Origin of the sequence: Streptomyces sp. NPDC000345, assembly GCF_042898825.1 — a bacterium.
In the GTDB taxonomy this organism is placed as follows: Bacteria; Actinomycetota; Actinomycetes; order Streptomycetales; family Streptomycetaceae; genus Streptomyces.
The window spans coordinates 354,316-579,359 of record NZ_JBIAZE010000004.1; the positions used below are offsets into that span (position 1 = coordinate 354,316).

At 73.1% G+C, this 225,044-nt stretch carries 201 protein-coding genes and 12 pseudogenes (2 of these 213 only partly in view); 125 read left to right on the forward strand and 88 right to left on the reverse strand.

All coding sequences use genetic code 11. The features are described 5' to 3' along the window. The 13 genes from ACFY30_RS11850 to hypE all read left to right on the forward strand — a co-directional run. Positions 1-1,502, forward strand: partial view of a nickel-dependent hydrogenase large subunit gene (locus ACFY30_RS11850; protein WP_390845042.1) — the 3' portion only. The gene continues 280 nt to the left of window position 1, outside the view; the window shows 1,502 of its 1,782 coding nt (coding positions 281-1,782); its start codon lies beyond the left edge, outside the window; it ends in the stop codon at positions 1,500-1,502. Beyond that, positions 1,499-2,032: a hypothetical protein gene (locus ACFY30_RS11855; RefSeq protein ID WP_390845043.1), complete on the forward strand. Its 534-nt coding sequence runs from the start codon at positions 1,499-1,501 to the stop codon at positions 2,030-2,032. The genes ACFY30_RS11850 and ACFY30_RS11855 overlap by 4 nt, the downstream gene beginning before the upstream one ends. After that, the gene (locus ACFY30_RS11860) at positions 2,029-2,721 is read left to right on the forward strand and encodes a DUF5947 family protein (RefSeq protein ID WP_390845044.1); all 693 of its coding nucleotides are present in this window, start codon (positions 2,029-2,031) and stop codon (positions 2,719-2,721) included. The genes ACFY30_RS11855 and ACFY30_RS11860 overlap by 4 nt, the downstream gene beginning before the upstream one ends. Next, positions 2,718-3,410, forward strand: a complete 693-nt coding sequence (locus tag ACFY30_RS11865; RefSeq protein ID WP_390845045.1) for a DUF6084 family protein — start codon at positions 2,718-2,720, stop codon at positions 3,408-3,410. Before ACFY30_RS11860 ends, ACFY30_RS11865 begins: the two co-directional genes overlap by 4 nt. Next, entirely contained in the window at positions 3,407-4,828 is a 1,422-nt protein-coding gene (locus tag ACFY30_RS11870) for a hypothetical protein (RefSeq protein ID WP_390845046.1), read from the forward strand. The genes ACFY30_RS11865 and ACFY30_RS11870 overlap by 4 nt, the downstream gene beginning before the upstream one ends. Beyond that, complete coding sequence (locus ACFY30_RS11875) at positions 4,825-5,355, forward strand: hydrogenase maturation protease (RefSeq protein ID WP_390845048.1); 531 nt, start codon at positions 4,825-4,827, stop codon at positions 5,353-5,355. The genes ACFY30_RS11870 and ACFY30_RS11875 overlap by 4 nt, the downstream gene beginning before the upstream one ends. A 10-nt stretch (positions 5,356-5,365) precedes the next feature. Continuing rightward, complete coding sequence (locus tag ACFY30_RS11880) at positions 5,366-5,470, forward strand: DUF6893 family small protein (RefSeq protein ID WP_390845050.1); 105 nt, start codon at positions 5,366-5,368, stop codon at positions 5,468-5,470. 142 nt (positions 5,471-5,612) lie between these two features. Continuing rightward, a complete protein-coding gene (locus ACFY30_RS11885) occupies positions 5,613-6,011 on the forward strand; it encodes a hydrogenase maturation nickel metallochaperone HypA (protein ID WP_390845051.1) in 399 nt (132 codons plus the stop codon). Between the two features lie 3 nt (positions 6,012-6,014). Beyond that, on the forward strand, positions 6,015-6,779 hold the full coding sequence (hypB, locus tag ACFY30_RS11890; RefSeq protein WP_390845052.1) for a hydrogenase nickel incorporation protein HypB: 765 nt from the start codon (positions 6,015-6,017) through the stop codon (positions 6,777-6,779). After that, on the forward strand, positions 6,776-9,151 hold the full coding sequence (gene hypF, locus ACFY30_RS11895) for a carbamoyltransferase HypF (RefSeq protein WP_390845053.1): 2,376 nt from the start codon (positions 6,776-6,778) through the stop codon (positions 9,149-9,151). Before hypB ends, hypF begins: the two co-directional genes overlap by 4 nt. A gap of 30 nt (positions 9,152-9,181) precedes the next feature. Next, a complete protein-coding gene (locus tag ACFY30_RS11900; RefSeq protein ID WP_390845054.1) occupies positions 9,182-9,487 on the forward strand; it encodes a HypC/HybG/HupF family hydrogenase formation chaperone in 306 nt (101 codons plus the stop codon). Then, on the forward strand, positions 9,484-10,611 hold the full coding sequence (gene hypD, locus ACFY30_RS11905; protein WP_390845055.1) for a hydrogenase formation protein HypD: 1,128 nt from the start codon (positions 9,484-9,486) through the stop codon (positions 10,609-10,611). Before ACFY30_RS11900 ends, hypD begins: the two co-directional genes overlap by 4 nt. Continuing rightward, entirely contained in the window at positions 10,604-11,677 is a 1,074-nt protein-coding gene (gene hypE, locus ACFY30_RS11910) for a hydrogenase expression/formation protein HypE (RefSeq protein ID WP_390657654.1), read from the forward strand. Before hypD ends, hypE begins: the two co-directional genes overlap by 8 nt. Before the next feature lie 84 nt (positions 11,678-11,761). Here the strand turns inward: hypE and ACFY30_RS11915 are convergent, their stop codons facing one another. After that, positions 11,762-12,148, reverse strand: a complete 387-nt coding sequence (locus ACFY30_RS11915; RefSeq protein WP_390845056.1) for a hypothetical protein — start codon at positions 12,146-12,148, stop codon at positions 11,762-11,764. Between the two features lie 208 nt (positions 12,149-12,356). Between ACFY30_RS11915 and rfbA the strand changes: the two are divergent. The 4 genes and pseudogenes from rfbA to ACFY30_RS11935 all read left to right on the forward strand — a co-directional run. Further along, positions 12,357-13,211: pseudogene (gene rfbA, locus ACFY30_RS11920) on the forward strand (glucose-1-phosphate thymidylyltransferase RfbA); the annotation flags it as partial. A gap of 88 nt (positions 13,212-13,299) precedes the next feature. Then, entirely contained in the window at positions 13,300-13,899 is a 600-nt protein-coding gene (rfbC, locus tag ACFY30_RS11925; protein WP_390845057.1) for a dTDP-4-dehydrorhamnose 3,5-epimerase, read from the forward strand. A 9-nt stretch (positions 13,900-13,908) separates the two neighbouring features. Next, the gene (locus ACFY30_RS11930; protein ID WP_390845058.1) at positions 13,909-14,076 is read left to right on the forward strand and encodes a hypothetical protein; all 168 of its coding nucleotides are present in this window, start codon (positions 13,909-13,911) and stop codon (positions 14,074-14,076) included. A 54-nt stretch (positions 14,077-14,130) separates the two neighbouring features. Next, positions 14,131-14,973, forward strand: coding sequence for a hypothetical protein (locus ACFY30_RS11935; protein WP_390845059.1), 843 nt, complete (start codon positions 14,131-14,133; stop codon positions 14,971-14,973). 64 nt (positions 14,974-15,037) lie between these two features. On the opposite strand, the gene ACFY30_RS11940 is transcribed toward ACFY30_RS11935, so the two are convergent. Together ACFY30_RS11940 and ACFY30_RS11945 are read right to left on the reverse strand one after the other, a co-directional pair. After that, the gene (locus ACFY30_RS11940; protein WP_390845061.1) at positions 15,038-16,312 is read right to left on the reverse strand and encodes a glycosyltransferase; all 1,275 of its coding nucleotides are present in this window, start codon (positions 16,310-16,312) and stop codon (positions 15,038-15,040) included. Between the two features lie 464 nt (positions 16,313-16,776). Further along, the gene (locus ACFY30_RS11945; protein ID WP_390845062.1) at positions 16,777-18,264 is read right to left on the reverse strand and encodes a long-chain fatty acid--CoA ligase; all 1,488 of its coding nucleotides are present in this window, start codon (positions 18,262-18,264) and stop codon (positions 16,777-16,779) included. A 149-nt stretch (positions 18,265-18,413) separates the two neighbouring features. Between ACFY30_RS11945 and ACFY30_RS11950 the strand changes: the two genes are divergently transcribed. After that, positions 18,414-19,604: a PucR family transcriptional regulator gene (locus tag ACFY30_RS11950; protein ID WP_390845063.1), complete on the forward strand. Its 1,191-nt coding sequence runs from the start codon at positions 18,414-18,416 to the stop codon at positions 19,602-19,604. A 100-nt stretch (positions 19,605-19,704) separates the two neighbouring features. Here ACFY30_RS11950 and ACFY30_RS11955 read toward each other — a convergent pair whose 3' ends face one another. Then, entirely contained in the window at positions 19,705-21,552 is a 1,848-nt protein-coding gene (locus ACFY30_RS11955; RefSeq protein WP_390845064.1) for a protein kinase, read from the reverse strand. A 267-nt stretch (positions 21,553-21,819) separates the two neighbouring features. Between ACFY30_RS11955 and ACFY30_RS11960 the strand changes: the two genes are divergently transcribed. After that, complete coding sequence (locus ACFY30_RS11960; protein WP_390845065.1) at positions 21,820-22,383, forward strand: hemerythrin domain-containing protein; 564 nt, start codon at positions 21,820-21,822, stop codon at positions 22,381-22,383. A 532-nt stretch (positions 22,384-22,915) separates the two neighbouring features. On the opposite strand, the gene ACFY30_RS11965 is transcribed toward ACFY30_RS11960, so the two are convergent. Beyond that, entirely contained in the window at positions 22,916-23,431 is a 516-nt protein-coding gene (locus tag ACFY30_RS11965; RefSeq protein WP_390845066.1) for a hypothetical protein, read from the reverse strand. A gap of 197 nt (positions 23,432-23,628) precedes the next feature. Here ACFY30_RS11965 and ACFY30_RS11970 point away from each other — a divergent pair, with 197 nt between their 5' ends. The 4 genes from ACFY30_RS11970 to gndA all read left to right on the forward strand — a co-directional run bounded on the left by ACFY30_RS11970 (position 23,629) and on the right by gndA (position 28,567). Next, the gene (locus ACFY30_RS11970) at positions 23,629-25,311 is read left to right on the forward strand and encodes a cellulase family glycosylhydrolase (protein ID WP_390845067.1); all 1,683 of its coding nucleotides are present in this window, start codon (positions 23,629-23,631) and stop codon (positions 25,309-25,311) included. A 215-nt stretch (positions 25,312-25,526) separates the two neighbouring features. Continuing rightward, positions 25,527-26,411, forward strand: a complete 885-nt coding sequence (locus tag ACFY30_RS11975; protein ID WP_390845068.1) for an LLM class flavin-dependent oxidoreductase — start codon at positions 25,527-25,529, stop codon at positions 26,409-26,411. 53 nt (positions 26,412-26,464) lie between these two features. After that, positions 26,465-26,971: a MarR family winged helix-turn-helix transcriptional regulator gene (locus ACFY30_RS11980; RefSeq protein WP_390845069.1), complete on the forward strand. Its 507-nt coding sequence runs from the start codon at positions 26,465-26,467 to the stop codon at positions 26,969-26,971. Positions 26,972-27,127: 156 nt separating this feature from the next. After that, complete coding sequence (gene gndA / locus ACFY30_RS11985; RefSeq protein ID WP_390845070.1) at positions 27,128-28,567, forward strand: NADP-dependent phosphogluconate dehydrogenase; 1,440 nt, start codon at positions 27,128-27,130, stop codon at positions 28,565-28,567. 678 nt (positions 28,568-29,245) lie between these two features. Here gndA and ACFY30_RS11990 read toward each other — a convergent pair. The 4 genes from ACFY30_RS11990 to ACFY30_RS12005 form a co-directional block, all read right to left on the reverse strand. After that, positions 29,246-30,361 (reverse strand): LacI family DNA-binding transcriptional regulator, encoded by a 1,116-nt coding sequence (locus tag ACFY30_RS11990; protein WP_390845071.1) that lies wholly within the window; start codon positions 30,359-30,361, stop codon positions 29,246-29,248. Positions 30,362-30,467: 106 nt separating this feature from the next. After that, entirely contained in the window at positions 30,468-31,913 is a 1,446-nt protein-coding gene (locus ACFY30_RS11995; RefSeq protein WP_390657669.1) for a glyceraldehyde-3-phosphate dehydrogenase, read from the reverse strand. Positions 31,914-31,987: 74 nt separating this feature from the next. Further along, positions 31,988-33,448 carry an MFS transporter gene (locus tag ACFY30_RS12000; RefSeq protein WP_390845072.1) on the reverse strand — a complete coding sequence of 487 codons (1,461 nt, stop codon included), beginning with the start codon at positions 33,446-33,448 and terminating at the stop codon, positions 31,988-31,990. 28 nt (positions 33,449-33,476) lie between these two features. After that, positions 33,477-33,878, reverse strand: coding sequence for a DUF3291 domain-containing protein (locus ACFY30_RS12005; RefSeq protein ID WP_390845073.1), 402 nt, complete (start codon positions 33,876-33,878; stop codon positions 33,477-33,479). Positions 33,879-33,996: 118 nt separating this feature from the next. On the opposite strand from ACFY30_RS12005, the gene ACFY30_RS12010 reads away from it, so the two are divergent. The 3 genes from ACFY30_RS12010 to ACFY30_RS12020 all read left to right on the forward strand — a co-directional run bounded on the left by ACFY30_RS12010 (position 33,997) and on the right by ACFY30_RS12020 (position 36,499). Further along, positions 33,997-34,614: a MerR family transcriptional regulator gene (locus ACFY30_RS12010; protein ID WP_390845074.1), complete on the forward strand. Its 618-nt coding sequence runs from the start codon at positions 33,997-33,999 to the stop codon at positions 34,612-34,614. A 237-nt stretch (positions 34,615-34,851) separates the two neighbouring features. Further along, positions 34,852-35,250 (forward strand): SseB family protein, encoded by a 399-nt coding sequence (locus ACFY30_RS12015; protein WP_390845075.1) that lies wholly within the window; start codon positions 34,852-34,854, stop codon positions 35,248-35,250. 157 nt (positions 35,251-35,407) lie between these two features. Further along, a complete protein-coding gene (locus tag ACFY30_RS12020) occupies positions 35,408-36,499 on the forward strand; it encodes a hypothetical protein (protein ID WP_390845076.1) in 1,092 nt (363 codons plus the stop codon). Positions 36,500-36,553: 54 nt separating this feature from the next. On the opposite strand, the gene ACFY30_RS12025 is transcribed toward ACFY30_RS12020, so the two are convergent. From ACFY30_RS12025 to ACFY30_RS12050, 6 genes are all read right to left on the reverse strand, one after another. Beyond that, positions 36,554-36,955, reverse strand: coding sequence for a MarR family winged helix-turn-helix transcriptional regulator (locus ACFY30_RS12025; RefSeq protein ID WP_390845077.1), 402 nt, complete (start codon positions 36,953-36,955; stop codon positions 36,554-36,556). Between the two features lie 66 nt (positions 36,956-37,021). Then, positions 37,022-37,369 carry a VOC family protein gene (locus tag ACFY30_RS12030; RefSeq protein ID WP_390845078.1) on the reverse strand — a complete coding sequence of 116 codons (348 nt, stop codon included), beginning with the start codon at positions 37,367-37,369 and terminating at the stop codon, positions 37,022-37,024. A gap of 169 nt (positions 37,370-37,538) precedes the next feature. Then, entirely contained in the window at positions 37,539-38,573 is a 1,035-nt protein-coding gene (locus ACFY30_RS12035) for a LacI family DNA-binding transcriptional regulator (RefSeq protein ID WP_390845079.1), read from the reverse strand. After that, positions 38,570-39,475 carry a carbohydrate ABC transporter permease gene (locus ACFY30_RS12040; protein WP_390845080.1) on the reverse strand — a complete coding sequence of 302 codons (906 nt, stop codon included), beginning with the start codon at positions 39,473-39,475 and terminating at the stop codon, positions 38,570-38,572. Before ACFY30_RS12040 ends, ACFY30_RS12035 begins: the two co-directional genes overlap by 4 nt. Next, positions 39,472-40,446: a carbohydrate ABC transporter permease gene (locus tag ACFY30_RS12045; protein ID WP_390845081.1), complete on the reverse strand. Its 975-nt coding sequence runs from the start codon at positions 40,444-40,446 to the stop codon at positions 39,472-39,474. Before ACFY30_RS12045 ends, ACFY30_RS12040 begins: the two co-directional genes overlap by 4 nt. After that, entirely contained in the window at positions 40,443-41,762 is a 1,320-nt protein-coding gene (locus ACFY30_RS12050) for an ABC transporter substrate-binding protein (RefSeq protein ID WP_390845082.1), read from the reverse strand. The genes ACFY30_RS12045 and ACFY30_RS12050 overlap by 4 nt, the downstream gene beginning before the upstream one ends. A gap of 229 nt (positions 41,763-41,991) precedes the next feature. On the opposite strand from ACFY30_RS12050, the gene ACFY30_RS12055 reads away from it, so the two are divergent. The 15 genes and pseudogenes from ACFY30_RS12055 to ACFY30_RS12125 all read left to right on the forward strand — a co-directional run bounded on the left by ACFY30_RS12055 (position 41,992) and on the right by ACFY30_RS12125 (position 58,786). After that, complete coding sequence (locus ACFY30_RS12055; protein WP_390845083.1) at positions 41,992-44,013, forward strand: beta-galactosidase; 2,022 nt, start codon at positions 41,992-41,994, stop codon at positions 44,011-44,013. A 128-nt stretch (positions 44,014-44,141) separates the two neighbouring features. Then, positions 44,142-45,710, forward strand: coding sequence for an arabinogalactan endo-beta-1,4-galactanase (locus ACFY30_RS12060; protein WP_390845084.1), 1,569 nt, complete (start codon positions 44,142-44,144; stop codon positions 45,708-45,710). Positions 45,711-45,929: 219 nt separating this feature from the next. Continuing rightward, positions 45,930-46,217, forward strand: coding sequence for an ArsR family transcriptional regulator (locus ACFY30_RS12065; RefSeq protein ID WP_390845085.1), 288 nt, complete (start codon positions 45,930-45,932; stop codon positions 46,215-46,217). Between the two features lie 155 nt (positions 46,218-46,372). Next, the gene (locus ACFY30_RS12070) at positions 46,373-47,341 is read left to right on the forward strand and encodes an SMP-30/gluconolactonase/LRE family protein (protein WP_390845086.1); all 969 of its coding nucleotides are present in this window, start codon (positions 46,373-46,375) and stop codon (positions 47,339-47,341) included. A gap of 78 nt (positions 47,342-47,419) precedes the next feature. Then, positions 47,420-47,872 (forward strand): fluoride efflux transporter CrcB, encoded by a 453-nt coding sequence (gene crcB, locus ACFY30_RS12075; protein WP_390845087.1) that lies wholly within the window; start codon positions 47,420-47,422, stop codon positions 47,870-47,872. Beyond that, positions 47,872-48,252 carry a DUF190 domain-containing protein gene (locus tag ACFY30_RS12080; RefSeq protein ID WP_390657686.1) on the forward strand — a complete coding sequence of 127 codons (381 nt, stop codon included), beginning with the start codon at positions 47,872-47,874 and terminating at the stop codon, positions 48,250-48,252. The genes crcB (ACFY30_RS12075) and ACFY30_RS12080 overlap by 1 nt, the downstream gene beginning before the upstream one ends. Beyond that, positions 48,249-48,614 (forward strand): fluoride efflux transporter CrcB, encoded by a 366-nt coding sequence (gene crcB, locus ACFY30_RS12085; RefSeq protein ID WP_390845088.1) that lies wholly within the window; start codon positions 48,249-48,251, stop codon positions 48,612-48,614. The genes ACFY30_RS12080 and crcB (ACFY30_RS12085) overlap by 4 nt, the downstream gene beginning before the upstream one ends. An 82-nt stretch (positions 48,615-48,696) precedes the next feature. Beyond that, on the forward strand, positions 48,697-49,533 hold the full coding sequence (locus tag ACFY30_RS12090; protein ID WP_390845089.1) for an undecaprenyl-diphosphate phosphatase: 837 nt from the start codon (positions 48,697-48,699) through the stop codon (positions 49,531-49,533). Positions 49,534-49,703: 170 nt separating this feature from the next. Then, entirely contained in the window at positions 49,704-50,381 is a 678-nt protein-coding gene (locus tag ACFY30_RS12095) for a FadR/GntR family transcriptional regulator (protein ID WP_390845279.1), read from the forward strand. Beyond that, positions 50,378-51,817 (forward strand): amino acid permease, encoded by a 1,440-nt coding sequence (locus ACFY30_RS12100; protein ID WP_390845090.1) that lies wholly within the window; start codon positions 50,378-50,380, stop codon positions 51,815-51,817. Before ACFY30_RS12095 ends, ACFY30_RS12100 begins: the two co-directional genes overlap by 4 nt. 44 nt (positions 51,818-51,861) lie before the next feature. Continuing rightward, entirely contained in the window at positions 51,862-52,878 is a 1,017-nt protein-coding gene (locus tag ACFY30_RS12105) for an asparaginase (RefSeq protein WP_390845091.1), read from the forward strand. Between the two features lie 636 nt (positions 52,879-53,514). Continuing rightward, complete coding sequence (gene aspA / locus ACFY30_RS12110) at positions 53,515-54,924, forward strand: aspartate ammonia-lyase (protein WP_390845092.1); 1,410 nt, start codon at positions 53,515-53,517, stop codon at positions 54,922-54,924. A 47-nt stretch (positions 54,925-54,971) separates the two neighbouring features. Continuing rightward, positions 54,972-55,910, forward strand: a complete 939-nt coding sequence (locus ACFY30_RS12115; protein ID WP_390845093.1) for a glutaminase — start codon at positions 54,972-54,974, stop codon at positions 55,908-55,910. Between the two features lie 15 nt (positions 55,911-55,925). Next, positions 55,926-57,410: pseudogene (mptB, locus tag ACFY30_RS12120) on the forward strand (polyprenol phosphomannose-dependent alpha 1,6 mannosyltransferase MptB); the annotation flags it as partial. Then, positions 57,407-58,786, forward strand: a complete 1,380-nt coding sequence (locus ACFY30_RS12125) for a glycosyltransferase 87 family protein (RefSeq protein WP_390845094.1) — start codon at positions 57,407-57,409, stop codon at positions 58,784-58,786. The pseudogene mptB and the gene ACFY30_RS12125, both read left to right, overlap by 4 nt. 83 nt (positions 58,787-58,869) lie before the next feature. Here ACFY30_RS12125 and ACFY30_RS12130 read toward each other — a convergent pair. Beyond that, positions 58,870-59,757, reverse strand: a pseudogene (locus ACFY30_RS12130) (D-alanyl-D-alanine carboxypeptidase family protein); the annotation flags it as partial. Between the two features lie 82 nt (positions 59,758-59,839). Further along, positions 59,840-60,982, reverse strand: a complete 1,143-nt coding sequence (gene rho, locus ACFY30_RS12135) for a transcription termination factor Rho (protein WP_390845095.1) — start codon at positions 60,980-60,982, stop codon at positions 59,840-59,842. Between the two features lie 337 nt (positions 60,983-61,319). Here rho and ACFY30_RS12140 point away from each other — a divergent pair, with 337 nt between their 5' ends. The 6 genes and pseudogenes from ACFY30_RS12140 to ACFY30_RS12165 all read left to right on the forward strand — a co-directional run bounded on the left by ACFY30_RS12140 (position 61,320) and on the right by ACFY30_RS12165 (position 65,024). Beyond that, the gene (locus ACFY30_RS12140) at positions 61,320-62,306 is read left to right on the forward strand and encodes a helix-turn-helix domain-containing protein (protein ID WP_390845096.1); all 987 of its coding nucleotides are present in this window, start codon (positions 61,320-61,322) and stop codon (positions 62,304-62,306) included. A 581-nt stretch (positions 62,307-62,887) separates the two neighbouring features. Continuing rightward, positions 62,888-62,986 carry an SDR family oxidoreductase gene (locus ACFY30_RS12145; protein WP_390845280.1) on the forward strand — a complete coding sequence of 33 codons (99 nt, stop codon included), beginning with the start codon at positions 62,888-62,890 and terminating at the stop codon, positions 62,984-62,986. A 6-nt stretch (positions 62,987-62,992) separates the two neighbouring features. Then, positions 62,993-63,178, forward strand: a pseudogene (locus ACFY30_RS12150) (VOC family protein); the annotation flags it as partial. Further along, positions 63,175-63,609 (forward strand): annotated as a pseudogene (locus ACFY30_RS12155) (hypothetical protein); the annotation flags it as partial. The pseudogenes ACFY30_RS12150 and ACFY30_RS12155, both read left to right, overlap by 4 nt. Before the next feature lie 82 nt (positions 63,610-63,691). Further along, positions 63,692-63,958, forward strand: a complete 267-nt coding sequence (locus ACFY30_RS12160) for a hypothetical protein (protein WP_390845097.1) — start codon at positions 63,692-63,694, stop codon at positions 63,956-63,958. A gap of 139 nt (positions 63,959-64,097) precedes the next feature. Continuing rightward, on the forward strand, positions 64,098-65,024 hold the full coding sequence (locus ACFY30_RS12165; protein WP_390845098.1) for a hypothetical protein: 927 nt from the start codon (positions 64,098-64,100) through the stop codon (positions 65,022-65,024). Between the two features lie 44 nt (positions 65,025-65,068). Here ACFY30_RS12165 and ACFY30_RS12170 read toward each other — a convergent pair whose 3' ends face one another. Next, the gene (locus ACFY30_RS12170; RefSeq protein WP_390845099.1) at positions 65,069-65,704 is read right to left on the reverse strand and encodes an SDR family NAD(P)-dependent oxidoreductase; all 636 of its coding nucleotides are present in this window, start codon (positions 65,702-65,704) and stop codon (positions 65,069-65,071) included. A 60-nt stretch (positions 65,705-65,764) separates the two neighbouring features. Here ACFY30_RS12170 and ACFY30_RS12175 point away from each other — a divergent pair, with 60 nt between their 5' ends. Beyond that, positions 65,765-66,082 carry a hypothetical protein gene (locus ACFY30_RS12175; protein ID WP_390845100.1) on the forward strand — a complete coding sequence of 106 codons (318 nt, stop codon included), beginning with the start codon at positions 65,765-65,767 and terminating at the stop codon, positions 66,080-66,082. A gap of 13 nt (positions 66,083-66,095) precedes the next feature. Here the strand turns inward: ACFY30_RS12175 and ACFY30_RS12180 are convergent, their stop codons facing one another. Next, complete coding sequence (locus tag ACFY30_RS12180; RefSeq protein WP_390845101.1) at positions 66,096-66,503, reverse strand: nuclear transport factor 2 family protein; 408 nt, start codon at positions 66,501-66,503, stop codon at positions 66,096-66,098. Between the two features lie 76 nt (positions 66,504-66,579). Between ACFY30_RS12180 and ACFY30_RS12185 the strand changes: the two genes are divergently transcribed. Together ACFY30_RS12185 and ACFY30_RS12190 are read left to right on the forward strand one after the other, a co-directional pair. Then, entirely contained in the window at positions 66,580-67,143 is a 564-nt protein-coding gene (locus tag ACFY30_RS12185) for a PadR family transcriptional regulator (RefSeq protein WP_390845102.1), read from the forward strand. A gap of 5 nt (positions 67,144-67,148) precedes the next feature. Continuing rightward, on the forward strand, positions 67,149-67,874 hold the full coding sequence (locus tag ACFY30_RS12190) for a class I SAM-dependent methyltransferase (protein WP_390845103.1): 726 nt from the start codon (positions 67,149-67,151) through the stop codon (positions 67,872-67,874). Positions 67,875-67,953: 79 nt separating this feature from the next. Here the strand turns inward: ACFY30_RS12190 and ACFY30_RS12195 are convergent, their stop codons facing one another. The 5 genes from ACFY30_RS12195 to ACFY30_RS12215 form a co-directional block, all read right to left on the reverse strand. After that, complete coding sequence (locus ACFY30_RS12195; protein ID WP_390845104.1) at positions 67,954-69,120, reverse strand: serine hydrolase domain-containing protein; 1,167 nt, start codon at positions 69,118-69,120, stop codon at positions 67,954-67,956. A gap of 151 nt (positions 69,121-69,271) precedes the next feature. Continuing rightward, positions 69,272-70,240: an acetylxylan esterase gene (locus ACFY30_RS12200; RefSeq protein WP_390845105.1), complete on the reverse strand. Its 969-nt coding sequence runs from the start codon at positions 70,238-70,240 to the stop codon at positions 69,272-69,274. A gap of 211 nt (positions 70,241-70,451) precedes the next feature. Then, entirely contained in the window at positions 70,452-71,042 is a 591-nt protein-coding gene (locus ACFY30_RS12205; protein WP_390845106.1) for a DUF3592 domain-containing protein, read from the reverse strand. A gap of 93 nt (positions 71,043-71,135) precedes the next feature. After that, complete coding sequence (locus ACFY30_RS12210) at positions 71,136-71,906, reverse strand: ferredoxin reductase (protein ID WP_390845107.1); 771 nt, start codon at positions 71,904-71,906, stop codon at positions 71,136-71,138. Further along, complete coding sequence (locus tag ACFY30_RS12215; RefSeq protein WP_390845108.1) at positions 71,899-72,504, reverse strand: sulfite oxidase-like oxidoreductase; 606 nt, start codon at positions 72,502-72,504, stop codon at positions 71,899-71,901. The genes ACFY30_RS12210 and ACFY30_RS12215 overlap by 8 nt, the downstream gene beginning before the upstream one ends. Positions 72,505-72,703: 199 nt before the next feature. Here ACFY30_RS12215 and ACFY30_RS12220 point away from each other — a divergent pair. Continuing rightward, positions 72,704-72,829: pseudogene (locus ACFY30_RS12220) on the forward strand (NADP-dependent oxidoreductase); the annotation flags it as partial. A gap of 59 nt (positions 72,830-72,888) precedes the next feature. Then, the gene (locus ACFY30_RS12225; protein WP_390845109.1) at positions 72,889-73,602 is read left to right on the forward strand and encodes a GNAT family N-acetyltransferase; all 714 of its coding nucleotides are present in this window, start codon (positions 72,889-72,891) and stop codon (positions 73,600-73,602) included. A 123-nt stretch (positions 73,603-73,725) separates the two neighbouring features. Here the strand turns inward: ACFY30_RS12225 and ACFY30_RS12230 are convergent, their stop codons facing one another. Beyond that, entirely contained in the window at positions 73,726-74,157 is a 432-nt protein-coding gene (locus ACFY30_RS12230; RefSeq protein WP_390845281.1) for a MarR family winged helix-turn-helix transcriptional regulator, read from the reverse strand. A gap of 240 nt (positions 74,158-74,397) precedes the next feature. On the opposite strand from ACFY30_RS12230, the gene ACFY30_RS12235 reads away from it, so the two are divergent. Further along, a complete protein-coding gene (locus ACFY30_RS12235; RefSeq protein WP_390845110.1) occupies positions 74,398-75,198 on the forward strand; it encodes a putative protein N(5)-glutamine methyltransferase in 801 nt (266 codons plus the stop codon). Here ACFY30_RS12235 and ACFY30_RS12240 read toward each other — a convergent pair. After that, complete coding sequence (locus ACFY30_RS12240; RefSeq protein WP_390845111.1) at positions 75,191-75,892, reverse strand: hypothetical protein; 702 nt, start codon at positions 75,890-75,892, stop codon at positions 75,191-75,193. The two genes, ACFY30_RS12235 and ACFY30_RS12240, sit on opposite strands and share 8 nt — an antisense overlap. Before the next feature lie 132 nt (positions 75,893-76,024). Beyond that, on the reverse strand, positions 76,025-78,085 hold the full coding sequence (locus ACFY30_RS12245) for a SpoIIE family protein phosphatase (protein ID WP_390845112.1): 2,061 nt from the start codon (positions 78,083-78,085) through the stop codon (positions 76,025-76,027). Positions 78,086-78,330: 245 nt separating this feature from the next. Here ACFY30_RS12245 and ACFY30_RS12250 point away from each other — a divergent pair, with 245 nt between their 5' ends. From ACFY30_RS12250 to ACFY30_RS12265, 4 genes are all read left to right on the forward strand, one after another. Further along, positions 78,331-79,215, forward strand: coding sequence for a hypothetical protein (locus ACFY30_RS12250; protein ID WP_390845113.1), 885 nt, complete (start codon positions 78,331-78,333; stop codon positions 79,213-79,215). A 124-nt stretch (positions 79,216-79,339) separates the two neighbouring features. After that, a complete protein-coding gene (locus ACFY30_RS12255) occupies positions 79,340-79,708 on the forward strand; it encodes a hypothetical protein (protein WP_390845114.1) in 369 nt (122 codons plus the stop codon). A gap of 131 nt (positions 79,709-79,839) precedes the next feature. Beyond that, a complete protein-coding gene (locus ACFY30_RS12260; RefSeq protein WP_390845115.1) occupies positions 79,840-81,855 on the forward strand; it encodes an FAD-dependent oxidoreductase in 2,016 nt (671 codons plus the stop codon). A gap of 31 nt (positions 81,856-81,886) precedes the next feature. Further along, positions 81,887-82,432, forward strand: a complete 546-nt coding sequence (locus ACFY30_RS12265) for a PadR family transcriptional regulator (protein WP_390845116.1) — start codon at positions 81,887-81,889, stop codon at positions 82,430-82,432. Here the strand turns inward: ACFY30_RS12265 and ACFY30_RS12270 are convergent. After that, positions 82,429-82,983 (reverse strand): hypothetical protein, encoded by a 555-nt coding sequence (locus ACFY30_RS12270; protein WP_390845117.1) that lies wholly within the window; start codon positions 82,981-82,983, stop codon positions 82,429-82,431. The genes ACFY30_RS12265 and ACFY30_RS12270 overlap by 4 nt on opposite strands. A gap of 157 nt (positions 82,984-83,140) precedes the next feature. Next, the gene (locus ACFY30_RS12275) at positions 83,141-84,106 is read right to left on the reverse strand and encodes a fibronectin type III domain-containing protein (protein ID WP_390845118.1); all 966 of its coding nucleotides are present in this window, start codon (positions 84,104-84,106) and stop codon (positions 83,141-83,143) included. A gap of 392 nt (positions 84,107-84,498) precedes the next feature. Here ACFY30_RS12275 and ACFY30_RS12280 point away from each other — a divergent pair. Beyond that, positions 84,499-85,194, forward strand: a pseudogene (locus ACFY30_RS12280) (glycoside hydrolase family 75 protein); the annotation flags it as partial. Positions 85,195-85,636: 442 nt separating this feature from the next. On the opposite strand, the pseudogene ACFY30_RS12285 reads toward ACFY30_RS12280, so the two are convergent. The 5 genes and pseudogenes from ACFY30_RS12285 to ACFY30_RS12305 form a co-directional block, all read right to left on the reverse strand. Beyond that, positions 85,637-85,954: pseudogene (locus ACFY30_RS12285) on the reverse strand (SDR family oxidoreductase); the annotation flags it as partial. A gap of 206 nt (positions 85,955-86,160) precedes the next feature. Beyond that, on the reverse strand, positions 86,161-86,571 hold the full coding sequence (locus tag ACFY30_RS12290; protein WP_390845119.1) for a PTS fructose transporter subunit IIA: 411 nt from the start codon (positions 86,569-86,571) through the stop codon (positions 86,161-86,163). 7 nt (positions 86,572-86,578) lie between these two features. Continuing rightward, on the reverse strand, positions 86,579-87,178 hold the full coding sequence (dhaL, locus tag ACFY30_RS12295; RefSeq protein WP_390845120.1) for a dihydroxyacetone kinase subunit DhaL: 600 nt from the start codon (positions 87,176-87,178) through the stop codon (positions 86,579-86,581). A 50-nt stretch (positions 87,179-87,228) separates the two neighbouring features. Further along, on the reverse strand, positions 87,229-88,221 hold the full coding sequence (gene dhaK / locus ACFY30_RS12300; protein WP_390845121.1) for a dihydroxyacetone kinase subunit DhaK: 993 nt from the start codon (positions 88,219-88,221) through the stop codon (positions 87,229-87,231). Between the two features lie 395 nt (positions 88,222-88,616). Next, a complete protein-coding gene (locus tag ACFY30_RS12305) occupies positions 88,617-89,303 on the reverse strand; it encodes a TetR/AcrR family transcriptional regulator (RefSeq protein ID WP_390845122.1) in 687 nt (228 codons plus the stop codon). 177 nt (positions 89,304-89,480) lie between these two features. On the opposite strand from ACFY30_RS12305, the gene ACFY30_RS12310 reads away from it, so the two are divergent. Together ACFY30_RS12310 and icmF are read left to right on the forward strand one after the other, a co-directional pair. Further along, complete coding sequence (locus ACFY30_RS12310) at positions 89,481-90,359, forward strand: NAD(P)H-binding protein (RefSeq protein ID WP_390845123.1); 879 nt, start codon at positions 89,481-89,483, stop codon at positions 90,357-90,359. 233 nt (positions 90,360-90,592) lie between these two features. Further along, entirely contained in the window at positions 90,593-93,823 is a 3,231-nt protein-coding gene (icmF, locus tag ACFY30_RS12315) for a fused isobutyryl-CoA mutase/GTPase IcmF (RefSeq protein ID WP_390845124.1), read from the forward strand. A gap of 78 nt (positions 93,824-93,901) precedes the next feature. Here icmF and ACFY30_RS12320 read toward each other — a convergent pair whose 3' ends face one another. From ACFY30_RS12320 to ACFY30_RS12335, 4 genes are all read right to left on the reverse strand, one after another. Continuing rightward, positions 93,902-95,479: a sigma-70 family RNA polymerase sigma factor gene (locus ACFY30_RS12320; RefSeq protein WP_390845125.1), complete on the reverse strand. Its 1,578-nt coding sequence runs from the start codon at positions 95,477-95,479 to the stop codon at positions 93,902-93,904. Between the two features lie 153 nt (positions 95,480-95,632). Further along, on the reverse strand, positions 95,633-96,925 hold the full coding sequence (locus ACFY30_RS12325; protein WP_390845126.1) for a sugar ABC transporter permease: 1,293 nt from the start codon (positions 96,923-96,925) through the stop codon (positions 95,633-95,635). A gap of 5 nt (positions 96,926-96,930) precedes the next feature. Then, positions 96,931-97,704, reverse strand: a complete 774-nt coding sequence (locus ACFY30_RS12330; RefSeq protein WP_390657726.1) for an ATP-binding cassette domain-containing protein — start codon at positions 97,702-97,704, stop codon at positions 96,931-96,933. Positions 97,705-97,760: 56 nt separating this feature from the next. Then, positions 97,761-98,849 (reverse strand): sugar ABC transporter substrate-binding protein, encoded by a 1,089-nt coding sequence (locus ACFY30_RS12335; protein ID WP_390845127.1) that lies wholly within the window; start codon positions 98,847-98,849, stop codon positions 97,761-97,763. 130 nt (positions 98,850-98,979) lie between these two features. Here ACFY30_RS12335 and ACFY30_RS12340 point away from each other — a divergent pair, with 130 nt between their 5' ends. Both ACFY30_RS12340 and ACFY30_RS12345 read left to right on the forward strand, forming a co-directional pair. Beyond that, a complete protein-coding gene (locus ACFY30_RS12340; RefSeq protein WP_390845128.1) occupies positions 98,980-101,358 on the forward strand; it encodes a SpoIIE family protein phosphatase in 2,379 nt (792 codons plus the stop codon). Beyond that, complete coding sequence (locus tag ACFY30_RS12345; RefSeq protein WP_390845129.1) at positions 101,355-102,437, forward strand: sugar ABC transporter substrate-binding protein; 1,083 nt, start codon at positions 101,355-101,357, stop codon at positions 102,435-102,437. The genes ACFY30_RS12340 and ACFY30_RS12345 overlap by 4 nt, the downstream gene beginning before the upstream one ends. Here the strand turns inward: ACFY30_RS12345 and ACFY30_RS12350 are convergent. Beyond that, positions 102,427-102,672, reverse strand: coding sequence for a zinc-ribbon domain-containing protein (locus tag ACFY30_RS12350; protein WP_390845130.1), 246 nt, complete (start codon positions 102,670-102,672; stop codon positions 102,427-102,429). The genes ACFY30_RS12345 and ACFY30_RS12350 overlap by 11 nt on opposite strands. Positions 102,673-102,860: 188 nt before the next feature. Here ACFY30_RS12350 and ACFY30_RS12355 point away from each other — a divergent pair, with 188 nt between their 5' ends. After that, positions 102,861-103,841: an SMP-30/gluconolactonase/LRE family protein gene (locus ACFY30_RS12355; protein ID WP_390845131.1), complete on the forward strand. Its 981-nt coding sequence runs from the start codon at positions 102,861-102,863 to the stop codon at positions 103,839-103,841. A 277-nt stretch (positions 103,842-104,118) separates the two neighbouring features. Here ACFY30_RS12355 and ACFY30_RS12360 read toward each other — a convergent pair whose 3' ends face one another. Then, positions 104,119-104,721 carry a sigma-70 family RNA polymerase sigma factor gene (locus ACFY30_RS12360; RefSeq protein ID WP_390845132.1) on the reverse strand — a complete coding sequence of 201 codons (603 nt, stop codon included), beginning with the start codon at positions 104,719-104,721 and terminating at the stop codon, positions 104,119-104,121. Between the two features lie 75 nt (positions 104,722-104,796). Here ACFY30_RS12360 and ACFY30_RS12365 point away from each other — a divergent pair, with 75 nt between their 5' ends. The 5 genes from ACFY30_RS12365 (at position 104,797) to ACFY30_RS12385 (ending at position 111,153) form a co-directional block, all read left to right on the forward strand. Beyond that, positions 104,797-105,666: an alpha/beta fold hydrolase gene (locus tag ACFY30_RS12365; protein WP_390845133.1), complete on the forward strand. Its 870-nt coding sequence runs from the start codon at positions 104,797-104,799 to the stop codon at positions 105,664-105,666. Positions 105,667-105,747: 81 nt separating this feature from the next. After that, positions 105,748-106,629, forward strand: coding sequence for a hypothetical protein (locus tag ACFY30_RS12370; protein WP_390845134.1), 882 nt, complete (start codon positions 105,748-105,750; stop codon positions 106,627-106,629). Between the two features lie 152 nt (positions 106,630-106,781). After that, a complete protein-coding gene (locus ACFY30_RS12375; protein ID WP_390845135.1) occupies positions 106,782-107,273 on the forward strand; it encodes an RpiB/LacA/LacB family sugar-phosphate isomerase in 492 nt (163 codons plus the stop codon). Positions 107,274-107,441: 168 nt separating this feature from the next. Further along, positions 107,442-109,826 (forward strand): phosphoketolase, encoded by a 2,385-nt coding sequence (locus ACFY30_RS12380; protein WP_390845136.1) that lies wholly within the window; start codon positions 107,442-107,444, stop codon positions 109,824-109,826. Positions 109,827-110,175: 349 nt separating this feature from the next. Continuing rightward, positions 110,176-111,153: a RimK family alpha-L-glutamate ligase gene (locus tag ACFY30_RS12385; protein WP_390845137.1), complete on the forward strand. Its 978-nt coding sequence runs from the start codon at positions 110,176-110,178 to the stop codon at positions 111,151-111,153. Here ACFY30_RS12385 and ACFY30_RS12390 read toward each other — a convergent pair. Next, positions 111,137-113,071: a PAS domain S-box protein gene (locus ACFY30_RS12390; protein ID WP_390845138.1), complete on the reverse strand. Its 1,935-nt coding sequence runs from the start codon at positions 113,069-113,071 to the stop codon at positions 111,137-111,139. The two genes, ACFY30_RS12385 and ACFY30_RS12390, sit on opposite strands and share 17 nt — an antisense overlap. 205 nt (positions 113,072-113,276) lie before the next feature. Here ACFY30_RS12390 and ACFY30_RS12395 point away from each other — a divergent pair, with 205 nt between their 5' ends. Continuing rightward, entirely contained in the window at positions 113,277-114,152 is an 876-nt protein-coding gene (locus tag ACFY30_RS12395; RefSeq protein ID WP_390845139.1) for a fructosamine kinase family protein, read from the forward strand. Positions 114,153-114,177: 25 nt separating this feature from the next. On the opposite strand, the gene ACFY30_RS12400 is transcribed toward ACFY30_RS12395, so the two are convergent. Continuing rightward, complete coding sequence (locus ACFY30_RS12400) at positions 114,178-114,543, reverse strand: DUF6479 family protein (protein ID WP_390845140.1); 366 nt, start codon at positions 114,541-114,543, stop codon at positions 114,178-114,180. A 148-nt stretch (positions 114,544-114,691) separates the two neighbouring features. Between ACFY30_RS12400 and ACFY30_RS12405 the strand changes: the two genes are divergently transcribed. The 3 genes from ACFY30_RS12405 to ACFY30_RS12415 all read left to right on the forward strand — a co-directional run bounded on the left by ACFY30_RS12405 (position 114,692) and on the right by ACFY30_RS12415 (position 117,202). Continuing rightward, complete coding sequence (locus tag ACFY30_RS12405) at positions 114,692-115,063, forward strand: ferredoxin (RefSeq protein ID WP_390845141.1); 372 nt, start codon at positions 114,692-114,694, stop codon at positions 115,061-115,063. Between the two features lie 105 nt (positions 115,064-115,168). Continuing rightward, entirely contained in the window at positions 115,169-116,347 is a 1,179-nt protein-coding gene (locus tag ACFY30_RS12410) for an acyl-CoA dehydrogenase family protein (RefSeq protein ID WP_390845142.1), read from the forward strand. Between the two features lie 9 nt (positions 116,348-116,356). After that, the gene (locus ACFY30_RS12415) at positions 116,357-117,202 is read left to right on the forward strand and encodes an oxygenase MpaB family protein (RefSeq protein ID WP_390845143.1); all 846 of its coding nucleotides are present in this window, start codon (positions 116,357-116,359) and stop codon (positions 117,200-117,202) included. A 304-nt stretch (positions 117,203-117,506) separates the two neighbouring features. Here the strand turns inward: ACFY30_RS12415 and ACFY30_RS12420 are convergent, their stop codons facing one another. Continuing rightward, positions 117,507-118,340 (reverse strand): NUDIX domain-containing protein, encoded by an 834-nt coding sequence (locus ACFY30_RS12420; protein WP_390845144.1) that lies wholly within the window; start codon positions 118,338-118,340, stop codon positions 117,507-117,509. A 48-nt stretch (positions 118,341-118,388) separates the two neighbouring features. Between ACFY30_RS12420 and ACFY30_RS12425 the strand changes: the two genes are divergently transcribed. The 4 genes from ACFY30_RS12425 to ACFY30_RS12440 all read left to right on the forward strand — a co-directional run bounded on the left by ACFY30_RS12425 (position 118,389) and on the right by ACFY30_RS12440 (position 124,372). Continuing rightward, positions 118,389-119,957 (forward strand): phytoene desaturase family protein, encoded by a 1,569-nt coding sequence (locus ACFY30_RS12425; protein WP_390845145.1) that lies wholly within the window; start codon positions 118,389-118,391, stop codon positions 119,955-119,957. 85 nt (positions 119,958-120,042) lie between these two features. Further along, positions 120,043-121,167 (forward strand): NAD(P)H-dependent flavin oxidoreductase, encoded by a 1,125-nt coding sequence (locus ACFY30_RS12430; RefSeq protein ID WP_390845146.1) that lies wholly within the window; start codon positions 120,043-120,045, stop codon positions 121,165-121,167. Then, positions 121,164-122,723: an acyl-CoA synthetase gene (locus tag ACFY30_RS12435; RefSeq protein WP_390845147.1), complete on the forward strand. Its 1,560-nt coding sequence runs from the start codon at positions 121,164-121,166 to the stop codon at positions 122,721-122,723. The genes ACFY30_RS12430 and ACFY30_RS12435 overlap by 4 nt, the downstream gene beginning before the upstream one ends. Before the next feature lie 152 nt (positions 122,724-122,875). Next, positions 122,876-124,372 carry an acyl-CoA synthetase gene (locus tag ACFY30_RS12440; RefSeq protein WP_390845148.1) on the forward strand — a complete coding sequence of 499 codons (1,497 nt, stop codon included), beginning with the start codon at positions 122,876-122,878 and terminating at the stop codon, positions 124,370-124,372. Here ACFY30_RS12440 and paaK read toward each other — a convergent pair. Then, on the reverse strand, positions 124,367-125,668 hold the full coding sequence (gene paaK, locus ACFY30_RS12445; protein ID WP_390845149.1) for a phenylacetate--CoA ligase PaaK: 1,302 nt from the start codon (positions 125,666-125,668) through the stop codon (positions 124,367-124,369). The genes ACFY30_RS12440 and paaK overlap by 6 nt on opposite strands. Positions 125,669-125,820: 152 nt before the next feature. Here paaK and ACFY30_RS12450 point away from each other — a divergent pair, with 152 nt between their 5' ends. Together ACFY30_RS12450 and ACFY30_RS12455 are read left to right on the forward strand one after the other, a co-directional pair. Then, entirely contained in the window at positions 125,821-126,681 is an 861-nt protein-coding gene (locus ACFY30_RS12450) for an alpha/beta fold hydrolase (RefSeq protein WP_390845150.1), read from the forward strand. A 38-nt stretch (positions 126,682-126,719) separates the two neighbouring features. Next, positions 126,720-127,418, forward strand: coding sequence for an alpha/beta fold hydrolase (locus ACFY30_RS12455; RefSeq protein WP_390845151.1), 699 nt, complete (start codon positions 126,720-126,722; stop codon positions 127,416-127,418). Between the two features lie 6 nt (positions 127,419-127,424). Here the strand turns inward: ACFY30_RS12455 and ACFY30_RS12460 are convergent, their stop codons facing one another. Next, positions 127,425-129,038 (reverse strand): acyl-CoA synthetase, encoded by a 1,614-nt coding sequence (locus ACFY30_RS12460; RefSeq protein WP_390845152.1) that lies wholly within the window; start codon positions 129,036-129,038, stop codon positions 127,425-127,427. Positions 129,039-129,215: 177 nt separating this feature from the next. Here ACFY30_RS12460 and ACFY30_RS12465 point away from each other — a divergent pair, with 177 nt between their 5' ends. From ACFY30_RS12465 to ACFY30_RS12495, 7 genes are all read left to right on the forward strand, one after another. Next, entirely contained in the window at positions 129,216-130,016 is an 801-nt protein-coding gene (locus ACFY30_RS12465; RefSeq protein ID WP_390845153.1) for a crotonase/enoyl-CoA hydratase family protein, read from the forward strand. A gap of 160 nt (positions 130,017-130,176) precedes the next feature. Next, positions 130,177-131,118: a Zn-ribbon domain-containing OB-fold protein gene (locus ACFY30_RS12470; RefSeq protein ID WP_390845154.1), complete on the forward strand. Its 942-nt coding sequence runs from the start codon at positions 130,177-130,179 to the stop codon at positions 131,116-131,118. Beyond that, entirely contained in the window at positions 131,115-132,164 is a 1,050-nt protein-coding gene (locus ACFY30_RS12475; RefSeq protein WP_390845155.1) for a thiolase domain-containing protein, read from the forward strand. The genes ACFY30_RS12470 and ACFY30_RS12475 overlap by 4 nt, the downstream gene beginning before the upstream one ends. Continuing rightward, a complete protein-coding gene (locus ACFY30_RS12480) occupies positions 132,161-133,327 on the forward strand; it encodes a thiolase domain-containing protein (RefSeq protein WP_390845156.1) in 1,167 nt (388 codons plus the stop codon). The genes ACFY30_RS12475 and ACFY30_RS12480 overlap by 4 nt, the downstream gene beginning before the upstream one ends. Before the next feature lie 83 nt (positions 133,328-133,410). Further along, complete coding sequence (locus ACFY30_RS12485) at positions 133,411-133,653, forward strand: DUF397 domain-containing protein (protein WP_390657759.1); 243 nt, start codon at positions 133,411-133,413, stop codon at positions 133,651-133,653. Between the two features lie 145 nt (positions 133,654-133,798). Continuing rightward, a complete protein-coding gene (locus ACFY30_RS12490; RefSeq protein ID WP_390845157.1) occupies positions 133,799-134,701 on the forward strand; it encodes a universal stress protein in 903 nt (300 codons plus the stop codon). A gap of 882 nt (positions 134,702-135,583) precedes the next feature. Further along, a complete protein-coding gene (locus tag ACFY30_RS12495) occupies positions 135,584-136,081 on the forward strand; it encodes a hypothetical protein (RefSeq protein ID WP_390648267.1) in 498 nt (165 codons plus the stop codon). A gap of 4 nt (positions 136,082-136,085) precedes the next feature. Here ACFY30_RS12495 and ACFY30_RS12500 read toward each other — a convergent pair whose 3' ends face one another. Beyond that, positions 136,086-138,080: an N-acetylmuramoyl-L-alanine amidase gene (locus ACFY30_RS12500; RefSeq protein ID WP_390845158.1), complete on the reverse strand. Its 1,995-nt coding sequence runs from the start codon at positions 138,078-138,080 to the stop codon at positions 136,086-136,088. Between the two features lie 100 nt (positions 138,081-138,180). Beyond that, positions 138,181-139,314 (reverse strand): aminoglycoside phosphotransferase family protein, encoded by a 1,134-nt coding sequence (locus tag ACFY30_RS12505; protein ID WP_390845159.1) that lies wholly within the window; start codon positions 139,312-139,314, stop codon positions 138,181-138,183. A gap of 231 nt (positions 139,315-139,545) precedes the next feature. On the opposite strand from ACFY30_RS12505, the gene ACFY30_RS12510 reads away from it, so the two are divergent. Next, complete coding sequence (locus ACFY30_RS12510; RefSeq protein ID WP_390845160.1) at positions 139,546-141,048, forward strand: hypothetical protein; 1,503 nt, start codon at positions 139,546-139,548, stop codon at positions 141,046-141,048. Between the two features lie 92 nt (positions 141,049-141,140). Here ACFY30_RS12510 and ACFY30_RS12515 read toward each other — a convergent pair whose 3' ends face one another. Next, positions 141,141-142,541: a PP2C family protein-serine/threonine phosphatase gene (locus ACFY30_RS12515; protein WP_390845161.1), complete on the reverse strand. Its 1,401-nt coding sequence runs from the start codon at positions 142,539-142,541 to the stop codon at positions 141,141-141,143. Positions 142,542-142,889: 348 nt separating this feature from the next. Here ACFY30_RS12515 and ACFY30_RS12520 point away from each other — a divergent pair, with 348 nt between their 5' ends. After that, positions 142,890-143,303, forward strand: coding sequence for an SsgA family sporulation/cell division regulator (locus ACFY30_RS12520; protein ID WP_390845162.1), 414 nt, complete (start codon positions 142,890-142,892; stop codon positions 143,301-143,303). A gap of 48 nt (positions 143,304-143,351) precedes the next feature. Here the strand turns inward: ACFY30_RS12520 and ACFY30_RS12525 are convergent, their stop codons facing one another. Further along, positions 143,352-144,377, reverse strand: coding sequence for a Gfo/Idh/MocA family protein (locus ACFY30_RS12525; protein ID WP_390845163.1), 1,026 nt, complete (start codon positions 144,375-144,377; stop codon positions 143,352-143,354). A gap of 146 nt (positions 144,378-144,523) precedes the next feature. Next, a complete protein-coding gene (locus ACFY30_RS12530) occupies positions 144,524-145,618 on the reverse strand; it encodes a chemotaxis protein (RefSeq protein ID WP_390845164.1) in 1,095 nt (364 codons plus the stop codon). 198 nt (positions 145,619-145,816) lie between these two features. Here ACFY30_RS12530 and ACFY30_RS12535 point away from each other — a divergent pair, with 198 nt between their 5' ends. Then, entirely contained in the window at positions 145,817-146,587 is a 771-nt protein-coding gene (locus ACFY30_RS12535; RefSeq protein WP_390845165.1) for an alpha/beta fold hydrolase, read from the forward strand. 3 nt (positions 146,588-146,590) lie between these two features. Here the strand turns inward: ACFY30_RS12535 and ACFY30_RS12540 are convergent, their stop codons facing one another. Both ACFY30_RS12540 and ACFY30_RS12545 read right to left on the reverse strand, forming a co-directional pair. Next, positions 146,591-148,051 (reverse strand): glutamate synthase-related protein, encoded by a 1,461-nt coding sequence (locus ACFY30_RS12540; protein ID WP_390845166.1) that lies wholly within the window; start codon positions 148,049-148,051, stop codon positions 146,591-146,593. Further along, positions 148,052-149,653 carry an alpha/beta hydrolase gene (locus ACFY30_RS12545; protein ID WP_390845282.1) on the reverse strand — a complete coding sequence of 534 codons (1,602 nt, stop codon included), beginning with the start codon at positions 149,651-149,653 and terminating at the stop codon, positions 148,052-148,054. Positions 149,654-150,012: 359 nt separating this feature from the next. On the opposite strand from ACFY30_RS12545, the gene ACFY30_RS12550 reads away from it, so the two are divergent. Next, positions 150,013-150,705: a chaplin family protein gene (locus ACFY30_RS12550; RefSeq protein ID WP_390845167.1), complete on the forward strand. Its 693-nt coding sequence runs from the start codon at positions 150,013-150,015 to the stop codon at positions 150,703-150,705. A 699-nt stretch (positions 150,706-151,404) separates the two neighbouring features. Continuing rightward, a complete protein-coding gene (locus ACFY30_RS12555; protein ID WP_390845168.1) occupies positions 151,405-152,184 on the forward strand; it encodes a GNAT family N-acetyltransferase in 780 nt (259 codons plus the stop codon). A 107-nt stretch (positions 152,185-152,291) separates the two neighbouring features. Here ACFY30_RS12555 and ACFY30_RS12560 read toward each other — a convergent pair whose 3' ends face one another. Beyond that, positions 152,292-152,555, reverse strand: coding sequence for a GlsB/YeaQ/YmgE family stress response membrane protein (locus tag ACFY30_RS12560; RefSeq protein ID WP_390845169.1), 264 nt, complete (start codon positions 152,553-152,555; stop codon positions 152,292-152,294). A gap of 329 nt (positions 152,556-152,884) precedes the next feature. On the opposite strand from ACFY30_RS12560, the gene ACFY30_RS12565 reads away from it, so the two are divergent. After that, positions 152,885-154,345 (forward strand): hydrolase, encoded by a 1,461-nt coding sequence (locus ACFY30_RS12565; protein ID WP_390845170.1) that lies wholly within the window; start codon positions 152,885-152,887, stop codon positions 154,343-154,345. A 93-nt stretch (positions 154,346-154,438) separates the two neighbouring features. On the opposite strand, the gene ACFY30_RS12570 is transcribed toward ACFY30_RS12565, so the two are convergent. Then, positions 154,439-154,879, reverse strand: coding sequence for an SPW repeat protein (locus ACFY30_RS12570; RefSeq protein ID WP_390845171.1), 441 nt, complete (start codon positions 154,877-154,879; stop codon positions 154,439-154,441). Between the two features lie 269 nt (positions 154,880-155,148). Here ACFY30_RS12570 and ACFY30_RS12575 point away from each other — a divergent pair, with 269 nt between their 5' ends. The 5 genes from ACFY30_RS12575 to ACFY30_RS12595 are packed head-to-tail and all read left to right on the forward strand — an operon-like array spanning position 155,149 to position 160,592. Further along, positions 155,149-156,456, forward strand: a complete 1,308-nt coding sequence (locus tag ACFY30_RS12575) for an NAD(P)/FAD-dependent oxidoreductase (RefSeq protein ID WP_390845172.1) — start codon at positions 155,149-155,151, stop codon at positions 156,454-156,456. After that, positions 156,453-157,208: a DUF1365 domain-containing protein gene (locus ACFY30_RS12580; protein ID WP_390845173.1), complete on the forward strand. Its 756-nt coding sequence runs from the start codon at positions 156,453-156,455 to the stop codon at positions 157,206-157,208. Before ACFY30_RS12575 ends, ACFY30_RS12580 begins: the two co-directional genes overlap by 4 nt. Further along, complete coding sequence (locus ACFY30_RS12585) at positions 157,205-158,479, forward strand: class I SAM-dependent methyltransferase (protein WP_390845174.1); 1,275 nt, start codon at positions 157,205-157,207, stop codon at positions 158,477-158,479. Before ACFY30_RS12580 ends, ACFY30_RS12585 begins: the two co-directional genes overlap by 4 nt. Continuing rightward, a complete protein-coding gene (locus tag ACFY30_RS12590) occupies positions 158,476-159,795 on the forward strand; it encodes a class I SAM-dependent methyltransferase (protein WP_390845175.1) in 1,320 nt (439 codons plus the stop codon). The genes ACFY30_RS12585 and ACFY30_RS12590 overlap by 4 nt, the downstream gene beginning before the upstream one ends. Next, a complete protein-coding gene (locus ACFY30_RS12595; protein ID WP_390845176.1) occupies positions 159,792-160,592 on the forward strand; it encodes a DUF1295 domain-containing protein in 801 nt (266 codons plus the stop codon). Before ACFY30_RS12590 ends, ACFY30_RS12595 begins: the two co-directional genes overlap by 4 nt. A gap of 55 nt (positions 160,593-160,647) precedes the next feature. Here ACFY30_RS12595 and ACFY30_RS12600 read toward each other — a convergent pair whose 3' ends face one another. From ACFY30_RS12600 to ACFY30_RS12610, 3 genes are all read right to left on the reverse strand, one after another. Further along, positions 160,648-161,400, reverse strand: a complete 753-nt coding sequence (locus ACFY30_RS12600) for an anti-sigma factor domain-containing protein (protein ID WP_390845177.1) — start codon at positions 161,398-161,400, stop codon at positions 160,648-160,650. Next, complete coding sequence (locus ACFY30_RS12605; protein WP_390845178.1) at positions 161,397-161,981, reverse strand: sigma-70 family RNA polymerase sigma factor; 585 nt, start codon at positions 161,979-161,981, stop codon at positions 161,397-161,399. Before ACFY30_RS12605 ends, ACFY30_RS12600 begins: the two co-directional genes overlap by 4 nt. Before the next feature lie 255 nt (positions 161,982-162,236). Continuing rightward, on the reverse strand, positions 162,237-162,836 hold the full coding sequence (locus ACFY30_RS12610) for a sigma-70 family RNA polymerase sigma factor (protein WP_390845179.1): 600 nt from the start codon (positions 162,834-162,836) through the stop codon (positions 162,237-162,239). Positions 162,837-162,984: 148 nt separating this feature from the next. Here ACFY30_RS12610 and ACFY30_RS12615 point away from each other — a divergent pair, with 148 nt between their 5' ends. After that, positions 162,985-164,001 (forward strand): MerR family transcriptional regulator, encoded by a 1,017-nt coding sequence (locus ACFY30_RS12615; RefSeq protein ID WP_390845180.1) that lies wholly within the window; start codon positions 162,985-162,987, stop codon positions 163,999-164,001. 136 nt (positions 164,002-164,137) lie between these two features. Here ACFY30_RS12615 and ACFY30_RS12620 read toward each other — a convergent pair whose 3' ends face one another. Further along, positions 164,138-164,833 carry a type 1 glutamine amidotransferase domain-containing protein gene (locus ACFY30_RS12620; RefSeq protein ID WP_390845181.1) on the reverse strand — a complete coding sequence of 232 codons (696 nt, stop codon included), beginning with the start codon at positions 164,831-164,833 and terminating at the stop codon, positions 164,138-164,140. 125 nt (positions 164,834-164,958) lie between these two features. Here ACFY30_RS12620 and ACFY30_RS12625 point away from each other — a divergent pair, with 125 nt between their 5' ends. Together ACFY30_RS12625 and ACFY30_RS12630 are read left to right on the forward strand one after the other, a co-directional pair. Next, a complete protein-coding gene (locus ACFY30_RS12625; protein WP_390845182.1) occupies positions 164,959-165,894 on the forward strand; it encodes a LysR family transcriptional regulator in 936 nt (311 codons plus the stop codon). Positions 165,895-166,036: 142 nt separating this feature from the next. Next, positions 166,037-167,278: an NAD(P)/FAD-dependent oxidoreductase gene (locus ACFY30_RS12630; protein ID WP_390845183.1), complete on the forward strand. Its 1,242-nt coding sequence runs from the start codon at positions 166,037-166,039 to the stop codon at positions 167,276-167,278. Positions 167,279-168,194: 916 nt separating this feature from the next. Here ACFY30_RS12630 and ACFY30_RS12635 read toward each other — a convergent pair. The 3 genes from ACFY30_RS12635 to ACFY30_RS12645 all read right to left on the reverse strand — a co-directional run bounded on the left by ACFY30_RS12635 (position 168,195) and on the right by ACFY30_RS12645 (position 172,757). Beyond that, positions 168,195-169,697, reverse strand: coding sequence for a cryptochrome/photolyase family protein (locus tag ACFY30_RS12635; RefSeq protein WP_390845184.1), 1,503 nt, complete (start codon positions 169,695-169,697; stop codon positions 168,195-168,197). Between the two features lie 11 nt (positions 169,698-169,708). Continuing rightward, positions 169,709-171,082 (reverse strand): cryptochrome/photolyase family protein, encoded by a 1,374-nt coding sequence (locus ACFY30_RS12640; RefSeq protein WP_390845185.1) that lies wholly within the window; start codon positions 171,080-171,082, stop codon positions 169,709-169,711. A gap of 145 nt (positions 171,083-171,227) precedes the next feature. Continuing rightward, positions 171,228-172,757: an SDR family oxidoreductase gene (locus ACFY30_RS12645; protein ID WP_390845186.1), complete on the reverse strand. Its 1,530-nt coding sequence runs from the start codon at positions 172,755-172,757 to the stop codon at positions 171,228-171,230. Between the two features lie 144 nt (positions 172,758-172,901). Here ACFY30_RS12645 and ACFY30_RS12650 point away from each other — a divergent pair, with 144 nt between their 5' ends. From ACFY30_RS12650 to ACFY30_RS12665, 4 genes and pseudogenes are all read left to right on the forward strand, one after another. Further along, entirely contained in the window at positions 172,902-173,408 is a 507-nt protein-coding gene (locus ACFY30_RS12650) for a MarR family winged helix-turn-helix transcriptional regulator (protein WP_390845187.1), read from the forward strand. A gap of 134 nt (positions 173,409-173,542) precedes the next feature. Then, on the forward strand, positions 173,543-175,696 hold the full coding sequence (locus ACFY30_RS12655; RefSeq protein ID WP_390845188.1) for an MMPL family transporter: 2,154 nt from the start codon (positions 173,543-173,545) through the stop codon (positions 175,694-175,696). 80 nt (positions 175,697-175,776) lie between these two features. After that, positions 175,777-175,944 carry a hypothetical protein gene (locus tag ACFY30_RS12660; protein WP_390657793.1) on the forward strand — a complete coding sequence of 56 codons (168 nt, stop codon included), beginning with the start codon at positions 175,777-175,779 and terminating at the stop codon, positions 175,942-175,944. Between the two features lie 91 nt (positions 175,945-176,035). Further along, a pseudogene (locus tag ACFY30_RS12665) lies at positions 176,036-176,176 on the forward strand (alkanesulfonate monooxygenase); the annotation flags it as partial. A 5-nt stretch (positions 176,177-176,181) separates the two neighbouring features. On the opposite strand, the gene ACFY30_RS12670 reads toward ACFY30_RS12665, so the two are convergent. Next, complete coding sequence (locus tag ACFY30_RS12670) at positions 176,182-177,210, reverse strand: acyl-CoA dehydrogenase family protein (RefSeq protein WP_390845189.1); 1,029 nt, start codon at positions 177,208-177,210, stop codon at positions 176,182-176,184. A 100-nt stretch (positions 177,211-177,310) separates the two neighbouring features. Between ACFY30_RS12670 and ACFY30_RS12675 the strand changes: the two genes are divergently transcribed. The 3 genes from ACFY30_RS12675 (at position 177,311) to ACFY30_RS12685 (ending at position 179,367) form a co-directional block, all read left to right on the forward strand. Further along, positions 177,311-177,661, forward strand: a complete 351-nt coding sequence (locus ACFY30_RS12675) for a YciI family protein (protein WP_390845190.1) — start codon at positions 177,311-177,313, stop codon at positions 177,659-177,661. 16 nt (positions 177,662-177,677) lie between these two features. Next, positions 177,678-178,889 (forward strand): RNA polymerase sigma factor, encoded by a 1,212-nt coding sequence (locus ACFY30_RS12680; RefSeq protein ID WP_390845191.1) that lies wholly within the window; start codon positions 177,678-177,680, stop codon positions 178,887-178,889. A 97-nt stretch (positions 178,890-178,986) separates the two neighbouring features. Continuing rightward, positions 178,987-179,367: a VOC family protein gene (locus ACFY30_RS12685; RefSeq protein ID WP_390845192.1), complete on the forward strand. Its 381-nt coding sequence runs from the start codon at positions 178,987-178,989 to the stop codon at positions 179,365-179,367. Positions 179,368-179,493: 126 nt separating this feature from the next. Here ACFY30_RS12685 and ACFY30_RS12690 read toward each other — a convergent pair whose 3' ends face one another. After that, positions 179,494-181,848 (reverse strand): ABC transporter permease, encoded by a 2,355-nt coding sequence (locus tag ACFY30_RS12690; protein ID WP_390845193.1) that lies wholly within the window; start codon positions 181,846-181,848, stop codon positions 179,494-179,496. Further along, positions 181,845-182,279, reverse strand: a pseudogene (locus tag ACFY30_RS12695) (ABC transporter ATP-binding protein); the annotation flags it as partial. The gene ACFY30_RS12690 and the pseudogene ACFY30_RS12695, both read right to left, overlap by 4 nt. Before the next feature lie 32 nt (positions 182,280-182,311). Here ACFY30_RS12695 and ACFY30_RS12700 point away from each other — a divergent pair. From ACFY30_RS12700 to ACFY30_RS12710, 3 genes are all read left to right on the forward strand, one after another. Then, positions 182,312-183,214 carry an aldo/keto reductase gene (locus ACFY30_RS12700; protein WP_390845194.1) on the forward strand — a complete coding sequence of 301 codons (903 nt, stop codon included), beginning with the start codon at positions 182,312-182,314 and terminating at the stop codon, positions 183,212-183,214. 142 nt (positions 183,215-183,356) lie between these two features. Further along, on the forward strand, positions 183,357-183,752 hold the full coding sequence (locus tag ACFY30_RS12705) for a VOC family protein (protein WP_390845195.1): 396 nt from the start codon (positions 183,357-183,359) through the stop codon (positions 183,750-183,752). A gap of 27 nt (positions 183,753-183,779) precedes the next feature. Then, positions 183,780-184,850: an adenosine deaminase gene (locus ACFY30_RS12710; protein WP_390845196.1), complete on the forward strand. Its 1,071-nt coding sequence runs from the start codon at positions 183,780-183,782 to the stop codon at positions 184,848-184,850. On the opposite strand, the gene ACFY30_RS12715 is transcribed toward ACFY30_RS12710, so the two are convergent. Together ACFY30_RS12715 and ACFY30_RS12720 are read right to left on the reverse strand one after the other, a co-directional pair. Beyond that, positions 184,832-185,347 carry a DUF664 domain-containing protein gene (locus ACFY30_RS12715; protein ID WP_390845197.1) on the reverse strand — a complete coding sequence of 172 codons (516 nt, stop codon included), beginning with the start codon at positions 185,345-185,347 and terminating at the stop codon, positions 184,832-184,834. The genes ACFY30_RS12710 and ACFY30_RS12715 overlap by 19 nt on opposite strands. A gap of 92 nt (positions 185,348-185,439) precedes the next feature. After that, on the reverse strand, positions 185,440-186,324 hold the full coding sequence (locus ACFY30_RS12720) for a LysR substrate-binding domain-containing protein (RefSeq protein WP_390845198.1): 885 nt from the start codon (positions 186,322-186,324) through the stop codon (positions 185,440-185,442). A 112-nt stretch (positions 186,325-186,436) separates the two neighbouring features. On the opposite strand from ACFY30_RS12720, the gene mgrA reads away from it, so the two are divergent. The 5 genes from mgrA (at position 186,437) to ACFY30_RS12745 (ending at position 192,154) form a co-directional block, all read left to right on the forward strand. After that, the gene (mgrA, locus tag ACFY30_RS12725; RefSeq protein ID WP_390845199.1) at positions 186,437-187,429 is read left to right on the forward strand and encodes an L-glyceraldehyde 3-phosphate reductase; all 993 of its coding nucleotides are present in this window, start codon (positions 186,437-186,439) and stop codon (positions 187,427-187,429) included. Between the two features lie 365 nt (positions 187,430-187,794). Continuing rightward, complete coding sequence (locus ACFY30_RS12730) at positions 187,795-188,205, forward strand: hypothetical protein (protein WP_390845200.1); 411 nt, start codon at positions 187,795-187,797, stop codon at positions 188,203-188,205. 81 nt (positions 188,206-188,286) lie between these two features. Further along, positions 188,287-190,626 carry an FHA domain-containing protein gene (locus ACFY30_RS12735; RefSeq protein WP_390845201.1) on the forward strand — a complete coding sequence of 780 codons (2,340 nt, stop codon included), beginning with the start codon at positions 188,287-188,289 and terminating at the stop codon, positions 190,624-190,626. A gap of 8 nt (positions 190,627-190,634) precedes the next feature. After that, positions 190,635-191,180 (forward strand): hypothetical protein, encoded by a 546-nt coding sequence (locus ACFY30_RS12740; RefSeq protein WP_390845202.1) that lies wholly within the window; start codon positions 190,635-190,637, stop codon positions 191,178-191,180. Beyond that, positions 191,180-192,154: a serine/threonine-protein kinase gene (locus tag ACFY30_RS12745; RefSeq protein WP_390845203.1), complete on the forward strand. Its 975-nt coding sequence runs from the start codon at positions 191,180-191,182 to the stop codon at positions 192,152-192,154. The genes ACFY30_RS12740 and ACFY30_RS12745 overlap by 1 nt, the downstream gene beginning before the upstream one ends. Here ACFY30_RS12745 and ACFY30_RS12750 read toward each other — a convergent pair. Further along, positions 192,145-193,449, reverse strand: a complete 1,305-nt coding sequence (locus tag ACFY30_RS12750; RefSeq protein ID WP_390845204.1) for a streptophobe family protein — start codon at positions 193,447-193,449, stop codon at positions 192,145-192,147. The two genes, ACFY30_RS12745 and ACFY30_RS12750, sit on opposite strands and share 10 nt — an antisense overlap. 205 nt (positions 193,450-193,654) lie before the next feature. On the opposite strand from ACFY30_RS12750, the gene ACFY30_RS12755 reads away from it, so the two are divergent. Next, the gene (locus ACFY30_RS12755) at positions 193,655-195,001 is read left to right on the forward strand and encodes a DUF6777 domain-containing protein (RefSeq protein WP_390845205.1); all 1,347 of its coding nucleotides are present in this window, start codon (positions 193,655-193,657) and stop codon (positions 194,999-195,001) included. Positions 195,002-195,119: 118 nt separating this feature from the next. Continuing rightward, positions 195,120-195,572 (forward strand): ATP-binding protein, encoded by a 453-nt coding sequence (locus ACFY30_RS12760; protein ID WP_390845206.1) that lies wholly within the window; start codon positions 195,120-195,122, stop codon positions 195,570-195,572. Positions 195,573-195,591: 19 nt separating this feature from the next. Here the strand turns inward: ACFY30_RS12760 and ACFY30_RS12765 are convergent, their stop codons facing one another. Further along, positions 195,592-196,479: an RNA polymerase sigma factor SigF gene (locus ACFY30_RS12765; protein WP_390845207.1), complete on the reverse strand. Its 888-nt coding sequence runs from the start codon at positions 196,477-196,479 to the stop codon at positions 195,592-195,594. A 285-nt stretch (positions 196,480-196,764) separates the two neighbouring features. On the opposite strand from ACFY30_RS12765, the gene ACFY30_RS12770 reads away from it, so the two are divergent. Next, positions 196,765-197,154, forward strand: coding sequence for a helix-turn-helix domain-containing protein (locus ACFY30_RS12770; protein ID WP_390657812.1), 390 nt, complete (start codon positions 196,765-196,767; stop codon positions 197,152-197,154). A gap of 22 nt (positions 197,155-197,176) precedes the next feature. On the opposite strand, the gene ACFY30_RS12775 is transcribed toward ACFY30_RS12770, so the two are convergent. The 3 genes from ACFY30_RS12775 to ACFY30_RS12785 all read right to left on the reverse strand — a co-directional run bounded on the left by ACFY30_RS12775 (position 197,177) and on the right by ACFY30_RS12785 (position 199,751). Continuing rightward, entirely contained in the window at positions 197,177-197,779 is a 603-nt protein-coding gene (locus ACFY30_RS12775; RefSeq protein ID WP_390845209.1) for a ClpP family protease, read from the reverse strand. Then, the gene (locus ACFY30_RS12780) at positions 197,779-198,417 is read right to left on the reverse strand and encodes an ATP-dependent Clp protease proteolytic subunit (RefSeq protein WP_390845210.1); all 639 of its coding nucleotides are present in this window, start codon (positions 198,415-198,417) and stop codon (positions 197,779-197,781) included. The genes ACFY30_RS12775 and ACFY30_RS12780 overlap by 1 nt, the downstream gene beginning before the upstream one ends. A gap of 128 nt (positions 198,418-198,545) precedes the next feature. Then, a complete protein-coding gene (locus ACFY30_RS12785; protein WP_390845211.1) occupies positions 198,546-199,751 on the reverse strand; it encodes an epoxide hydrolase family protein in 1,206 nt (401 codons plus the stop codon). 121 nt (positions 199,752-199,872) lie between these two features. On the opposite strand from ACFY30_RS12785, the gene ACFY30_RS12790 reads away from it, so the two are divergent. Continuing rightward, positions 199,873-200,355, forward strand: coding sequence for a VOC family protein (locus tag ACFY30_RS12790; RefSeq protein ID WP_390845212.1), 483 nt, complete (start codon positions 199,873-199,875; stop codon positions 200,353-200,355). Here the strand turns inward: ACFY30_RS12790 and ACFY30_RS12795 are convergent. The 4 genes and pseudogenes from ACFY30_RS12795 to ACFY30_RS12810 all read right to left on the reverse strand — a co-directional run bounded on the left by ACFY30_RS12795 (position 200,340) and on the right by ACFY30_RS12810 (position 203,845). Further along, the gene (locus ACFY30_RS12795) at positions 200,340-201,266 is read right to left on the reverse strand and encodes an aminoglycoside phosphotransferase family protein (RefSeq protein WP_390845213.1); all 927 of its coding nucleotides are present in this window, start codon (positions 201,264-201,266) and stop codon (positions 200,340-200,342) included. The two genes, ACFY30_RS12790 and ACFY30_RS12795, sit on opposite strands and share 16 nt — an antisense overlap. A gap of 105 nt (positions 201,267-201,371) precedes the next feature. Next, entirely contained in the window at positions 201,372-202,250 is an 879-nt protein-coding gene (locus ACFY30_RS12800) for a geranyl diphosphate 2-C-methyltransferase (RefSeq protein ID WP_390845214.1), read from the reverse strand. A 115-nt stretch (positions 202,251-202,365) separates the two neighbouring features. Beyond that, positions 202,366-202,581 (reverse strand): annotated as a pseudogene (locus tag ACFY30_RS12805) (Crp/Fnr family transcriptional regulator); the annotation flags it as partial. A gap of 247 nt (positions 202,582-202,828) precedes the next feature. After that, positions 202,829-203,845 (reverse strand): zinc-binding alcohol dehydrogenase family protein, encoded by a 1,017-nt coding sequence (locus ACFY30_RS12810; RefSeq protein WP_390845283.1) that lies wholly within the window; start codon positions 203,843-203,845, stop codon positions 202,829-202,831. A 147-nt stretch (positions 203,846-203,992) separates the two neighbouring features. Here ACFY30_RS12810 and ACFY30_RS12815 point away from each other — a divergent pair, with 147 nt between their 5' ends. Then, the gene (locus tag ACFY30_RS12815; protein WP_390845215.1) at positions 203,993-204,787 is read left to right on the forward strand and encodes a VOC family protein; all 795 of its coding nucleotides are present in this window, start codon (positions 203,993-203,995) and stop codon (positions 204,785-204,787) included. Between the two features lie 23 nt (positions 204,788-204,810). Then, complete coding sequence (locus tag ACFY30_RS12820; protein ID WP_390845216.1) at positions 204,811-205,524, forward strand: ribonuclease H; 714 nt, start codon at positions 204,811-204,813, stop codon at positions 205,522-205,524. A gap of 105 nt (positions 205,525-205,629) precedes the next feature. On the opposite strand, the gene ACFY30_RS12825 is transcribed toward ACFY30_RS12820, so the two are convergent. Both ACFY30_RS12825 and ACFY30_RS12830 read right to left on the reverse strand, forming a co-directional pair. Beyond that, positions 205,630-206,454: a tyrosinase family protein gene (locus ACFY30_RS12825; protein ID WP_390845217.1), complete on the reverse strand. Its 825-nt coding sequence runs from the start codon at positions 206,452-206,454 to the stop codon at positions 205,630-205,632. A gap of 32 nt (positions 206,455-206,486) precedes the next feature. Next, the gene (locus ACFY30_RS12830; protein WP_390657822.1) at positions 206,487-206,873 is read right to left on the reverse strand and encodes a tyrosinase cofactor; all 387 of its coding nucleotides are present in this window, start codon (positions 206,871-206,873) and stop codon (positions 206,487-206,489) included. Between the two features lie 356 nt (positions 206,874-207,229). Here ACFY30_RS12830 and ACFY30_RS12835 point away from each other — a divergent pair, with 356 nt between their 5' ends. The 3 genes from ACFY30_RS12835 (at position 207,230) to ACFY30_RS12845 (ending at position 210,182) form a co-directional block, all read left to right on the forward strand. Next, complete coding sequence (locus ACFY30_RS12835; RefSeq protein ID WP_390845218.1) at positions 207,230-208,441, forward strand: FAD-dependent monooxygenase; 1,212 nt, start codon at positions 207,230-207,232, stop codon at positions 208,439-208,441. Positions 208,442-208,603: 162 nt separating this feature from the next. Next, positions 208,604-209,587: an aldo/keto reductase gene (locus tag ACFY30_RS12840; RefSeq protein WP_390845219.1), complete on the forward strand. Its 984-nt coding sequence runs from the start codon at positions 208,604-208,606 to the stop codon at positions 209,585-209,587. Positions 209,588-209,741: 154 nt separating this feature from the next. Further along, a complete protein-coding gene (locus ACFY30_RS12845) occupies positions 209,742-210,182 on the forward strand; it encodes a DUF6328 family protein (protein WP_390845284.1) in 441 nt (146 codons plus the stop codon). On the opposite strand, the gene ACFY30_RS12850 is transcribed toward ACFY30_RS12845, so the two are convergent. From ACFY30_RS12850 to ACFY30_RS12870, 5 genes are all read right to left on the reverse strand, one after another. Then, positions 210,100-210,792 carry a DUF2238 domain-containing protein gene (locus tag ACFY30_RS12850; protein WP_390845220.1) on the reverse strand — a complete coding sequence of 231 codons (693 nt, stop codon included), beginning with the start codon at positions 210,790-210,792 and terminating at the stop codon, positions 210,100-210,102. The genes ACFY30_RS12845 and ACFY30_RS12850 overlap by 83 nt on opposite strands. A 76-nt stretch (positions 210,793-210,868) precedes the next feature. Next, on the reverse strand, positions 210,869-211,915 hold the full coding sequence (locus ACFY30_RS12855; protein WP_390845221.1) for a hypothetical protein: 1,047 nt from the start codon (positions 211,913-211,915) through the stop codon (positions 210,869-210,871). Between the two features lie 91 nt (positions 211,916-212,006). Next, entirely contained in the window at positions 212,007-212,978 is a 972-nt protein-coding gene (locus ACFY30_RS12860) for an LLM class F420-dependent oxidoreductase (RefSeq protein WP_390845222.1), read from the reverse strand. A 44-nt stretch (positions 212,979-213,022) separates the two neighbouring features. After that, entirely contained in the window at positions 213,023-214,684 is a 1,662-nt protein-coding gene (locus ACFY30_RS12865; RefSeq protein ID WP_390845223.1) for a serine/threonine protein kinase, read from the reverse strand. 266 nt (positions 214,685-214,950) lie between these two features. Next, positions 214,951-216,162, reverse strand: a complete 1,212-nt coding sequence (locus ACFY30_RS12870) for a serine hydrolase domain-containing protein (protein ID WP_390845285.1) — start codon at positions 216,160-216,162, stop codon at positions 214,951-214,953. 332 nt (positions 216,163-216,494) lie between these two features. Between ACFY30_RS12870 and ACFY30_RS12875 the strand changes: the two genes are divergently transcribed. After that, entirely contained in the window at positions 216,495-218,288 is a 1,794-nt protein-coding gene (locus ACFY30_RS12875; RefSeq protein ID WP_390845224.1) for a M4 family metallopeptidase, read from the forward strand. 18 nt (positions 218,289-218,306) lie between these two features. Here ACFY30_RS12875 and ACFY30_RS12880 read toward each other — a convergent pair whose 3' ends face one another. The 5 genes and pseudogenes from ACFY30_RS12880 to ACFY30_RS12900 form a co-directional block, all read right to left on the reverse strand. After that, positions 218,307-218,846 (reverse strand): hypothetical protein, encoded by a 540-nt coding sequence (locus tag ACFY30_RS12880; protein WP_390845225.1) that lies wholly within the window; start codon positions 218,844-218,846, stop codon positions 218,307-218,309. Positions 218,847-219,046: 200 nt separating this feature from the next. Further along, positions 219,047-219,400 carry a UBP-type zinc finger domain-containing protein gene (locus tag ACFY30_RS12885; protein WP_390845226.1) on the reverse strand — a complete coding sequence of 118 codons (354 nt, stop codon included), beginning with the start codon at positions 219,398-219,400 and terminating at the stop codon, positions 219,047-219,049. Further along, the gene (locus tag ACFY30_RS12890) at positions 219,397-220,884 is read right to left on the reverse strand and encodes an ATP-binding protein (RefSeq protein WP_390845227.1); all 1,488 of its coding nucleotides are present in this window, start codon (positions 220,882-220,884) and stop codon (positions 219,397-219,399) included. The genes ACFY30_RS12885 and ACFY30_RS12890 overlap by 4 nt, the downstream gene beginning before the upstream one ends. Continuing rightward, positions 220,881-222,557, reverse strand: coding sequence for an FAD-dependent oxidoreductase (locus tag ACFY30_RS12895; protein WP_390845228.1), 1,677 nt, complete (start codon positions 222,555-222,557; stop codon positions 220,881-220,883). The genes ACFY30_RS12890 and ACFY30_RS12895 overlap by 4 nt, the downstream gene beginning before the upstream one ends. 143 nt (positions 222,558-222,700) lie before the next feature. Further along, positions 222,701-223,056: pseudogene (locus ACFY30_RS12900) on the reverse strand (VOC family protein). 70 nt (positions 223,057-223,126) lie between these two features. On the opposite strand from ACFY30_RS12900, the gene ACFY30_RS12905 reads away from it, so the two are divergent. After that, complete coding sequence (locus tag ACFY30_RS12905; protein WP_390845229.1) at positions 223,127-223,999, forward strand: universal stress protein; 873 nt, start codon at positions 223,127-223,129, stop codon at positions 223,997-223,999. 25 nt (positions 224,000-224,024) lie between these two features. Here ACFY30_RS12905 and ACFY30_RS12910 read toward each other — a convergent pair whose 3' ends face one another. Beyond that, a protein-coding gene (locus ACFY30_RS12910) for a DUF4032 domain-containing protein (RefSeq protein WP_390845230.1) crosses the window boundary here: on the reverse strand, positions 224,025-225,044 show its 3' portion. It continues 216 nt past the right edge of the window; 1,020 of the gene's 1,236 nt are visible here — the last part of the coding sequence; the start codon falls outside the window, past its right edge; it ends in the stop codon at positions 224,025-224,027.

Here is a 225,044-nt window from a genome sequence, read left to right on the forward strand (position 1 = left end):
GCGTGAAGCCCCCGCACCTCGGCGAGTGGATCATCAACCTCGGCGAGTCCGCGGAGTACATGTTCGACCACAACATCTTCCAGGAGAACCTGGTCGGGGTCGACTACTGCGAGAAGATGGTCAAGGAGACCAACCCCGGTGTGCTCGAACTCGCCGAGCGCACCGAGGCCCCGCACGCCGCGGAGCACGGCTACCGCACGATCGCCGACATCATGCGCTCGCTCAACCCCCTGGAGGGCGAGTTCTACCGCGAGGCCCTCCAGGTCAGCCGCTACACGCGCGAGATGTTCTGCCTGATGGAGGGACGCCACGTCCACCCCTCCACGCTCTACCCGGGCGGCGTCGGCACCATCGCCTCCGTACAGCTCTTCACGGACTACATGAGCCGCCTGATGCGGTACGTCGAGTTCATGAAGCGGGTCGTGCCCCTGCACGACGACCTGTTCGACTTCTTCTACGAGGCGCTGCCCGGCTACGAGGAAGTGGGCCGCCGGCGGGTCCTGCTCGGCTGCTGGGGCGCGCTCAACGACCCCGAGTACTGCGACTTCACCTACGCCAACATGACGGACTGGGGCCGGCGGATGTTCGTCACGCCCGGCATCGTCGTCGACGGCAAGCTCGTCACCAACGACCTCACCGAGATCAACCTCGGCATGCGCATCCTGCTCGGCAGCTCCTACTACGAGGACTGGCAGGGCCAGGAGCAGTTCGTCACCCACGACCCGCTGGGCAACCCGGTGGACCCGCGCCACCCGTGGAACCAGCACACCATCCCCGCCCCGCAGAAGCGGAACTTCGACGACAAGTACAGCTGGGTCATGTCCCCGCGCTGGTTCGACGGCAAGGACCACCTCGCCCTCGACACCGGCGGCGGCCCCCTCGCCCGCATGTGGTCCACCGCCCTGTCCGGACTCGTCGACACCGGCCATGTGAAGGCCACCGGACACAGCGTGGTCATCAACCTGCCGCGCACACTGACCAAGCCCGAGACCACCTTCGAGTGGAAGATCCCGCGGTGGAGCAACGCGCTGGAACGCAACCGCGCGCGCACCTACTTCCAGGCCTACACCGCCGCCCTGGCCCTGCACTTCGCGGAGAAGGGCCTGGAGGAGGTCCGCGCCGGACGCACCCAGACCTGGGAGAAGTTCGAGGTCCCGGACGAGGGCATCGGCGTCGGCTTCACCGAGGCGGTCCGCGGCGTCCTCTCCCACCACATGGTGATCCGCGACGGCAAGATCGCCAACTACCACCCCTACCCGCCCACCCCCTGGAACGCCAGCGTCAGGGACTCCTACGGCACACCGGGCCCGTACGAGGACGCCGTGCAGAACACCCCGATCTTCGAGGAGAACCCCCCGGAGAACTTCAAGGGCATCGACATCATGCGCGCCGTGCGCAGCTTCGACCCCTGTCTGCCCTGCGGCGTCCACATGTACGTCGGCGACGGCAGGACCGTGAAGTCGATGCACGTGCCCACCGGCCTGAGCGGACTGGGCGGATGAGCGCGCCGGCCGCGACGCGGCCCGTGACCGCGGAGCAGACGGGGCGCCGCGTCGAGGAGGTCCTGGACCGGCTGGCCGCGAGCGGCGAACCCGCCGCCGCGGCCGCGGCCGAGGAACTCGTCCGCACCCTCATGGACTTCTACGGCTGCGGCCTCGCCCGCGTCGTGGAACTGCTGGACGCCGCTCCCGGCGCGCCGCTGGCCGGGCTGCTCGGCGACGACCTCGTCGCGAGCCTGCTCGTCCTGCACGACCTGCACCCCGAGGACCGCGACACCCGGATCGCCCGGGCCCTCGACAGCGTCCGCGACCACACCCTGGAAGTGGTCGGCTTCGAGGAGCACAGCGGCACGCTGCGGGTGCGCGCCCGGGCGGGCGGCGGCTGCGGCTGCGGCTCCGGCACGGACGCCCGGCAGGCCGCGGAGGCCGCGCTCGCCTGCTTCGCGCCCGAGGTCAGGGCCGTCGACGTGGAGACGACCCCCGCCGGGCCCACGCTCCTGCAGATCGGTACGGCACCGACGGGCGCCCGATGAGCGCGACCACCGTCGGCCTGCGGAGATTCCTCACCGAGCGTCCGCCGCGGCCGGAGCGGTGCGAGCTGTGCGCGGTCGTGGTGCCCGAGGACCACCGGCACCTGGTCGACACCGAGAAACGCGCCCTCGTCTGCGCCTGCGCGGCCTGCGCGCTGCTCATGGAACAACCGGCCGCCGCCACGGGCCGCTTCCGCGCGGTCCCGGCCCGCTACCTCACCGACCCCGGCCACCGCCTCGACGAGCGGGCCTGGGAGGCGCTGCAGATCCCGGTCGGCGTCGCCTTCTTCTTCCGCAACGCGGCACTCGACCGGCTGGTCGCCCTCTACCCGAGCCCGGCCGGGGCCACCGAGAGCGAACTCGACCCGGGCACCTGGACACAGGTCCTCGGCGGCAGCCGCCTCGCCGGACTCCTCGAACCGGACGTGGAGGCACTGCTGCTGCGCCGCACCGACGGCCGCTGCGCGTGCCACCTCGTCCCCATCGACATCTGCTACGAACTCGTCGGCCGGATGCGCCTGTTGTGGCAGGGCTTCGACGGCGGGGCCGAGGCCCGCGCGGCACTGGACGCGTTCTTCGCGGACGTCGAGCGCCGCGTGCGGCCCGTGGACGACGCGCGGCGCCCGACGGACGACGCGCGGCGCCCGACGGACGACGCGCGGTGCTCCCCGGACGGGGCGGGACGCCCGTGACGGAGTTCTCCTTCTCCTGCACCGGCGTCCGTGCCGACCGCTTCGCCGCCGGACCGACCCTCGTCTTCCGGCTGCGCGTCACCGCCTCGGGCGACACGCCCGTGCACGCCCTCGCGCTGCGCTGCCAGATCCGCATCGAACCCGCCCGCCGCGCCTACGCCCCGGCCGAGGCGGACGGCCTGACGGACCTCTTCGGCGAACGCTCCCGCTGGGGCAGCACCCTCCAGCCGGTGCAGTTCGCCCAGGTGCCGCTGATGGTCTCCTCCTTCACCGGGGAGACCGAGGCCGACCTCGTCGTCCCCTGCACCTACGACATGGACATCGCCGCCACCCGCTACCTCGACGCCCTCACCGACGGCGAGGTCCCCCTGCTGCTGCTCTTCTCCGGCACGGCCTTCACCGGCGCCGGCGGCTTCCAGGTCGAGCCGGTGCCGTGGGACCGCGAGGCATCCTTCCGGATGCCGGTCGCCACCTGGCGGGAGATGGTCGAGCAGCACTTCCCCGGCTGCGGCTGGATCCGGCTGCCCCGCGACACCATGGCCGCCCTCCTCGCCTACCGCTCCCGGCACGCCCTGCCCTCCTGGGAGGCGACTCTCCAGGCCCTGCTCGACGACCGCGGCGCCCCGGACCCGCCCGCGAGGGACCCGTTGCGCGCGCTCACCGGCACCACCGGAAGGACCGACCCGTGACCGTGACCGCGTTCGCCCCCGAGACCGAGGAGCGGTTCGCCCTCGCCCGGCAGGTGGCCGACGCCGTCCTCTTCGAGGGCTACGTGCTCTATCCGTACCGCGCCTCCTCCGCCAAGAACCGGCTGCGCTGGCAGTTCGGCGTGCTCGTGCCCCCCGCCTGGGGCGCCGACTGCGAGGAGCACGACTTCCAGCACACCGAGTGCCTGATGGAACCGAGGAAGGGCGCGACCCTCTCCGTCGAGGTGCGCTTCCTGCACGCCCGGCGGCGCACCGTGCAGCGGGCCTGCCCGGACGGCGGTTACGAGACGGTCGCCGAACTCCGCCTGGACGACCGGGTGCTGGTGCCCTGGGACGAGGGCGGCGAGGAGCGCGTCGAACTGGTCGTACCGGTCGACGAACTCCTCGGCGACGGCGTCACGCACCCCTTCCGGCGCCCGGCCCGGGAGGACACCGAACCGGTCCTGGACGCGGCGGGCCGCGTCGTCGGCCGACTGGTGCGGCGGAGCGAGGAGATCAGCGGAACGCTCAGGCTGTCCGCCCGCGAACTCGACGGGCCCTACCGGACCATGCGGCTGACCGCCGTCGTGGAGAACAGCAGCGACTGGACACCGCCGCAGGGCCGCGCCGCCGACCGGGACGCGGCGCTGCCGCACTCCCTGGTGGCCACCCACCTCCTCATGGCCCTCAGCGCCGGATCGTTCCTGTCGATGACCGATCCCCCCGAATGGGCGAAGGGCGCGGCCGCCGCCTGCCGCAACCTGCACACCTGGCCCGTGCTCGCCGGCGAAGCCGGCCGCGCCGACCTCCTGCTGTCCTCACCGATCATCCTCGAGGACCATCCGGCCATCGCTCCGGAGAGCCCCGGCGCGCTCTACGACGCCACCGAGATCGACGAGATCCTCGCCCTGCGCACCGCTGCCCTCACCGACGAGGAGAAGCGCGAGGCCCGGGGCACCGACGAGCGGGCCGCCGCCGTGATCGACCTCGCGGACTCGATGCCCGCGGAGGTGCTGGAACGTCTGCACGGGGCGGTGCGCAGTCTGCGCGAGGTGACCGGTTCCGGCCCGGCCGCCGGCTTCCCCGACGAGCACGGCGTACAGCGCCCGGACACGCCCTGGTGGGACCCGGCGAGCGAGGCCGGCTTCGACCCGGAGCGGGACGGCGTTCTCGTGGACGGCCGCCCGGTGTCCAAGGGCAGCCGCGTCGTACTGCGCCCGGGCCGGCGCCACACGGACGCACAGGACCTGTTCCTGCACGGCCGCACCGCGACGGTCGAAGCGGTCCTGCACGACGTCGACGGCGTCGTGCACCTGGCGGTCACGGTCGAGGGCGACCCGGGCGCCGACATCCGCCGCGAGCAGGGCCGGTTCCTGTACTTCCAGCCCGACGAGATCTCCCCGGCGGAGGACGACGCATGAGCGGCCCCCGGCCCACCCTCGTCGCCGGCATCGGCAACATCTTCCTCGGCGACGACGGCTTCGGCGTGGAGACCGCACGCCGGCTCGCCGAGCGCGACCTGCCCGGTCACACCGAGGTCGTGGACATCGGCGTGCGCGGGGTGCACCTCGCCTACCAGCTCCTGGACGGCTACGACACCCTCGTCCTGGTGGACGCCACGGCACGCGGCGAGGCACCCGGCACGCTGTACGTCATCGAGTACGACGGCCCCGGCGACGGCACCGCGGCGGTTCCCGCGCTCGACGGCCACCGGATGACCCCCGACACCGTGCTGGCGCTGCTGGGCACCCTCTGCGCCGGCACCGGCGGACAACCGCCGCGGCGGGTCCTGATCGTCGGATGCGAGCCTGCCTCGACCGAGGAGGGCATCGGCCTCAGCCCGCCGGTGTCCGACGCCGTGCCCCGGGCCGTTCGGCTGATCGAAGAGCTGCTGGCGGACGCCGAGCCGTCCCCGGCCCAGGCCTCAACCACTGAGGCTCCGAGATGAGGAGAGACGGATGAAGAAGATCATGTTCGGGGGAGCGGCCCTCGCCGCCATGGCCGTGGTCGTCGTCGAGGTCTTCCCCGACATCAGGCGCTACCTCCGGATCCGCCGCATGTGACACGGGGCGCCACCGCGCGGGCCGGGCGGTTGCGTCGAACGGCGTATCCGCCGGCCGGTGACGGCGTGCCGGGCCGTGCGGCCCGGGCGCACCCGCCTCTAATGAAGGCCGGCGGCAGCCACACCCGGGAGGTCGAGGACCGATGCACGAGATGTCCGTCGCGCTGGCCGTCGTCGACCAGGTGACCGAGGCAGCCGCGCGGGCCGGTGACGTCACGGCGGTCCGCTCGGTACGGCTCCAGGTGGGCGAACTGGCCGGAGTCGTCCCCGACGCGCTCGCCTTCTGCTTCGAACTGGCCTGCGCCGGGACCCTGCTGGAAGGCGCCGAACTGGTCACCGAGGCGGTGCCCGGGAGGGCCCGCTGCACCTCCTGCGCGCACGCCTGGGCCGTGGGCATGCCACCCCGGCTCACCTGCCCCGGGTGCGGCGGCGGCACCACCGACCTGGTCGCCGGGCGGGAACTGCAGATCACCGGCGTGCGGTGGGAGGACGGCGACCCCGCACCCGCGCCCACCGGCGAACCGATCCCCGAGGAGTGCTGAACCATGTGTCGTGTCGCCGACCTGCGGCAGGCCGTACTCGCGAAGAACGACGCGAGCGCCCACACCCTGCGCGACCACCTCGCCGCTCGCGGCACCACGGTCGTCAACCTGCTCTCCAGCCCCGGCAGCGGCAAGACCGCGCTGCTGGAGCAGGAACTGCTGCGGGCCCGCGAGCGGTCGGTGCCCGTCGCGGCCCTGACCGCCGATCTCGCCACCGAGAACGACGCCGCGCGCCTGGCCCGGTCGGGCGTCCCGGTCAGACAGGTGCTCACCGACGGACTGTGCCACCTGGAGGCGGGGATGCTCGCCGGCCATCTGGACGGCTGGCTGCCCGGGGACACCCGGCTGCTGTTCGTGGAGAACGTCGGCAACCTGGTCTGCCCGGCCTCCTACGACCTGGGGGAGACCCTCAGGGTCGTCCTCGCCTCCGTGACGGAGGGCGAGGACAAGCCACTGAAGTACCCCACCGCCTTCGGCCTCGCCCATCTCGTCGTGGTCACCAAGACCGACATCGCCGAAGCCGTCGAGTTCGACGAGATCGCCTTCCGCGCGAACGTGGAACAGGTCAACCCGGGCGTCGAGGTGGTCCTGACCTCGGCACGCAGGGGCAAGGGCGTCGGCGCGCTGCTCGACAGGGCGCTGGCCGCCGCTGCCGGCACCCCCGTCCACACCCCGGTCATGGCCGGGCAGCCGGACGCTCACCACGGCCACACCCACCCCCACCCGGGCGCGGCCGACGCCGGTGCCCTGGCCCCCCAGCGCTCGTGAGCGCTCCGCCGTCATCGGCCGCCGTCGCAGACGACCCTCCGCTGCGCCGCCGGGTCGTCGTCCGCGGAGTGGTGCAGGGCGTCGGCTTCCGCCCGTACGTGTACGGCCTCGCCACCGAACTCGCGCTGGTCGGACACGTCACCAACACCCCGGAGGGCGTCGTCGCCGAGGTCGAGGGCAGTGCCTCGGCCGTGGCCCGGTTCTGCGACCGGATCGCCGCCCAGGCACCCCCTCTGGCCCGGGTGGAGTCCGTCCACCACCAGGAGCTGCCCCCCACCGGAGGCGAGACGTTCAGCATCCTCGCCTCCCGCACCGGAGGGCCGGCCCGCACCCTGGTCTCCCCGGACAGCGCCACCTGCGCCGACTGCCTCGCCGAACTGGCCGACCCCGCGGACCGGCGCCACCGCCACCCCTTCGTCAACTGCACCCACTGCGGTCCGCGCTTCACGATCGTCACCGGCGTGCCCTACGACCGGGCCCACACCACGATGGCCGGCTTCGCGATGTGCCCCGACTGCGCCCGCGAGTACGGCGATCCGGGCGACCGGCGCTTCCACGCACAGCCGGTCGCCTGCCCGGCCTGCGGGCCGCGGCTGCGGCTGATCCTCCCGGGAGCCGACACCCCGGCCGGAACGGATCCGGTCGCCGGGGCCCGCGCGCTGCTCGCCGGCGGCGCGATCCTCGCCGTGAAGGGGCTGGGCGGCTACCACCTGGCCTGCGACGCCACGAACGGCACGGCCGTCGCCCTCCTCAGGCACCGCAAGGCGCGCGGCGACAAGCCGTTCGCCGTCATGGCCCGCGGCCCGGCCGACGTCGAGCACCTCGTCCGGCTGGGCCCCGAGGAACGGTGCCTGCTCGAAGGCGGCATCAGGCCCGTCGTACTTCTGCGGCGCCGCCCGGACCCGACGTACCCCGCGGGGGCCCCGCGCCCCGCCGAGGCCGTCGCGCCCGGCAGCCCCGACCTCGGTGTGATGCTGCCGTACACACCCCTGCACCACCTGCTGCTCGGCCTGCCGGGCGATCCCGACGGGCCCCGGCTGCTCGTCATGACCAGCGGCAACGTCTGCGGGGAGCCGATCGTCACCGACGACACCGAGGCACTCGAACGGCTCGCGCACCTCGCCGACGCCTGGCTCACCCACGACCGGCCCATCCGCGTCCCCTGCGACGACTCCGTGGTCCGCGTCTGCGACGGGGAACCGCTGCTGATCCGCCGCTCGCGCGGCTACGCCCCGCTGCCGGTCCCGCTGCCGCTGCCCGTCCGTCCCGCGCTCGCCGTCGGCGGAGACCTGAAGAACGCCTTCTGTCTCGGACAGGGCCGCCGGGCGTGGCTGTCCGCGCACATCGGCGACATGGACGACCTCGGCACCCAGCGGGCCTTCGCGCAAGCGGCGGCGCACCTCGGGTCCCTCACCGGGGTGCGGCCCGAGACCCTGGTGGCCGACCGGCATCCCGGGTACCGCTCCGCCCGGTGGGCCGACCGGAACGCGGCCGGCCGGCCCGTGGCGCGGGTCCAGCACCATCACGCCCATGTCGCCGCCGTGATGGCCGAGCACGGCTTCGACGGCACCCGGCCGGTGATCGGCGTCGCCTTCGACGGCACCGGTCACGGCGACGACGGCGCCATGTGGGGCGGGGAGTTCCTGCTCGCCGACTACGACGGCTTCACCCGGTTCGGGCACCTGGCGTACGTGCCGCTGCCCGGCGGCGACGCCGCGGTGCGCCGGCCGTACCGCATGGCCCTGTCCCATCTGCGGGCGGCCGGGATCGACTGGGCGGACGACCTGCCCTGCACGGCCGCCTGCCCGCCCGAGGAACTCCCCGTCCTGCGGCGCCAGTTGGAGACCGGTCTGCACTGCGTCCGCACGTCCGGCATGGGCCGGCTCTTCGACGCCGTGTCCTCGCTCGCCGGGGTGTGCCACCGGGCCGGATACGAAGCCCAGGCCGCGGTCCAGCTGGAGGGGGCCGCCCTGCGGGCGCCCGCCGAGGACACCGCCGCCTACGCCTTCGCCCTGCGCGCGCCGAAGGAGGGGGACGACGGTGCCGTACGGGCCGATCCGGCACCCGTCCTCGCGGCCGTCGTCCGTGACCTGCGCGCGGGCCACGCGCCGGCCCTGGTCGCGGCCCGCTTCCACCGGGGCGTGACCGGCCTGGTGCACCGGATGTGCGCGGCGGCCCGGGAGCGGCACGGCCTGGACACGGTCGCCCTGAGCGGAGGCGTGTTCGCCAACACCCTGCTCTCCTCGGCCTGCGCCGCCGCCCTGCGCGAGGACGGTTTCACGGTCCTGCGGCACCGCCTGGTGCCGCCCAACGACGGCGGTCTGGCGCTCGGCCAGCTGATCGTGGCCGCGCGGGCCGTTCCCACCCCATGACCCACCGTGACCCAGAGCGAGGAGAGGTTCATGTGCCTGGCGGTACCCGGCAGAGTGCTGGACATCGAGGAACGTGACGGCACCCGGATGGCCACCGTCGACTTCGGCGGCGTGGTCAAGGAGGTGTGCCTGGAGTACCTGCCCGATCTCCAGGTCGGCGAGTACGCCATCGTCCACGTCGGGTTCGCCCTGCAGCGCCTCGACGAGGAGTCGGCGAAGCAGACGCTCGAACTCTTCGCCGAACTCGGCATGCTGCAGGAGGAGTTCGGCGACGCCTGGGAGATGGCGGCGGCGGAGGCGGGCGTGGAGCCGGTGGAAGGGGTGCACGGGACGTGAAGTACATCGACGAGTTCCAGGACCCGGGGCTGGCCCGCCGGCTCCTCGACGACATCCGTGCCACGGTGACCAGGCCCTGGGCGCTGATGGAGGTCTGCGGCGGGCAGACCCACAGCATCATCCGGCACGGCATCGACCAACTCCTCCCCGAAGAGGTGGAGTTGATCCACGGGCCGGGCTGTCCCGTGTGTGTGACCCCGCTGGAGGTCATCGACAAGGCGCTGGAGATCGCCTCCCGGCCGGAGGTGATCTTCTGCTCCTTCGGTGACATGCTGCGCGTGCCGGGCACCGGCCGGGACCTGTTCCAGGTCCGCGGGGAGGGCGGCGACGTACGCGTCGTCTACTCGCCGCTGGACGCCCTGCGGATCGCCCGGCAGAACCCGGACCGCGAGGTGGTGTTCTTCGGGATCGGCTTCGAGACGACGGCCCCGCCCAACGCCATGACGGTCCATCAGGCCCGTCGGCAGGGCATCCGGAACTTCAGCATGCTGGTCTCCCATGTCCGCGTACCGCCCGCCATCGAGGCGATCATGTCGTCGCCGAGCTGCCGGGTGCAGGGATTCCTCGCGGCCGGGCACGTGTGCAGCGTGATGGGCGTGGGGGAGTACCCCGCACTGGCGGAACGCTTCCGCGTGCCGATCGTCGTCACGGGCTTCGAACCCCTGGACATCCTCGAAGGCGTACGCCGGACCGTGCGGCAGCTGGAGCGCGGCGAGCACACCGTCGACAACGCCTACGCCCGTGCCGTCCGCCCGGAGGGCAACCCCGCCGCACGGGCCATGCTGGAGGACGTCTTCGAGGTCACCGACCGTGCCTGGCGGGGCATCGGGGTGATCCCCGACAGCGGCTGGCGGCTGTCACCGAAGTACCGCGACCACGACGCCGAGCACCGCTTCCAGGTCGACGGCATCCGGACGGAGGAACCGGCCGAGTGCCGCAGCGGGGAGGTCCTGCAGGGCCTGCTCAAGCCGCACGAGTGCGCCGCGTTCGGCACGCTGTGCACCCCGCGTACGCCGCTGGGGGCCACCATGGTCTCCAGCGAGGGCGCCTGCGCGGCGTACTACCTGTACCGGCGGCTGGACGTGCCCGCCACCGCGGCCCGGGAGGCGAGCCCCGTTGTCTGACACCACCGGTCTCCCCGCCCTCGACATCGAGGGGTGGACCTGCCCCGCGCCCCTGCGCGACCGGCCCCGCGTCGTCATGGGCCACGGCGGCGGCGGAGTCCTGTCCGCCGAGCTGGTCCAGCAGATCTTCGCCCCCGCCTACGGCGGTGAGGTGCTCGCCGGGATGGGCGATGCCGCCGTCGTCTCCCTGGGCGGCGCCCGGCTGGCCTTCTCCACCGACTCCTACGTGGTCCGCCCGCTGTTCTTCCCGGGCGGCAGCATCGGCGACCTGGCGGTCAACGGCACCGTCAACGACCTCGCCATGAGCGGCGCCCGCGCCGCCTATCTCTCCTGCGGATTCATCCTGGAGGAGGGCGTCGAGCTGGACACGGTCACCCGGGTGTCCGAGGCACTGGGCGCGGCGGCGCGCACGGCGGGCGTGGAGGTGGCCACCGGCGACACCAAGGTGGTGGAGGCCGGCCACGGCGACGGGATCTTCATCAACACGGCGGGCATCGGCGTCGTCCCGGCGGGCGTGGACCTGCGTCCGCAGCGGGTGGTCCCCGGTGACGTCGTGATCGTCAGCGGCGCCATCGGCGTCCACGGCGTGGCGATCATGAGTGTGCGCGAGGGCCTGGAGTTCGGGGTGGAGATCGCGAGCGACTGCGCCCCGCTCGGCGGACTGGTCGAGGCCATGCTCGCCGTCACCCCGGATCTGCACGTGCTGCGCGATCCCACCCGGGGCGGGCTGGCCGCCGCGCTCAACGAGATCGCGGCGGCCTCGGGCACCGGCGTGGTCCTCCGCGAACGCGACATCCCGGTGCCGCCGGCCGTGGCCAACGCCTGCGCCATCCTCGGCCTGGACCCCATGTACATCGCCAACGAGGGCAAGCTGGTGGCCTTCGTCCCGCGTGAGCACGCCGACGCCGTCCTGGAGGCGATGCGCGCCCATCCGCTCGGCGCGGACGCCGTGGTCGTCGGCGAGACCGTCGAGGCGCATCCCGGCATGGTGGTGGCCCGCACCGGCCTGGGCGGCACGCGGGTGGTCGATCTGCCGATCGGGGAGCAGCTGCCACGGATCTGCTGACGCCGCCGCACCGGGACGGCGGATCTGCCGGCGCCGCACCGGGAAGGTGACGGGACTGCGGCAGGGGGCCGGGAAGGGCCCGCGCTATCCCCGGCCGCGCCGGGACGGCGGGTCCTGCGGGTCCACGCCCGTCGTGGCGGGCGCGTCCCTGGTCCCGCTGGGGCGCTGGGAGCGGCCCTTGCGTCCGGTGTCCCGGCGGCCCTTCTCGTCCTCGCCGGCGTACTCCTCGCCGCGGACGCCGTGACTGCTGACCTCGTCACCCGGAACGGACCTGGTCTCCTCCTTGGACCTGGTCCGGCCCGGGCCCCGCGCGGGTGCGTGCTCCTCGGGGTGGAAGGAGCGGTGGGCGCTCGGGTTGTCCTGCTGACGTGTCTCGTCGACGTCGGGCGCCCAGCCGTGCTGCTCGGTGCCCTCGTGCCGGCTCGGGCCCTTTCCGTGGGGAGGCTCGGACCCGTGTGGTTTCTTCGGCATGGCCGACCTGCCTGTTCTGTGGGGGGACGCCGGTCGCGCGTCGCCGCGATGACAGAATTATCCCTTCTCATGACATCCCGGGCATGTCGTGACCGGCGGTGAGGCGGGCCGTACGCGTCCCGGGCCGTACCCGCACCGGCGGCCGTACCCGCCCCGGAAAACCGTGTTAAAAGCCGGTATTCACTAATGACTGACCTATGGTGAGGCCGTGCGCGGAATCCTGTTGGCCGGAGGGACCGGCTCGCGACTGTGGCCGTTGACCCGTTCGGTGTCGAAGCAACTGCTTCCGGTCTTCGACAAACCCATGGTCTATTACCCGCTGTCGACGCTCGTGATGGCCGGCGTCCGGGACATCCTGATCATCACCACCCCGGAGGACCAGAGCCAGTTCCGTCGGCTGCTCGGTGACGGAAGCCATCTGGGTCTGCGGCTGGAATACATGGCGCAGAATCGCCCGGAGGGCATTGCCCACGCATTCGTGCTGGGCGCCGGATTCATCGGCGACGAATCCGTGGCCCTTATCCTGGGCGACAACATTTTCCACGGCAGCGGCCTCGGCACCCGGCTCGCCCGGCACGACGTCTCGGCGGGCGGCAGGGTGTTCGCCTACCAGGTCGCCGATCCCTCGGCCTACGGTGTGGTGGAGTTCGACGACCTGGGGCGCGCGGTGTCCATCGAGGAGAAACCGGCCCGCCCCCGGTCCCGCTACGCGGTACCCGGGCTCTACTTCTACGACAACCGCGCCGTGGACATCGCCCGTGGCCTGCGCCCCAGCGCCAGGGGCGAGCTGGAGATCACCGACCTCAACCGCGTCTATCTGGAAGCCGGCGAACTGCAGGTCACCCGGCTCGACCGGGGCACCGCCTGGCTCGACACCGGAACCTTCACCTCCATGGTCCAGGCCTCGGAATTCGTCCGGGTCATCGAGGAGCGCCAGGGCTTCAAGGTCGGCTGCGTCGAGGAGGCCGTCTGGCGGGCCGGCCTGATCGACGACGACCGGCTGCGCGAACTGGCCCGGCCGCTGCTCAAGAGCGGATACGGCCACTATCTGCTGGGTCTGCTGGACGACACCCGGGACCCTGTCCCGGCCCGGGACGGCCAGGACCTGCTGTGCGACGCGCCCGGGCTGCCCGGCGGAAGGAAGTGATCACATGGAACCGCTCGGCATCGAGGGGGCGTGGGTGGACACGCCCAGGGTCTTCACGGACGACAGGGGACGTTTCCACGAGTGGTTCAGGAGCGACGCCTTCCGCGCGGCCGTGGGGCACGGATTCCGCTTCGAACAGGCCAACTGCTCACGCTCCGTCCGCGGCACTCTGCGCGGTATCCACTTCGCGACGGTCCCGCCGGGCCAGGCGAAGTACGTCACCTGCGTCGGCGGCGCCGTCCTCGACGTCGTGGTCGACATCCGCGTCGGCTCCCCGGATTTCGGGCGATGGGAGGCCGTCCGGCTCGACGACACCACCCATCGCTGCCTCTATCTCTCGGAGGGGCTGGGCCACGCTTTCATGGCACTGGAGGACGACTCCACGGTCGTCTATCTCTGTTCGGAGGGATACGCGCCGCAGCGCGAGTACGGGATCAATCCGCTCGACCCGGCGCTGGCCATCGCCTGGCCCGACGATCTCACCCCCCTTCTTTCCGACAAGGACGCCGCCGCGCCCACGCTGGCGGAGGCCGAGCGGCAAGGGCTGCTGCCTTCCTTCTCGGACTGCACCGCATATCGCGGAAGTCTCGTGAGCGGCACCTGAGGAATCGCCTTGAAGCAGGCGCTGAAGGCAACCACAACAACGGCCTCCGCGCAGGTGTTCGGCGCCGCACGGGTGATCTTCGTACGCGAGGAGGGTTGTCCCCTTCATCATTTCTTCATACCGGTGGAAGGGATGACGTCGTTCATGGCAGAGGGTGTCGCGACGCAGGCGGAATGAAGCACGCCGAGTGCGCTCCTGCGCTCCGACCCTCCAGATGTGAGGAAGGTTCTCTTGAGCCGTAGAACGATCCGAAATTCGCGCCTGAAGTCCGCCACGCTGCTGTCGGCGGGCGCGGCCGCCGTCGCGCTCAGCGTCGTCCCGGGGACGGTGGCCGCCGCGGAGGCGGTGCACCGGCCCGCGACCGAGAGCCCCGTCGCCCGGTCCCGGTCGACCGCGGAACTCCCCGTGGCCATCGCCGACGCGCTCCGCCGGGCCGGTGCCCAGGGCGGTGCGATGGTGGCGCCGGGCAGCGCGAACGCCACCGTCGACCGCTACGGGGACCGCGATCCCCACCACCCGGGCCCCCGCGGTCCTCAGGGCCCCCGGGGCCCGCAGGGCAAGCAGGGTCCGCAGGGCCCGCGTGGCCCCCAGGGTGTCCAGGGCCCGCGCGGTCCGCAGGGTGTTCAGGGAGCCCAGGGCGCCCAGGGTGCTGAGGGCCTCCAGGGAGTCCAGGGTGCTCAGGGCGCGCAGGGTGCTCAGGGCGCTGAGGGCCTCCAGGGAGTCCAGGGCGCTCAGGGTGCGCAAGGAGCTCAGGGTGCTCAGGGTGCTCAGGGTGCTCAGGGTGCTCAGGGTGCTCAGGGTGCTCAGGGAGCCCAGGGAGCCCAGGGCGCGCAAGGCGCTCAGGGAGCCCAGGGTGGGCTTGACGGCATCGCGATCCGGACCAACGCCGTCGCCGACGCCATGTCCGCGACGGCCCTGTGCCTCGACGGCGAGACGGTGGTCGGTGGTGGATTCACCACCAGCACGGGCTCCATCCGTGACAGCTTCCCAAGCGGTGGCCCCCCGCCCACCGGCTGGACGGTGACCACCACCTCCGCCCAGACGATCACGGCGTACGTGCTCTGCGCGACGTGACACAGCACCTCTGTGCGAGGGGCGCCCCGGAGCTTCGGCCCCGGGGCGCCCCTCGGCGTTCGCCCTAGACCAGCAGCGGACCGCCGCACCGTTCGGCGCCGTCCTTCATCGCGATGAGGTTGGCGACGACGTACGAGATGTTCTTCTCGGAGTGCCACTCGGAGGGGAAGTAGGTGGCGAGGCGTGAGCTCTGGAACCTGGCCTCGAGGTCGGGCACGAAAGCGCGGTACTGGTCGTCCGTGTAGTACCAGAACGAGTTCTCGTTGTAGTACGCCACATGACCCGGGTCCTGGTACGCGCCGCGGCCGTCGGAGCTGGGCGTCGTGACGAGCAGCATGCCGCCGGGTGCCAGCAGCCGGTACAGCTCGTTGATCAGGGGCACCTTCGCGGGCACGTGTTCGAGGAAGTTCACCGCCCGCACGAGGCCGACGGAGTCGTCGGGCAGGTCCAGTCTGCCGGGCAGGGTGGCGACGATGTCCACGCCCTTGCCCGGGTACTTGTCCACGCCGACGTAACCGGGCGGCTTGCGGTGGGCCGCGCCGAGGTCCAGCGCGAGCAGCCCCCTGCGGTGGGTCCAGGCGAGCGCGTTGGCCTCGATGTACCTGTCGTACAGGGCGACCGTCTCGCGCTGGATGTACGCGTTGATCTCGGGGTCGCTCTGGGTGTTCGCGGAGTGCATCCGCTGGAGGTACAGACAGCGCGGGATGTGGTGGAAGTCGCCGACGTGGAACAGCCGGCACATCAGGTCCTGGTCGTCCAGCACCGAACGGGCGGCGTCGTAGCCCCCGGCTCGCTCGTACGCGTCCTTGCGGAACGCCCGGACATGGTTGGGCGCGTACCAGATGTAGGAGACGTTGTGCGGCGTCGGCGCCATGGACCGCACCTGCAGCAGCTTGCGGCCGTCGACGCGTACGTCCTCGTAGTGCCAGCCGTGCGTCTCGTTGAAACGGCTCTCGTCCCGCTTGCCGTTCTCGGTGATCTGCGCGGTGTTGCTGTAGACGAAGACGGCCTCGGGGTGCGCGTCGAACGCCTTGCCGAGCTCCGCCAGACACGCCTTCGCCAGCAGGTCGTCGTGGTCGAGCTCGACGAGGATCTCGCCGCGCGCCAGCTCACAGGCCCTGCGCTTGGCGGCGCCCACACCGGTGATGTCGTCCGCGATCTCCACCCGGATCCGCTCGTCGGGGTGCTCCGGTCGCCATCGGGCCCCGTTGTTGAGCAGGACGATCCACTCCCAGTCCGGACAGGTCTGCGCCTGCAGGGTGGCCAGGCACTCGTCCAGGAAGCGGGGCCGGTGGCTGGGGGTGAAGACGGAGAACCTCGGGGTGGCGGTCGACGTCATGATGCTCCCTGCGTGGCTCGGTGTCGGTGAGGGCGGCCTGTGAAGTCCCGGAATCCCGCCAGCACTTGGCATGGCCCGCGGTGGTCCGGAGCCGGCCACCGTCATTTCCGCCGAGGTTACGAGCCCGTCCTGACGACGTCGCCGTACGGCAGGCGGTGGGGTGGACGGACCACCCGATTGCACGCACCCGCGCCACGCACGGCGGGGACGGCCGTCGTCAGCCGGCCGCCGCCCTCTCCCCGCGGGGGGGGGGCCGGCCCCCCCCCCCCGGCCCCCCCCCCGGGGGGGCCCCCCCCCGGGGGGGGGGGTGCCCGCGCGGGGGGGGGCGGGGCCGGGGGGGGGGGGGGGGGGGGGAAGGGGCCCCCCCCCGGGGCGGGGGGGGGCGGGGGGCGCGGGGGGCCCCCCCCCCCCCCCCCCGGGGGGGGGGCCCCCCCGGGCCGCCGGGGCCCCCCCCCCCGGGGTGCTCACCCCGCCGGTGCCGTGATCTCCCGCTTGAGGATCTTGCCGCTCGGGCCGGTCGGGAGCTTGTCCATGAGCCAGATCTGGCGGGGGTACTTGTACGCCGCCACCCGGTCCTTGACGAACTCCCGCAGTTCGTCGGGGGTGGCCTGGGCGCCCGGGCGCAGTACGACCGCGGCCGCGATCTCCTCGCCCAGGTGGGCGTGGCCCACGCCCACCACGGCGGCCAGGGCGACGGCCGGGTGCTCGTGCAGGACCTCCTCGATCTCCCGCGGGTAGACGTTGTAGCCCCCGCGGATGATCATGTCCTTCTTGCGGTCGACGATGTAGAAGTAGCCGTCCTCGTCCTGCCGCGCGAGGTCGCCGCTGCGCAGCCAGCCGTCCGCGATGGTGGCCGCCGTCTCCTCCGGGCGGTTCCAGTACCCCTTCATCACGTTCGGTCCCCGGACGGCCAGCTCGCCGACCTCGCCGGGCGGCACGTCCTGCCCCTTCTCGTCCAGCAGCCGCACCTCCACGTCCCGGATCGGGGTGCCGATCGATCCGGCCTTGCGCGGCCGGTCGGGGTGGTTGAACGTCACCACCGGGCTCGTCTCCGACATGCCGAATCCCTCGAGGATCGCGCAGCCGAAGCGCCGCTCGAAGCCGTGCAGGATCTCCACCGGCAGCGAGGCGCCGCCGGAGACGCACATGCGCAGGGTCGACACGTCCGTCTCCGACGGATGCTGCAGCAGGGCCGCGTACATGGTGGGCACGCCCTCGAAGACCGTGGCCCGGTCCCGCGCGATGGCGTCCAGCACGGCCTGCGGATCGAAGCGGGGGACCAGCGTGAGGGAGGCGCCGGCGCGCACGGCCACGCTCATGGTGCAGATCTGGCCGAAGATGTGGAACAGCGGCAGACAGCCCACCACCACGTCGTCCGGTGTCATCTGCTGCACATGGACCGTGTTGACCTCGGTGTTGTGCCGCAGCCCGCCGTGGGTGAGCGAGGCGCCCTTCGGGCGGCCCGTGGTGCCGGACGTGTACAGGAGTACGGCCAGGTCCTCGTCGTCCGTCTCCGCGATGCCGGCCAGCGGCTCGTGCCCGGCCAGCAGACCGGCGAAGGCGGCGGGTTCCACGGACAGGTGCCGCACCCCGGCGGCCACCGCGCCCTGCGCGCCCTCACCCGGCGCCTGGTGCCACTCGAACAGCACTCTCGCCCCGGAGTCGGTGAGGTGGTACTCGGTCTCCCGCGCCTTCAGCAGCGGGTTCATCGGTACGACGACCGCCCCGGCGCGCAGCACGCCGTAGTACAGGACGACGAACTCGGGGACGTTGGGCAGCATCAGTGCCACCCGGTCGCCCGGTCGCACGCCCTCGGCCCGCAGCAGCGCCGCGGCGCGGGCACTGCGCTCGTCCAGCTCCGCGTAGGCGGTCACCTGCCCGCCCAGCCGCAGTGCGGGACGGTCCGGCTGCCGCGCCGCCGTGTCCACCAGAAACGCCGCCAGATTGGCCATGCCCGCCTCCACGAATGTCCCCGTCGAAATCCGCCGTTCACGTGCACGACATGGTGCTGGCGCAATCGGCGACGGCCTATGGGCGGTGGCACAGTGTCTCCCCGCCCGGATTGTTCCCGAGGACAAGAAGACCGGTTTAAGCTGGGGGAATGGACCTCTCGGGGGTGACTGCGGCGCTCCACGCCCGGCTGCCGGAACTGGGCGAGCGGATGGCGCAGCGCATCCGCTCCGACGTCGAGGCCTACCAGGACGAGTCACTGATCCCCTTCGACTCGCTGCGCCGCTCGTGCACCGCCAACGCCGACCTCGTCCTCAGCCACTTCCACCGTGCGGGCGCCCCGGACCCGAGCCCGGCCCGCGACACCGGCCGGATACGCGCCGAACAGGGCATGCCGCTGGCCGACACCCTGCACGCCTACCGGATCGGCTTCGAACTCCTGTGGTCCGAGATCGTCGAGGAGTCCCGCACCCACCCGGAGGTCTCCGACGCCCAGCTGGTGTCCCAGTCGGCGGAGATCTGGGCCCTGTTCGGCCGCTACGCGGAGGCCGTGGCGGCGGCCCACCGGGAGACCGCGGCGGAGCTGACGCTGCAGCGCGAGGCCAGGCGCTCGGCGCTGGTGGAGGCGCTGTTCACGGGTGTCATCTCGGACCGCACCACGCTCTGGGAGGCCGCGCATGAGCTGGGCCTGCCCGAACAGGGCCCCTTCGCGGTCGTCGCGGCGGTGGCGGGCGCCCCCGGCGAGGAGCCCCTGGCGGGTATCGAGACGGCGCTGCGCCAGGCTCAACTCCCTTCCGCCTGGCGGCTGTTGCCGGACCAGCAGATCGGTGTGGTCGCCCTGGCCACGCCGACGGCCGAGCAGACCTGTCTGCGCACCCTGCGGCGCACCCGCGCCCGGGTGGGCGTCAGCCCCGGCTTCCACTCGCTGCGGGACACTCCGCGGGCCCTGCGCTTCGCCCGGCTGGCCCTGGCCGGTCTGCCGGGCACCGGGCCCGGCGTCGCACGGTTCGACGACAATCCGCTGGCCATGCTCGTCGCCGCCGCCCCGGCCGAAGCGGCCCATCTGACCGAGGTGGTCCTCAGACCGCTGCTCGACCTCCCCGCCGCGGAACGGGCCCGCCTCCTGACCACCCTCGAACACTGGTTCGCCGCCGCCGGCTCCGCGGCGGACACGGCACGGACCCTCTTCGTGCACCCCAACACTGTCCGCTACCGGCTGCGCCGCGTCGAGGAGCTGACCGGCCGCTCCCTCTCCGACCCGCGCACGGTGGCGGACCTCGGCGCGGCCCTGCCGGCCGTCCGCAATGCGGGGACGGTTCCGATGGATCCGGGAACCGGGTGACCGCTTCCGCCGGCCTGGTCCGCGGCCCGGAGTCCTTCGGAGGTGCTGGAGACGGGCCCGTCACCCACCGTGGGCCGCGAGGTCGTCCGGCATGCGTCGCTCAGTCGCTGCCGCGCAGCGCGACCCAGGTGGCGCGGGCCACCACACCGTCGGCGGACAGGCCCTTGTCGCTCTGGAAGGCGCTCACCGCGCTCGCCGTCTCGGGCCCGAACTCCCCGTTCACCCCGGCGCTTCCCACGCTGTATCCGCGCTTCGTCAGCATGCACTGCACCTGCGACACCTTCACGCCGCTGTCACCCTGACGGGTGCGTCCGCTGCCGTCGTAGTACGTGCAGTCGGTGTTCCAGGGCTCGCCGGCCGGTTCGGCCGACGGGGTGGCGGGGTCCGTGCCCGGAGCGGCGGGGGCGCTGGTCCCGGCGCCCGCCGTGCCGGTGGCCGGGGTGCTCGCGGCGCCGCCGGTCGTGGAAGCGGAGGCGTCCGGGCGCGCGGAGCCGCTGCCGCCGTCGACGTCGGCGCGTCCGTCGGACGAGCCCGCGGCGGAGGCCCGGTCCGCCACGCCGGGTGTCGCCGGAGCGGCGTTGCCGGGCCGGTCGGCGGGCACGGCGCCGGTCGCCGTCACCTCGTCCGCCGGAGGGGCGGCGGTCGCGGGACCGTCCGGGCGGGCGAGGACGAGCACACCGGCGGCGACGGCGCAGAGGCCGGCGGCCGCCGCGACGACCAGCACCCCTCTCCGGCGCTGCCACCGTCGGGGTCCCGCGCCGGGTAACGCTCCTGACGACGCGTCGGCGGGCGCGGGCGTGGGCGCCGACGCCGAAGCCGAGGCCGGAACCGGCGTCGAGGCGGACGCGGGCGCGGCCTCCGACGGCACGGCGGCGACGCCGGGTGAAGCGGGGCGGCTCAGCGCGGCGGGCGGGGGTGCCGGCACGGCCATGACACGGTGCCGCGCGGGACGCAGCAGGGCCGCCCGTTCGGCGGGGAGCCGGTACAGCGTCTCGTACGCCCGCCGGCGGGCCGCTACCTCGCCGTGGAGCGGCTCCGGCCAGTCGGACGCCCCGGCGTGCGCCCCGGCGAGCTCGATCAGATCCTCGGGGGTGGGCCGCAGACCGGGCTCCTTGGCCAGACAGCGGGACAGCAGCGAGGCGAGTTCCGGGTCGGCCGCCGAGACGGCGGCGGTCACCTCCGGATCGGGCTCCTCGAACGCCACCCGGTGCATGACGTCGACCCCGGTGCCGTCACCGAAGGGGGCGCGCCCGGCCGCCGCGTAGACCAGCGTGCAGGCCAGCGAGAACACGTCCGACGCGGTGTCGCACCGGCCGGTCCTGAGGTACTCCGGCGACATGTAGGCCGGGGTGCCCACCCGGTTTCCGGTGCCCGTGAGCGCACTCGCGTCCGCGGCCTTGGAGATCCCGAAGTCGATCAGATGCGTGCCCTGGTCGGACAGCAGCACGTTGGAAGGCTTCAGATCCCGGTGGACGACGCCCGCTGCGGACAGGGCGGCGAGCGCCCGCCCCAGGTCCGCCGTCAGCCGCCACACGGTGGCCGTCGGCAGGGAGCCGTCCCCGCGTACGGCCTCCGTCAGATCGAGCCCCGGGACGTATTCGGTGGCCATCCAGAGCAACTCGTCCTCGAACCCCGTACCGCACAGCAGCGGGGCGTACGGCGGGCCGAGCCGGGCGTGCACGGCGGCCTCGCGCTCGAAACGGCGCTGGAAGCGGACATCCTCGGCGTACTCCGGCCGGATCACCTTCACGGCGAACAGCCCCGGGGTGTCGTCGGCCGCCCGGGCCAGATAGACCCGTCCCATCCCGCCGCTGCCGAGCAGCGCCAGTGGCACATAGGGACCGACACGGCCGGGATCGCCGACCCGCAGGGGTGAGGCGCCGGTCTGCCGCAGCGCGGCGGCCTCGTTCGCCGTGGCACTCGGTGGGGTCGGCCGCTGGTCAGTCACGGAACTCCCGAAGTGATGTTCGCCGTACGTCAGTTCGTTCTCAGGCGCGGAGAACGAGGCTAGCCCAGTCGCCGCCTGTGCTCAGGGTTTCGAAACACTTGCGTCGACCCGTGATCACCAGGGGCTTCGCGCCCGGTGCCCCGGACGGCCTCCAGGACCCCTCCGGCGAGCGAGGACGGGCGAAGTTCAAGGGGCGGCGGCCGGGGCACCCGGGGGCGTGGCGGGCCCGTTCCGGGAGCCCGCCGGGTTCGGCTGGAGGAGGACGACATGGGTCATGGTGGAAACGTCATCGACGAACTGGTGACCGATCATCGCGAGGTCGAGGAGCTGTTCGGCAAGATCGAGGCACTGCCGTCGGGACACAAGGACCGCAAGATGTACGCGGACCAGGTCACCATGGAGCTGGTCCGGCACTCGGTGGCCGAGGAGGCCTACCTCTATCCGGCGGTGCGCGAGCACATCGACGGCGGTGACGCGCTGGCCGACAAGGAACTGGAGGACCACGCCGAGGCCGAGCAGATCATGAAGGACCTGGAGGGCTGCGCGGCGGACGACGCGCGGTTCGACCAGCTCATGGTGAAGCTCATGCGGGAGATCCGCCAGCATGTGGCCGACGAGGAGCAGAACCTCTTCCCGCGGCTGCGCGCAGCGTGTCCGCCGGACGCCCTGGACCGTCTGGGGGAGAAGGTCCGCATGGCGAAGAAGACAGCGCCGACCCGGCCGCACCCGGCCGCCCCCGACAAGCCCCCGGCCAACAAGATGCTGGCTCCGGGCGTCGGCATGATCGACCGCCTCCGCGACGCCCTGTCCGGCCGCGGCAAGCACGCCTGACGCGGAGTCACCCCCTCCGGCCCGCGAGGGCCACGGCCCCCGACCGCCCGGCGGCCAGGATCGTCCGCGGCCCTGGGCGGCCACCGGGGGGAGCACGCTGCCGCCGGTGCGGTGCCACTCGCGGCGGAGACGGCCGTCCCCGGGCGGCCGGCCCAGGCGCCGTTCGCGGCCTCGGCGCCCGCACACTCAGCGGCGTCCCGCGCTGTTCGGCGCCTTCCTCGTGCTCTCCGCAGGCCAGGGGCGGGCCGTTCCCGGCGGCCGGGCGCCGGTTGGGGCCACCGCCATCCGGCCGGGCGATGTGCGGGCAGCCATCAAGCGAGCAGCCGGCCGTTGCCACGCCTCGCCGACGCTCGGACGGGCATCCTCGGGCGATCGGTCGGCTTCTGTCCTCCGGCGCTCAGCGCGCCGCCCTCAGGCGCTCAGCCGGCTTTCGCCCACCGGGCTCAGCGCGCCGCCCGCAAACGATCAGCGCCCCGCCACCCCGCCGAGCCATCGGCGGGGTGGCGTGTGAGCCCTCGGCGGACCCCGCCCCTCAGGCGATCAGCGCCTGCCCCGGCCCCAGCCGGTCCAGGAGCCGGGCGTGGTGGAGGTCTGCGACGGGCGCGATCAGGTCGGGGTGGCGCAGAAGGGCCGCCGCTCGGCGGTCGTGGGCGTCGGGGGCGATCAGGCGCCGGAACTCCACCGGCGTACCGCTCGTGTGGGCGCCGCCGGTGAGGCCGGCCACCGCCCGTGCGGCCAGCCGCGGATCGGCGAGCAGGCCGGCCGCCCAGCTCGCCACGACCTCGTCCACCCAGCTGCGCCAGGCCGCGTCGTCCGGGTCCTCCGCGGCGCCGCTCATCCGGTCGAGCCCGGCCGAGCCGCCGGGCCCCGTCATCCCGACCAGTGCCGTGTCCGTGGCCGTCGGATAACGCAGCCAGGCCGCGACGGTGACGGCCTGGCGTGCCTGCGCCTCGCACAGGGCGGCGGCGAGCGCGCCACCGGACGCGGGGTAGGCGCGGGTCAGCCACTGGGTGGTCGCGGCGATGAGCGGGGCGAGGTCTGCGAGCACAGAGGACCGTCCGAGCGGGGTGCGGGGGCGGGGTGACAGGGGCCGAGAGGATTCGGGTTCCTCCGAAACGGTAGCGGAGCACTGCGCGGTCTCTTGACGTGTACTTGGCACAGTGGCTTCATGGGAGCGCTCCCACATGAGCGCCCCACACGTCACGTCCCCCACCTTGCCTTCTTGGCCTCACTCCTGGAGTCGCAGTGAGAACGACAAGAAGCACCACCGGCAGTCCGCCGCGCAAGAGCCCCTTGACCACCTTGGTGACCCGCCTGGCCGTGCTTCTCGGCCTGGTCGCCCTCGGTGTCCTCGCCCCGGCCCCCGCCCAGGCCCAGGCCCGCTCCGGCGACCTCGCCGCCACCGGCCTCCACATCGGCGACGGCGGCCGGCTGCTCGAAGCCAACGGGAACGATTTCGTCATGCGTGGCGTCAATCACGCCCACACCTGGTACCCCGGCGAGCTCCAGTCGCTGGCCGACATCAAGGCGCTGGGCGCCAACACGGTCCGCGTCGTCCTCGCCGACGGCCACCGCTGGAGCGCGAACAGCGCCTCGGACGTGGCGAACGTCGTCGCCCAGTGCAAGGCCAACCGCCTCATCTGCGTCCTGGAGGTGCACGACACCACCGGCTACGGCGAGGACAGCGCGGCCGGCACCCTCGACCAGGCCGCCGACTACTGGATCGGCCTGAAGGACGTCCTGGCCGGCCAGGAGAACTACGTCGTCATCAACATCGGCAACGAGCCCTGGGGCAACACCGCCCCCGAGGGCTGGACCGACCCCACGATCGCCGCGATCAAGAAGCTGCGCAACGCCGGCTTCCAGCACACGATCATGGTGGACGCACCCAACTGGGGCCAGGACTGGCAGGGCGTGATGCGCGCCAACGCCCAGTCCGTCTACGCCGCCGACACCACCGGCAACCTGATCTTCTCGATCCACATGTACAGCGTCTTCGACACGGCCGCGGAGATCACCGACTATCTGAACACCTTCGTGGACGCCGAACTGCCCATCCTCATCGGCGAGTTCGGCGGCCCGGCCGACCAGTGGGGCGACCCGGACGAGGACACCATGATGGCCGCCGCCGAGCAGCTCGACCTGGGCTACCTCGCCTGGTCGTGGAGCGGCAACACCGACCCGATCCTCGACCTGGTCACCGACTTCGACCCCACCCGGCTCAGCTCCTGGGGCCGGCGCGTCTTCAACGGCGCCGACGGCATCGCCCAGACCGCGAAGGAAGCCACCGTCTACGGCGGCGGCACCCCCGCCGACTCCCAGGCCCCGACCACCCCCGGCACCCCCACCGTCTCCGGCGTGACGGCCACGTCGGCGACGCTCTCCTGGACCGCCGCGACCGACAACGTCGGCGTCACCGGCTACGACGTCGTCCGCGTCAGCGGCGGCACCGAGACCACGCTCGCCGCCTCCACCACCAACAGCGTCACCCTGACCGGACTCAGCGCGAGCACGGCGTACACCTTCGCCGTCTACGCCCGGGACGCGGCCGGCAACCGCTCGGCCCGCTCGGGCACGGTCGCCGTCACGACGACGAGCGCACCCGCCACGCCCTGCTCCGTCGGCTACCGCGTCCTGGGCGAGTGGCCCGGCGGCTTCCAGGGCGAACTCGTCCTCCGCAACCCCGGCACCGCCGCGATCAACGGCTGGAAGCTGGTGTTCGCCTTCGCCGACGGGCAGACCGTGACCAGCATGTGGGGCGGGACCCCCACCCAGAGCGGTGGCACCGTCAGTGTGGCGCCCGCGTCGTACACCTCCACCATCCCCGCCGGCGGCTCGGTCACCGTCGGCTTCCTCGGCGGCAAGGGAGGCACCAACACCGCGCCGACCGCCTTCACCCTCAACGGCACCGCCTGCGCGACCACGTGAGACGCCCTTCCTCCGGCCGGCCGGCGCCGGGTCCGCCGGCCGGCCGGAGGGAAAAGGGTTTGCCCGGGGCGCGCCCGCCTCGTTACGGTCGCGGCACTCTTACGCGTCACGCTCTCTGGAACCATCGCCGCAGAACGGGAGCAGACCCGCGCATCAGCGCGCGGAGTCAGGAGGGGCGGCCGTACTGTCCGCATGCCCTCCGAAGGACTGCTTCCATGAAGATCGGCCTCGGCCTTCCCATCGACGACCCCGCCCTGCTCCTCGACTGGGCGCGTCGCGCCGACGCGGCCCCGTTCCGCACCCTCGGCCTGCTCGACCGGCTCGTCTTCCACAACCCCGAGCCCCTGGTCACCCTGGCGGCCCTCGCCGGCGCCACCTCCCGCATCCGCCTCCAGACCGAGGTGCTGATCGCGCCCCACCACAACACCGCGCTGCTCGCCAAGCAGACCGCGACCCTCGACCGTGTGTCCGGCGGCCGCTTCACCCTCGGCATCGGCGTCGGCGGCCGCGAGGACGACTGCCGGGCCGCCGGCATCGACCTCCGCACCCGTGGCCGCCGCCTCGACGAGCAGATGACCCGGCTGCGCCGCACCTGGGCCGGTGAGCCGTACGGCGAAGGCGCCGGGCCGATCGGACCGGCGCCCCTCACACCGGGCGGCCCCGAAGTGCTCTTCGGCGGCTTCGCCCCGGCAGCCGTCGAGCGGGTGGGCCGCTTCGGCGACGGTTTCCTCGGCGCCGCCCTGCCCCCGACGTACCTGAGCGGCCTGTTCCGTGACGTGGAGAAGGCCTGGGCGACGTACGACCGCCCCGGCCGGCCGCGTCTGGTCGCCCAGGTCAGCGTCGCGCTCGGCGGGCGGCACACCCTGGACCGGGCCCGGCGCAACCTCCTCGACTACTACGAGTTCAGCGGCCGCGCCGACTACATGGCGGACGGTCTGCTCACCACGCCGAGCGCGATCCGCACGGCCGTCGCCGCCCTCGCGGACATCGGCGCCGACGAGGTCGTCCTCTACTGCTGGGCCCCGGACCCCGACCAGGTGGACCGCCTGGCCGAGGCCGTGTTCCACGAACCGCTCCCCGCCTCGGCGCCCCCGCGATGACCACCCGCTGTATCTGACATTTCAAACAAAAGTGCTCTGGGTAAGGTGTGGCCATGTCCACGACGCCGCGCTGGCTCACCGCCGAGGAACGACGTGCCTGGCTGGCCTACGTCGACTTCTCCACCTTGCTCGCCGACTACCTCAACCGGCAGCTGCGGCGCGACGCCGGTATGACGCACGCCGACTACAGCCTGCTGGCGTACCTCTCGATGGCGCCGGACGGCGTCCTGGGGATGTCCGAGCTGGCCCAGCGGCTGAAGATCACCCGCAGCCGTCTCACCCACGCGGTGAACCGGCTGCGGGAGATCGGTCTCGTAGACCGCCGGGAGGACCCCGCCGACGGCCGCGGTCAGCTCGCCTTCCTCACCGACGAGGGCAGGGCCCTGCTGGTGGAGATCGCACCGGGGCATGTGGAGGCCGTCCGCCGGGCGGTGTTCGACGTGCTCACCCCCGAGCAGGTGCGGCAGTTCGCGGAGATCGGCGAGGCCATCAGCGACGCCCTGCACCGGGCCGAGGGCACCGAGGCCGACCCGGCGGTGCTGCCCTGGCGACGCCGCTGAGACCCGGCGCGGGAGCGGCTGCCGGCCGTCGTCCGGCAGCGGTCCGAGGAGTTCGGCGGGCCGGCATCGAGAAGAACCGGCCCACGGCGCGTACCTGGGGGTACGGGGCTGCCCGCCCCCCTCCGAAACACGCCACCGATCCAAGGGACGTACCTCGTGAACGCAACCGCCGCCATCGGCGTCACCGGCCTCGGCGTGATGGGCCGCAACCTCGCGCGCAACTTCGCCCGCAACGGCCACACCGTCGCCGTCCACAACCGCAGCGCGGGCCGCACCCGCGCGCTCGTCGAGGAGTTCGGCCACGAGGGCGCCTTCGTCCCCGCCGAGTCGGCCGAGGAGTTCGTGGCCGCGCTCGAGCGCCCCCGCCGCCTGATGATCATGGTGCAGGCGGGTGCGGTCACCGACGCCGTCATCGACGAGTTCGCCCCGCTCCTGGAACCCGGCGACATGATCATCGACGGTGGCAACGCCCACTTCGCCGACACCCGCCGCCGCGAGGCCGCCCTGCGCGAGAAGGGCATCCACTTCGTCGGCACCGGAGTCTCCGGCGGCGAGGAAGGCGCCCTCAACGGGCCGTCGATCATGGTCGGCGGTTCGAGCGAGTCGTACGACGTCCTCGGCCCGATGTTCGACTCCATCAGCGCGAAGGTGGACGGCGAGTCCTGCGCCGCCCACGTGGGCACGGACGGTGCCGGGCACTTCGTCAAGATGGTCCACAACGGCATCGAGTACGCCGACATGCAGCTCATCGCCGAGGCGTACGACCTGCTCCGCCAGGTCGCCGGCTACACCCCCGGCGAGATCGCCGACGTCTTCCGCACCTGGAACCAGGGCCGGCTGGGCTCCTACCTGATCGAGATCACCGCCGAGGTCCTCGCCCACACCGACGCCGCCACCGGCCTGGCGTTCGTGGACATCGTGACCGACGCGGCCGGCCAGAAGGGCACCGGCCGCTGGACCGTGCAGACCGCCCTGGACCTGGGCTCCCCGGTCACCGCCATCGCCCAGGCCACCTTCGCCCGCGCCGCCTCCGGCCAGCGCGAACTGCGCGCCGCCTACGCCGGGCTGCCCGGCGGCACCACCCCGCCGCTCAGCCGCACCGAGGCCGCCCGCTTCACCTCCCAGGTCGAGCACGCCCTGTACGCCTCCAAGGTCATCGCCTACGACCAGGGCTGGAAGATGATCCAGGACGCGGCCGCCGAGTTCGGCTGGAAGATCGACCTGGGCGCGGTCGCCAAGATCTGGCGCGGCGGCTGCATCATCCGCGCGTCCTTCCTGGACCGCATCCGGGCCGCGTACGCCGCCGACCCGGAACTGGTGAGCCTCCTCGGCGAGATGGAGTTCGCCATGGAGATCACCGACGCGCAGGTGCCGTGGCGGGAGACGGTCGCCTCCGCCGCCCGGCGCGGCATCCCGGTCCCCGCCTTCTCCGCCGCCCTCGCCCACTACGACACCCTGCGCGCGGGACGGCTGCCCGCCGCGCTCCTCCAGGGCCAGCGCGACTACTTCGGGGCCCACACCTACGGTCGCACCGACCGCCCCGGCGCCTTCCACACCCACTGGGCCAGCCCGGGCCGCCCGGAGACCTCGGCCTGACACCGGCCCGGCACAGCTGACCGACCTTCCGGCCCACCGGCCGACCGCCGCACGGACCGGAAGGTCCCCCGCCCACGGAGGCCCCCTCCACGGTCTGCCGAGGCAGCCCCCCGCCCACGGGCCCCACACGGCCACCCGTCCGCCTCGGCCACCCGCCCGGTGCGGGTGCCTGGCCGTCTCGGCCACCCGCCCGGTGCGGGTGGCTGGCCGTCTCGGCCGTGAGGTCCGTCTCGGCGGCCCGGCCGGTTCGGGTGTCCGGTCCGTCTCGGCTGCCTGTCGGCGTGGCTGCCTGTCCGGCGCGGGTGCTTGGTCTGGCTCGGCCACTCGTCCGGTGCGGGTGGCTGGCCGTCTCGGCCGTGAGGTCCGTCTCGGCGGCCCGGCCGGTTCGGGTGTCCGGTCCGTCTCGGCTGCCTGTCGGCGTGGCTGCCTGTCCGGCGCGGGTGCTTGGTCTGGCTCGGCCACTCGTCCGGTGCGGGTGCTTGGTCCGGCCCGGCTGCCTGTCCGGCCCGGCTGCCTGTCCGGGCCGGCTGCCTGTCCGGCGCGGGTGCTTGGTCTGGCTCGGCCAGCCGGCCGGTTCGGGCGCCCGGTCGGTGCGGATGCTGGTCCGTCTCGGCCGTGCGGTCTGGCTCGGCCACCCGGTCGGCTCGGCCACCCGGTCGGCTCGGCCGCCCGTGCGGCTCAGGTGCGCGGGAGCACCGACTGGCGGATCACCAACTGCGTGCTCAGGACCACGTGGTCGTCCCCGGAGACCCGCTCCTCCCGCTCCAGCGCCAGCCGCACGGCGGACCGGCCGAGGTCCTCGTACGGCACGCGGACGGTGGTCAGGGCCGGGGTCAGGTCCGCCGCGAAGGGCACGTCGTCGTAGCCGATCACCGAGACGTCGTCCGGGACGGTCAGCCGGAACTCCCGCAGCGCGGCCAGCGCGCCGAGGGCCACCATGTCGGTGCCGGCGAGGACGGCGGTGAACTCCCGCCCGGCGCGCAGGGCGTCCCGGGTGCGCAGATAGCCGGAGGTACGGGTGTAGGGACCCGGCACGTCCAGGTCCTCCTCGTACGGCACCCCGTGCGCCCGCAGCGCGTCCAGGTGACCGGCGCGGCGCTGCTCGGCGGTGCTGAACCCGCTCTCGCCGCCGAGGAACAGGATGCGCCGGTGCCCGGCGGTGAGCAGATGCGCACAGGCCTGGAAGGCGCCGCCGCGGTTGTCGTACTCGATCACCGTGGCCGGCAGGCCGGCGGGCAGGGGCGGGCGGCCGACCAGGACCAGCCGGGACCCCGCCGAGGCAAGCCCCTTCGCGTAGCCGGCCATCCGCGCGTGATACGCGTCGTCGATCTCCGCGCCGCCGACGAGCACCACCGCGGCGGCGTGCTGTTCCCGCATCAGCTGGACGAGATCGTCCTCGCGGGCCGGATCGCCGTGGGTGGCGCAGACCAGGCTCAGCCGCCCCCGGGCCGCCGCCTCCTGCTCCACCCCGGCGGCCACATGGGCGAGGGAAGGGCCGGTGATGTCGTGGAGGACCAGCGCGATCGGGCCGGGGACCCCGCCGGAGAGCGCCTTGGCGTGGACGTTCACCACGTAGTGCAGTGCCTCGACCGCGGCCGTCACCCGGGCCCGGGTCGCCTCGGACACGGGGTAGTTGCCGGCCAGCGTCCGTGAGACGGTCGCCACCGACACTCCCGCCCGGGCCGCGACGTCGCGGATGGTGCTGGGCCTGTCCTGGCCCGCGGCGCCGCGCCGCCGCCTGCCGCCGCCCACGGGCAGCCGGCCCGCGGGGTCCCCGGTTGCGTGATCCGTCACGGCCCGACGTTACTGCATCGGTGGTCCCGCGACGGGCCGGGAGAGGGGACCGTGCCTTCCGGAAGCCGGAAGCCGGAAGCCGTTTGCCCTCCCCGGCCCCGCCGGGCTAGACGCTCGTGGCCGGGTAGGTCGGGTACTCCACCCCGGACACGTGCTGGACGACGCGGACGACCTGGCAGGAGTAGCCGAACTCGTTGTCGTACCAGAGGTAGAGGATGGCGTTGTCCCCGTCGACCTTGGTGGCGCCGGCGTCGATGATCGAGGCGTGACGCGAGCCGATGAAGTCCATCGAGACCGCGTCGGGGGCCGTGGTGAAGTCGATCTGGCGCTTGAGCGGCGAGGTCAGCGAGACCTCGCGGAGGTGATCGAGGACCTCCTCGCGCGTGGTCTCACGGCCCAGCCGCAGGCTGAGGATCGCGATCGAGACGTCCGGCACCGGAACCCGGATGGAGCTGCCGGTGATCGGGGCCTTGAGGTCGGGCAGCGCCTTGGCGACGGCGGACGCGGCACCGGTCTCGGTGATCACCATGTTCAGCGGCGCCGAGCGGCCGCGGCGGTCGGCCTTGTGGTAGTTGTCCAGCAGGTTCTGGTCGTTGGTGAACGAGTGGACGGTCTCCACGTGACCACGCAGCACGCCGTACTCGTCGTTCATCGCCTTCAGCGGCGGGACGATCGCGTTGGTGGTGCAGGAGGCGCAGGACAGGATCTGCTCGTCCGGCTTGATGGTGTCGTGGTTGACGCCGTGGACGATGTTCGGGACGTCGCCCTTGCCGGGGGCGGTCAGGACGACCTTGTCGACACCGGGCCGCAGGTGCTTCGAGAGGCCCTCGCGGTCGCGCCACTTGCCGGTGTTGTCGATGAGGATGGCGTTGTCGATGCCGTACGCGGTGTAGTCGACCTCGGTCGGGTCGTTCGCGTAGATCACCTTGATCTCGTTGCCGTTGGCGATGATCGTGCCGTTCGCCTCGTCGACCGTGATCGTGCCCTGGAACTGGCCGTGGACGGAGTCCCGGCGCAGCAGCGACGCCCGCTTGACGAGGTCCTGGTCGCCGCCACCGCGCACCACGATGGCGCGCAGCCGCAGGCCGTTGCCCGAACCGGACTTCTCGATCAGCAGCCGGGCGACGAGCCGGCCGATGCGGCCGAAGCCGTACAGGACGACGTCACGCGGTTCCCGGCGGTCGATCTTGTTCGCACCCGTGGCGCCCGCCACGGCCTCGGCGGTGAAGTCGCGCACCGACAGACCGCGGTCGTCGGCCCGGTAGGTGGCGGCGAGCATGCCGATGTCGATCTGGGACGGGCCGAGGTCCAGGGTGGTGAGCGCCTCGAGGAACGGCAGCGTCTCGGTGACCGAGAGCTCCTCGCCCGCGATCTGCCGGGCGAACCGGTGGGTCTTGAGGATGCTGACCACCGACTTGTTCACCAGGGAGCGGCTGTGCAGCAGGACCGTCACATCCCGCTCGCGGTGCAGCTTCCCGATCATCGGGATCATCGACTCCGCGATCTCCTCGCGGTTCTTCCAGTTGGTGAACGAATCGTCGTTGAGCGTCACGGGCCTATCTTTCGAGCTAGGTGGCGCTCAGATGCTAACCCGATGCCCCTTCGATCATTCAAGCGGGGGTCCGCTCAGGTGTGCGGACGGGCGGGAGTGGACCCGGACGGCCGCGGCCGCCGGGGAATCCCCAGGGCGCACAGCGCGCCGGCGAACACCACAGCCACCCCGACCCACACCGCGGGGTGCAGACCGTCGACGAACTGCCGCGGCCCCTCGGTGCTGCCGTGTGCCACGAACACCGTGCTGAGGACGGCGATGCCGAGCGCACCGCCGATCTCGCGCACGGTGGCGTTGGCGCCGGACGCCTTGCCGGCGTGCTGCCCGGCGACCGAGCCGAGCACGACCGCCGCCGTGGGCGCGAACACGAAGCCCATGCCGACGCCGGCCACGATCATCGGGCCGACCAGGGACGCGTACTCCGTGCCGACATCGGCGACCAGGTTGATCCAGCCCAGGCCGACCCCCTGGAGGAAGAGTCCGAGAGCCATCAGCCGGCCGCCGCCCACCCGGTCGGTGAGCAGTCCGGCGACGGGGGCCACGAACATCGGCATCAGTGTCCAGGGCAGGGTGCGCACACCGGCCTCCAGCGGGGTGCGCGGCGGCACGATCTGGAGGTACTGGGCGAGCAGGAACAGGGAGCCGAAGACCCCGAAGTACATCGCCGCGGACACGAAGTTGGTGAGGGTGAAGGCCCGCACCCGGTAGAACGACAGCGGCAGCATCGGCTCGGGCGCCCGCGCCTCCCACCGGGCGAACCCGGCCAGCAGCGCCACGCCCGCGGCGAACGCGCCCAGCACCCTCCCGGAGGTCCAGCCGTCGGGCTCGCCGTGCACGATCGCCCACACCACGGCGCACAGCCCGGCCGCCGCCAGCACCATGCCGGTCAGGTCGAGCCGGACGGCGGGCAGCGAGCTCTCGCGCAGGGCGGACAGCACCAGCGGGATCGCGATCACGCACACCGGCACGTTGATCCAGAAGATCCAGCGCCAGTCCCAGCCGTCGACGACCGCGCCGCCGACCACCGGGCCCATCGCCACGGCGAGACCGCTCACGCCGGACCACACCCCGAGGGCCATGCCGCGCAGCCGCACCGGCACGGCCTGCGACAGCAGGGTCAGCGACAGCGGCATCACGGCGGCCGCGCCGAGGCCCTGGAGCGCGCGGAAGGTGATCAGCCGGGCGCTGGTGTCGGACAGGCCGCAGCCGATCGAGGCCAGGGTGAACAGGGCGATGCCGATGACGAACACCCGCCGCCGCCCGAAGCGGTCGCCGAGCGCGGCGCCGGTCATCAGCAGGCAGGCGAAGCTGAGTACATAGGCGTTGACGAACCACTGCAGTTCCTGCGTGTCCGCCCCGAGGTCCACGGCCAGGGTGCGCAGGGCCGTGGAGACGACGAGGTTGTCCAGCGCGACCATGAACATCGGCACGGCGGCCGCGACGATCGCGAGCCAGAGCGGTGTGCGTCGGCCCCGGGCCTCGGGGGCGGAGGCGGCCGGTGCGTCGAGGACCGGGCTCTCTTCGGACAGGGGCATGGCGGGGCTCTCTCCTGGGTGTGGGCGGTCAGGCACCGGAGCGGGCCTGCTCGGCGAGGCGCCGTCGGGCGTCGTTCCAGTCGATGGGCAGTCCGGCGGCCGGGACCTGCCAGAACGTGAAGACCGACTCCTTCGTCGTGGGCCGCATACCGGTCATGACGGACCGGTGCGGCTCGGTCCTCGCGTACGTGTACAGGGCGTTCTTGTCCTCCCAGGCCGACAGGGTCCAGAAGGTGCGCTTGAGGGGTTCGGCGATCAGGGAGGCGCCGTACGCGCCGGGCGCGCCGCAGACCTGCCGCCACGCGGCCAGCGACTTCCAGAGGAAGCGCGGTACGTCGTGGAACGAGCGGACCTCGAACCGGGACGCCATCACGAACGCCTCGGTGTCGGGTGCGGGGGTGCTGACGGTCGTCCAGCGCAGGGTGGGCATGGCTGTGGCCTTCTCTCCGACGGCGCGGGGGCATATTGGATACCTCTACTATCTATGTTAGACAGTAGAGGTATCCAGTTTTCAAGAGTGGGGCCGCACGAAATCGGAGCCGAACCGCATGCGCATCTCCGAACTGAGCCGCCGCAGTGGCGTCTCCGTGACGACGATCAAGTACTACCTCCGCGAGGGCCTGCTCCCGCCCGGCCTTCAGACGGCCGCCACCCAGGCCGAGTACGACGACCAGCACCTGCGCAGGCTGCGCCTGATCCGCGCCCTGACCGGCGTGCGCGGCCTGTCGGTCAGCACCACCCGCGAGGTGCTGGACGCCCTCGCCGAGCACACCGGCGACACCCACCGCCTCCTGGGCCTCGCCCTGGGCTCCGTCCGGGTGGGGGAGAAGCCCGCCGACGACGTCCCGGACGCGGCCGAAGTCGATGCGCTCGTCAGGGAGCTGGGCTGGGACGTGCACGAGGCGGCACCCGCCCGCGCCACCCTCGCCGAGACCCTCGGCTCACTGCGCGCCCTCGGCGTCCCCCTGGACTGGCACACCCTGCTGCCGTACGCCCGCCTCGCCGAGCGCACCGCGGTGCTCGACCTCGACCAGCTCGACGGGATCGAGGACCCGCTGGAGACCGCCGAACGCGCCCTGCTGCTGACCGTCCTGCTGGAGCCCGCCCTGATGGCCCTGCGGCGCATGGCCCAGGAGAACGAGTCGGCCCGGCGGCACACCACCTAGCGGGGGCCGCGCTGAGCGTGCCGGCGTCGGGGATCCGGCCGCAGCGGCACAGGCCGCCCCGGGGGTCCTCGCCGCCCTCGCGTCGCCTGCGCCGGACTCCTCGCCCCGGCGCGGCCGAGCCAACCCCGGGGAGCGAGGGGATTGATCCTCGCCCCGTCGGGTACGCGAGGCCGGACCCCGCCCGGAGGGAATGCTTCCGGAGCGGGCCGTACGACCGCCGCGACGAGGGGATCTGCCATGGAGACGCCCGCCCACGACCGCAAGGCCAACCCCGCCCAGTGGGCGCTGGACGCGCTCGCCCGGGACACCGAGGACACGACGGCCCTGGACACGCTCGCGCACTGCGACGTGCTGGTGCCCGTGCCCGACGACGCCACCGACGAGGACGTCACCAACCCCGCGACGGTGGCCCTGCCGGTGCTGGAGAACCCCGGCGGCGCACCCGTCGTACCGGTGTTCACCTCCGAACCGGAGATGGCCGGGCTGCTGCCCGGTATCGACCGCTACCGTCTGGTGCCGCTCGGCGCGCTCGCCGCGCAGTGGCCGGCCGAGGAACTGTCGCTCGCGATCGACGCGGCCGGTGAGCACCCGCTGACGCTCACCTCCGAAGGGGTACGGACCCTGCTCGTCAGGTGAGCCCGAGACCCGGTGCGGGACCGAGGGACCCGCACGGACCGCACATCTCTGCCGGCGGACGGCGCCGGAGCGCGCGGGCCGCGGGGCCGGCCGCTCCGGCGCGAACCGCTGCACCGGGAGAACGGTCCACCCCGGGCACGTGATCCAGAATGACCGCATGATCTGGCTCTCCGGCGTGGCCGGCGCACTCGTGCTCGCGCTGGTCCTCGGCAGCATCCTGCGGACCCTCGTCGTACCGCGCGGCCTGTACTCCGTGGTGGTGTACCGGCTGTGGTGGACGCTGCGCCGCCTGCTGCACCTGGCCGCCCTGCGCCGCGGCTACGAGGCCATCGACCGTCTGCAGGCCTGGCTCGCCCCGCTGATGCTGGTCGGCATGCTGGGGATCTGGCTGGCGGGTGCCCTGATCGGGTACGGCCTGCTGCTGTACGCCCTGTCCCCGCTGGACTGGACCACCTCCTTCCGGGAGGCCGGCTCCAGCCTCTTCACCCTGGGCTTCGCCGGCGGCGCCCGCCTGAGGCTGACCGGCCTCGACTTCGCCGCCGCGATCACCGGCCCGGTCGTCATCGCCCTCCAGATCGCCTACCTCCCCACCCTCTACGCCGCCTACAACCGCCGTGAGCTGGAGGTCACCCTGCTCCAGTCCCGGGCCGGCGAGCCCGCCTGGGGTCCGGAGATCCTCGCCCGGCAGTGGCTCGTCGACACCGAGACCGCCCTGCCCGAGCTGTACCGGGCCTGGGAGCGGCTGGCCGCGGACATGGGGGAGAGCCACTCGACGTACCCCGTGCTGCTCGCCTTCCGCTCCCCGCGCCCGCACCGCAGCTGGCTGGTCGGGCTCATCGCGGTGATGGACGCGGCGGCCATGCAGCTCGCGCTGACACCGCGTTCCGCCCCGCCGGAGGCCCGGCTCGTGCTGCGCGCCGGATTCACCGCCCTGCGGGACATCGCCCGCTCGATCCGCTTCACCTTCGACTCCGACCCCTCGCCGGACGCCCCGGTCCGTCTGACCTACGTCGAGTTCGACGCGGCGGTGTCGATGCTGGAGTCGGCCGGCTTCCGAGCCGAACGCGACACCGAGGAGGCATGGCCGCACTTCAAGGGCTGGCGGGTCAACTACGAGGCGCTCGGCTACGAACTGTGCCGTCGCTGCGACGCGGTCCCGGCCCTGTGGACAGGGCCGCGCGACTTCCCGTCGGCACCGATCCCCCCGCGCCGGCCGGCGGACCGCAGGCCGGGGGAGACGCGGTCGTAGCAGGCGGCGCCGGGCGGACAGGGCCGGGTGATCCGTGCGGCGGACGGGCGGGAATCAGGCCCGGGAAGCGCCGCCCAGCATCCGCTCCAGCACCGCCCGTTGCAGCGGCAGCACCTCGGAGTGCAGGTCACGGCCCTTCTGGGTGAGGGTCACGTACACCCCGCGCCGGTCCTCCACACAGACGGCACGCTCCACCAGACCGTCCCTCTCCAGCCGGCCGATGAGGCGGGACAGAGCGCTCTGGCTGAGGTGCACCCGCCCGACGAGGTCCTGCACCCGGCACTGGTCGCCCCGCAGGGGCGCCTCGGCGGCGAGGACGTCGAGCACCTCGAAGTCGCTCGCGCCGAGGCCGTGCGGGTGCAGCGCGCGGTCGATCTCGCACATGGTGCGCGCGTGCACCGACAGGATGTCCCGCCACCGTTCCTCGAGGCCCGCCCCGGCCGTCTTCGCTGCCATACCCGCACGGTAACACCGTCTCCGCCCTTCCTTGACAGTGCAACTAGTGCGGGTGCAAGCAGTTGGCTACGAGGGGTCCTGCAGCAGCCCCACCAGGTTGCCGTCCGGGTCCTTCACGGAGGCGATCAGCCGGCCGTTGCCGACGTCGTGCGCGTCCTGGAGCAGCTCCGCGCCCGCCGCCAGCAGCGCCGCGAGCCGCTCGCGCAGATCCGTGACGTGCCAGTACGGAACCGGGCCGGTCATGCCCTTGCCGTGCCCGTTCGGGTCGAGGCCGACGTCCTGGCCGGCGGCCTTGAAACCGACGTAGTAGGGCTCGTCCGCATACGGCTCGACCTCCAGCAACGCGCTGAACACGGCCTTCGCCCGGTCGAGGTCCTTGACGGGGTAGATGATCGTCTGCAGTCCGGCAGCCATGGCTGGTCACTCCTCGTCGGTGCGTGCCGCCGACGGGATCGTCGGCGTCGGTGGTCTCACGCTAGGCCGAGGGCAGGGGAGGACGCTTCTCGAATCCTGACCGGATCGTGGGGCACGGCACGGCACGGAAAAGGGGCCGGTCCTCGTGACCGGCCCCGCTCGCGATCCGTCAGGTCGACTCCCGCTTCACCAGCTCCGTCGGCAGGATCACCGCCGCCGGATCCTCACCGCCTATCTGGGCGAGCAGCACGCGCACCATCTCGGCGCTGATCCGGTCGTAGGGCTGACGGATCGTGGTGAGGGCCGGGGTGGCCTCCGTCGCGGCGACGGAGTCGTCGAAGCCGCCCACGGCCACGTCCTGGGGAACCCGGCGGCCCGCCTGGTGCAGCGCGGTCAGGGCGCCCTGGGCCATGAGGTCGGACGCCACGAACACGGCGTCCATGTCCGGCGCCTGCGCCAGCAGCCGTTCGGCGCCCGCCTGCCCGCTGGCCCGGCTGTAGTCGCCGGAGACGATGAGCCGCTCGTCGATCTCGATGCCCGCCTCCGCGAGCACCTCCTTGTAACCGGCGAGGCGATCGACTCCGCCCGGGGTGTCCAGCGGGCCGCTCACCACGCCGATACGCCGGCGGCCCAGCGACAGCAGATGGCGCACCATGTCACGGGCGCCGTCCCGGTCGTCCGCGGCCACGTAGCTCACCTTGGAGCGGAGCCCCATCGGCTTGCCGCACTGGACGAGAGGCACCCCCGCCTCGCGCAGTTCCTCCGCCACCGGGTCCCCGGAGTGGCTGGAGACCAGCAGCACCCCGTCGACGTGACCCGCGGTGATGTACCGCGTGATGCGCCGCCGCTCGTCCTTCGTGCCCGCCAGCATCAGCAGCAGCGGGATGTCGTGCGCCGCCAGGGCCTGGGTGCAACCGCTCAGCAGGACGTTGAAGTTGGGGTCCTCGAAGAACCGCTCCTGGGGCTCCGTCAGCAGGAAGCCCACGGAGTCCGAACGGCCGGTGATCAGTGAACGGGCGTGCCGGTTCACGACGTAACCCGTCTTGCGGATCGCGGCGTTGACCGCCTCCGCCGCGGAGGGACTGACGTAGTGCCCGCCGTTGAGCACACGAGAGACGGTGCCCCGGGAGACCCCCGCCTCCCGGGCCACGTCGTGGATCGTCGGCGGTTTGCGCCGGCCCCCCGCACCATTGCTCATGGTCATGACTTTACGGCCCCGGACAGCAGATCCAGACTCCAGAACCGCTGGACCACCAGGAACAGCGCCACCAGCGGGATCACGGCCAGGAACGCCCCGGTGATCACCAGCGTGTACAGCGCGGGCTGGTTCGAGCCCTGCTCCAGCAGCGTGTACAGACCCAGCGTGATCGGGAACCTCTCGTCGTCGCTCAGCATGATGTACGGCAGCAGGAAGTTGTTCCACACCGCCACGAACTGGAACAGGAACACCGTCACCAGCCCGGGCACCATCATCGGCAGCGCGATCCGCGTGAAGATCCGCCACTCGCCCGCCCCGTCCATCCGGCCGGCCTCCACCACGTCACCGGGCACGGCCGCGGCCGCGTAGATGCGCGACAGGTACACGCCGTAGGGGGAGAGGATCTGCGGCAGGAGCACCGACCAGTACGAGTCGGTGAGGTTCGCCTGGGCCAGCAGGAGGTACTGCGGGACGGCCAGGATGATCGGCGGCATCAGCACGCCCGCGAGCAGGATGTTGAACATCGACTCACGGCCGCGGAAGCGGTAGGTCGCCAGCGCGTACCCGCTGAACGCCGACACACAGGTCGACAGCAAGGCGCCGAGACCGGCGTACAGGGCGGAGTTGCCCAGCCACTTCCAGTAGACGCCGTCGCGGTAGGAGTTGAGGTCCCTGAGGTTGTCGGCGAAGCCCGTGCCCGGCAGGAAGGTGAACGTGGAGAACAGCTCACGGCCGGACTTGGTGGAGGCGATCACCACCCACGCCACGGGCAGCAGGCAGTAGACCGCGCCCAGCAGCAGCGTGATCGTCGGCACCAGCGCGACCCGGCTGCGCAGCGGCGGGCGGCTCCGCGCGGCGCCGGTCGCACCGGCCGCCGTCGGCGCCTTCGGGACGGCGAGAGAACTCACAGCGCTGCCTCCTGCTTGTTACGGCGGTTCGCGGCCCGCAGGAAGCCGAACGACAGCACCAGCGTGACGAGGGCGATGATCACGGCCTCGGCGGCCGCCTGGTAGATGTCACCCGTGCCGAACGCGTCCCGGTACACCTTCATCAGCGGACTCCAGGTCGTGGACACGGAGTTGGTGAGTGGTTTCAGGGTGGTGGGCTCGTTGAACACCTGGAGTGTGGCGATGATCGAGAAGAAGAAGGTCAGCACCAGCGAGGGCGCCACCATCGGGATCTTGATCCGCAGCGCGATCTGCAGCGGGGTGGCGCCGTCCAGCTTCGCCGCCTCGTAGACCTCGGCCGGAACGGCCTGCAACGAGGTGTAGATGACGATCATGTTGAAGCCGGTGCCGCCCCAGACCGCGATGTTGGAGAGGGCGAGATACAGGGGACCGCCGTCCAGCAGGTCCGGCTGCGGCAGCCCCAGCCTCTCCAGCACGAAGTAGAAGGGGCTGACGTCCGGCAGGTACAGGAAGCCCCACAGCAGCGCCGCCACCACGCCGGGGATGGCGTACGGCAGGAAGATCGCGAGCCGGGTGAACGGGGCCAGCCGCACCTTCTCGGAGTCCAGCATCAGCGCGAACAGCAGGGCCAGGCCCAGCATCACCGGGACGACGATGCAGCCGTACCCGAGGACGCGCAGCGCGCCGTCCACCAGCTCGCTGTCGGTGAAGGCGTCGGTGTAGTTCTCGATGCCGGCCCAGACCTCCTTCCGGGCACCGGCGCCCAGTCCGAGGCCGGACACCTTCACCTTGTGGAAGCTGAGCCAGACCGCGTACCCGATGGGCAGCGCGAAGAACAGGGCGAAGAGGAGCGTCGCGGGGAGGAGGAAGAAGTAGGGGGCGCTTCGCGCTCGTCTGAGGGTGGTGGTGGGAGAGGGGAGGACGTACGGGGCCCCCTTGACCCCGTACGACTTCCGGCGTGCGGTGGTCACTCGGAGACCTCGAAGCCCTGCTTCTTGAGGTCGGCGACCGTGTCGTCCTGCATCTCGTCCAGGGCGGCGGAGAAGTTGGACTTGTTCTTCGCGGCGGCGCCGAAGGCGTCCTTGAAGGTCTGGTAGGCCACGTTCACGTTCGGGCCCCAGGCGGAGGGCGCCGTCGTCTTCGCGATGCCGGCGGCCAGCGTGTAGAAGTCCGGCTGCGTCGAGAAGTACTCCGGCGGGGCGGAGAAGGCGCCGCTGATCTGGGCGTTGGTGGCCGCGGGGTAGATGCCGCTCTCCTTGGCCAGCGCCTGCAGGGCCTCGTCGTCGGTGTTCAGCCAGGCGGCGAACTCGGCGGCGGCCTCCTGGTGCTTCGAGTCCGTCGTCACCGCCGTGGAGGAGCCGCCCCAGCTGCCGGTGACGTTCTCGTTCGCCGACCACTGGGGGAGCGGGGCCATGGCCCACTTGCCCTTGGTGTCGGGCGCGGCGGTGGTCAGCGTGCCGGGCGCCCACACCGCCGACACCCAGGCGATCTGCTTGCCGGTGTTCAGCGCCTTGTTCCAGGCCGGGGTGTACATCGGCTGGTTGTCGATGGCGCCCTCCTTGACGAGGCCGCCCCAGAAGTCGGCGACCTTCTCGGTGGCCGCGTCGTTGATGCCGACCTTCCACTTGTCGCCGGAGGTGGTCCACCACTGGGCGCCGGCCTGCTGGGCGAGGCCCGCGAACAGACCGGAGTCGTTGGCGGAGAACGTGGTGAGGTCCTTGTCCGGAGCCTTCTTCTTCAGCGCGCGGGCGGTCTCGGCGAACTCGTCCCAGGTGGTCGGGACCGTCAGGCCGTACTTCTTGAAGAGGTCGGCGCGGTAGTAGAACATCATCGGGCCGATGTCCTGCGGCACCGCGTAGACCGCGTCCGTGCCCAGCGTGGTCTGCTGCCACACACCGTCGGCGAACTTGCTCTTCGCGTCCCCGACGTTCTTCGCCATGTCCGCCAGCGCGTCATTGCTGACCAGCGTCGGCAGCGCCTGGTACTCGGCCTGGACCAGGTCGGGCGCCTTGCCCGCCTTGTGCGCGGTGAGGATCTTGGTGACCAGCGTGTCGCCGGACGCCTGCTTCTTCACCGTGACGGTGATCCGGTCCTTCTTGCCCTGGCCCTTGTTCCAGAGGTCGACGACCTTGTCCATGCCGGGCGTCCAGGTCCAGTACGTCAGCGAGACCGGACCGGACTCGGCCTTGCTGTCACCGTCGGACGAGCCGCAGGCGGCGAGGGCGGTGCTGCCGAGAGCGACGGCAACAGCAGTTGCCACGAGGCGACGGCGCTTCGTGTTGGGCATGGATCTCTCCCCTGACCTGGGTCCCCGCCGGGTGCGGAAACCTGCCATGCGAATGGCACGACCTGGGTCCCCGCCCGTCGCGGGGCCCCGTCATGCTGTCTGTGAGCGTTCACAGTAGAGAAACATCCCGGACACTTGTCAATGGTTGTTGCTGTGCGGTTATGTTGGGCTCCGAACGCCGCCGCAGTGTGTGCACGTTCCCAAATGATCGATTAAACGGGAGACATCCATGCCGGAGACCACCCCCAGGGGCCTCACCAGGCTCGCCTTCGGTGGGGACTACAACCCCGAGCAGTGGCCGGAAAGCGTCTGGCAGGAGGACGTCCGGCTGATGCGGGAGGCCGGCGTCACCATGGTGAGCGTCGGGATCTTCTCCTGGGCCCTGCTCGAGCCCTCGCCCGGGGTGTACGACTTCGGCTGGCTGGACCGGATCATCGGCCTGCTGCACGAGAACGGCATCCGCGTCGACCTGGGCACCCCCACCGTCGTCCCGCCGGTCTGGTTCTACCGCGCCCACCCCGAGGCACTGCCCGTGACGCCCGAGGGCGTGCGCTACGAGTTCGGCTCCCGCGGCGCCATCTGTCACAGCAACGCGGACTACCGCGCGGCGGCGGCGGCGATCACCACCCGGCTCGCCGAGCGCTACGGCGACCACCCGGCGCTCGCGATGTGGCACGTGCACAACGAGTACGGCGTCCCCGTCTCCGCCTGCTACTGCGACTCCTGCGCCGCCCACTTCCGCCGCTGGCTGGAGACGACGTACGGCACGGTGCAGGCGGTGAACGAGGCCTGGGGCACCGCCTTCTGGGGCCAGCGCTACGCGAGCTTCGAGGAGATCAACCCGCCGCGCGCCACACCGACCGTCGGCAACCCGGGCCAGGCCCTCGACTACCAGCGGTTCGCCGACGCCACCATGCGCGAGAACTTCTGCGCGGAGCGCGACATCCTGCACCGCCTCGCGCCCGGCGTCCCCGTCACGACCAACTTCATGACGGCCCTCAGCCAGTGCGACTCGGTCGACTACTGGGCCTGGGGCCGCGAGGTCGACATCGTCACCAACGACCACTATCTGATCACCGACGGCCGCCGCACCCACGTCAATCTGGCGATGGCCGCCGACCTGACCCGCTCGGTCGCGGGCGGAGCCCCCTGGATCCTCCTCGAACACTCCACGTCGGGCGTCAACTGGCAGCCGCGCAACCCGGCCAAGGCCCCCGGCCAGATGGCCCGCAACTCACTCGCCCACGTGGCCCGGGGCTCCGAGGGCGCCATGTTCTTCCAGTGGCGGCAGTCCCGGCGCGGCGCCGAGAAGTTCCACTCGTCGATGGTCCCGCACGGCGGCACCGACACGCGCGTGTGGCGCGAGGTCGTCGAGCTCGGCGCCTCCCTCGACTCGCTGGCCACGATCCGCGGCACCCGCACCGAGGCCGACGTGGCCGTCCTGTGGGACTGGCACTCCTGGTGGGCGCAGAACCTCGCCTGGCGCCCCAGCGAGGACCATGATGCCAGGGAGCGCGCCGACGCCTTCTACGAGGCGCTCTACGACCGCCACCTCACCGTCGACTTCGCCCACCCCGAGTCCGACCTGTCGGCGTACCCGCTGGTCGTGGTGCCCGCCCTCTATCTGACGACGGAGGCGGCCGGGAACAACCTCAGGGAGTACGTCGAGAACGGCGGCACGCTCGTCGTGTCGTACTTCTCCGGCATCGTCGACGAGCACGACGCCGTCCACGAGGGCGCCTACCCGGGCGCGCTGCGCGACGTCCTGGGCCTGACCGTCGAGGAGTTCTCCCCGCTGCTCCCCGGCCAGGACGTGCGCCTGACCGGCCCCGACGGCTCCGAGCTCGGCGGCGACGTGTGGACCGAGTTCGTGGTGCCGCGCGGCGCCGAGACCGTCTGGACGTATGCCGACGGCCTCACCGCGGGACACCCCGCCGTCACCCGGCACCGCCTCGGCGAGGGCACCGCCTGGTACGTCTCCACCCGCCTCGGCCACGAGGGCCTGGACGCCCTCATCGGCTGGGCCGCCGAGGACGCCCGGCTCGCCCCCCGCGCCGACCTGCCCCGCGACGTGGAGGTGGTGCGCCGCTCCGGCGAGAGCGGCAGCTACCTCTTCGCCGTCAACCACACCGCCACCGACGCCAAGGTGCCACTGGAGACGTCCGGCACCGAGCTGCTGACAGGCGAACGTGCCGCCGGCCGCCTCGCGGTCCCGGCGGGAGCCGTACGGGTCGTCCGACTCGACGGCTGAGCCGACTCCCCTCCGCCCGTGGAGCCGCGAGCCGCGGGCGGAGGGGGCCCTCACGAGGGAGCCCCCGCGGGGCGCCCACCTCGGGAGGGAACCCCATCCCCATCACGTCGAAGGGACGACGGACGACGATGTTCCATCCCAGACGCACCCTCAGAGCCCTGCTCCTGCCGCTCGTCGCGGGGCTCGCCCTCACGGCCCTGCCCGCGCAGACCGCCCAGGCGGCCGCCACGCTCGGCAACGGCGGCTTCGAGTCCGACGGCACCGGCACCGCCACCCCGTCCGGCTGGTCGACGTACTCGGCGGCCGGGCAGAACTCCGCCTCCTTCACCGAGTCCGGTGGCCACGGCGGCAGTTACCGTCTGACCCACTGGGCGTCCACCGCCTACAAGGTGGAGACGTACCAGTACCTGTCCGGGCTGACCAACGGGTACCACACCCTCACCGCCTGGGTCCGCTCCGGCGGCGGCCAGAACTCCGCCTACATAGCCCTGAAGAACTGCGGCAGTTCGGAACAGCGCACGGACCTGCCGGTGTCGGCCGGCAGCTGGGTCCGGATCGTCACGTCGGTCAACGTGACGAACAACCAGTGCACGATCAGCATCAACAGCGACGCGAAGGCCGGCAACTGGATCAACGTCGACGACCTGACCTTCACGTCGGGATCGACCGGCCTGTCCGTCAAGGGCTCCGACATCTCGTCGCTCGCCAAGAGCGAGGCCCTCGGCGGCGTCTACCGGACCAGCTCCGGCACCGCCGGCGACGCGGTCACCATCCTGAAGAACGCCGGCATGAACTACGCGCGCCTGAAGGTCTGGGTCAACCCCGCCGACGGCTACAACAACAAGACGCGCGTGCTGGCCATGGCCAAGCGGGTCAAGGCCGCGGGCATGAAGCTGCTGGTCGACTTCCACTACTCGGACACCTGGGCCGACCCGGGCAAGCAGACCAAGCCCTCCGCCTGGTCCGGCCACTCCTACAGCCAGCTGAAGACGGACGTGTACAACCACACGTACGACGTGCTCAACGCGCTGAAGGCACAGGGCACCACGGCCGACATGGTCCAGGTCGGCAACGAGATCAACGGCGGCATGCTGTGGTCCGAGGGTTCCACGGACAACTGGTCGCAGCTCGCCGGGCTGCTCAACTCCGGCTACAGCGCGGTGAAGGCCGTCTCCTCCGGCACGCAGGTCGCGCTGCACCTGGCCAACGCCGGTGACGACGCCACCGTCCGCTGGTGGTTCGACAACGCCAAGACGTACGGCATCAACCACGACGTGATCGGCCTGTCGTACTACGGCTACTGGCACGGCTCGCTGGCCGCCGCCCAGACCACCCTCGACGACGTGGCCTCGCGCTACGCCAAGCCGGTGTTCATCGCCGAGACGGCCTACCCCTTCCGTCTCGACAGCGACGACTCGCTCACCAACCAGATCGACACCACCGGTGAGCTGGTCTCCGGCTACCCGGCCGGCGCGGCCGGCCAGCTGGCGTGGATGAACGCCGTCGCGAACATCGTGGAAGCCGTTCCCAACGGCCGCGGGCTCGGTGTCTTCTACTGGGAGGCCACCTGGACCGCCGTCAGCGGCAACGGCTGGGACCCCGCCGACGCCACGTCGGGCAACGGCTGGGAGAACCAGGCCCTGTTCGGCTACGACGACAAGGCCCTGTCCTCGATGGCGTGGTTCAGCCACCGCTGAGCGCGTCACCCGGTGAACAGGGGGCCCGGCCGCACCCGCGGCCGGGCCCTCGCGCGTCGCGAGCGGCCGTGTCCATGGGGCCCCCGGAGATCCGAACGCCTTTCCGTGACAAGGGTGTTCGATCCCAGCCAAGGCTTCACAAGTTCCCTACACGGCGCCCCCGACTGCGCAAGAGTGGGGAGCCGCGGCACGAGGAGGTCCGGACGGAGGGGGACGACGATGCTGAGGACTCCCGTCGGTGAGCGGCGACTCGACATCCTGGAGTGGCTGAAGGAGCCGGCCCGGCACTTCCCGCCCCAGCGGCACGGCCACCTCGCCGACGACGGTGTCACCGCCGACGCGATCGCGGCGAAACTCGGTGTGCGCCGCCAGGTGGCCGACACCCACCTCGCCCTGCTCACCGACCTCGGCCTGCTGCGCGCCACCCGGATACGCCGGCGCGTCTACTACCGGCGCGACGAGGTGCGCATCGCCGAGGTGGCGCGCATGTTCGAGAAGGGATGGTGAAGGCCGGCCGGAAGGGACGCCCGGGCAGCCGTGCGGCGGGGCGGCACCACGGAGAACCGTTTCCGGAAAGCCCCGGCAAAACACCACGGGTACGACCGGTCGACGACACCCCTGCCTGCGAGGATGGCCACATCCTCCAGGAAGGGCGGAACCTCATGGACCGTCGGACGGCCCTCGTCCCGACCAGGTACCTCACTCTCCCCGGTCACGGCCCCGAAGACGTCGTGGCCGACCCCAGAGGACGTGTGCTGACCGGGGTGGCGGACGGACGGATCCTGCGGATCGACGGCCTGGACGACCCGTCCTCGGCCCGCGTCGAGCACATCGGCGAGATCGGCGGCCGCCCCCTCGGCCTCGAACTCCTCCCGGACGGTGACCTGCTGGTCTGCGACGCCGACGGCGCTCTGCTGCGCCTCGACCCCGAGGGCGGCCCCGGCAACGTCCGCGTGCTGACCGAATCGGCGGCGGGGGAGCGGCTGCGGTTCTGCAGCAACGTCGTCGCCCTGCCCGACGGCACCGTCTACTTCACCGTCTCCAGCCGGGTCCACCCGTTGCGCGACTGGATGGGGGACATCGTCGAACACACCGGCACCGGCCGCCTGTTGCGCCTCGAGCCGGGCCGGCGCGAGGCCGAAGTGGTCCTGGACGGGCTGCAGTTCGCCAACGGCCTGGTCCGCGGCGCCGACGACTCGTTCCTGGTCGTCGCCGAGACGGGCGCCCGCCGCCTCACCCGCTTCCACCTGACCGGCCCCCGCGCCGGCCAGGCCGAACCCCTCGCCGAGAACCTGCCGGGCTTCCCCGACAACATGTGGCGCGGCGCCCCCGACGGCCCGATCAGGGTCGCCCTGGCCGGCCCGCGCGTCCCACCCCTCGACCTCCTCCACCGCGCGGACCCCGCCGTCCGCCGCCGTGCCGCCCGTGTGGCCCTGCGCGCGCCCTTCCGCCCCTCGGGCACGACCGGGGTCCTCGCGGTCGACGACGAGGGCCGGATCCTCGAACACCTCACCCGCCGCCGCTCCGGCTTCCGCATGGTCACCAGCGTCTGCGAGACCGGTGGCCGCCTGGTCCTGGGCAGCCTGTGGGAGCGCGGCATCGCCGTCTGCGAGGCGCCCGTGACCAAGTGAGACGGCGTTACGCTGGTGCCCGGCCGTGATCGCCCCGGAGAACCATGGCGGTCAGGAACCGGTCAGGAGACGTACGACATGACAGCCCCGCAGGCCGAGAGCCTCCGCACCAGCGCCCCCCGCGGGACCACCGGGAGCGGCCGGCTCCCGGTGGTCGCCGTGGTCGCCGTCGGGGGCGGGATCGGTGCCGCCGCCCGCTATGCCGCCACGCTGTGGTGGCCCACACGGACGGGCGGCTTCCCCTGGACCACCCTCGGGGTGAACGTCGTCGGCTGCGCGGTGATCGGGGTCTTCCTGGTCCTGATCACCGAGGCCCTGACCGTCCACCGGCTGGTGCGCCCCTTCTTCGGCACCGGCGTCCTCGGGGGTTTCACGACCTTCTCGACGTACGCCGTGGACATCCAGCGGCTGGTCGACGCGGGCCGCCCGGGCGCCGCCCTCGCCTACCTCGCCGCGACCCTGTGCGCGGCCCTCGCGGCCGTGTGGCTCGCTGCGACCGCGACGCGCCGGCTTCTGCTGTGGAGGCAGTGATGACGAGACTGACCGGCAACGCCCTGCGCCTGACCGTCTTCGTCGGCGAGAACGACACCTGGCACCGCAAGCCCCTCTACACCGAGATCGTCCACCGCGCCCGCGCGGCCGGCCTGGCCGGCGCCAGCGTCTTCCACGGCGTCGAGGGCTTCGGCGCGTCCTCGCTGATCCACACCTCACGGCTGCTCTCGCTCAGCGAGGACCTGCCCGTCGCCGTGGTCGTCGTCGACACGGAGGACCGGGTGCGGGCCTTCCTGCCCCAGCTCGACGAGCTGGTCACGGAGGGGCTGGTGGTCCTCGACGAGTGCCATGTCGTGCGGTACGCGGGCCGTGGAGCGAACCAGGGCGAAGCGGACACGGAGGGTAAGAAGTCGTTGTGAACTGGTGGGTCGTCGTCGCGGGCGGCATGATCGGCGCCCCTCTGCGCTATCTGACCGACCGCGCTGTGCAGTCCCGGCACGACTCGGTCTTCCCCTGGGGCACCTTCGCCGTCAACGTCACCGGCTGTCTGATCCTCGGCACCCTCACCGGCGCCGGTGCCGTCGGCCCCGACCTGCGGTTGTTCCTGGGCACCGGCCTGTGCGGGGCGCTGACCACGTACTCGACGTTCTCGTACGAGACGCTGCGGCTGACGGAGACCGGTGCGGGCCTCTACGCTGCCGCCAATGTCCTCGGGAGCGTGCTGGCGGGCCTCGGGGCCGCGTTCGCCGGGGTCGCGATAGGCCAGGCGGTGTGGCCGTAGCCGGTCCGCCGCGCCACACCTGCCAGGACTCGCCTGGTAGGACTGTCCACCGCAGTTGTCGACCCACGCAGAACTGGATTCCATGAGCGCCATCTCCGTCGGCCAAGCCGTCGTCCTGGGAGCCGTCGAGGGAGTGACCGAGTTCCTCCCCGTCTCCTCCACCGGCCATCTGAAGATCACCGAGGGCCTGATGGGCATCCCGGTCGACGACGACGCCGTCGTCGGGTTCTCCGCCGTGATCCAGGTCGGCGCGATCGCCGCCGTGCTGGTGTACTTCCGCAAGGACATCACCCGGATCGTGTCGGCCTGGTTCCGGGGCCTGCGCCACCGCGAGGAGCGCGTCCACCACGACTACAAGTTCGCCTGGTGGGTGATCTACGCGACCATCCCGATCGTCGCCGTCGGCCTCGCCGCCAAGTCCCTCATCGAAGGCCCGCTGGCCTCCCTCTGGGTCGTCGCCGGTTCACTGATCGTCGGCAGCGGTGTGATGTGGGCGGCCGACCAGATGGGCCGGCACAAGCGCGGCGAGGACGACACCTCCTTCAAGGACGCGATGCTGGTCGGCAGCTCCCAGATCCTGGCGCTGCTCTTCCCCGGCTTCTCCCGCTCCGGCGCCACCATGTCCACGGCGCTCATCCTCGACCTGGACCGGGTCGCGGCCACCCGCCTGTCCTTCTTCCTCGGCATCCCGGCGCTGACCGGCGCGGGCCTGTACGAGCTGAAGGACGCCCTCGGCACCGGCGCGGGCGCGGCCCCGCTGGTCGTCGGCACCGTCGTCTCCTTCGCGGTGGCCTACGCCTCCATCGCCTGGCTGCTGAAGTTCGTCGCCAAGCACTCCTTCAACGCCTTCGTGATCTACCGGATCGCCGTCGGCGTGCTGCTGTTCGGGCTGCTCGGCACCGGTGTGCTGAGCGGCTGAACCTCGTTCCCTCCGCGCTCCTGGGGCGGGAAGTCTGCTTTCAGACTTCCCGCCCGCTGAATTTCTCCTTTCGTCGACCTTGACACCACCGGCACGTGACCCGGAACATCTCTCCCGTGAACCTGTCAGACAGCCAGACAGGTGGCAGGGCCCCGCGGCGCGTCAGCGCCATGGAAGCGGTTCTCGGTCATCTCCGTGGCGCCATCGAACGCGGCGAATACGCCATCGGCGACAAGCTCCCCTCCGAGGCGGAGCTCTGCCGCAGCCTAGAGGTGTCCCGGCCCGTGCTGCGCGAGGCCCTGCGCGCCCTGCAGACCATGGGCCTGACGGTCGCCAAGACCGGCAAGGGCACCTTCGTGATCGCGAACACCGTCGAGGACCCCACCTTCGGCGACTACGCGGCCAGCGACCTGCTGGAGGTGCGCCGTCACGTCGAGATCCCGGTCGCCGGGTACGCGGCACTGCGCCGCACCCCGGAGAACCTGGACCACCTGGCCCATCTGCTCGACCGCATGGAGCGGGAGACGGACACCACCGCGTGGGTCGCGATGGACACCCTCTTCCACCTGGCCGTCGCCGAAGCCGCCCAGAACCCGGTCTTCCGCCGGGTCATCGAGGAGATCCGGGACGCACTGGCGCGTCAGTCGGCCTTCCTCAACGAGCTGGGCGGCCGGCGCGAGCAGTCCAACCGCGAGCACCGGGCCATCGTCGAGGCGCTGATCGACGGTTCCGAGCACGACGCGGTGGAGGCCATGAGCCACCACCTCGACCGCGTCGAGACGACCCTCACCGACATCGTGCGTTCCCCTGGCACGAACAATCCCCTGGAAGGCGGACCCGAGGCGTGAGCGAACAGCACCTCAAAGACGAGACGCGCCCCTCGTCCCGTCACGTCGACGCCGGAGACCACGGCTACAGCAAGTCGCTGAAGCACCGGCACGTCAACATGATCGCCATCGGCGGCGCCATCGGCACCGGCCTCTTCCTCGGCGCGGGCGGCCGGCTCGCCGACGCCGGACCCTCCCTCTTCGTCGCTTACGCCGTCTGCGGCGTCTTCGCCTTCCTGGTCGTGCGCGCCCTCGGCGAGCTCGTCCTGTACCGCCCCTCCTCCGGCGCCTTCGTGTCGTACGCCCGAGAGTTCCTCGGTGAGAAGGGCGCGTACACGGCCGGCTGGATGTACTTCCTGAACTGGGCCACCACCGGCATCGCCGACATCACCGCGGTGGCCACCTACACCCACTACTGGGGCATGTTCTCCGACATACCCCAGTGGGTGATCGCGCTGATCGCCCTGGCCGTCGTCCTCACCGTGAACCTGATCTCGGTGAAGATCTTCGGCGAACTGGAGTTCTGGTTCGCCATCGTCAAGGTCAGCGCGCTGGTGGTCTTCATGTGCATCGGGATCTTCCTGCTGGTCACCCAGCACCCGGTGGACGGCACCACCCCCGGCCCCTCCCTGATCACCGACCACGGCGGCGTCTTCCCCAACGGCCTGCTGCCCATGCTGCTGATCATCCAGGGCGTGGTCTTCGCCTACGCCTCGGTCGAGCTGGTCGGTGTCGCGGCGGGCGAGACCGAGAACCCCGAGAAGATCATGCCGAAGGCCATCAACTCGATCATGTGGCGCGTCGGCCTGTTCTACGTCGGCTCGGTCATCCTGCTGTCGATGCTGCTCCCGTGGAACAAGTACACGGCCGGCGAGAGCCCCTTCGTCACCGTGCTGTCCAACATCGGCGTCCCCGCGGCCGGCGGCGTGATGAACCTCGTCGTCCTGACGGCGGCGATGTCCTCCCTCAACTCCGGCCTGTACTCCACCGGGCGCATCCTGCGCTCCATGGCGGTCAACGGCTCCGCCCCGAAGTTCACCGCGAAGATGAGCCGCAGCCAGGTCCCGTACGGCGGGATCCTGCTCACCAGCGGAATGTGCGTGCTGGGCGTCGGCCTCAACTTCGTGGTCCCGGCGGACGCCTTCGAGATCGTCCTGAACTTCGCCGCCCTCGGCATCCTCTCCACCTGGGGCATGATCATGATCTGTCACCTCCTCTTCTGGCAGAAGACCCAGAAGGGCGAGCTGACCCGCCCGGACTACCAGCTGCCGGGCTCCCCCTGGACCGAACTCGTGACGCTGTTCTTCCTCGCCTCGGTCCTGGTCCTCATGTACGCCGACGGCGGCGCCGGACGCACCACCGTGCTGTGCCTGCCGCTGATCGTCGGAGCGCTGGTAGCGGGCTGGTACGCCATCCGCGGCCGCCTGGCGCGCACCTCGGCCAAGGCCGACGCGTGAACCCGGCGCCGGCCCACGACGACCCACAAGCGATCCAGGCAGTGATGTACAGCAGTTCTCTCGCGGACGCCCCCGTGATCCGTGAACCCCTCCATGTGCCCGTCGCCCACCTCGTCCGCGGCGGGGTGACCGAGGGCGTCCACCACGGCTCCGTCGTCGTCCTCGGCGCGCGGGGTGAGGTCGACTTCCAGCTCGGCGACATCGAGGCCGCCTTCTACCCGCGCTCGGCGCTCAAGCCCGTCCAGGCCGTGGCCATGCTGCGGGCCGGACTGCCGCTCGACGGCGCGCTGCTCTCGCTCGCCGCCGCCAGTCACTCCGGCGAGGAACGCCATCTCGCCGGGACCCGGCAGATCCTCGGCCTGGCGGGCATCACGGAGGACGAACTGCGCAACGTCGAGGACATGCCGTACGGCCCGGCGGTCCGCGACGCGTGGACACGGGAGGGCCGCGCGCCCTCCCGCCTGGCCCAGAACTGCTCCGGCAAGCACGCGGCCATGCTGTACACCTGCAAGCTCAACGGCTGGTCCCTCGACGGCTACCTCGACCCGGAGCACCCGCTCCAGCAGGCGATCGCCGAGATCGTCGAGGACCTCACCGGGCAGCGGATCGCACGGGTCACCGTCGACGGGTGCGGCGCCCCTCTGTTCTCCGTCTCCCTGCACGGCCTCGCCCGGGCCGCCGCCCGCATCACCACCGCGGCGCCCGGCACCCCCGAGGCCCGGGTGGCGGACGCGATGCGCGACCACGCCGAGATGGCCTCCGGCTCCGGCCGGGACGTGGCCGCCCTCATGCGGGCCGTGCCCGGCCTGCTGGCGAAGGACGGTTTCGAGGGCGTGGAGGTCGCCGCCCTCCCGGACGGCCGCGCCGTCGCCGTCAAGATCTCCGACGGCGCCGACCGGGCGCGTGTCCCGGTCACCGCGGCGGCCCTGGCCCGGGCGGGGGTGGACCCCGCCCTGCTCACGGAGTTCGCGGGCGAACCCCTCCTCGGCGGTGGCGTACCGGTCGGCTCGATCCGCCCGGTGCGCGCCCTGGACCCCCTCACGGTGCGGGCCTGCGCCTGAAGGCTCCGGTGACCACCGAGTGTGCGCGGTGGTCACCGGCGGACCCCGGATCCGGTTCCGGTCGCACCCGGGCCGGGTCCGCCCGGTCGGCGCGCGGACCGGGCCCCTGGCAGGCGCACCGGCCGCCGACCGCATCGCTGCGGCCGGTGCGCTGACCGCGGGCCGGATCGTGTCGGCCGGGGTGTGGACCGGGGGCCGGATCCCCCGGCCGGTGGGCCGGATCCCCCGGCCGGTGGGCCGGAACCCCCGGCCGGGGCTCTGATCGCGGGCCCGATCCGTTCGGTCGGCGCAGGGTCCGCGGGGCGAAGCCCCCGGGTCGGCGCGCTGACCGTGGGCCGGATCCGTTCGGTCGGCGCATCCACCGCTGACCGAATGCCCGGTCGGCACATCCACCGCTGACCGAATTCCCGGTCGGCACATCCACCGCCGAGCGGATCCCCCGTCGGCGCATCCACCGCCGACCCCCGCCGGCGTATCCACCGCCGGCCCCCGAGCCGCCGGTCCGGTCACCACCGGACCGGTGCCACGACCGGCCCGGGCGGACGACACCCCGTACCGCCCGGGCCGGCCACCAGCCCATCCGACGTCACCTGCTCCTCACCCCCCCACCTCACCTCAGAAAGAGGCCGCACCCTCATGACCGCCGCCACCCGCAGCGAACACGATCTGCTCGGAGACCGGGACGTCCCCGCCGACGCCTACTGGGGCATCCACACCCTGCGCGCCACGGAGAACTTCCCGATCACGGGCGCCACGATCTCCGCCTACCCGCACCTCGTCGACGCCCTCGCCGCCGTCAAGGAGGCCGCAGCCCTCGCCAACGAGGAACTCGGTCTGCTGGCGCCCGAGAAGGCCGCCGCGATCGTCGCCGCCTGCCGGGAGATCCGCGGGGGCAGGCTGCACGACCAGTTCGTCGTGGACGTCATCCAGGGCGGTGCCGGCACCTCGACCAACATGAACGCCAACGAGGTCGTGGCGAACCGCGCCCTGGAGCTGATGGGCCACGAGAAGGGGCAGTACCGGTTCCTGCACCCGAACGAGGACGTCAACCTGGGCCAGTCGACCAACGACGTCTACCCGACCGCTGTCAAGGTGGCGACGGTCTTCGCGGTGCGGGGACTGCTCAAGGCCATGGCGGTCCTGCAGGACTCCTTCGCCCGCAAGGCCGTCGAGTTCCGCGATGTGCTCAAGATGGGCCGTACCCAGTTGCAGGACGCGGTCCCCATGACGCTCGGTCAGGAGTTCTCGGCGTACGCCGTCATGATCGACGAGGACCGCAACCGTCTCGACGAGGCCGTCCAGCTGATCCATGAGATCAACCTGGGCGCCACGGCGATCGGCACCGGCCTCAACGCCCCCGCCGGCTACGCCGAGGCGGCCCGCCGCCACCTCGCCGCCATCACCGGCCTGCCCCTCGTCACCGCCGCCAACCTCGTCGAGGCCACCCAGGACTGCGGCGCGTTCGTCCAGATGTCCGGCGTGCTCAAGCGCATCGCCGTCAAGCTCTCCAAGAGCTGCAACGACCTGCGGCTGCTGTCCTCCGGGCCGCGTGCGGGCCTCGGCGAGATCAACCTCCCGCCCGTGCAGGCCGGTTCGTCCATCATGCCGGGCAAGGTCAACCCGGTGATCCCCGAGGTGGTCAACCAGGTCGCCTTCGAGGTGATCGGCAACGACGTCACCATCACCATGGCCGCCGAGGCCGGACAGCTCCAGCTCAACGCGTTCGAGCCGATCATCCTGCACTCCCTGTCGGAGAGCATCACCCATCTGCGCGCCGCGTGCCTCACCCTCGCCGACCGCTGCGTGGACGGCATCAGCGCCAACACCGAGGCACTGCGCGCGAGCGTCGAGAACTCCATCGGCCTGGTCACCGCCCTCAACCCGCACATCGGGTACACGGCGGCCACCGACATCGCCAAGGAGGCCCTCGTCACCGGCCGCGGGGTCGCCGAACTCGTCCTCGAGAAGGGCCTGTTGCCCGCCGATCGACTCGCGGACCTGCTGCGCCCCGAGGTCGTGGCGGGCAGCGGCGCCCCCCTCGTATGACCTCTTCCTGACCTGCGGTGACGCGCCAGAACCGGCCCGGAGGCACAATGGTGATCATGACAACGACGTCGTCCCTGACCTTCCAGCCGGTCCTGGAGCGCATCGCCGGGGAGATGGAGCGCACGCCCGGCCGCGGCCGCCCCGCCGACTACATCCCGGCGCTCGCCGCCCGCGATCCCCGCAGCTTCGGCATGGCCGTCGCCGAACTGGACGGCACGGTGTACGGAGTGGGGGACTGGCGCGAGCCGTTCTCCACCCAGTCCATCACCAAGGTCTTCACCCTCGCCCTCGACCTGGCCCGCGAGGGCGACGCGCTCTGGGAGCACGTGGGCCGCGAGCCCTCCGGCAACCCCTTCAACTCCCTGGTCCAGCTGGAGTACGAGAACGGCATCCCGCGCAATCCCTTCATCAACGCGGGCGCCCTGGTCGTCACCGACCGCCTCCAGACCCGCAGCGGGGACGCGGCCGGGGAACTCCTCGCCTTCCTGCGCGCCGAGAGCGGCAACGCCACGCTCGACTTCGACGAGGAAGTCGCCGCGTCGGAGTCCGCGCACGGCGACCGCAACGCCGCGCTCGCCCACTTCATGGCGTCCTACGGCAACATCGACAACCCGGTGCCGGCCCTCCTCGACCAGTACTTCCGCCAGTGCTCGCTCACCGCCTCCTGCGCCGACCTGGCCCTCGCCACCACCTTCCTCGCCCGCCACGGCATCCGCGCCGACGGCACCCGCCTGCTCACCCGCAGCCAGGCGAAGCAGGTCAACGCGGTGATGCTGACCTGCGGCACGTACGACGCGGCCGGCGACTTCGCCTACCGGGTCGGCCTGCCCGGCAAGAGCGGGGTCGGGGGCGGCATCATCGCCGTCGTACCCGGCCGCTGCACCCTGTGCGTGTGGAGCCCGGGCCTGGACGAACGCGGCAACTCGGTGGCGGGCGTCGCGGCCCTGGACCGTTTCACGACCCTCACGGGGCTGTCCGTGTTCTGACCCGGCGCCCGCTCACACACCGGTCACACACCGGCCCCCGGGCCGAGGGCGGCGCGTCAGGTTCCGGCCACCCGGAGTCGAGACGCTGACGGAGTGCCGGCCATGGCTTTCCCCGTCGATCTCCGCCGCTGCCAGGTGCTGGGCCTGGCCGGTACGTCCAGTCTCGCGCTGGGCGGCGAGAGCGCCGGCGCGCTGCCCGCGCGGGAACTCCTGGCCCCGTCCTCGATCCACGCCGTGCTGGGCCTGGTCGGCGTGTACTTCGGGCTGGTGCTGCTGACCGCCGCCTGGGTGCTGCTCGGCCGCCTCGTCCGCGGCGCGGACCCGCCGGCTCCGCGCGCCCTCGTCCTGGTCCTCGCCGTCTGGGCGGCGCCGCTGCTGATCGGACCGCCGCTGTTCAGCCGGGACGTCTACAGCTACCTCGCCCAGGGCGCCATGGTGGACGCGCACATCGACGTGTACGCGCACGGACCCGCCCGGCTCGGCGGCCCGCTCGCGGCGGAGGTCGCCCCGCTGTGGCGGCACACCGGCGCTCCCTACGGCCCGGTCTTCATGGCGGTCGCCTCCGCGCTGTCCGGCCTGACGAAGGGGGAACTGCCCGCCGGGCTGATCGGGATGCGCCTGGTCGCGCTGTGCGGCGTGGCGCTGATGGCAGCGGCGCTGCCCCGGCTGGCCCGGCACAGCGGCGCCGACCCGGCCGCCGCGCTGTGGCTGGGCGTCCTCAACCCGCTGGTGCTGCTGCACCTGGTGGCGGGCGCCCACAACGACGCGATCATGCTCGGTCTGCTCGGGGCCGGGCTGGTCGCCGCGCTCGCCCGCCGCCCCGCCGCGGCGGCCGTCCTCGTCACGCTCGCCGCCCTGGTCAAGGCACCCGCCGTCCTCGGTCTCGCGGCGGTCGTGGTCCTGGCCGTGCGCGCGGGCCGGCACCCCGCGCGCGCCCTGCTGACCACCCTGGCGGCCTGCGCCGCCACGACGGTGGCCGCGACCGCCGTCGCGGGTACCGGATACGGCTGGATCGCCGCACTGAACACCCCGGTGTCCCCGCAGAACTGGGCCCTCACCAGCCTCCTCGGCCGCGCCACCGGCGCCCTGCTGCACCGCCTCGGCAGCGACCTGGCCCCGCTGGCCGTCCCCGCCTGGCACGCGCTGGGCCTCGCGGTCACCGCCGTGGCCCTGGTCGCCATCTGGTGGCGGCTGCGCCCCCGCCCGGTGTACGCGCTCGGCCTGAGCCTCGCCGCCGTGGCCGCGTTCGGCCCGGCGATCCGTCCCTGGTACGCGCTGTGGGGCCTGTTCCTCATCGCCGCCGCGGCCCCCAGCACCTCCGTGCGGCACCGCGTGGCGGCCGTCGCGGGCGTCCTCGCCCTCGCCGTGCTGCCCGACGGCGGCCCCGCCGACACCGGCCGTCTGATCCTCGCGGTCTCCGGCGGCGCCCTGGCCGTGGTCGTCCTGTGGCAGGCCCGCCTCGCCGCGCCGGCCCCGGTCGCCGTGGGACGTTCGGCATGAGAGCAACCGCCACGGACCGATGCCGTCTGCTGCTGCTCGGCTGCCTGGTCGCCGCCGTCGTCCTCTTCACCGCGACGGTCCCGCTGCTGCGGGACTGGTTCGACCTGCGCGTGTACTACGGCACCGTCGACAGCTGGATCCACCACGGCGGGCGCGTCTACGACTACCGGGTGCCCGGCACGCCGTACGGCTTCACCTATCCGCCGTTCGCGGCCGTAGCCATGCTGCCGATGGCGTTCATCGGCCCGCGGACGGCGATCGCGACAGCCCTGCTGCTCGATCTGACGGCGCTCGCGGTGGTCGTGCGCGTGCTGGCCGGGCCGCTGTGGCGGCGGTACGGCTGGTACGGCGCCGTCCTGGCCGCCTGTGTCCTCGCGCTGTTCGAGCCGCTGCGGGACACCTTCAGCTTCGGCCAGGTCAATCTGCTCCTGCTGGCCCTGGTGCTGGCCGACTCCTGGCTGCTGGCGAGCGGCCGGGGCCGCTGGGCCGGGGCCGGGATCGGGCTCGCGGCGGCGGTGAAGCTCACGCCCGCGGTCTTCGTCGGCCTGCTGCTCGTGGCCGGGCGCCGGCGCGCGGCCGCGGTCGCCGCAGGCGTCGCGGTGGCCGCGACGGCGTTCGCGGCCCTGGTCGCCCCCGACGCCTCGCGCGTCTACTGGACGCGCGCGGTCTGGGACACCAGCCGCGTGGGCCGGCTCGACTACGTCTCGAACCAGTCGCTCCAGGGCGTCCTGGCCCGGCTGGGTGTGGAGAGCCGGGCCGTGTGGGCGGGGCTGGTCGTGGTGGTGCTGTGCGTCTGGGCCCGGCGGGCCGTGCGGGCGGTGGACGCGGGGGACTGGCAGGCGGCCTTCGCGCTCACCGGCGCCACCGCCTGCCTGGTCAGCCCGGTCACCTGGGTGCACCACCTGGTGTGGCTGCTGCCGTCCTTCGCCGTCCTGGTCCGTGCCGGGCGTCCGCGCCTCGCGGGCTGCCTGTACGCGGTGCTGTGCACCAGCGTGGTGTGGCTCTGGTCCGACGACGCGTCCGGCGTCGACGGATTCCTCGGCGGCAACACCTACACCTGGATCACGCTCGGTCTGCTGCTGTGCCTGCCGGTCGGTCATCTCCGTGCCGAACGCCGGCCCGCGCACCACAGTCCCAGCGCGACGGCCGATCCGCCGAGCACGGCCGCCCCGGCGATCGCCGCCGCCTCGGCCAGGCCGGGACGGCGGTCGTCGTCGGCGGCCGCGACGGCGACGTCGGCCGGGGCGGCCACCGGCTCCGCCACCGGACCGGGCGCGGGGCGGGGCCGGGCGCGCAGCGCGTCCAGCGAGCCCACCGGATCGACCCGGCCGCCGGCCGCGAACCCCCAGTCCAGCAGCGCGCGCGCCTCCTCGTAGACGGCGTAGCCGCCGCCCGCCTGAGGGTTCATCACCGTCACCAGCAGCGTGTGCCCGCCCCGGCGGGCGGCGGCGACCAGGGTGTTGCCGGCGTTGCTCGTGTAGCCGTTCTTGACCCCGATCAGCCCTGGGTACGGCTCGACGCCGTCGTGCCCGGTCAGCAGCCGGTTGGTGTTCGCGATCCCGTACGGCGTTCCCTCGCGGCCGGGGAACAGCGCCTCCGCCGTGCCGCAGTACCGCGCGAAGTCCGCCCGCCGCAGCCCGGCCCTGCCGAACACCGCCAGGTCGTACGCCGACGACACCTGGCCCGGGGTGTCGTACCCGTCGGGCGAGCGGACCTGCGTGTCCAGCGCGCCGAGCGCCCGCGCCTTCTCCTGCATCCGCGCGCTCGTCGCGCGCCAGCCGCCGTTGAGGGCGGCCAGGACGTGCACGGCGTCGTTGCCGGAGTTGAGGAACACGCCGCGCCACAGGTCGGCGACCGAGTAGGTGCGCCCCTCGGCGACTCCGACGAGACTGCTGCCGGGCCCGATGCCCGCGAGTTCCTCCTCGGACACCTCGTGCCGGATCCCCCCGGGCAGGACCGGCAGCACCGTGAGGGCGAACAGGGTCTTCAGGGTGCTGGCGGGCGGGAGTCTGCGGTGCGCGTCGGACGCGGCCAGCACCTCACCGCTCCCGGCGTCGGCCACCAGCCACGACAGCGCCGAGACGTCCGGGACCCGGGGGGCTCCGCGGCGGGGTCTGACCTGCGTGCCGGAGCGGTACAGGAGCGACGGTTTCGGCGCCTGTGCCTGCTCCTCCGGCTGTCCCTGCGCGGCCGGGCGTGCCTGCGTGTGTGCCGTGCCGCGTCCGCCGGGCGCGCCCGGGTCCGCTCCGGCCGGGGCGGCGGTCGCGAGGGGCCCGAGGGCCAGGACGCCCGCCGCACAGCCTGCGCAGGCCGACAGGGCGGATCGAGAGGAGAATCCGATCTTCATATGATCAACGTAGGAAGTGGGGGCGCCTTCCCCGTGCTGCCCGTGCCGTACACCGGCCCGTGAGCACCCGGATGCCGCACGCTCACCGGTCGGCGGGGAGCGTCGGCTGGACCCGCCGCAGGAACGCCGCGTTGTCCGGGGTCTCCCGCATCCGCTCCAGAAGGGCCTCGAGGTTCGCCTGTCCGTCCCGGGTCCGCAGCGCCCGGCGCAGCCCCCGTACCGCGGTCAACTCGGCCGGGGAGAGGAGGAGTTCCTCGCGGCGGGTACCGGAGGCGTTGATGTCGACGGCCGGGAAGACACGGCGTGAGGCCGGTTCGCGGTCGAGGCGGAGTTCCATGTTGCCGGTGCTCTTCAGTTCCTCGAAGTAGAAGTCGTCCGCACGGGACCCCGTTTCGACCAGGGCGGTGGCCAGGACGGTGAGCGAGCCGCCTTCCTCGGCCGCCCGCGCGGCACCGAAGAACCGCTTGGGGCCGATGAGCGCGGTCGCGTCGACCCCGCCGCTCAGGGTGCGGCCCCCGGCGGCGGCCGCGTTGTTGTGCGCCCGGCACAGCCGGGTCAGCGAGTCGAGGAGGATCACGACGTCCTCGCCCGCCTCGACGAGCCGCTTGGCCCGTTCGACGACGAGTTCGGCGAGGGCGATGTGCTGCCCGGGGGCCCGGTCGAACGTGGAGGCGTACACCTCGCCGCGCACCGAGCGCCGCATGTCGGTGACTTCCTCGGGGCGTTCGTCCAGCAGCACCACCATCAGCCTGGCCTCGGGGTGGTTGCCGGCGACGGCGGCGGCGAGCTGCTGGAGCAGCACGGTCTTGCCCGTCTTGGGCGGTGCGACGATCAGCCCGCGCTGGCCCTTGCCGACGGGCGCGATCAGATCGGTGACGCGCCCGGCGAGACCGGCCGCGGGGTGTTCGAGGCGCAGCCGCCGGTGCGGGTGCAGGGGCGTGAGGTCCCGGAAGTGGCGACGGGCGCTCAGGGCCTCGGGCGTACGCCCGTTGACGCGCGCCACTTCGGTCAGGGCGCGCTGTGTGCCGCGCACCCCTTCGACGAGGTCACCCTTGCGCAGGCCGTGCCGGCGGATCAGCGCCGCCGGGACCTGGAGGTCCGCGGGCGTGGGCAGGAAGTCGGCGGCCCGCAGGTGCCCCTTCCCGCTCGCGTCGACGTCGAGGACACCGGTGGCGATCCGGACAGGCTGCCGCTGGACAGGGGGGTGTTCGAGAGTGGTGGTCATGGTGGTCGGTCCTTTCACGGACGGAAGGCATGAGAGAGGTGGGGAAGGGGTGCGGCCGCGAGGGGAGGGCGCCACTGCGCGCCTCGGGCGGCGGGAACAGCACCTCGGGTACGGCGGACTGCGCCGCAGGTGAGGTGGTGCGGGAAAGCCGCTGCACCGGCCGGAGAGAACGGCGGGCGGACCGGCGGACTGAAGGAGAACCCGTACCGTGCCCCGAAGGGGACTTACACAGGTACTGCTCGCACTGTACCACGGGGACGGGCCCGCCAAACGGGTGATCCCGCATGGGAGGATGGCGGCAGGAGCATTCAGCGGGGCGACAGCGGAGACGTACGGGATGATCGGGACCGTGTTCCGGAGCGACGACGTGCCGGCGGCGGACCGGTTCGACCACTGGCGGGAACTGGTCGGCCTGACCCGCTCGAGCGACTTCATCAGCGCCCACGCCGCCGACTTCTGGGCGGAGTGCCGGCGCATGGAACTCGGGCCGGTGACCGTGTGGCCGTCGTCGTCGCTGCCGACGCGGTACCGGCGGAGCCCGCGGATGGTGCGCCAGTCCGACCCCGAACTGTTTCACCTGACGCTGCTGCTCGACGGCGGACTGGCGCTGGAACACGCCGGACGGACCGACACCTTCGGCCCGCGTGACCTGCATCTGGCCGACAGCTCACGGCCGTACGACCTGCGGCCCGTCGACGACCGGGACCGCGGTGTCGTCAAGGGCGTGGCGGTGGACTTCCCCAAGGTGCTGCTGCCCCTGCCGCCGGACCGGCTCCGGGAGTTGCTGGGCCGGGAACTTCCGGGACGGGAGGGCGCCGGCGCGCTGCTCACGGACTTCCTCGTCGGCCTCGACCGGCAGGCCGAGAGCCTCGCGCCGTCCCAGGCACCACGCCTCGGTACGGTCGTCCTCGACCTGCTGTCGGCCTGGTTCGCCCAACTGCTGGACGCGGAGGCCGCGCTGTCGCAGGAGACGCGGCAGCGGGCGCTGGCGCAGCGCGTACGGGCCTTCATCCTGCAGAACCTGCACGACCCGGAGCTGACCCCCTCCGCGATCGCCGACGCGCACCACATCTCCCTCAGCTATCTGCACCGGATCTTCCCGCAGGACGCGCAGGGCGAGACGGTCGCGGCCTGGATTCGCAGCCGGCGGCTGGCGGGCGCCCGCCGCGACCTCGCGGACTCCGCGCTGCGCGGCACCCCGATCCACACCGTCGCCGCCCGCTGGGGCTATCCGCGCGCCTCCGACTTCACCCGCGCCTTCCGCGCCGCCCACGGGATCTCACCCAGCGAATACCGCCTCCAGGCGCTGTCCGGGCCGCAGTGACGGGCAGGCGTGACGTCCGGGACACCGCGGACCCGGGACCGGGCGCCGCCCCCACAGCCGAGACGACGGGTGTCGCCGGCTTCGCGCCGGTGCTGCGCGGCGGGCGGTGAACGGCCCGTCCCGTACCGCACGGGGCGTGTGCCGCATACCAGCCATACAAACCCCCGATGCCCCCGCTCCGACACCCTTCCTGTTCCGGCCAAAGGCCCTCCCTGCGCTGCCACCACCGCACTCCGGCGGCATGAACAAGGGACTTGGGCAATCATGGGTCGACTGGCCGGGAAAATCGCCTTCATCAGCGGCACGGGAGCCGGAATAGATCGGGCCGCGGCACGGATATTCGCCGCCGAGGGCGCCCGCGTATTCGGCTGCGACCGTGGAACTCGTGGAGAAGGCAGGCGGAGTCGGGGTGCTGGCGATGAGCAAGCACCTGTGCGCGGCCGGTGCCCCGCACCGCATCCGCGTCAACACCATCGCCCCCGGCATGACCCGCACCTCGGCCACCGAGCCCTTCCTCGACGACCCCGAGGGCCCGCCTGGAGGCCCGGATCCCGGTCGGCCGGATCGCCGAACCGGAGGACATCGCCCGTGTCGCCGCGTTCCTCTGCTCGGACGAGGCGGCCTTCGTCAACGGCGCCAACCTCATGGTCGACGGCGGCGACAGCGCGATGGCGGGCTGAGCCGGCATGCGCGCACGCCTCGACCACGTGGGCGTCAACGTCCGCGACCTCGCCGCCCAGACCGCCTGGTACCAGGGCGCGTTCGGACTGACGACGGTCTTCGAGTTCCGCCTCGACGGCCCCGGCCTCGCCGGTGTCGTCCTGGAACACCCCCAGGGCTGGCGCCTAAAACTCCTCGCCCGCCCCGGATCCGCCCCGGGCCCGCGGGCCCCCGACCCGGTGACCGCCGTCCTCGCCGCGGGATACCGTTCGCGGCGCCCGCCGTGGTCGCGCTGGCCGGCGTGTTCGGCTTCATCGGCACCGCCTACTGCGTCTCCATCAGGCTCGGCGCCGTCATGCACCTCAGTCCCCTGCGGGCCGGCATGCCGTTCGTGATCCTCCAGCTCGTCCCGCTGCTCCTCGCGCCCGTCCTCAGCCGCATGCTCACCCGCGTCGAACCCCGCTGGCTCCTCATGGGCGGCCTGCTGCCCATGGCCGCCGGCCAGTTCTGGATCGCCGCCCTGCCCATCACCACCACCTCCCTGGCCGCCTTCATCGGCCCGGTGTTGCTGCTCGGCATCGGCTTCATCTGCGTCGTCTCCTCGCTCACCTCCGCCGCCGTGAACGCCGTACCGCTCCACATGACGGGCATGGCGAGCGGCGCCACCAGCCTGGTGCGCGACTTCGGGCAGGGCCTCGGCCCCGCCGTCATCAGCACCCGTCGCCATGAGCGCCGCGTCCTCCGCGCTGGTCGGCAAGCTCAGCGGCGCCGACGCGGGCATGGAGGCGGCGGCCGGTCCGCTCGCCGTCGTCAACGCCGGCAGCGACAGCGCCCGCGCCGCCGCGCAGACCGCCCTCGCCCACGGCATGGCGGTCGGGGTGGTGATCTGCGGCTGCGCCTCCCTGCTGGGCGCGCTGGTGACCCTGCTGCTGGTCCGCGGGAACACCGCTCGCGCGGCCGTACCCGCGCCGGTGCAGACCGTGTCCGCGTAAGCCCCGGACCCTCACCGCACGCAGAAGAGGCCGGGTCGGAGAACCCGGCCTCTTCCGAGGTTTACGGCAGATGTCCCTAGAGCGTAACGATCACGGACGTCAAGGGACTTGACTCCCATCAAAGCATTATCTTCACGACATGTCCACGCCGCCTGAGCCTCCGCAGCAGCCCCGACAGCCGTCCGACGCCCCGGCCCAGCCGAGCGCTTACCCCTACCCGAATCCGCAGTCGCCCGGTGCGGGCGGCCCCCTGGGCTTCCCCCCTGCCGCGCCCGCGACCCAGACCGGCCCGCAGAGCGTCTACGCCCAGCCGACCCTGGTCGGCGTGCCGGCCCAGCCCGGTCAGCCCGTCCAGCCCGGTCAGCCGGCCCGGCCCGAGCCCGGGAATCCGTACCTCCAGCAGGCCCCCTACCCCGTGGTCGGGCCGCCGCCCGCCCGAGGGGGCGGCGCCGGCCGAGCCGTCCTGTGGGCCGGCCTCGGCGCACTGGTGGCGTCCGCCGTCTGGGCGGCCGGAGTCTTCCTCGTCGGCACCGGAGCCGATCCGAACCTGCGCGGGTACACGGCACCCACGAACCTGTGCAACGCCGCCGACTACACGTCCTTCAAGGACGAGTACACCGACACCGACGGCGCACCGACCCGCAACAGGCTCGAGGACGACGCCCTCGACGAGGGTCTGTGCAGCGTCAGCCTGAAGAAGACCACGTCGACCTACGCGGACGCGTACCTCTACCTCCAGCTCGACCTGCACAAGAAGACCGACCCCGGACCCGAGTTCACGGCCTCCTGGAAGAACTACGGCGACAGCCACTCCGGCTACGACGTGGAACCCGTCACGGGCATCGGCGACGAGGCCTACCTCGTCAGCAACGACACCACCTCCGGTTCGTCGAGCGGTTCGCTCTACGCGACGCTCGCCGTACGGGACGGCTGGGTGACGTACACGATGAGCTACAGCGCCTACTACTCCTCGTACGACGACGACACGGACCCGCCGACCCTCGACGAGGTGTCGGACATGCTGAAGACGGACACGAGGACGACCCTGGCGGACCTCAAGAACTGAGGCCCGGGCAGGACTTCACGGCACGGTGGCCGGCACCCCCCGCCTCAGCGGTCGGCCACCGGAGCGTCCAGCGCGTTCGTGATCGCCTTCACCCCGCCGTGCGCCGCGTACCCGCCGTCGACGGTGATCTCCGCGCCGTTGACGTACGACGCCTCGTCGGACAGCAGATAGACCACGAGCCGGGCGACCTCGTCGACCGAGCCCGCGCGGCCCTGGGGCGTCATCGCCAGGTGCGCCGCGACGAACACCGGGTTCGCGGTGGCCATCAGCGGGGTCTCGATGTAACCGGGGTGCACGAGGTTCGTCCGGATGCCGCGCGGCGCCAGCTCCAGCGCCGCCACCTTCGACAGGCCCCGCAACGCCCACTTGCTGGCCGTGCAGGCCACCGCGTGATGGGCCGTCAGAGCGGCGACGGAACCGACGTTGACGATCGCCGAGCCGTCCGGCATCAGCGGGGCGAGGGCCTGGACACCGAGCATCGCACCGGTCGTGTTCACCGCGAACGCCCGCTCCCAGTCGGCGAGTTCGACCTCCCCGAGGCGGGCCCGCACCGGTATGCCCGCGTTGTTGACCAGAGCGTGGACCACGTCGAGCTCGCGCGCGAGCGCCGCCCAGCCGTCCGGCGACGACACGTCCAGATGCCGGTAGGTCACGTCCAGGCCCCCGGCGCGCAGGGGCACCCCGAGGTGCCTCCGCCCGTGCCGTCGTGACGATGTATCCGACGGCGGGCAGGTCACTCTGTGCGACGACGCACACGATCCCTGGGAACCGCCGCCAAGCACCGGGTGCCGTCCATCGACGCCTCCACCTTCCACGAGCTGGGCATCGTCACCAACACCGCGCAGCCGGCCGTCAACAACGGCGTGGTCGTGACCCTGGACAGCGGTTCCATCTGGACGGTCACCGGCACCTCGTACCTGACCTCCCTCACCCTCGCCGACGACGCGGCCGTGAAGGCGCCGCGCGGCGGGACCGTGACCCTCACGGTCGACGGCACGGTCACCGCGCTCACCCCCGGCAGCACCTGCACCGGCGCCCTCACCCTCACCGTCGGCTGAGCCGCGCGGACTGTCAGGAGGCGGGGACCGACCGGGCCTCCGCCTCCTTCACGATCTCGTCGAACCGTGCGCCCATGGCCGCCGCCAGCGCCTGCGCACCCGACAACGGCCGCACCATGACCGTCAGTTCGTCGATCAGCCCGTCGTCGTCGAGATGGATGAAGTCGCAGCCGGTGAGCGTGCGCTCGCCCACCCGGGCCGTGAACACCAGCGCGTGGTCGCGGCCCGCGTCCCCGGCGAGCTCCCGCTCGTACCGGAAGTCCTCGAAGACCTCGGACACCGCCCGCAGGATCGCGGCGGTGATCGCCTTGCCGGGGTACGGCTTGAACACGACCGGGCTGGTGAAGACCACGTCCTCGGCCAGCAGCGCCTCGACGGCGGCGAGATCGCCGGCCTCGACCGCCTCACGGAACGCGCGCATCGGATCACCTCGTCCTCATACTCAATTTGTTCAGTAAGTGCGGATGAGAATAATCACCTGCTGCTACCGTGTCCACATGTCCCTCAAGTACGCCGTCCTGGCAGCCCTCCTGGAAGGCGAGGCCTCGGGCTACGAGCTGTCCAAGGTCTTCGACGTCTCCCTCGCGAACTTCTGGCCCGCGACCCCGCAGCAGCTGTACCGGGAGCTGGAGCGACTCGCCCAGGACGGTCTCATCGAGGCGCGGGTGGTGCGGCAGGAACGCCGGCCGAACAAGCGGATGTTCACCCTCACCGAGGCCGGCCGGGCGGATCTGCGCGCCTTCGCCGCCGCCCCGCCCCGACGGCCCACCGCGATCCGCGACGAACTCCTCATCAAGATCCAGGCGTCGGACGGCGTGGACCCCGCGGTGAGCCGTGAGCTGATCGAGGAGCGCCGTAGCTGGGCCCGCGGCAAACTCGCCCGCTACGAGCGCGTCCGGGAGCGGCTGCTCGCCGGGCGCACCGAGGAGGAGTACCTGGTCGAGGCCGACCGGATCGGGCCGTACCTCACCCTGATGGCCGGGATCGCCTTCGAGGAGGAGAACGTGCGCTGGTGCGAGCGCGCACTCCTGCTCCTGAAGCGCCGTGCCGCCGTAGGCTGAGGGCGATGTTCAGTCCCGAAGGCCCCACGCTGCGCGAACTCGCCGTCCAGGCCCTGTCGTCCGTCGAGCACGGCTACGACCTCCTCGCGCCCAAGTTCGACCACACGCCCTTCCGCACCCCGGACTCCGTCCTGGCCGCGGTCGCCTCGGCCCTGAAGGAGTCCGGCCCCTGCGACGACGGACTCGACCTGTGCTGCGGCACGGGCGCCGGGATGGACGTCCTGGCGACGGTCTGCGGGCGCAGCGTGACCGGCGTCGACTTCAGCGCGGGCATGCTCGACGAGGCCCGACGGCGGACGCCGGCGACGGGAGCGCGCGTGTCCTGGGTGCGCGCGGACGCCCGAGCCCTGCCCTTCACGGACGCCTTCGACCTGGTCGTCAGCTTCGGCGCGTTCGGGCACTTCCTGCCCCGCGAACTGCCCGGACTGTTCGCCCAGGTGCACGGGGTGCTGCGGCCGGGCGGCCGGTTCGCGTTCCCCGTGCTCGCCCCGCCCCGTCCGTCCTCCCCGGCTTTCTGGATGCTCCTCGGTTTCGACGCCGTGATGCGGGTGCGCAACGCCGTGTGGCGGCCGCCGTTCGTGATGTACTACCGGGCCTTCCGTCTCGGCGAGGTGCGGCGCGAGCTGGAACGCGCCGGGTTCCGCGTGGACCTCCGTGCGCTGCCCGGATTCGGGACGAGGAGCGACGGAAGCCCGCGGGTCCGTATGGTCGAGGCGCGACGGGTGGACTGACGCTGGCGTGGGTGGGGCGCCCGCGCCGCACTCGGGCGAGACGGCGTGGGCACGACGGCGCCGTCGGCACCGGCGGTGATCAGATCACGCTGTACAGGGCGTCGACGAGGGCCATTTTGCGGGGGTCGTCGGCGATCCGCGGCCCCATCCGGTTCATCACGTAGCCCAGCGACACCCCCGCCTCCGGATCGGCGAGCCCGCAGGAGCCGCCGAAGCCGTCGTGGCCGACCGCGCGGGGGTTGGGCCCGTAGGAGCCGTTGGCGCCGCTGAGCCACAGGCCCAGTGCGACCTCCGTCTCGTGCTCGAAACCGGCGCCCAGCACCAGGTCCCGGCAGCCGCCCTGTCCCTCGCGCACCCGCTCGGCCGCCTCCGGGGACAGGATGCGGCGACCGCCGTGGGAGCCGCGCCCGGCGAGGACGCCGTACAGCGCGGCGACCGCCCGTGCCGTGCCGTGGCCGTTCGCGGCCGGGATCTCCGCGGCCCGCCAGCCGGGCGAGTTGGCCTCGGCGGCGCCGACCACGGGATTGGTCAGGGCCGCGACGGCCGCGGGCGCCAACTGGGCGAAGACGGCGGCCTGTTCGCTGGACGGCACGGCCGGCGGATGCACCAGCTCGGCCGCCCGCCCGGCCTCCTTCTCCGGCAGCCCGAGGCGGAAGTCGACGCCGAGCGGCCCGGTCACCTCCCGCTCCAGGAAGGCGCCCGGCCGCAGGCCCGACACCCGCCGTACCACCTCCCCCACCAGGAAGCCGAACGTGAGGGCGTGGTAGCCGGAGCGGGTGCCCGGCTCCCACCAGGGTTCGGTGGCCGCGAGGCGCGCGGTCGTCACCTCCCAGTCGTAGAGCTGCTCCAGCGTGTGCGGCTCGCGCAGTCCGGACAGGCCGGCGCGGTGCGACAGCAGGTGCCGTACGAGCACGTTCTCCTTGCCCGCGGCCGCGAACTCGGGCCAGTACGCGGCGACCGGGGCGTCCAGGTCGAGCAGCCCCCGGTCGGCCAGGACGTGCGCGCACAGCGCCGTGGGGCCCTTGGTCGTCGACCAGACGTTGACCAGCGTGTCCCGCTCCCACGCGCGGGTGCGCGCGGCGTCGGCCCAGCCGCCCCACAGGTCCACCACCGTCACGCCGTCGACCGTGACGGCCACCGCGGCGCCCAGCTCGCCCCGGTCCCGGACATTCTCCTCGAACGCCGTGCGCACCGCCGCGAAACGCGCGTCGCAGTGGCCGTGCACCTGGGGCACGTGCTCGGACATGGGCCCTCCGTGGTCCGCCGGTATCCCGGACCGCGACGGTGCGGCCCGGGCCTCCCGAACGTACCGACTGGTCGGACTGGAGGGAAGGGGTGCGCCGCTTCCGGTGCCTCGGGCGGGCCGTCCCGGGCGCCCGGACCTCGGGCGGGCGACCTCAGGCGTACGAGCGCAGCCAGCGCACCTTGGCCGCCTCCTGGTACGGGCCGCCGCCCTCGTGGTCGTTGAAGTCGTACACCTCGATCGTCTTGTCCTCGTGCGCCCAGGCGTGGAACGCGGCGAACACGGTCGACGGCGGGCACGTCTGGTCCTCCAGGGCCGCCGAGAACAGGGCCGGCGCCGTGCCCCGGGAGGCGAAGTGGACGCCGTCGAAGTACGAGAGGGTGCGCAGCGCGTCCTGGCTGCGGCCGCGGTGCGTCTTGAGGAACAGGCCGATCTCACGGTACGGGTGACGGTCCGTCAGCGTCGTGGCGCGGGGGAAGTCGCACAGGAACGGCACGTCCGGGGCGATCGCCGCCAGGTCCGGCACCAGACCGCCGACGGCGATCGTGATGCCGCCGCCCTGGCTGCCGCCGAGCGCCACGGTCCGGCTCGCGTCGGTCAGCGGGTGGGAGCGGGCCGCCTCCACCGCGCGCACCGCGTCCGTGAACACCCGCCGGTAGTAGTAGTTCTCGGGTGCGTCGATGCCCCGGGTCATGAAGCCGGGGTACGACGGCGCGCCGCCCACCGGGTCGGCGGTGCCACCGCCGCCGCCCCAGGCGCTGCCCTGGCCCCGGGTGTCCATGACGAAGTGGGCGCGGCCGGTCGACGCCCACAGCAGGTTCTCGTGCGGCAGCCCCCGCCCGCCGCCATACCCGATGAACTCCACGACCAGCGGAAGCGGTCCCTCGGCGGCGGCCGGCAGCTTCAGCCACCCCTTCACCGGGTGGCCGCCGTACCCCGCGAACGTCACGTCGTAGACCTCGACCGTGGCCAGCCCGGTCTCGACCGGCTCGAAACGGGCGTCCAGGTCGTGCTCGCGGGCCTCCTGCAGCGTCTTGGACCAGAACGCGTCGAACCCCTCCGGCTCGGGGGACGCGCTGCGGTACTCGTGAAGCTCCTCGAGGGACAGGTCGAACAGGGCCATGAAGACCGCCTTTTGTTAAGTGGCCATACGAATGATCACACCGTACGTTCCTCCCCGGAGCCCTCGCCAGACCCCGTCGGCGGCTTCACCCAACCCCTGGCCAGGCCTCGTCGGCGGCTCCACGGAACCCCTCGTCAGACCTGTCCCGGTCCCCGGCGCGGCCCCTGTCCCGACACCTCGCCCGGCCCCGCGGCCCCCGGGCCGACGGCGTTCACGCGGGGGGCCTGTGCCGCGTCCACTCCGGTTCCGTACGATCCCACGCGCGGTCCCACTCGGTCAGCCGGTGCCGCATCGCCACCCGGCGGACCACCGAGTGCCCGAGCAGCACCACGGCGGCCGTCCCGCCCGCCGCGCACACGCCCATGGTGAGCGTGTGCTGCCACACCGCCGTACGGCCCGGCGGAGCCGGAACGCTCCGTCCCCGCGCGTCGAACCACACGTCCACCACGTCACCCCGGTGCGTGCCCTCGGGCACCCGGGCCTCGACCGTCCGCGCCCGCTCGCCGGGCGGGGTCCAGCGCACGGTCACCCGGTACGTCCGCTGCCGTACCCCGTCCGCCGACGGCAGGCTCTCGGGCACCCGGCCCACCACCTCCGCCCGCACCCGGTGGCGTTCGGCCCGCTGCGCGGCCGCGGCCGTCCGCGCCTCGTCGTGCGCCCACCGCCCCGCGACCGCCCCGGCCAGCGGCACGGCCACCAGCAGCAGCACGGCGACGACCAGCGCCGTCCACGCCTCCACCACATCCGACCGGCGCCGCAGCGGGTTCTTCCGCCAGCGCCAGCCACGCACCCGGGTTCGCATGCCGGACCTCCTCGCTTGACGCGAGTGCCCACCTCAGTGGTACCCCCATCGGAGTACATCCGCCACCAGGGGCGGGGTGGGCTGCGGGACCGCTCAGCCGAACCGCTCGATCCGGATGCGGTCCACCGGCTGCCCGGCCGCCACCAGCAGCCGCGACGCGTGCTCGGCGAAGGCGTTGGACCCGCACACGTACGCCTCCCAGCCGCCCGGCGGCCGCTCCCTGAGCACCGGCGCCAGGTGCGCGGCCGTCAGCCGGCCCACCGGCACGCCCGCCGGCGCGCCGCGCGTGAAGACGGGCGTGGTCTCCGCGCCGTACTCCCGGGCGTAGATCAGCTCCTCGGGGCTGCGCGCGGACACCAGCAGCCGCAGCGGGACCTCCAGGCCGCGGGCCCGGTGGTGCCGGACCATCGACATCAGCGGTACGACGCCGGAGCCCGCGCCGATCAGCAGCGCGGGCCGGTCGCCGGGCCAGGCGAAGAAGCCGCTGAGCGGACCGCGCACCTCGACCCGGTCGCCCGGCCTCGCCACGGTGTGGAACCAGCCGGAGACCTCGCCGCCCTCGACGTGGTCCAGGGTCAGCTCGAGGTGCCCGTCGTCGTCGGGCGCGGAGGCGATCGAGTAGTGCCGCTGGGCGGTGTAGCCGTCGGCGGCGGTCAGCCGCAGCAGCAGGTGCTGGCCGGGCAGATGCCCCGCCCAGGCCGGCACCGCGAACCGGAACGTCGCCGCGTGCGGGGTCTCACGGCGGATCCCGGTGAGCGTCGCCGTCTGCCACACGGCGGCGGTCCGGTCGCTCACCTCGATCCGGCCGGGCACCGCGAACCGGGTCGGAGGAGTGAAGGCGGTGGAGGGGAACGTCTCAGTCACCGGAGTACCTCTGCTCCTCCCAGGGGTTGCCCCGCCCGTGGTAGCCGTTCTGCTCCCAGAAGCCCGGCTCGTCGTGGTCGAGCAGCCGAAGGCCGGCGATCCACTTGGCGCTCTTCCAGAAGTACAGGTGCGGCACCAGCAGCCGCGCCGGACCCCCGTGCTCGGGCGCCAGCGGCTTCCCGTCGTGGGCGAAGGCGATCCAGGCCCGTCCGCCGGTGAGGTCCGCGAGCGGCAGGTTCGTGGTGTATCCGGTGTGCGAGTAGGCGACGGCGTGCGTGGCGGCCGCGTCCGGACGTACGACGTCGAGGAACGCGTCCAGCGGCACACCCGAGAACCGCACCCCGAACTTCGACCAGCCGGTCACGCAGTGGATGTCGCCCTCGTACGCGGACTCCGACAGAGCGTGCGCCTCGTCCCAGTCCCAGGTCCGCTCCGCCGCGACCAGCCCGTCGATCCGGAAGGTCCAGTCGGCGGGGGAGAGGTCGGGCGTGACCTCCGCGGAGAGCACGGGCCAGTCGTCGCCCGCGTCGTACTGGCCGGGGGGCAGCCCCGGACGGTCGGCGCGGGGGCGGCCGGTGAAGCCTCGGGTGACGTTCATGCGGTTCCAGCGTGAGGGTGACGGTTGCTTGCGCATACCACCGTACGGGCAGGCCGGCGGTGCTCCGGACCACCCCCGCCCGCCGATCGTCAAGCCCGTGTGAACAGTGCGCCGCCCGGGGAACAGCCCTTCGGCGATCTTCCTTGGACGTGTCGTTCCGGACCCGGCGGTCCGGCGGCGCCGAAGGAGAGTGGGAGCAATGCCGAAGGCGTACGTCTTCACCCGGTACGGCGGCCCGGAGACCGAGGCGCTCGTGGACGTCGACCGGCCCCGGCCGGGCCCCGGCCAGGGGGTCCCCGCGGTACGCGCGGCGGGCGGGCACCCCGCCGGTTCCGCGGCCGGCCACGCCGGGGACAGGGGAGTGAGCACGACCGGGGCGGGCGTATGAGCGGCCCGGCACGGCGTCACGTCCTGGACAATCCCGCCCTCGCCTCCCTCACCGGCCCGCACGCGCACCTCGCCGAGCGCCGGGGCCGTGTGCTGCGTTACCCGGCGGACGTCTCGCCCTGGCTGGCGCTGCCCGACGAGCCGGACGCCGACGACTGGGCGGACCTCGCGGCTCTCGCCGGGCCCGGCGCGGAGGTCCCGCTGCCCGGCTTCCGGGGCGAGGTCCCCGAGGGCTGGGAGATCACCTTCCGGGTCGAGGGCGTCCAGCTCGTCGACGAAGGGCTGGCCGCGGCCCCTGACCCCGAGGCGGTCCGCCTCGGCCCCGCCGACGTCCCCGAGATGCTCGACCTGGTCGCCCGCACCCGGCCCGGCCCCTTCGAGCAGCGCACCGTGGAACTCGGCACGTATCTCGGCATCCGCAGGGAGGGTGCCCTGATCGCCATGGCCGGCGAGCGCCTCCACCCGCCGGGGTGGACCGAGATCAGCGCGGTCTGCACCGACCCCGCCTTCCGTGGCGAGGGCCTCGCGACCCGTCTGGTCCTCGCCGTCGCCCACGGCATCCGCGCCCGCGGGGAGACCCCCTTTCTGCACACCGGCGCCGGCAACACCGGTGCCGTCCGGCTCTACGAGTCCCTGGGCTTCCGCCTGCGCCGCAGAACGGCGTTCCTGGCGGCGCGGGTGCCGGAGCGGCCGACGGCTCTCGTGCCGTAGGAGGCGGGCGGCGGCTCCGGTGCCGTCAGGCGGGGCGCCGCCGCCGTGCGCCGCACGGCGGCGAGGGTCCGCCGGGGTGGGCCGCGCCGGCGCGGGACCGGCCGGTGTGACCCGGCGCCGGGGTCAGCCGGCGTCGGGGAGCGAGGCGTTGTACCGCACCAGGTACTGCGCGAACCGCTCCAGATCCTTGCGCGGCCAGCCGGTGAGCCGCTCCCGGAAGGCCGCGCGGCGGCTCTCGGTGACCTGGGCGAGGATGCGCCGGCCGGCCTCGGTGAGATGGAGGACGTGCACCCGGTGGTCCTGCGGGTCGAGCCGCCGTTCGACCAGGTCCGCCCGCTCCAGGGCCGCGACCTGGCGGCTGACCGTCGACTTGTCCAGGGCGTAGTGCGCGGCCAGGTCGGTGGCCCGGCAGCCGCCGCTCTCCTCCAGATGGCCGAGGAGGGTGTACGAGACCAGCGACAGCTCGGGATGCAGCCGCCCGGCGGAGGCGCGGGCGCGGCGGGCGAAGACCGTCATCTCCCGCTGGATGGTCTCCACGGCCTCGGCTGCGTCCACCATGTCCGCTCCTCCTCGCTCCTCCGGTTGCACAGTACAACTTGAGTGCCGGCCTTCGGCCGTCCCCGTTGGGGTAGGGTGATCGTCCGGCTGCGGAGGTACCCAGCCGTGCCGGACCGAGGAGGTGGGACCCATCACCGCAGTGTCAGGTGGGGTGCTCTCCCCTCGGAGCGGCGTGGATCGCCGCCCGTAGGCTCACGCGGGAGCGCCCTTCGACTCCCGAAAGGCTCTCGGCTCTCCATGCCTCCGTTCTCCCCGCCCGCCTCCTTCCCCTCCCGTGACGCCGTCGTCGCCGCGCTGCGCGCCGCCGGGTGCGTCTTCGCCGAGGACGAGGCGGAGCTGATCCTCTCCGCCGCCCGGACGCCCGGCGAACGCGACGCGATGGTGACGCGCCGCGTGGCCGGTCACCCTCTCGAACTCGTCGTCGGCTGGGCCGAGTTCCGCGGGCTGCGCATCACCGTCGAACCCGGCGTCTTCGTGCCCCGCCGCCGCACCGAGTTCCTGGTCGAACAGGCCCTCGCGCACGCCTCGCACACGTCCGTCGTCGTGGACCTGTGCTGCGGTTCGGGCGCGGTCGGCGCGGCCCTCGCCGCCGCGCTGGGCGAGGTCGAACTGCACGCCGCCGACATCGACCCGGCGGCCGTGCGCTGCGCCCGCGCCAATGTCGCCGCCGCCGGCGGCCACGCCCACGAGGGCGACCTGTTCGAGGCGCTCCCCGGCCGGCTGCGCGGCAGGATAGGCATCCTGGCCGCCAACGTGCCCTACGTCCCCACCGACGAGGTCCCCCTGCTGCCGGCGGAGGCGCGCGACCATGAGCCGCTCACCGCCCTGGACGGCGGCGACGACGGCCTCGACGTGCTGCGCAGGGTCGCCGCCGAGGCCCCCGAGTGGCTCGCACCGGGCGGGATCCTCCTGGTCGAGACCAGCGAACGGCAGGCCCCGGACGCCGTCGGGGCCTTCACCCGTGCCGGTCTGAGCGCGCGCCTGGCCGAGGACGGGGAGCGGTACGCCCACGTCGTCGTCGGCACCAGGGTCAGGTAGCGGCGCCGCTGCCCGTGGGGCTGGGGGAGCGGTCGTCCCCGCGGTCCCACGGGCCGTGCCCCGGGAAACCGCCGCGGCCGTCGTCCCGGTCCGGGCCCCGGTCGCGGAAGTCGCCGGACAGGACCCGGGCCGCCGTGTACGTGTCGCCGGAACGGGACCCCACGACGACGACCGTGTCGCCCTTCTTCAGCGCGTCGGCGCCGGAACCGGACGTGCCGTCGGCGCGCACCGGCGTGTCCGGACCGACCGTCCATGTCCACGAGGTGCCGTCCTCGCTCTTCACGGTGACCCGGTCGCCGTCGGCCTTCTCGACCGTGCCCCGCTGCCAGACCCGTACCACCCACTCGCCGGTGTCGCGGTCCTTGACGGTCGCCTCGCCGTGCACCGCGTCGCCGCCCAGCCCGAAGCCGGACCAAGGGCCGCCGCGGCCGTGCCGGCCACCGGGATCCTCCGGGGACGACGAGGCCGAGGGGGACGCGGACGGCGAACCACCGGACGTGCCGCCCGACGTGGCCGCGTAGGCGACCGTGCCGCCGAGGGCCAGGACCGCGACGGCGGTGGCCGCGATCACCGTCCGCCCGCGTGCCGAGCGGCGCCGCCACAGCGCGCGCGGGGAGGCCGACCGCTCCTCGCCGCCCGTCCCCGACAGCACCTCGACCCGGTCCGGCCGCTGCTCATGCTCGTGCTCGTGCATTCGGCTCACCTTCCTCGGCCCGGCAGGCGGGCACGACGGGCACTCCTCACTGTGATTGTCGGAGGAGTGCGGTAAGGAAGAGGTAATAAATGCCTGTGAATCGGGGCGTACGGCGTCCCCGCCCGCGCGCCCTCATCCGCGGGCCCGGGCCACCAGCAGCGCCACGTCGTCGTGGTTGTCGGGGTGGTGCAGCGCGGTCAGCAGATGGTCGCAGAGCTCCTCCAGCGGGCGCCCGGGATCGCCGAGGAGCGCGAGCAGCGCGTCCAGACGCTCGTCGAGGGAGTGCAGCCGGGTCTCCACCAGGCCGTCGGTGTAGAACACGAGCTGGTCGCCGGGCGTGAAGTCGACGTCGGTCGTCGAGAAGGCCACCCCGCCCACGCCCAGCGGCGCGCCCGTGGGCAGGTCGAGCAGTTCCGGCGGCAGGCCCGGGCGCACCCGGACCGGCGGCAGATGCCCGGCGTTGGCGATGCGGCACCTGCCGAGCCGCGGGTCGTGGACGGCGTACACACACGTGGCGATGGAGTGGTCCAGGCCGTCGGTGATCTTGTCCAGGTGCTCCAGGAGCACCGCCGGGTCGAGGTCGAGGGAGGCCAGCGTGGTCGTCGCGGTGCGCAGCCGGCCCATCGTGGCGGCGGCGTCGATACCGCTGCCCATCACATCGCCGACGACGAGCGCGGTCTTGCCGTCCTGGAGCGGGATGACGTCGAACCAGTCGCCGCCGACCTCCGTGGTGGCGCCCGCCGGCTGGTAGCGGGAGGCGACCTCAAGGCCGCCGGTGACCGGCGGATGGCTGGGCAGCAGGCTGCGCTGGAGGGTGAGCGCGGTCGTACGGGCGTTCTGGTACCAGCGGGCGTTGTCGATCTGCACGGCGGCGCGGGCGGCCAGCTCCCGGGCGAGCAGCAGATCGTCCCGGCCGAACGCCAGCGGGTTGTGGATCCGCTTGAGATCCAGGGCGCCGAGCACCTCGCCCCGCGCGATGAGCGGTACGGCCAGGTAGGAGTGCACGCCCGCCCGGGCCAGCAGACCGGCCGCCTCGGGGGAGGGCGCGATGCGGGCCAGGTCCTCGTCCTTGACCTGCGTCACCATGACGGGCCGCCCGGTGCGCACGCACTCGGTGATCAGCTGGTCGGGGGCGTAGCGGACCACCCGCCCGGCCGGGTCGGCGGCCCGCAGCACCTCCGGCGCGTCGACGGCCCGCACCGCAAGGGAGCGGATGGCCGCCGCCTCGGTGGGCCGCGGACCGGAGCGCCGGCCCGCCACCACCTCGTCCAGCAGGTCCACCGTGGCCACGTCCGCCAGCTCCGGCACGGCGACCTCGGCCAGCTCGCAGGCGGTGCGCTCCAGGTCCAGCGTGGTGCCGATCCGCGCGGAGGCGTCGGCGATCACGGCCAGCCGGCGCCGGGCCGCCTCGGCCTCCACGCCCGCCCGGTACTGCTCGGTGATGTCGATGACCGAGGCGGCCACGCCCAGCACCGTGCCGCGCGAGTCCTCCAGCCGGTACAGCGAGAGCGACCAGGCGTGTTCCTCGACCGGGTCCGCCCCGGTGCGCCCGACCGTGGACCGGTCGACGAGCGGCACCCCGGTCCGCAGCACGTCGCGCACGGCCGCCTCCAGGGCGTCCGCGTCCACCGCGGGCAGCACGTCGCGCATCCTGCGGCCGACGTGGTCCTTCGGCGGCACGCCGTTGATCCGGGCCAGCGCCTCGTTGACCGAGACATAGCGCAGTTCCGTGTCCACGACGGCCAGACCGATGGGTGACTGCGCGACCATCCGCGTCGACAGCGCCACGTCCCGCTCCAGCCGGCGCACCGTCGACTGGTCCGCCGCGAGACCCAGCGCGAAGACGTCGCCCCGGTCGTTGACGAGCCGCATGTTGCGGAACTCCACCATCCGGGTGGAACCGTCCTTGCACCGGACCGGGAACGCGCCCGCCCAGCTCTGTCCGGTGGCCATGACGTCGGCGAACAGCTTGACGACCAGGTCGACATGGCGCTCGTGGATCATCACCTGGGCCGCGTACTGCCCCAGGGCCTCGGCCGCCGAGTATCCGAACAGCTCCTCGGCCTGGGGGCTCCACAGCACGATGCGTCCCTCGGTGTCGAGCACCACCGAGGCGACGTTCAGCACGTCCAGCAGCCCACTGGGCCCGACCGGCCCACCACCCGAGGCCGAGGACGATCCGGCTGCACTCATGCCACGCACCGCCTCCGCATGTCGCCGCGGCACGTCGTCCCCCGTGCCGACTCCCCCTGTTCTACCGCGCTCAACCCTCTTCTCCCACGGCTCCGGACACTTTTCTCCATGCTTCCTCCAGTACGGCGGCGACCGCTGTTCCCCTCAAGGACGGGCCCCGTCCATCGAATTGGTCTGTACATGACGACCGCGTCGCGCCAGACTGTCCGCCGACTGCGCCCCGCCCCCCCACGAGGAGCCCCCGCATGCCCCTGCGCCCCGCCCGGCCCCGCCGCCATGCGGTCCGCACCGCCCTCGTCGCGCTGGCCACCGCGACGGCCGCCGCTCTCCTCGCCGCCCCGCCCGCCTCGGCCGCCGGCACCTGGACCGAGACCGGCTCCGACCGCGCCGACCCGCTCACCGAGAGCCAGGGTCTGACCTCCGTCGAGGTCCCCGCCGGCAGCGCCAACCGGTACACCGGCATCGGAACCATCCCCCTCTCCGTCTCCGGCCGCGGCTGGAACCACGTCGGCGACCCCGACGCCTCCTACGGCGGCAACTACGTCGAGCCCTACCAGAGCGACTCGGGCACCTCGAAGATGTACCGGGTGCAGGCGCCCGGCGGCACCTGGTCGGAGTACGTCCACGCGCTGGGACAGGGAGAGGCGCTGAACAACTCCTGGGTGGCCATCACCCCGGACAGCCAGTGGATGCTGTCGGGCGAGTACGGCACCATGACCCGCTTCCTCGTCCTCCCGACCCCGGGCGCCAACTCCGCCACCTCGCCCTCGGCGAACCTGCCGCAGGTGTCGACCGTCCGCCTGGACCACGCCGTACGCGATGTCCAGGGCTGCGACTTCACCGGGCCGACGACCCTGCTGTGCTCCTCCGACGACCCGGCCGGCACGCTCTTCGGCATCACCAGGCCCCTCCTCCAGGTCGACCTGTCGGCCGCGCCCGACGGCACCTCCGACGTCACGGGCCATGTCACGGCCCTGCGCCCGCTGCCGCTGCGCAGCTCCTGCTCGGGGACCTTCGAGGCGGAGGGCATCGACTACGACCGCCGTACCGCGACCCTGCGCGTGATCGTGGTGTCGCCCGGCTTCTGTGTGCTGACGGACAGCAAGACGTACCGCTTCACCAAGAGCTGACCGTGCCGGCCGTCTCTGCCGGCCGTCACTGGTGGCGCCCGGAAAGTGGTGCTTTTCTGGGGATGTGGCGCGGCGTGCGGGGAACCCGCACCGCCGTGCCACCGCCATGAGAGGAGCGATCACGATGGACCGTGAGCGTCTGCACGAGGAGCCCGTCTCCCTCGAGATCAGCGGATGCAGCAAGGAGGACGCCCGGATCGTCTTCGACGCGCTCTGCACCTGCTTCGAGTCCGACCGGGGCCCGGAAGAGGTGCCGCAGCAACTCCACGAGAGCCGCCCGATGGTGTGGCTGGGCACGTTCGAGGTCACCGAGACCCACTCCTGTCCGCCGCCGGCCCGGCTGTCGTCCTCCGTCGAGGCCGACGCGCAGGGCGGCTACTGGGCCATCGAGCGGCTGCGTTCCACGCTGGACTCGCTCTTCGCCGTGCGCGACCTCTCCTCGGCCTCCGGTGACCAGGAGCGGGAGCTGCACGTCCTTCTCGAGAGCAGGTGAGGCGCGGGCGGGTGTGCCGCACGGCGGGTGAGGTGCGGCACACCCCCGGGCAGTGATTGTGCAACTAGTTGCATAAACCGTGTGCGGTCCTCTAGAACTGGAGGCGACCAACGCCGCGCACGGAGGCCGCCATGAGCCGTTACCCGCATCTGCTGAGCCCGCTCGACCTGGGCTTCACCACGCTGCCCAACCGCGTCCTGATGGGCTCGATGCACGTGGGCCTGGAGGAGGCCGACCGCGGCTTCGAGCGCATGGCGGAGTTCTACGCCGCCCGCGCCCGAGGGGGCGTGGGCCTGATCGTCACCGGCGGCATCGCCCCCAACGACGAGGGGCGCCCGGCCGAGGGCGGAGCCAAGCTCACCACCGACGAGGAGGCCGAGCAGCACCGGCAGATCACCGAGGCGGTGCACCGCGAGGGCGGCCGCATCGCGCTGCAGATCCTGCACTTCGGCCGCTACGCCTACCACCGCGACCTGGTGGCGCCGAGCCCCCTGCAGGCCCCCATCAGCCCCTTCACGCCCCGCGAGCTGACCGACGCCGACGTCGAGCGCACCATCGACGACTACGCCCGCACCGCCCGCCTCGCGCAGCAGGCCGGGTACGACGGCGTCGAGATCATGGGCTCCGAGGGCTACCTCATCAACGAGTTCATCGCCGCCCCGACCAACCGCCGCACCGACCGCTGGGGAGGCGCGTACGAGAACCGCATGCGCTTCCCCGTCGAGATCGTGCGCCGGGTGCGCGAGGCGGTCGGCGAGAACTTCATCGTCGTCTACCGGCTGTCCATGCTGGACCTGGTGCCCGGCGGCTCCACGCTCGACGAGGTCGTCACCCTCGCGAAGGCCGTCGAGGCGGCCGGCGCGACCATCATCAACACCGGCATCGGCTGGCACGAGGCCCGCATCCCCACCATCGCCACCTCCGTGCCGCGCGGCGCCTACACCTGGGTGACGAAGAAGCTCATGGGCGCGGTGTCCGTCCCGCTGGTCACCACCAACCGCATCAACACCCCGGAACTCGCCGAGCAGTTGCTCGCCGACGGCTGCGCCGACATGATCTCCATGGCCCGTCCGATGCTGGCCGACCCGGACTTCGTGAACAAGGCCGCCGCCGGTACACCCGAGGCCATCAACACCTGCATCGGCTGCAACCAGGCCTGCCTCGACCACACCTTCAGCGGCAAGATCACCTCCTGCCTGGTCAACCCGCGGGCCTGCCACGAGACCGAACTGGTCCTGTCCCCGACCCGGCTGCGCAAGCGCGTCGCGGTCGTCGGCGCGGGCCCGGCGGGTCTCGCCTGCGCCGTGAGCGCCGCCGAACGCGGCCACGAGGTCACCCTGTTCGACGCGGCGAGCGAGATCGGCGGCCAGCTCAACGTCGCCCGCAAAGTCCCCGGCAAGCAGGAGTTCGACGAGACGCTGCGCTACTTCCGCCACCAGCTCGACGCGCACGGTGTCGACGTACGCCTCGGCACGCCGGTGACGGCGGCCGACCTGGGCGACTACGACGAGGTGGTCGTCGCCACCGGCGTCACCCCGCGCACCCCCGACATCCCCGGCGTCGACCACCCGAGCGTCGTCGGCTACCTCGACGTCCTGCGCGACGGCGCGCCCGTCGGCGACCGGGTCGCGATCCTCGGCGCGGGCGGTATCGGCTTCGACGTCGCCGAGTTCCTGACCGACGGCGGCGACAAGGCGAGCGAGGACCCGGCGGCGTACTTCCGCCAGTGGGGCGTCGACACGGACTACACGGCACCGGGCGGTCTCGCGGCCCCCGAACGCCCCGCCCCGCCCCGCCGGGTCCACCTCCTGCAGCGCAAGACCACCAAGGTCGGCGCCGGCCTCGGCAAGACCACCGGCTGGATCCACCGCGCCGAACTCAAGCACCGGGGCGTGACGATGGTCCCGGGCGTGCGCTACGACCGCATCGACGACGCCGGCCTGCACATCACCGTCGGTGAGCAGAGCACGGTCCTGGAGGTCGACACCATCGTGCTGTGCACCGGCCAGGACCCTCGCCGCGACCTGTACGAGGCACTGCTGGCCGCCGGCGTGAACGCGCACCTCATCGGCGGCGCCGACGTGGCCGCCGAACTGGACGCCAAGCGCGCCGTCAAGCAGGGCACCGAGCTGGCGGCGGCACTGTAGGCCCGCAGGGGCACGTCCCTAGGATGACCCCATGTCACTCCCGCACGCGATCCTCACCGCCCTGCTAGAGAAGCCGTCGTCGGGACTCGACCTGACCCGCCGGTTCGACAAGTCGATCGGCTACTTCTGGTCGGCGACGCACCAGCAGATCTATCGCGAGCTGGGAAAACTGGAGGCCGAGGGCCATATCCGGGCCCTGCCCGCCGAGCAGCCGGCCCGCGGGCAGAAGAAGGCCTACGAGGTCCTGCCCGCGGGCCGCGCCGAACTGGCCCGCTGGACGGCCGCGTCCCAGGACCCCAAGCCGCACCGCGACACGCTGCTGCTCCGGCTGCGGGCCGCGGCGGTCGTCGGCACCGCGGGTCTGGAGGCCGACCTGCGCCGCCATCTCGACCTGCACCGGCGGCAGCTGGCCGAGTACGAGCGGATCGAGAAGCGCGACTTCCCGCCCGGCGACACCGGCGCGCAGGCCAGGCTGCAGCACCTGGTCCTGCGCGCCGGCATCGAACTGGAGACCTTCTGGACCCAGTGGCTCACCGAGGCCCTGCGGGAACTCCCCGTCGTGGAGGAGGGGACCTAGAGGCGGTACGGCTTCGAGCGGCGGCGCAGGAACCAGGCCGCCGCGATGACGCCCACGCCCACCAGCGCACCCCCGACCCCCATCGTCACGGGGCCGACGTCGCGGGCCGCGCCGCCGAGGCCGCCCATGACACCGCGCGAGGGCGAGGCGGTCGCGGTCGGGGAGACGCTGGGGGAGACCGTCGGGGTGGGCGGGGTCGACACGATCACGGACTGGGTGCCCGCGGTGTTGCCGTTGGAGCACATGACGATCACGGTGTACGTGCCCGGGGACACGCTAGACCAGGCGGCGGACTGGCTGACGGCCGTCCCCGACAGCGCCACCTGGCGCCCCTGGGCGAAGCTCGCCTGACTGCTGTTGAGCAGGGCCGCGGTGCCCCAGTTGCCGTTGATTTGGGCGCAGGCGCTGGTCACCACGGACACCGTGGTGCCGGTCGTGCTCACCGAGATGCCGGAGACCGCGGCAGCCGGCTGCGCGGTCAGGGCGAGCGACAGCGCGGCGGCGGCTGCCACGGTCATTCCTGAGCGGAGAAGAAGAAGGGAAGTGCGCATCGGATGTCCTCCGGCGGCACGGTTGGCGGTACATCCCGTGCGCCGCCGAGGGTCGGGTACGCCCGTGCTGCCTCAGAGGAAGCCAACGTGCCCCGGTGGTGTCGCGCACCCGGACCGCATCCGGGCAGGTGACGGATTCCTTCGGACGGCCCAGGCGTCAGCCGGGCGCCCCCGTGGTCACCGTCCGCTCCGCCGAGTACGCCCCCCAGGTCCCGTCCGGCAGCCGAGCCCGCAGCCGCACCCGGTGCGTGACCCCTTTCTCACGTCCCGCGTAGAAGCTGTACGCCGCCCGGCCGCGCGGCGGCGGACCGCCCCACACCAGCGAGGTGGCCACCGCCCCGTCGAGCTGGATCCCGTACTCGGTGACCACGCCGTCCACCCGCGGCGCCACCCACGACAGGTCGATGTAGTACGCCCCGTCGGCCGCGTGCCGGGTCGTGGCACGGAAGCCCGCGGGCGCCGTGCCGCCTCCCCCGCCGGCGTCGGACGGGGTGGTCACGCGCACGGCCGCACCGGCCGGGGAGAGATGGTCGGCGGCGTCCCGGGCGCGGACGGTGAAGGAGTAACGGGTGCCGGGCCGCAGCCCCGTGACGACCGTCGCGGTCTGGGTCCCGCCGACGCTGTGGATGCGGGTCCCGCCCTGGTAGACCTCGTACGACACCACCTCGCGGTCGTCCGTGGACGCCGACCAGGACAGCTGGACCGCCCGGCTTCCGGCGGCCCGGCCGGTGACCTCGCCCGGGCGGGTCGGCGCCGAGGTGTCCGCCGGAGCCGCCGCCGGTGTCGTCGCCCGGACCTGCCGGCTGGGCGGCCCGAGCCGGCCCTCGCCGTCACGGGCCCGCACGGTGAAGACGTACGAGGTGGCCGGCGCGAGACGCACGACGTCGAGCATGTGCGCGGAGCCGGGCACGTCGCCGACCTTCGTGGTGCCCCGGTACACCTCGTACGCGCCGACCGGCGGGTCCGCCGCGACGGCGTTCCACATCACGTGCACGCTGGTCGCGCTCCCGGCCCGTGCGGTCACCCCCGTCGGAGCGCCGGGCGCCCGCCCGTCGTCACCGTCGCCGGCCGCGCACCCGCACGACACGGCCAGCACCCACGCGCACAGCGTCACGCGTCGCACGGCTTCGCCTCCCGGAACCGGCGCGGCGGCAATGGTCCGGACCAATATGGCGCGGTCGTGCGGGCACGGCAAGACGGTGAACGAACGAAGACGGCGGTACGGGGGCGGGGGTTGCGTGACGGCTCGGGAAAGTTTCGTATGCTGATGTTCCTCCCGGCCGAACTCTCCCTGAGGGCGGTTGTGTTCGGGCCGGTGGCGCGGAACGCTGTCGTCGCTGATCCCGCGCCGGCGCAGTGGCCGGGGGGCCGGAGCCCGAGACGGCGCCGGCCCCCCGGCCACTGTCGGGCCGTCAGAAGCGTGCACCGTACGGCCCCCTCGGAATGGCCCCGGAATGCGACCCCCACCAGATTGGGCTGAGTGTCCGTCACCGTCCCACGAGAGGGTCCCGTACCGTGCGCGCCCAGTCGCTGACCCTGGCCGCGGCCGGCCTCGCCCTGCTGGCCCCGAGCTCCGTCCCCTCCGCCGTCCGGCAGACGCAAGGCACCCCCGGGCCGCCCGCGATACGGCAGGAGGGCTCCGTCCACGCCGCCGACCTGCTGGCCCGGGTGCGGGACTGCGCCCCCGTCTCGCGGAGCCGCTACCGCACGGACGACGGCGTGCCCGCGACCGTCCCGGTCTGCGGCACCCCCGAGGCGGTCTTCTGGACGGCCGACATGGACATCGACTGCGACGGCCGCCCCGGCCCGCACTGCAACAGCGGCGTCGACCCGCTGTTCTCCGAGACCACGGCCTTCACCCAGTCCGACGGCCGCTATCTGAGCGCCGAGACACTGCCCTACATCGTCGTGCCCGACGTGAGCGACGTCTGGAACCACCGCGAGCACGGGGTGCGCGGAGGGTCGGTGGCGGCGGTCGTCTACCGGGACCGGGTGCAGTACGCGGTCGTCGGCGACGTGGGACCGCCCGACATCATCGGCGAGGCCTCCTACGCCACCGCGGCGGCTCTCGGTATCCGCCCCGACCCGCACGGCGGCGGCACCCCGTCCGGTGTCACCTACATCGTCTTCAAGGACTCCCGCGCCACGCCCATCGAGAGCCATGTGTCCGCCATGGAGACGGGGGAGCGGCTGGCCCGGGCGTTCGTGCGGGCCGTGGTGCGGACGGAGCGGCGGCCGGCGGCGCCGGTGGCGCCGATGGACGCCGGGACGGCGGCCCGGTATCCGAGGGGCCCTGAGGTGTCGGCGCTGCCGTCGGGACGGTGGGGCCCCGAGGTGTCCGCGCTGCCGTCGGGACGGTGGGGCCCGGAGATGTCGGCGGCCCTGCCGTCGGGACGGCCGAAGCCGGCGGCCGCCGGCGAAAGTTCGGCGGACCGGACGGCGGCGGCCGGAGCGGCCCGTGGGCAGGAGGGCGGGGAAGCCCGGGGCGGCCACGGGGCCGCCGGGGCCGAGGACGCGCAGGAGACGGAGCGGACCGCGCTCGCCGAGGCCGACGAAGGGGTGGGGGAGGAGGAGTAGTGCGGCCCGCCGGAGGCCGGACGGCCGGGGAGCCGAGTGGCCGTCCGACGTCTGCGGGGGTGGGGGTGGGGCGTCGGACGGCGGACCAGCCGTCGTCCACCGGCAGGACCACGCCGTTGATGTTGCTCGCCGCGTCCGAGGCGAGGAACACGATCGCGGCGGCCTGCTCCTCCGGCTCGGCCAGCCGGCCGACGTTGACGAAGTGCGGGCCCAGTGCCGCCGGGCCGTGGGCCGCCGGATCCACGTCCACCCCGATCGCCGTCCTCGTGCCGCCCGGTGCGATCGCGTTGGCGCGGATGCGCTTGCCCCGGTACATCACCGCGAGGGACTTCGTCAGGCCGACCACGCCGTGCCGGCCGGCGATCCAGGCGGCGATGTTCAACGCGGCCCCGCGCTCCGCCGTGGAACACCACGCGTGGCGGACCGCCGACCCCGCCACGGACCCGGCGACGGCCCGCGCCGGGCTCGCGGACGCCCTCCGCTCGGCCCTCGCCGTCGCCGCGGAGGGCCTGAGCTGACCCGGAGGCCGGCCCGGAACGCGCTCGGACCTTCCAGGCTTCCCGTCACGCGTCCCGGCCTCCCGTCACACCTCCCGGCCCGTCACACCTTCCGGTAGTCGTACGCCTCCACGGCCGCCGCCTCCACCGCGTCCAGGTCGGCTCCCGTCGCCGCCGTGACCACCGCGGCCACCGCGCCCTCGACGAACGGGGCGTCCACCAGGCGGGCGGTCGCGGGGAGCTCGTCGCCCTCGGCGAGCAGCGCCTTGACCGTGAGGACGGCGCTGCCCAGGTCGGTGAGGAGCGCGACGCCGGCGCCCCGGTCGACGGAGGCGGCAGCGGCGGCGACCAGCTCGGCGCTGGTGCCCATCCCGCCGCCCTCGGTGCCCCCGGCCGCGGCGACCGGCACGGCCGCGCCGCCGCCCGCGAGCCCCCGGGCCAGATCCGCCACGGCGGTCGCCACCGCGGCGCTGTGCGAGACCAGCACGATCCCGACCAGTTTCTCGTCGCTCACCTTCGCCTCACTTCCCCTCGGCTTCCACGAGCCCCGCGACGAGCAGGGCGGACGAGGTGGCCCCCGGATCCTGGTGCCCGATGCTGCGCTCCCCGAGGTAGCTGGCCCGGCCCTTGCGTGCCTGGAGGGGGATCGTCGCCTCGGCGCCCTGCTCGGCCGCGGTCCGGGCGGCGCCGAAACCGTCACCGAGCGCGTCCACCGCCGGCACCAGCGCGTCGATCATCGTCTTGTCGCCCGGCGCGGCACCCCCGAGCTGCATCACGGCGTCCACGCCCGCCCGCAGCGCCTGCGCGAACTCCTCCTCGCTCACCTCCGCCGCGTCCCCGAGCGCCTTCCCGGTCCGTCGCAGCAGCGTGCCGTACAGGGGGCCCGAGGCTCCGCCGACCGTGGAGATGAGCTGGCGCCCGGCGAGGACGAGGACCGCGCCCGGGGTCTGCGGCCCCTCCTTCTCCAGCGCCGCGGTCACCGCGGTGAACCCGCGCAGGAGGTTGCTGCCGTGGTCGGCGTCCCCGATGGGCGAGTCGAGGGCCGTGAGCCGTTCCGCCTCGCGGTCGACGGACGCGGCGGTCGCCGTCATCCAACGGCGGAAGAAGTCGGCGTCGAGCACTGGGTCTCCTTGCGTGTCGGTTCGGTGGCTGCCTGCCCTGCTTTTCCGCCTCACATGCCCCAGCGCAGGCCCGGCGTCTTCACCGGCGCGTCCCACAGCCGCAGCAGCTCCTCGTCGACCTGGCACAGGGTGACCGAGGCGCCGGCCATGTCGAGGGAGGTGACGTAGTTGCCGACGAGCGTCCGGGCGACGGCCACCCCGCGCTGGGTCAGCACCCGCTGCACCTCCGCGTTGAAGCCGTACAGCTCCAGCAGGGGCGTCGCGCCCATGCCGTTGACCAGGACGAGGGCGGGGTTGCGCGGGGTCATGTCGTCCAGGATCGCCTGCACCGCGAAGTCGGCGATCTCCCCGGACGTCATCATCGCCCGCCGCTCCCGGCCCGGCTCGCCGTGGATGCCGATGCCGAGCTCCAGCTCGCCGGGCGGCAGGTCGAAGGTGGGGCTGCCCTTGGCGGGCGTGGTGCACGCGCTCAGCGCGACGCCGAAGGTGCGGGAGTTCTCGTTCACCTGCCGGGCGACCGCCTGGACCCGCTCCAGCGGCTGCCCCTCGTCGGCTGCGGCGCCCGCGATCTTCTCCACGAACAGCGTCGCGCCCGTGCCGCGCCGCCCGGCCGTGTAGAGGCTGTCGGTGACGGCGACGTCGTCGTTGACCAGCACTTTGGCGATCTGGATGCCCTCGTCCTCGGCGAGCTCGGCCGCCATGTCGAAGTTGAGCACGTCGCCGGTGTAGTTCTTCACGATGAAGAGCACACCCGCGCCGCTGTCCACGGCGGCAGCCGCCCGCAGCATCTGATCGGGCACGGGCGACGTGAACACCTCGCCGGGACATGCCGCGGAGAGCATCCCGGGTCCGACGAACCCGCCGTGCAACGGCTCGTGCCCCGACCCGCCGCCGGACACCAGGCCCACCTTGCCGGCCACCGGCGCGTCCCGCCGTACGACCACCCGGTTCTCGACGTCGACGGTCAGTTCGGGGTGAGCGGCGGCCATTCCGCGCAGCGCGTCCGCGACCACGGATTCCGGAACGTTGATCAGCATCTTCATGGGGATCTCCTAGCGAGCCTAGAAGGTTGTCTTCGCCTGTGTTTTCGCTGTTCAGAGCGGTTTCGGTAGCTGCCGACCTCGGGTCCGTGGCGGCCGCGGGCGGGTGGTGGCGGTTCCGATGCCGACGTGATGTTCGACTTCGGTGACGTCGTGTCAGACCTGGCGATGGATCGACGGCGTGCCGACTGGAGTCCTACAAAGGCAGTATCGGCCTTGCGGCTGTGAAGGTCACCTGAGCGGCATCCAGGGCGGGCGGGTGAAGGCGGCTCTCGACAGCGAGATCAGGGGGCCCGCGGCTTCGACCTCGGACCATCCGCGATCTCGACGGCGGCATGCGCCCGGGCCTGCCCCGGTCCCGGAGAACACCGCTGCAGCGGCTCGCGCGAAGCCGGTGATCAGCGTTGCAGCCACTCGTCGAGGAGGGTGAGCTCAGCCGGGCTGAGGCCGGGCAGTTCGGGCAGGAGGGTGCGGAAGGCCGCCACGATCGCCGCCGGGTCCCGGGTGGGGACGGCCGGCTCGTCGGTGAAGACGACCCGCGCGACCGCGTCGAAGGCGGCGTCGGCCAGGTGCGGGTCGCTCTGGTCCGGTGGCAGGGTCAGAAGGGTGTGGATGGTTCCGGTTCCTGCCGCGCGGATGAGGTTGACGGCGCGTTCCTCACTCACCCGGAGCCGTCCGGCTGCGGCGACTCTGTGCACCCGCTCGGCGAGGATCCGCACACCGGTGGACATCGCGGGGGTGTCGCGTGCGCGTGACGGGTCGAGCAGGAGGCCGTAGACGTGCGGGTGGGCCAGGCCGAAGCCGATCTGCGTGTTCCACCCGTCGCGGAGGTCCTCCACAGGATCCTGTGAGGGTGCGGTGGCCTGTTTGCCCGCCACGTGCTCGGCGAACACGTGCTCCACCACGGCGTCCAGCAGGTCGTCCTTGCCCTGGAAGAAGCGGTACAGCGCGGGTGGCTGCAGCCCCGCCTCCTGGGCCACGCGGCGTGTGGTCACGGCAGTCGGCCCATGATCGCGCAGCAGGTCCGCCGCAGCCTCCACGATGCGGTCCCGGGTGCTGTCTCTCCGCTGCGGATTCGAAGACATGGGAACGATGATACCGCCTGGGCTGCCCGTGATCGCCGCCGGTGGCAGGCGGCTGAACTGGCTTTATGCGAGGGCGTCGGGGACCGCACAGCGCTGGACGCTCCTGTTGCTCTCACTGGAAGTATCAGTGTTACCGTGTTTTCTGGTATCACTGGAAATCGACAGAGGGAGTCCTCGATGCTGATCGTCACCGGAGCCACCGGCCGCCTCGGATCGCTGATCGTCGACCGCTTGCTGGAGCGGGTGCCGGCCGGCCGGATCGGCGTGAGCGTGCGCGACGTGAGCAAGGCCGCTCACCTTGCCGAGCGCGGCGTCCGGGTCCGGGCGGGAGACTTCACCGACCCCGGCAGCCTGAAGCACTCCCTGGAAGGCGCCGAGCGCGTCCTGGTCGTCTCCGCGGCCATACGGGGCGGCGCCGCGGTGAGCGCGAACTGCGCCGCCATCGACGCGGCACGGGAGGCGGGTGCCCGGCACATCCTCTACACCAGCCACCAGGCCGCATCCCCCACCTCGCTCTTCCCGCCGCAGAAGGTCCACGCGGCCACCGAGGAACATCTCGCGCGGCAAGGGGTCTCCTGGACGGCTCTGCGCAACGGGTTCTACGCCTCCACGCTCGACCGCTACATCGGCGCGGCTCTGCGGACCGGCGTCCTCGCCGTGCCGCAGGACGGCCCGGTCTCCTGGACGGCCCACGAGGATCTCGCGGAAGCCGCGGCCCTCGCGCTGACCGGCGGCGGCACGCTCGAAGGGGCCACGCCGCCGCTGGCGGCCCCCCACGCACTGGATTTCGCCGATGTCGCCGGCATCCTCAGCCGCATCACCGGCCGGACCGTCACCCGGACCGTCATGGACGACGACGCATGGATCTCCGCGGCGGTCGCCACCGGGATGCCGCGACCGGCCGCGGAGTTCGCCCTGACGATGTTCGCCGCGGCACGCGGCGGCGAGTTCCACGCCGTCGGCCCCGCTCTCGAAGCCGTCGTCGGCCGCCCCGCCAGGTCCGTCCACGAAGTCCTGGAGACCGCCGTACGCTCCCACGGGACGGGGCGCCCCTGACGCCCCGGTTCGCGCAGGTGGCCCGGACGGGCCCGCGGCAGGCCGGCTGCCCCGCACCGTCGCGGTGAGGAACCGCGTCCGGCTCGGGGCGGTCGAGTCGTTCGGTTTCCTGTGTGCGGCATGCGCGGCCGCGGTGCGGGATACGTCACAGCGGCGCCGTCTGCGGTAAATTAGTAGGACGTCCTACTATCTCGGGGTCGGCGTACCCCTGACCTCTCCGGGAAGGCCTCCCCATGAGCGAAGTGCACCGTCCCGTGCACCCCATCCGTCTGATCACGGCTTCGGCCCTGTTCGACGGGCACGACGCCTCGATCAACATCATGCGCCGGATCTTCCAGTCCCAGGGCGCGGAAGTGATCCACCTCGGGCACAACCGGTCGGTCCAGGAGGTCGTGGACGCGGCGCTCGAGGAGGACGTCCACGGTGTGGCGGTCTCGTCGTACCAGGGCGGCCATGTGGAGTACTTCGAGTACCTGGTCGAGTCGCTGCGCCGGCAGGGCGCGGAGCACATCCGTGTGGTGGGCGGCGGTGGCGGTGTCATCGTGCCCGAGGAGATCGCCCGGCTGCGCCAGAGCGGGGTGACGATCTTCTCGCCGGAGGACGGCCAGCGGATGGGCCTGGCCGGGATGGTCAACTCGGTCGTGAGGGACTGCGACTTCGACCTGTGGGACGGCAGGCCGGCGGACGCGGCCGCCGTCCTCGCGGGCGACCGGTTCGCGATCGCCCGCGCCGTCACCGGTGCCGAACTGGGCAAGCTGCCCGCCGAGTTCGTGGAGCAGGTGCGGGCCGGCGCGGCGGCGCGGACCACGCCGGTGCTCGGCATCACGGGCACGGGCGGGTCGGGCAAGTCGTCGCTGACCGACGAGCTGGTGCGCCGCTTCCGGGTCGACCAGCAGGACAAACTGCGGATCGCGGTGATCGCGGTCGACCCGACCCGCCGCCGCGGCGGGGGCGCGCTGCTCGGCGACCGGATCCGGATGAACTCCCTCGACGGCAACCGGGTCTTCTTCCGGAGCCTGGCCACCCGGGGGAGCCGTGAACTGCCCGAGCACCTCGCGGACGTGATCGACGTCGTGAAGGCGGCCGGATTCGACCTGGTGATCGTGGAGACGCCGGGCATCGGCCAGGGCGACGCCGCGATCGTGCCGTTCGTCGACACCTCGATGTACGTGATGACGCCGGAGTTCGGCGCCGCGTCGCAGCTGGAGAAGATCGACATGCTCGACTTCGCCGACGTCGTGGCCATCAACAAGTTCGAACGGCGCGGAGCGAAGGACGCGCTGCGTGACGTGGGCCGCCAGCTGGTCCGCAACCGCGAGGCGTTCGGCAAGCGGCCGGAGGACATGCCGGTCTACGGCACCTCCGCGGCCACCTTCAACGACGACGGGGTCACGGCGCTCTACCAGCACCTCAAGGCCGCCCTCGCCGAGCGGGGCCTGCCGCTGCTCCAGGGCGCGCTGGCGCCGGTCGGCGTACGCCACTCCTCCGGCATCCGGCAGGTGGTCCCCGCGGACCGGGTGCGCTACCTCGCCGAGATCGCCGACAGCGTGCGCGCCTACCACGCCGAGACCGGCCGGCTGGCCGAGGCGGCGAGGCGGGTGCAGCGGCTGGAGACCGTCGCGGACGAACTCGCCGCGGCGGGCTCCGACGCCGCGGACGTGAGGGCGCTGCTCGACGGCGCCCGCAACGAGCTCCCGCACCACGTCGTGGAGCAGCTCCGCGACTGGCCCGCCGTCGTGGCCTCCTACTCCGGCGACGAGCAGGTGGTGAAGGTCCGGGACAAGGAGATCCGTACCAAGCTGACGCGTGAGTCGCTCTCGGGCAACAAGGTGCCGCGCGTCGCGCTGCCCCGGTTCACCGACCACGGAGAGCTGGTGCGGTTCTGGCGCAGGGAGAACCTGCCCGGCTACTTCCCCTTCACCGCAGGGGTGTTCCCGTTCAAGCGCGACGGCGAGGACCCGGCGCGGATGTTCGCCGGGGAGGGCGATCCGTTCCGCACCAACCGGCGCTTCAAGCTGCTGTCCGAAGGCCAGCCGGCCACCCGGCTGTCCACCGCCTTCGACTCGGTCACCCTCTACGGCCGCGACCCGGACGAACGCCCCGACATCTACGGCAAGGTCGGCACCTCCGGGGTCTCGGTGGCCACCCTCGACGACATGAAGGCGCTCTACGACGGCTTCGACCTGGTCGCCCCCACGACCTCGGTCTCCATGACGATCAACGGCCCCGCCCCGACGATCCTCGCGTTCTTCCTCAACACCGCCGTCGACCAGCAGCTGGACGCCTTCCGCGCCGCCGAGGGCCGCGACCCCTCTCCGGACGAGGCCGCCGAGCTGCGCGCACGCGCCCTGGCGAACGTGCGGGGCACGGTGCAGGCGGACATCCTCAAGGAGGACCAGGGCCAGAACACCTGCCTGTTCTCCACCGAGTTCTCCCTGCGGATGATGGCGGACATCCAGGAGTGGTTCATCGCCCACCAGGTCCGCAACTTCTACTCGGTGTCCATCTCCGGCTACCACATCGCCGAGGCCGGCGCGAACCCCGTCAGCCAGCTCGCCTTCACCCTGGCCAACGGCTTCACCTACGTGGAGGCCTACCTCGCCCGGGGCATGCACATCGACGACTTCGCCCCGAACCTGTCGTTCTTCTTCTCCAACGGCATGGACCCCGAGTACTCCGTCCTCGGCCGGGTGGCCCGCCGGATCTGGGCCGTCGCGATGAAGGAGAAGTACGGCGCCAACGAGCGCAGCCAGAAGCTGAAGTACCACGTCCAGACCTCCGGACGCTCCCTGCACGCCCAGGAGATGGACTTCAACGACATCCGTACGACGCTGCAGGCGCTCATCGCGATCTACGACAACTGCAACAGCCTGCACACCAACGCCTACGACGAGGCGGTCACCACCCCCACCGAGGAATCCGTCCGCCGCGCCCTGGCCATCCAGCTGATCATCAACCGGGAATGGGGCCTGGCGATGAACGAGAACCCCCTCCAGGGCTCGTTCGTCATCGACGAACTCACCGACCTGGTCGAAGAGGCCGTCCTCCAGGAGTTCGAGCGGATCAATGAGCGCGGGGGTGTGCTCGGCGCCATGGAGACCGGCTACCAGCGCGGCCGGATCCAGGACGAGTCGATGCTCTACGAGCAGCGCAAGCACGACGGCACGCTGCCCATCATCGGCGTCAACACCTTCCGCAACCCCCACGCCGACACCGCCGAGCACGGAGTGGTCGAGCTGGCCCGCGCCACCGAGGAGGAGAAGCGCTCCCAGCTGGAGCGCGTCCGGGACTACCAGGCCGGTCACCGCGACGAGGCGCACGCGGCCCTGGCCGCCCTCAAGGACGCGGCGGTCAACGACCGCAACGTGTTCGCCGTGCTCATGGACGCGGCCCGGGTCTGCTCCCTGCAGCAGATCACCGACGCGTTCTTCGAGGTGGGGGGCCAGTACCGCCGTAACGTGTGAGGACCGGCCCCTCGGGTCGTCCGGGGGAACCGCGGCAGGCGCCCCCGGCAGCTCGCGGCACGGAGCGGTGGTCCGTGGTCAGTCGCCCAGCGTGCTCGCGTGCCCGGGCCGGTGGTGGCGTCCCTCGCCCTCGCGGCCCCTCCCGTGCCCGGCGTCCCTCCCGTGCCCCGCGTCCCGGTCGCCGGTCCCGCAGTCCGGTCCGGTCGTGTCGGAGCCCGAGCCGGAGCCCGGGGCGGTGTCCCCGCCGGGCACCTCGGTTCCGGTTCCCGTACCGTTCCCGTTCCCGTTCCCGTTCCCGGGCTCGGGCTCGGGATCGGGCGCGGGCGGAGCCTCGGGTTCCGGGGGCTCGGGGGCGGGGGCGGGAGTGGAGGGCTCCGGTGCCTCCTGCCCGCCCTCGTCCTGATCGCCCTCGTCGGCCGGGGGAGCGGCCGGTCCCTCCTCCGGCGGGGTTTCGGCGGGCGGGGACGCGTCGTCCCCTGGTGCGGAAGCGGTCGTCCCGCCCGGAGCCGGCTCCGGCGAACTGCTCGTGTCCCCCGTCCGGGCGGCGCCCGCTCCCCGGTCGTCGGCCGCCTCGGCGGAGCTCGCCCCCTCGTCGTCGGTGGCCTCCGCCGGAAGCGCGGCCTCCGTCGGCGGTGCCGCCGGCGTCCGCGTCACCGGCACCCGGGCCACGGGGGCGTCGGCGACCGGCGTGCGCTGCCCGGGAGCCGGAGCGGACTCGGCCGGGCCGAGGACGAGGCAGACCGCGGCGGCGCCCGCCACGAGCGCGCCGGCCGCCACCACCGCGGGGGCCTTCGAGCCCCCCACCACGGCATGGCGCACGCCGTGCAGCAGCCCGGCGCCGTGCCCGCCCGCCGCGCCGGCCGCGCTCGCCGCGCCGGCGGATCCCGTCGCGAAGGCCAGGAGGAACTTGCCCGTGCCGCCCAGCGCGCACACGAGCAGCGCCGGGGCGACGAGCGCCGGCAGCCGGTCGTTGGCCCGCATCAGCGCGGCGAGCCGCGCGCGGCAGTCCGCGCACCCGTCCACGTGACCGAGCAGCCGTTCCCCCTGGCGCGCCGTGGCGGCACCGCGTACGTACGCGGGCATCCGGGCCCAGTGGACCTGGCACGCCGGGTCGTCGGGGGCGCCGCTCTGCGTGCGCAGGAAGGCCTGCCGCATGCCCTCCCGGGCGCGGTGCAGCAGTACGGCCGTCGCGCCCTCCTTGGTCCCGAGCTGCGGCCCGATCGCGGCCAGCGGCTGGCCCTCCGCCTCGGCCAGCCACAGCGCCTTCACCCAGCGCTCGGGCAGCTGGCCCAGCACCCGCACCACCAGGTCGACCTGGGACACCTGCTCGGCCGGGTCGCCCTGGGGCGTGCCCGGTTCCGCCCGCTCGTCGGTGTGCGGATCGCGCGGCGTCTCGCGCACCGCGGTCCCGGAGGCGATCGCCAGGTGCCGCACCGTCGTCCTGAGATACGCCGGCACGTTGTCGATCTCATGGCCCTCGGCCAGCCGCCGCCACACCCGGAAGTGCGCCTCGGCGACGAGGTCCTCGGCGGTCCAGGCGTTCCGGGTGAGGGTGCGGGCGTACGCGACGAGACGCGGCTGCTGTTCCTCGTAGATCCGGGCGTACGCGGCGGTCACGGAGGGCTGCGCGGGGGCGGAGGTGGACCTGTCGGACATGGAGGGACGCTCCGGTGGCCTGCGGAGGGGCGGAAGGTTTGTCAGCCTAGATGACAAAACTTTCAACCAAAGTTGCGGCAGTCGCGGGATGTGGCACAGATCACAGAGAGGTGCTGCCCCGGTCCCGGGGCGAGGGCCGGGCCGCGCGGGCCGTCACGCCCGCCCGTGGGCCTCCTGCGAGTGCCGTGACAGCGCGTCGATGACCACCGCCGCGAACAGCACCCCGCCCGTGATGACGAACTGCAGGGCCGGGGGAGTGTCGGTGATCGCCATGCCCGAGGCGATCGACTGGATGACCAGCATGCCCAGCACCGCCGACCACGTCGTACCGCGCCCGCCGAACAGGCTGGTCCCACCGATCACGGCCGCGGCGATGGCGTTCACCAGCAGGACGCCCGAGCCCGAACTCTGGCTGACCGACGTGATGCGGGAGGCCAGGAACAGTCCGCCGATCGCGGCCATGGTGCCGGAGACGGCGAGCACCGCGGTCTGGACCCGGAGCACGCTGAGGCTGGCGCGCCGGGCCGCCTCGATGCTGCCGCCCAGCGCGTACACCTGCCGCCCGTAGTGGGTGCGGCGGAGCAGGACGTCCAGGCCGGCGACCGTCACGAGGAAGATCAGCAGGGCGAGCGGCAGCCCCTGGAAGCGGTTGAGGAGGTACGCGGTGCCGAACGCGACCACCGCCGTGACCCCCGTGCGTGCCGTGACGGCCGGCAGCGAGCGGTGCGGCATGCCCACGGACAGGCGGCGCCGTCTGTCCCGGTCGGCCACCAGGAACACCGCCGCGGTGGCGGCCCCCGCCAGAGCGTAGGCGACGGCGTCCTGGGTGAAGTAGTAGCCGGTCAGGTCGGCGACGAGCCCGTCCTCGTCCAGGTTGACGGTGCCGCTGTCGCCGAGGACGGCGAGCATCAGGCCGTTCCAGGTGAGCAGCCCCGCGAGCGTGACCACGAACGCCGGTACCCGGGTTCTGGCGATGGAGAAGCCCTGGACGGTGCCCGCCACGGTGCCGGTGAGCACCCCGACGACGAGGGCGAGCCACTCCGGCACACCGTGGTTCACGTTGAGCACGGCGAAGACGGCGGCCGCGAGACCGCTGATCGAGCCCACGGACAGGTCGAGTTCGCCGATCAGCAGCACGAAGACGATGCCGACCGCGATCAGTCCCGTGCCCACGATGTCCACGCAGAGGTTCGACAGGTTGCGCGGGGAGAGGTAGTTCTCGTTCAGGGACTGGAAGGTGATCCAGACGACGGCCAGGACGAGGACGACGGGCAGCGAGCCCAGCTCTCCCGCTCTCACCTTGTGCCGCAGGAGTCCCACCCCGCCGCGCACGGCCCGCGTCCCCCCGCCCACGGCCCGGGAGGCGAGCCGCGCGCGCCGCGGCGGACGGGGTTCGCCGTCCGGCGGGGTGCGTTCGCCCGGGCTGCCGTCCGCGACCCTGCGCATGTCCTTCACCACCCCGCCTCCCGGTGGGCCGGCCGGCGGGGCACGTTCTCCGTGGCACCGGTGATGGACGAGATGATCTGCTCCTGGGAGGCGGTGTTCACGTCGAAGAAGCCGTTGTTGCGGCCGAGCCGCAGCACCGCGGCCCGGTCCGCGAGGGCCTTCACGTCGCCCATGCTGTGGCTGATGAGCAGGACGCCCAGCCCGCGGTCCCGCAACCGGTCGATGAGGTCCAGGATCTCGGAGGTCTGCTCGAACCCCAGGGCCGCCGTCGGCTCGTCGAGGAGGAGGACCCGCGGGTCACCGAGAAGCGAGCGGGCGATGGCGACGGTCTGCCGCTGGCCGCTGGACAGCGACGCGACGGGCAGCCGCAGATCGGGGACCCGTCGGGTCAGCCGCTCCAGCAGGAGCTGGGTGCGGCGCTCCATCTCCATCTCGTCGAGGAACCCGTACCGGCGGATCTCCCGCCCGAGGAACAGGTTCCCGACGACGTCGAGGTTCCCGCACAGGGCGAGGTCCTGGTAGACGGTGGCGATGCCGAGGTCCCGGGCGTCGTGCGGGCGTCTGATGTGGACCGCCCGGCCCTCCCACTCGATGACGCCCCTTTCCGCGGGCGTGACCCCGGAGATCACCTTGACCAGGGTCGACTTGCCGGCTCCGTTGTCCCCCAGGAGGGCGACGACCTGGCCGGAGTGGATCTCCAGCTCGATGTCCGTGAGGACGTCGACGACTCCGTAGCGCTTGCACACCCCGCGCAGCGCCAGCAAGGGGGGATCCGGCACGGCAACCAACTCCTTCCCTGGACCCGGGCGTGCCCGGAGCCCGCGGAACCGGCCCGTCAGGTCAGCCCTGCCTCCTCGCAGGCGGACCGGAGCTGGGGGGTGCAGATCTGCTGGACCGTGTGCAGGCCTTCCTTCACCACGGTGCTATCGATGTTGTCGGCGGTCACGGACACCGGCGTGAGCAGGACGGCCGGGACCTTCCCGCCGCTCCCCGTCGTCACCTCGCCCGTGGCCACCCGGTCCAGGTCCTCCCTGCGGGCCGCGGCCACGGCCATCGCACCGCCGGCCGCCGCCTCCGGACCGAAGGGCTTGAAGACGGTCATGTACTGGTCGCCGGCGAGGATGCGCCGCAGGGCCGCCAGCTCGGCGTCCTGACCGGTGACCGGCGGCAGCGGATCGACCTTGTTGGCCTTGAGGGAGGAGATGCTCCCGGCGGCGAGGCCGTCGTTGGCCGAATAGACCCCGTGGATGGCGTCGGCGCCGAGGGCCGCGATCGCGGCGGACATGTTCATGTGCGCGGTCTCCGTCCGCCACTGCGGGGTGTCGTACTCCTTGCCGATCCTCACCTTCCCGCGGAGCACGGACAGCGCGCCCTTCTTGAACGACTCCGCGTTCGGGTCGGCGGGATCGCCGTTCATCATGACGATCTGCGGGTCCCTCACCCCGTCGCCGATGGCCTCCAGCAGGGCCCGGCCCTGGAGCCTGCCGACCTCCACCCCGTCGAAGGAGACATAGCCGGAGATCGGGCCCTCGGCGAGACGGTCGTAGGCGATGACGGGAATGTCCGCCGCACGGGCCTCCGAGACCGACGTGGCGAGCGACCTGCCGTCCACGGCCACCAGCACGATGGCGTCGACGCCCTTGGTGATCATCGAGTCCATCTGCTCCTGCTGGATGGCGACCTCGCCCCTGGCGTTGGCGTGCTCGACCTCGCACGTGTCGCACAGGGACTCGATCCTCTTCTCGAGCAGCGGCCGGTCCTGCGCCTCCCAGCGTGCCGTGGTGGAGTCCGGCAGCAGCAGACCGATGCGCGGCGCGGTCCCTCCGCCGGGGTCGGTGCCGCCGTCCGCCCCGCAGGCCGCCAGGGCGACGGCCGCCGAGACCGCGGTCAGGGTGGCGGCCGTGTCCCGTATGCAGGCCTTCATGGGTGCCACCTGCCGTAGACGACAAGAGGGACGACGGGTAGGTATGTCCGGTTGGTTCGTATATGCGATTCTGGTGGGTGGGTGCCCCGTTCTCAACCTGTCGGCACCTGCGGCAGGGACGGGAGGTACGTTGCGGACATGCCTCGACCGGGCCCTGACCTTGGCCGGAGCGACACAGGCGGCGGTCTACACGCCCGGGGCCGGGAACGAAGAGCTTCGGCTGGTGGACTCGGCAGGACGTACCCCTTCCGGGCCGGCACCACCGGAGCGGCTGCCCCTGTCCGGTGACTCACCCGCGGCGCGGGCCTTCCTCACCGACCGCCCGCTGTGGCTCACCGCGGACCCCTCGCTCGGCGCGCTGCCCCTCGACGCGGAGGGCAGACGGCTCGGCTGTCTGGTCGTGACGGGGGCCTCGGCGGACGGCTTCGAGGCCGACCAGCGCCGCTTCCTGGAGCGCTACGCCGACGCCGTCGCCGGCCTGCTCCAGCCCGTGACGGGACCGCCCGAGCCGTCGTCCCTGCTGGACCCCGCCCTGCGGAGTCTGCGCGTCGGTTCCTTCGTCCTGGTCCCCGACACCGGTCTGATCGAGGCGGACGGCACGCTCCTCGACCTGGTCGGCATCTCGGCGGACGACTTCGACGGCAAGGTGGACACCCTGCTGGCCCACGCCCTCCCGGAGGACATGCACGCGCTGATGTCCGTCCTGGAGCCCGCCTCCCAGGCGTCCGGCCGGCGCGACCTGGAGTTCCGGGTGCGCGGCGCGACGGGCGAGATGCGCTGGCTGAGCCTGAGCTGCCGGGCCGAACCGGCCACCGCCGACCTGCCCGAGCAGGTGGTCGGCGTGGTGACCGCCACCCCGGTCCTGCGCCGCAGCCCCGACGACGTCTCCCGGATCCAGTGGCTGACCGCCGCGCTCGACGACGCCGTCACCACCCGGGACGTCGGCCGGGTGGTGGTCGCCGCCCTGCGCGAGCCGCTGGGCGCCGACCGGGTGGCCCTCGCCGCCGTCCAGGACGACCGGCTGATGGTCACCGTGCTGGACCCGCCGCAGCCCGCCGCCTGGCCGGACGTGTGGCGCTCCGAATGGCGTACGGAGTGGCCCGACACGCCCGTGCGGGCGCTGCCCACCCTGCAGGCGGCGCTGAGCGACGGCCGGATGGACCTGTGGCCCGCCGGCACCGCCCTGGAACCCGGCCTGGCGGGCATCGGCCCCGGCGGGCTCGCCGTCCTGCCGCTCCCCGGCAAGGGCCGCATCGCCGGTGTGTGCCTGGTCGGCTGGCACCGGCCGCACGAGTTCGTCCCCGAGGAGCGCTCCCTGCTCACCGCCACCGCGGCCCTCGTCGGACAGGCCCTCCAGCGCGCCCACGCCCACGACGCGGAGCAGGAGCTCGCCACCATGCTCCAGCGCAGCCTGCTGCCCCGCCGGCTGCCCGAACTCCCCGGCGGGATCGCCGTCGCCCGCTATCTGCCCGCCCGGCGGGGACTCCAGGTGGGCGGCGACTGGTACGACGTCATCGCGCTCTCCGAGGACCGGGTGGCCCTGGTGATCGGCGACGTGCAGGGACACAGCGCGGGAGCCGCGACGATCATGGGCCAGATGCGCACCGCCGTCCGGGCCTACGCCATGGAGGGCCACCCGCCCGACGTGGTCGTCTCGCACGCCAACCGGCTCCTCGTCGGCATGGAGACCGACCTCTTCGCGACCTGCTGCTACGCCGAACTCGACATGGAGGAGGGCAACACCCTCTTCGTCCGCGCCGGGCACCTCGCACCGCTGGTGCGCCATCCCGACGGCGGCACCGAGGAGGTGGAGGTCGCGGGCGGGCCCCCGCTGGGCATCCTCGCGGAGGCGGAGTTCCCCATGACCTCCGTCGCGCTGGCCCCCGGCACGGTCCTCGCCCTGGTCACCGACGGCCTGGTCGAGGCCTCCGACCTGCCGCTGGACGAGGGCATGCGCCGCACCCGCACCGCGCTCGCCGCGGCCGACCCGGCGGACCCGGGGACGATGGCCGACGAACTCCTCGGCGACGCGGGCCGCCGTGAGGACGACGTGGCCCTGCTGCTCCTGCGCTACGACGGCATGACGACCCGCCCGATCCGCGCCGGATGGATGGTGTGGCGGCTGCCCGACGCCGTCATGCACGCCCGCCGCTTCACCGCGCGCACCCTGCGCCGGTGGAAGGTCGCGGAGGCCGCCGACGCGGTGCTGCTGGTCGTCTCCGAACTCGTCACCAACGCCCTGGTGCACACCCAGGGCCCGGTCCGCCTCGACCTGGTGCTCCGCGGCGACCGGGTCCGGGTCAGCGTGAGCGACTCCTCGCCCCGCGCGCCCGCCAAGCCGGTGATCGTGGACTGGGAGTCCACCGGCGGACGCGGACTGATGCTGGTCGAGGCGATGTCGGAGTCCTCCGGCTCGGTCCCGGTGGCCGGCGGCAAGCAGGTGTGGAGCGAGATCGTCGTACCGAACCACGAACCGGTCGCCCACAAGCAGGCGGGCGGCCTGCCGTGAGGCCGCGCGGCCGGGCGGTCACCGCGGCGCTCGCCGCGGCGCTCCTCGCACTGCCCGTGGCCGCCTGCGGCGAGGACAGCGGTCCGCGGTCCGACGGCTTCACCGTGGGCCTGCTCCTGCCGAGCCGCTCGGTCCCCCGCTGGGAGCACGCCGACCGGCCGATGATCCAGGCCCAGGTGAAGAAGCTGTGCCCCGCGTGCACCTTCGACTACGCCAACGCCGAGAACGACGCGACCCGGCAGAGGCAGCAGATGATCTCCATGATCACCAAAGGGGCCGAGGTCCTGATCCTCGACGCCGCCGACACCCGTGCGCTGCGCTCCTCGATCCAGGAGGCGCGCCGGGCGGGCGTCCCGGTGGTCGCCTACGACCGGCTCGCTGAGGGCCCGGTCTCCGGCTACGTCGGATTCGACGGCACGCGGGTCGGCCGACTCCAGGGCGAGGCGCTTGTGCAGGGCATGGGGAAGCGGGCCGACGGCGGGACGGTCGTGATGATGAACGGAGACCCGACCAGCCCCAATTCCGCGTTGTTCCGGCGGGGGGCGCTCTCCGTCATCCAGGACCGGGTGCGGGTCGCCCGGTCGTACGAGACCCAGGACTGGAGCACCCAGGTCGCCCACGCCAACATGTCCGCCGCCCTGGCGGCGCTCGGCCCCGGCGGGATCGACGGTGTCCTGGCGGCCGACGACAACATCGCCGCGGGCGTCATCGCCGCCCTCAAGAGCGCCGGCGTCACCCCCCTGCCCCCGGTCACCGGCCAGGACGCCGACCTCGACGCCGTACGGCGCATCGTCAAGGGCGAGCAGTACATGACGGTGTACAAGCCCTTCCGGAAGGAGGCCGCCGCGGCCGCTGCCATGGCCGTCGCCCTGGGCCGCGACGAGGATCCCCGCGACCACGCACCGACCACCGTCGACAGCCCCACGACCAGGAACATCCCGGCGGTCCTGCTCACCCCGCACGCGGTGACGGCCGCCGACATCGGGCGCACCCTGGTCAAGGACGGCGTGTACACCGTCGACCGGATCTGCACCCGGGAGCTGCGGGCCGCCTGCGAGCGAGCCGGGCTCACCCGGTGACGGACCCCTGGGTCCGCAACCGCTCCGCCTGCTCCCCCGTCACCTTCTCCTCGGCGCCGCAGAAGGTGCACTGCGTCAGGTACTTCACGGAGACCGGGAACAGCGGCACGAAGAACAGCGTGAACTTGGTGACGCGCTTCCTGAGCGTGTGCGCGGAGGGGTTGCCGCAGCGGCCGCACACCAGCGTCACGATCGCCAGCTGGTACAGATAACCCTTGGTGCCGAAGATGATCACGCCGCTGTTTCCCTCTCGGTCGGTGCCGGACTGCACGGCCCAGTCTCGTGCATGCGGCAGGCGGGTTCATGCCCTGGGCCACGCGGGGGATCTCCCGGCCGCGACTGCCACCGCCGCCACCGGCCCGCCGCCATGTTCGTCTCGCGCCGCACACCGGCGCTTTCGTGCTCCCCTCCGAGGAGAGGTCCATGTCCCGACTTCCACGCCTGGCGGGTGTCACCGCAGCCGCCCTCGCTCTCGGCCTGCTCACGACGGCCACCGCGGCGGCCGGCGAACCGACCGTGTCCGACCCGCGCGTCATCGCCCACTTCGACTTCGCCCAGGGGCAGACACCCGAGAACATCGCCCTCGAACCCGACGGTTCCGCCGACCTGACCTTCAGCTTCGCCCGCAAGGTCGCGAACGTCACCCGCAAGGGCACCACGCGGATCATCGCCACCCTGCCCGCCGTGGCGAACCCCGACACCCCCAACATCGGCGCCGCCGTCGTCACCGGCATCGCCCGCGCCCACGACGGCACGCTCTACGTCAACTACTCCACCGGCACCAGCAGGACCGGCATCTGGCGCATCTCCCGCGACGGCGGCGCCCCGCGGCAGATCGCGAAGCTGCCGCCCGACGGGTTCCTCAACGGCCTCGCCCTCGACGAGCGCCGGGGCGTCCTCTACACCGCCGACTCGGTGCGGGGCACCGTCTGGCGCGTCCCGAGCAGGGGCGGCAGGCCCAAGGCCTGGGCCACGGGACCCGAACTCGAGCCGGGCACCGGGCCCGACGCGTCCGGCTTCGGCGTCAACGGCCTCCGCCTCCACCACAACGCCGTCTGGGTGTCCAACTCCGACGCCGGCACCCTCCTGCGCATCCCCGTCCGGGAGAACGGCTCCGCCGGCCCCATCAGGACCAGGGCGACCGGCCTGCCCGGCATCGACGACTTCGGCTTCGTCGAGCGGCACCGCGACACCGTCCTCGCCGCGCTGATCACCGCCGACGAGGTCGTCCGGGTCCGCCCGAACGGCACCCACACCGTCGTCCTGACCGGCGAGGACGGGCTGTCCAACCCGACCTCCGTGGCCGTACGCGGACGCACCGCCTACGTGCCCAGCGCGGCGTACTTCACCCAGGAGGACCCGAACCTCCTCCTCGCCCGCGTCCACCAGCGCGCCCGCCGCTGACCGGGCGACGGCCGCGGCCCCGCCCGGAGCGGGTGACCTCCCGGGCGGCGGCCGCCCCGACCGGCCCGGTTCAGGCACTGCCGGGCGACGGTGCCGGCAGGTCCAGGGCCGTCGGTGATCATGTCCTCCCGCCCCCCGCCCCCCGCCCCCCGCCCCCCGGCCATCGGGCGCCGAGCGTGATCCCGCGGGACCGACGGACGGCGGCGCCGGGCCTGTCCCGGGTGGTGAGACCCTGTTCCGCCCCGTCGGGAAGGTCGCCGGCCGGCCGCCGCGCGCCTCAGTCCTCGCGCAGCCGGTCCCGTTGCAGCCGGCGGGCGAGCGTGCGCCGTACGGACGCCGAAGCGGTGGCGGGGGCCGTGACCCCGGCGGGCAGGTCGAGTCCGCGGCTGATCGTGTCGTACGCGGCACGGTGTCCGGCGGGCAGCTCCGCGCGGTGGACCCGCAGGTCCTCCTCGACGAGGCGGCGCAGTGCGTCGACGTTCCAGGGCGTGAAGCGCTTCCTGCCCCGGGTGACGGCCTCGACGTACCGGGTGCAGTGGGCGGAGTGGCCGAGGCACTCCGAGATCTCCTCGGCCAGGCCCCACAGGCGTCCCTCGAGCCAGGGGACGTCGCGCTGGTCGAGGGCGAGTTCCACCGGGGGCGGCGGGTCGTCCCGGTGCTTCGTCATCTGCTTGGACACGGCGGGCTGACTCATCCCGGCGAGCCGGGCGATGGTGTCCTGGGTCCAGCCGAGCCCGGCGAACACCTGGATCATCTCGGCGCGCAGCGCGCGCATCTCCTCGCCGGCGCGGATGACCTCGTTGATGTCGGCCAGCATGCGCCCCGCCTGCTCCTCGGTCAGCGCCCCGGGGCCGCTCCCTGTGCTCTCCTCACCTGTCACAACCCGGTTATACACCCTGCCCGGATCTCATAACCAGGTTGTACAACCCGGTTATGAGATGCCAGGATCGCCGGCATGCCCACCTTCTGCGCACCTGACGGAACCCGGCTCGCCTACCGCGTGACCGGATCCGGAGCCCCGCTCGTCTGCGTCCCCGGCGGCCCCGCGGACTCCGCCTACCTCGGGGACCTCGGCGGCCTGTCCGCGCACCGCGAACTGATCACGCTGGACCTCCGCGGCACCGGAGGGTCCGCGATCCCCGAGGACACCGCCTCCTACCGCTGCGACCGTCTCGTCGACGACGTCGAGGCCCTGCGCGCCCACCTCCGACTGCCCCGGATCGGCCTCCTCGCCCACTCCGCCGGTGCGAACGTCGTGACGCAGTACGCGGCCCGGCATCCGGAGCGCGTCGCGAGCCTCGCCCTGGTCACCCCCGGAACCCGCGCCGTCGGCATCGAGATCACCGGCGGGACGCGCAGAGAGCTGGCGCGGCTGCGGCGGCACGAGCCGTGGTTCCCTGAGGCGTACGCCGCCCTGGTGGCCGTCACCGAGGGGACCGGCGAGGACTGGGAGGCCGTCGCCCCCTTCTTCCACGGCCGCTGGGACGCCGCGGCGCGCCGGCACCACGCGGACGCCCGGCCGGACAACGCCGAGGCCGTGGCCCGCTTCGGGGAGGAAGGGGCCTTCACCCCGCAGGCCACCCGCGCCGCGCTCACCGCCCTCGCCGCTCCCGTCCTGCTGCTCGCCGGAGAGGTCGACCTGAACAGCCCGCCCCGCTCGGTGGCGCAGTTCGCGCGTCTCTTCCCGGACGCCTCCCTCGTCGTGCAGCCGGGTGCCGGGCACTACCCCTGGCTCGACGACGCCGAGCGGTTCGTGGCGGCGGTCTCGGCGTTCCCGGAGCCCGCGGCAGGGCTCGGCGTGGCGGGCCGTCCAGGTCCTCCGTGAAGGCCAGGGGCTTGTTATGACCGCTGTCATGATGGATGCTGCCTCGGGCACCCACCGCCGAGAGACCCGGGAGGGCACACAGTGGGCGACACCGTCGCACGGACGATGTGGGAGCGGTTCGAACCGGTCCACGACCTGGTGTACTTCGCTCCCGAGGTGCGCCGGGCCGCCGACGGCCTCGGCCTGCGCGGCTACTGGATGGGCTACTTCGCCCTGCGCGCCGCCCCGCTCGGCCCCGCTCCCGCCTCCGTCGTCACCAGCTGCTTCTACGTCTTCCACCCCGACCGGGTGGCCCGCGCCCTGCCCGACGCCTGGACCTACGCGGACCCGGCGGACGTCCTCGCGGTGCGCGCGCAAGCCGTCGACGCCGCCATGACCGGCCTCTACGGCTCGCAAGCGGTCGCCTCCGACGAGATGGCCGAGGCGGCCGACCTGGCCTGGGAGGCCGCGCAGGCCGCGGACACGGCCGGGCGGGTGCTCGCCGCCGCCAACCAGGCCCTCACCCGCCCCGCGCAGCCCCACGTCAGGCTCTGGCAGGCCCTGACCACCCTGCGCGAACACCGGGGCGACGGACACGTCGCCGTCCTCGTCGGCCGGGGGGTGGGGCCGGTCGAGGCCATGGCGCTGAAGTGCGCGACGGGGGAATCGGACGACGAGTTCCAGCGGCAGACCCGCAAATGGGACCCGGCGCACTGGCAGGCGGCCCGGGCCGGGCTGCGTGCGCGCGGATGGCTCGACGAGGACGGGCGGCTCACCAAGGAGGGGGCCGCCGCCCGACAGGAGATCGAGGCCGGCACCGATGCCGCGGCCGCCGCACCGTGGACCGCACTCGGCGCCGCCGGCACCGCCCGACTCGCCCACCTGCTCGAACCGCTCGCCCGCACCGTCCTGGACTCCGGGATCATCCCGGCCGCCAACCCGGTCGGTCTGACCAGCGGCACATGGGACTCGACCGCGGGGTGACCGCAGGGCGGGACCGTGGGGGCTCGGCCGCCGGGGCCGCGGGGCTCGGCTGCCGGAGGGGACGCGGGGCGCAGGAGGACGTCATCCGGTGCGCCCGCCTCCGGCGGCGCCCGGAGGCGACAACGGGGACGTCCGCTCAGTAGGCTCCCGACATGCGGATCTCCGTTTCCTCGGACATGGACGAACCCGTGGCCCGCGCCCTCGTCTCGGAGCTGCGCGGCCGCGGACACGACGTGGTGACCCACGGCGCGCTGCGCCCCGGTTCCGACCCGCAGTGGGCGGTGTGCTCGGAGGCGGCGGCACGGGACGTGGCCGACGGCACCTCGGAGCAGGCCGTGGTGTGCTGCTGGACCGGCACGGGCGCGTCCATCGCCGCGAACAAGGTGCCCGGCGTCCGGGCCGCCCTGTGCACCGACGCCTGCACGGCCGACGGCGCCCGCCGGTGGAACGACGCCAACGTCCTCGCCCTCAGCCTGCGGCTGACCTCCGTGCCGCTGCTCAAGGAGATCCTGGACGCCTGGTTCGGGGCGGAGGCCGGCCAGGACGCCGAGGACCGGCGCAACATCGAGCACATCCGCGGGCTCGACGCGGGCCGCTCCGCTTCCTGGCGAGGCAGCCCGGAGAGCGGGGGGAGGGAGGCCTGAGGGTGGCCCGGGGAGCCTGAGGGCGGTCCGGGGGAGTCCTCTTACGGACGGATCCGCTCGCCCGTATGGTCCGGTCGGCCCTGTCGGGTACCCGGCACCGGGAGAGGGTGGGGAGGTACGGACCGGTACGCACCTCCGCGCCACCCCGATCCGGAAGGGAACCCGAGAATGTCCGTCGACCCGCAGCAGTCGTCCGCCCGGCTCGCCGACGACGAGCTCAGGACACTGCACGCGCACTGGCGCGCCGCGAACTACCTGTCCGTCGGCCAGATCTACCTCATGGCCAACCCGCTGCTCACCGAGCCGCTGCGCCCGGAGCACGTCAAGCCGCGGCTGCTCGGCCACTGGGGCACCTCACCGGGGCTCAACCTCGTGTACACCCACCTCAACCGGGTCATCCGCAACCGCGACCTGAACGCCCTGTGCGTCTGGGGTCCCGGCCACGGCGGCCCGGCGGTGGTCGCCAACTCCTGGCTGGAGGGCAGTTACAGCGAGACGTACCCGGACGTCTCCCGCGACGCGGCGGGCATGGCGCGGCTGTTCCGGCAGTTCTCCTTCCCCGGTGGTGTGCCGAGCCATGTCGCGCCGGAGACGCCCGGTTCGATCCACGAGGGCGGTGAGCTCGGCTACTCGCTGGCACACGCGTACGGCGCCGCCTTCGACAACCCCGACCTGCTGGTGGCCTGTGTGATCGGCGACGGCGAGGCGGAGACCGGGCCGCTGGCCGCCGCCTGGCACTCCGACAAGTTCCTCGACCCCGTGCACGACGGCGCGGTCCTGCCGATCCTGCACCTCAACGGCTACAAGATCGCCAACCCCACCGTGCTGGCCCGGATCCCGGAACCGGAACTGGACGAGCTGCTGCGCGGCTACGGCCACGACCCCATCCACGTCACCGGCGACGAGCCGAACGCCGTCCATCGCGCGATGGCGCAGGCCATGGACACCGCCCTGGACCGCATCGCCGCCCTGCAGCGCGCGGCCCGCGAGGACGGGGCAGGGGAACGCCCCCGCTGGCCGGTGATCGTGCTGCGCACCCCGAAGGGCTGGACCGGCCCCGCCCACGTCGACCGGCTGCCCGTGGAGGGCACCTGGCGCGCCCACCAGGTCCCGCTGTCCGCCGTCCGGGACAACCCCGACCACCTGCGCCAGCTGGAGGCCTGGCTGCGCTCCTACCGGCCCGAGGAACTCTTCGACGAGCAGGGCAGCCCCCGCCTCGACGTCCTGGCCTGGATTCCCGAGGGCACCCGCCGTCTCGGCGCCACCCCGCATGCCAACGGCGGCCTGCTCCTGCGCGAACTCCCCCTGCCCGGCCTCGACTCGTACGCCGTCCCGGTCGACAAGCCGGGCACGACGCTGCACGAACCCACCCGTGTCCTCGGTGAGTTGCTGCGCGACGTCATGCGATCCACCGCCGGGCGCCGGGACTTCCGGCTCGTCGGTCCCGACGAGACCGCGTCCAACCGGCTCCAGGCCGTCTTCGCCGCCAGCGGAAAGGCCTGGCAGGCGCAGACCCTCCAGGTCGACGAGGACCTCGACCGGCACGGCCGGGTGATGGAGATCCTCTCCGAGCACACCTGCCAGGGCTGGCTGGAGGGCTACCTCCTGACGGGCCGTCATGGACTGTTCTCCTGCTACGAGGCGTTCGTCCACATCGTCGACTCGATGGTCAACCAGCACATCAAGTGGCTCCGGGTGACCCGGCGGCTGCCCTGGCGCGCGTCCATCGCCTCCCTCAACTACCTGCTCACGTCGCACGTCTGGCGCCAGGACCACAACGGCTTCTCCCACCAGGACCCCGGCTTCGTCGACCACGTCCTCAACAAGAGCCCCGAGGTCGTGCGGGTCTATCTGCCGCCGGACGCCAACACCCTGCTGTCGGTGGCGGACCACGCCCTGCGCAGCCGCGACTACGTCAACGTCATCGTGGCCGGCAAACAGCCCTGCTTCGACTGGCTGACCCTGGACCAGGCCCGCGCGCACTGCGCCCGCGGCGCCGGGATCTGGGACTGGGCCGGCACCGAGAACGGCAGCCGCGAACCCGACGTCGTGCTCGCCTGCGCCGGTGACGTCCCCACCCAGGAGGTGCTGGCCGCCGCCCAGCTGCTCCGCCGCAACCTGTCCGACCTCGCCGTCCGTGTCGTCAACGTGGTCGACATCGCCCGCCTCATGCCGAGCGAGGAACACCCGCACGGCATGAGCGACTTCGAGTACGACGGCCTGTTCACCACCGACAAGCCGGTGATCTTCGCCTACCACGGCTACCCCTGGCTGATCCACCGCCTCGCCTACCGCCGCACCGGCCACCGCAACCTGCACGTGCGGGGCTACAAGGAGATCGGCACCACGACCACGCCGTTCGACATGGTCGTCCGCAACGACCTCGACCGCTACCGCCTGGTCATGGACGTCATCGACCGCGTCCCCGGACTCGCGGTGCGGGCGGCCGCCGTACGCCAGCGGATGGAGGACGCGCGGTTGCGCCACCATGACTGGATCCGGGCCCGCGGCACCGACCTTCCCGAGGTCGCGGACTGGTCCTGGGGCGGCTGAGACCGCAGGTCACCGGCGGCCGGGCGGGGCGCACGGACGGGGGCGGACGGCGCAGGGGACGGGGCAGGACGCGGGCGCGCGTGCGCCCTGGTACGGCGCCTCGCCCGGTGCTTACAGTGGTCGGCCGGCCCTGCGACGCGGATCCTGCGGGGCGAGCCCCACCCCTCGTGGTCACCGGCCACCGCGACCCGGCGCCGTCCGGGCCCGGTACGGCCCCGCACACCGGCGCGGCTTCCAGGGCGACGGGTGCGAGGACCACCCGCGCGACAGGCACCATCCGTGACACCGCTCGCACCGCGCACAAGGGCACCCGCGGCACGAGCGCGCGTCGACACCACTGGAGGCCGCTGTGTCCCGACCGAGCATCGCCCTGATCGCCGATCCCACGTCGCCCGAAGGCTGCCGGGAGTATCTCGCCGACGCCGTGGAACTGCTCACCGGCGCACCGCCCGTCCGTATCGACTCCCGCCACTTCGCGGCCGGCGGAACCGGCCGCGGGGTCCCCGACGGAGGCCGGTTACGGCTGCGGGTCCCCGAGGAGCGGCTGGACTTCGTCCCCGACGTCGTCCTGCTCTACGAGATCCCGCCGCACCGCCGGCGGGACCTCGCCGCCTTTCAGGAACTGCTCGAGACCCACGACGTGGTGACGCTGGGCACCGGCCCGGAAGCCTGGCGGACGGCGACGGAGAAGAACCTCACCGTCGCCCGCTTCCACCGGGACGGTGTCGCCCAGATGGAGACGGTCGTCCTGTCCGGGCCCTCCGCGCGGGAGGCGTCCGAGGCGTTCGAGCGGCTCGGCGGCGACACCTGGGCCCGGCCCGTCGTCGGGACGGGCGGCAACGACACCTTCCATGTCACCACCCCGCACCTGCTGGAGCAGGCCACCGCCTACTACGCCGAGCACGGCACCGACTGGATGCTCTCGCGCGACGCGGGCAACGTCACCGCCGACGGCCTGCGCCACCAGTTCCGGGTCTTCGTCCTCGGTGGCCGGGTCGTGCACGCCCGCGAGCACCTCCAGCCCGAACCGGACACCCCCTGCAACACCTGCCGGGGCGCCACCGCCGTCCACATCGACCCGCCCGACCTCCCGGCCCGCCTCGGCGAACTCGCCGTCGCCGCCACCGCCTCGGTCGGGCTGCCGTTCGCCGGAGTCGACCTGGCCGTCGAGAACGGCGGGGTCGTCTTCGAGGTCAACGTCCAGCCCGCCTTCGTCGACGGACGGGTGGAGGTGGAGAAGGTCGCCGTGCCGTACGTCCAGGCCCACCTGGACGCCTTCGAACTCGCCCGCGGCGGCCGGTCCCGGGGGCTCACAGCCTCAGCGTGAACCAGGTGGTCTTGCCCTCGTCCGTCGGCCGCACCCCCCACCCGGCGGCGAGGGCCCGGACCAGGATCAGACCCCGGCCCGACTCCTCCTCCTCGGTCGCCAGGCGCGGCTGGGGCAGATGCGGGCTGCGGTCGCTGACCTCGACGGTGAGATCGGTGACCGTGCGGTGCAGGTGCAGTCCGATGGGGCCGTGGGCGTGCAGGACGGCGTTGGTGAGCGTCTCCGACAGCAGCAGCAGGGCGTCGTCGGCGCGTGACATGCAGTTCCACGAGGTCAGCGCCTTGTGCAGGAACGCCCGCCCCTCCGGCACGGAGGCGGGTTCGGCCGGCAGGTCCACGGTGACGGCTGCCAGCGGCCCCGCCGGAAGCTGCGCGAACAGCAGGGTCACGTCGTCGTTGTGGCCGTCGGCGTCCGGCAGCAGACCGGCCAGCACCTGGTCGGCGGCGTCCTCCAGGAGCGGCGTTCCGCCGAACAGCTCGTCCAGCAGGACGGTGAGTTCGCCGATCCGCACCTCGATGTCGCTGCCGGGCGTCTCGACCAGCCCGTCCGTGTAGAGCACCAGGGTGGCGCCCGGCGGTATCTCCGTACTGGACTGCTCGTACAGGACGTCGCCCACCCCGAGCGGCGCGTTGACCGGGCAGGGCAGGGCGGTGATGCCGTCGCCCGCCCCGGCGACCAGCACCGGCAGATGGCCCGCCGAGCAGACGGTGACCGTGCCCGTGTCCGGGGCGATCACCAGATAGCAGCAGGTGACGAGCTGGTCGGGGACGTCGAGGTCGGCGACGCAGGTGTCCAGCGCCTGCATCAGCTGGCGCGGCTGCATCCCGGTCTTCGCCAGGGCGTGCGCGGCCGACCGCAACTGGCCCATCACGGCGGCCGCCTCGAGCCCGCGGCCCATCACGTCACCGATCAGCACGCCCACCCGGTCGGCGCCCAGCGGGATCAGGTCGAACCAGTCGCCGCCCACGCCGGCGCCCTGGGTGGCGGGCCGGTAGCGGCTGGCGGTGGCCAGGCCCGGCAGGGCGGGGGGTGTGCCCATCAGGCTGCGCTGCAGGGTCAGCGCGATGTGCCGCTGCTGCTCGTACAGCGCGGTGAGTTCGGCCTCGGCGCGCTTGCGGTCGCTGATGTCCCGCACGATCGCGCACGCCCCGACCACCGTGCCGGACGTGTCCCGGGTCGGCCACAGCGTGACATCCACGTCCAGCAGCGTCCCCGTGCTGGTCAGCCGCAGGGTCTCGAAGTGCTCCACCTTCTCGTCGTGCCGCAGCCGCTTGAGCAACGCCTTGACCTCGCCCCGCAGTTCCCGCGGCGCCAGCACCGACACGTGCCGGCCGATCACCTCCTCGGCCGTGTAGCCGTACAGCCGCTGCGCGGCCGCGTTCCAGTAGGTGATGTAGCCGTCCAGGGTCTTGGCGAGAATCGCGTCCTGCGACGACTCCACCAGCGCGGCGAGTTCGTTGATCCGGGCTTCCGCCGCCTTGCGGTCGCTGACGTCCCGCACGGCCGCCGACACGAGCAGCCCGTCCGCCGTCTCCAGCGGGCTCAGACTGATCTCGACGGGGAACTCCGTGCCGTCCTTGCGCAGCCCGTGCAGTTCCAGTCCGGCGCCCATCGGCCGCACCTGCCGGTTGGCCGTGTAGCCGCCCCGGTGGCCGGTGTGCTGGTCGCGGAAGCGGTGCGGGATGAGCAACTCGACCGGGTTGCCGAGGAGTTCCTCGCGGCCGTAGCCGAACAGCGCCTCCGTCTGGGCGTTGACCAGCCGGATGGCGCCCGTGTCGTCGACGATGACCATGGCGTCCGGCGCGGCCTCCAGCAGACCCCGGAACCTCTCCTCGGCCCCGCTCGGGGCGCCGTCAGGTGCCAGTGCCGGTGCGTCGCAGCCGCACCGTTTCTGCTGAGCCGTGTCTGGACCCCGCACGGCTCCAGCCTGCATCACGTCGGCCATCTTCCACCTCACCCTGCGCGACGGTTCAGGCCACTACAGCGCCTTTCGGCCGCCTTCGCTCCACGAAGTCGTTTACTGTCCGTTCACTGTCCGAACGTGAACGCGGGGTCACGAGATGGCCACCTGATCCCGAGCGCACTTCTGCACTCGGCCCGGGACGCGACGTACGCTCGTCCCCGTGTCCTCGCCGCACCCACCCGCGTCCGAACCCGGTCCCGGTGCCGTCGCCGCCCGGCTCACCGGGGCGTCCGTCCGTCGCGCGCGTCCGCTGTCCGGGACGCTCTGGGAGGCCGAGCTCGACGACGGGCGGACGGTGATCGTCAAGAGGGGACACGAGCGGGACGCCGTACGGGCCGAGGCCGCGGGGCTGCGCTGGCTGGCCGCGGCGGGCGCGGTGCGGGTGCCGGTCGTGCACGGGTGGGACGAGCGGTGGCTGGTCACCGAGCGGGTGCCGGCCGGAGCGCCGAGCGCCGGGGCCGCCGTACGGTTCGGCCGTGACCTCGCCGCGCTGCACGCCGCCGGCGCCCCCGCCTTCGGCGCACCGCCGCCGGGGGGTCCCGTGGACACGTACATCGGGCTCGCCCCGATGCGCAACGCCGTCGGCGAGGACTGGCCGCGCTGGTACGCCGAGCAGCGGGTGCTGCCCTACCTCAGGTCGGCGGTCGACGCCGGAACGGTGCGCCCCGCCGAGGCCTCCGTCGTGGAGCGGGTGTGCGCACGGCTGCCGGGGCTGGCCGGACCGGCCGAGCCGCCCGCCCGGCTGCACGGCGATCTGTGGAACGGCAATGTGCTGTGGGGGACGGACGGGCAGGCCCGGATCATCGACCCGGCCGCGCACGGCGGGCACCGCGAGACCGACCTCGCGATGCTGGCCCTGTTCGGCTGCCCCTGTCTGCAGCAGGTGATCGAGGGGTACGAGCAGGTCGCGCCGCTCGCCGACGGGTGGACCGCACGCGTGGGCGTGCACCAGCTCTTCCCTCTGCTGGTGCACGCCGTGCTGTTCGGGAGGCCGTACGCCGAGCAGGCGCTGGCGGTGGCCCGGACGGTCTCGTAGCCGTGCCTTCCAGGGACAGGCCCCGTCAGTGGGCGCCCAGGCCGCCCCCGCCGAAGGAGCCGCTGCTGCCCTTGCTCCAGCGTGACCGTGTCTTGTCCGCGCTCGGACGGGTCTGCATGTTGGTCAGCTCGTAGGGGGTGAGGGGGCGCTCGCCCTTGGCGGTCCGGGGTACCTCCTCGGGCTCACGGTTCTCGCGGATCTCGTGCACCGGGCCGCCCGGCGGCAGGTGCGGCTGCTCGTCGGGGCGCGGCCTCGGCGACTCGCGCAGCTTGACCCGCGCGCCCAGCCAGAAGCTGCCGGCCAGCAGTGCGACGACGACGACGGCGACCAGGAACAACACGAGGCTGATCAGGCCGCTCGCGGCGGCCAGCTGCTCGCTTGCGGTATTCATATCGGCTGAATACCCCATGAAAGGGACGTAAACCACACGATGGCCTTCCTTGCTCCGTGTCCGCGAGCCGGTGCGCAGGGTGTCCGGGCGGCAGATCGCCCGCCCGCCTCCGCGTTTAGGGGCGGGCCGCTCCGGCTACCCGCGAGGCGTGACTTCGACGACTTCTCAACAGGACCTCTTCCGGTTCCTGGAGGATCGCTTCGCCTGCGCACAGGAGTGCACCGAGTGTGCGCGTGCCTGCGCGCTGCGCGCGAGCCTCGTGGATCCGGACGGGACGGAACAGCAGGAACTGGTGCGCCGCAAGGGCATCATGTGCGCGGAGGTGTGCGACGCGACCTGCCGGGTGCTCTCCGAGGACAACCGCATGGACGAGGCCGGCATCCGCGTCCAGCTGGAGTGGTGCCGGACCGTGTGCCTGGAGAGCGCGCACGTCTTCGACAAGGCGGGCGCGCAGGAGACGGCGGAGGCGTGCCGCGCGTGCGCCCGGGCCTGCACGGACTTCATGGCGACCCTGGTCTGAGCTCGCCCTCCCGCACCCGCTTCCCTCCCCGGCATTCCCAATTTCTGCAACACGTTCTACGGTGTGCGCCGTCAGGAGACCGGCCTTGGGAAGCCAGGAGGCGCCGTGCACCTCGACCACACGCCCGAGCAGCAGCGACTGCGCACCGAACTGCGCTCCTACTTCGCCGAGCTGGTACCGGACAACGCCTACGCCCGGCACGCCGACCCGGTCGGCGCGAAACGCTTCTACCGCGCGACCATCCGCCGCCTCGGCGCGGACGGCTGGCTCGGCGTCGGCTGGCCCGAGGAGTACGGCGGCCGCGGCCTGACCCCCATCGAGCAGTTCGTCTTCTTCGACGAGGCCGCCCAGGCGGGCGTGCCGCTGCCCCTGATGGCCCTGAACACCGTCGGCCCGACGATCATGCGCTACGGCACGGACGAGCAGAAGGCGTACTTCCTGCCGAGGATCCTCTCCGGTGAGATCGACTTCGCCATCGGCTACAGCGAACCCGACGCGGGCACCGACCTCGCCGCCCTCAGGACGCGCGCCGTCCGCGAAGGCGACGAGTACGTCGTCAACGGACAGAAGATCTGGACGACCAACGGCGACACCGCCGACTGGGTGTGGCTCGCCGTGCGCACCGACCCCGAGGCCCCGCCACACAAGGGCATCACCATGCTCCTCGTGCCGACCACCGACCCCGGCTACTCCTGCACGGTCATCCGCACCCTCGCCTCGCACGACACCACCGCCAGCTACTACGAGAACGTCCGCGTCCCCGTCTCCCGGCGGGTCGGCGCCGAGAACCAGGGCTGGCGGCTCATCACCAACCAGCTCAACCACGAACGCGTGACCCTGGCCGCGCACGGCACCATGGCGATCCGCGCCCTGCACGACGTCCAGCGCTGGGCCACCGAGACCAAGCTCGCCGACGGCCGCCGCGTCGTCGACCTCCCCTGGGTCCGCCGCCTGCTCGCCCGGACCCACGTCCGGCTCGACGCCCTCAAGCTGCTCAACTGGCAGATGGTGGGCGCCCTCCAGAACGGCACCCTCACCCCCCAGGACGCCTCCGCCGTCAAGGTCTACGGCTCCGAGGCCCGCCGGGACGCCTACGCCTGGCTCCTGGAGATCGTCGCGGCCCCGGGCGCACTCCAGGAGGGCTCGGCGGGAGCCGTGCTGCGCGGCGAACTCGAACGCGGCTACCGCTCCGCCGTGATCTTCACGTTCGGCGGCGGCAACAACGAGATCCAGCGGGAGATCATCTCCTGGATAGGGCTGGGGATGCCCCGGGTGCGGCGCTAGCCTGCCGGCATGACCGCCGACCCGGGGCTGTTCGGTCCGTCGTCCGTCGCCTGGCAACTCCACGGCGACCCCATGATGTGGGTCGCGGGCATCCGCGCCCTCTACCTCCAGGCCCTCCACCCCCGCGCCGTACGCGGAGTCATGGAGAACTCCGACTTCCGGCGCGACGCCTGGGGCCGCCTCATGCGCACGGCGGCCTTCGTCGGCACCACGACCTACGACACGAGCGCGGCCGCCGAGAAGGCCGGCGCGCGCGTGCGCAAGATCCACCGGATGCTCTCGGCGACCGACCCGGAGACGGGGGAGCGGTACCCGGTCGACGATCCGGGGCTGCTCCTGTGGGTGCACTGCGCCGAGATCGACTCCTACCTGCACGTCCTGCGCCGCTCCGGCTACCCCCTCACCGACGCCGCCGCCGACCGCTACCTCGCCGAACACCGGGTCAGCGCCCGGCTGGTGGGCCTCGACCCGGACGCCGTACCCGCCGACCGGGCGGAGATGGACGCCTACTTCGAGAAGACGCGGCCCCAGCTCGCCGTCGGAGCCGACGCGCGCGCGGTGGACGACTTCCTGCTCCGCCCGCCGACGCACCCCCTGCTCGTCCCGGCGCGCGCCCTGCTGTGGCGGCGCGTGGCGGACTTGGCGTACGCCTCCCTGCCCCCCTACGCCCACGAGCTGTACGGCAGGCCCGCGCCCGGGCCGGCCACCGTCACCCGGCGGTTGCGCGGGACGGGCGTGATGCTGCGCCGCGTCCCCGCACGTCTGCGCTGGCGGCTCCCGCCCCAGCACATCCTGCGGGCCATGGCGCGACTCGGCCCGGACACCCGTCCCTCGCCGGACAGAGTCCCGCTGTAGACCGCCGTCCCCTTGGCCGGTCGTCGTGAGGTCGCGGTGGGCCCGGGCGGGCGCGTCACCCGGCCGGGCCGCCGGCCCGACGCCCCGGCCGGGTGACGCGCCGGTCGGCCGCCGCCCGTGGACGCATCCCGGGCGCCGGCCACCCGGGCACCCCTCGCCGTCCGCGAGGAGGCCGACCGCCGGAACAGCGCGGCCGAGGCCCGCAGGCGGGGCGCTCCACCGGCGGGCCACGGCGCTGCGGAAGTGACGGACGGCGGGCGGGGCACGGCGGACGACGCCGAAGGCGGGCGGGGCCTGAGCCGGGTCAGTCCCAGCCCAGCTCCGTGTACGGCCGCCCGGCGCGGATGCCGTCCACCGCCGCCCGGGCGTACCCGACCATCGGCTCCGGCAGCGCGTCCAGCGGCCACCAGTCCCAGCCCAGGCACTTGTCCGGCTCCAGCAGGCGGGGCTCGCCCCGCCAGCGGCGGGCCCGGAAGACGAACTGCACCCGGGGCCGTCCGCCGGGCCCGTCGACGACATGGACCGTGTGGGCGAGCTCCACATCGGCCGCGTCGATCTCCAGTCCGGCCTCCTCCCGGGCCTCCCTGATCAGACAGGCGACGGCGGACTCCTGCTCGCAGTGACCGGCCAGGAAGTGGTGCGTCATCGGCGCGAAGGGCACGTCCGGGTGGCGCAGCCCGAGCAGGATCCTGCCGTCGCGTTCCAGGTAGAGGTGGACGCCGACGACGTGCGGGACGGTCCGCCGGACGGGCACGGTTCCGTCGCCCCGGTGCAGGGCGAGCACCTCGGCCGCCCACGGCGCCATCGTCAGCTGCGCGGTGGCCGCCGCGTCGAAGAAGGCGAACATGATGCCCTCGGTGACCGGCAGCCGGGAGGGATCGCCGTCCCAACGCCCGAGGAACACCGTGGTGTCGGCGATGACCGTGAACCGGGTCAGTCCCTCGATCACCAGCCCCGTCTCCTCCAGCAGCTCCCGCGCGATCCCCTCCTCCGGCGACTCGTCGCCCTCCCGCGCGCCGCCGGGCAGCGACCACGCGCCCGGGTCCCAGATCGGCTTGTGCGCGTCCCGCAGATGCAGCAGGTACCGCCCCCTCCGGTCGACCAGCAGTGCGGCCGTGTGACGCGGCTCGGCGTCCATGAGCTCCCCCTCGTGTCCCACCGGGCGTGGATCGTGTTACGAAGAACCATGCCTGCTCACGAGGGACACCACACCTACGACGCCGTAGTCGTCGGCGGCGGACACAACGGACTGGTCGCCGCCGCCTACCTGGCCCGGGCCGGACGGTCCGTGCTGGTCCTGGAACGGCTCGACCACACCGGCGGCGCCGCCGTCTCCACCCGCCCCTTCGCCGGTGTCGACGCCCGGCTGTCGCGCTACTCCTATCTGGTCAGCCTGCTCCCGCAGAAGATCGTGCGGGACCTCGGCCTGCGCTTCCGCGTCCAGGGGCGCACGATCTCGTCGTACACGCCGGCCGAGCGCGGCGGACGGCCGACGGGACTCCTCGTGGGCGGAGGGGAGGAGCGCACCCGGGAGGCGTTCGCGCGGCTCACGGGCGGAGAGCGCGAGTACGCGGCCTGGCAGCGCTTCTACGGCATGACCGGGCGCGTGGCCGAGCGCGTCTTCCCCACGCTCACCGAACCCCTGCCCACCCGGGACGAGCTGCGCCGCCGCGTCGACGACGAGGAGGCCTGGCGCGCCCTGTTCGAGGAGCCGATCGGGGTCGCGGTGGAGGAGAACTTCACGGACGACCTCGTACGGGGCGTGGTGCTCACCGACGCGCTCATCGGCACCTTCGCCGACGCCCACGACGCCTCCCTCAGGCAGAACCGCTGCTTCCTCTACCACGTGATCGGTGGCGGCACCGGTGCCTGGGACGTGCCCGTCGGCGGCATGGGTGCCCTGACCGACGCGCTGGCCGCCGCCGCGAGGGACGCGGGCGCCGTCATCGCCACCGGCCACGAGGCGGTGCGGATCGCCACGGACGGCCGCACCGCCGAGGTCACCTACCGCACCGCCGACGGCGAGGGCGTCGCCACCGCCCGGCACGTCCTGGTGGGAGCCTCCCCGCAGGCGCTCGCCGCGCTCACCGGCGACGAGCCGCCCGCCCCCGCCGAGGGCGCCCAGCTCAAGGTGAACATGCTGCTCAAGCGGCTGCCGAGGCTGCGGGACCGCTCCGTCGACCCGCGCGAGGCGTTCGCCGGCACCTTCCACATCGCCGAGGGCTACGAGCAGCTCGCCACCGCCCACGCCCAGGCCGCCGCCGGTGAGCTGCCCGCCGCCCCGCCGTCCGAGATCTACTGCCACTCCCTGACCGACCCGACGATCCTCGGCCCGGAGCTCGTCGAGCGGGGCTACCAGACGCTGACCCTGTTCGGTCTGCACACGCCAGCCCGGCTCTTCGCACGGGACAACGACTCCGTGCGCGAGGAACTGCTCAAGGCCACCCTCGCCCAGCTCGACGCCCATCTGGCCGAACCCCTGGCCGACTGTCTGGCCACCGACGCCGACGGCCGCCCCTGCATCGAGGCGAGGACCCCGCTCGACCTGGAGCGGGACCTGGGGCTGCCCGGCGGCAACATCTTCCACCGCGAGCTGTCCTGGCCGTACGCCCAGGAGGGCACCGGCCGCTGGGGCGTGGAGACCGCTCACGCGAACGTGCTGCTGTGCGGGGCGGGCGCGGTGCGCGGGGGAGGGGTGAGCGGGGTGCCGGGGCACAACGCGGCGATGGCCGTGCTGGAGCTGCCGGCGGACTAGCGCGCGGGGGCGGCGGATCCCAGAAATCTGACGGAGTATCAGAAAGGGCCTTCCGTCGTCGCACCGGCTGCGGCATCCTGCGCCCATGCAGACGGAGCTGAGCAGTCAACTGGGAGTCGAGCACGCCGTCTTCGGCTTCACGCCGTTCCCCGCCGTCGCCGCGGCCATCAGCCGCGCGGGCGGCTTCGGCGTGCTCGGCGCGGTCCGCTACACCGCCCCCGACGACCTCAAGCGCGACCTCGACTGGATCGAGGCGCACGTCGACGGACGGCCGTACGGGCTGGACGTCGTGATGCCCGCGAAGAAGGTGGAGGCCCCGGGAGATCGAACACTGACCGAGGCCGATGTCGAGGCGATGATCCCCGAGAGTCACCGGCAGTTCGTGCGGGACACCCTCGCCAAGTACGGGGTGCCCGAACTGGCCGAGGGCGAGGCGTCCGGCTGGCGCATCACCGGCTGGATGGAGCAGGTCGCCCGCAGTCAGCTCGACGTCGCCTTCGACTACCCGATCCGGCTGCTGGCCAACGCCCTCGGATCCCCGCCCGCCGACGTCGTCGCCCGCGCACACGAGCGGGACGTGCTGGTCGCCGCGCTCGCCGGGAGCGCCCGGCACGCCCGCAAGCACCAGGAGGCGGGCATCGACATCGTGGTGGCGCAGGGCTACGAGGCCGGCGGGCACACCGGGGAGATCGCGTCGATGGTGCTCACCCCGGAGATCGTGGACGCCGTCGACCCCCTCCCCGTGCTCGCCGCCGGCGGCATCGGCAGCGGACGGCAGATCGCCGCCGCCCTCGCGCTCGGCGCCCAGGGGGTGTGGCTCGGCTCGCTCTGGCTGACCACCGCCGAGGCCGACCTGCACTCACCCGCCCTCACGGCCAAACTCCTCGCGGCCGGTTCCGGCGACACGGTCCGCTCCCGCGCCCTCACGGGGAAACCCGCACGTCAGCTCCGTACCGAATGGACCGACGCCTGGGACGACCCGAACGGGCCCGGCACCCTCCCCATGCCGCTCCAGGGCCTGCTGGTCGCCGAGGCCGTCTCCCGGATCCAGAAGTACGAGGTCGACCCGCTGCTCGGCACCCCGGTCGGCCAGATCGTCGGCCGGATGAACGAGGTCCGCGGCGTCCAGGCGGTCTTCGACGACCTCACCCGCGGCTTCGAGCGGGCCGTGGACCGCGTCAACCGCATCGCTGGAAGGAGCGCCCGGTGACGAGCACGAGCACACCCCCCGCGGGCTTCTGGGCCCAGGCCACCGCCGACCCCGGCCGTACGGTCCTGATCGCCCCGGACGGCGAGGAGTGGACCGCCGGACGCCTGCACGCCGCCGTCAACCGGCTCGTGCACGGACTGCGCGCGGCCGGGATGGAACGCGGCGACGCCTTCGCGGTCGTCCTGCCCAACTCGGCCGAGTTCATCACCGCCTACCTGGCGGCCACCCAGGCCGGCTTCTACCTCGTGCCCGTCAACCACCACCTCGTCGGGCCCGAGATCGCGTGGATCGTCTCCGACTCCGGCGCCAAGGTGCTGCTCGCGCACGAGCGTTACGGCGACCAGGCCTCCCGCGCGGCCGACGAGGCCGGTCTCCCCGCCACCCACCGGTACGCGGTCGGCGAGATCGCCGGCTTCCGCCCGTACGCCCAACTGCTGGACGGGCAGCCGGAGTCGGCGCCGGCCGACCGCACCCTCGGCTGGGTCATGAACTACACCTCCGGTACGACGGGCCGCCCCCGCGGCATCCGACGGCCCCTGCCCGGCAAGCCTCCCGAGGAGGCCTACCTGGGCGGATTCCTCGGCATCTTCGGCATCCGGCCCTTCGACGACAACGTCCACCTGGTCTGCTCACCGCTCTACCACACGGCGGTCCTCCAGTTCGCGGGCGCGTCGCTGCACATCGGCCACCGGCTGGTCGTGATGGACAAGTGGACACCCGAGGAGATGCTCCGCCTCGTCGACACCCACCACTGCACGCACACCCACATGGTCCCGACCCAGTTCCACCGCCTGCTGGCCCTCCCGGACGACGTCAGAGGGTCCTACGACGTCTCGTCCATGCGGCACGCCATCCACGGCGCGGCCCCCTGCCCCGACCATGTGAAACGCGCGATGATCGACTGGTGGGGCGACTGCGTGGAGGAGTACTACGCGGCCAGCGAGGGCGGCGGGGCCTTCGCCACGGCGGAGGACTGGCTGAAGAAGCCCGGCACCGTCGGAAAGGCCTGGCCCATCAGCGAGCTGGCAATCTTCGACGACGACGGCACCCGGCTGCCGCCCGGCCGGCTCGGCACCGTCTACATGAAGATGACGACCGGCGGCTTCGCCTACCACAAGGACGAGGCGAAGACGCGGAAGAACCGCATCGGCGACTTCTTCACCGTCGGCGACCTGGGCGTCCTCGACGAGGACGGCTATCTGTTCCTCCGTGACCGCAAGATCGACCTGATCATCTCGGGCGGCGTCAACATCTACCCCGCCGAGATCGAGTCCGCCCTGCTCGCCCACCCGGCCGTCGCCGACGCCGCCGCCTTCGGCATCCCGCACGACGACTGGGGCGAGGAGGTCAAGGCGGTCGTCGAACCGGCGCCCGGCCACGACCCCGGCCCGGATCTCGCCGCCGCCCTCCTCGCGCACTGCGCCGACCACCTGGCCGGCTACAAGCGCCCCAAGTCAGTCGACTTCATCACCGAGATGCCCCGCGACCCCAACGGCAAGCTGTACAAGCGGCGGCTGCGGGAGCCGTACTGGGAGGGCCGCACACGACCGGTGTGACCCCGGGCCACCCACCGGCCCGGTCCGGTTCGACGGCGGCGCGGCGTCCCGCGCCGTCAGTCCCCGACGGGCGTGGCGGGCGCCCTCGCCCGACACCCGGGCGCGGGCCCGCGACTTGACCTGCCCGGGCGGCCCCCCGAGGATCATGTGCCATGACGCCCGGACACGGCAGCACGGTCGACGGGGTGCTGCGGCGCAGCGCCCGCCGCACCCCGGCCCGCCTCGCGGTCGAGTACCGCGACCGCACCTGGACCTACGAGGAACTCGACGACGCGGTCTCCCGCGCGGCGAGGGTCCTGCTCGGGGAAGGTCTCGCCCCGGGGGACCGGGTCGGCGCCTACGGCCACAACTCCGACGCCTATCTCATCGCCTTCCTCGCCTGCGCCCGCGCGGGGCTCGTGCACGTCCCCGTGAACCAGAACCTCACCGGCGACGACCTGGCCTACATCGTCGAGCAGTCGGGCAGCGCCCTCGTCCTGGCCGATCCGGATCTCGCGGGCCGCCTCCCGGCCGGCGTTCGGACGGTGCCGCTGCGTGACGCCGACGACTCGCTCCTCGCCCGGCTGGCCGGCTCCGAGCCGTACGACGGCCCCGAACCGCGCACCGAGGATCTGGTCCAGCTGCTGTACACGTCCGGTACGACGGCCCTGCCCAAGGGCGCGATGATGACCCACCGGGCGCTGGTGCACGAGTACCTCAGCGCGATCGCCGCCCTCGACCTGAGCGCCGGCGACCGCCCCGCGCACTCCCTCCCGCTGTACCACTCGGCGCAGATGCACGTGTTCCTGCTGCCCTACCTCGCGGTCGGCGCCACGAACCTCGTCCTGGACGCCCCGGACGGGGACCGGCTCCTCGACCTGATCGAGACCGGCCGGGTCGACAGCCTGTTCGCCCCGCCCACCGTCTGGATCGGCCTGGCGGGCCGCCCCGACTTCGCCACCCGCGACCTGAGCGGCCTGCGCAAGGCGTACTACGGGGCCTCGATCATGCCGGTGCCCGTCCTGGAGCGCCTGCGCGAACGCCTGCCGAAGCTCGGCTTCTACAACTGCTTCGGACAGAGCGAGATCGGACCGCTCGCCACCGTCCTCGCCCCTGACGAGCACAAGGGCCGTATGGACTCCTGCGGGCGCACGGTCCTGTTCGTGGACGCCCGGGTGGTGGACGAGGAGGGACAGGACGTCCCCGACGGCACGCCCGGGGAGATCGTCTACCGCTCACCGCAGTTGTGCGAGGGGTACTGGGACAAGCCCGAGGAGACCGCCGAGGCGTTCCGGGACGGCTGGTTCCACTCCGGGGACCTCGCCGTCCGCGACGCCCACGGCTTCTTCACGATCGTCGACCGGGTGAAGGACGTCATCAACTCCGGGGGTGTCGTCATCGCCTCACGCCAGGTCGAGGACGCCCTCTACACCCACGAGGCCGTCGCCGAGGCCGCGGTGATCGGGCTGCCCGACGAGAAGTGGATCGAGGCGGTCACCGCCGTGGTCGTCCCGCGCGGTGAGGTCACGGAGGACGAACTCATCGCCCACGCACGGGAGAAGCTCGCCGCCTTCAAGGCCCCCAAGCGGGTGCTGTTCGTGGACGAGCTGCCGCGCAACGCCAGCGGCAAGATCCTCAAGCGGGAACTGCGGGACCGGTTCGGCTCATGACTCCTTCGGGCGTTCGTCCACGATCCGCCGGATCTTCCCCACCGACCGCTCCAGCGACTCCGGTTCCACGATCTCGACCGACACCGACACCCCGATGCCGTCCTTCACGGCCGCCGCGATGGAGTGCGCGGCCGTGTCGCGGTCCTCGGGCGCGGCACCGGGGCGGGCCTCGGCCCGGACCGTGAGGGCGTCGAGACGGCCCTCGCGGGTCAGCCGGAGCTGGAAGTGGGGTGCGACGCCCGGTGTGCGCAGGACGATCTCCTCGATCTGCGTCGGGAAGAGGTTCACCCCGCGCAGGATGACCATGTCGTCGGTGCGGCCGGTCACCTTCTCCATCCGGCGGAACGCGCGCGCCGTCCCGGGCAGCAGCCGGGTCAGGTCCCGGGTCCGGTAGCGGACCACCGGCATGGCCTCCTTGGTGAGGGAGGTGAAGACCAGTTCGCCCTCCTCGCCCTCCGGCAGCACCTCACCCGTGATCGGGTCGACCACCTCGGGGAAGAAGTGGTCCTCCCAGATGTGCAGCCCGTCCTTCGTCTCCACGCACTCCTGGGCCACGCCCGGGCCGATCACCTCCGACAGCCCGTATATGTCGACCGCGTCGATGGCGAACCGCTCCTCGATCTCCTGACGCATCCGCTCCGTCCACGGCTCGGCGCCGAAGATCCCCACCCGCAGGGACGTGGCACGCGGGTCGACACCCTGCCGCTCGAACTCGTCCAGCAGGGTCAGCATGTAGGACGGGGTCACCATGATGATCCGGGGCTCCAGGTCCTGGATCAGCTGCACCTGACGGGACGTCATGCCGCCGGACGCGGGGATCACCGTACAACCGAGGCGTTCGGCGCCGTAGTGCGCGCCCAGACCGCCGGTGAACAGGCCGTATCCGTACGCCACATGGACCGTGTCGCCCGGGCGGCCGCCGGCCGCGCGGATCGAACGGGCCACCATGTCCGACCAGACGCCCAGGTCGCCGTCCGTGTAGCCGACGACCGTGGGGCGGCCCGTGGTGCCGCTGGAGGCGTGGATGCGGCGGATGCGCTCGCGGGGGACGGCGAACATGCCGTACGGGTAGTGCGCGCGCAGGTCCGCCTTGGCGGTGAACGGGAAGCGGGCCAGATCGGCGAGGGTGCGGCAGTCCTCGGGGTGGACGCCCGCCTTGTCGAAGGACTCGCGGTAGAAGGGCACCCGCGCGTACGCGTGCCGGAGCGTGGCCCGCAGCCGCTCCAGCTGCAGCGCCCGCAGGGCGGCCGTGTCGAGGCGCTCGCCCTCGTCCAGCAGGTCCCTCGTGTCCGTCATGCGGCTGCTCCCTCTTCAAACCGTACCAATCCGGGCGACCGATCATTCGGTCGAGCTGCTCTGGATCAGTAATCCAGGCCGACGGGCGGCAGGCAAGAGGGCGGCGCGGATTTCCGTTGCGGACCGGCGGGCCGGGAACCCAGGATCGGGGCATGCCGATCTTCACCGCGCCCGACGGAACCGAGCTCGCCTATCACGTGCGGGGCGAGGGCGAGCCCCTCCTCGTCCTGCCCGGCGGGCCCATGCGGGCCTCCGCCTACCTCGGCGACCTGGGCGGGCTCACCGCGCACCGCCGGCTGATCATGCTCGACCTGCGCGGCACCGGCGACTCCGCGCCGCCGGCGGACCCCGCGACGTACCGCTGCGACCGCCAGGTGGACGACGTGGAGGCGCTGCGCCTCCATCTCGGCGCGGAGCGGATCGACGTGCTCGCGCACTCGGCCGGGGGCAGTCTGGCCCTGCTGTACGCGGCGCGCCACCCCGGCCAGGTGGCCCGGCTCGCCCTGATCACCGTCAACCCGTGGGCACTGGGGAAGCCGGCCACGGCCGGGGAGCGGCTGGCGGCGGCGCGGCTGCGCACGGGCGAGCCGTGGTTCGCCACGGCCTTCCCGGCGTTCGAGGCCTGGCTGGCGGGCGCGGAGGACCCGGACCGGCCGGCCTTCGCCGGCTTCTTCCACGGCCGCTGGGACGACGCCGCCCGCGCCCACGAAGCCGCCACGGACGAACAGACCAACGGCGAGGCGGAGGACCGCTTCCTGGACCCCGCCGCCTTCGACCCGCCGGCCCTGCGCGACGCCCTCGCGGATCTGGCCGCCCCGGTCCTGGTGCTCGCCGGAGAGCTGGACGGAGGTCCCCGCCCCGAGCGCGCCCGCCTCCTGGCCGACGCCTTCCCCCACGCCGAACTCGCCGTGCAGCCCGGCGCCGGACACTACCCGTGGGTGGACGACCCGGAGTGGTTCGTCGCCCGCACCCGCGCCTTCCTCGACCGGTCCGCTCTGCCCTCGGCAGAGTAGGCCGCCGCCCGCGCGACCCGCTCGATACCCTGCCCGGCATGCGCATGATCAAGGCCAACGGTGTCTCCCTCGCCTGCCGCGCCTGGGGCCCCGAGGGCGGCCGGCCCGTCCTGTTGCTGCACTGCCGCGGCGCCGACGGCGCCGACTGGACGGCGGTCGCCGGACGACTGGCCGCGGGGGCGGGAGCGCGCCGCGTGTACGCGCCCGATCTGCGCGGGCACGGTCGCAGCGAGTGGCCGGGAGGGACACCGGGGGCCTACACCTACGAGGCGATGCGCGACGACGTGGGCGAGCTGCTCGCCGCGCTCGGCGTCGCTCGCGCCGACGTCGTCGGCCACTCGATGGGCGGTGTCGTGGCCTACCTGCTGGCACAGGAGTGTCCGCAGGCCGTCAGGCGGCTGGTCCTCGAGGACGTGCCCGCGCCGTTCCCGTTCGACCCGCCCCGGCCGCCCACCCCGCGGCCGGAGGGGGAGCTGTCGTTCGACTGGGCGCTGGTGCCGGCCACCGACGACCAGGTCGACGCACCGGATCCGGCGTGGAGGGAGCGGATGGACCGGATCACCGCCCCCACGCTCGCGGTGAGGGGCACGCGAAGCCACCTTCCCCCGGACCGGGTCGCCGCCCTCGCCGAACGGATCCCCGGGGGCCGGCTGGTGTCCGTGGACGCCGGACACCTCGTGCACGCCTCCCGGCCCGAGGAGTTCCTCGCCGTGGTGGAGCCGTTCCTGTCGGAGTGAGCCCCGTCAGCCGCTCTCCGTCCCCGCCACCTCCCGCGCCCACCGGTAGTCCGCCTTCCCGCTCGGTGAGCGCCGGATGGACTCGGCGATCACCAGCCGGCGCGGGATCTTGTAGCCGGCCAGCCGGGCCCGGCAGTGGGTCTGGATGTCCTCCAAGGAGGGGTGCGGCGCCCCGGCGCGCACCTGCACCACGGCCGCCACCCGGCTGCCCCAGGTCGCGTCCGGCACTCCGGCGACCAGGGCGTCGTACACGTCCGGATGGGACTTCAGCGCCTGCTCGACCTCCTCGGGGTACACCTTCTCGCCGCCGGTGTTGATGCACTGCGAGCCGCGGCCGAGGACGACGACGACACCGTCCTCGTCGACCGTGGCCATGTCGCCGAGCAGCACCCAGCGCTCGCCGTCCCTCTCGAAGAACGTCTCGGCTGTCTTCACCGGGTCGTTGTAGTAGCCGAGCGGGACGTGACCGTGCTGGGCGACCCGGCCGACCTCGCCGGGCGCAACCGGCTCGTGCGTCACCGGATCCACCACCCGGGTACGGGAGTTGACGCGGACGCGGAAGCCGCGCTCGGGGCCCGAGTCCTCCGTCGCCGTGCCGTTGAAGCCGGATTCGGAGGACCCGAAGTTGTTCAGCAGCATCGCGTTCGGCAGCAGTGCCCGGAACTGGCGGCGGACCGTGTCCGACATGATCGCCCCGGACGAGGACACGCTGAACACCGACGAGCAGTCGGTGCCCTTCATCGGCCCCTCCAGCGCGTCGATCAGCGGTCGCAGCATCGCGTCGCCCACCAGGGAGATGCTGGTGACCTTCTCCTTCTCGACGGTCCGCAGCACCTCCTCCGGCACGAACTTGCGGTGGATCACGACCCGTTGGCCGAAGTTGAAGCCGATGAAGGCGGTCAGGGCGGAGGTGCCGTGCATCAGCGGGGGCGTGGGGAAGAAGGTGATCCCCGTGCCGCCGGCCGCCACCCGCTCGGCGACCTCCTCCGGCTTCTTCACCGGTTCCCCGGTGGGCGCGCCCCCGCCCAGTCCCGAGAAGAAGAGATCCTCCTGACGCCACATCACACCCTTGGGCATACCGGTCGTGCCGCCGGTGTAGATGATGAACTGGTCGTCGCCCGAGCGGGCCGGGAAGCCGCGCTGCGGTGAGCCCGCCGCCTCGGCGTCGGCGAAGGGGACGGCCCCGACGGCGGGCCCGTCCGCCGGTCCCGCCCGGACCAGGTGCCGCAGCGCCGGAGCCTCGGGCAGCGCCGCCGCCACCCGGTCCGTGAACTCGGCGTCGAAGACCAGCCCCACCAGATCCGCGTCCCGGTAGAGGTAGACCAACTCCTCTTCCACATAGCGGTAGTTGACGTTGACCGGCACGATCCGCGCCTTCAGGCAGCCCAGCACCGTCTGCAGGTACTCGACGCCGTTGTAGAGGTGCAGGCCGACGTGCTCACCCGGGCGGATCCCGCTGTCCAGGAGGTGGTGACCGATGCGGTTGGCCGCCGCGTCGAGCTCCGCGTACGTCAGCCGGCGCTCCGCGCCCGTGCCCGGATGATCGAGGTACACGAGCGCCTCACGGTCCGCCGCCACGTCGACGACCGACTCGAACAGGTCGGCAAGGTTGTACTCCACCGCTCCTCCTGACCTTCGGTGCCCCGGTTCCCGCAAGGGGTCGCGGGTCATCAGAGCAAAGGGCGCGGCAAGTGGGAAGGGCCCGCGCCAAGAAATCTGACTGAGTGTCAGAAAACTCTTGAAGTGCCTCGCCACCTCCTGCAACCTGTTCTCGTTCTTTCCGAGGGGAGATGTGCCATGGGCGGTACCGAACACCTCACCGTGCAGCGCGAAGGCGCCACGCTCGTGCTCACGCTCAACCGGCCGGAGGCCAGGAACGCGCTCTCGCTCGCCCTGCTCGTCGGCCTGTACGACGGCTGGATCGAGGCCGACGAGGACGACTCGGTCCGCTCCGTCGTCCTCACCGGAGCGGGCGGCACCTTCTGCGCCGGCATGGACCTCAAGGCCCTCGCCGGGAACGGCATGGAGGGCGAGCACTACCGCGACCGGCTCAAGGCCGACCCCGACCTGCACTGGAAGGCGATGCTGCGCCACCACCGGCCGCGCAAGCCCGTGATCGCCGCGGTCGAGGGGTACTGCGTGGCGGGCGGCACCGAGATGCTCCAGGGCACCGACATCCGCGTCGCCGGCGAGTCCGCCACCTTCGGCCTCTTCGAGGTCCGGCGGGGCCTGTTCCCCATCGGCGGCTCCACGGTCCGACTCCAGCGCCAGATCCCGCGCACCCACGCCCTGGAGATGCTGCTCACCGGCCGCCCGTACAGCGCGCGGGAGGCCGCGGACATCGGCCTGATCGGCCATGTCGTCCCGGACGGCACGGCCCTGGAGAAGGCCCTGGAGATCGCCGAACGCATCAACGACTGCGGCCCGTTGGCCGTCGAAGCCGTCAAGGCCTCGGTGTACGAGACCGCCGAGATGTCCGAGACCGACGGGCTCGCCGCCGAACTCGTCCGCGGCTGGCCGGTCTTCGACACCGCCGACGCGAAGGAGGGTGCCCGCGCCTTCGCGGAGAAGCGGCCCCCCGTCTACAAGCGCGCGTAGCGCTCCGCCGGGTTCGGCCGTTCCGACACCGCATGCCGTGAGTGGCTGGTCGCGCACGCGGCGGAGCCGCAGACGTCACCGCCCCGCGCTCCCGGGGCGGCCCACTCACCGACCCCGCTCAGGCACCGCCCCCGCCGTCCCCCAAGGAGGCAAGCACCCGATGCCCGAAGTCCTCAAAGCCCCCCTCGTCGTCGAGTTCCCCTTCACCCGCTCCCTCGGCCCCGTCCAGAGCGCCTTCCTGACCGGGCTGCGCGAGCGGGTCGTCCTCGGCGTGACGACCGCCGACGGCCGCACCCTGGTCCCCCCGGTCGAGTACGACCCGGTCACCGCCGAGGAGTTGCGCGACCTCGTCGAGGTCGCCCCCACCGGCACCGTCACCACCTGGGCCTGGAACCACGAGCCCCGCCGCGGCCAGCCCCTGGCCACGCCCTTCGCCTGGGTCCTGGTCCGTCTCGACGGCGCCGACACCGCGATCCTGCACGCCCTCGACGCCCCCGGCCCCGAGGCCGTGCGCACCGGTATGCGGGTCCGGATCCGCTGGGCCGGGGACCGCACGGGCGCCATCACCGACATCGCCTGCTTCGAGCCGTACGACGGGGAAGCGGTCCGGCCCGCCGGACACCCGGGGGAGTTCGAGGACGCCGTCGCCGGGATCGTCGCCCACGCCCGCCTCGACTACACCTACTCGCCCGGCCGCGCCCAGTCCGCCTACATCACCGCGCTCTCCGCGCGCCGCACCGTCGGCGAACGCTGCCCGTCCTGCCGCAAGGTGTACGTCCCGCCCCGCGGCGCCTGCCCCACCTGCGGAGTGGCCACGGACGAGCAGGTCGAGGTCGGACCGGCCGGCACGGTCACCACCTTCTGCATCGTCAACATCAAGGCGAAGAACCTGGACATCGAAGTCCCCTACGTCTACGCCCACATCGCCCTCGACGGGGCCGGCCTCGCGCTGCACGGCCGGATCGGCGGCATCCCGTACGACCAGGTGCGGATGGGCCTGCGGGTCGAACCGGTGTGGACGGAAGGCGGCCGCTACCCGGACCACTACCGGCCGACGGGAGAGCCCGACGCCGACTACGAGACGTACAAGGAGCTGCTGTGACCCGGGAGATCGCCGTCGTCGCCTTCGCGCAGACCGACACCCAGCGCACCACCGAGGAACAGTCCGAGGTGGAGATGCTCATGCCGGTCCTGCACGACGTGCTGGAGCGGACCGGCCTGAAGACCGCCGACATCGGCTTCACCTGCTCCGGCTCCAGCGACTACCTGGCCGGCCGCGCCTTCTCCTTCACCCTCGCCCTCGACGGCGTCGGCGCCTGGCCGCCCATCTCCGAGTCCCACGTCGAGATGGACGGCGCCTGGGCGCTGTACGAGGCGTGGACGAAACTGCTGACCGGGGACGCCGACACCGCGCTGGTGTACGCGTACGGCAAGTCCTCGCCCGGGTCCGTGCGGGACGTGCTCACCCGGCAGCTCGACCCCTACTACCTCGCCCCCCTGTGGCCCGACTCCGTCGCCCTCGCCGCCCTCCAGGCACAGGCGCTGATCGACGCGGGCGACACCGACGAGCCCGCGCTCGCCGGGATCGCCGCCCGCAGCCGGGCCGACGGGGCCGGCAACCCGCACGCGCAGCTGCGGGGTCCACTGCCGCACGGCGACTACCTCGTACGCCCCCTGCGCACCGGCGACTGCCCGCCGATCGGCGACGGCGCCGCCGCCGTGATCCTCGCGGCGGGGAAGCGGGCCCGCGAGCTGTGCGAGCGCCCCGCCTGGATCCGGGGCATCGACCACCGCATCGAGGCCCACGCCCTCGGCGTGCGCGACCTCACCGACTCGCCCTCCACCCGGCTGGCCGCCGAGAAGGCCGGCGCCTTCGAACGGCCCGTCGACACCGCCGAGCTGCACGCGCCGTTCACCTCGCAGGAGGTCGTCCTGCGCAAGGCGCTGAAGCTCGGCGACGACGTCCGCGTCAACCCCTCCGGGGGCGCCCTCGCCGCCAACCCGATCATGGCGGCCGGGCTCGTCCGCATCGGCGAGGCCGCCGCCCGTGTCCACCGCGGCGAGTCCGACCGGGCGCTCGCCCACGCCACGTCCGGGCCGTGTCTGCAACAGAACCTCGTCGCCGTACTCGAAGGGGATCCGCGATGAGCAAGGAACCCGTGGCCGTCGTCGGAATCGGCCAGACCAAGCACGTGGCGGCACGCCGGGACGTCTCGATCGCGGGGCTCGTCCGCGAGGCCGCGCTCCGCGCGCTTGAGGACGCCGAGCTGACGTGGGCCGACATCGACGCCGTGGTCATCGGCAAGGCGCCCGACTTCTTCGAGGGCGTGATGATGCCCGAGCTGTACCTCGCCGACGCGCTCGGCGCGGTCGGCAAGCCGATGCTGCGGGTGCACACGGCGGGATCCGTGGGCGGCTCCACCGCGCTCGTCGCCGCGGGCCTGGTCGCGGCCCGGGTGCACGGCACCGTGCTGACGCTGGCCTTCGAGAAGCAGTCCGAGTCCAACGCCATGTGGGGACTGTCCCTGCCGATCCCCTTCCAGCAGCCCCTGCTGGCCGGGGCGGGCGGCTTCTTCGCCCCGCACGTGCGCGCGTACATGCGGCGCAGCGGCGCGCCCGACACCATCGGCTCGCTGGTGGCGTACAAGGACCGGCGCAACGCGCTGAAGAACCCGTACGCCCATCTGCACGAGCACGACCTCACCCTGGAGAAGGTCCAGGCCTCGCCCATGCTGTGGGACCCGATCCGCTACTCGGAGACCTGCCCCTCCTCCGACGGCGCGTGCGCGATGGTCCTCACCGACCGGGCCGGCGCGGCCCGCTCGCCCCGCCCGCCGGCCTGGATGCTCGGCGGCGCGATGCGCAGCGAACCGACCCTCTTCGCCGGCAAGGACGCCGTCTCCCCGCAGGCCGGCAAGGACTGCGCGGCCGACGTCTACCGCCAGGCCGGCGTCGGCGACCCGCGCCGGGACATCGACGCCGTCGAGATGTACGTGCCGTTCTCCTGGTACGAGCCCATGTGGCTGGAGAACCTCGGCTTCGCCGCCGAGGGCGAGGGCTGGAAGCTCACCGAGTCCGGGGTGACCGAACTCGACGGCGACCTGCCCGTCAACATGTCGGGCGGCGTCCTGTCCACCAACCCGATCGGCGCCTCCGGCATGATCCGCTTCGCCGAGGCCGCCCTCCAGGTGCGCGGCCAGGCCGGGGAACACCAGGTGGAACGCGCCCGGAAGGTCCTCGGACACGCCTACGGCGGCGGCTCGCAGTTCTTCTCCATGTGGCTCGTGGGAGCGCGGCCACCCGAGTCCTGAAAGGTACCCCTCACGTGCTCTGTCGGCACCCGGTACCGATGGCTAGGCTGGCCCGCGGACGACGAACCGGGAGGAGCACGGACGTGGCCGAGAGCACCATCCAGCAGCAGCCGCCCAAGGGCTGGGAGAAGCCGGAGCTGGACCTCAGCAACGCCGAGTGGCAGTCGAGCAGCCGGGGTCTGGGGGATGTCCAGATCGCCTTCGTCGAGGGATTCATCGCGATGCGCAACAGCGAGCGCCCCGAGAGCCCCTCCCTGATCTTCACGCCCGCGGAGTGGGGCGCGTTCGTGTCGGGGGCGCGAGAGGGGGAGTTCGACCTCACCTAGGTCAGACACGGCCCGCCGCGGCGGGCCGAACCGGGGGTGTTCCGCCCGTTTTTCCGGACACGCGATGCCGTAGGCCCTCCTGGGGCTCCGCCTGGGCAAGGCTGGGCTCCAGCAGGAGGTAGGTCGCATTCCGGAGGTGAGGACCATGAGCACCCTGCCGGTCGTCGCGGCGGTCGACGGTTCCGACGACAGCGGGCGCGCCCTGGACTGGGCCGTCGACGCAGCCCGCCGGCGCGGGGCGCCGCTGCGTGTGGCCCACGTACGCCACCACTCCGCCTGGACACAGCCCGGCGCGCCCGTCGTCGTCCCCCCGCCGCCGAAGGACGATCCGGTCCTCGCCGACGTCCGCGCCCGGCTGGCGGACACCGAGGACCTGCCCGACACGGAGTACCTCGCCCTGGACGGCGCCCCCGGTGCCCTCCTGCCCGAACTGGGCGCCGAGGCCCAGCTGCTGGTGCTCGGCTCACGCGGCCGGGGCGGCTTCGCGAGCCTGCTGCTCGGCTCCAACGGGCTGACCGCGGCCCGGGACGCGGAGTGCCCGGTCGTGGTGGTGCCCCGGCCCGGCCGGGAGGTCGACGACACGTTCCCGGCCGGGCCGGGGCCCCGCGTGGTCGTGGGTCTGAAGGTCGACGGCCCGGACGACGCCACCCTCGACCTCGCCTTCACCGAGGCGGCCCTGCGCGGCGCCCGCCTCCAGGTGATCGCCGCCTATCCGTGGCCGATCCAGACCTGGGTCTCGCCGGGTGACCTGGCCGCGCCGGTCTACGACCAGCGTGCCATCGAGCACGAGACCCGCACCCTCGCCGACGGCTTCCTCGCCCCGCACCGCGCCCGGCACCCCGGGGTGGCCGCCGAACTCCTTCCCCTTCCCGGCGACGCGGCCGCACTCCTCGTCGCCGCCTCCAAGGACGCCGACCTCCTCGTCGTGGGCCGCCACCGCCGCCGGCTGCTGGTCCCCGCCCGCATGCTGGGCTCCGTCACCCATGCCGTCCTGCTGCACGCGGCGAGCCCGGTCGCGGTGGTCCCCCCACCCCCGGCCGAGGAGTGACCACCACCACCGCCGACCCCCGATCACCCCCCTCAGCCAGGGCCGCCCCCTCTACCCAGGCCGGAGCCGACCTTGGCTGGAGCCGACCTTGGCTGAGCCGGTCCCGGCCGGAGCCCGCCCGTGCGGGCCGCCCGTCTCGTCGGGGCTTTCGCCCTTCGGGTCGCTTGTCTCCGAGGGGTTCTCGTCCCTCGGGCCGCTCGCCTCGGCCGGAGCCCGTCCCGGCCGTACCCTGCCCTCGCGGGTTGCCTGCCTCGGCGGACCCTTCGCCCTCGCGGGCCGCCTGCCTCCGCAGGGCCCTTCGCCCTCGCGGGCCGGCCGCCTCTACGGGGCTCTCCTCCCATGGGCCGCTCGCCTCGGCCGGAGCCCGTCCCAGCCGAACCCCGTCCTCGTGGGTTGCCCGTCTCTGTGGGGCTCTCGTCCTCGTGGGTTACTTGCCCTCTGCGGGGCCCTGGTCCCTCGGGCCGTCTGTCTCTGTTGGGCTCTTGCCCTCGCGGGCTGCCCGTCTGTGCGGGGTTCTCGCCTCCGCGGCTCGCCGGTCTCCGTGGGGCTGTCGCCTTTGGGTTGCCCGTGCCGGCCGGAGCCCGCTCTCGCGGGTTGCCCGTCTCTGCGGGGCTCTTGCCCTCGCGGGTCTGCTGTCTTCGCGGACTCCCGCCTCCGCGGGGCACCCCTGCGGGGACAACGCCCCCTGCGGACCTCTCGTCCCACCGGCACACCCGCCACGCCCAGCAGCCCCCGTCGCACCGAGTCGACAAGGCCACGGGCGACCGGGTGGGCCCGGCCGGTGGCAGGGGCCGGGGTCGGGGGATGTGCTGCTCGGGCCCGGGCGGCGAGCCGGGGCTTCCCTCGGCGTCGCCGCCGGACGGTACCCCGTACCATGGCCGCATGTCGTTCCTCCGCCGCCGCAGCGCCACCCCCGCCGGCCCCGACTTCGACGTCCTGGCCATGGATCCGGGCGACTGGCCCGGCAATCTGGGCGCCGGGCTGCTGCCCGCCCCCGACGGCAGCTGCCAGGGCGTCTTCCTGCGCTACGACCTGTTCGGCGGCCGCGGCCCCGCGATGATCATCGGGAACCTTCCCGAGGGTTCCCCGGCCCGCGAGGTCGCCGAGGGGGAGGTCCCCTTCGAGGTGGCCCAGCTGCTGCTCGCGCTGGAGAACGACGAGGAGGTGACCGTCGTCGGCACCGAGGACATGCCGGTGATGCAGGGCGACAACCTGCTCATCGTGCGCCGGCTGAAGCTCTCCGAAAGCCGGATCTCCTGCGTCCAGTTCGACCGCAGCGACAACGTCCTGGTGACCATCGCCGCCTGGGACCGCCCCATCACCGACGACCTGTACGCCCTGCTGAAGCCGCTCCCGGCGGAGCTGTTCCAGCAGGGCTGAGGGGTCAGGACGCCGGAACGACCGTCACGTCCGCGGCCCGCACGAACGCCACCCGGTGGCCGTACTGGATCTCGTAGTACAGATCCTTGCCCCGGACGGTCCGGTGCGCGCCGGTGTCGAAGCCGACCGCGTAGAAGTACTCGCCCGGCACCCGGTCGCCGGCCACGTACTTCTGGCCCTTCGGCAGGGTGTACGGCAGCGGGGAGACCGGCTGGGCCGGGACCCCCGCCGGGTACGCGGACGTCTCCGGGTAGGCCCTCCCGTACACCGGGACGCTCTCCCTGCCCGCCCTCGGGGTGATCAGGACCCCCGTCGAGGGCACCGCCGTGGGCCTGTCCTGGGGGTTCCTGAACCAGGCCTTCTTCCCGAGATACCAGATCGCCGTCCAGTCGCCCCAGGTGTCGGCGACGGCGTACTGCTGGCCGGTGGAGACCCGCGAGGAGATGTCGTTGACGCCGGTGGTCGGGCCGGTGCCCCGGCCGACGTCCTTGATCAGGGCCGACTTCTCGTCGTGGTCGGAGTACAGCCGCACCGCGCTGGAACCGTGGGCCGCGCAGGTCATGCCCTTGACACAGTCCTTGTACACCGGCCGGTTCGCCGCGTAGTCCGGCCGGATCGTCACGACGCCGCCGCCCGCGCGCCCGGTGGCCGTGAGAGGCCGGCCCAGCAGTTCGAAGTAGTGCCGCCAGTCCCAGTACGGGCCCGGGTCGGTGTGCATGCCGGGGACGGTCGCCGTGGTCGGGCCGGGCACGGTGTCGTGGCCCAGGATGTGCTGCCGGTCCAGCGGGATGCCGTATCTCGCCGCCAGGAACGCCACCAGGCGCGCGGACGACTTGTACATCGCCTCCGTGTACCAGGAGTCCGGCTGGGCGAGGAAGCCCTCGTGCTCCAGACCGATGGAGTGGGTGTTCACGTACCAGTTGCCCGAGTGCCAGGCCACGTCCTTCACCCGCACGTGCTGCGCGATGTGCCCGTCGGTGGAGCGCAGCGAGTAGTGCCAGGACACATAGGTGGGATCCTGGACCAGGTTGATGACCCCCTCCCAGCCGCCCTCGGTGTCATGGACGACGACGTACCGCAGCGGCGAGGACGTGGGCCGGTCGGCCTCGTCGTGGTTGCCGTAGTCGCCGTTGCCGAACGCCTCGTACGGAGCCGGGATCCGCTCGCAGGACACCGACGCGGGACACTCGGTGCCCTCGGCGGACGCGTGGCGCAGACCGGCCCGGTCCAACTGGGCGGTCCGCGGCGCCAGCTTCGGCTGCGCGGACAGCGCGACCAGCTCGCCGGTGTCCGTGACCCGCCGCTGCCCGGTGCGCAGCACCTCGTACACGTCGTCGGCGTAGGTGGCGGCGGTCGCGCTGTCGTCCGCGCCCGAGAACCGTGCCACCGCGCCGTACCAGTCCGCCGGGTCCGCGCTGAGCGGCTCGCCCAGGTACTCCTGGGCGGCGGCGAGCAGGGCGGCGCCGCCCGCCACGTTGGCGGCGGGGTCGGTGCGCAGCTTCCGGGTGCTGAGGCCGGTCAGCTTCGCGGCCCGGGGGAGCGTCCTCAGCCGGGCCGGGATCTCCTCGCCGGACGGCGGCCGCGTCCCCGGGCGGCGGGCCGGGCGGGCGAGGTCGCCGCGGGCGTCCTCCGCGCCCTCGCTGTGGTGGGGCGCCGTGGCCAGGGCGGTGCGGGCGTCCGTGAGGTGCATCGGGCCGTAGCCGCCGGTCACACTGGGTGCCCCGCCGTGCGCGTCCCAGCGGGACTGGAGGTAGGAGACGCCCAGCAGCACGCTCTGCGGCACGTGGTACGTGGCGGCCGCCGTGGCGAACGCCTGCTGGAGACCGCCCGCCCGCGCCTCGGCGGCCGAGGGCGCCGCGCCGAACAACGGCAGCAGCAGAGCCGCCGAGGCGACGGCGCCGGCGGCTCTGCGGGTGTGGACGTACAAGCCTGGGTGAGTGACGGGTCCTGGCAATGCGGCCTCCTCGATGCGCCGATAACCCGTCAATGATGCGCACATAAAGGACATTTGCTTCGGCAGGTGGGGTTTCGGCGCGTCCCAGGACGCACGAAGGTCCGCGGCACGCCGCCGTTCCGGCGCGCCGCGGACCTTCGTCCCCTCAGCGAGTGCCGACCGCCGCGCGCACGGCCCGGCGGGCCAGCTGGCAGTCGTCGTGCAGCCGCCGCAGCAGCAGCCGCTGTTCCTCGCCGGACGGCGCGGCACCCGGGTGGGCCGCCCCCGGGGCCGTCGGGGCCGAGTCGTGCATCGAACGCTGCACGGCCGTCTCGTACGTGCGGATCTCCCGGGTCAGCACCAGCATCAGGTTCACCAGGAAGGCGTCCCGGGACGCCGGTCCCGCCGACTGGGCGATCTGGCTGATCTGGCGGCGCGCCACCGGGGCGTCACCGAGGACCGACCACAGTGTCGCCAGGTCGTATCCCGGCAGGTACCACCCCGCGTGCTCCCAGTCCACCAGCACTGGACCGGCCGGTGACAGAAGGATGTTCGACAGGAGGGCGTCGCCGTGGCAGAACTGGCCCATGCCCTGCCGGCCCGCGCCGGCCGCGATGCCGTGCAGCAGTTTCTGCAGGTCGCCCATGTCCCGGTCGGTGAGCAGCCCGAGCTCGTGGTAGCGGGCGATGCGGGCGGCGTAGTCCAGCGGTGCGTCGAAGGTGCCCGCGGGCGGCCGCCAGGCGTTCAGCCGGACGATCGCACCGAGCGCCGCCCTGATGTCCGCCCGCGGCGGGGCCTCCGCCGGGTGCCGCTGCAGGGCCGCCACCCGCCCCGGCATCCGCTCGATCACCAGGGTGCAGTTGTCCGGGTCCGCCGCGATCAGTCTCGGCACCCGCACCGGAGGGCGCTGCCGGACGAACGTGCGGTACGCCGCTATTTCGTGCCGGATCCGCTCGGCCCACACGGGCGAGTGGTCCAGTAAACACTTCGCCACCGCGGTGCTGCGCCCGGTCGTGCCGACCAGGAGCACCGAGCGTCCGCTGCGGCGCAGCACCTGCACCGGGGCGAACTCCGGGCAGATCCGGTGCACCGACGCGATCGCCGCGCGCAGCTGCGTGCCCTGGGGGCCGGACAGGTCGAGTCTCCCGCTGAGCGGTTGCGTGCCGAGCCCGGCGGGACGGCGGACGCCGGCCAGTGCGGGGGCCGCCGTTCGCGCGGGGGCGAGGTAGGGGCCGCCGCCGCCCGGGCGGGAGTGCAGCGACCGGGGCGGGGCGGACACGGAGGACGATGCTGCGTACATGGGCGGAACAGATCCCTTCGTGTGCCTTCGAGTCAAAGCGCTGCCCCGCCCGTCCGCCCGGGTGCACCCTGGGGAATGTCCCTCGGCGGACGGGTCGGGGTGGCGCGTTCCTACCTGACACCCATGGCCCAGTGGCACACCATCTGGCGCACCCTGGCGAACCCTGGCGAATAGTCGCCCGGCAACTTTCACCGGGCTACTGTCAACTCAGCCGAGAACCTGGGGGCTTACGTGAGCGGACAACCCAACACCCGCCTGGCGGACCTGTTCGGCCTGGCCGGCTGGTCCAAGGGGGAACTCGCGAGGCTGGTCAACCGGCAGGCGGCGGCCATGGGCCACCCCCAGCTGTCGACCGACACCTCCCGGGTGCGGCGGTGGATCGACATGGGAGAGATCCCGCGCGATCCGGTGCCGCGGGTGCTGGCGGCCCTGTTCACCGAGCGTCTCGGCCGTGTCGTGACCATTGAGGACCTCGGTCTGGTCCGGCACGGGCGTACGGGGAGACGGCCGGGCGGCGGGAGCGTGGAGCATCCCGACGGCGTGCCGTGGGCGCCCGAACGGACTGCCGCGGTCCTCACCGAATTCACGGGAATGGACCTCATGCTCAACCGACGCGGCTTGGTGGGCGCGGGTGCCGCGCTCGCCGCGGGATCAGCACTCAGCAGCGCCATGTACGACTGGCTGCACACCGACCCTACCCTCTCCGCCGACGCTCCCGTCCTCGACAACCCCCTCCTCCACCATGCCGACCCCGCTGGGTTCGACCGCTACGAGGCCGCCCCCATCGGGACGGAGGAGATCGAGGAACTGGAGCGCTCGGTCGAGGTGTTCCGAGCCTGGGACGCGGCCCGTGGGGGCGGGCTGCAGCGCAAGGCCGTCGTGGGACAGCTCAACGAGGTGGGCGGCATGCTCGCCTACCATCACCCCGGCCATCTCCAGCGGCGCCTGTGGGGCGTCGCCGCCAACCTCGCCGTCCTCGCCGGCTGGATGTCGCACGACGTCGGCCTCGAACCCACCGCCCAGAAGTACTTCGTCATCGCCGCCCATGCCGCCAGAGAGGGCGGTGACCGGCCGCGGGCCGGTGAGGCCCTGTCCCGGGCGGCCCGTCAGATGGTTCATCTGGGCCGGCCGGACGAGGCCATGGACCTGATGAAGCTCGCCCAGTCCGGGTCCGGCAGCGATGTGCTGCCCCGTACCCGGGCGATGTTCCACACCATCGAGGCCTGGGCGCAGGCGTCGATGGGCAAGGGCCAGGCCATGCGCCGCACCCTCGGTCAGGCGGAGGACCTCTTCGTCTCCGACAAGGCCGATGTGGAACCGCCGTCCTGGATGCAGACCTTCAAGGACGAGGATCTGTACGGTATGCAGGCCCTGGCCTACCGCACGCTGGCCGAGTTCGAGCCCCAGGCGGCCGTGCACGCCCAGTACTACGCGGAGAAGGCGCTGGCGCTGCGGGTCGACGGACGGGAGCGGTCGAAGATCTTCGACCATCTGTCCATGGCCTCCGCCTGCTTCATCGCGGACGACCCCGAACAGGCGGACCGCTACGCGCGCCTGGCCCTGATGTCGATGGGCTCGAACTCCTCCCGCCGTACCTGGGACCGGCTGCGCGAGATGTACCGGCTCACCGCGGAGTACGCGAACTATCCGAGCATCAGCGAGCTGCGCGAGCAGATCAGGCTGGCGCTGCCGAAGCCGAGGGGAGGACGGGGCGGCAACACCGCCCAGACGTGAGAGAGTCGGCAGTCTTCAGACAGTCGACCGAAGCACGCGGACAACCGATCCCGCAGGAACACTGAACCACACGGACAACCGAGCCACGTCGATCACGGGGTGACCCGGGCGACGAGCACGCAGGCGTCCTCGTCGCGCCCGCTCCCGCCGAGCTCCTCCACGAGCGTGCGTACGCAGTCCTGTGCGCTGCGCGCCTCGCGGAAGCGGGGGGCGAGGTCGAGGAGCCGGTGCGCCCTGTCCTCGGGCGTCAGTCCGGCGGTGTGCAGCAGGAGCAGGTCGCCCTCTTCGAGGGTCTCCTCGGCCTGCCCGTATTCGGCGCCCGAGCCCGCGCCCAGGAACGCACCGTCGGGTGTGCCGAGCCGGCGTCCCGTCCCGTCGCGGAACAGCAGCGGGGCGGGGTGTCCGGCCTGCGCCCAGGTCAGGGTGCGGGTGTCGGGCCGGTAGCGGCAGCAGAGGGCGCCGGCCAGCGCGGGCTGGGCGGTGGCGTGGAGTAACTGGTCGAGCCAGGACATGAGTTGAGCGGGTCCGGTGCCCGCCATGCCCATGCCGCGCAGGGCGCCCAGGGTCATCGCCGTGTCCGAGGCGACGGCCGGGCCGTGGCCGATGAGGTCGCCGACGCTCAGCAGCGTCCGGCCGTCGGGGAGTGCGAGCGCGTCGTACCAGGCGCCGCCGATCAGCGAGCTGGTCGCGGCGGGCAGGCAGTGGGCGGCGAGGTCGAGGGACCCGGCGCCGCCGTGCGGGAGCCGCAGAGCACCGCGCCCCGGCGGGACCACGGCCTCCTGCGGCTCGACCGCGAGCCGGCGTCCGGTCCGCGCACCGCTCCGGTGGTGCTGGAGCGAGTCACGGCTCTCGCGCACCTCCCACTGACTCCGGCGCAGTGCGCTGACGTCCCGCAGCACGGCCCACATCGAGGCGGTGCCGCCGTCGGCGTCGAGCACGGGCTCGCCCATCATGTGCACGGTCCGCGGCTCGCCGTCCGGCCGGACGACGCGGAACTCGCCGTCGATGGGCCGGGCGTCCACCAGGCAGTCGGTGACCATCGCGGTGAGCTTGGGCCGGTCCTCGTCGAGGACGAGGGACGGCAGTTCGTCGAGGGTGAGCGGGGGAGCGGCGGGGTCGCGGCCGAGGATGCCGTAGAGCTCCTCGGACCAGACGGCGTCGTCCGTCAGCAGGTTCCACTCCGCGCTGCCGACCCGGCTGAGCAGCGAGCCCTGCGGGGGAGCGGCCGGCGCGGCGGTCTGGGGGGCGGGCGCGGGCGGGCCGTCCCGGAGCTGGGCCAGGTGGGCGTCGAGGTCTTCGAGCTGATGGAGCGCCAGATCGCACAACGCCCGCTGCCAGCGGCCCTGCGGGTCCGTCGTGTCGCCCTCCTGCGCGTCCCTTCGTACGGCGTCCACGTCGCCCTTGAGCCGTCGCGTCTGCGTGATCAGCGCGTCGACCGAGCCGCGCCCCGGCGGCTGGGCGGCGGGGTGGTCCGCAGAGAGATGGGACGGCATGCGCACTCCGATGCGGGGACGGTCCGACGAACGGGGACGGAAGGGCCGTTACGACTGTTGCACAGCCTGCGACGGCGTGTAAGGGATTTGGCAACACACGATTCGGTGGTGTCTCCGGCATATGCCAGCGTCCCTGCGGCGGGGTCGCGCGGGTGCTGGTCGCACGCCGCCCAGGGGATCAAGTCGTAGGTGAAGTACGGGACTTGGGGGACTGGAGGGGCCTGCGGGGTGACCGTCAGGCGGGTGTTCGACGGTCGTATGTTCCATTACGCCGTGCCGTGATGCAGATCACATCAATTCCCGCCCGCTTTTGCGTAATGCGATCGGCCCCTCCGAAGTCCTACAAGCATGGACATCACCCTCGAACAGTCCGTCCGCGCCCGCCTGATCACCGGGGAGGACAGGGAACTGCCCGTTCCCGCGACGCTGCGCTACGCCTCCGACGACCCGTTCGCCGTCCACCTCGACTTCCCGGCGGAGGTCTCCCTCGCCGACGAGGCCGCCACCTGGACCTTCGGCCGCGCGCTGCTGGAGGAGGGGCTCGGCGGTCCGGCGGGCACCGGTGACGTGCACATCTGGCCGTGCGGCCTTGCCCGGACGGTGGTGGAACTGCACTCGCCGTTCGGTATGGCCCTGCTCCAGTTCGACACCCCCGCCCTGCACCGCTTCCTGCTGCGCAGCTACGCCGTGGTCCCGGCGGGACGGGAGGACGTCGGGGCCGCGGTCGACGAGGGGCTGCAGGCCCTGCTCGGCAATGTCTGAGAGCCCCGCGCGGCGGCGGGGCCCGGCGACACCGGGGGTGCCCGCGCGTCAGCCGCCGTGCCCGCCGTACAGGTCCGGGCGCGGCGCGAGGGTGATTCCGACGCGCTCGCCGCTCCGCAGGGCCCGGACCCCGGCCTCGGCGACGACGGCGGCCACGTAACCGTCCCAGGCCGTCGGGCCGGTGACCCGGCCCCGCCGGGCGTCGTCGACCCAGGTCTGCACCTCGCGGTCGTAGGCCGCCTCGAACCGGACCAGGTAGTCCTGCGGCACCTCGACGGCGGCGCCGCCCCGCGCGGTCACGAGCATGCCGTCGTCGTCGCCGATGCGTGCGCTGCCCGCCTCGCACACGGCCTCGCAGCGCACCTGGTAGCCGAAGCCGCAGTTGACGAAGACCTCCACGTCGACCAGGGCGCCCCCGTCGGTCTCGAACAGCACGAACTGCGGGTCGAGCAGCCCCAGGGGGGCGCCGGGCGAAGGGCGCGGCCGCAGCACGGTGACCGCGGTGAGTTCCTGGCCGAGCAGCCAGCGGGCCGCGTCGATCTCGTGGGACACCGAACTGTCGATCAGCATCGCGCTGGTGAAGTCCGGCGGCGAGGAGACGTTGCGGTGCACGCAGTGCAGCATCAGCGGCCGCCCCAGCCGCCCGCCGTCCAGCAGCGCCTTGAGCCGGCGGTACTCGGCGTCGTGGCGCCGCATGAACCCGACCTGTGTGAGGCGGCGGCCGAGCCGCGCCTCCGCCTCGACGACCCGCAGGGCCCCCGCCGCGTCCGGCACCATCGGCTTCTCGCACAGCACCGGAAGCCCCCGGGCGAGCGCCGAGCGCAGTGCCTCCTCGTGTGCCGGGCCGGGCGAGGCGATCAGCACCGCCTCGACGCCGGGCGCGTCCAGCGCGGCCTCCGTCTCCGTGTGGACCGAGACTCCCTCGATCCCGGCGACGGCGTCCTTCGCGCGCACCGCGTCGGGGTCGGCCACGGCGGCCACCCTGGCTCCGCTCACCACGCGGTCGAGGCGCCGTATGTGGTCGGAGCCCATGTGCCCGGCTCCCAGCACCGCCACGCCCAGCAGGTCTCCCACGTGCCCTCTCCCTCCCGGCCGACGATCACGCCGTAGCGTACGCCGGGCGGAAGCACGCGTCGGGCGGGGGCGGCCGGGTGACGGCGGGTCGGGCGGTGGCGCGTCGGCGTGGCGGGCGACCCGCGGCGGGTCGCCCGCCACGGCGTTCAGTACCGCAGCACGCCCGCGATGCCGTCCGCGTCGCTCAGGGTGCCGTCCGGCACGAAGCGCACGTCGGCACCCGTCTCCAGGCACTGCTCGACGATCTCGTCCACGATGTCCTCGCGGGCGTCGAGGTCGCCGCTCACGGCCGGGATCAGATGGTCGCCGTCGTCCCGTACGGTCACGCGGTAGTTCTCCTCGACGGCCAGCAGCCGGACCCGGCCCTCCCGGGCGCTCTGCCACACCTCGTCGACGCCGGCCGCGAACTCCTTGCGGCCGAGGGCCGATTCGAGCGCCCGGTTGACGGTGTCCACGCTTCTGCGCGCCTCGGCGGCGACCATCGGCCGTACCGCCTGCCAGACCGCGTCCGGAGTGCCGTGCGACAGCCCGCCGTGCGGGACGTGCACCGCGGCCCTGGTGACGGTTCCGATGTCGTCGAGGGCGGACAGCGCCGCCTGCTCACCGGTGACGTACAGCGGCCGCGGGGCCTGGCGCAGCAGCCGGTTCATCGCGGCGTCGGCGTCGCGCAGGAAATGGCGGGTGCCCTCGTCGCGGAACGTGCTCGGCATGTCGCCGATCTGCTCCTGGCGTTCGGCGTCGAAGTTCTCCTGCGGCCTGGTCAGCGGGAAGCCGCCGACCTGTTCCTCGGTGACCCGGTCCGGACCGCCGTTCCACAGGGTGGCCCGGTCGGCGGAGACCGACAGTACCCAGTACGGCCGCTCGGCGGCCTGCGCGGAGACCAGGTTGCGGGTGAGGAAGGTGTCCGAGAGCACGACCCGCTCCGGAACCGGGCGGGCCAGTGACCACACCTGGTGCTCGCCCGGTGCGGCGAAGATCACCAGACCGTCCTCGGCGTGCGCCAGGTCGACCTCGGCCAGGGCCCGGTCGAGCTGCTCGGCGACGTCGGAGCGCCGCTCACGGGTGACCGCGGGGTCGGAATCCAGCTGTTTCTTCGCCTCGGCCACGACATTGCGCAGCCGGACCCGGTCCTGGGCGTTCAGGGGATCCCGGCGGTGCGTCGGGGTCAGCACGGACACCGCGGGATAGGGGCGCGGACGGCGCAGTTCGGAGAGGGTCGCGGGGCTGAGTGCGTGCTCCATATGAGCACCATAGGACTGATTCACTGACGGGGCATTCGGGGTAACAGGCGCAAAGAGGTCAAGTGGCCCGTTGTGTCGGACTGTACGGCGGTACGTCCGCGGGTCCCTCCTCGATTTCCCCGGTGAACGACGGTGACGACAGCCCCGGCTCCCGGTTACCGTACGCGTCAGTAACCGGGACATACGCAGGAGGAACCCATGCCGCAGCTCGAAGTCGACGGCGCAGCCCTGACGTACGACGACGAGGGCCCGCGCGACGGCGGTGGGGTGCCCCTGGTGTTCGTGCACGGCTGGACGGCGAACCGGCACCGCTGGGACCACCAGATCGCCCACTTCTCCGACACGCGGCGGGTGGTCCGGTTCGACCTGCGCGGGCACGGCGAGAGCACCGGCGCGGGCGTCAGGACCGTGGCGGAGCTGGCGAAGGACCTCATCGCCCTCCTCGACCACCTCAAGATCGAGCGGTGCGTGCTGGTCGGCCACTCGATGGGCGGGATGATCGCGCAGACCGTCGCCCTCTCCCACCCCGAGCGCGTGGAGCGCATGATCCTGGTGAACTCCATCGGCAGGATGACGTACAGCCGGGGCCGGGGCCTGCTGATGGCCGCCTCCACCCTCGTCCCGTACAAGCTGTTCGTCGCCGCCAACATCCAGCGCGCCTTCGCCCCGGGATACCCGCGCGACGAGATCCGCGCCTACGTCAAGGCCTCGGCCGACACCCCGCGCGAGGTCGTGATGACGCTGTACGGCGCCATGCGGGCCTTCGACGTCCTGGACCGGGTGGGGGAGATCCAGGCCCCCACCCTCATGATCCACGGCTACCACGACATCCAGCTGCCCGTACGGCAGATGCTGCGGATGGCGAAGGCGTACCCGGACGCGACGGTCCGCATCCTGGACGCCGGTCACGAGCTGCCCGTGGAGAAGCCCGCCGAGCTGACGGCCGCGATCGAGGCGTTCGTGAGCTGAGCGTCAGCCGAAGCCGTCCGGGTCCGCCGCGGCCCAGTCCGCCGCCCAGGAGACCGGCGGCCCGGCGGTCAGGGCGCCCGGCTCCAGCCACTCGTACAGCTCGGCGTAGGAGCGGACCGTCCTCGCGTCCGTACGGCGCAGGAGATGCCCGGGGCCGAGACCGCCCGGCCCCGGTACGCCCATCGCCGCCATGATCCGGACGGCGCTGCGGACCGTCTCCCGCTGGTAGCGGTGGATCCGCCGCGCCTTGTCGCCCACGTCCAGGGCCCGTGCCCGCCACGGGTCCTGGGTGGCGACGCCGGCCGGGCAGGTGTTGGTGTGGCAGCGGCCGGCCCGGACGCAGCCGAGCGCGGACATCATCGCGCGGGCCGCGTTGGTGTAGTCGGCGCCCTGGGCGAGCCGTCTGACGATGTCCGAGCCCGTGGCGATCCCGCCGCTCGCCCCGATCCGGACCCGGTCCCTGAGGCCGCTGCCCACGAGCGCGTTGTGCACGGTGATCAGCCCCTCGGTGAGCGGCATCCCCAGACGGTCCGCGAACCCCGGCGGCCCGGCGCCCGTCCCGCCCTCCGACCCGTCCACCACGACGAAGTCGGGCGTCACGCCTTCCGCGAGCATCGCCTTGCACACCGCGAGGAACTGCCGCCGCGACCCCACGCACAGCTTGAGGCCCGTCGGCTTGCCGCCGGCCAGCTCCCTCATCCGCGCCAGGAACAGCACCAGTTCACGCGGGGTCGAGAACACCCTGTGCCGGGGCGGCGACACCACGGTCTCACCCTCGGTCACGCCCCGTGCCCGCGCGATCTCCGCGCTCACCTTGGCCCCCGGCAGCACCCCGCCGCCCGGACCGGCCCCCTGCGAGATCTTCAGCGACACGCACTTCACCTCGGGCAGCGCCGCCTTGTCCGCGAACTCCCGCGCCTCGAAACCCCCGTCGGACGTACGGCAGCCGAAGTACCCCGAGCCGATCTCCCAGATCAGGTCCCCGCCGCCGCGCAGATGGTGGTCCGACAGCCCGCCCTCCCCGGTGTCCTGCGCGAAGCGGCCCAGCGCGGCACCCCGGCCGAGGGCGAGCACCGCCTGCGCGGACAGCGCCCCGAAACTCATCGCGGACACGTTCATCAGCGCCATGTCGTACGGCAGCCTGCACTCCGGTCCGCCCACGCGCACCCGCGGCTCCTCCTCGGGCGGCGGCAGCGGGCACATCGACGGCACGAGGAACTCGTCCGCGTCCCGCCCGCCGCCGAGCGGGTCCGCCGGCTCCCGCACCCGGTACCGCAGCCGGCCGACCAGGGGATGGATGCGCAGCGGCGCCCGCCGGCGTTGCACCACGTCCCACCCGCCCAGCGCGGTCAGGGCGAGCAGCGGAACCGCCGCGCACCACCACCACCCCGACGCGGCGGACGACGCGACCAGCGCCCCGGCCGCGCAGAGGGCGACGAGCAGCCAGGGCGCGTACCGGCGCACTCAGCCGCCGTCCTGGTCGGGCCCGCAGGAACTGCCGCTGGACGGCAGGGAGCCGTACAGCAGGAAGTCGTCGACCTTGCGGTGCACGCACTTGGACGACCCGTAGCCGGTGTGGCCCTCGCCCTTGTTGTCGAGCACCACGGCCGAGTCGCCCAGGCGCTCGGCCGTCTCCACGGTCCAGCGGTACGGCGTCGCCGGGTCGCCCCGGGTGCCGACGAGGAGCATCTCCGGCGTGTCCAGGTCCTTGACCTCGTCGCGGATGAAGCCGGTGCCCCTGGGCCTGCCGTAGCAGAGCAGCACCTCGGTGAGGCGGTACCGGCCGAAGACCGGGGACGCCTTGTCGTAGTCGGCCCGCAGCCGCTCGAGGTCCGCGGCGATCCGCTCGGCGGTGGGGCGGTCGGGGTCGTCGGCGCAGTTGATCGCCATCAGTGCGGCCGGGAGGTTGTCGACGGGGACGTCCTCGACGTCGACCAACGGGCTGGGGGAGGGGTCGGCAGCGCCCGGCGACCGCACCGGGAAGGCCAGGCCGCCCTGGGCGAAGGCCATGATCCCCCCGGCGTCGCCGTCCTCGACGAGCTGGGCGAGCGCCCGCTCCAGCGACGGCCACAACTCCTTGCTGTACAGCCCCTGGCCGAGCGCGGCCACGAGGTCCTGACCGGTGAAGTCGCGGCCGAAGTCCGTCGGCAGCGGATCGTCGTCGAGCGAGCGGACCAGACGGACCACCTCCTCGCGGGCCGTCCGCGCGTCCTGGCCGAACGGGCAGGCGATGTCCTTCACGCACCAGTCGACGAAGTCCTCCAGAGCCACCTGCTGGCCCCGGGCGCCCGCGATGCCCTGCTCGGCGAGCGGCTCGGTGAGCGTGTCGACGCCGTCGAGCACCAGCCGGCCCACCTTGCCGGGGAACTGGGCCGCGTAGACCGCGCCCAGCCGGGTGCCGTAGGAGAAGCCGAGGTAGTTGAGCTTCTTGTCGCCCAGCGCCTGGCGCATCACGTCCATGTCCCGTGCCGCGTCGACCGTGCCGATGTGCGGCAGGACGGGCCCCGAGTTCTTCTCGCAGGCGGCGGCCGCGTCCTTCAGTTTCGTCATCAGCGCCCGCGGATCGTCGAGCGCGGAGGCGTCGTCCAGGGCGCCGAGCCCCTCCTCGCCCTCCGTGTCCCCGCAGCTGACCGGAGAGGAGCGGCCGACCCCCCGGGGGTCGAAGGACACCACGTCGTAGCCGTCCGTCAGTTCCATGAACTCCTTGCCGCCGTAGGCGAGCTCGGGAACGCCCGCGCCACCGGGGCCGCCGAAGTTCAGCAGCACCGAGCCCCGCTTGTCGCCGGTGGCCCGGTAACGGGCCAGCGCCAGGTCGAGGGTGCCCGCCTCGGGGCGGGCGTAGTCGAGCGGGACGGTCACCTTGCCGCACTGGAGGTCGTCGGGCGCGCCGTCGAGCGCGTCGCACGCCGTCCAGGAGACCTTCTGGTCGTAGAACCGGGACAGGGCGGACCGGTCGTCCCCGGCCGAGACCGCCTTCGGCAGCGCCGCGCCCAGCAGGGTCAGTGCCGCGCCCGCGGCGAGCGCGCAGCGGCGCCGTCCGGGCCGCGTCGACAGCATGGCCAGCATCAGTGCCTCCAGGGACGCCCCGCAGCGGACCGGGCCCACGGCGCCCCGGATCACGATAGGCGGCCTCCGCAGGGCTCGCCTCCGGACGGACGAGCGCCCCTGATGCGCCCCGCGTGCGCCGGTGGCGGTGCGAGGAGGGGCGCTGAGAGAGGCGCCGCGAGGGCCGTTGCGCGGGCCGTTGTGCGGGGGGTACGGGGGCGCTGCGGGGGAGAGAGAACGTTCGATCCGAGGCGCCCAAAGGGGTGAATGACGGATTGGGCATAACTCGGCCGGTTCGCCCGCGTTTTACCTGGTGCGGGTGAGTGCCCGCGACATGTCTGGAAGGCAGGGACCCCATGAGACGGGCCACCCGAAACGGTGTGATCGCTGTAGCAGCCGCCTCCGGCGCGATGGCCGCCGTGACGATGCCGGCGTTCGCCGACTCCACCGCCGCGGGGACCGCGGCCGGCTCGCCCGGCGTGGTCTCCGGCAACAACGTCCAGCTGCCGGTGAACCTCCCGGTCAACCTGTGCGGCAACAGCGTGGGCGCCGTGGGACTGCTGAACCCCGTGTTCGGCAACACCTGCGTGAACAAGGGCGCCGCGCCGAGTGCCGGGCCGGCGTCCGCAGCGGCGGCGCGGGGCGAGGCCGTCGGCTCGCCCGGCGTGGTCTCCGGCAACCAGGTGCAGGTGCCGGTCCACGTGCCGGTGAACGCCAGCGGCAACGGCGTGGGCGTCGCCGGAGCGCTGAACCCGGTGTTCGGCAACAAGTCCGTGAACGTCTCGGACGACAAGCCGCCGCACCGGGTCGTGCCGGGTCACCCGGCCAAGCCCACGCCGGTGCCGCCGACCCGCCAGCCGTCGGCCCCCGAGCCCCAGCGCCACGCCCCGGGCACGGGTCCGAAGACCGTTCCGCACGCCAGGGCGCCCCAGGCCCCGGCGGTCCACCGGGACTCGTCCTCGCTCGCCCACACGGGTGCCGATGCCACGCTGCCCGCCGTCGCGGGCAGCGCGGCCATGGTGCTGGCCGGAGCGGTCCTCTACCGCCGGTTCCGCCCACGCGCGGAGCGCTGAGCCGCCGTCGCCCGGATCCGCAGGCCCCCTGGCAGGACGGGGGCCTGCGGGCGGCCGACAGGCGGCCGCCCAGGCCTCCGGCCGACCTCGTGTCCCGCCTCGACACGAGGCCGCCGGTCCGGAGGGGGGCGCGCATATCGGCGATGCCCGCCGGAGATGTCGGGCATCGGTGGCCGCGCACATCGGGCGGTGCCCGCCAACGGTCGGTCGCGGCGGCCGACTGCCTCGCGGGCGTCGGCTCGGCTGCCTGGCCATGGGCCGGAGCGGAGTCGGGAAGCCGAGTGTGGGAGCCGGCCGCTCCGGTCACGGCCCTCGGCGGGCCTCGGGTCGGGCGTAGGGCTCTCCCGTGGGCCGTCAATTCCTCGGTGGGCGCCGGTCCGGGCGTGGGTGGCCGCGCACATGGGGTGGTGTCCGCCGGAGGTGTCGGCCGTGGGTGGCCGCGCCTGTCGGGCGGTGCCCGCCAGCGGTGTCGACCTTGGCGGCCGTCCGCCGCCCGGTCGTCGGATCGGCCGCCGGGCCGCGGGCCGGACCGGTCCCCGGGACGCCGGGTGCGGTCGCAGGCCGCCCCGGTCACGGGTCTCGGCGGGTCTCGGGCCGGGCGTACGGCTCTCCCGCCGGGCGGGGTGATCTACGGTGGCGCCCGGCCCGGGCGGCGTTAATTCCTTTGTGGGCGCCGCGCGGGAATGCTGGAGTGGCCGTATGGATCATGCCGCGATACTCGCCCTGTACGACCGGGACATGCGCGAAGGCGCCCGTCCCGAGAGCTCCGACGCCCGTGTCGAGCGGACCGGAGGCGTGGTCCGCCACGTCGGCGGCGAGGGAGGCTGGAACGGCGTCCTCTGGTCGGACCTCGATGCCGCCGGCGCCGGCGCCGCGATCGCCGCACAGATCGCCTACTTCGCCGGGCGGGGCAAAGAGTTCGAGTGGAAACACCACGGTCACGACCAGCCCGCCGACCTGGGACGACGGCTGCTGGACGCCGGGTTCACGGCCGAGCCGGAGGAGACCCTGATGATCGGCGAGACGAGCGGCCAGCTCGTGGACGCCCCACCCCCGGACGGGGTGCGCATCGTGCCCGTGACCGACCGGGCGGGCGTCGACCTGATGGCCGAGGCGAACGAGAAGGCGTTCGGTCGCGACGCCTCCTGGCTGCGGGATCTCGTGCTCGCCCGGCTCGCCGCCGACCCGGACGCGATCGTCGCCCTGGTCGTCCTCGCCGGTGACGAACCGGTGAGTTCGGCCCGGATGGAAATGATCCCCGGCACACCGTTCGCCGGTCTGTGGGGCGGCGGCACCGTCCCGGCCTGGCGCGGCCGCGGCATCTACCGCGCCCTGATCGCCCACCGCGCCCGCATCGCCGCCGAACGCGGCTACCGCTACCTCCAGGTCGACGCCTCCGACCAGAGCCGCCCGATCCTCGAACGCCTCGGCTTCGCGGCGCTGACCACGACGACGCCGTACCTCTACGTGCCCAAGTAAGACCCGCGACGTCGTCCACCGGCCGGCTCGCGCCAGCCCGTCCCGGACGGCCAAGGGCCGACGGCCGTCCGGGACCCGGGGTCTCACCGCCCCGGCGTGACCATCGGTCAGCGGCGTGCCTTCGAGCGGTCCAGTGCCGCCACGCCGACCGCGGCGAGCGCGATCTGGATGAGCCACTCCACCCAGTCGACCCCGTCGGTGTCGGCCACCCCCAGGCCCGCCGCGATGGCCGAACCGAGCAGCGCGGCCAGGATGCCGACCAGGATCGTCCAGAGCACGCCGATGCGCTGGCGACCCGGAATGACGAGCCGGCCCAGGACACCGATGACGATGCCGATGAAGATGGCACTGATGATGCCGTCGATCTCCATGTCCGCCCCTCCTCTGCGAGACCCGTTGTCTTGCCCGTTGCCTTCCTTGTGCCCGCTGCGGGGTGGTGCAGTCGGTTCCGCTTGCCCGGGAGGGCGGATCGCCAGGGAAATCGCCGTAGGAATCGCCGAACGAGACGTCGAAGGAATCGTCGGCAACATCGTCCGCCGCATCGTCCGCGTCATTGCCCGCGCTTTCTGTTCACAGCAGCGGTATGCCATGTACCTTTCAATCGTTCCACGCGTGTAGAACCCTTCGTCGCGGGGTCTACGCGCGCAGATCGGCGCCCGCACCCTCGTCTCCCCACCCTTCCGTCACGGAGGTTCGCCGGATGCTTGGATCACCGAGATCCCGCCGCAAGCGCAAGGTCACCACCGTCCTGGCCGGCTTCGGTCTGCTCGTCACCGGAGCCGCTCTCCAGGTCAGCGCCACCGCCACGCCCGCCCACGCGGCCACCCCCCACCGCATCCTGTTCGACAACGCCCACGCCGAAACGGCCGGCAACGCCGACTGGATCATCTCCACCAGCCAGCCCGACCCGCTCGGCGAGGACTCCTCGCCGTCCGCCGAGACCGACTGGACCGGAGCCATCTCGTCCTGGGGCGTCGCCCTGCAGAAGTCCGGCGACTACAGCCTCAAGACGCTGCCCTCGGGCTCCAGCCTGACCTACGGCGGCTCCGCGGCGACCGACCTCGCGAACTTCGACACCCTGGTCCTGCCGGAACCGAACACCCTCTTCACCACCGCCGAGAAGACGGCGATCATGAACTTCGTGAAGAACGGCGGCGGCCTCTTCATGATCTCCGACCACACCGGAGCCGACCGCAACAACGACGGCGAGGACGCGGTCGAGATCCTCAACGACCTGATGACCAACAACAGCGTCGACTCCACCGACCCGTTCGGCTTCTCCGTCGACTCGCTCAGCATCAGCTCCGACTACCCCTCGGCCATCAGCGACAGCAGCGACCCCGTGCTGCACGGCTCCTTCGGCACGGTCACCAAGAGCCTCATCGCCAGCGGCACCACCGCCACCCTCAAGCCCGCGGACAACTCGAGCGTCAAGGGCCTGCTCTACCGCACCGGCTACTCCGGGAACACCGGCGCCTTCTTCGCCACCAGCACCTTCGGCAGCGGCCGGGTGGCCTTCTGGGGCGACAGCTCGCCGATCGACGACGACACCGGCCAGTCGGGCAACACCCTCTACGACGGCTGGAACGACTCCGGCGCCACCAACGCCGCCCTGGCACTGAACGCCACCGAGTGGCTCTCCGGCGGGAGCGCCGACGGCGGTGGCGACGGGGGCGGTTCGGGCTCCTGCACCTCCGTCCAGCTCCTCGGCAACAACGGCTTCGAGTCCGGCGCCACCACCTGGAGCGCCACGAGCGGCGTCATCACCAACTCCTCCAGCCAGTCGGCCCGTACGGGCTCCTACTACGCCTGGCTCGACGGCTACGGCACCGCCACCACCGACACGCTCTCCCAGTCGGTGACCGTGCCGTCCGCCTGCACCTCCGCCACCCTCAGCTTCCACCTGCACGTCGACACGGCGGAGACCACCACCAGCACGGCGTACGACACCCTCAAGGTCCAGGTCCTCAACAGCTCCGGAACCGTCCTGAGCACCCTGGCGACCTACTCCAACCTCAATGCCGCCGCCGGCTACACCAAGCGCAGCTTCAGCCTGGCGAGCTACGCCGGCCAGACCGTCACCCTCAAGTTCACCGGCACCGAGGGCTCCACCCTCCAGACCTCCTTCGTCATCGACGACACGGCACTCGACGTCGGCTGACGCCCGCTTCGGCGCCGAGCGCGGAGCACGGCCCGGCCGACCCGCACACGCGGGTCGGCCGGGCCGCCTTCACGGATTCGGAGGAGCCGAGGGCTACGGACGCGGGGCGCTCTTCGCCGCCGTGAAGGCGCACATCATCCCCAGGATCACCGCCAGGGCGCCGATGATGATGTTGTTGACCGCGACCCCGGCGTCCGGGCTGTCGCCGACGACCCACGGCGCGATGACCATCCAGACACCGAGCGCGCACATGGCCCAGCTCAGGCCGTACATACGGGCCGGAGCGGCCGTGAACCCGAGAGCCAGCAGGCCGATCGCGATGCCGACGATCAGGTTGTGGGTCATCAGTGCGGGCTGGCTGGTGGTGTAGTGGAGCACCCAGGGGGACACGGCGCAGTACAGGCCCAGCAGGAACACCGGTCCGTCCACGAGCGCCACGTCACGACCGCCGAGCATGCGGTCGTAGCGCGCCCGCATCTCGGATACGTCGGGGTGGGTCGATATATCACTTCTGCCTGGCGAGACGTTGGCCATCACTCGTCTCCTTCGACTTGCTGGCCGACCGCGTCTGGTGCGGTGTGCGGTGAGCGCCGCGCACAGCCATTCTGCGCTTATTTGTTCTTTATGTGTAGAGGTCGGAAGCGAGGGGCGGGCCGCCGGACGCGGCCCGCGCGCACGGTCGGCGGTCCTGCGGGAAAATGAAGACGCCGGCCGCCAATCCGCTCCCGCCGCAGCCACGGATTACCCGCGAAAGGGCCCGGCCACGGGCCCCGGCGGAAGGCGTGAGGATGGAGCGGAAGGCGATGCCGGCACAGGAACCGGCGTCCGGAGCGGACCGGGCAACGGCGGCGGGGCGGCGTACCGCCGTGGTGGGCAGCGGAGTGGCCGGACTGACGGCCGCGCACATCCTGCGCCGCGGCGGCCACCACGTCACCCTGTACGAGGCCGACGACCGGCCGGGCGGCCACGCCCACACCCACGACCTCGTCTCCCGTGACGGGCGGGTCCACCGCGTCGACTCCGGCTTCATCGTGCACAACCGCCGCACCTACCCCCATCTGCTGCGCCTCTTCGACGACCTGGGCATCGCCACCCAGGAGTCGGAGATGAGCATGTCCGTACGGTGCGAGGGCTGCGGCCTCGAATACGCCGGAGCCCGCGGCCCCGCCGGACTGTTCCCCGCGCCGGGCAACGCCGTGCGGCCCCGCTACCTCCGCCTGCTCACCGAGGTGCCGGCCTTCCACCGGGCGGCCCGCCGGCTGCTCGCCGAAGGCACGACCGACGACCTCACCCTCGGCGCCTTCCTCGACCGGGAGAGGTTCTCGGCGTACTTCCGCACCCACTTCATGACACCGCTCGTCTCGGCCGTCTGGTCCTGCGACGCCACCACCGCACAGCGCTACCCGGCCTCCTACCTGTTCCGCTTCCTGGACCACCACGGCATGCTCTCGGTCACCGGCTCCCCGCTGTGGCGCACCGTCACCGGCGGCTCGCGCACCTACGTCGAGCGCGTCACCGCCCGGCTGCACACCGTCCGCACCGGCACGCCCGTGCGGGCCGTACGGCGCACCCCGGACGGCGCCGAGCTCACCGCCGACGACGGCGTCACCCGGAGCCACGACGCCGTGGTGATCGCCGTCCACCCCGACCAGGCGCTGCGGATGCTCACCGACGCCACCCCCGCGGAGAAGGACGTCCTCGGCGCCTTCCGCTACTCACGCAACGTCACCCTCCTGCACACCGACACCGGCGTCCTGCCCCGGGCCCGCGCCGCCCGCGCCTCCTGGAACTACCTGATGCCCGCCTGCGACGCCGGTGCCGACCGCGTCCGGGTCAGCTACGACATGAACCGGCTGCAGCGCCTCGACGCGCCCGACCCGTACGTCGTCACCCTCGGCGGCGAGGACCGCGTCGACCCCGACCGGGTCCTGGCCCGCATGGTCTACGAACACCCCGTCTACACACCGGAGTCGGTGGCCGCCCAGCAGCGCCTGCCCGGCCTGAACACCGCCGTGACCGCGTTCGCCGGCGCCTACCACGGCTGGGGATTCCACGAGGACGGGTGCCGCTCCGGTGTCCTCGCGGCCGCCGCGCTGGGGGTGCGCTGGTGAGCACCGCACCGTCCCGGCCGCAAGCGGTGCACCCCGCCCTGTACCCCTGCACCATCACCCACGTCCGCACCGCCCCCACCCGCTACACCCTGCGCCACCGCACCTATCTGTGGCTGATCGACCCCGACCGTCCGCCCGACCTCCCGCGCGCGCTGCGGCCGCTGGCCCGCTTCGACCCCCGCGACCACTTCACCGGCGAGCACCCGACCGTCCGGGCCGGCCTCGACGCCTTCCTCGCCTCGCACGGCGAGCCCCCGGCGGACGGCCCCGTCGCCATGCTCACGCACGCCCGCGTCCTCGGGCACGTCTTCAACCCGCTCACCCTCTACTGGTGCCAGGACCCGCACGGCGGGCCGGGCCGCGTGGTCGCCGAGGTCCACAACACCTACGGCGGACGGCACTGCTACCTGCTGCACCCCGACGCCACCGGGAGCGCACGGACCGCCAAGGAGTTCTACGTCTCGCCCTTCTTCCCCGTCGACGGCGCCTACCGCATGCGCCTGCCCCCGCCCGGCGACCGGCTCGCCCTCACCGTCCACCTCGACCGCGACGGCGGCCACCCCTTCACCGCGACCGTGCAGGGCGTCCGGCGCGAGGCCACCGCCGCGCAGCTGCTGCGGCTGGCCCTGCGCCACCCCTGGTCCACCGCCGCCGTGTCCGCCGCGATCCGCCTGCACGGCATCCGCCTGTATCTGCGCGGCGTGCCCGTCCAACCCCGACCGGACCACCGCACCGGAGAGAACACACGATGACGTACGCCGAACCCCGCCTTGCCGCCGTGGCCCGCCCGAGGAGCGCCGTAGACCCCTCGCGCTGGCCCGACGTCGCCGCGCCGGCCGGCACATCCCTTGCCCGCACCGCCGTCACCGGCGCGATCGTGCGCCGTGCCCTGGACCGGCTGCCACTGCGCGCGCGCTACGCCGACGGCAGCACCGCCGGCCGCGGCGGACCACTGCTGGAGATCCACGACCCACGGGCCTTCCACGCCCGGATCGGCGCCCACGGCCTGATCGGTTTCGGCGAGTCGTACATGGCGGGCGAGTGGGACGCCCCCGACCTGGTGGCCCCGCTCACCGTCCTCGCCGCCCACGCGGCCGATCTGGTCCCCGCCCCGCTGCAGCGCCTGCGCGGGCTCTGGGCCCAGCGCCAGCCCGCGCACCGGCGCAACACCCCCGACCACGCCCGCGTCAACATCAGCCGCCACTACGACCTGTCGAACGACCTCTTCGCCCTGTTCCTGGACGACACGCTCACCTATTCCTCGGCCGTCTTCCGCAGTTTCCCGGCGTCCTGGGACCGGCTCGCCGACGCCCAGTACCGCAAGATCGACCGTCTGCTGGACCTCGCCCGCGTCGAGCGGGGGACCCGGCTGCTGGAGATCGGCACCGGCTGGGGCGAACTCGCGCTGCGGGCGGCGGCCCGCGGCGCCCGGGTCACCTCGCTGACCCTCTCCGCCGAACAGCGCGACCTCGCCCGCGAACGGGCGCGGCGAGCCGGTCTCGCCGACCGCGTCGACATCGAGCTGTGCGACTACCGCGAGGCGCGCGGCAGCCACGACGCCGTCGTCAGCGTCGAGATGATCGAGGCCGTCGGCGAGGAGTTCTGGCCCGTCTACTTCCGCACGCTCGACGAGCGGCTCGTCCCGGGCGGCCGCGCCGTCGTCCAGGCGATCACCATGCCCCACGCCCGCATGCTCGCCAGCCGCGACACCTTCACCTGGATCCAGAAGTACATCTTCCCGGGCGGACTGCTGCCCTCCACCGAAGCGGTGGAGCAAGCCGTCCGCGACCACACCGGGCTGACCGTCGCCCGGCGCGACGGCTTCGGCGCCCACTACGCCGAGACCCTCCGCCTGTGGCGCGAACGCTTCACCGCACGCGCCGACGACGTCGCCGCCCTCGGCTTCGACGACACCTTCCGCCGTATGTGGACCCTCTACCTCGGCTACTCCGAGGCCGGCTTCCGGTCCGGCTACCTCGACGTCCAGCAGTACCTGTTCACCAAGGAGGCCCCGGTCCGATGACCACCGAGCGCACCGCCCGCAGCACCCGGACCGGCGCCGCCCGACGGCTCGCCGCGCTCGCCGAGGACGTCACCGGAGGCCCCCTGCCGGTCCGGCTGCGCGCCTGGGACGGCAGCGAGACCGGCCCGGCCGACGGCCCCGTCGTGGTCGTACGATCCCGGCGCGCCCTGCGCCGGCTGCTGTGGGAACCGGGCGAACTGGGCCTCGCGCAGGCGTACGTCACCGGCGAACTGGACCTCGAGGGCGACCTGGCCCAGGGGTTGCGGGCCTTCTGGGCCGCGGCCCGGGAACACGGTCTGCACGCCCCGCGCCTCACCCTCGCCGACCGCACCCGCGCGGCCGCCGAGGCGCTGCGGCTCGGCGCCGTCGGGCCGCGGCCGGCCCCGCCCGAGGCCCAGGCGAGCCTGCGCGGCGGCCTGCACAGCCGCACCCGCGACCGGGCCGCGATCAGCCACCACTACGACCTGTCCAACGACTTCTACCGCCTGCTGCTCGACCCGACGATGGCCTACTCGTGCGGCTACTGGGCGGCCGACGACCCGGACTTCACCCTCGCCGACGCCCAGCGCGCCAAGCTGGAACTGATCTGCCGCAAGCTCGCCGTCGTCCCCGGCACCCGGCTGCTCGACGTCGGGTGCGGCTGGGGCTCGCTCGCGCTGTACGCCGCCGAAGAGCACAAGGCGCAGGTCACCGCCGTCACCCTGGCCGCCGAGCAGGCCGCCTACGTGCGCGAGCGGGTCCGCGAGCGCGGTCTGGAGCACCGGGTCGAGGTCGTCTGCCAGGACTACCGCGACATCGACGGCGGGTCCTACGACGCCGTCGCCACCGTCGAGATGGGCGAGCACGTGGGCGACACCGAGTACCCGGGGTTCGCGGCGGCGCTGCGGCGGCTGGTCCGGCCGCGCGGCCGGGTCCTCGTGCAGCAGATGTCCCGGGGGAGCACGGCACCCGGCGGCGGCGCGTTCATCGAGACGTACATCGCGCCGGACATGCACATGAGGCCGCTCGGTGAGACGGTCTCCCTGCTGGAGACGGCCGGGCTGGAGGTGCGGTCCGTGGAGTCGCTGCGGGAGCACTACGTGCGCACGGTCGCCGCCTGGCACCGCACCCTGGAGGACCGCTGGGCGGACGTCGTGGGGCTGGTCGGCCAGGAGAAGGCCCGCGTGTGGCGGCTGTACCTGGTCGGCGGCGCGCTCGCCTTCGAGGAGGGCCGCATGGGCGTCGACCAGATCCTCGCCGTACGGCCCACCGCCCGCGGCGACAGCGGGGCACCGCTGACGCCGGCGGCCTGGTACGAGCGACTGGAGCAGCGATGAGCGGCTTTCCCTGGCATGCCTTCACGGTCAACCTCGGCTGGGCCGCGGCGGCCGCCTTCGCGGTCATGCTGGTCACCTTCGCCGTCGCCGTGCGCAAGGGCGTGCACCGGATCGTGGACGTCGCCTGGGGGATCGGCTTCACGGCGGTCGCCCTGGTGACCTGCGCCGCCTCGGCGGGGGAGGGCGACCCCGCGCGCCGGATCCTGGTGACCGCTCTCACCGCCGTATGGGGGCTGCGGCTGGCCGTGCACATCGCGCGGCGCGGCCGCGGCCACGGCGAGGACCCGCGCTACGAGGCGCTCCTGGCCAAGGCGCCCGGCAACCGGAACGCCTACGCCCTGCGGATGGTGTACCTGCTCCAGGGGGCGCTCGTGTGGCTGGTGTCGTTGCCCGTCCAGGCCGCGCAGTACGTGCCCGGGCCGCTGACGGGCCTCGCCTGGGCGGGGACCGCGCTGTGGGCCGTGGGGCTGTTCTTCGAAGCGGTCGGGGACGCCCAGCTGGCCCGGTTCAAGGCCGACCCGGCCCACCGGGGCCAGGTCATGGACCGGGGGCTGTGGCGCTACACCCGCCACCCCAACTACTTCGGCGACTTCTGCGTCTGGTGGGGACTCTTCCTCATCGCCTGCGAATCCGGCGCCTCCGCCGCGGTGTCCGTCGTCTCCCCGCTGGTGATGAGCTTCCTGCTGATGCGGGGCAGCGGCAAACCGATGCTGGAGCGGCACATGGCCGAACGGCCGGGGTACGCGCGCTACGTGGAACGCACGAGCGGGTTCTTCCCCCGGCCGCCGCGTCCATGAACGGGCGGGCGCCTCCGGCCGGGCCGAAGGCGCCCGGACGGGCGAGCGCCTCCGGTCAGGCCGGGAGCGGCAGCACCGCCAGCGGATCCGAGCCGGGTGTGGCCGAGCCGCCCGCCGGTTCGACGGTGACCCCCACACCGGAGGCCCCGTCCACCGTGCCGCGCAGGAGCACCGCCTGACTGGCGCGGTGCGGGTCCATCAGTCCGGCGTCACGCATCGTGCCGTGGTCGTCGAACCACAGCTGGTAGACCTTGCCGCCGGGCGGCTTCGCCATCCTGGCGGCGAGGAACACGGCACGGTCTCGGCCCGTGGACACCACGACCGTGCCCGTGGCCCCGTCCGCCAGCCGCACGGTGCGCGACCGCGCGTCCGGCGCCGCGAGCACGGCCGCCACCTCCTCCGCCTCGCGCTGCGCCCGGCCCGCCTCGGCCCGGGCGCTCTCGGCACGGTCGTACTGCCACACCGCGACGCCGCCCAGCGCCGCCGACGCGGCGAGACAGGCGGCAAGGCCCCACCGGGAGATCCGCCGCGGCCACCGGGCGGCGCGGCCCGGCCGGACACCGCCCGGCGGTCCTGGCGCGACCTGCGGGACGTCGGTGATCCGCCGCAGCACCCGGGCCCGCAGGCCGTGCTTGGGCGCCGTCGACGCCGCCAGGCCCAGCCGGGCGGCCGTCTCGGTGAACTCGGCGACCTCCCGTGCGCAGGCAGCGCAGTCCGCGAGATGGCGCTCGAAGTCCGCGCGTTCGCCCCCGGTCAGGGCGTGCAGGGCGTAGGCACCGGTCAGCGTGTGCAGCTCCGCGGTGATCACGCGCACACCCCCAGGCAGTCGCGCAGCCGGATCAGCCCGTCCCGCAGCCGCGTCTTGACCGTGCCCAGGGGAACGGACAGCGTCTCGGCGACCTGGCGGTACGTCATGCCCCGGTAGTAGGCCAGCTCCACCGCCTCACGCTGGATCTCCGTCAGGGTCCGCAGACAGCGGCGCACCTGCTCCCGCTCCAGCCGGGCCTCCACCTGCTCGGTGACCTCGTCGTACTCGGGCATGCGGTCGCGCAGGCCCGCCCGGTGCTCGCGGGCGGCCGCAGCCTGCGCCGACCGGACCCGGTCCACCGCCCGGCGGTGCGCCAGCGTCAGCACCCAGTTGACGGCCGTGCCGCGCTCGGGCCGGTACCGGGGAGCGGTGCGCCACACCTCCACCAGCACCTCCTGCGCGACCTCCTCGGACTGCGCCCGGTCGCGCAGGACCGCGTGCGCCACTCCCAGCACCGGGGCCGCCACGGCGTCGAAGAGAACGGCGAAGGCGCTCTGGTCTCCCAGGGCCACCGCGCCCATCACTTCGTCGAGGTCGGGTCGGGAAGCGGGGTTCGGGCCGATGCGGACGGCTTCTTTCACGGGGGACCTTTCGGCAGCGCGGTGTGACCGCGGGGGAGGAGGGAGCGCCCCCGGAGAGCACCGACCCTCTCCGGGGGCGTGCGGGAGCGGGGCCGCGCTCCCGTCTGCCGCACCGAGGGGACGTGGGGGTTGCGGCCGACCGGTACTTCCGCGGGCGGACGGGATTCGGATGCGCGGGACGCCCGGTGAGAGGCCGTCCGGCGATTGCAGCGTTTGTGCGTCGAAAATGGATTCGGCCGAAGGCGGGCGGGGATGTCAGCCCTCGCCGGCGGGCTCCAGACGGACCCGCAACCGCTGCATGCCGCGCCGGGCGTGGCTCTTGACGGTGCCCAGGGGCCAGCCGGTGCGCTCCGCGATCTGGGTCTGGGTGAGGTCCTCGTAGAAGGTCAGCCGCAGCACCCGCTGCTGGGGAGCCGGGAGCCGGGCCAGTTCGCCGCGCACCAGCACGCGGTCGAGAGCGGCCTCGGGGCGGTCGCGGTCGGGGTCGCCGAGCGCGAGCGCGGAGCCGGCCGCGGAGACGAGGCGCAGGCGACGGCTCCGGGCGGCCAGGGTGTCGGCGATCCTGCGCCGGGTGATGCCCACGATCCAGCCCCCGAGCGTGCCGCGCTCGGGCCGGTAGCCCGCACGGCCGCGCCAGACCCCCAGGAACACCTGCTGGATCACGTCCTCGGCCTCCTTGGCGTCCCCCAGGGAACGCCAGGCCAGCGTGTGCACCAGGGCGGACCAGCGGCGGTAGGCCGCGGCCAGACAGGCCTCGTCGCCCGCCACCAGACCACGGGCGATCTCCTCGTCGGCGAGCGACTCTCCGTCGGCGGCCCGCGCGGGCGGGGCGGCAAGGGGCGGGTACGGGCTCATGACGACGACTCCTCACGTCGGGCGGCCTGTCCTCGGGCCGGTGCGGGACGTCCTGCGGGGCGTGCCCGTGAGGTCATCGTGCGAGCCGCGCGCCGCTCGTCTCAACACGCGTCGTTTCTGCGTCGTATCGCCGTCGTATGGTCGGGGTATGAGCGAGTCCACCGGCCGGGGTGTCAGCGGGTCCACCGCGCGGGATACCGGCGAGTCCACCGCCTCCGACGACACCGGCCTGACCACCGGCGCCCTGGCCCGCCGCCTGGGCGTGGCGCCCACCACCCTGCGCTCCTGGGACCGGCGCTACGGCATCGGGCCCGCCGTCCGCGCGGACGGGCGGCACCGCCGCTGGCGGCCGGGCGACGTGGCCGTACTGGAGACGATGTGCCGGCTGACCTCGGCCGGGGTGCCGCCCGCCGAGGCCGCGCGCGCCGCGCGGGAGAGTGCCGCACCGCCCGCGGGCGAGCCGGCGGGCGGTGCGCCGGAACGGTCCCGGGCGGCCGGCGGGCTCCCGCTGGGCGGCGACGTCCGCCAGGAGTGCCGGGGCCTGGCCCGCGCCGCCGTACGGCTCGACGCGCCGGCCGTCGCCGAACAGCTGACCGCGGCCGTCGAACGGCACGGTCTGACCGACGCGTGGCAGGAGGTGATGGTGCCGACCCTGCATGCCGTGGGCCGCAAGTGGGCCTCGTCCGGCGACCGGTACGTGGAGGTCGAGCACCTGTTGTCCTGGCACGTCTCCACCGCCCTGCGCCACGCCACCAGCCCCGCCGTACCGGGGGACGCCACGGGCGGGCGGGGCCCGGTGCTCCTGGCCTGCGTACCGGGTGAACAGCACAGCCTGCCGCTGGAGGCGCTCAACGCGGGGCTCAGCCAACGCGACGTGCCCACCCGCATGTTCGGCCCGGCCGTGCCCGCGGAGGCGCTGTCCGCCGCCGTCCAGCGACTGGGCCCGGTGGCCGTCGTCCTGTGGGCCCAGTCCCGCTCCACGGCGAGTCTGGCCCTCGCCCGGCACGTCGCGGCGACCGGCTGGGGCGTCCGCGGGGCCCGCCGCGCCCCGGCCGTGCTGCTCGGCGGCCCCGGCTGGGCCGGCCGCCCCGCCCCGGGCCTGCCCCGGCCGACGGGCCTGGGCGACGCCCTGGAGACGCTGGCCGGGGTGTACGGCGCGGGGTGAGCGGTCGGCGCGGCGGGCCGCTGGTGGTGCCGGAGGAGTGCGCGGTCGGCGCGGCCGGGCCGCTGGTGGTGCCGGAGGCGTGAGCGGGCCGCCCGCGGCGGTCACAGGGCGCTCCGGGTGACCCCGGCCCGGGTGGTCAGCCCAGCTTCTTCAGCAGCTCGGCCGCGAGCGGGGCGGACGAGGCCGGGTTCTGGCCGGTGACCAGGTTGCGGTCGACCACCACGTTGGGCGCCCACGGCTCGCCCACCCGCACGTCCACGCCCGCCTCGGTGAGCCGGTCCTGCAGCAGCCACTTCGCCTTCTCGCCGAGGCCGGCCTGCAGTTCCTCCGCGTTGGTGAAGGCGGCCACCCGGTAGCCGGCGAAGGCGTTGGAGCCGTCCTCCGCCACGGCGGCGAGCAGCGCGGCCGGGCCGTGGCAGACCACACCGAGCGGCTTGCCCGAGCCCAGCGTCTCGACCAGCACCCGGCCGGAGACGGGGTCGACGGCCAGGTCCTCCATCGGGCCGTGGCCGCCCGGGTAGAAGACGGCCGCGTAGTCGGCGAGGTCCACGTCCTCCAGCCGCACCGGCCGCTCCAGCTCCGTCATCGCTGCGAGCGCCCCGGCGATCCGGTCGGCCGCCTCCTGGCCGCCGTTGGCCTCGGCCGCCAGGCTGCCCTTGTCCACCGGGGGCACCACACCGCCGGGCGTGGCGACGACCACCTCGTGGCCCGCCGCGCGGAAGGCCTCGTAGGGGGCGACCGCCTCCTCCGCCCAGAAACCCGTGGGGTGCTGGGTGCCGTCGGCGAGCGTCCAGCGATCGCTGCCGGTCATCACGAAAAGGATCTTGGCCATGGGGGTCTCCTGAGGTCTCGGGCCGGCGGTCCGGCTGCGGAGCGTCGGCGTGCCAGTACCTCGAACCTAGGACTTCGATGCATAGGAATCCAATGAGGAATCCAATGCCGGACATAGGCCAACCTATGGCACGCGGAGGAATAATCGAGGCCGTGCAGCACACCGACCACCTTGACCTCAATCTCCTGCGCACCTTCCTCGCCGTGTACCGCTCGGGCTCGTTCACCGGCGCGGCGCAACTGCTCGGACTGTCCCAGCCGACGGTGACCACACAGATGCGCACCCTGGAACGTCAGGCCGGACGGGAGCTGTTCGAGCGGCTCCCGCGCGGGGTCGCGCCGACGGCCGTGGCCGACGAGCTCGCCGCCCGTGTCGCCGCTCCGCTCGACGAACTCGCCTCCGTCGCCGGCCCGGACCCTGCGCGGTCCGGCCGGGCCGACCCCGTTCACCTGGCCGGGCCGGCCGAACTGCTGTGCGCCCGCGCGCTGCCCGCGCTCGCTCCCCTCGTCGCCGAGGGCGTGCGGCTGCGGGTCGCCACCGGGCTGACCGACCACCTCCTGGAGGAACTCCGGGCGGGACGGCACGACCTGGTCATCGCCACCGTCCGTCCCCGCGGGCGCACCCTGACCGCCCTCCCGCTGACCGACGAGGAGTTCGTCCTGGTCGCCGCGCCCGCCTGGGCCGAGCGGCTGCGGGGACGGCTCGCCGCCGAGGGCCCCTCGGCACTGCACTCCGTGCCCCTGGTGACGTACGCCGAGGACCTGCCCATCGCCCGCCGCTACTGGCGGCACGTCTTCGGCAGGCGTCTGTCCTGCCCCGCCGCGCTCACCGTGCCCGATCTGCGCGGGGTGCTGGCGGCGGTCGTCGCGGGCGCCGGTTTCACCGTCCTGCCCCGCTACCTCTGCCTGGACGAGCTGGCCTCCGGCGCCCTCGTCCCGCTGCACACCCCGGACGACCCGCCGATCAACACCGGCTACCTCGTGCAACGCCCCGGCGCCGTGGAGAACCCCGACGTACGCCGGGTGCGCGAACTGCTGCTGAGCACCGGGCCGGCTTGGTGAGACCGCCTGGCGGCATCCGGCGCGCGGTGCGGGGTGCCCGCATCCGCCGGGCGCCCGCGGGGAGAAGAGGAGTCGGCGGCTCCGGGGCGGCCGCTGCCGTCCGGTGACCGAACCGACGGCCCGGCGGACGAGAGGGGTGGCCGTGACCTCCGCGCACAGCGACACCGACGTACTGGTGATCGGGGCGGGCGTCGCCGGACTGGCGTGCGCCCGCGACCTGGCCGCCGCGGGACTCGGCGTAAGGGTCCTGGAGGCCTCCGACGCCGTCGGCGGCCGGATGCGCACCGACCGGGTCGAGGGTTTCGCCGTCGACCGGGGCTTCCAGGTGTTCAACACCTCCTACCCGCAGGTGCGGCGCCGCCTGGCCCTGCGCGCGCTGCGGCTGCGGCCGTTCACACCCGGCGTACTGATCCACACCGGCCGGGGCCGGCTGCGCTTCAGCGACCCGACCCGCCGTCCCCGCTCCCTGCCCGACCTGCTGCCGGGCCGGCTGGCCGGCCCCCGTGACCTCCTCGCCCTCTCGGCCCTCTCGGCCCGCGACGCCCTCACCCCCGCCGGACGGCTGAAGCGGGCCGCCGACCGCACCACCCGTGACGCGCTCAGGGCCGCCGGATGCACCGACGGATTCGTCGAGCTGTTCTTCCGCCCGTTCCTGTCGGGTGTCTTCCTGGAGGACGACCTGGAGACGTCGGCCCGCGTCTTCCACCTCGTGTGGCGGAGCATGCTCCGGGGCACCCTCTGCCTGCCGGCCGAGGGGATCGGAGCGGTGCCGCGGGCGCTGGCCGAAGGGCTTCCCGAGGGGACGGTGCGGCTGGGGACCGCGGTGGAGCGGCTCACCGGCGAGGGCGTCGTCGTCTCCGGCGGCCGCGAGGTGCCCGCCCGGGCGGTCGTCGTCGCCACCGGGCCGGGTGCCGCCCGCGCGCTGCTGCCGGGCCTGGACGTCCCCGACAGCCGGGTGGTGACGACGTACCACCACGTGGCCGCCCGGACACCGCTGGGCGAGCCGACCCTGCTCGTCGACAGCCGCAGACGGCTGCTCAACACCTGCGTCCTCAGCGACGCGGCCCCGGAGTACGCGTCCGACGCCTACGCCCTGGTGGCCACGTCGGTGCTCGGCGCCGACACCGAGGGACGCGCGACGGCGGTGCGCACCGCGCTGGCCGACGTGTACGGCACCGACACCGCCGGCTGGGACCTGCTCACCGCCCGCACGGTGCCCGAAGCGCTCCCCGTGATGCTCCCGCCCCAGCCCCTCACCCGCACGGCCCGGGTCGCACCCGGCCGGTACGTGTGCGGGGACCACCGTGCCACCGGCTCCGTCCAGGGCGCCCTGGCCTCCGGCGCCCGAGCCGCCCGCACGGTGCTCCACGACCTCACCCCCTGACCCCGACCACACCCCGCACCCGATCCTGCGGCTCTGCCTCTGGCCGGGCTTGCGGTGCTGCCCTGGCCGGCGGTGCGGTGCTGCCCTGGCCAGGGTTGCGGCTCTGCCCTGGCCGGGCCTGCCCCTGGCCGGGCCTGCCCCTGGCCGGGCCTGCCCCTGGCCGGGCCCTGCCCCCGGCCCTGCCCCGGCCCCCCCGGCCGGGCCTGCGGCCCTAACCCCGACCGTTCTCTGCACCCCGGCTTCGCCGGGCCTCCGCCGGGCCTCCGCCGGGCTTGCGGCCGGGCCTCCGCAGGGCCAGGGGCCGGATCCCCCTCGGGCTCTGGCGGATCTCGCCGGGCCTGCCGCCTGGCACGCGCCCCGGCTCCCGGCACGCGCCTCCCGGCCCCGGGCCCGCAGCCCCAGGCCTGCGGTCCAGGCCCTGTTCCCTCAGGCCCACGGCCCAGGCCCAGGCCCAGGCCCACGGCCCACGGCCCAGGCCCACGGCCCAGGCCCACGGCCCAGGCCCAGGCCTCCCGGCCTCGTGCCTGCCGGCCTCGTGCCTCCCGGCCTCGCGCCCCCGGGCCTGCGGCCCCCGGCCTCGTGCCTGCCGGCCTCGCGCCCCCGGGCCCGCGGCCTCCGCCCAGGCCTGCGGTCCGCGCCTCCCGGCCCGGGGCCCCGCGCCTCCCGGCCCGCGGGCCCCGGCCCTGCGTCTCCAGGCCCGCGGCCCCCGCGGTCCAGCCCAGCCGGCCGAGGCCCCCGGCCCACGCCCCCCGGCCGCGGCCGAATACGCGTCCGGCCCGCCGCGGATGACCAGTTCGTCCGTCGCGCGAATGGACAGCGGCTTGACTCCCGCGGCCCGGTCGTACCCGCACCCGGCCCCAGCCGGTGCCGCACGCGGAGCCGCGCCCGGAGCCACCCCGTGGCCCGTCGCCGGTCGTCACGGTGGTTGGTCTGCGCGCTGTTGTTGCTGGTGCAGCAGGGCGTTCAGGTCGCTCAGGCGGTCCAGGCCGTGTACCGCTCGTGTCATGCGGGGGTTGCGTTCGAGGCGGTCGCGGTGCCGGTGAAGGAAGGCCCAGTATCCGGCCGTGAAGGGGCAGGCGTCCTCGCCGACGCGGCGGTCCGGCCGGTAGGCGCACGGCCCGCACAGGTCGCTCATCCGGTGCACGTACGACCCGCCGGAGGTGTACGGCTTGGTGGTCATCCGCCCGCCGTCGGCGTACTGGGACATGCCGACCACGTTCGGCAGCATCACCCAGTCGTAGCCGTCGACGAAGCAGCGGTGGAACCAGTCGGTCACCGCGGCCGGGTCCCAGCCGCGCTGAAGGGCGTGACTGCCCAGCAGCATCAGCCGCGGGATGTGGTGCGTCCAGCCCGTGTCCCGCACCTGCGCGAGCACGGTGGCCAGACAGTGCGCGGTGACGGCGTCGGCGTCCAGTTCCAGGAACCAGCCGGGCAGCGGGGCACGGTGCCCCAGCGCGTTGCGGTGCCGGTACTCCTCGCCGAAGTACCAGTAGAGCTGCCACACGTACTCCCGCCAGCCCGCGATCTGCCGTACGAACCCCTCGACGCTGTTGACCGGGGCCTCGCCCGACCGCCAGGCGGCCTCGGCGCGTTCCACGCACTCCGCCGGGTCCAGCAGACCGAGGTTCAGCGACGAGGACAGCAGGCTGTGGCTCATCACCGGGTCGCCCGCCAGCATCGCGTCCTCGTACGGTCCGAAGGCCGCGAGCCGGTGCTCCACGAACCGCCGCAGCGCGGCCAGGGCCTCGCGGCGGGTCGCGGGGAACCGCCGGGGCCCGTCGCGGCCCACGAACCGGATGCCCTCGCGTTCCCAGCGGTCGAGGTCGTGACGGACCTCGTCGTCGACGCCGTCCTCGCGTGGCCGGTAGGGCGCGGGCACGTCCAGGGCGGTCGCGCCCCGGGGCGGGGGCTCGCGGTTGTCGTGGTCGTGGTTCCAGCGCCCGCCCGCCGGGCCGTCACCGTCCATGAGCAGGTCGTGCGTACGGCGCACCCAGCGGTAGAAGTCCTCCTGGCGCAGCCGCTGACCGCCGTGTCCGTCGGCCCAGGCCCGGAAGTCCTCGTGTGCGACCAGGAAGCCGCGCGGCGGCAGCACCGTGACGCCCGGCAGGGAGCGCACCAGGGCGAGTGCCGCCCGCGAGGTGGGATGACACACCGTCAGCGGCCCTTCGCCCACCGCCGCGCGCAGACCTTCGCGGTAGGTCTCGGCACGGACGTAGCGCACGCGGTCGCCGAGTTCCGCCGCGCGGTGCCGCATCGCCGACAGCACCAGGTGTGCCTTGGCCCGGTGGAAGCGCCGGCGACGGAACACCGACCGGGCCTCGATCATCACGACCGGTGCGTCCCGGGCCGGACCGCCGTCGCCCGGTGCGAGGAAGCCCGGCCCGAGCTGGTCGCCGAACAGCCAGTGGGGGGTGGCCATCGCCGCTCTCCTCAGTCGCGTCCACGCGCCCGCTTGAAGCGGGCCAGCCCGTCGGCGAGGTCGACGAGCGGGTCCGGGTAGTCCAGCGCCGCCCGTTCCAGTCCCCGCAGCTTCCACGGCTCGTGCACCGCCGGGCCCTCCAGGTCCGCCAGCTCGGGCACCCAGCGCCGCACGTACGCCCCGTCGGGGTCGTAGCGCTTGGCCTGGGTGACGGGGTTGAGCACCCGGTTGGGCCGGGAGTCGGTGCCGGTGCCGGCCATCCACTGCCAGTTGAGCTGGTTGTTGGCCACGTCGCCGTCGACCAGGAACTCCAGGAAGTGCCGCGCGCCGACGCGCCAGTCGACGTAGAGCGTCTTGGTCAGGAAGCTCGCCGTCAGCAGCCGTCCCCGGTTGTGCATCCAGCCCTCGTGGCGCAGCTGCCGCATCGCCGCGTCCACCACCGGGTAGCCGGTGCGGCCCTCGCGCCAGGCCTCGATGTCCTCGCCGGCCCTGCGCTCCGTACGCCAGCGGTCGTGCTTGGTGCGGTAGTCCGCGGTCGCCGCGTCCGGCCGGGCCGCCAGGACCTGACGGTTGAAGTCGCGCCAGGCGACCTGCCGTACGAACGCCTCGGCGCCCGCCCCGCCCACCGCCCGCGCCCTGTGCACCAGCTCGACGGGGGAGAGGGTGCCGAAGTGCAGGTGCGGCGAGAGCCGTGAGGTCGCGTCACCGGCGAGGTCGTCGTGCCGGTCCTCGTACGCGGCGACGCCCGAGTCCAGCCACGCGGTCAGCCGTGCGCGGGCCTCCGTCTCGCCGCCCCGGGCCAGCGCCGGCGACAGACCGGACAGGCCCTCGCGCCCGGGCAGTTCCTCCGAGCCCACGCCCTCCGGGACCCGTACGGCCCTGGGCGCGCCGAGCGCGTCCCGGAGCCGGTACCCGGACCAGTGCCGGAAGTACGGCGTGAAGACCGCGAAGTGGTCCGAGGAGCCGGGGGCCAGCACACCGGGATCCACCGCGGTCGTCACCGTGCCGTGCACGTGCAGCCGGACGCCCTCCGCCTCCAGGGCGCGCCGCAGCCGCTCCTCCCGGCGCTGGGCGTGGGCGCTCACGTCCGCCGCCAGGTGGACCTCGTCGGCGTCGGCCTCGGTGGCCACCCGGCACACCTCCTCCACCAGGTCCCCGGACCGCACCACCAGCCGGCCGCCCCGGTGCCGCAGCCCCGCGTCGAGGTCGCGCAGCGAGTCGGCGAGGAACGCCAGCCGGTTGGGGCGGGCGAACCCCGCGCCGTCCACCGCCCGGTCCCGCACGAACAGCGGGACCACCTCGCGGGACCCGTCGAGGGCGGCGCGCAGCGGAGGGTGGTCGTGCAGCCGCAGGTCGGAGGTGAACAGGACGACCGAGACGTTCATGGGTCAGGCTCCGGAAGAAGGGGGGCGGGCCGGCGGCCGAGGGGCCGGCCGGCGACCGGGGGGGCGGACTGGTACCCGTTTCCGTCCGGCGGCGGTCGGCGGATGCGCCGGCCGGGCGGTCGGGGGTGGGCCGCACGGCCGGGCGTCAGCCGGTGGGCGCCCGCTCGGACGCCCGGGCCGCCGCGTCCGAGTGGGCCGCCCGCGCGATGTTGCGGGCCATGCCGCCGAACACCACGGCGTGGAACGGCGACACGCTCCACCAGTACGCGTGACCCAGCAGCCCGCGCGGATGGAACAGGGCGCGCTGGCGGAACCGGGTCCGGCCCAGGTCGTCGGTCTCGGCGTACATCTCCAGCCACGCCAGACCCGGCAGCCGCATCTCCGCGCGCAGTCGCAGCAGACGCCCGGGTTCGATCTCCTCGACCCGCCAGAAGTCCAGCGAGTCGCCCACCCGCAGCCGGGAGGCGTCCCGGCGCCCCCGGCGCAGGCCCACCCCGCCCGCCAGCCGGTCCAGCCACCCTCGTACGGCCCACGCGAGCGGGAACGAGTACCAGCCGTTGTCGCCGCCGATGCCCTCGATCACCCGCCACAAGGAGGCGCGCGGAGCGTCCACGCACAGTTCGCGTTCGTCGGAGTAGAGGCTGCCGCCGGCCCAGCCGGGGTCGGTGGGCAGCGGGTCGCTGGATGCCCCGGGCAGGGAGGCGGAGGACCAGCGGGTGGTGACCCTGGCCTCGCGTACCCGCCGCAGAGCGAGCCGGACGGCCTCGTCGAAGCCGAGCGGATGGCCGGGCGGGTCGGACACGTACCGGGCGATGTCGTGCTCACGGCAGACCACCTCGTGCCGCAGCGACTCGGTGAGCGGCCGTGCGATCGAGGCCGGGACGGGCGTCACCAGTCCGACCCAGTGGCTGGACAGACCGGGGGTGAGGACCGGCAAGGGCAGGATCAGCCGGCGCGGCAGACCCGCGACGGCGGCGTAACGGACCATCATCTCCTGGTACGTCAGGACGTCGGGTCCGCCGATGTCGAAGGTCCGGCTGACGTCGTCCGGCAGCCGGGCGGCGCCGACCAGCGCGCGCAGCACGTCCCGGACGGCGACCGGCTGGATCCGGGTGCGCACCCAGCTCGGGGTGACCATGACGGGCAGCCGCTCGGTGAGGTAGCGCAGCATCTCGAAGGAGGCCGAACCCGAGCCGATGACGATCGCCGCCCGCAGCACGGCCGTGGGCACGCCCGAGCCGAGCAGGATGCGGCCGACCTCGGCGCGCGAGCGCAGATGCGGCGACAGCTCGCGCTCCGGCACCCCGTACGGGGTGAGTCCGCCCAGATAGACGATCCGGCGTACGCCCGCGGCGCGCGCCGACTCCCCGAAGATCCGCGCGGCCCGCCGGTCGGTCTCCTCGAAGTCCTTCCCGGTGCCCAGGGCGTGCACCAGGTAGTACGCGACGTCGACGCCCCGCATCGCCGCCGCCATGGACTCCGCGTCCGTGACGTCCCCGCGGACCACCTCCACCCGGCCGGCCCACGGATGGTCGCGCAGCCGGTCGGGGGAGCGGGCCACGCAGCGCACCCTCAGGCCCGCCGCCAGCAGCTCCGGGACGAGCCGGCCGCCGATGTACCCCGTGGCGCCGGTCACCAGACACAGGGGTCCGGTGCCGCGGTCGTCTGCCGTCATGAGTGGTCGGTCCTTCGCGTCGGTGTCCCCTTGGCCATCGTTGCCCCCCTGTCCATCGCTTCCCTGCCGAACGCGGTATCGGATGCGCGGGCCCGCGGGCGCCGCCCGATCGGGCGAGCCCGGGCGGGCGGCTACGCTGACCGCGTGGCCCCAGCGAACGACCAGGAACGGCAGCCGGCGGAACGGCCGTCCGACGTGCCTCCTCCACGCACCGACCTGCCCGCCTTCGCCGTGGCGCTGCGCCGGATGAACGGCGAGATCAACCGGCTGGTGCACGCCTTCGCCGGCGACCACGGGCTGCACGCGACGGACGTCCAGGCGCTCGCCGCGATCCTCGACGCCGACGAACCGATGACGCCGAAACGGCTGCGCGAGCACCTCGGACTGACCTCCGGTGCCGTCACCGCGTGCGTGGACCGGCTGGAGCGGGCCGGGCACATCCGCCGTGTCCGGGAGAGCGCCGACCGCAGAGTGGTCCATCTGTACTACGCCGCCGACGCGCGGGCGGCGGCCCGCACGTACTTCCGGCCCCTCGCGGAGGCCACCGACGCGGCCCGGTCCCGGTTCACCGGGGACGAGCTGACGGTGGTGGTGCGTTTCCTCGCGGCGATGAACGAGGAGCTCGGCGCCACCGTGCCCCCCGGACGCTGATCACGTCGTAACGGGGTGCATCCGGGGGCCGGGCGCGGACGGAAGACAAGGCACCGTCTACCATCGCGGCCCACAACTTACTCAATCATTGAGATTGTTTCTTGTTGAGATTCCTCTGCGGAGCCTGGAGCACCATGTCCACCACTCTCCGACGAGCCCGCCGGCTCGTCCCCTTCCTCCTGATCGCCGTCTGGCTCGCCGTCGGCGGCGTCCTCGGCCCCTACGCCGGACGCCTCGGTGAGGTGGCCACCAACGACCAGGCGGCGTTCCTGCCGCGCAGCGCCGAGTCCACCGAGGTCATCGCCGCGCAGCGGGCCTTCCGGCAGGACGAGACGCTCCCGGCGATCGTCGTGTGGACCGGCAGCGAGGTGCGGGAGCAGCGCGCGGCGGCCGACCGGGCCCTCGCCTCCCTCACCGGCACCCCCGGGGTGCAGGGCCGGGTCTCGCCGGCGGTGCTCGCGCAGGACGGCGCCGCCCTCCAGGCGGTGGTCCCGCTCCGCCCCGACCTCGGCGACGGCCTCCCCGCCGCCCTCGACCGGATCCGGGCCGCGGCCGAACGCGTCCCCGGCGGCACCGTCCACCTGGCGGGCCCCGCCGCCAGCCAGGCCGACCTGTCCGACGCCTTCGCCGGCATCGACGGACTGCTGCTCGCCGTCGCCCTGCTCACCGTCCTGGTGATCCTGCTGCTGGTGTACCGCAGCGTCCTGCTCCCGCTATTGATCATCCTCGGCGCGGTCTTCGCGCTGGGCCTGGCCTGCGCGGTCGTGTACGTCCTCGCCGACCACGACGTCGTCCGGGTCGACGGACAGGTCCAGGGCATCCTGTCGATCCTCGTCATCGGCGCCGCCACCGACTACGCCCTCCTCCTGACCGCCCGGTACCGCGAGGAACTCGCCCTGGGCGGCGACCGGTTCACGGCCGTGCGGGCCGCCCTGCGGCAGTCCTGGGGCGCCGTCGTGGCCAGCGCCGCCACCGTCGCGCTCGGGCTGCTCGCCCTGCTGCTCAGCGACCTCACCAACAACCGCGCGCTCGGACCGGTCGGCGCCATCGGCATCGGCTGCGCCGTCCTCAGCTCCCTCACCTTCCTGCCGGCCGTCCTCGTCGTCCTGGGCCGCGCCGCCTACTGGCCGGCGAAGCCCGCGGCGGTGACCGCCGGGACCGGAGCCGCGGACGGTACCGGCGGTACCGGCGGTACCGGCGTGTGGGGGCGGGTGGCCGGGCTGGTCGACCGGCGGCCGCGCCGGGTCTGGGCGGTGACGCTCGCCGTGCTGCTGGCCGGCGCCGCCTTCGCGCCGGCGCTCGCCTCCAAGGGCGTACCCCTGGACGAGACCTTCGTGAACGACGCCCCCTCCGTCGCCGCCCAGAAGACCCTGGGCGAGCACTTCCCCGGCGGTGCGGGCAACCCCGCCGTGGTCGTCGCGGACGCGGACCGGCTGGAACGGGTGCTCACCGTGGCCCGCGCCACCGAGGGCGTGGCCTCGGCGGCGGCCAGGACCGCGACCGGACGGCCCGGCGGTACCCCGCTGGTCGTCGGCGGGCGGGTCCAGGCCGACGTCACCCTCGCCGCCGCCGCGGACAGCGACGCGGCCAAGCGGACCGTGGCACGTCTGCGGACCGCCCTGCACGCCGTCCCCGGTGCCGATGCCCTCGTCGGCGGCTACACCGCCCAGCAGTACGACACCCTGCGCACCGCGGAACGCGACCGCACGCTGATCGTCCCCGTCGTCCTCGCCGTCATCTTCCTCATCCTGACGGGACTGCTGCGTTCCCTGCTGCTGCCCGCCCTGCTGGTCGCCACGGTCGCCCTGAACTTCCTCGCCACCCTGGGAGTCTCCGCGCTCGTCTTCCAGCACGGGTTCGGCTTCACCGGCACCGATCCCTCCGTGCCCCTCTACGGGTTCGTGTTCCTGGTGGCGCTGGGCGTCGACTACAACATCTTCCTCATGTCCCGGGTCCGCGAGGAGTCCCTGCGCCACGGAGTACGCCAGGGTGTCCTGCGCGGTCTGGTCACCACGGGCGGGGTCATCACCTCCGCGGGGGTCGTGCTCGCCGCGACGTTCGCCGCGCTCGGCGTGATCCCCCTGGCGTTCCTCGCCCAGATCGCCTTCATCGTGGCGTTCGGCGTGCTGCTCGACACCCTCGTGGTGCGCTCCCTGCTGGTGCCCGCGCTGGTGCTGGACATCGGACCGCGCGCCTGGTGGCCCGGCCGTCTGACCCGGGACCACCGGGCGGTGGCCGAGGAGCATCGCCCGGCGAGGGCCGACGAGAGCCCCGCACCGTCCGCGTGAACATGCTCGCGCCGATCCGGGGCAGCCGGTCTCCACGGGAGTCGTCCGGTACGAACACGAACGTGGAGGTGTCTGCCGCTATGCGCGCGAAGGTGTTGGAACGCTTCCCCGCGGGAGCCCCGCGCGGATCGTGGCCGGCCGAGGAATGCGCGGCCCGGCTGCGCGCCGAAGGCCGGCCCGCGACCGTCGTCATGGACCTGAAGTCCGACGCCTTCCTCGTGGTCGTCCCGGCCGGCGACGAGGACTGAGGCCGGCCGGGACCGGAGGGGGCCGGGGCGGACCGCCCTCCGCGGGTGCCCGGCGACGGCCGGTCCCGCCGGGCGCCCGCCCCTCGGCACGGAGTTCGTGCTCTCCGGGCATCCGCACCTGGAGGAGGCGTACTGGTTCGGCAAGGGGGTGCTGCCGCGACTCGCCGCCCAGGGCCTGTGGCAGCACCCGCTCCGCGCCGGGGCCACTCCCTCGGCGCAAGGGCCGTTCGCGACGGGTCAGTGGGCCAGCGCCTCGAGGTGGGCCGAGCGCGACTCCGCGGTCTGGCCCTGGACCAGCAGGAACAGGGCCTCCCTGGCGAGGCGTTGGGCCCTGTTCGTCAGGAGCATCGAGCGGCCGCCGCCGGTGACCACGGCGGCGGTGGTCGCCGCCCGCATCAGCTCGTGGGCCCGTGTCCTGAGCGCCAGGCGCTCCCCGAGACGCTCGTCGGGCTCCGCGGTGTCGATGAGCGCGTAGGCCCGCTCGCGCACCTCCGCGAGGCGGGCCCGCAGCCGCCTCGCCGTGTCCTCGTCGGCCAGGGCCAGGGCCGCCTCCGCGACGCCGAAGACCGCCGGGTTGGCGTTCACCGTCCTGAGGCGGTCCGTCGCCGCCCAGCGGTCGTGCGGGGACCGCAGGACCACCGCCTCCGCCGGCAGCCACAGGCCGTCCAGGTCCAGGGACACCGTGCGGGCCGCGGTGAGCGCGGCGAGGCGCATCGGGGCCGAGGCCCGCAGGCCCGGCTGCTCCCGGGCCTGCGCGAAGGCGAACAGCTCCTCGTCCGCGTCCGTGACCCCGGCGAGCAGCATCACGTCGTTCAGGCCCCACCCCGTGTACCAGGGCACCCTCCCGTCGAAGCGCCAGCCGCCGCGCTCCCGGGTGGCCCGGACGGGGACACGCGGATACGCCCGCAGATGCGCGTACGCCACCCCGGAGAGCAGCTCGCCGCTCGCCAGCCCGCCCAGCAGGCGTTCGCGCAGCGGACCCTCGCTCCGCGCCAGGGTCAGCACCGGCGTGTGGTGCTGCGTCTGCACGAACCAGGTCGAGCAGCAGGCCCCCGCCAGGATCTCCGCGGTCTCGCGCACCACCGCGCCGGGTGCCGCCGAGCCGCCGTACCGCGTCGGCGCGTGCAGACCGAGCAGACCGGAGCGCCTGATCTCCCTCAGGTGGCCGACCGGCACCTCACCCTGGTCGACCTGTTCGGCGTGCGGGGCGAGGAGGTCGTCGGCGAGGCGGCGGGCCCGGGTGACGAGGGGGTGGGGTGCGGTCATGGACGGAGTTCTTTCCCGTTCCGCGGTGCGGGGTGTCGATCCGGGGGACCGCTGTTCGTGTAGGAGGTGAGAGACAACCGACGACGTCGAGGAGGACGTCATGACGCACTACCTGCTCAGCGTGGTCCAGCCGACCGGCGGTGAGCCCCCGCCGCCCGACGAACTGGACGAGATCATGCGCCGTGTCGCGGCCTTCAACGACGAGCTGCGCGAGGCCGGGGTCTGGGTCTTCTCCGGTGGGCTCCATGCTCCGGAGACGGCCACCGTGCTGCGGCCCGAGGACGGTGACGTGCTCATCACGGACGGCCCGTACGCCGAGGGCAAGGAGTACCTCGGAGGGCTCTGCCTGATCACGGCCGCCGACCTGGACGAGGCCCTGGAATGGGGCAGGAAGGCGGCACTGGCCACCACCCTCCCCATCGAGGTGCGTCCCTTCGCGGACGCCCACTGAGGCCGGAGACCGACCGATGGGCGACACCGCCGGCGTCGAGGCCGTCTTCCGCGCGGAGTACGGCCGGGCCGTCGCCGTCCTGGTCCGCTTCCTCGGCGACATCGACCTCGCCGAGGAAGCGGTCCAGGACGCCTTCACCACGGCCGTGCGGCGCTGGCCGGCCACCGGGGTGCCGCCGAGCCCGGCCGGATGGATCATCACCACCGCCCGCAACCGGGCCCTCGACCGGCTGCGCCGCGAGTCCACCCGGGACGCCCGGCAGGCCGAGGCCGCCCGGCTGCACGCCCCCGATCCGCCCCGGGAGGAGGGCCCCGTGCACGACGACCGGCTCCGCCTGATCTTCACCTGCTGCCACCCCGCGCTCGCCCCGCAGGCCCGGGTCGCGCTGACCCTGCGGCTCCTCGGCGGCCTCACCACCGCCCAGATCGCCCGCGCCTTCCTGGTCCCCGAGCCGACCATGGCCCAGCGGCTGGTCCGCGCCAAGGCGAAGATCCGCGACGCCCGCATCCCCTACCGCGTGCCCCGCGACGCCGATCTGCCCGACCGGCTTGGGGGTGTGCTCGCCGTCGTCTACCTGATCTTCAACCAGGGGTACGAGGGCGACCCCGGCCTGTGCGCGGAGGCCGTACGCCTCGGCCGGCTCCTCACCGAGCTGATGCCGGACGAGCCCGAGGCCACCGGCCTGCTCGCGCTGATGCTGCTCGTCGAGTCCCGCCGGGCGGCCCGGGAGGACGCCGACGGCACGCTCGTACCGCTGCCCGAGCAGGACCGCGGCCGCTGGGACCGGGCCCTGATCGCCGAGGGACAGGACCTGGTCCGCCGCTGTCTGCGCCGTGACCGGCCCGGGCCGTACCAGATCCAGGCCGCCATCCAGGCCGTGCACAGCGACGCACCCACTGCGGCGGCCACCGACTGGCGGCAGATCCTGCGGCTCTACGACCGGTTGACGGCCGTCGCCCCGAGCCCGGTCGTGGCCCTCAACCGGGCCGTCGCGGTCGCCGAGACCGAGGGCCCGCGGCCGGCCCTCGCGCTCCTGGACACACTCGACCTCGACGGCTACCACGTCTTCCACGCGGTCCGCGCCGACCTGCTGCGCCGCCTGGACCGCCCCACCGAGGCCGCCCGGTCCTACGCGAGCGCCCTCGCCCTGACCCAGAACCCCGCGGAGCGCGCCTACTTGGAGAAACGCCGACACACTCTCGCGGACACGAAAACATGTCGCCCTTGATCGTCCGCTCCGATACGGTCGCGGGGTCGTTTTCACTGCCGGGAGCCCATCAGGTGTGGCCCGCCCGGCAGTTACCACGCTGAGAGCAGGTTTCTTCATGGCATGTCGTATCAGTGAACTCGTGCTCGGTTGCCGCGACCCGGAGCTGCTGGCGCGCTTCTGGTGCGAGGTCCTGGACTTCGTCGTGCTCGACCGCGAGGACGACGGCACGCTGGAGATCGGGCCGCGCGAAGGGTTCGGTGGCCCGCAGCCGACGATCATCCTGAGCTACCGGGATGAGCCGGAGAAGGGGAAGTCCCGGCTGCACATCGACGTCAACGCCACCGACCGCGACCAGGACGCCGAGCTGGAACGCCTGCTGAAGCTCGGTGCGCGCCCGGCCGACATCGGCCAGACGGGGGACGAGCCGTGGCATGTCCTGACCGACCCCGAGGGCAATGAGTTCTGCCTGCTCAAGGCCCGTCTCAACCCGCTCTGATCGCAGGGGGCGCGGGGAACCGCGGTTCCCCGCGCCCCGCTCCGGCCGGGGGGGGGGAACCAATCGGCCGGCCCCCACCGCCCCTCGCGGTGGGGGCCGCAGGCACGCGGCTCCGAACCCGGCCTCCTATTCGGTGCGCAGGGCCGTGGCCGTTTTGGCCCTGGCGGCCCAGCCGGCGGGCGGGAGCGCACCCAGGACGGCGATGAGCAGCCCGCCGAGTGCGAGCGGGAGCAGTTGGGCCCCGTGGTGGACGGCGATGACGGAACCGGGGAGGCGGAGCCCCACGCTGTCGCCCATCGCGGGGATGACCCGGCCGTGCAGGGCCACGCCGAGCGGCACCCCCAGAGCGCCCGAGACCAGTCCGGTCACGACGACCGAGGTGAGGACCATCGCGACGGTCTGCCGGGGGGTCATGCCGAGCGCCTTGGGGACACCGATCTCCCGGACGCGCTCGCGGGTGTCGAGCAGCACGCCGTTCAGCACGCCGAGCGCGGCGACGGCGACGAGCATCAGCGTCAGGATCATCGACAGCGCGCTGAGTGTGACGACCATGTCGCCGCCGGCGTCGAGCCCGCCGGCCCGAGCGGCGACCCCCAGCGGTGCCAGGTCCCTGTTCAGCGCGTCGACGTAGCCGGTCACGTCGGTGCCTGACGTGACCGCGATGTGATGGCGCCTCTCCCGCAGGTCGGGATGCGCGGCCCTGAGGGTCGAGGCGTCGGTGAAGACCTGCACGCCGTCCTTACGGGGGTCGAGTACCTCACCGACGATCCGGACCGTGACCGGCTCGGCCAGGCCGTTCAGGGTGACGGTGGCACCGAGGCGGGTGCCGGGGGCGGCCAGGAAGGGCGTCGGGACCACGGCCTCGCCGGGCCTGTCGATCCAGCGGCCCGAGACCATCGTGTAGCCGCCCCAGGAGGCGTCGCCGGTGAAGGCGATCACGTCGACGCTGCCGGTCAGGCCGGACACGGTCGCCCGTACCGTCGCGGCGCTGTAGTACCTCCCGCTTCCGGCGGCGGCCTCGACGGCCGCGGCGACTTCGGCCGGATCGGCCTCGGGCCGCTTCTCGGGGCCAGAACCTTCCTCGGGGCGTCCGAAGTCCGGCAGGGGCGCGGGTACGACGACATCGGCGGCGTCGTGGGCCCTGGCCTTCATCACCTGGCCGAGCGAGGCGCCCATCCCCACGGTGAACGTGACGGCGATGGTGCCGAACAGGATCGCCGTGCCCATGGCCAGCGCGCGGGCGGGCCGTGCGAAGGGCCTGGCCAGCCCCAGGGCGACCGGCTGCGGCAACGGCAGCCGGTGGGCCAGACGGGCCGCCCACCGGCCGCGCCCCGCCGAAGCGGTACGCCCGACGGCGAGCGCGTCGACCGTACGCAGCCGGCCGGCCCGCCAGGCACCCGCCCACGCGGTCGCCGCCACCAGGCCGAGCACCCCGGCGATCACCGCCAGGTCGACCCAGGGGGCGACGGCCAGGGACGAGATGCCGTAGACCTCCTCGGTCTCGGCCAGTACGGGGACGGCGAGCAGGTGGCCGGTGAGGACACCGAGGGCCGTGCCGACGGCGGCCGGAATCAGCGCCTGTCCCACGTGGGCCCGCACGACCTGGGCCGGGGTGAGGCCGACGGCCTTGAGGATGCCGATACGGCGCGTTCCCGTGCCGACGGCCGACGCGACGACGTTGCCGACGACGAGCACCGACATGACCAGTCCCAGGGAGCCGAACGCGACGAGGAAGGGGACGTAGAGGGCGGTGTCGCGCTCGGCGGCCCTCCTGACGGTGAGCCATGACTGTTCACCGACGGCCGTTCCCGCCGGAAGGGAGTCCGTCACGGCCTTGCCGCCCGCGGTGATCTGCGCGGCGGTGCCCGCGTCGGTGAAGCGGTAGAGCATCTGGTAACCGCCGCTGCCGGGCGCGGTGAGCGCCGGCATCTGGGACGGGACCACCCAGGCGTCGGCGGTCCGGGTGACCGAGCGGGCCACACCGACCACCGTCAGTGCCGGACCGCCGGGCAGACCGGGGAAGACGATCCTCGTGCCCGTGGTCGCGAGGAGCGAGGCGTCGGCGGACAGCACGATCTCGCCGGAGCGCGTGGGCCACCGCCCGTCGAGCAGTGCCACCTCGTCCACGTCCCGGCCGGGATCGCCGCGGCCGACCACGGTCATCGGCCCCCCGGGGCCCGCCCTGTCCGACCGCGGGGTGACCGTCGCCGTACGGAACGGCCCGGCCGCACCGCTCATCCCTTCGGCGTCCTTGGTCTTCGACAACTGCCCGGCACTCACCGTGTCCGCGTCGAACTGCACGGACAGATGTGCTCCGTGCTGCTCGGCGAAGGCGCCGTCGAAGGGTGCGCCGGACACCACGAGCAGTGATCCGCCGAGGACGGAGGCGGCCACCGCCATCATCGTGGCGAGCCCGATCACCAGTGTCTGCACCCGGCGTCGTCTCACCCCCGAGCGCACCACCCTGCCGAGCGCGCTCATCGGACGGCTTCCGAGGCGCCGGCCGGCGAGCGGACGTCCTCGGTGATCCGGCCGTCGGCGATCCGGACCGTACGGTTCGTGCAGGACCGGGCCAGAGCCAGGTCGTGGGTGACCACGACGAGGGTCTGGCCCTCCGCGTTGAGGCCGCTGAGCAGACTGCTGACGTCCTGTCCGGCGGTCGTGTCCAGGGCCCCGGTCGGCTCGTCGGCCAGGAGCAGCGTCGGCCGGTTCATCAACGCCCGGGCCACCGCGACGCGTTGCCGTTCGCCGCCGGACAACCGCCCCGGGCGGGCGCGGGCGTGGCGGTCGATGCCCAGCAGTTCCAGGAGTTCCGCCGCCCGGCGCTCCGCCGCGCCACGGGCCGTACCCGCGAGGCGCGCGGGCAGCACGACATTGTCGGCGACGGTCAGATCGTCGAGCAGGTTGAAGAAGCCCGCGTCCGCGGGCGTGCGAGACTGCACCGATGAGCACCGGAACGATCACCGCGGACGCCGCGGGCACCTGGACACTCGGCGACCTGACCGTGAACCGTGTCGGCTTCGGCGCCATGCGGCTGACGGGCAGCGCCGCCTTCCACCTCGGCACGCCGAGCGACCGCGACCGCTCGATCGCCGTGCTGCGCCGGGCGATCGACCTCGGCGTCAACCACATCGACACCGCCGCCTTCTACTTCTCCTCCCTCCGCTCCGCCAACGAACTCATCAACAGCGCCCTCTCCCCGTACCGCGACGACCTGCTCATCGCCACGAAGGTCGGGCCCTTCCGGGACTGCGCGGGGGAGTGGGGCACCTCGGCCCGTCCCGAGGACCTGCGCGGTCACGTCGAGGAGAACCTGCGCCAGCTCGGCCGCGACCATCTCGACCTCGTCTATCTGCGCCGGATGCGCCAGGAGTCGATCGCCGAGCACTTCGGCGCCCTCGCCGCGCTGCGCGAGGCCGGGCTGGTACGCCACCTCGGCATCTCCGACGTCGAACCCCGCCACCTGGCGGAGGCGCAGGCCATCGCCCCGGTGGTCAGCGTGCAGAACCGCTACGGCCTCGGCGACCGCGCCCCCGCGACCGAGGAACTCCTCACCCTCTGCCGGGGCCAGGGCATCGCCTTCGTCCCGTTCTTCTCCATTGCCGGCGACGGCGGGGCGCAGGGCGCGACGAGCACCCACGACGACGCCGTCCTGTCCGCGGCCCGCGCCCACGACAGTACCCCGGCCCAGATCCGCCTCGCCTGGAGCCTGGCCCAGGGCCCCCACGTCCTGGCCATCCCCGGCACCGGCGACCCCGGCCATCTCACCGAGAACGTCGCGGCCGGCGCCCTGCGCCTCACCGACGAGGAACTGGCCCGGCTGAACGAGGCCCACCGCTCCGGGTGACCCCGTTCACCCCTCACCCACCCCACCCCCCGTCGTCTCCCGGCCCCCGGACCCAGTCCGGGAGGGGCGACTGGCGCCCCTGAAGTTTTACGTATAACCTCTCCCGTCAATCGCCCCGCCGCACGCCCTCCGAAAGGCCCCGATGGCACACATCGCCCTGGTCACCCTCGTCGTCGACGACTACGACGAGGCGATCCGCTTCTACACCGACGCGCTCGGCTTCCGGCTCGTCGAGGACGCACCCCGGCCCGAGGGGGCCCGCTGGGTCGTCGTACGGCCGGGCGAGGGCCAGGAGGGCACCGGGCTGCTGCTCGCCCGTGCCAAGGGCGACGCCCAGCGCGCCCGGATCGGCGACCAGACCGGCGGGCGCGTCGGCTTCTTCCTGCACACCGACGACTTCGCCCGCGACCACGCCCGGATGCTCGCCGCCGGCGTGACCTTCCTGGAGGAGCCCCGCCACGAGCCGTACGGCTCCGTCGCCGTCTTCCAGGACCTGTACGGAAACCGCTGGGACCTGCTCCAGCCCGCCACCGCCTGAGAACCACCTGCCGAGGAACACGCACACATGACCGCGCCCCGCATCGCCACCGACACCCTCCGCCGGCTCCCCAAGGCCGTCCTGCACGACCACCTCGACGGCGGCCTGCGCCCCGCCACCGTCGTCGAACTCGCGGCGGAGGCCGGCCACACCCTGCCCACCACCGACCCCGACGAGCTGGCCGCCTGGTACTTCGAGGCCGCCAACTCGGGCGACCTGGTGCGGTACATAGCCACCTTCGAGCACACCCTCGCCGTGATGCAGACCCGCGAGGGCCTGCTGCGCACCGCCGAGGAGTACGTCCTCGACCTGGCGGCGGACGGGGTCGTCTACGGCGAGGTGCGCTACGCCCCCGAGCTGATGCTGAAGGGCGAGCTGACCCTGGCCGAGGTGGTCGAGACCGTCCAGGAGGGACTCGCCGCCGGTATGGCGAAGGCCGCGGCCGCGGGCACGCCGGTCCGGGTCGGCACCCTGCTCTGCGGGATGCGCATGTTCGACCGCACCCGGGAGACCGCCGACCTCGCGGTCGCCTTCCGGGACGCGGGAGTCGTCGGCTTCGACATCGCGGGCGCCGAGGACGGCTTCCCGCCCGCCGACCACCTGGACGCCTTCGAGCACCTGCGCCGCGAGAACGTCCCCTTCACCATCCACGCCGGCGAGGCCCACGGCCTGCCCAGCATCCACCAGGCGCTCCAGGTCTGCGGGGCCCAGCGCATCGGCCACGGTGTGCGCATCACCGACGACATCGTGGACGGCAAGCTCGGCCGGCTGGCCGGGTGGGTGCGGGACCGCCGTGTCGCGCTGGAGATGTGCCCCACGTCCAACCTCCAGACGGGCGCCGCCACCTCCATCGCCGGGCATCCGATCACCGCCCTGAAGGACCTCGGCTTCCGTGTCACCCTCAACACCGACAACCGGCTGGTGTCCGGCACGACGATGACCCGCGAGATGGCGCTGCTCGTCGAGGAGGCGGGCTGGGGCGTCGAGGACCTGCGCACGGTCACGGTGAACGCACTGAAGAGCGCGTTCATCCCGTTCGACGAGCGCAGGGCCCTCATCGAGGACGTCGTCCTGCCGGGTTACGCGGCCGCGCTCTGAAGCAGCCCGCGCACATAGGCGGCCTGTCCGACGTGCTGCAGATCGTCGGACAGGACGCTGACCAGCCGTACGCCCAGGGTGACCGGCGGGTCCCAACGCACGTCCACCACGCGCTCGAGATCCGCCGCCGTCAGCGCGCGCAGCGCCCTGCGGCTCTGCTCGTGCACGGCGTCGTGGTACCCGGTCAGCAGGCCGGCGTCGGCGACCCGTACCTTGGCGACCTTGGCGGGGCTGTGCCCGTACCCGGTGTCATGGCGTGGCAGGTCGAGACCGAAGCGTTTCTCCCAGTCCTGGCCCAGCCAGACCTGGTCGAGGTCGAAGGCGTCGGCGATGTGGTCGTCCTGGACCCGGGTGAGATGCCAGACCAGCCAGGCGATCGAGTTCGTCTCCGGGGTGGGCCGGGCGTTGAGGCTGTCGGGGTCCAGGCCCTCGACGGCGGCGTGGACTTCTTCCCGGATGCGGTCGTACCCGTCGATGAGGATGTCCTTCGCATGCATAGGTCCACCATCGCTCAGCCGCCGCCCGCACGCCGCTTGTCCGACGGTCCTTCACACCTCCCGCACCGCCGCTCGGGACCCGGTGGCCCCGGTCAGGCCTCGCCGGCCTCCAGCAGCGCCATCAGCGCCCGGGCCGCCGGGCTCGTGGCCTCGGCGGCCGGCAGCAGCGCGACCGTCTCGTAGACCGCCTCGCCGGTGCCCTTCAGGGGCAGCGCGGTCAGCGCCTCGCGCTTGTGCCGGAAGTGACGCGGTACGACGGCGATGCCGAGGTTCTCGTCCACCAGGTCCAGCAGACTGTGCACGTCGTTGACCTCCAGGGCGACCGTACGGCGCACGCCGGCCTCCGCGAAGGCCGCGTCCCCGGCGCGGCGCGGTCCCCAGTCCGGGTGGAAGTCGACGAACACCTCACCGGCGATGTCCCGCGGGGTCAGCGCGGCGCCCGCCCGGGCCAGGCGGTGGTCGGGATGACACAGCACGTACATCGGCTCACCGGCCAGCGGCACACAGCGCAGCTGGTCGGTGTCCGCCTGGGTGCGGTAGGCGAAGGCCAGGTCGAGCCGGCCGGCCGCCACCTCCTCGCCGAGGGCGCCCGAGCCGGTCTGGCGGAGCCGGATCTCCACGTCCGGGTGCCGCCGCCGGAATCCGGCGAGCAGCCCCGCCACGTTCACCCCCGCGATGCACTGCTCGGTCCCCACGGAGAGCGTGCCGCGCACCACGCCCTGCACGGCGGCCACCGCCTCGTGCGCCGCCCGCACCTGCACCAGGATCCGCTCCGCCTCCGCCAGCAGGGCCCGCCCCGCCTCGGTCAGCGTCACCCGCCGGGTCGTCCGCACGAACAGCGGAGCCCGCAGCTCGCGCTCCAGGGCCCGGATCGACGCCGACAGACCCGACTGGGACACCATCAGGCGTTCGGCGGCCCGGGTGAAGTGCTGGTCCTCGGCGACCGCGACGAAGTGCTGGAGGTGGCGCAGTTCCATGATTGAGAACCATAGCCGCACAATTCCATCGGATTCTTCTGTTGGACCGCTGTACGGCCCTCGGGGAACAGTGGACCCGGAAGATCGTGTGCCAACCCCTGATGGAGTCGCGTTGTACACCGCACACCCCGACCGCTACGCGGACATGCCCTACCGGCGCACCGGACGCAGCGGTCTGAAGCTCCCCGCGCTGTCGCTCGGCCTGTGGCACAACTTCGGCCCGGACCGTCCTGCGGAGACCCAGCGGGCCATCCTGCGCCGCGCCTTCGACCTCGGCGTCACCCACTTCGACCTGGCCAACAACTACGGGCCGCCGCCCGGCGCCGCGGAGTCCGCGCTGGGTCACTTCCTGAAGACAGACTTCGCGCCCTACCGGGACGAGCTGGTGATCTCCACCAAGGCCGGCTACCTGATGTGGCCCGGCCCGTACGGCGAGTGGGGATCGCGCAAGTACGTGCTGTCGTCGCTCGACCAGAGCCTGAAGCGGATGGGCCTGGACCACGTCGACATCTTCTACTCGCACCGCCCCGACCCGGAGACTCCCCTCGAGGAGACGATGGGTGCCCTGCACTCCGCGGTCCAGCAGGGCAAGGCGCTGTACGTGGGCGTCTCCAACTACTCCGCGGAGCAGACCCGTGAGGCCGCCCGTATCCTCGGCGAACTGGGCACCCCGCTCCTCATCCACCAGCCGCGCTACTCGATGCTCGACCGCCGCCCGGAGAGCGAGGGCCTGCTGGACGCCCTGGACGAGCTCCAGGCCGGCTCGATCGTCTTCTCCCCGCTGGAACAGGGCCTGCTGACCTCCCGCTACCTCGACGGCATCCCGGAGGACTCGCGCGCGGCGAGCGACAGCCCGTTCCTGAACTCCGACGCGCTGACCGGGGAGTTGGTTGGCAAGCTGCGTGCCCTGAACGACATCGCCGCCTCCCGCGGCCAGTCCCTGGCCCAGATGGCCCTGGCCTGGGTGCTGCGCGGCGGCCGGGTCACCTCCGCGCTGGTCGGCGCGAGCAGTGCGCGGCAGATCGAGGACAGCGTCGGCGCCCTCGCCCACCTGGACTTCGACGCCGACGAACTGGCCCGTATCGACGCGGTGGTCAACGGCTGAGGCACGTCGGGGCCGGTGCGGCGCCCGGCTCCCCGGCTCCCTCCCCTCGCGGTGGTCCCGCTTCCCTGGACCGCCGCAAGGGGAGGGAGCCGTCGTCGGCCAGGGCACGATCCGGCCACGCGCGCCGCATCCGCGGTGTCACCGGCCGGTTACCAGGAGAAACGGCCCGGAGGTGGCGGGTCCGGCCCGACGCGCGGCCGGATTTCGGCCAGGAGCCGCGGTGAATATGCCAGGAGACTGGCCGGAAAGTCATGGTGACAGTGTTTTAGAAGTGAACATACTCGAAGGTCAGGGGTGATTCACCCTCCAGGAGCCGCAGGAAAGCGAGGCAGGGCCGGCAGACGAGCACTCGGGGGAGTGGAGACATGCACGACGAATTCCTGTGCCATGTCACGGCGTACGGATTCTGCGACGGCCGCCGGATCGGCGTGCCGCTCGGAACGTACCGTGCGCCGACGCTGGCGCTCGCCCTGTGGTGGCTGCGGGACCGCGCCCTGTGGATGGCGGAACGGCTCGACCCGAGACCCGAGAGCGGGCACATCCCGCCCGGCGCCGTCGTACCGGTCTCTGACGGGGTTCCCGATGTGCCCGTCCTGCTGCGGGCCTGGTGCGCCGACGTCGACCGGCAGGAGCTGGTGGCCGACGAGTTGGCGGGCGGACGGCTGGTGCGGGTCGCGGTGAGCGACGACACCACCGAGTACGAGCTCCTCGCCGAGTCCGTGGACGCGCTGCGCATGCAGCGGACGGTTCCGGCGCTCGTCCTCCCGGTCGGCTGAGGCGGCCCGCCGAGGCACCTGCGCCCGCGACCGGGCGAGCCTCACCGGGCGTACAAGGGTGCGAATCGATAGAATTCCGGCATGGTGGAGCGTCCGGTCGCCCCGACTGCCCCCGAACTCGTGCTGGAGACCGAGACGGGCTCCACGGTGCTGATCCCGGGCCACGCCTACCACGTCGGACGGGACCCGCTCAGCGACATCGTCATCGACGACGCCCGGGTCTCCTGGCACCACGCCGTGCTGCGGCCCGACGGCGACCACTGGACCCTCACCGACGAGCGGAGCACCAACGGCACCTGGGCCGACGGCCGCCGAGTCCGCGAGTGGCGGGTCGGCCCCGGCAGCGTGATCCGCTTCGGCAGTCCCTCCGACGGCCCGAGCGCCGTCCTGGCGAGCCGGCCCCCGCCGGCCCCGGAACGCCCCTCCGCGGTGTCCAGGCCCGGGCAGACCGGCACCTTCCGCCGGCCCACCACCGTACGGCCGCTGCCCACCCGTACCGTCCGCATCGGCCGAGCCGCCGACAACGACCTCGTCATCGACGACCTGGTCGTCTCACGCCGGCACGCCGAACTGCGCGCCCTGCCCGACGGCACGTACGAGATCGCCGACCTGGGCAGCCACAACGGCACCTATCTCAACGGCTTCCCGGTCACCGCCGCCCCCCTCGGCCCCGGCGACATCGTCGGCATCGGCCACTCGGCGTTCTGCCTGGTCGGCGACGAACTGCAGGAGTACGTCGACACCGGCGAGGTGTCCCTCGACGTCCAGGACCTCACGGTCGCCGTCGACCGCGGCCGCAAGACCCTGCTCGACCACGTGTCGTTCCCGGTGGGGGAGAAGTGCCTGCTCGCGGTCGTCGGCCCGAGCGGCGCCGGGAAGTCCACCCTGCTCAACGCGCTGACCGGCCAGCGCCCCGCCGACCACGGCACGGTCGTCTACGACGGCCGTGACCTGTACCACGACTACGCCGAGCTGCGTCAGCGCATCGGCCTCGTGCCGCAGGACGACATCCTGCACGCCCAGCTCACCGTCCGCGCGGCCCTCGGCTACGCCGCCGAGCTGCGCTTCCCGCAGGACACCGCCGGGGCCGAGCGCCGGGAGCGGGTCGACGAGGTCATCCGCGAACTGGGCCTCGAACAGCGCGCCGAGCAGGCCGTGCACAGCCTCTCCGGCGGCCAGCGCAAACGGGTCAGCGTGGCGCTGGAGCTGCTCACCAAGCCGTCGCTGCTCTTCCTCGACGAACCGACCTCCGGACTCGACCCCGGCATGGACCGGTCGGTGATGCACATGCTGCGCGGTCTCGCCGACGACGGCCGCACGGTCATCGTCGTCACGCACAGCGTGCTCAGCCTCGACGTGTGCGACCGGCTCCTGGTCCTTGCCCCCGGCGGACGGATCGCCTACTACGGACCGCCCGAGGAGGCCCTCTCCTTCTTCGGCTTCACCCAGTGGCCCGAGGCCTTCGAGGCGTTCGAGCGGGACCAGGACCGGGACTGGGCGGGGGAGTACCGCGACTCGCCGCCGCACCGGCGGTACGTGGTCAACTCCAGCGCCCAGCCGCGCCTGCCCCGCGAGGGCCCGGTGATCATGCTGCCGCCGCCCCGGCCCCGCAGCCGCGGCGCCCAGCTCGGCACCCTGATCCGCCGCTACGCGACCGCGCTGGGCGCCGACCGCACCTTCCTGGCCATCATGATCGCCCTGCCGTTCGTGATGGGCGCCATGGCCCGCGCCCTCGCCGGCAGCGAGCTGACCCGGGACACGGCGATGAACGCCCTGCTCATCCTGTGCGTCGGCGGCGTCCTGACCGGCGCGGCCAACGCCGTGCGCGAACTGGTCAAGGAACGCGTGATCTACCAGCGGGAGCGGGCCGTCGGCCTGTCCAGGTCGGCGTACCTGATGTCGAAGGTCGTGGTCCTGGGCGCGGTGACCGTCGTCCAGGCGGTCGTGCTCACCCTCGTGGCGTTGCTCGGCGTCGACCTCGGCGCCCCCGGCGGCAAGGGCGTGCTGATGCCTCCCCTGATCGAGATCACCGTCGCCGTGGCCCTGCTGGCGTTCACGGCGATGATGCTCGGCCTGCTGGTCTCCGCGCTGGTGCGCAAGGAGGAGGTGACGATGCCGCTGCTCGTGCTCCTCGCCATCGTCCAAGTGGTCTTCTGCGGAGCCCTGCTGAAACTGAACGGGGTGCCCGGCCTGGAGCAGCTGTCCTGGCTCGTGCCCTCGCGGTGGGCGCTCGGCGCGATGGCCGGCACCATCGGCCTGTCCCGGATCGTGCCCGGCGACATCACGGGCGACCCGCTGTTCGAGCACTCGGCGGGGGTGTGGCTGCTCGACGTGGCCATGCTCGTCGTGCTGTCGGCCGTCTTCGGGTACGCCGTCTCCCGGCTGCTGCGCCGGCACGAACCCGCCGTGATGCGGAAGTAGGGCTGCCCATGACGACCCCCGACTTCCGGCCGACGCATGTCGTCCCGCAGCAGGGCATGCTCGCCTGGTCGGCCCCCGACCCGGCCCGCCCCACGGTGCCCCTGGACGCCCTGCTGCCCGTCCAGCTCCTGGAGCGGCGCGGGGACTGGGGGCATGTGCTGTGCGCCAACGGCTGGGACGCCTGGGTGGACGGCCGCTACCTCGTCGCCGTACCCCAGGACCCGCCCGCCTCCGACGGCCCGCCCACGACCGCCGCCGACCCTCGGCCCCTCCTCACCCAGGCCCAGGAGGCCCTCGCCCGCTACCGGGCGGCGGTGGAGGAACTGGCCGGCGGCGCCCTGGACGGCGAGTCCTTCCGCCGCCGTACCCAGGGGCTGCGGATCGGGGTGGTCGTCGACGGCGAGGCCATGTGGCTGTACGACTCCGTCCAGGGCTGCTGGGTCTACGGCGACGGCACCCGGCTCAGCACCTACGCGGCGGACCACGCGCCCGACGCCGGCGGCGGCCGGGGCCACGCCCCCACCCGGGTCGTGACCTCGGACGGAGGACCCTGATGGACACCAGCGCGTTCTCCGGACGGCCCTCCGACCTGATCGGCCGGCAGATCGCGGGCTACCGCGTCGAGCGGGAGATCGGCCGGGGCGGCATGGCCGTCGTGTTCCGTGCCAGGGACCTGCGTCTGGAACGCACCGTCGCGCTGAAGCTGCTCGCCCCGGAACTGGCCCGCAACGACACCTTCCGCAAGCGCTTCACCCACGAGTCCAGGGTGGCCGCCGGACTCGACCACCCGCACATCGTGCCCGTCTTCGAGGCCGGCGAGACCGAGGGCGTGCTGTACATCGCCATGCGCTACGTGGAGGGCAACGACCTGCGCCACCTGCTCGACCGGGAGGGCCCGCTGCCGCTGTCCACGGCCGTACGGATCGCCGCGCAGGTCGCCTCCGCGCTGGACGCGGCCCACGATCACGGCCTGGTGCACCGGGACGTCAAGCCCGGGAACATCCTGGTCTCCCAGGGCACCGACAGCGACCACCCCGAGCACGTCTACCTCACCGACTTCGGCCTGACGAAGAAGTCCCTCTCCCTGACCGGGTTCACGACCGTCGGCCAGTTCGTCGGCACCCTCGACTACGTCGCCCCCGAGCAGATCTCCGGCCGCCCGGTCGACGGCCGCTGCGACGTCTACAGCTTCGCGTGCGTCGTCTACGAGACCCTCGCCGGGCATCCGCCCTTCCGCCGCGAGGAGGACATGGCCCTGCTGTGGGCGCACCAGGAGGACGAGCCGCCCCCGCTGACGGAGGCCCGGCCCGACCTGCCCGCGCGGGTCGACGCGGTGTTCGCGCAGGCGCTGGCCAAGAGTCCCGAGGACCGCCACGAGACGTGCCGCGCCTTCGTCGCGGCCCTGCGGGCGGCGGGCCGCGGTGACCAGAGCGCCCGTCATCCGCGGACCGAGGTGGTCGGCCTCCCGGCCACCCCGCCGCGCCCCCCGGACTGGGCCCGGCCCGTCTTCGGCGACCGTCAGCGCTGACCCGGAGGCGGTGGCCGCTGCCCCCGCCGGTGCACCGGGCGCGCCAGCAGGGCGCCCAGAAAGCCGGTGACCAGCCCCCACAGCGCGGCCAGGCCGAGGGCGGACCACACCTCGGGGTGGAGGAACAGGTCTCCGGAGAGACCGGCGAGGTCGTTGATGCCGAGCACGGTCAGGCCGTAGTGCGCGGAGACCCGGCCGACCAGGCAGATCGTCAGCACCGTGAGCACCAGGGCGACCGCCATGTGCACGGCGTGCCGCCAGGCGCGCGTCCCGGCCGTCGAGCGGGCCGCCATCACGAACGCGGCCCCCAGCAGCAGCACCGCGTCCACGACGACGAGCCACCACACGCGGCCGTCGTACTCGGCCATGCTGCTCAGGTTCAGCGCGGCGGTCTCCTCGCCGCGCAGCACCTCGTCCAGGACATGCGGCATGGGCAGCCCGAACGGGCCCTCCACCCGGCCGTTCCAGGTGGCGCCCAGCCCGATGGTGAACACCAGCCAGACGAGGTTGGGCAGCCCGAGCAGGACCACCGCGAGGGTCTCCGGCGCGTGCCCGCGGGTCGCGGCGACCACCAGGGCGACGACCAGGCCCAGCACGACACAGGCGAGCAGCAGCGCGACCATCGCGTACGCGGCCGGCCGCACCGACTCCTGGAAGCGCAGCAGCCGGGCCGGCAGCGGCGCCCCCCGCGAGACGAGCAGCGCCAGCAGCAGCACCCCGGCCAGCCACAGCAGCCCGATGAGCAGGGTGAGCGGCACGTCGGTGGTGAAGCCGACCTCGGGGCGGACCCCGAACAGATCGCCGAGTTCGTTCAGCGTGTCGCCGCCGAGGGAGACCTCGAAGGTCTGGCGTGCGGCGAGTGCCAGGGCCAGCAGACCGAGCAGCCACACCACGGCGATCCGGGCCGCCCAGCCGGCCAGTTCCCGGGCGCCGGCGACCGCCCGGTGCCGCAACGGCCGCAGGAACCCGGCGGCGACGACGAGCGCCCCGACGAGGGTCACGGACAGCGGGATCACCGTCAGGCCGGCCCGGGTGTCGGCGAGGCCGCCGGCGTTCCCCGAGAGCTCGACGGTGCCCCCGACGGCCGTGACGACGGTCGCCGCCACCACCCGGGGGAACGCGTCCTGGGGCAGATCCGTGGCTCCCGCCGCCCACAGGCCCGGCGCGGCCACCACCACCATGGCGCCCAGACCGGTCAGCGCCACGGAGAGCGCGCTCACCCAGCCGTGACGGCGGACTGCCCGGTCGAAGCCGTGACGGCCGACTGCCGGGTCGGAACGGGTGCGCGGGCTCACCCTGCCACGCTAAGCAGCACCGGCACCGCCCGCCCGTCGAGCGGGGCCGTCCGCGTCCCGCTTGCGGGCGGCACCAGACCCGAGCACACAATGATTCCGTTGTGTCGGAAAGCGGTGCATGTCGGACACAGGCTGATGTGTCACTCGCCCGGCCGGACGAGGCCGGGCGGACGGGCACCGCCGGACACCCACTTCGGGAGAGCATGTGAGCGCCGAACCTCCGTCCCCCGGCCGCCCCACGGGACCGCCCTCCGGCCCGCTGTCGGGCCCCTCGCACCCACCCCCCTCGGGACCGCCCGCCCCACCGCCCGGCGGTGGCTCGTCCGGTGGTTCCTCCGGCGGCTCCTTCCCGGACGGAGCGCCCGGACCGGAGCCCGAGCCGGACCCGGGACGGCCGTGGTGGAGGTCCACACCCCGGCTCGCCCTGCTCGGCACCGCCCTCGTGGCCGCGGTCGCCCTGGCCGTCCTGCTCACCCTGCCCGACAGCGGCGGCTCCGGCGGCGGCAGCAAGATCTTCACCCTGGCCGCGGCCAAGAGCGGCCCGGACCCGTTCACCGAGTCCACCGCCACCGACAGCACCACCGCCACGGCCTCCGCCGCCCCCGCGCAGGGCTCGGCCGAGCCGACGGGCAACGCCCTCAAGGGCGTCAACGGCGGCGCCGCCGGGGTGTACGGCGGCACCCGCAACGTGACCAGCTGCGATGTGGAGAAACAGATCGGCGCACTCCGGGCGGAGCCCGCCAAGAACCAGGCGTTCGCCTCCGTGGCCGGCGTGCAGCCGGCCGATGTCCCCGCCTATCTGCGCTCGCTCACCCCGGTACAGCTGCGCATGGACACCTGGGTCACCAACCACGGCTACCGCGACGGCGCCGTCACCACCTACCAGGCCGTCCTGCAGGCCGGTACGGCCGTCCTCGTCGACGCGCACGGTGTGCCCCGGGTGCGCTGCGCCTGCGGCAACCCGCTGACCAAGCCCGTCCCGCAGCGGACCGAGCCGGAGCGCACGGGTGACACCTGGCCGTCGTACGACCCCTCCGACGTCGTCGTGATCACCCCCGCGGCGAAGGTGGTCAAGCAATTCGTCCTCTACGACCCCGACCACGGCCACCACTGGTTCGCCCGGCACCGGGGCGACACGCACGGAACGCTGGACCGGCCCGCCCCGCCGCCGAAGGAGCCCCTCCAGTTCGTGATCATCATCCCGCCGCCGGCCACGTCGACCAGCCCCTCCAGCCCCAGCCCCTCGACGTCGCCGTCGCCCTGCGATCCGAAGCGGACGTCGTGCCCGCCGACCTCGCCCTCGTCGTCCTCCGAGTCGCCGAGCTCCAAGGCGCCGTCGTCCGAGTCGCCGGGCTCCGAGTCCCCGACCTCCCCGTCGCCCTCCCCGAGCTCCGAGTCGCCCTCCTCCTCGCCGCCGAGCCCGCCGGAGTCGTCGGCCTCGAAGCCGCCCCCGCAGCCGGAGGAGCCCGAGCCGCCGAGCACGTCCCTGCTCAGCTCCTCCAGCACCCCACCCCCCGCCCCCGGGTCCCCGTCCGGCTCACCCGCCCTGTGAGACACGGCATGCGCTCGGCGCGCACAGGATGACGCGGACGGGGACTGCGCGGCGCGGCACGGGGTACGAGCACAGGTGCAGTAGCGTCCGGCCAGTCCGGCTTCCCAGAGAGAAACGCATGACCGAGCACCTGGACGGGGCAGTGATACCGACTGGTTTCGACGTACCCGTGGAACCGCTGCGGCGCGCGGCGCACTACACCGGTGAACCCGGTTGCATCGCCGAGGCCCGCAGCTTCGCCGCGCACTTCGTCGACCAGCTCAGGACCGAGTGGTGCGCGCGCATCGGCGAGCGCACGAGCGGTGAGGTGATGCTCGTCGTCAGCGAACTCGTCACCAACGCCGACCGGCACAGCAACGGACCGTACATCCTGGAACTGGAGGGGACGGACTCCACCGTGACGGTGTCCGTCTACGACAGCAGCGACGCGCTGCCCCTGCGGTTCCCGAAGGATCCCGAGCGCGTCGGCCACCACGGCCTGGAGATCGTGCACGCGATCGCGGCGGAGGTCACCGCCGAGCGCGTGCCGGTCGGCAAGCGGGTCAGCGCCCGGCTGACGCTCGGCGGGTGAACCCCCGCCGGCGGGTCGCTCAGGCGCAGCCCAGCTCGCCGAGCATGCCCTGACGCAGCCGGGTGATGATCCGCTTGATCAGACGGGAGACATGCATCTGGGAGCAGCCGAGCCGCTCGCCGATCTCCGCCTGGGTGGCCTCCTCCACGAACCGCAGATGCAGGATCTCCCGGTCGCGTTCGCTGAGTTCGGCCATGAGGGGGGCGAGCGACTGGAAGTCCTCGACGAGCCGCAGCCCGTTCTCCTCGACGCCGATGAAGTCCGCGAGGACCGCCTCGCCGTTCTCCGGACCGTCGCCGGTCAGGGCCGCGTCGAGCGAGGAGGAGTTGTAGCCGTTGGCGGCGATCTGCGCCTCCACGACCTCGTTCTCCGAGAGGTTCATCAGCGTGGCCAGTTCCGCCACCGTCGGCTCCCGGTCAAGTCGGCTGGCCAGCTCGTCACGTGCCTTGGCCAGCTCCACCCGCAGCTCCTGCAGCCGCCGCGGCACGTGCACCGCCCAGGTGGTGTCCCGGAAGAAGCGCTTGATCTCGCCGACGATGTACGGCAGCGCGAACGACGTGAACTCCACCTCGCGGGAGATCTCGAACCGGTCGATGGCCTTGATCAGGCCGATCATGCCGGTCTGGACGATGTCCTCCATGTCGTCCCCGCGCCCGCGGAACCGTCCGGCCGCGAACCGGACCAGGGACATGTTCATCTCGATGAGGGTGTTGCGCGCGTACTGGTACGCGTGTGTGCCCTCTTCGAGCTCGTTCAGCCGCTTGAAGAACTGGCGGGACAGCTCCCGTGCGTCGCGCGGAGCCACGCTCCGCGGGTCCTCGACTCCCGGCAACGATGCTCCACCCGTGCTGGTCCCGGCAGTGTCCTCGACGACCCGAGCCTGCGACCCGATCACGGCGGTGTGCATTCCCTCTCCCCACGAAGTCACGGTTCGACGTCTTCTGTACTCGTTCCGTGAGCGGACGCGCATGAGCCCGATCCGCTCAGGGAGCGGGTACCCCGACTCGCCCGAGGCATGCGTCCCTCATCCGAGGGATGCGTTCCGGTTGCCGAGAGTGGCGAAGACACGCGGTGGCGCAACCGGCCGGGGGGACGGACCGGAGGGGAGGATTCCGATCCGTGGAACACCGATTCCACCGAGGGCGGAACGCGGGCCCCTTCCCGTCACGGGCCGGACTCCTAGGCTGGAGCGGTGAGCAACCAAGCGCCGAACCGAGCCCGAGTGATCCCGCTGCGCCCGCCCGCCGAGCGCCCGGCCCCCGAGCGGTCCGCGCCCAGAGAGCCGCTCTGGCGCGACCTGGTGGGGGACGTCCTGCGCCGTGAACGCCAGGCACAGGAACGCACCCTGAAGGACGTCGCCGACCAGGCCCGCATCTCCATGCCGTATCTGTCGGAGGTGGAACGCGGCCGCAAGGAGGCCTCCTCGGAGGTCCTCGCGGCCGCCGCCCACGCCCTCGGCCTGAGCCTCGGCGACCTGCTCGCCCGGGCTCAGGGCGAACTGGTCCGGCTCGGCAGCCGGCTTCCCGCCCGGAGCCGTACGACGACGACCTCCTCGTACGACGGCCTCTGCCTGGCCGCCTGACGAACCCGCGCGGGCCGGCGTCTCACCCGGTCACCAGACGCCGGCCCAGCACCTCGTCGGCCAGCCCGTACGCCACCGCCTCCCGCGCGGTGAACACCTTGTCGCGGTCCATGTCCGCGCGCAGGGTGGCGAGATCGTGCCCGGTGTGCCGGGCGAGCACCTCCTCGACCTGGGCGCGGACGCGGACCATCTCCCTGGCCTGCAGCGCCAGGTCCGACACCGTGCCCTGGCGGCCGCCGCTGGCCGGCTGCCCCAGCAGCACCCGCGCGTGCTCCAGCACGAACCGGCGGCCCGGGTCCCCGCCCGCCAGCAGCACGGCCGCCGTCGCGGCCGCCTGTCCGACGCAGAACGTGGAGATCGGCGACTGCACGAACGTCATCGTGTCGTAGATCGCCATCAGCGAGGTGAACGAGCCGCCGGGGGAGTTGAGATAGACCGAGATCTCGCTCTCCGGGGCCGCCGACTCCAGATGGAGGAGCTGCGCGATGACGACGTTGGCCACGCCGTCGTCGATCTCCGTGCCGAGGAAGACGATCCGCTCCGACAGCAGCCGGCTGAACACGTCGTAGGACCGCTCGCCCTGCGGGGTGCGCTCGACGACGTTCGGAATCGTGTAGGTCCCCATCACAGCCCCATCCGTCGCCGTGCCGGGACCGGCCGGATGTCGGCGAGCGACTCCACCACCCGGTCCACCATGCCGTACTCACGGGCCTCCTCGGCCGTGAACCAGCGGTCGCGGTCGCCGTCCCGGGAGATGGCCTCCGGGGTCTGGCCGGTGTGCTCGGCGGTGATCCGCTCGATGGTCCTCTTCGTGAACTCCAGGTTCTCCGCCTGGATCTCGATGTCCGCCGTGGTGCCGCCGATCCCGGCCGACGGCTGGTGCATCATCACGCGCGCGTTCGGCAGGGCGTACCGCTTGCCCGGCGCGCCGACGCTCAGCAGGAACTGGCCCATGCTGGCCGCGAACCCCATCGCGAGCGTCGACACGTCGTTGGGGATGAGCCGCATCGTGTCGTAGACGGCCAGCCCCGCGTGCACCGAGCCGCCCGGGCTGTTGATGTACAGGGCGATGTCGGTGCGCGGGTCCTCCGCCGAGAGGATCAGCAGCTGCGCGCAGACCCGGTTGGCGGAGACCTCGTCGACCTGCGTGCCGAGCAGCACGATGCGCTGGGCGAGGAGCTGGGCGGCGAGATGGTCGTCGAACCGGGTGGGCGGGGTGTCGCCCTCCTCGGCCCGTGGAGCGAGCGCGCTGAGTGGAGTCATCGGTTCTCCTCGTGGTCGCGGGGATGCCGTCGACTCCACTCTTGACCTCGGACGACCCCCGCAGGCGGATTCTCTGCCCGGGGCAGATCCGCCACGGGCAGAGCGTCCGCCACAGGGGCCGAGCCGTCTCAGCCGCGCTCGCGCAGCCGGCGGAAGAAGGCCCGGACGTCGTCCACCAGCAGATCGGGCTCCTCCATGGCCGCGAAGTGCCCGCCGCGGGCGAACTCCGTCCAGCGCACCAGGTTCTCCGTCCGCTCCGCCTTCCGCCGCAGCGGGATCTGCGGCTCCGCCGGGAAGAGCGCGAGCGCGGTCGGCGCGGTCGACGGCTCCTGCGGCGCGGCCGTCCGGCCGGAGGCGGCGTGCTGCCGCTCGTAGTAGATCCGGGCGGACGAACCGGCCGTCCCGGTCAGCCAGTACAGCATCACGTTGGTCAGCAGCCGGTCCCGGTCGACGGCCTCCTCCGGCAGCTCCCGGGAGTCCGTCCACGCCCGGAACTTCTCGACGATCCAGGCGAGCTGGCCGACGGGGGAGTCGGTGAGCCCGTACGCCAGGGTCTGCGGGCGGGTGGCCTGCTGCACGTAGTAGCCGGTTTCCTCGGCGGAGAACTCCGCCCACCGGCGCCAGGACCTGAGCGTGCGCTCCCGCTCCTCGGGGCTCATGGCCCCGAGCTCCTCGGCCGTCGGCTCCCGGGTCGCCTGCGCCCCCGGCAGCAGGTTCAGATGGACTCCGATCACCCGGCCGGGGTGGGCACGGCCCAGCTCGCGGGAGATCGCCGCGCCCCAGTCGCCGCCCTGCGCCCCGAAGCGCTCGTAGCCGAGCCGGGTCATCAGCTCGGCCCATGCGTCGGCGACCCGGCCCGCCTCCCAGCCGGCGCCGGTGACCGGTCCGGACAGCCCGAACCCGGGGATGCCCGGCACGACCACATGGAAGGCGTCGGCCGGGTCCCCGCCGTGCGCCGCCGGATCGGCGAGCGGGCCGGCCACGTCCAGGAACTCCACGATCGAGCCGGGCCAGCCATGGGTGAGGATCAGCGCGGTGGCGTCCGGCTCGGGGGAGCGGACGTGGGCGAAGTGGACGTTCGTGCCGTCGATCGTGGTCGTGAACTGCGGCCACTCGTTCAGCCGCGCCTCGGCCGCCCGCCAGTCGTACGTGTGCCGCCAGTGCCGTACGAGGTCCCGCAGATAGCCGGTCGGCACGCCGTAGTCCCAGCCCGTCTCGGGCAGTCCCCTGGGCCACCGGGTCCGGTCCAGCCGTTCGTGCAGGTCGTCGAGGTCGCTCTGCGGGATGTCGAGGCGGAAGGGCCGGACGGCGAGGTCGGCGCTGGATGACGTCATGAACCGGATGCTAGTTCCGCCGCCGGCGCGCCCGTACGGGGCAATGGCCGGCCCGACCGATGAGTTCCGCGTCGCGCTCCGGTCGACACTGATGACCGCGATCCACGCCCAGGAGGTACTCATGACCACCGACGGATTCACCACGTGTCTCTGGTTCGACGGCCAGGCCGAGGAGGCCGCCCACCACTACGTGTCGATCTTCAAGAACTCCAGCGTCGGGCGGGTCGCCCGCTACACCGAGGCCGGGCCCGGGCCCGCCGGGTCCGTGGTCACCGTGGAGTTCACCGCGAACGGCCAGAAGTTCGTCGCGCTCAACGGCGGCCCGGAGTTCACGTTCAGCGAGGCGATCTCCTTCCAGATCGACTGCGCCGACCAGGAGGAGGTCGACTACTACTGGGGCAAGCTCACCGAGGGCGGCGGCGAGCCCGGCCCCTGCGGCTGGCTGAAGGACAAGTACGGCGTGTCCTGGCAGGTCGTCCCCCGCGTGCTGCTCGAGATGGTCACCGGCGCCGACCAGGAGAAGGCCGCCCGCGCCACCAAGGCCATGCTCTCCATGGGCAAGCTCGACATCGCCGCCCTGCGCAAGGCCTACGACGGCGCGTAGGAGCCGGGCGGAAGGGCGCGCCAACGGGTCTCGGCCAGGATCTCCCTGATCACATGCCGGGAGTTCTCCGCCAGCGGCGGATTGGTCTCCCAGTAGAACGGCAGCTGGATCAGCGAGATCGACAGCGCCCAGCCCCGTCCGCGCGCCCATTCGTCGTCGTCCGCGCCGACCGCTTCGCGGAACGTGCCGCGGGCCGAGGCGGGCAGCAGGTTCCACGCCACGACGAGGTCGACCGCCGGATCGCCCACGCCCACACAGCCGAAGTCGATCACCGCTGCCAGCCGCCCGTCCGCGACCAGCACGTTCCCGGGCGACAGATCGCCATGGGCCCACACCGGCGGCGCCGTCCGCCCCGGCACCCGCAGCGCCTCCTCCCACAGCGCGGTGACCGCGCCGGTGTCGATCCGCCCCTCGAGCCGCGCGATGGCGTCACGGGTGAACGCGTCCCGCTCGCGCAGCGGCACACCCCGGTGGTTCGGCGGCCCGTCCCGCCCGTCGACCTCCCGCAGCGCCGCCACGAACGCCCCCAGGTCCGCCGCCAGCGCCTCCGGCTTCTCCACGGCTCCGGCCACCGGGTTGTGCCCGTCCAGCCACCGGTAGACGGACCACGGCCAGGGGAACCCCTCGCCGGGGCCGCCCTCCGCCAGCGGCACCGGCGTGGCGACCCGCAGGGCCGGGCCCAGCCGGGCCAGCCAGCGCCGCTCGTGCGCCACGCTCTCCACGGCGCCGGGGTACCGGGGCAGCCGGACCACCTTGTCCGGGCCCAGCCGGAACATCGCGTTCTCGGTCCCGGAGGACGGCAGCCGCTCCACGGGCTGCCCCGCCCACCGGGGGAACCGGGCGGCGACCAGCCGGCTCACCAGCGCGGCGTCGACGTCGACTTCGTCCGGGCGCATCCTCACGGCACACATGCCGCTCATTCCACGGGATCGACGCCCCTGCCGTCCAACGAAATCAGCGCCCCGGCGATCCGACGGCCCTCGCCGCCGGCGTGCCGGATCGGGAGCCGTCACCCCTCAGACCCGGTCGGCCGCGATCAGCAGGTACTGGAAACTGCCGTTCCCGTAGGCGTTCAGGAACGTCTCCTCGATGCCGGTGACCAGATGGTCGGCCTGCCGGCGCAGTTCCCAGTAGGGGACGGCCACCTGGGTCAGGTCCTCCACATGGACCGGCACCAGCCGGTGGCGGGCCAGCGCCCGGAAGTAGGCGGACCGGGGGTGGATCTCACAGAGGTAGTGGGCGTTGATGAGGGACACCTCGCGCGAGGCCCGTCCGTAGGTGTCGTTGTGGCAGCCGGTGATGACGACATAGCGGCCGCCGCGGCGCAGCAGCCGGGCGTGCTCCGCGAACAGCAGGTCCAGCTCGACGTAGCTGGTTGACTCGTTGTTCCACGAGGCCGTGTACGCGCCCGTCTCCAGCCCGGTGTCCAGCATGTTGCGGTGGTGGTGGCGCACCTTGTCGTCGATGCCCCGCCTGCGGGCCTGCTCGTTGGCGAAATCCGCCTGCTTGGCGGAGATCGTGACCCCGTCGGCGTGGCAGCCGTAGCGCAGATGGGCCGTGACACTGCCGCCGCCGCGTCCGCACCCGGCGTCGAAGACACGGTCGGACGGGGTGAGCGGGCCGAGGCGGGCCACGAGGAGTTCGGCCTGGGCGTGCTCCAGCCGGTGCAGCTCGCCGGTGATCCGCTCCCTGCGCAGCACGGGATCGGGCTCGTCGAGCACGGACCAGTCGGCTTCACCCACACCGCAGTGGTGGTGGTAGAGGTCGTCGATCCGGCCGAGTTCGAGGTTGACCGGGTTCTCCTCGGCGTTCCAGTACTGCGCGACGCGGCTCTGGTAGATCGACTGGGTCGGCAGCTGCACGGCCGCGGTGATGGCGTCGGGGGTCGTGGTCAACGGTGACTCCTAGCGGTGCTGTGCGGGTCGCTGTGTCGGCAGGCGGCTGTTCACCAGGAGTGGGGCAGGTGACAGCGGTGGGAGGTGGTCGCGTGCCACTCGTGGTCGCCCGCCACTCAGTGTTCTCCCGGATCCCGGCGTTCTCTCGGATCCCGGCCGCGTCGGGCACGAGCAGCGCCGTCGAGTAGGAGGCGGTGACCAGGTACCGGATGAGCGAGTTGGCGTCGATTCCCATGAACCGCACGTTCAGGCCCGGTTGGAACTTCTCCGGGACGCCCGTCCGGTACAGGCCCACGACGCCCTGGTCGGCTTCGCCGGTGCGCAGTGCGAGGCGGTCGAGGGCGGGACCGGTGGCGCTGTCCGGTGTGGACAATTCCCTCCAGGAAGGTGCGCATGACGGTTGCGGATGCGTGAAGCTCGGGCGGTGATCCACGGACACCAGACAAACACCCTCCGTGACGGACGCATACAGCGCGAAAGGGGCGGTTGCGCGCCTTGAAGGTGTAAACCTTCTGAAAGGTGCGGAAGGTGCGCCATGGGTGCAACCGCTTTCCCCCCTGTGCCCCCGCGCGCCGTGATCAAGGGGATTGGGACAGGTCGTTCACCAGAACGGCAGCGCCGTCGAAACGGCCGGCCGCGAGGTCCCGCAGGGCCTGCGGGGCTGTCGAGAGGGGATAGGCGTGTGTCGTCGCACGGACACCGAGCCGGGCCGCCAGCGTCAGGAACTCCCGTGCGTCGGCCCGGGTGTTCGAGGTGACGCTGCGCACCTCCTTCTCGTAGAACAGCTCGCTCTCGTAGTGCAGCGGCGGTACGTCACTGAGGTGGATCCCGGCGACGGCCAGCACCCCGCCCCGGTCCAGCGCCCGCAGCGCGACCGGGACCAGGTCGCCGACCGGCGCGAAGAGGATCGCGCTGTCCAGCGGCTCGGGCGGCATCTCGTACGCGTCCCCCGCGGAGGCCGCCCCCAGCTCCAGCGCCAGCCGCCGGGCCGCCGCCCCGCGCGTCAGGACGTGCACCCGGGCGCCCATGGCCAGCGCCAGCTGCGCGCACAGATGGGCGCTGCCCCCGAAGCCGTACAGCCCGAGCCGGCCGCCCGGCGGCAGCGCGGCCCGCCGCAGCGCCCGGTAACCGATGATGCCCGCGCACAGCAGCGGCGCGAGCGCCACGTCGTCGAGGCCGCCCGGCAGGGGGTGGGCGAACGAGGCCGGCACGGTCGTGTACTCGGCGTAGCCGCCGTCGGCGTCCCAGCCGGTGTAGGCCGACCGGGGGCACAGGTTCTCGGCCCCCCGGGCGCAGTACGCGCACACCCCGCAGGTGCGCCGCAGCCAGGCCACCCCCACCCGGTCGCCGAGCGCGAACCCGCGCACCGCGGCGCCCAGCCCCGCCACCGCCCCGACCGCCTCGTGGCCGGGCGTCACCCCGGGACGCCGCACCGGCAGATCCCCCTCGGTGACGTGCAGGTCGGTCCGGCACACGCCGCAGGCGCGCACCCGTACGAGCAGCTCGTCCGGGCCGGGTACCGGCACCGGCCTGTGGACCAGCCGCAGGGGCTCGCCCGTCACGGGCCCCGGCTCGGCCACCGCCCACGCGCGCATCGATCCGTCCGTCATGACCCGCCCGCTTCCGCCGGAGACCGGTTCCCTCCCAGTCTGTGCCGGAGGGACGCGTTCGGCGCGCGAGCCGACGGGCGGATGACTAGCGTGAGGAACCGGACAAGTCGTCTCATCGGAAGGGCCGCCGTCATGGCCGTGCAACCAGAGGGAACCCCGTGCTGGGCCGACGCGATGTTCAGCGACGTCGAGGGCGCCAAGAACTTCTACGGCGACGTCCTCGGCTGGACGTTCGGTGAGCCGCGGTCGGAGTACGGCAACTACACGCAGGCCTACGCCGACGGAAAGGCGGTCGCCGCCGTCGTCCCGCCGATGCCCGGGCAGGAGGGCCACTCGCAGTGGTGCCTGTACTTCGCCTCCCCGGACGCCGCCGCGACCGCGGCGAAGATCCGCGCGCACCACGGCGAGGTGCTGATGGAGCCGATGCAGGTCGGCGAGTTCGGCACGATGTGCCTGGCGCGGGAGCCCAGCGGCGCGGTGTTCGGCGTCTGGCAGGCGGGCACCCACGAGGGCTTCGAGGCGCAGGCCGTCCCCGGGGCCTACGGCTGGGCCGAGGTCTTCACCCGTGAGCCCGAGAGGGCGGACACGTTCTTCTCCTCCGTCTTCCCCTACACCGCGCGGCAGATGGAGGACGACAACGTCGACTTCCGCATGTTCAACGTGGGCGACACCACGGTCCTCGGCAGGATGAGGATGACGGAGGAGTTCCCGCCCGAGGTGCCCTCGTACATCAACGTCTACTTCGTCGTCGAGGACTGCGACGACGCCGTGGCGAAGGCGACCAAGCTCGGCGGGATCCTGCGGTTCGGGCCGATGGACAGCCCCTACGGGCGGTTCGCGGCCCTCAGCGACCCGCAGGGGGCGAACTTCTCGGTCATCGACCTCGCGCACACGAAGGGTGAGCTGCCCGAGACCAGACCGGTCTGACCGGACCCCCGCCCGGCCATGGCATGATCGTGCTCATGCGTGAACGTGTGGTGGCCGCGTGCGACGGGGCTTCGAAGGGAAACCCGGGGCCGGCCGGCTGGGCATGGGTGGTGGCCGACGACGCGGAGGCGCCGGCCCGCTGGGAGGCGGGAGCGCTCGGCAGGGCCACCAACAACGTCGCCGAACTCACCGCGCTGGAGCGCCTGCTGGCCTCGACCGACCCGGCCGTGCCGCTCGAGGTCCGGATGGACTCGCAGTACGCGATGAAGGCCGTCACCACCTGGCTGCCCGGCTGGAAGCGCAACGGCTGGAAGACCGCGGCCGGCAAGCCGGTCGCCAACCAGGAACTCGTCGTGCGGATCGACGAACTGCTCGACGGACGCTCCGTCGAGTTCCGTTACGTGCCCGCCCACCAGGTCGACGGCGACCGGCTCAACGACTTCGCCGACCGCGCCGCCAGCCAGGCGGCGAGCGTCCAGGAGGCGGCGGGCAGCGAACTGGGCTCCCCGGAGCCGCCGCCCTCGCCGGACACCCCGAAGGGCAGGACCTCGTCGAAGCCGGCGCGCTCCGGCGGGGGGAAGTCCCCCCGCCGGAGCGGCGGTTCGTCGTCCCGCACCATCAAGGCCAAGTTCCCCGGCCGCTGCGCGTGCGGGCGGACGTATGCGGCGGGGGAGCCGATCGCCAAGAACGACCAGGGCTGGGGTCACCCGGAGTGCCGGACGGCGGCCGCCGGGTGACCGCTGCGCCGGACGGGCGGGCCGCCCGGACGGCGGTCTGCGGCCGGGCCCTCGGGCAGGCCGCCGCAGGTCACCCGTGATGCGCGGGGCGAACCGTTTCGTCGGTCAGTCCGTGTCGAACGTGTAGTGAGCGGTGTGATCGAGCAGCGCCGCCGGGGTCGTGTCGTTCCAGGGCTTCATCGTCTCGTTCAGATCGACGACGTTCGGCGTCCCCGCCGCCGGGACGTACGAGGACCCCGGGTGCCGGCGCTGCCACTCGGCCCACAGCTTGTCGATGTAGGCGTGGTGCAGCCAGAACACCGGATCGTTGGGGGAGACCCCGGTGGCCATCTGCCCGCCGACCCACACATGCACCCGGTTGTGCAGATTGACCCCGCGCCACCCTTCCAGATGGTTGCGGAAGCCGTCGGAGGCGCTGTTCCAGGGCGCGGTGTCGTACGTGGCCATCGCCAGCACCGAGTCGACCTCGGCCCGGGTCGGCAGCTCGCGCACGCCGGTGCCGAGGGACCGCCGCAGGAAGGTGCGGCCGTCCACCCGGACGTTGATCGGCCACTTCCCGGCCGGTGCGGCGAACGGCCCGTCCGTCACCTGCCCGTCCCGGCTGCGTCCGGTGCCGCCCAGGAAGTCCGGCGCCCACAGCGAGGAGCGCGGCGAACGGTCGGTGGTCCAGTCCCAGTACGGCAGTGCCACCGACGCGTCCACCGACTGCAGTGCCCGCTCGAACTCCAGCAGGAACCTGCGGTGCCAGGGCAGGAAGGACGGCGAGCGGTGGCCCGTGCGCTCGCCGTTGTCGGTGTCCCCGACGATGAACGCGTTGTGCGTGGTGACGAAGGTGTCGTAGCGGCCGCTGCGCTTGAGTTCGAGGACGGCGGCGACGAAGCGCCGCTTCTCCTCCGTGCTGAGGGACGCCTGGTTCTTGCGGACGGTCATGTGCGGATGCTCCCGAGGTGCTTGCGGGCGGGTCAGTGGGCGGAGGGGGCGGGGAAGGGCAGCAGCCGGGCGCCCTGCAGTTCGTCGACCGCGGCACGGGCGGCGGCCCTCGGGGTGGGCACCGGGTCGTAGTGGCTGACCACGCTGATCCAGCTGCCGTCGGCGTTGCGCATCACGTGCAGCTCGACGCCGTCCACGTACACGGCGTAACCGCCGCCGTGGTGATGGCCGCCCCCGGAGGACGGCCGGCCCTGTATCCGGCGGCCCTTGTAGACCTCGTCGAAGGATTCGGGGGAGCCGGTGCCGTGGTCGTGGTCGCTCGCCCGCGCGGCGGTGGCGGTGGCGGCGGCGGTGATCATCGTGGCGCCGGCGAGGGCGGTCGCGGCCGTGAGCGCGCGGCGACGGCTGAGTTCGGGCATGCGGCATCTCCTGGGGTGGGTTCGGTGGACGACCCCGCATGCCTATCGAGCGCTCCGAGCGCGGGAGAAATCCTTCGGGACCGGTTGGCTGCGATCCGGACAATCCCGCACATGTAGTGCAATCTTTAACCGGGATGATCTTGGCGCTTTCGCGCTCCCGAGAGGGCGGAAGGGGCAATTCCTTTCCGGCGAGGCCCCCCTTCTGGTGATCTTTCGCCCGGCGGTGGCGCGCCCGTGGTGTGGCTCACGTGCGGAAAGTGGCGGAATCGAGGGGATGGGGCGTCCGTGCCGGGGCTCCGCGCGCTGCTACCCTGCGTCGTCAACTCATCACATCAGGTCATTCCTGGGGGTAATGCGTGAAGGTCGCCTGTGTCGGCGGCGGGCCCGCCGGCCTGTATCTCTCGATCCTGCTCAAGCGGCAGGACCCGTCCCACGACGTCACCGTCTTCGAGCGCGACCCGGAGGGCTCGACCTACGGCTGGGGCGTCACCTACTGGCAGGGACTCCTCGACAGACTCCGTGTCCACGACCCCGAGTCGGCCCGCGCGATCGAGGAACACTCCGTCGTGTGGAACCAGGGCGTCGCCCATGTAGGGGACCTGTCGACCCGTCAGCCCGGCGACGAGGGCCACGGCATCGGCCGTCACAAGCTGCTGGAGATCCTCACCGCCCGCGCCCGCGCACTCGGCGTCCGCCTGCAGTTCGACCACGAGATCACCGCCGAGGACCCGCCGGACGCCGACCTGGTCGTGGCCGGCGACGGCGTCCACAGCGCCCTGCGCACCCACCACGCCGACCACTTCGGCGCGGAGCTCACCCCCGGCCGCAACTCCTATGTCTGGCTCGGCACCACCAAGGTCTTCGACTCCTTCACCTTCGCCTTCGTGGAGACCGAGCACGGCTGGATCTGGTGCTACGGCTACCCCTTCAGCCCCGCACGGAGCACCTGTGTCATCGAGTGCGCCCCCGAGACCTGCGCCGGACTCGGCCTCGACCGGGCGAACGAGGCCGACGCGCTTGCCCGTCTGGAGAAGCTGTTCGCGCACATCCTCGACGGCCACCCCCTGATCGGCCGGTCCGCCACCGACGGCAGCTCCCAGTGGCTGACCTTCCGCACCCTCACCAACCGCACCTGGCACCGCGGCAACCTGGTCCTCCTCGGCGACGCCGCCCACACCACCCACTACTCCATCGGCGCGGGCACCACCCTCGCCCTGGAGGACGCCATCGCCCTGGCCGACGCGCTGCGGGAGAACGACGGCCTCCCGCAGGCCCTCGCCCGCTACGAACGGGAACGCCGGTCCGCCCTGCTCTCCCCGCAGAGCGCCGCCCGCTACAGCGCCCAGTGGTACGAGAACCTCTCCCGGTACATCCATCTGCCCCCGGAGCAGATGTTCGCCCTGCTCGGCCAGCGCCACTCGCCCCTGCTGCCGTACGTCCCGCCCCAGCTGTACTACCGCCTCGACCGGGCGGCCGGACAGCTGGAGGCCCTGCGCCGGTTCAAGCGCTGGCTCGGACCGAAGATCGCCCGGAGCGCGCACACGAGGGCCCTGGCCTCGCGCAAGTAGCGCCCCGCCCGGGTGAGGGCGTGCGTCCCGCCGCAGGCCGACAGCAGGAACCGCTCCCGTGAACGATTCCTCGGCGGCGGGCCGGAATCACCGGTGCCGGGACGCCGGCGGGCCGGAGCCGCCGGTTCCGCACCCGGCCGCGGCGGATGACAGACTGACGCCATGGAAGAGCGCGAATTCGGCAGGTCCGGTCAGCACGCATCCGTCGTCGGTCTCGGCACCTGGCAACTGGGCGCCGACTGGGGCGACGTGGACGACAAGCAGGCCCTCACGGTCCTGGAGGCGGCGGCCGAGTCGGGGGTGACCTTCTTCGACACCGCCGATGTCTACGGCGACGGACGCAGCGAGCAGACCATCGCCACCTTCCTGAGCAGCCGTCCCGACCTGCACGTGCTGGTCGCCACCAAGATGGGCCGCCGCGTCGAGCAGATCCCCGAGAACTACGTCCTGGACAACTTCCGCGCCTGGAACGACCGCTCCCGCCGCAACCTCGGCGTCGACCGCGTCGACCTGGTGCAGCTGCACTGCCCGCCCACCCCCGTCTACTCCAGCGACGAGGTCTTCGACGCCCTCGACACCCTCGTCGAGGAGGAGCGCGTCGCCCACTACGGCGTCAGCGTCGAGACCTGCGCCGAGGCGCTCACCGCCATCGCCCGGCCCGGCGTGGCCGCCGTGCAGATCATCCTCAACCCCTTCCGCATGAAGCCCCTGCTCGAAGTGCTCCCGGCGGCCCGGGAGGCCGGCGTCGGGATCATCGCCCGCGTCCCGCTCGCCTCCGGCCTGCTGTCCGGCAAGTACACCAGGGACACCGTCTTCCCGGAGAACGACCACCGCACCTACAACCGGCACGGCGAGGCCTTCGACCAGGGCGAGACCTTCTCCGGCGTCGACTACGCCACCGGCGTCGAGGCCGCCGCCGAGTTCGCCGCCCTCGCCCCCGAGGGGTACACCCCGGCCCAGCTCGCCCTGCGCTGGATCGTCCAGCAGCCCGGGGTGACCACGGTGATCCCGGGGGCCCGCTCGCCCGAGCAGGCCCGTGCCAACGCGGAGGCCGCCAGGCTGCCCGAACTCTCCGGCCAGACCCTCGCGGCGGTCCGCGACCTCTACGACCGCAGGATCAAGGAACAGGTCGAGAGCCGCTGGTAGCAGGCCACGGGAGCCGATCGGAGAAGATCGCCGCTCACGGGGTACTCGCGGGGAGAGACGGACCAGTCACGAACCGGGAGGACACGTGTCGGACACGGCGGGGACCGAGCGGCGCAGAGGGCGCGACGAGACCGAGGAGGAGAGAGCGGACCGGATGTGGGGTGAGCTGATCCAGGAGGTCCGCGTCGCCCAGACCGGTGTGCAGATCCTCTTCGGTTTCCTGCTGACCGTCGTGTTCACCCCGCGCTACGCGGACCTGCAGCAGATCGACAAGAACATCTACATCGTGACGGTGGTGCTGGGCGCCTGCGCGACCGGCGCCCTCATCGGACCCGTCTCCCTGCACCGCATCGTCGCCGGGCGGCGGGTCAAGCCGCAGGCCGTGCGGTGGGCGTCCCGGCTGACCTTCATCGGCCTGATCCTGCTGCTCGCCACCATGACGGCCGCGCTGCTGCTGATCCTGCGCGTGGCCACCCACGACGCCTACGTGCCCTGGCTGGTCGCGGCCGTGCTCATGTGGTACGCGCTGTGCTGGTTCGGAATACCGTTGTGGACGCGCCGTCGCCATACGTCGCGCTCGGAGCCAACGCGCTGAGCTGCCGGTCGTGCAGCCGCCCGAGCAGCAGCACCGAGACCGTGGCGCCGATCAGCGCGCAGAACATGTCCCACTGCGTGTCCCACACATCGCCCTGGGTGGCGAGGAACGCGTCCGCGGCCTGCCCGCCGATCACCGCCGCCGCCCATTCGAACATCTCGAAGACGGCGCTGAACGCCAGGCAGGCGCACACGGTCAGCGGCGCCAGCCAGCGGCTGCCGCGCAGCGGCGACGTACGGCTGAGCAGCTCCCGGACCAGGATCGCCGGTACGAACCCCTGCATGAGGTGGCCGAACCGGTCGTACGGATTGCGCTCCAGGCCGAACGCGTCCCGCGCCCAGTCGCCGAGCGGCACGCGCGCGTACGTGTAGTGGCCGCCCAGGGCGAGGACCAGCGCATGGCACGCGAGCAGACAGCACAGCAGTCCGGTGAGGGGGAACCGCCGCCAGGTCAGCAGGATCACCGGCAGGCCGACCAGCGCCCACACCGTCTCCAGGAGCCAGGTGGTGGGGTCGTAGGCGTGCCAGGCCGACAGGGCCAGGCCCGCGACCACCAGCCCGGCGCACACGGCGGGCAGGGAACTGCGCGGTGCGGGACGTACAGCGGACATCGGGGCGCTCCTTGAAGGATGAACGTTTTGGAGCCCCCATCGTCGGGCCGGGTGCCCGGCGGCGGCATGAGTACGGCTACTCAGCTCCGGCCGTGTGTCCGCGCGCTCCGCGCAGGGCCGCGATGCAGGAGCCGAGCGCCTGCTGGAGTTCCTCCAACTGCCGCACCATGTCGTCCTCGTAGAACTCCTGGGCGTCGTCGAAGGTCAGCTCCTCGAAGACCTTCGTCGCGCGCTGCAGGCCGCTGTAGAACCTGGTGCGCCGCTCCTGGACCCGCAGCTCGGGATCGGCCTCCACGGTCTCCACCACGAGGGTCCGCATCGTGTCGTAGGCCTCGGCCGCCCACTCGCCGGCGTCCTCGCCCTCGTCCAGCTCGTCGATCAGCGACAGGTGCCGCTCGGCCTCCTGACGCAGGGCTGCGGGCGCGTCGACGATCTGCCCGGCCGGGGTCTTGACCTGCCCGGACTCGGCGATCTGGCGGACATAGCCGATGCGGTCCGCCGAGCGGCTCTCGGTCGCCACGGCCTTCTTCAAATCGTCGGTGCGCACGACGTCCCGCGCCAGCTCGGCCTGGAGCTCCGGATCCTCCTTGAGGCGGTCCAGAAGAGCGGCGCGGGCCGCGCGGGCGGTGGAGGGGTCGGCGAGGATCGCGGCGCGCAGGGCCGTCGGGTTCTCGGCGACCTCCAGCGCCTTCGTCGGCCTGATGCCCTCCGCCTCGGCGGCCTCGGCGATCGCCGTACCGCGCTCGGAGGCGGCGCTGGACCGGGAGACGTAGTACGCCGGCCAGAAGTCGGCGTCCGGCAGCTCGATTTCCTGGCCCGGCGCCAGCTCCTCGAAGTGCGGGACGAGACCGTCGTCGGCGGCGCGGTCCCATGCCTTGTAGTAGCGCATCACGCGCTCCGGCGAGCAGCCCGCCAGCTCCGCGAACTCCCGCGCGGACACCTTCGGCGTCTCGTCCGCGCCCTGCCCGCCCGGCCGGACACTGCGCGCCACCATCAGCCCGAAGGCCCATCCGCCGGTGCGCGCGTAGACTCCGAACTCCCGCGCGTCACGCGCCACGAGGTCGGACAGGGGTGCGGGGCCGTCCTCGGCGGACGTCTCGGGCAGGTCGATCGCCAGGGTCACGGATGGTCTCCTCGGGAGGCTGCGGGCGTGGGCATGTGCCGACCGGCAGCCTATATGCACCCGTTGACCCTGGTTTGCCGGACGGTGACGGTCAGCCGAAGGCATCCCGCAGCGCGGGCAGCAGTGTCTTCTCCGACCAGTCCAGATACGCCGGCTGCGTGTCCCCGCCGATCTGCACCAGGGCGACCTCGGTGAACCCGGCCTCCGCGTACGGGCGTACGGCCTCGACGAAGTCGTCCGGGTCGTCCCCGCAGGGGATCGAGGCGGCCACGTCGTCGGGTGTCACGAACTGCGTCGCGGACTCGTAGGAGTCGGGGTGGGGCAGTTCGGAGTTCACCTTCCAGCCGCTGCCGAACCAGCGGAACTGCGCGTGCGCCCGCTTCACGGCCGTGTCGCGGTCGGGGTCGTGGCAGACGGGGAGCTGCCCGACCCGCGGCTTGCCCGTTCCGCCGTGCCGGTCGAAGGCCTCCAGCAGACCCGCCTTGGGCTCGGTCGCGATCACGAGGTCGGCGAGCCGCCCCGCGATCCCGCAGGACCGCTCGCCCGACACGGCGATCCCGATCGGCGGCGGTTCGTCGGGCAGGTCCCACAACCGCGCCGAGTCCACGTCGAAGTGGGGGCCGTGCCGTGTCACATGACCGCCCTCGAACAGCGCGCGGATGATCTCCACGGCCTCCTCGAGCATCTCGTGCCGTACGTCCACCGACGGCCAGCCGCCGCCCACCACGTGCTCGTTGAGGTTCTCCCCGGAGCCCAGGCCCAGCCGGAAGCGCCCCTCGGACAGCAGTTGCATCGTCGCCGCCTTCTGCGCCACCACCGCCGGGTGGTAGCGGAAGGTCGGACACGTCACGTACGTCATCAGCGGAATGCGCGAGGTGGCCTGCGCGGCCGCGCCGAGTACGCTCCACGCGTACGGCGAGTGGCCCTGGGAGCGCAGCCACGGGAAGTAGTGGTCCGACGTCACCGAGAAGTCGAAGCCCGCCTCCTCCGCGCGCACCAGATGGCCGACCAGTTCACGCGGGCCGGCCTGCTCGGTCATCATCGTGTATCCGATTCGCACCATACGGCCCGAGTCCCCGTCGGCCGGGGGAGGATTCCGGCCCCGGGTCAGGCGGCCGAGCCCGGCCGGAACGTGCTCAGGAACGTGTCCAGTGCCTGCCGGCTGGCAGCCTTCTCCCAGTCGGCCGCGGGCGTCGTCCAGCGCAGCGAGAAACTGCGGTGCCCGCCGAGCAGGAAGCCCCGGCCGAAGGTGCGGACCTGGTCGCCGCCGACGTCCGAAACCCACTCCATGTCGGCGGCCTCGTACCCCTGGTACGTGGTCGCCTCGATCGCGCCGATCCGCCGGAATCCCGCATCGTTGCGCAGGCCCGGCTCCACGTCGTCGCGCCAGACGGCCACCGGGTCCGTCCCGGCCCGCGTGCTGTAGGTCACCGCGAGGGTCCGCGGATCGCCGTCCGCGCCGAAGGTGACCCGGTACGCCACACCGGTCTGCTGCCGCGTGTCCAGCCGCTTCCACCCCTTGGGCAGGGCGACCGAGAAGCCCTCGGGCGCGCGGTAGACGCGGTAACCGGCCGGGAGGGCGTCGACGGAGGCCGTGGGGGAGGGGGTGGGGGAGGCCGCGCGGGAGGGCGGGGTGGCGCTGGGTGACGGCGCGGGCGCGGCGGAGGCGGTGCCGGTGGACGGGCCCGCCGTCGCAGTGGCTCTGTCGCCCGCCTCACCGGAGTCCTCGCCGGAGGGCGCGGTGGACACCGACGGCTGGGCCGGGGGTCCGCCGGCCGACGTGTCCTCGGTGCCGGGCAGCTGGTGGGTCACGGCGAGGGCGGCGACCGCCACCGTGACGACGGCCAGCGCCGTCCCGGCGGCCATGGCCCGGCCGCTCCACTGCGGCCCGATGTGCCGGGCCGCGGCGCAGGCGCGCCGCAGCCGGGGGGCCGGCAGGACGGCGTGCGGGTCCTCGTCCAGCACCCGGGTCAGGGCCTGGCGCACCGTCGTCCGGGTCAGCCGCTCCCGGGAGTCCTTGCGCAGCAGCCCCTGCACGGTCGGGGCGAGCGGGCCCGCCCGCAGCGGGGTGCGCAGCGGCAGCCGGTCCACGCCCCGCAGTGTGCCCTCGGGCCGGTCCCGGTCCCGGTACGGCGGCCGCCCCTCGACCATCGTGTAGAGGATCGCGCCCAGCGCCCACAGGTCGGCCGCCGGGCCGATCCGCTCGTCACGGGCCTGTTCCGGGGAGGCGTACGCCGGGGCGGCCAGCCTCGGCACGAGCGTCGCGCCCGCCAGACCGAAGCCGGTGACCACGAGCGGGCCCCGTGCCCTTACGAACAGCTGGCCCGGGCTGAGCTCGCCGTGTGTGATGCCCTCGCCGTGCGCGGACTCCAGCACGTCGAGCAGCCCGAGTCCGATCGTGGCCGCCCTGGCCGGGCTGAAGGGGCCCTTCTGGTCCATGAGTTGGCCGAGCGGCAGACCGTCGATCCACTCGGTGACGGTCCACAGGGAACCCCCTTCCGTCAGCGCGTCGACGACGGTGGCGATCCGGCCGGGGCACACCGCGGCCATCGTCTCCGACATCCGCACCACCCGGTCGGCGGCCTGGCAGGCCTCCTCCTCGCCCAGGCCGGGCGGCAGGCCGATCCGGGTGACCAGGCACGGCCGCGCCCCCTGCACGTCCTCGCCGTACCAGCTGACCCGGTTGGTCTCGCGGTGTACGACGTCGAGGAGCCGGTACCTGCCGGCGATCAACTCGTGCGTGGAGACATGCGCCTTGACCATGGTCATCCTTCGCTGAACCCCCGGTGTTCTCCTTTCCCGGGAGTACGGGGAGCACGTGGGGGTCCGTTCAAAGGAACCGTGACTCCGGCGTGATTCCTGTCTTTCATTCAAGGGCGCCGAGCGTGTGTGCGAAAAAATGAATTACCGAGAGGCGTCCAGGCGTGTAACCAGCGGTAAACGGCTCCCGGACGGCCGGACCGTGCTAGAGGGCGAAAGCGTTCCCGCGGCTCGTGGCCCCTTTCGACCGGACGCCTCCCCGGGGATTTCCCCTTTTATCGGCGTGCATGCTCGGCGTCGTCCTGTGGGGCGACGGCCGCCCGGGTGGCCGCGTCCTTGCCGCAGAACGCCGCCTCCAGGGTGCGCAGCATCGTGGCGTGCAGCGGGGCGCTGTTCGAGGCGTTGGCGAGCGCCGCGAGGTTGCGCCGGCCGTCGCCGGAGGTGAACGCGTAGGTGTAGTAGCCCTGCACGGCACCCGTGTGACCGTACACGGACACCCCGCACGACAGCGTGCGGCGCCGCAGGCCGAGGCCGTAGGACTGGGTGCCGCCCGCCGGGACCCAGCGCCGCATCTCCTTCAGAGAGGCGGAGGACATGAGTTTGCCGCGCAGGAGCGCCGACAGGAACGTGTCGAGGTCCTTCGTGCTGGAGATGAGGGCGCCGGCGCTCTGCGCCCAGGACACCGTCTGCCGGGTCGCGTCGACCAGGGCGCCGCCGGTGGTGTCCGGGGTGAGGTAGCCGCGGGTGTGACGGCCGGGGACGGCCGTGCCGGGGTGGACGTAGAAGGTGTCGCTCAGCCGCAGCGGCTCGATGACGCGCTTCCGGTACGCCGTGGCCACGGGCTGCCCCGTCAGCTTCTCGATGAGCAGGCCCGCGACGACGAAGTTGGTGTTGGAGTACGAGTAGGCGCCGCCCGGCGCGGTCGTGCGGGGGTGCCGCAGGGAGCGGTCCACCAGCTGACGGTAGGTGAAGACCTTGGTGCGGACCGCCTCGAAGCCGGAGACGGACCGGGCGAACATGTCGTCGCTGTAGTCGTACAGGCCGCTGCGGTGGCTCAGGACGTGCCGCACGGTGATCCGGTCGTCGGGCAGCAGCCCCGGCAGATAGCGGTTGACCGGCGCGTCGAGCACCAGCCGCCCCTCGTCGACGAGTTGCAGCAGCACGACGGCGGAGAACGTCTTGGTGACACTGCCGATGCGGAAGCGGTCGGCGTTGCTCAGCGCCCGGCGGGTCCGCCGGTCGGCGACGCCCACGGCCGCCTTGTGCACGGTGCCCCGGTCGTCGAGCCGCGCCATCGCTCCGGGCGCGCCCTGGTTCACGGCCGTGCGCAGCACGCCCCGCAGCGCTGTCAGGTCGGGCTGCGGCAGCGCGGCGGCGGCCGGTGCGGTAGGTGCCGGGGCGGGGAGAGCCGGGGCGGGGAGCGGACGGGCCGGCGCGGCATGGGCCGGGGCCGGCAGGAGGGACACCAGTGCGGCGGCCGCGCACAGCGCCGTCGAGACACCGCCGAACCGTCGTGCCCGGTGCGTCGGCCGACGGTCGTTCGATGCGAGATCGGTCACATTCACCCGGGGCAACCTTCTTCCGTCACGTCACATCTCCACAGGCGACGCACAGTTGGTCGCTCGGCGCCCACCCTGCGTCACGGATTTGCCAAGTATTGCCATGAAAGCCCGGTAAAGCGATGATTTCCGCTTTACATGCACATGACTCATCCGTAAGGGTGGGGCTCCGGGGCCCGACCAGCCCCCTTGGCGCTCAACGGCGCCATGTCTCACGGCGGTTGGGGATCCCGGCCGCCTGAACGAAGGAACCCTCACCTTTGCGTAGAGCAGCCATACGCAGCCTGGCGGTCGCCGTCGCCGTCACCACGGCCGCAACGGGCCTGGCAGGCACGGCCTTCGCGGGCCCGTCCGCGGGGGAGACGCGGGCCACGACCTCCGCCGACGCGCAGGGCACCGCCGTGGTGCGGGCCGCCCGCGCCGCCGCGTTCGCCCACGCGACCGCCACCGGTGTCGGCCAGGACGACGAACTGCAGCCGCAGGACGTGCTGATCGACCCCGAGGGCGGCCGTCACGTCCGGTTCGTGCGGACCCATCAGGGCCTGCCGGTCCTCGGCGGCGACCTCGTCGTCCACCTCACCAGGAGCCTCGCCTACGCCGGCGTGACCCGCGCCGCCGACCACACGGTCGCTCCCGGCAGCGCCAAGGCCAAGCTGACGGCCGCCCAGGCCGAGGCGAAGGCCGCCGCCGTCGCCAAGGGCGACGCCGAGAGCGCCGAACTCGTGGTCGACGCCCGCGGCGGCGCCTCGGCCCTGGCCTACCAGGTCCGGGTGACCGACAGCGACACCACCGAGGCCGGCGGCTCCCGCACGGTCGTCGTCGACGCCGTCACCGGCAAGGTGCGCAGCAACACGCCCGACAGCGACGAGTTCCTCTCGCCCAAGCTGGTCGACACCCTGCGCGAGCGCGGGGAGACCCTCGACCCCGCCACCGGCACCGCGCCGCTGTCCTCGGGCCTCACCGCGGCGCCCTCGGCCGCCGCGCGCTACCCCTCCACCGCCAAGGGCACCGGCAACTCGCTCTTCGTCGGCAAGGTGCCGCTCACCACCACCCGCACCGCGGCGCGCAGCTACCTGCTGAAGGACCCCACCCACTGGGGCACCGAGACGCGGGACGCGAAGAACAAGGAGCAGGAGAACTTCGCGCGCGGCACGAAGTTCACCAGCAGCACCAACAAGTGGGGCAACGGCGCCGTCTCCAGCCGCGCCAGCGCCGCCGTCGACGCCCAGTACGGCATCACCCAGACGCTGGACTTCTACAAGAAGACCTTCGGCCGCAAGGGCATCGAGAACAACAGCAAGGGCGCCCGCGCCATGGTCCACTTCGGCAACAAGGTGGCCAACGCGTTCTGGGACCCGGCCTGCGACTGCATGCTGTACGGCGACGGCGACGGCCAGATGTTCAAGAAGCCCCTCGTCGTCCTGGACGTGACCGGGCACGAGCTCACCCACGGCGTCGTCGACGCGACCGCCCGTCTCGAGCCGACCTTCGTGGACGGCGAAGGCAACCAGTACGGTGAGCCGGGGTCGCTGAACGAGTCCCTCGCGGACATCTTCGGCTCCAACGTCGAGTTCAGCGCCAACAACCCCAAGAACCCGCCGAACTACCTGATCGGCGAGAAGCTGGGGCTCGACCAGAAGTTCCTGCGCCGCCTCGACAAGCCGTCCCTGGACGTCCTCGAGGGCACGATCGACTACTGGTCGCCGGAGACGTACTACACCGAGGTCCACGCCGGCTCGGGTGTCTCCTCGCACGCCTACTACCTGCTCGCCGAGGGCAGCGGCGTCAAGAAGATCGGCACGGTCACCTACGACTCGCCGACCTACAACGGTGCCGCGGTGAAGGGCATCGGCCGCGCCAAGGCCACCAAGATCTTCTACCGGGCCCTGACCCGCTACATGGTCTCCTCGACCGACTTCCACGACGCGCGCGTCGCGACGCTGAAGGCGGCCCGGGACCTGTACGGCCAGGACAGCGTGGAGTTCAAGACGGTGAACAAGGCCTGGGCCGCCGTCAACGTGACCTCGGCGAACGTGCCGCCCGCCGTGCGCTGACGGCGTCGGCCCGCCCCGTCAGTAGTCGGGGCAGAGATGGGTGTGCACGGCGTCGGCGATCCGCGTGCTCTTGACGCGGCCGAAGCCGTCCGGGTGGCCGGGAGAGGTGAAGCGCTGCATCGCGGCGCCGATCTGCTTCTCCCGGTCACCGGGGTGGTCGTGGATCGTGGCGCACTGGTTCCGGCCGCGCTCGACGGCCTTGTCCTCCTCGTCGTGCACGATGTCCGGATCGATCGCGGTCAGCGCGCGGACGTAGGCGGCCTCGCCGTTGGCGTCGGGGCGGGGCGGCAGAGCCGCCCCGCCCTTCTTCGTCTGCCGGCTCGTCGCGGACGGGCGCGCGGACGTGCCGCTCGCCGGCTCCGGAGCGGCGGAGGCCGTGCCGGAGGCCGCCGGCGTCTTCGTGCCGCCCGCCGGGGCCGTCGTACGCGCGGCCGAGGTCTGTCCACCGGCCGCCGGTTCCCGGCCGCTCCCGCTCGGCTCGCCCGAGCCGCAGGCGGTGAGGACGGCGGCGGCGAGGGCGCAGGACGCCAGAGCGGCTGCGGTGGTGCGGTGGTTCACGGGTCTCCCGGTGCCTGCGGTACGACGGCTGAGCTCCGTGAGCGTATGGGCTGCTTGTATGCCTGCGAGAGGCGTTCACCTCCCTTGCCGGGGTGGTGACGAGGCGTCAGGGGGCGTGCGGACCGAGCTCGCGCGCCCATGCCTCCGGACACCCGTCCAGGTGACGCCCCTCGCCCGATCACCCGCGGCCCGGCGCCACCTCAGCGGTGCAGTGACCGTGCCCAGTCCGCCGGCACCCGGCCCGCCGGACCCGGTGCCGGCTGGTCCGCGGGACGGCTGACCGGCGGCGCCAACTCCGGCCCCGATGCGTAGAGTTCGTCGGTCGAGTAGTCCCAGAACCACTCCTCGCCCGGCTCGAAGCTGCGCACGACCGGATGCCCGGTCGCCCTGTAGTGGGCGGTGGCGTGCCGGGCGGGGGAGGAGTCGCAGCAGCCGATGTGGCCGCAGTCGGCGCAGCGCCGCAGATGGAACCACCAGCCCCCGGCCTCCTCGCACTCCACGCAGCCGGTGCCGCTGGGCGGGACGGTCGGGTCGATGGCGTTGCCGTCGGTCATGCGGGCTCCTCGGCGGGCTGGGACCCGGGCTCCGGCCCGGGATCCGAAGGGGGCGCGGGCGCGGTCAGCGGCAGCAGGACCTGGAAGCGGGTGTCGCCCGGCGCGGACTCCACCTGGAGGCTGCCGTGGTGCTTGTTGACGACGATCCGCCAGGAGATGTCCAGACCGAGACCGGTGCCCTCGCCCACCGGCTTGGTGGTGAAGAACGGGTCGAAGATACGGCCGCGGATGTCCGGCGGGACACCGGGGCCGGTGTCGCGGAACTCCACCAGCAGCCGGTCGCCCTCCCGTGCCGTGCGCACGGTCAGCGTGCCCTCCCCGCCCGCGCTGTCGATCGCGAACACGGCGTTGTCGACGAGGTTCGTCCACACCTGGTTCAGCTCGGCCGGGTAGGCCGGCACCTCCGGGAGCGTCCGGTCGTAGTCCTTGACGACCTCGATGCGCTGCCCGATCTTCCCCGACAGCATCAGCAGGGTGCTGTCGAGGAGTTCGTGGACGTCGACGGTCCGGAACGGCGCGCGGTCGAGCTGCGAGTACTGCTTGGCCGCGTCGACGAGGTGGGAGATGCGGTTGGTGGAGTCGTCGATCTCGTCCATCAACAGCTCTGTCTCGACCGTGTAGTTGAGCCACCCGACCGCGCCCGGCAGGGTGTCCTCGTCGACGGCGTCGGCGACCTGCTCCAGCCAGTCCACGTCGAGTCCCGCCTGCACGAACGTCGGCGCGATCCGCCAGCCCTCCGGGATGCCGTGGTCGTCCAGCCAGTCGCCGAGCGCGTCCTCCCGGTCGGACGCCTCCAGGGGGCTCAGCACCGGTGCCTTGGCGACCAGTTCGGCCGTGCGCTCCTGGATCTCGATCAGCCGGGTCAGCGCCTCCGGGTCGTACGCGCCGGAGGCGATCACGGCGAGCTTGTGCCGCATCTTCGCCACCCGCTCGCGCAGCGTGGCGGTGGCCCGGACGGCCGCCGCCGCGGGGTTGTTCAGCTCGTGCGTGAGCCCGGCCGACAACGACCCCAGGGCCAGCAGACGCTCCCGCTGGCCGACGGCCCGCTGCATGTTCTTCGACCCGAAGAACAGTCCCTCCAGCAGATGGGCGGCCATCGGGAACCACTCCTGCATCACCGCCGCGAACGACTCGGCGGGCAGCACGAAGAACCGCGTCGGCTCGGTCACCCGCATCGAGTTGTTGTAGACCTGCGGCACCCGGTCCCCGAGATACGCCTGCATGGCCCCCGCGTACACCCCGCGCTGCGAGGTGCGGCTGACCTCCACGTCGTCCCCGCCGACCCGGCGGTACAGCACGACCGTGCCCTCGATCATCACGTAGAAGCAGGTCGCCGGATCGCCCTCGGTGTAGACCGGTCCGGGGTCGAACCGCTCCACCCGCCCCTCCTGGCACAGCCGTCCGAGCTGCTCCGGGGAGAGCTTCTCGAACAGGAACAGCGAGCTGACCTCAGCCGGGTTGCACGGCATCGGACGCCCGCTCATGACTGCTCCAGATACCGGTGGACGAGCATCACGGCCATGGCTCCCTCTCCTACGGCGGACGCGACCCGCTTCGCGGACTCGGCGCGCGCGTCGCCCGCCACGAACACGCCCGGAACGCTGGTCTCCAGGTGGTACGGCGGCCGGTCCAGCTCCCAGCCCGCCGGCGGCCGCCCGTCCGGCGTGAGGTCGGGCCCGGCCAGGATGAAACCGCGCTCGTCGCGCAGGACGGTCCCGTCCAGCCAGTCGGTCAGCGGGGCCGCGCCGATGAACACGAACATCCACTGGGCGTCGACGAGTTCGGTCTCCCCCGTCGTCACGTCCCGCAGCGTCAGCCGCTCCAGATGGCCGTCGCCGTGCGCGGACTCCACGACCGTGCGGCCGCGCACGAAGATGTTGGACGACTCCTCGATCTGCTGGATCAGGTAGTGCGACATCGACGCCGCCAGGGACTCGCCGCGCACCAGCAGCGTCACCGACTTGGCGCCCCGCGCCAGGTACATCGCCGCCTGCCCGGCCGAGTTGGCCCCGCCCACGATGTACACGTCCTGCCCCTGGCAGGACGCCGCCTCGGTCAGCGCCGACCCGTAGAACACCCCGCAGCCGGTCAGGTCGTCACAGCCCGGCGCCGCCAGCTGCCGGTAGGACACGCCCGTCGCGAGGATCACGCTGTGCGCGGCCACCGCCGAGCCGTCCGAGAACCGTACGACCCGCGCTGATCCGCTGACCTCCAGCCCGGTCACCTCGCGCGCGGTGAGGATCTCGGCGCCGAACTTCGCCGCCTGCCGCCGCGCCCGGTCCGTGAGCTGCGCCCCGGACACGCCGTCCGGGAAGCCCAGGTAGTTCTCGATGCGCGAGCTCTGCCCGGCCTGCCCGCCGGTCGCCGACCGCTCCACGAGCACCGTCCGCAGGCCCTCGGAGGCGCCGTACACCGCCGCGCCCAGCCCCGCCGGGCCGCCGCCGATGACCACCAGGTCGTAGAAGCCGGCCGTCGGCGTCGTCGCCAGACCCACGTGCGCGGCCAGCTCCGGTGCGTCCGGCTCGACCAGTGGCCGGCCCTCCGGGGTGATCACCAGCGGCAGCCGCTGCCCGTCCGCCCCCGCCGCGGCGAGCAGCCGCTGCCCCTCGGGCTCGTCGGAGGAGTACCAGCGGTAGGGCACCTGGTTGCGGGCCAGGAACTCCCGTACGTCCGAGGAGCGCGCCGACCAGCGGTGCCCGACCACCTTCGTCGCGGGCACGGGCCGGTGGTCGCTCGCCCGCCACGCCTGAAGCAGATCGTCCAGGACCGGGTAGAGCTTCTCCTCCGGCGGGTCCCAGGGCTTGAGCAGGTAGTGGTCGAGGTCCACGACGTTGATGGCGTCGATCGCCGCGTTCGTGTCCGCGTACGCGGTCAGCAGCACCCGGCGGGCGCCCGGATACACGTCCAGGGCCTGTTCGAGGAACTCGATGCCGTTCATCTGCGGCATGCGGTAGTCGGCCAGGATCACGGCCACCAGGTCACCGCGCAGCTTCAGCTCGCGCAGCGCCTCCAGCGCGGACTCGCCGGACTCCGCCCGGACGATCCGGTACGAGGCGCCGTAGCGGCGCCGCAGGTCACGGGCGACGGCACGGGATACCCCCGGGTCGTCGTCCACGGTCAGGATGACGGTCCGCGCTGTTTCGGCGGCCTGTGTCATACGTCTCCCACCCCGAGAGCGGTCAGGACTCGCGGACGCGGCGTACCCCGCGCCGGCTCCGCCCATCGTATGTTCGATCGTGGCGGTCCGCGCAGGTATGACCGGAGGCCGTGCGCTCCCGGTTCAGGGCGGGGCGCGGACGGTCAAGACGCCGGCCGCTCGCCCAGCACACGGGACTCGTTGCCCTCGGGGCCGGCCGGCACCCCCCAGGGCTGCTCGCCCTGGCCGACGCCCGCGTGCCGCGCCCCAGGGACAGCGGCCGGTGCACCTCGGCCCGCTGGTCGTCGGGGCGGAAATCCAGAGGGAGCCGGTTCGTGCCCTGCTTGCCCTCCGGGACCGGGGCGAAGAGCAGGCCCGGCAGCCGGTCGGGGCCCGGACGGATCTCGTACGCGTCGGGCGCGTTGTTGACCACCGCCCAGCCGGGCACCGTCGCCCCCCAGCTGCCCAGAGCCACCGGATCGAGGGCGTCCACGTTCAACTGTTCCCATTCCGAGGTCATGTCCCGCAGCGCAGTGAAGGTAGTGAAGACTGTGCGGGGACGAGTGATCGCCACACAAGGAGGCAGCGTGATGACGGGCCCGATCACGGCAGGGGTCGACGGGACGGACGAGAGCCTCGCGGCGCTCGCCTGGGCGGCCCGCGAGGCCGTACGGCGGGACACGGCGCTGCGGGTGGTGCACGCCTGGCGGTTCGAGCCGGACACGGCGCCCGAGGTGGCCGACCGGGACGCCCAGCAGGAGTGGGTGCGGGATGCCGTCGAGCGGGCCGTCGCGACCGCCACCGAGCGGTACCCGGGGTTGTCCGTCACCACCGACGTCGTCGAGGGCCACCCGGTGGAGACGCTGGTCGCCGCGGCGGCGGACGCGGAGCTGCTGGTGCTCGGCTCGCGCGGGCACGGCCCCGTGGTCGGGTTCCTGCTGGGCTCCGTCGGCCAGCAGGTGATCGCCGAGGCCACCCGCCCGGTCGTCCTCGTCCGGGCCGGCGACAAGGCGTCCTCCGAGGTGGCCGGGCACGAGATCGTCGTCGGCCAGCAGGGTGAGCCCGAGGACAGCGCCCCCACGCTGCGGTTCGCCTTCGAGACGGCCGCCGCGCGCGGCGCGAGCGTGCGCGTCGTACGCGCCTGGACCCTGCCCCCGGTGTTCGCCTACAGCCCCGGTTCGCTCAGGCTGCTCGACGAGGCCGGCGGCCTGGAGCCGTTCGAGCGCAAGGCCCTCGCCGACGCCGTGCGGCCGTGGCGCGAGCGGTATCCGGACGTGCACGTCGTGGAGCACGTGGAGATCGGCAGCGCGGGGCAGGTGCTGCTGTCGGTGGCCGGCCGGGCCCAGCTGATGGTCGTCGGCCGGCGGGCCCACCGCACCGCCGTGGGCGCCCGCATCGGCTCCGTCGCCCACGGCGTCCTGCACCACGCCGACTGCCCGGTCGCCGTCGTCCCCCACGACTGAACCCGGCGCCCCCGGGCGCCCCGACTCACTCGGGCACGGTCGGCTCCAGGGTCTCCCGTGCCCGGGGCAGGATGTTCCTGATGTAGTCCTCGACCGCCGTGTCGAGGCCGATGTCGTGCTGCGCCTGCTCCGACAGGTACCAGCGGTGTTCCAGCAGCTCGTGGTAGATCTCCGCCGGGTCCATGGAGCCGCGCAGTTCGAGCGGTACCTCGCGCACGGTGGGCCGGAACACGTCCCGCACCCACCGGTGGGCCAGCACCTCGGGCCGCGCGGCGAGGGGGTCGCCCGGCGCGTAGTCGTCCTGGGTCGCCATCCAGCTCTCCAGGTCGTTCAGCAGCCGCCGGGCCTGGTTCTCCTCGGTGTCCAGACCGGTCAGCCGCAGCAGCTGCCGCTGGTGGTGGCCGGCGTCGACGACCTTCGGCACGAAGGTGACGGTGTCACCGTTGGAGGAGTGCTCGATCTGCATCTCGGCGACGTCGAAGCCGAGGTCGTTCAGCCGGCGGATCCGGCGCTCGATGTAGTGGTACTTGCCCGCCGGGTACACCGAGGTGCGGGTCAGCTCCTCCCACAGCGCGCCGTAGCGGGCACAGATCTCCATGCCGAACTCGATCGGGTCCACCGAGGGGTGCAGTGCCCCGGACGCCTCCAGGTCCAGCAGCTCCCCGCTGATGTTGACGCGGGCGAGATCGAGGTCGTACTCCCGCTGGCCGGGGCTGAGCTGCGGGTGCAGATCGCCCGTCTCGGCGTCCACGAGATAGGCGGCGTAGGCGCCCGCGTCCCGCCGGAACAGCGTGTTGGACAGCGAGCAGTCGCCCCACGCGAACCCGGCGAGATGCAGCCGCACCAGCAGCACGGCGAGGGCGTCCATCAGCCGGTGCATGGTCGCCGGGCGCATCGTCGTCTCGAACATCGACCGGTACGGCATCGAGCCGCCGAGATGCCGGGTGACCAGCACCGACTCCAGCGGGTTGCCGGAGCCGTCGGTACGGCCGGTGACCACGGCCAGGGGATCCACCGAAGGGATGCCGATCCGGTCCAGGTCGCG

Coding starts and splice junctions, on each gene's coding strand:
- ACFY30_RS11855 (WP_390845043.1), top strand. CDS start 1,499: ATGAGCGCGCCGGCCGCGACGCGGCCCGTGACCGCGGAGCAGACGGGG.
- ACFY30_RS11860 (WP_390845044.1), top strand. CDS start 2,029: ATGAGCGCGACCACCGTCGGCCTGCGGAGATTCCTCACCGAGCGTCCG.
- ACFY30_RS11875 (WP_390845048.1), top strand. CDS start 4,825: ATGAGCGGCCCCCGGCCCACCCTCGTCGCCGGCATCGGCAACATCTTC.
- ACFY30_RS11880 (WP_390845050.1), top strand. CDS start 5,366: ATGAAGAAGATCATGTTCGGGGGAGCGGCCCTCGCCGCCATGGCCGTG.
- ACFY30_RS11885 (WP_390845051.1), top strand. CDS start 5,613: ATGCACGAGATGTCCGTCGCGCTGGCCGTCGTCGACCAGGTGACCGAG.
- hypB (WP_390845052.1), top strand. CDS start 6,015: ATGTGTCGTGTCGCCGACCTGCGGCAGGCCGTACTCGCGAAGAACGAC.
- ACFY30_RS11900 (WP_390845054.1), top strand. CDS start 9,182: ATGTGCCTGGCGGTACCCGGCAGAGTGCTGGACATCGAGGAACGTGAC.
- ACFY30_RS11915 (WP_390845056.1), bottom strand. CDS start 12,148: ATGCCGAAGAAACCACACGGGTCCGAGCCTCCCCACGGAAAGGGCCCG.
- rfbC (WP_390845057.1), top strand. CDS start 13,300: ATGGAACCGCTCGGCATCGAGGGGGCGTGGGTGGACACGCCCAGGGTC.
- ACFY30_RS11940 (WP_390845061.1), bottom strand. CDS start 16,312: ATGACGTCGACCGCCACCCCGAGGTTCTCCGTCTTCACCCCCAGCCAC.
- ACFY30_RS11945 (WP_390845062.1), bottom strand. CDS start 18,264: ATGGCCAATCTGGCGGCGTTTCTGGTGGACACGGCGGCGCGGCAGCCG.
- ACFY30_RS11950 (WP_390845063.1), top strand. CDS start 18,414: ATGGACCTCTCGGGGGTGACTGCGGCGCTCCACGCCCGGCTGCCGGAA.
- ACFY30_RS11960 (WP_390845065.1), top strand. CDS start 21,820: ATGGGTCATGGTGGAAACGTCATCGACGAACTGGTGACCGATCATCGC.
- ACFY30_RS11975 (WP_390845068.1), top strand. CDS start 25,527: ATGAAGATCGGCCTCGGCCTTCCCATCGACGACCCCGCCCTGCTCCTC.
- ACFY30_RS11980 (WP_390845069.1), top strand. CDS start 26,465: ATGTCCACGACGCCGCGCTGGCTCACCGCCGAGGAACGACGTGCCTGG.
- ACFY30_RS12000 (WP_390845072.1), bottom strand. CDS start 33,448: ATGCCCCTGTCCGAAGAGAGCCCGGTCCTCGACGCACCGGCCGCCTCC.
- ACFY30_RS12005 (WP_390845073.1), bottom strand. CDS start 33,878: ATGCCCACCCTGCGCTGGACGACCGTCAGCACCCCCGCACCCGACACC.
- ACFY30_RS12010 (WP_390845074.1), top strand. CDS start 33,997: ATGCGCATCTCCGAACTGAGCCGCCGCAGTGGCGTCTCCGTGACGACG.
- ACFY30_RS12015 (WP_390845075.1), top strand. CDS start 34,852: ATGGAGACGCCCGCCCACGACCGCAAGGCCAACCCCGCCCAGTGGGCG.
- ACFY30_RS12020 (WP_390845076.1), top strand. CDS start 35,408: ATGATCTGGCTCTCCGGCGTGGCCGGCGCACTCGTGCTCGCGCTGGTC.
- ACFY30_RS12025 (WP_390845077.1), bottom strand. CDS start 36,955: ATGGCAGCGAAGACGGCCGGGGCGGGCCTCGAGGAACGGTGGCGGGAC.
- ACFY30_RS12030 (WP_390845078.1), bottom strand. CDS start 37,369: ATGGCTGCCGGACTGCAGACGATCATCTACCCCGTCAAGGACCTCGAC.
- ACFY30_RS12035 (WP_390845079.1), bottom strand. CDS start 38,573: ATGACCATGAGCAATGGTGCGGGGGGCCGGCGCAAACCGCCGACGATC.
- ACFY30_RS12050 (WP_390845082.1), bottom strand. CDS start 41,762: ATGCCCAACACGAAGCGCCGTCGCCTCGTGGCAACTGCTGTTGCCGTC.
- ACFY30_RS12055 (WP_390845083.1), top strand. CDS start 41,992: ATGCCGGAGACCACCCCCAGGGGCCTCACCAGGCTCGCCTTCGGTGGG.
- ACFY30_RS12060 (WP_390845084.1), top strand. CDS start 44,142: ATGTTCCATCCCAGACGCACCCTCAGAGCCCTGCTCCTGCCGCTCGTC.
- ACFY30_RS12065 (WP_390845085.1), top strand. CDS start 45,930: ATGCTGAGGACTCCCGTCGGTGAGCGGCGACTCGACATCCTGGAGTGG.
- ACFY30_RS12070 (WP_390845086.1), top strand. CDS start 46,373: ATGGACCGTCGGACGGCCCTCGTCCCGACCAGGTACCTCACTCTCCCC.
- crcB (WP_390845087.1), top strand. CDS start 47,420: ATGACAGCCCCGCAGGCCGAGAGCCTCCGCACCAGCGCCCCCCGCGGG.
- ACFY30_RS12080 (WP_390657686.1), top strand. CDS start 47,872: ATGACGAGACTGACCGGCAACGCCCTGCGCCTGACCGTCTTCGTCGGC.
- ACFY30_RS12090 (WP_390845089.1), top strand. CDS start 48,697: ATGAGCGCCATCTCCGTCGGCCAAGCCGTCGTCCTGGGAGCCGTCGAG.
- ACFY30_RS12095 (WP_390845279.1), top strand. CDS start 49,704: ATGGAAGCGGTTCTCGGTCATCTCCGTGGCGCCATCGAACGCGGCGAA.
- ACFY30_RS12105 (WP_390845091.1), top strand. CDS start 51,862: ATGTACAGCAGTTCTCTCGCGGACGCCCCCGTGATCCGTGAACCCCTC.
- aspA (WP_390845092.1), top strand. CDS start 53,515: ATGACCGCCGCCACCCGCAGCGAACACGATCTGCTCGGAGACCGGGAC.
- ACFY30_RS12115 (WP_390845093.1), top strand. CDS start 54,972: ATGGTGATCATGACAACGACGTCGTCCCTGACCTTCCAGCCGGTCCTG.
- ACFY30_RS12125 (WP_390845094.1), top strand. CDS start 57,407: ATGAGAGCAACCGCCACGGACCGATGCCGTCTGCTGCTGCTCGGCTGC.
- rho (WP_390845095.1), bottom strand. CDS start 60,982: ATGACCACCACTCTCGAACACCCCCCTGTCCAGCGGCAGCCTGTCCGG.
- ACFY30_RS12140 (WP_390845096.1), top strand. CDS start 61,320: ATGATCGGGACCGTGTTCCGGAGCGACGACGTGCCGGCGGCGGACCGG.
- ACFY30_RS12160 (WP_390845097.1), top strand. CDS start 63,692: ATGAGCGCCGCGTCCTCCGCGCTGGTCGGCAAGCTCAGCGGCGCCGAC.
- ACFY30_RS12165 (WP_390845098.1), top strand. CDS start 64,098: ATGTCCACGCCGCCTGAGCCTCCGCAGCAGCCCCGACAGCCGTCCGAC.
- ACFY30_RS12180 (WP_390845101.1), bottom strand. CDS start 66,503: ATGCGCGCGTTCCGTGAGGCGGTCGAGGCCGGCGATCTCGCCGCCGTC.
- ACFY30_RS12185 (WP_390845102.1), top strand. CDS start 66,580: ATGTCCCTCAAGTACGCCGTCCTGGCAGCCCTCCTGGAAGGCGAGGCC.
- ACFY30_RS12190 (WP_390845103.1), top strand. CDS start 67,149: ATGTTCAGTCCCGAAGGCCCCACGCTGCGCGAACTCGCCGTCCAGGCC.
- ACFY30_RS12195 (WP_390845104.1), bottom strand. CDS start 69,120: ATGTCCGAGCACGTGCCCCAGGTGCACGGCCACTGCGACGCGCGTTTC.
- ACFY30_RS12200 (WP_390845105.1), bottom strand. CDS start 70,240: ATGGCCCTGTTCGACCTGTCCCTCGAGGAGCTTCACGAGTACCGCAGC.
- ACFY30_RS12205 (WP_390845106.1), bottom strand. CDS start 71,042: ATGCGAACCCGGGTGCGTGGCTGGCGCTGGCGGAAGAACCCGCTGCGG.
- ACFY30_RS12215 (WP_390845108.1), bottom strand. CDS start 72,504: ATGAACGTCACCCGAGGCTTCACCGGCCGCCCCCGCGCCGACCGTCCG.
- ACFY30_RS12225 (WP_390845109.1), top strand. CDS start 72,889: ATGAGCGGCCCGGCACGGCGTCACGTCCTGGACAATCCCGCCCTCGCC.
- ACFY30_RS12235 (WP_390845110.1), top strand. CDS start 74,398: ATGCCTCCGTTCTCCCCGCCCGCCTCCTTCCCCTCCCGTGACGCCGTC.
- ACFY30_RS12240 (WP_390845111.1), bottom strand. CDS start 75,892: ATGCACGAGCACGAGCATGAGCAGCGGCCGGACCGGGTCGAGGTGCTG.
- ACFY30_RS12245 (WP_390845112.1), bottom strand. CDS start 78,085: ATGAGTGCAGCCGGATCGTCCTCGGCCTCGGGTGGTGGGCCGGTCGGG.
- ACFY30_RS12250 (WP_390845113.1), top strand. CDS start 78,331: ATGCCCCTGCGCCCCGCCCGGCCCCGCCGCCATGCGGTCCGCACCGCC.
- ACFY30_RS12255 (WP_390845114.1), top strand. CDS start 79,340: ATGGACCGTGAGCGTCTGCACGAGGAGCCCGTCTCCCTCGAGATCAGC.
- ACFY30_RS12260 (WP_390845115.1), top strand. CDS start 79,840: ATGAGCCGTTACCCGCATCTGCTGAGCCCGCTCGACCTGGGCTTCACC.
- ACFY30_RS12265 (WP_390845116.1), top strand. CDS start 81,887: ATGTCACTCCCGCACGCGATCCTCACCGCCCTGCTAGAGAAGCCGTCG.
- ACFY30_RS12270 (WP_390845117.1), bottom strand. CDS start 82,983: ATGCGCACTTCCCTTCTTCTTCTCCGCTCAGGAATGACCGTGGCAGCC.
- dhaK (WP_390845121.1), bottom strand. CDS start 88,221: ATGAAGATGCTGATCAACGTTCCGGAATCCGTGGTCGCGGACGCGCTG.
- ACFY30_RS12305 (WP_390845122.1), bottom strand. CDS start 89,303: ATGTCTTCGAATCCGCAGCGGAGAGACAGCACCCGGGACCGCATCGTG.
- ACFY30_RS12310 (WP_390845123.1), top strand. CDS start 89,481: ATGCTGATCGTCACCGGAGCCACCGGCCGCCTCGGATCGCTGATCGTC.
- icmF (WP_390845124.1), top strand. CDS start 90,593: ATGAGCGAAGTGCACCGTCCCGTGCACCCCATCCGTCTGATCACGGCT.
- ACFY30_RS12320 (WP_390845125.1), bottom strand. CDS start 95,479: ATGTCCGACAGGTCCACCTCCGCCCCCGCGCAGCCCTCCGTGACCGCC.
- ACFY30_RS12325 (WP_390845126.1), bottom strand. CDS start 96,925: ATGCGCAGGGTCGCGGACGGCAGCCCGGGCGAACGCACCCCGCCGGAC.
- ACFY30_RS12335 (WP_390845127.1), bottom strand. CDS start 98,849: ATGAAGGCCTGCATACGGGACACGGCCGCCACCCTGACCGCGGTCTCG.
- ACFY30_RS12355 (WP_390845131.1), top strand. CDS start 102,861: ATGTCCCGACTTCCACGCCTGGCGGGTGTCACCGCAGCCGCCCTCGCT.
- ACFY30_RS12365 (WP_390845133.1), top strand. CDS start 104,797: ATGCCCACCTTCTGCGCACCTGACGGAACCCGGCTCGCCTACCGCGTG.
- ACFY30_RS12375 (WP_390845135.1), top strand. CDS start 106,782: ATGCGGATCTCCGTTTCCTCGGACATGGACGAACCCGTGGCCCGCGCC.
- ACFY30_RS12380 (WP_390845136.1), top strand. CDS start 107,442: ATGTCCGTCGACCCGCAGCAGTCGTCCGCCCGGCTCGCCGACGACGAG.
- ACFY30_RS12400 (WP_390845140.1), bottom strand. CDS start 114,543: ATGAATACCGCAAGCGAGCAGCTGGCCGCCGCGAGCGGCCTGATCAGC.
- ACFY30_RS12415 (WP_390845143.1), top strand. CDS start 116,357: ATGACCGCCGACCCGGGGCTGTTCGGTCCGTCGTCCGTCGCCTGGCAA.
- ACFY30_RS12420 (WP_390845144.1), bottom strand. CDS start 118,340: ATGGACGCCGAGCCGCGTCACACGGCCGCACTGCTGGTCGACCGGAGG.
- ACFY30_RS12425 (WP_390845145.1), top strand. CDS start 118,389: ATGCCTGCTCACGAGGGACACCACACCTACGACGCCGTAGTCGTCGGC.
- ACFY30_RS12430 (WP_390845146.1), top strand. CDS start 120,043: ATGCAGACGGAGCTGAGCAGTCAACTGGGAGTCGAGCACGCCGTCTTC.
- ACFY30_RS12440 (WP_390845148.1), top strand. CDS start 122,876: ATGACGCCCGGACACGGCAGCACGGTCGACGGGGTGCTGCGGCGCAGC.
- paaK (WP_390845149.1), bottom strand. CDS start 125,668: ATGACGGACACGAGGGACCTGCTGGACGAGGGCGAGCGCCTCGACACG.
- ACFY30_RS12450 (WP_390845150.1), top strand. CDS start 125,821: ATGCCGATCTTCACCGCGCCCGACGGAACCGAGCTCGCCTATCACGTG.
- ACFY30_RS12455 (WP_390845151.1), top strand. CDS start 126,720: ATGCGCATGATCAAGGCCAACGGTGTCTCCCTCGCCTGCCGCGCCTGG.
- ACFY30_RS12465 (WP_390845153.1), top strand. CDS start 129,216: ATGGGCGGTACCGAACACCTCACCGTGCAGCGCGAAGGCGCCACGCTC.
- ACFY30_RS12470 (WP_390845154.1), top strand. CDS start 130,177: ATGCCCGAAGTCCTCAAAGCCCCCCTCGTCGTCGAGTTCCCCTTCACC.
- ACFY30_RS12480 (WP_390845156.1), top strand. CDS start 132,161: ATGAGCAAGGAACCCGTGGCCGTCGTCGGAATCGGCCAGACCAAGCAC.
- ACFY30_RS12490 (WP_390845157.1), top strand. CDS start 133,799: ATGAGCACCCTGCCGGTCGTCGCGGCGGTCGACGGTTCCGACGACAGC.
- ACFY30_RS12495 (WP_390648267.1), top strand. CDS start 135,584: ATGTCGTTCCTCCGCCGCCGCAGCGCCACCCCCGCCGGCCCCGACTTC.
- ACFY30_RS12500 (WP_390845158.1), bottom strand. CDS start 138,080: ATGTGCGCATCATTGACGGGTTATCGGCGCATCGAGGAGGCCGCATTG.
- ACFY30_RS12505 (WP_390845159.1), bottom strand. CDS start 139,314: ATGTACGCAGCATCGTCCTCCGTGTCCGCCCCGCCCCGGTCGCTGCAC.
- ACFY30_RS12515 (WP_390845161.1), bottom strand. CDS start 142,541: ATGCCGTCCCATCTCTCTGCGGACCACCCCGCCGCCCAGCCGCCGGGG.
- ACFY30_RS12520 (WP_390845162.1), top strand. CDS start 142,890: ATGGACATCACCCTCGAACAGTCCGTCCGCGCCCGCCTGATCACCGGG.
- ACFY30_RS12530 (WP_390845164.1), bottom strand. CDS start 145,618: ATGGAGCACGCACTCAGCCCCGCGACCCTCTCCGAACTGCGCCGTCCG.
- ACFY30_RS12535 (WP_390845165.1), top strand. CDS start 145,817: ATGCCGCAGCTCGAAGTCGACGGCGCAGCCCTGACGTACGACGACGAG.
- ACFY30_RS12545 (WP_390845282.1), bottom strand. CDS start 149,653: ATGCTGGCCATGCTGTCGACGCGGCCCGGACGGCGCCGCTGCGCGCTC.
- ACFY30_RS12555 (WP_390845168.1), top strand. CDS start 151,405: ATGGATCATGCCGCGATACTCGCCCTGTACGACCGGGACATGCGCGAA.
- ACFY30_RS12560 (WP_390845169.1), bottom strand. CDS start 152,555: ATGGAGATCGACGGCATCATCAGTGCCATCTTCATCGGCATCGTCATC.
- ACFY30_RS12565 (WP_390845170.1), top strand. CDS start 152,885: ATGCTTGGATCACCGAGATCCCGCCGCAAGCGCAAGGTCACCACCGTC.
- ACFY30_RS12570 (WP_390845171.1), bottom strand. CDS start 154,879: ATGGCCAACGTCTCGCCAGGCAGAAGTGATATATCGACCCACCCCGAC.
- ACFY30_RS12575 (WP_390845172.1), top strand. CDS start 155,149: ATGCCGGCACAGGAACCGGCGTCCGGAGCGGACCGGGCAACGGCGGCG.
- ACFY30_RS12585 (WP_390845174.1), top strand. CDS start 157,205: ATGACGTACGCCGAACCCCGCCTTGCCGCCGTGGCCCGCCCGAGGAGC.
- ACFY30_RS12590 (WP_390845175.1), top strand. CDS start 158,476: ATGACCACCGAGCGCACCGCCCGCAGCACCCGGACCGGCGCCGCCCGA.
- ACFY30_RS12595 (WP_390845176.1), top strand. CDS start 159,792: ATGAGCGGCTTTCCCTGGCATGCCTTCACGGTCAACCTCGGCTGGGCC.
- ACFY30_RS12610 (WP_390845179.1), bottom strand. CDS start 162,836: ATGAGCCCGTACCCGCCCCTTGCCGCCCCGCCCGCGCGGGCCGCCGAC.
- ACFY30_RS12615 (WP_390845180.1), top strand. CDS start 162,985: ATGAGCGAGTCCACCGGCCGGGGTGTCAGCGGGTCCACCGCGCGGGAT.
- ACFY30_RS12620 (WP_390845181.1), bottom strand. CDS start 164,833: ATGGCCAAGATCCTTTTCGTGATGACCGGCAGCGATCGCTGGACGCTC.
- ACFY30_RS12625 (WP_390845182.1), top strand. CDS start 164,959: ATGGCACGCGGAGGAATAATCGAGGCCGTGCAGCACACCGACCACCTT.
- ACFY30_RS12635 (WP_390845184.1), bottom strand. CDS start 169,697: ATGGCCACCCCCCACTGGCTGTTCGGCGACCAGCTCGGGCCGGGCTTC.
- ACFY30_RS12640 (WP_390845185.1), bottom strand. CDS start 171,082: ATGAACGTCTCGGTCGTCCTGTTCACCTCCGACCTGCGGCTGCACGAC.
- ACFY30_RS12645 (WP_390845186.1), bottom strand. CDS start 172,757: ATGACGGCAGACGACCGCGGCACCGGACCCCTGTGTCTGGTGACCGGC.
- ACFY30_RS12655 (WP_390845188.1), top strand. CDS start 173,543: ATGTCCACCACTCTCCGACGAGCCCGCCGGCTCGTCCCCTTCCTCCTG.
- ACFY30_RS12660 (WP_390657793.1), top strand. CDS start 175,777: ATGCGCGCGAAGGTGTTGGAACGCTTCCCCGCGGGAGCCCCGCGCGGA.
- ACFY30_RS12670 (WP_390845189.1), bottom strand. CDS start 177,210: ATGACCGCACCCCACCCCCTCGTCACCCGGGCCCGCCGCCTCGCCGAC.
- ACFY30_RS12675 (WP_390845190.1), top strand. CDS start 177,311: ATGACGCACTACCTGCTCAGCGTGGTCCAGCCGACCGGCGGTGAGCCC.
- ACFY30_RS12680 (WP_390845191.1), top strand. CDS start 177,678: ATGGGCGACACCGCCGGCGTCGAGGCCGTCTTCCGCGCGGAGTACGGC.
- ACFY30_RS12685 (WP_390845192.1), top strand. CDS start 178,987: ATGGCATGTCGTATCAGTGAACTCGTGCTCGGTTGCCGCGACCCGGAG.
- ACFY30_RS12690 (WP_390845193.1), bottom strand. CDS start 181,848: ATGAGCGCGCTCGGCAGGGTGGTGCGCTCGGGGGTGAGACGACGCCGG.
- ACFY30_RS12700 (WP_390845194.1), top strand. CDS start 182,312: ATGAGCACCGGAACGATCACCGCGGACGCCGCGGGCACCTGGACACTC.
- ACFY30_RS12705 (WP_390845195.1), top strand. CDS start 183,357: ATGGCACACATCGCCCTGGTCACCCTCGTCGTCGACGACTACGACGAG.
- ACFY30_RS12710 (WP_390845196.1), top strand. CDS start 183,780: ATGACCGCGCCCCGCATCGCCACCGACACCCTCCGCCGGCTCCCCAAG.
- ACFY30_RS12715 (WP_390845197.1), bottom strand. CDS start 185,347: ATGCATGCGAAGGACATCCTCATCGACGGGTACGACCGCATCCGGGAA.
- ACFY30_RS12720 (WP_390845198.1), bottom strand. CDS start 186,324: ATGGAACTGCGCCACCTCCAGCACTTCGTCGCGGTCGCCGAGGACCAG.
- ACFY30_RS12730 (WP_390845200.1), top strand. CDS start 187,795: ATGCACGACGAATTCCTGTGCCATGTCACGGCGTACGGATTCTGCGAC.
- ACFY30_RS12735 (WP_390845201.1), top strand. CDS start 188,287: ATGGTGGAGCGTCCGGTCGCCCCGACTGCCCCCGAACTCGTGCTGGAG.
- ACFY30_RS12740 (WP_390845202.1), top strand. CDS start 190,635: ATGACGACCCCCGACTTCCGGCCGACGCATGTCGTCCCGCAGCAGGGC.
- ACFY30_RS12745 (WP_390845203.1), top strand. CDS start 191,180: ATGGACACCAGCGCGTTCTCCGGACGGCCCTCCGACCTGATCGGCCGG.
- ACFY30_RS12760 (WP_390845206.1), top strand. CDS start 195,120: ATGACCGAGCACCTGGACGGGGCAGTGATACCGACTGGTTTCGACGTA.
- ACFY30_RS12765 (WP_390845207.1), bottom strand. CDS start 196,479: ATGCACACCGCCGTGATCGGGTCGCAGGCTCGGGTCGTCGAGGACACT.
- ACFY30_RS12775 (WP_390845209.1), bottom strand. CDS start 197,779: ATGGGGACCTACACGATTCCGAACGTCGTCGAGCGCACCCCGCAGGGC.
- ACFY30_RS12780 (WP_390845210.1), bottom strand. CDS start 198,417: ATGACTCCACTCAGCGCGCTCGCTCCACGGGCCGAGGAGGGCGACACC.
- ACFY30_RS12785 (WP_390845211.1), bottom strand. CDS start 199,751: ATGACGTCATCCAGCGCCGACCTCGCCGTCCGGCCCTTCCGCCTCGAC.
- ACFY30_RS12790 (WP_390845212.1), top strand. CDS start 199,873: ATGACCACCGACGGATTCACCACGTGTCTCTGGTTCGACGGCCAGGCC.
- ACFY30_RS12795 (WP_390845213.1), bottom strand. CDS start 201,266: ATGTGTGCCGTGAGGATGCGCCCGGACGAAGTCGACGTCGACGCCGCG.
- ACFY30_RS12810 (WP_390845283.1), bottom strand. CDS start 203,845: ATGCGCGCGTGGGCGGTGGCCGAGCCGGGGCCCGTGACGGGCGAGCCC.
- ACFY30_RS12815 (WP_390845215.1), top strand. CDS start 203,993: ATGGCCGTGCAACCAGAGGGAACCCCGTGCTGGGCCGACGCGATGTTC.
- ACFY30_RS12820 (WP_390845216.1), top strand. CDS start 204,811: ATGATCGTGCTCATGCGTGAACGTGTGGTGGCCGCGTGCGACGGGGCT.
- ACFY30_RS12825 (WP_390845217.1), bottom strand. CDS start 206,454: ATGACCGTCCGCAAGAACCAGGCGTCCCTCAGCACGGAGGAGAAGCGG.
- ACFY30_RS12830 (WP_390657822.1), bottom strand. CDS start 206,873: ATGCCCGAACTCAGCCGTCGCCGCGCGCTCACGGCCGCGACCGCCCTC.
- ACFY30_RS12840 (WP_390845219.1), top strand. CDS start 208,604: ATGGAAGAGCGCGAATTCGGCAGGTCCGGTCAGCACGCATCCGTCGTC.
- ACFY30_RS12845 (WP_390845284.1), top strand. CDS start 209,742: ATGTGGGGTGAGCTGATCCAGGAGGTCCGCGTCGCCCAGACCGGTGTG.
- ACFY30_RS12850 (WP_390845220.1), bottom strand. CDS start 210,792: ATGTCCGCTGTACGTCCCGCACCGCGCAGTTCCCTGCCCGCCGTGTGC.
- ACFY30_RS12860 (WP_390845222.1), bottom strand. CDS start 212,978: ATGGTGCGAATCGGATACACGATGATGACCGAGCAGGCCGGCCCGCGT.
- ACFY30_RS12865 (WP_390845223.1), bottom strand. CDS start 214,684: ATGACCATGGTCAAGGCGCATGTCTCCACGCACGAGTTGATCGCCGGC.
- ACFY30_RS12885 (WP_390845226.1), bottom strand. CDS start 219,400: ATGACCGACGGCAACGCCATCGACCCGACCGTCCCGCCCAGCGGCACC.
- ACFY30_RS12890 (WP_390845227.1), bottom strand. CDS start 220,884: ATGAGCGGGCGTCCGATGCCGTGCAACCCGGCTGAGGTCAGCTCGCTG.
- ACFY30_RS12895 (WP_390845228.1), bottom strand. CDS start 222,557: ATGACACAGGCCGCCGAAACAGCGCGGACCGTCATCCTGACCGTGGAC.
- ACFY30_RS12905 (WP_390845229.1), top strand. CDS start 223,127: ATGACGGGCCCGATCACGGCAGGGGTCGACGGGACGGACGAGAGCCTC.